Below are 230,686 nucleotides of genomic sequence, written 5' to 3' on the forward strand. Positions count from 1 at the left end.
GGAAACTTTGCCTAATTTTGTCGCTGATTTTTATCGCAGCAGAAATTTTGCTCATCCGATTTTTTAACAACACAAAAAAAACAATATGAATCTCCTGGTTAAAAATGTAACCATTACCGATCCGCAAAGTAAATTTAACAATCAACAATGTGATATCAGGGTAGAAAATGGTAAAATTAAAAACATAGGTAAATTAACTGCCGATAAAAGCGAAACCATTTTTGATGCTCAGGGTGCTTTTTTAACGCCGGGCTTTTTCGATTTAAACTGCGCTGCCGGCGACCCCGGTTTCGAAACTAAGGAAGATATTCAAACATTAACCGCAACCGCAAAAGCTGGTGGTTTTACCGGATTAGCTTTATTGCCGCAAACCAATCCGGTTGTACAGTCAAAATCGCAAGTAGAATACATTATCAATAAGGCCAAAAACAATTTGGTTGATGTTTTGCCAGTTGGTGCTATTAGCCAGAATCGCGAAGCAAAAGAACTTGCCGAACTGTTCGATATGCAACAGGCCGGGGCAATAGCTTTTTCTGATGGAGATAGGGCCTTGCAGGATGATGGTTTTATGAGCCGTGCGTTACAATATGCAAAAGGCTTCGATGCACTATTAATGGTTTATCCCGAAAATAAATCTATCGCAGGTAAATCTCAGATCAACGAGAGCAAAAACTCTGTGCTTTTGGGTATGAAAGGCTTACCTGCATTGGCTGAAGAAATGCACATTGCCCGCGATATCTTTCTGGCTTCTTACAATGAAACCAAAATCCACATCAGCAATATTTCAACTGCAGGGGCTGTCGCTTTAATCCGTAAGGCAAAGAAAGATGGTGTTCAGGTTTCATGTGATGTAACGGCACATCACCTGGTGTTTACAGAAGAACTTTTAAGCGATTTTGATAGTAATTATAAGGTTAAACCACCATTGCGCGCAAAAGCTGATGTAAAAGCGCTAATTGCTGGTTTAAAAGATGGAACCATCGATGCCATTACTTCTCAGCATCGCCCAGAGGAAATCGAATTTAAAAATGTAGAGTTCGAGATTGCCCACTACGGCATTATTGCTTTGCAAACTGTATTGCCATTGTTACTAAAAGCCGGGCTGGATATTGCTTTAATTGCAGAGAAGTTGGCTATTAATCCACGTAAATTGTTAAATTTAACTGTTCCGGTAATGGAAGAAGGCGCCGAAGCCAACTTTACGGTATTAAATACAACAGAAAAATGGATGTATAATGCAGCTAGTAACCATTCAAGATCGGCAAACAGTCCGTTATTGGGTACTGAACTTACCGGCAAAGTAAAACTGGTTTATAATAATAATCAGTACTGGGAGAGTTAGTTAAAAATAACTTATGACATATAGATGCTGAAATAAATTCAGCATGACGGATCGATGTAATGATCTTAAAATCCTATAATCTTAAAAATCTTAATCCTATGGATAATAGAGTAAAAAAAGCGCTAAATGCCACCATCAATAAATATGCAGAGGTTTCGGCTATTAATGTCGAAGGTTTCGAAACAGAATTACTGGCTGCTTTTGAGCTTGATGTTAACTTTTTAGATAAAGCTGAGGCTTTTGATGCCGTTTTCGATAGTTATCCGAAATTTGAAGAACTGCGTGAAATATTTTTCGATTTATTAATGGTGAATTTCTTTAGCAGTGATGTGCAGAAATTGGAAGACGATTATTTGGAAAGTGAAGAATGGGCAAATATTGAAGAAGAAACTATTGATAGGGGAACCGAACTCTTAAATCTTTTGCTTTACATTAAAGAGTGTAAGGATGAAGATTTAGATCCGGAATTGGGTGATTTCCTGAAAGAATTCTTACTGGTAGAAGACGATGAGTTCCAGGATGAGTTTGAAATTTATGAAGAACTGATCAGCAATCAGCAGCTGGCTGAAAGCAGCGTAGAGGATATCTGCAAAGCAGCAGGTAAGTTAAACATCAGCGAAGAGATGCAGGAACTGTTTGTACCGTTTATGGTTTTCTTCCTGGATGTAGAAGGAAGTAAAGAAACTGAAAAAGAATTAATTCAGTTTAGCAGTAACAAAGCTTTCGATGCGGCATCTTATACATTGATCACAACAATCAATAACTAACTAAAATTTAAAAAAAATGGACAAGAGTGCTCTTATTTCCAAACTGGCTTTAAAAAATGGATTAATGCTGGCTGCAGTTTCAATCATTTTATCATTAACGCTACATTTTATTGATCCTGTATTAATTTACACCAGCTTTGTGGCGCAGATAGCGATATTTGTTTTGTTTATTGCTTTATTGGTAGTGGTAGGGATTAACATTCGTAAAGAAATTGGTGGTTTTTGGACATTTGGAGAAGCTTTTAAAGCTTTTTTAATTGTTTCATTAATCCTGGCACTAACTGCGACACTTTACAATGTTGTACTGATGAAAATTATCGATCCTGATCTTCCGGCCAAAGCTGCAGCTGCCATCGAAACAGCACAAAGGGCGATGATGGAGAAATTCGGAATGGCTAGCGAACAAATTGATGAAGCTATGGCAAAAGCAGGTAATATGCGGGAAAAACTTGAGCCAACTTTTAAAAATATATTTACCAGTTTTGGTGTTTCACTTGCATTGTATGGAGTGCTTTCGCTAATATTGGCTGCCATTTTAAAAAGAAAAGAACCAGTTACATTTAACTCTTTTCCGAAAGAAGACTAATTTCCTTTATAAAATTTTGAACGTGCAGGTTTTATCATTTAATTTGATGAAATTTGCACGTTTTTAATAATGCGTCATTGCGAACGAAGCATAGGAAATGCGTAGGGGTGTGGCAATCTTATAATAGATTGTTCCGTCGTTCCTTCACGCAATGACGATAATACTCAAAAATGGATATATCAGTTGTAGTACCCTTATTTAATGAAGATGAATCTTTGCCAGAATTAACGGCATGGATTGATAAAGTGATGATTGCCAATGATTTCAGCTATGAAATTATTTTGGTTGATGATGGTAGTACCGATAGATCCTGGGAGGTGATTGAAGAATTAAGATCTCAAAACCCTGCCATAAAAGGGATCAAATTCAGAAGGAACTATGGTAAATCTGCAGCCTTGAACGTTGGTTTCGAAGCCACGCAAGGCCACGTAGTGATTACGATGGATGCCGATTTACAGGATAGTCCGGATGAAATCCCTGAATTGTACCGACGCATTCAGGAAGAAAAGCTTGATATTATTTCGGGCTGGAAAAAGAAGCGTTACGATCCTATTACAAAAACGATACCTACTAAACTTTTTAATGCCGCCACCCGCAAAATGAGCGGTATAGAACTGAACGATTTTAACTGTGGCTTAAAAGCTTACCGTAGCGATGTGATTAAAACCATAGAGGTTTACGGCGAGATGCACCGTTACATCCCCGTAATTGCCAAATGGGCCGGATTTAGTAAAATAGCTGAGCAAGTGGTAGAACACCGTGCGCGCAAATATGGCACCACAAAATTTGGTTTCAGCAGGTTTATAAATGGTTTTTTAGATTTACTCTCCATTTTCTTTGTTGGAAAATTTGGAAAACGCCCGATGCACTTTTTTGGTTCGTTAGGGGTTTTAAGTTTCTTTTTAGGAATTGTAATGTCGCTTTATGTACTCATAGAAAAACAAATCCTAATCTGGAAAGGTTTGGCTTACCGAGATGTAACCGATCAACCATTGTTTTATTTATCACTGGTTGCTATTATAGTGGGGTCGCAAATGTTTTTAGCAGGCTTTATTGCCGAACTTTTATCGCGTAATGCACCTGAAAGAAATCAATATTTAATCGAAAAAGAACTTAAATAAGCCGAAAGACTAAAGCTTGAAGCAAAAAGAGCTTTGGTCTTTAGTCTTTCCGCTTTCAGCTTCAAGACATGTTTTTCTCCATCATCATTCCACTTTATAATCGTCCTCAAGAAATTGACGAACTTTTAAATACCTTGACCAAGCAGACTTATTTACAGTTTGAGGTTTTGGTTATTGAAGATGGTTCGAAAAACGATGCAAATGCAATTGTTGCCTCTTATGCAGATAAACTGGATATCAAATATTACTTCAAGGAAAATGCGGGACAAGGTTTTGCCCGTAATTTTGGTTTTGAAAGGGCTAAGGGAGATTATTTTATCATTTTTGATTCAGATATTCTCGTTCCGGCCGATTATCTTGAAATTGTTAAAAACTATCTATATGAACATCATTTAGATGCTTATGGAGGTCCGGATGCGGCACACGATAGTTTTACACCGGTACAAAAAGCAATCAGCTATGCCATGACTTCGCCTTTTACTACCGGTGGGATCCGCGGGAACAAACAACATGTTGGGCAATTTCACCCACGCAGTTTTAATATGGGCGTTTCACGTCAGGCCTGGGAGAAGGTAGGCGGCTTTATCTTAACCCGGTTGGGAGAGGATATAGAATACAGTATCCGTATTCATGAAAACGGTTTTAAGATCGGCTTAATTCCAGAGGCTAAGGTTTACCATAAACGCCGTACAAGCTTCAGCCAGTTTTACAAACAGTTGCACTTTTTTGGAAGGGCCAGGATCAATATTTACAAACATTTCCCAAAAGAATTAAAACCTGTGCACTTTTTTCCTGCCTTGTTCACATTGGGGGTTGGCTTTACTATTTTATGTAACTTTATATATCCTCCATTGGCATATGTTTGTAACTTCTTCTTATTGATTTACTTTATGTTGATATTTTTTCATTCATGGTCTGTAAATAAATCGTTAAAAGTTGCATTTTTGAGCATTATATCTTCATTTATCCAATTAACCGCCTACGGTTTAGGATTTATGCAGGATTTATTTAAACGTGTGGTATTCAAACAACAATGATAAATTATCTAAAAGAAAGTACGTTCGCCGTTAACGATGTAATGCAAAAAGCATGGGGCATTACCAAAAAGCACTATTTCTCGATTGCTACATTATGTTTTTTAATGTTTATCACCGCTAGTGCATCAAGCTTAATGGCCTTTTTTATTAAAGATGTGAGCAAAGCTCTAAGCGTTATCATGGTGATTATTTTTGTTTTGCTTTATTTTACCATTAATCTTTCGCTGTTTAAATATATTTTCCATTTAATGGACGATGAAGAAAGTGATGTAAAAATTGTTGATACGCTTCCAACCAGGCAACAGATTATTAGGTTCCTGATAGCTACTCTTTATTTTGTAGGTTGCATCCTTGGTGTTTATTTAGTTGTAATCTTGGTTGCTTTTCCTTTTATCTATACCGGAATTAATGTCAAAATTGTAAAAAACGTAGCCATCTCTGTGGGCATTATTGCCATTTTTATCACCTGGTTAAGGATCTCATTTTTTCCATTCTTTATTATTGATAAAGGTGCAACGCCATTCGATTCGATCAAATTGAGTTTGGCCACTACTAAAGGAAATTTTACTAAGATTTTGTTGTTATTGGTTGTTTTAGGAGGTGGATATCTAATTTATCTGCTTTTAAACTACCTACAATGGCCGTTAATTGCTTTTATTGTAAACATTTTAAGCTCATTTATCATTGTTCCGCTTTCCAGCGTAGCTTTAACCGTTGCATACCGCAAAATTTCGAGCGAATATAAAGGAGACGAGCATCCGGATATTTTACATAATATCGTTTAAGCCTCGATATTTGCCATTAAGTTATTCCAAATTCAATCATTAAACATGGGATTAAAAGCAGCATTAAGTAAACCCTTTGCAGCATTTGCAGTTTGGCAGATTAACAAATGGAAAAATAATGCTGTAAATGCTCAGCATAATATCTTGAAAAAGCTGATTGACGAGGCTAAAAATACTGCTTTTGGGAAAGACCATCATTTTGCCGACATTAAAACTTATGCTGATTTTAAAAAGCATGTTCCAGTTCAGGATTACGAAGGCTTAAAGCCCTATGTAGATCGTGTTGTAGCAGGCGAAGCCAACGTACTTTGGAAGGGTAAGCCTCTTTATTTTGCCAAGACATCAGGCACCACTTCGGGCGTAAAATATATTCCACTTTCTAAAGAATCGATGCCCGAGCACATAAAAGCTGCACGAAACGCCATTTTAACATATATTAATGAGACAGGTAAGGCCGGTTTTGTAAATGGAAAGATGATCTTTCTGCAAGGGAGTCCGGTTTTGAGTGTAAAACATGGGATCAATGTGGGGCGTTTATCGGGTATTGTGGCTCACCACGTTCCAGCTTATCTGCAAAAGAACCGATTGCCTTCTTACGAAACCAATATCATCGAAGATTGGGAACAAAAAGTTGATGCCATTGTTAAGGAGACCATCAATGAAAACATGACCTTGATTTCAGGTATTCCACCTTGGGTACAAATGTATTTCGATAAACTTTCAGAGCAATCAGGTGGGAAGAAAATCGCTGAAATATTCAAGAATTTTAGCCTGTTTATTTATGGTGGTGTAAATTTCGAGCCTTATAGAGCAAAAATTGAGCAAAGCATCGGGAAAAAAATTGACGCCATTGAAACTTATCCAGCTTCAGAAGGATTTATTGCTTATCAGGATTCGCAAAAAGATAAAGGTTTATTGTTATTGGCTGATGCTGGTATTTTCTACGAATTTGTTCCGGCCGATGAATATTATAATGATAATCCAACGAGATTATCACTTGGCGAGGTTGAACTAGATACCAACTATGCATTGATTTTGAATACCAATGCCGGTTTATGGGGATACAGTATTGGCGATACCGTTAAGTTTGTTTCGAAAAACCCTTACAAAATCGTGGTAACGGGACGAATAAAACATTTCATTTCTGCCTTCGGCGAACACGTAATAGGAGAAGAGGTAGAACAGGCAATTTTGAGTGTGGCCAATGAAGAACAAGTAGAAATTACAGAATTTACAGTAGCACCTCAGGTTAATCCGGAGGCTGGCCAATTGCCTTACCACGAATGGTTTGTAGAATTTTCGTCTGCTCCGAAAGATATGGCTGCGTTTAGTAAAAAGGTTGATAAGGCTTTGCAAAAGAAAAATATTTATTACTTTGACCTGATTGAAGGAAATATCCTTCAGCCATTGATTATACGTACTTTGCAAAAAGATGCTTTTGTAAATTATATGAAAAGTGAAGGGAAACTGGGCGGGCAGAACAAAGTGCCACGTTTAAGCAATGATAGGAAACTGGCTGATGGATTGGAGAGGTATATTGTTTAATAAGATTGCTTCAGCTCGCTCAGGCCCAGCTTCGCAATGACGGAGCTATAATTAGGAGTGAACAAAAAATGCTTAATTAAATTTTAAGCATCACGATATTAAAAACGATTTGAAAAGAATAACCATATTAGGTTCTACAGGAAGTATAGGTACACAAGCGCTAGAGGTTGTCAGGGATCATCCTGAAATATTCAAAGTGGCTGTATTATCTGCATTAAAGAACTCAGAGTTGCTTATCCAGCAGGCGAGAGAGTTTAAACCTGATGCAGTAGTAATCTGTGATGAAAGCAAGTACAACGAAGTTAAGGATGCTTTGTTTGGACTTGATATTAGCGTTTTAGCCGGAGAGGCTGCTTTATCAGAAGTTGCTGCTTATAACGATAGCGATGTGGTATTAACGGCATTAATGGGCTCCGTAGGATTAAGACCTACCATTGCTGCCATAAAAGCAGGGAAAAATATTGCTTTAGCCAACAAAGAAACTTTGGTGGTTGCAGGCGAATTGATTACACAATTGGCAACTGAACACCAGGTTAAAATTTTACCGGTTGATTCGGAGCATTCGGCCATATTTCAATGTTTGGTTGGTGAGGAGCAAAATGAGATTGAGAAAATTTATTTAACGGCATCCGGCGGACCATTCTTAGGCAAAACAAAAGATTTCTTATCAACAGTAAAAAAAGAGCAGGCTTTAAAACACCCCAATTGGGTAATGGGCGCAAAAATCACCATCGATTCTGCATCTCTGATGAATAAAGGTTTAGAGGTAATTGAAGCGAAGTGGTTGTTTAACCTCAATGTAGATCAGATTGATGTCATCGTGCATCCACAATCTATTATTCACTCCATCGTTCAGTTTACCGATGGATCTATGAAAGCACAGATGGGTGTTCCGGATATGAAACTGCCTATTCAGTATGCCTTAAATTATCCCGATAGGCTAAAAAACAATTTTAAGCGTTTTAACTTCTTGGAATATCCAAACTTTAACTTCTTGAAAGCAGATATGGAAACCTTCAGGAATTTGGATCTGGCATTTACTTCATTGCGAAAAGGAGGCAATATGCCCTGTATTTTAAATGCGGCGAATGAAATTGTTGTAGCGGCATTTTTGAAAGATAAAATTGGTTTCCTGCAAATGAGCGAAGTAATTGAGCAATGTATGGAGGAGGTTCGCTTTGTTGAAAAGCCACAATTGAGTGATTATTTAGAAACTGACAAACATAGCCGTATCTTAGCCGGCGAATTAGTAACAAAAAGTATAGTTTAACATCTAATATAAAAATTTTATAAGCGAATATGAATGGATTGATTATGGCGGGGCAGCTGCTGCTCGGATTGTCTTTATTGGTAATATTACACGAATTAGGGCATTTCTTGGCAGCCAGAGCATTTGGTATTAAAGTAGAAAAGTTTTATTTATTTTTTGATGCATGGGGGTTCAAACTTTTTAGCTTCAAAAAAGGCGATGTTGAATATGGAGTGGGCTGGTTGCCACTTGGCGGTTATGTAAAAATTGCCGGAATGATTGATGAGAGTATGGATACTGAGCAAATGGCTCAGCCTGCACAACCTTGGGAATTCCGTTCTAAACCGGCCTGGCAGCGTTTAATCGTAATGCTAGGCGGCATTATCGTAAATGTAATTGTAGGTATTATCATTTTTTGGATGCTTACATTCACATACGGACAAAATTACACCGTTAACGACAAATTAACCGATGGTATTGCTGTGGGAAATATCGGTAAAGAAATCGGGCTGAAGAACGGTGATCGGATTTTAGCAGTGAATGGTAGTAAGCTGATCAAATTCGAAGATGTTATCTCTAGCAAGGTATTATTTGATGGCGCTCAATTAACCATTTTAAGGAATAATAAAACCTTATATATTTCGGTTCCAGATACCATTTTGAATAAAATATCGAAAAACGATAAAGAGAATTTTATTGCGCCCCGTGTTAAGATGGCCAGCATTAAAATGGTAATTGCTCCGGATAAAAACGGGGATAAGCCATCATTTTTTGATCGTATTGCAGGTTTATTTGGGAAAAAATGGGAAAAGCCTGTTTATCCTGCTTATGTGGCTGGAATTAAGCCTGGCGACAGTGTTTTAACCGTAAATAATAAAGCAATTACTTTTTACGACGAATTTGTTAGTGAGGTTTCAGGTAATAAAAATAAAACAATTACTATTTCTGCACTTAGGAATGGTAAGCCGATCACTTTTACGCCAAAAGTTGCAGATAATGGCACAATCGGTGTAGCTGCTAATTCTAAAGAACTTCCAAGCGCGCACGTAGATTTTGGCTTTATACAATCACTTCCAGTTGGAGCAACCATGGCGTGGAGCACTTTTGTAGATAATGCAAAAGGTATTGGGAAGATGATAACCGGGAAGTTAAGTGCGCGTAATATCAGCAGTCCGATTGGAATTGCCAAGGTATATGGAAGCACTTTCGATTGGGTTAAATTCTGGACTTTAACGGGGTTAATTTCGATGGCATTGGCATTTATGAATTTATTGCCTATTCCAGGCTTAGATGGAGGCCATGTGGTGTTTCTTTTAATTGAGATGGTACAACGTAAGCCTGTAAGTGAAAAAGTGCTTGAGAAGGCACAAATTGTTGGCTTTGTAATCTTGATCTGTTTAATGGTGTTTGCTTTTGGTAATGATATTCTAAAATCTTTCGGTAAGTAAAACCAAATTTATATAATTGCCGCAGATGCGCAGATTTGACGAGTCAATCTGAACATCCGCGGCTTTTTAATTTTTATACATCATGAGCGAAGCGAAACCAGCGACCAATTATTTCGATTTTTACGGGTTACCGATCCAGTTTAATCCAGATCAAAATGTGGTTAAAACAAAATTTTATGCATTTAGTAAGCAGTTTCATCCCGATTTTTATGCCAATGAAAGCGAAGAGAAGCAACAAGAAGTGCTCGATCTGTCGACATTGAACAACAAGGCCTATCAAACATTAAGCAATGCTAAAAAACGCTTAAAATACGTGCTCGAATTAAAAGGGATTGTAGAAACTGATGAAGCCTACCAACTGCCACAATCTTTTTTGATGGAAATGATGGATGTAAATGAGGCCTTAATGGATTTGGAATTTGAGCCAGATATTGAAAAATTACTTCAAGTAAATAGTGATGTAGATTCGATTGAAAAACAATTGAATGATGAGTTAAGCGAACTGGTTAAAAAATTTGATGAAAATCCATCAGAATCTGATCAAACATTACCTTTGATTAAAGATATTTTTTATAGGCAAAAATACATTAGCAGAATAAGAGAGCGTTTACCCAAGCAATAAGAAATAGGAAATGAAAAATGAATGGTGAAATAAGTTCTTTGCACTAACGTATAACATTCCATTCCGATCATCATCCTGAATTTATTTCAGATCTTGCATTGCATTTTTCTGTGACAAAAAATATGAACACCCAATTGTAAAATCATTTTTTAGTTTTTGATAGGCAGAAGCTTTATTCTACTTTCGGAAAAAACAATCGCATCAATGAATAGTTCTCTTTCAATTTTTCGCAAAGTGGCTGTGGCAGAAGGTATATCCTATCTGCTTTTATTATTTGTAGCTATGCCGTTAAAATATTTTGCCAACATGCCGCTATATGTAAAGTATACCGGCTGGGCACATGGTTTGTTATTTGTACTCTATGCCGCTACTTTAGTGCTGGCCTGGCAGGAACAAAAATGGAAATTTGGCAAAACAGTCCTTATTTTTGTGGCTTCTCTACTACCTTTTGCCCCTTTTATTGTAGATAGGAAGCTGAAAGATGAACGGCCTGAAAATGCAAGCAACAAACTATAAGCCAGTTGCAGGTTATTTTAAAATATTTTTTGCATTTCAAGTTTCATTATCTACATTTGCAACCCCGTCCAACAAGAATGCCCGGATGGCGGAATTGGTAGACGCGCTGGTCTCAAACACCTGTGGGAAACCGTGCCGGTTCGACTCCGGCTCCGGGTACTTAAGGAAACAACTCTAATCGGTTGTTTCCTTTTTTTTTTATGTTCTAAATCGCTGTTTATCAGATAAAAAAATCGGTGTTTTAAGGGGATTTTGATTGAAGATGAGCCGGAGATGGCTTTAGGTGCAAATTTCAGTGGTTCGATTTTTCCTTAGGGATATGTTGTTTTTGATTTGCTCTGATATGCCTAATCACAAAAAAACTGAAAAAACTATCTTAATATCTTTATATAAAAATAACGATTTTTCTTTGTATGATCTTGTATTGCGATCCGCGAAAAAGACTTATCCCTTTTGCATATTGAACAGTTTTATGAACAATGGGATAAGACCTAGCGAGACCATCATAAATATTGCTACCCTAAGGTAGTTGAGGGTTTGCCATAGCGAAACCCTTTTAGTTAGGTCTTTTGCTAAGCCAGGCGCATTCGCTATTTTTTGAAAGTCGATGATATTAGGAGCGAAGTATGAAAGTGTCCAAACGCGGACCATAAAATGGATGGCGAACAAAACAAGGAGCCAATTTCTTACCGGATCAATTTTCCAGCAAAAGATAATCGCAAGAATAAATGTAAGCTCATGCAATGAATGAAAAACTATCCAGAACACTTTTAGACTTGTTCCTTGGCCATCAGACAGCAACTTAAAATTATCTGGAGGGGAGGAAACCCATTTGGGAACAAAAACCAATGTTTCAAAAATCTGTGCCCCATTCATTAAAAAGTAGATCAATGTAGTAACACAAACCCATATCTCAGCACGATGCAGGTAACCTGTTGTTATATTTTCCATTTTAGTCATTTTTTTCATTATTTAATTTATCAGCCGTTTCCTTCATTATAGACGAAGCCTCCGTAAAGTAGCGCTGGATAGTTTGTATTTCTTCACTGGTGAAAGTAGAGATCAGCTTTTCTGTCTTCTGTTGTAGTTCTGTGAAAAAAGGCTGTAACAATTTCAGACTATTTTCTACATGAGGAATGATCAGGACCTTTCGCCTGTCCAGCTTGGTAGACTGTCTTTTTAACAATTTCTTTTTTTCCAATCGGTCTATCAGGCCTGTAACTGCCCCTGTGGTTAACCCCGTTAGTTTTGAAAGTTCCCCAGCTGTAAGCTCCTTATACTGAAGGATAATACCTAAGTATTTATGGTCTGCACCTGAGAGCCCTGCTTTTCTGGCAATAGCTTCATGCATAAATATAGATCTATCTGAGTATTCCCTGCTTGCCCTTCTGAAGAGCTGCAACGTATCGTTATCAATTTTTAATCTCATTATCTAAATATCTTAGTTACAAAGATAAATTAATAAACAGAAAAAGCAATAGCGTACTTTGGGAAAAAACTTCAGATCAAGTGTATGGCTTGAAGACAGTAAGCGTTGGACAATCATCTAGTAGCTGTTTTTTGGATGTGTGCAGGGGCTGGAGCGGAAATATAATGATATGGAGTACCGAGACATGGAAAAAACATTTAGGATGGATGGTTGTTTAAATTAAAAAAGTAAATTGGATGGGTCTTTTCTATGGATATAATTCTCAACAATTATGATAAAATCAACTCATCTTCCTGACTTCTTCACCCTGCAATCCATTTTCGAAGGCATTCAAGATGCGATATATTGTCATGACCTTGAATTCAGAATAACCAATTGGAGTCCTGCCGCAGAACGCATGTTCGGCTATACTGTACCAGAGGTATTGGGCCAATCTGTTTTTCTACTGATTCCAGAAGACAAGTATTCGGAGAAGGAAAAGATCATGAAGGAGGTTTTAAACAATAAGCGTATCAGCCAGTACAAAACCATTCGTCTCACCCGCTCAGGCAAGCAGATCCCTGTTGCCTTATCCATTTCGCCAATCAAAAACGAAGACGGACAAATTATTGGCACGTCGCAAATTGTCCATGATGTTTCCTTTGAGCAATTGGCCGAGGAAAAACAATCTAGGCTTGCTGCTATTATAGAAAGTTCTGAAGACGCCATTATCAGTAAGACTCTTGATGGAATTATTACGACATGGAATAAAGGAGCAGAGCATATTTTTGGCTATACGGAAGAAGAGGCTGTCGGCCGCCCGATTACCATATTGCTCCCTGCTGATCGTTTGGGTGAAGAAGAAACCATAATTGCAAGCTTGCGGCGAGGAGAAAAGGTAGACCACATACAGACCATTAGAAAAACAAAAGATGGACGCCTGGTAAATATTTCACTAACCGTATCGCCTATTAAAAACCGTGATGGAGTTGTTATTGGGGCATCCAAGGTTGCCCGTAATATTACCGCTCAAAAGGAGTCCGAAATGTTAATCGCCAAGCACATGGAACGCCTGGAACTGTTGAATGCTGTGGGCAGGAGCATTAACGAATCTTTGGACCTTCAGCAGATATTACAGCAGGTAACTGATGCGACTACAAAGCTTACCGATGCAGAATTTGGGGCGTTCTTTTATAATCAAGTCAACCAGGAAGGGGAGTCTTATTGGTTGTATACCATATCAGGCGCTCCAAGGGAGGCTTTTGCCAACTTCCCAATGCCACGTAATACCGATGTATTTCACCCAACTTTCAGCGGAGAAGGGGTGGTACGCTCGGATGATATCACCCAGGATTCTCGCTATGGTAAAAATGCGCCATATTATGGAAAACCTTCGGGACATTTACCTGTGATCAGCTATCTGGCAGTTCCAGTTAAAACTAAATCAGGTGAGGTGATAGGCGGGCTGTTTTTCGGCCATCAGGATAAGGCAATTTTTAAAGAAGAGCATGAGGAACTTGTCCTTACAGTAGCCTCCCAAGCCGCTATTGCTATAGAAAATTCCAGGCTTTTTAAAGAGGTGCAGGAACTAAGTGCTAAAAAAGACGAATTCATTGCAATGGCTTCTCATGAACTAAAAACACCGATGACTTCTCTTTTCGGTTTTTTGCAATTGGCCCATCGTAGCGCAGGTGAAAGTGCTGCAAAAAACCTCCTCGAAAAGGCGATCAGACAATTAGAGAAAATGACCGTTCTGGTTAGTGATCTTTTTGATATCTCAAAAATCCAGTCGGGGAAACTACAACTCAATATAGAATACCTTAACCTGGCCATACTGATCAGGGAAATGAAAGAATCTTTTTTGCAAGCTCATCCAGACCATATTTTAACTATTGAAATGCCGGAACAAAGTTTCGTTAACGCTGATCGGATGCGCCTTGAACAGGTAATGACGAATTTACTGAACAATGCTGTTAAATACGCACCTGCTGCAAAGACAATCGAATTAAAGGTTCAACATCAGGATAAAGAGATACTTACTTCAATTAAGGATTTTGGCCCCGGTATTAGCGAAGAAAACCAGCGCCATATATTCAGCCAGTTTTACCAGGCGAAGGAAAGTAAGGATGGTTCGGCAGGATTAGGCTTGGGTCTTTTTATATCGAAAGATATCATTGAGCGCCATGGTGGCCGGATTTGGGTTGAAAGTGAGCCCGGTAACGGTGCTACCTTTAAATTTTCTTTACCATTGGCACAAAAACATTAGCGCTTAAAATAAATAGGGTGTCCTTTTGCGACACCCTATTTAGAAATTAAACCGGAATAACAGAAGCAAGTGTTATTTTACAATGTTAGTTATGCAAATCAATATGTACTGTCTAATTCCAATCATTATTGATATCCTTGCCAACATTTGGATTTGCGTTCTTTTCAGATAAGGGAATAGGCAATAACACATTTTTTTCTAAAAAAGGTTGCGTGCCATCTTCAACCTGTCTTTGCGAATTAATCGTCTGCCTTGCGATGCCCCAGCGGATCAGATCAAAATAACGGGATTGTTCTCCGGTTAGTTCTAATTGTCTTTCGCGCATAAGTATGGCCATTGCCTGAGACTGGCTTCCCAAACTGATATATAGCGGCGCATTAACACTTGGCCTGCTACGCACTTGGTTAATCAGTGCCAATGGCTGCGAGCCGGTATTACCCTGTTGTATATAAGCCTCGGCAAGCATAAGTAACACATCAGCATAACGGATTACCTGCCCGTTAATGCCACTTTGTGGACCACCATAACTTGCTACCTTATTATAGTACTCATACTTTAAGTATTTGTAACCTGCTGTTGCATAAGGAAATGCTACTGGCCCAGTTGAGCATTGCTGGCAATATTGAGTTTGTCCCCCGCTTGCTGCGTCTCCATAAAAAGTATAAGCCGCGCGTGGATCAACATAAACACCATTAGTTTGTGGGTTAGTGTAGGTAAAAGCTTTAACAGCCGTAGTGGTAATAAACACATTATTCCAATCGTTAAAACCATATTCCTGAGCACGGGCAGAGTGGCTTGCTTTCCCACCCCATGTTTCTTGACCGCCAAATGGGGCATACTGGTTACCGATACCCCAATCGGTCCAGGCCTGGTTCATTACCTGGAAAATGGTCTCCGGATTGCTGGCGGAATTATTCTGATTGGGATCATCAAACAGGTTATTGTATACAGGAGCCAGTGCATAGTTATACGGAGCCTGGGTCAGTTTGCTCAATTCAGTAACAGCATCTCCCCATTTTTTTTCGTAAAGGTATGATTTACCAAGCAATGCAACCGCAGCACCCCGGGTAGTACGCCCAAAATTGGCTGCCGCATATGAAATAGGAAGGTCAGTCTGTGCGTCTTTTAAATCCTGTTCAATAAAAGCCCATACATCTGCTACAGCGGCACGGGGCAGGTTAATTTCTTCTGGTGTTGGCAGCGGGATATATGCTTTGCGTAAAGGTACACGTCCGTACAGATTAACCAGATTGAAGTAGGCATAAGCTCTCAAAAATTTAGCCTCGGCAATATATTGCTTTTGATTAGCCTGTTCGGTTGCATTGGCGGGCGCCCATGCCTGGGCGCGGTTAATTACAACGTTCGACCGCATAATTAACCGGTACAGCGAAGACCACATAGACTCTAGCTGTGGTTGGTTCGGAGCAAAATTATACTGTGCCAGGGCCAATAGGTCACCCTGGAGTGGTTGGGCATTTTTTGCATCATAACCCAGCAAGTCAAAAATATAATACCATTCGCGGGCCCACAAGCCTGAATGCAATAAAGTAGCGTAGCTGGCTATCACAGCCTGATTTATAGCTGCATCACTTGTAAAATAGGTATCGTAAGTGTATGCGCTTTTATTTTGTAAGTCCAAACTTTTCTTACATCCTCCGGTTGCAATTATTAAAACTACAACAATCAGATATTTTATATATTTTTTCATAACGATCTCTTTAATATTATTTATCCTTAAAATCCAACTTGTACACCTGCCAAAAATGTACGTGGCTGTGGTATCTGCCCATCATCAATTCCGCGATTAAATATATAATCGGCAGCTCCTCCATTTGCTCCACCATTGGTTTGTGTACTAATTTCTGGATCGTACCCCTTGTAACCAGTAATGGTGAATAAATTTTGTGCAGCTACATACACCCGAAGATTGCTTAATACATTACCTGAGAAGGCTTTCAAAGCCTTTTTGGTGAAGGTGTAACCTAAGGTCACGTTACGTGCACGTAAATAGGCTCCATTCTCAACAAAAAAGTCTGACGGCCTCAAATTGCCTGTTGCCGTTACATTCTGCCCAGCTCTTGGCAAAGCAGCAATATCTCCAGGATTTCTCCACCTGTTTAAGATTGCTGTAGATGCATTATGCCCGGTTGAAGCATTTTCGGTACTGAATTTAAGCGAGTTAACCAGTTGAACACCCTGAACACCAGAGATAACGATATTAAGATCAAAGTTTTTGTAAGAGGCCCCAGCGTTAAAACCATATATAAACTTAGGAATGGCGCTGCCAAGCATCTTTTGATCTTTATCATCAACAATACCATCGTTGTTCAAATCCTTGAATATAAAGTCGCCCGGTAACAATCCAGCCTGATAAACTGCGTTAGGATTGCCTGTTTTTTGACGTGCAGCCGCATTTAACGCGTCTATCTGTGCCTGGGTAGAAGCTACATGATCTACATTATAACCGTAAAATGCACCAATGGGCATTCCTGGCTGTGTTAAAGTGATTCCATTTAAACTGTTAAAATATCCTCCTATTATCGGCGTTTGCGATTGGGCACCCAGTGATAATGTTTTATTTTGGTTATAAGCACCATTAACACTTATATTATAGCTAAAGTCAGTACCTTTACGTTGATAGCCAACCTGAAATTCGAAACCTTTATTTTGAGCATCTGCAGCATTAGTAATTAAGGTACTGTTATATCCGCTCAAACCGCCAACGCCTACGCTGGTTGGTATTGGAATAGCCACCAGCAAGCCACTGCTTTTTCGGTTATAATAATCGAGGGCTACAGTAAGCTGATTGTTCAAGAAACCAAGGTCAAGCCCAATATCAGTTTGATCTGTTTGTTCCCACCTCAACTGTGGGTTTGCAATAGAAATTACCGTTGTTCCGTTTACAAATCCTTTATTCTCACCAAGCGAATAAATCAGATTACCAGTTGGTGAACCTCCAAAAGTAAATACTTGTGTTGTGGTTAAACCAAACTTGTTATTGCCTGTACGACCCCAGCCTATGCGAAATTTTGCGTCGCTGATAAACGGAAGCGCTGATTTTACAAAACTTTCTTCACTGATCCGCCATGCAAAACCAACTCCTGGAAAATTACCATAACGGCTTTGAGGACCAAAGTTTGAGGAACCATCTCGACGGATACTTCCTGATAAAGTATAACGGTCATTAAACGTATATACCAAGCGGCCATAATAAGAAATTGCCCGGCCAAACTGGGTATAGTAACCAGATGTGTTCGCCTGACTGGTTATTGTTGGCGCTACACCAATATCTTTCACATTATCGTTTAACATTCCTGTACCCAGTACACTCAGGTATTTGCTCGATCCGGCATCAATGTAACTGGTACCGGCAGTTGCCGATATATTATGTTTACCAAACGCACGGTTAAAAGAAAGGTAGTTTTCGAAAGTATAATTAGAATAACTGTTAAATGCGCGGCCTGCCTGACGGGTAAAAGCCAAGTTATTTGAGGTAACATAGGGTATCTGATACGAATCATCCGTAGAATTACCATATACACCAGCAAGTTGCGATCTTAATGTAAGGCCCTTAATAATGTTTACTTCGCCAAAAATTTGCGGATATAACACTAAATCTTTACTTGAAAGAGTTTTAACACCCAATGCCTGTAGTGGATTTATGGCATTACTGTTATCATCAACATTGGTTAGAATGGAGTAGCCGCCCAAAATAGCTGGATCATATACTGGCTGGTATGGTGCATAAGTAATCGCGTTGCCTATACTTGCCGTTTGCCCTGTTGTATTGGTATAACGGATATTAAGGCTTTGGCCGAAATGAAAACGCCCTAGCTTTTCATCAAGTGAAAAACGGCTGTTTAATCTTTTTAGGTTATAATCTTTAACAATTGCTTGCTGGGTTAAATAACCTAAAGACAGGTTATAGGTTACCTTTTCACTGCCACCGCTTACAGTTGCATTATTTTGGGTAGATAGGGCTGTTCTAAATATCTCTTTTTGCCAATCGGTACGATCAACAGATACATAAGGGGTATTGAGTTTAGCAGGAACTGCGATATTAGTGCTGGCCGCAATGTCTTTCAGCAGATTAACATAATCGCTTGCATTGAGCAGATCAAGTTGTTTCCGCACCGTAGAGACACCAACCTGCGAGTCAAACAATACCTGTGGCGAACCGCTTTTACCTTTTTTAGTGGTGACGATAACCACACCATTGGCAGCAGCAACACCATAAATGGCTGTAGAGGCTGCATCCTTTAAAATAGTAATGTTATCAATATCCTGCGGATTGATGGTATTAAAAAGATTAGCATCGCTCTGTATGCCATCAACTACATACAATGGCTCCACATTGGTAAATGAGCCTGTACCGCGCACAATAATCTGGGCATTTGAACCAGGAGTTCCGTTTGAATTTGTTACCTGTACGCCAGGCGCCTTACCAATAAGGAGCTGCGCTGCACTGGTATTGGTGTTAGCACCTGCATCCTTGGCTGCTATAACGTTTACCGAGCCTATCAGATCCTTTTTTCGGGCCGTTCCATAACCTATAACCACAACCTCGTTGAGGGCGCTAATGTCACTCTGGAGTTTTACATTCAAAACCGTTTTGCCGTTTACTTGTATCTCCGTCTTTGCAAATCCTATAGAAGAAAATATTAGCGTGGCATTTGTAGCAGCATTAAGGCTATAAGAACCATCGGCGCCAGTAACTACACCGTTTTGCTTTCCTTTCTCCATTACTGTTACTCCAGGGAGTGGATAGTTGCCATCTGCAGCTGTTACAGTTCCTTTGATGTTAACCGTTTGCGCCATCACTGGGAAGACACCGGAAGAAACAAACAAGAATAGTAGGAGCCTTATTTTGGCTGCTATTGAAAGCCGCGTTAAATTGGTAATTTTCGTGCTCATAATTGTGATTTATTAATGGTTAGTTTAATTTTTATTATAAAATTGGGGTATTAGCAACTTTTTGGAATAACCAATCGGTTGCAGCGAGGCTGCTCATAAGGGGATGACTTTGGTTATAGGTGTAAGAATGATTATGGATTTGTATGATTAGTGTTTCTCATAGTCAAAAATATCCATTAGTGATCTCCTAGGGGGGGACATATGTTAACAGATAGCGGTACAAATGTTAACAGTTGCAAAGAAAGTTTTAAGTAGATTCCACTGATCGGCCCGAAAACCTCTCGCTATTGTTTAATTAAGCAGGTAGATTTGGGAGGATAAGCCTTACGTTACTCGGGATGATGTGTTTATAATGTGAAACCTACCATGTAAACCTGTTTTTTATAGGCACTGGGAGACATGCCTGTAAGTTTTTTAAAGGATTTTGAAAAGTAGGAGAGATTATCGAATCCGGTTTGTGTTGCAATATCTGAATAGGCAAGCCGACTGGTGGCCAATAAATACTGTGCCCGCTCAATCCGTTTTTCAAGAATGTAGGTAACCGGGCGTTGGCCGGTAAAAGTTTTAAATAAACGAGAGAAATAATCGGGGTGCTGATTAACACGGGAGGCAAGACTGCTTACAGATAATTCCTGCTGCAAATTTACAAGGATATAACCAACCGTTTCAATTATTTTGGCTGGGGCATGCCGATCCTCATGTTTACGGTGTAACTGGGGTTGGAGCAAACGTCCCATCAACTGGAGCAGTATGCCCTGGGTTTCAAGGTAACTGGATAAACCCTGCATATTGTTCAACTCCTGATATTCTTTGTAGAAAATATTTTTCTCATAAATTTTTGGGTCATCAGACCGATTAATGCCACGGCCGGGGTTTATCTCAAGCAGTCGCTTAAAAAGGTCAATGTCCATCTGTGTAGCCTTAATTTTTGAAACATTGCGGTTTCTCGCAAATAGAGAAGTCCCGTCTACAGATTCTTCAAAAAACTGCACAAAATACTGGCTTAAATATCCATTACAATGTAGATTACAAAGCGTAAAGCTGGGAATAATATATAAATATCCAGGCTCAAGCTTTAAAGACCCCGATTGATCTGATACCTCACCACTTCCATCGTCTATATAGTAAATCCGGAAATAAGGACTGATCACATTTAGGTAATTCCATTTTGCCGTTAATTTCACATAATCTACATTGAGTAGTGAAAAGGTATTTTGCAGTACTCTTTTAATCATTTTCTAAATGTCGGATTTTTACAATAAAAAGTCTAATTTATTCAAAATTAGATCGGATAACATGTTTAATTTTGATCATAACCAATTATAAAACCGTATGGGAAGGCAGGTTCTTGCAACTGACTACACTTTTGGTCGTTGCTACTGAATATTCCGCCCCGGTTCTTAACTCATTACATATAGAAACTGGAATAGTAGCGTTTAAATTATCACACAAATGAAAAAAAGAATATTCGTAAGCATTATTGCAATTTCCACGTTGTTAAATGCACAAGCGCAGCAAAACACAGCTAATCATGAGCAGGGTAAATTCAGCCCCACCGATGAATCCTTAAAACAGTATAAATATCCCGATTGGTTCCGTGATGCCAAATTTGGTATCTGGTCGCATTGGGGCCACAGGCGGTTCCAAGACAAGGCGATTGGTACGCCCGGAATATGTATATCCAGGGCAGTGACCAAAACAAATATCATGTAGCACATTACGGAACGCCTTCTAAGTTTGGTTATAAAGATATCATCCCGTTATGGAAGGCAGAAAAATGGAACCCTGAGCAATTGATGGCCCTTTATAAAAAAGCTGGTGCAAAGTATTTTGTGAGTATGGGTTCACATCACGATATGTTCTTTTTGTGGAATTCTAAAATCCACAGGTGGAATTCAGTAAACATGGGCCCCCATAAAGATGTGGTAGGATTGTGGCAAAAGGCAGCTAAAAAAGAAGGCCTTCGTTTTGGCGTTTCGGAACACCTTGCAGCCAGTTTCAACTGGTTTCAACCCAGCCATGGGGCAGATAAAACCGGCGAATTTGCAGGTATCCCTTACGATGGGCATGATCCTCAATATTCAGACCTATATCATTTGCCTGCTGATTCGAGCAACATTAAAGAATGGATTACCAACAATCCGGGCTGGCAAAAAAAATGGCTGGAAAATGTAACGGAACTCATTGATAATTATCATCCTGATTTACTTTATTCTGATAGTAAACTTCCTTTTGAAGAAATTGGCCGCACTATGGTCGCACATTACTATAATCAGGATATGGCTAAAAATAAAGGTAAGCTCGAAGCCGTTTATACCCCTAAAGAGCCATCAGAAGGTAAATGGGCACAGGATGTTGAGCGAGGGGTGCTTGATTCGATCAGCCCTTTCCCGTGGCAAACCGATACCTCAATAGGCGATTGGTATTACAGAACCGGACAGAGATACAAAAGTGCAAATGAAATTGCACAGCTTTTAGTAGATATTGTGAGCAAAAACGGCAATTTATTAATTAATGTTGTACAAGCTCCTGAAGGTGATCTGGAGCCTGATGTGGTTAAAATTGTAACAGAAATAGGCGAATGGACCAAGATTTATGGAGAAGGAATTTATGCAACCAGGCCTTGGAAAGTATATGGAGAAGGTCCTTCTACCATTAAGTCGAACCAGACGAAAGGCCATTTTGGTGGCTTAACCGATACACGGGAATACCAATCTTCAGATATCCGATACACCACCAAAGGGAAAGACCTGTTTGCATTTTGTTTAAATGTTCCACAAGCGGATATAAAAATGGAATTATTGGGAAAAAATTCTAAATATCTCGATAAACCGATTAGCTCCGTTACCCTCTTGGGCACTAAAGAAAAGCTAAACTGGACGCAAACTGATGGTTCACTGGTGATCAAAAAGCCAAAAAATTACCCTACCTGGTTGGTAACAGGATTTAAAATAGAATTTAAAAAATAATAGCATAATATTTAATCCTCTTTGATGGAAACTAAGCGCTCCACACTGGCGGTAATATTGATTACCTCACTGTTCTTTTTATGGGGATTTGCCCATAACCTTGATCCAATATTGATTCCGCATTTAAAACGGTCATTTACCCTTACTACTGTGCAGGCAACACTTGTAGATTCGGCTGTTTTTATTGCTTATTTCATTATGGCCCTGCCTGCAGGTATCATCATGAAAAAATATGGCTATAAAAGCGGAATCATTATCGGCCTTTTGATATTTTCGGTCGGGTGTTATCTATTTTTACCTGCCGCTCAGGTACAGTCTTACAATTTTTTTCTGGCTGCACTTTTTATTATTGCATGTGGACTAACCATTCTGGAAACGGCGGCGAACCCCTATATTACACTAGTTGGAAAACCAGAAACCTCTACTTTCAGATTAAACCTTGCTCAGTCTTTTAATGGTCTTGCAGCTTCACTGGCACCCATCATTGGAGGTAAATTGATATTGGTAGAGGGCGTGTCTGATGGTGCACTTGCAAAGATGGATCTGGCCGCAAGAAAATCGGTACTGGCATCAGAAGCAGCTTCCGTACAGGGACCCTATTTTGTACTCGGAAGCATATTAGTCATACTGGCTGTTATATTCTATTTTATCAAATTGCCAGATATCCGAACAAATAATGAAGGGCGCACTAAACGAAGTTTTTGGGGTGTTTTCAAGCATAAACAATTGTCGTGGGCAATAGCCGCACAGTTTTTTTACGTCGGGGCGCAAGTATCTGTATTTAGTCTGTTTATTCTTTATGCAACCAAATCGGCAGGTATTACCGAAAAAGAGGCAACATATTATTTAGGTGTATGCGGTTTTGCGTTTCTGATAGGGCGTTTTTTTACCACTTTTCTAATGCGCTTTTTTAAGGCCCACCATTTACTGGTTACCTATGCTTTTATCAGCATACTACTCTGCTTTGTTGCCATAATGGCTTCTGGCATCACAACGGTGTATGCTGTTATTGGCATCTGCTTTTTTATGTCAGTTATGTTTCCCACTATCTTCTCTTTGGGTATAAAAGATCTTAAAGAGGATACGGAACTGGGCAGTAGTTTAATTATCATGTCAATTGTGGGCGGTGCAATACTCCCGCGCTTTTTTGGATATTTAAGCGATGGAACAGGCAATATCCAAAATGGATATTATATACCGCTTGCTTGTTTTGCTGTGATTATGCTATTTGGTTTAAAAGGGCAAAAAATTACAAGAAACGATATAATTAATCAACCTAACGAAATTTTATAATTACAAATGAAAAGATACTGTTTGGCCCTTGATCTAGTTGATGATGAGAAACTTATCGCAGAATATGAAGCTTACCATGTTAATGGATGGCCTGAAATTAAGCGTAGCATAACCGATTCGGGCATACTAGACATGGAAATCTACCGCATTTCCAACCGCTTGTTTATGGTGATGGAAACATGCGACGATTTCAGTTTCGAAAAAAAGGCGCTTATGGATGCTTCCAATCCGCGGGTAGAGGAGTGGGAAACGCTGATGTGGAAATACCAGCAGGCACTGCCCTTTGCAAAACCAGGAGAAAAGTGGGTGTTAATGAAAAATATATTCCAGTTAAATGGTTAACGATAATAAAAACCAACAGCCAACCCAAAGCCTGCCTCCGGTTATCTTCGGAACCAGTAGTTTGGGGAATCTTTATCAGGCGGTAGACTATAGTGTTAAACTAGAGGTTGTAAAGGCATGTGTGGCCTCATCAAAACCCGTTGTATTTTTTGATTCTGCCGGAAAATACGGGGCAGGCCTCGCGCTAGAGTCGCTGGCGAAATGTTTAGCAGATTTAAAGGTAGATCCTCAGCAAGTCGTGATCAGTAATAAACTGGGCTGGTACAGAACACCGCTTTTAACCCCCGAACCTACATTTGAAGCAGGTATTTGGAAGGATATTGAACATGATGCTGTGCAGATGATTAGCTACGATGGGATATTAAAGTGTTTTGAACAAGGTAACAAACTGCTGGGCAATTATCAGGCGCAAATGGTTTCGGTGCATGATCCAGACGAATACCTTTCTGCAAGCGATAGCCAGGAAGATTATAAAGAACGTTATCAGCAAATTCTTGATGCCTACATGGCATTGAACGAATTAAAATCTGCTGGTTTAGTCTCATCCATTGGGGTAGGCGCAAAAGATTGGAAAATTATCCAGGCAATAACGGAAGATGTTGAGCTTGATTGGGTGATGATTGCGAATAGTTTGACTATCAAATCGCATCCTGCAGAACTGATTGCATTTATAAAGAAACTTAACCAAAAAAATATTAAAGTAATTAACTCGGCCATATTTAACGGCGGGTTTTTAACAGGCGGAGATTTTTACAATTACCAGCCGGTTGAAGCAGGCAGTTTAACCGGGAAAGCGCTTTTGGATTGGAGGGATAAATTTTTCCAGATCTGTGATCAGTTTAATGTACTCCCGGCAGAGGCCTGTTTCAGTTTTTCTGCAAATTTTTCCGGTGTAAAAAGTATCGCATTAAATACTACACGGCCAGAGAAAGTGGCTATTAATGCTGCACTGGCCCAAAAAGAAATTCCTGCTGGGTTTTGGCAGGAAATGCAAGCGCAAGGATTGATTGAATTATTAAAATAACTATGAAAGCATTAGTATGTAATACGCCAGGAGAATTTGGCTATATCAATAAGGAAATACCTTTTGTTGAAGAAGGCATGGTGTTACTCAGGATGAAAAGACTGGGGATTTGTGGTACCGATTATCATGCATTTGAAGGAACACAGCCATTTTTTGAATACCCAAGAATCCTTGGTCACGAAATTGCGGCTGAAGTAGTAAATGCCGGTACAAGCTCAGACTTTAAACCTGGAGATCTGGTTACTGTTAGTCCATATTTTTCTTGCGGAACCTGCATTGCATGCCGCAGTGGCAGAACCAATTGTTGCGTAAACATAAAGGTTTTCGGTGTTCATATTGATGGGGCCATGCAGGAGTACATCACTGTTCCGGCATCAGCAATTGTTAGTGGGGAAGGATTAACTGTAGATGAACTGGCATTGGTAGAACCATTGGCCATTGGCGCGCATGGCGTTAGCCTGGCACAGCTGAATAAAGGAGATACCGTGGTTATACTTGGAGCGGGGCCAATTGGCCTTGGCACTATCGCTTTTGCTAAAATAAGCGGTGCTAAGGTTATTGTTATAGATGTTAATGATAACAGATTGTCTTTTTGCCGTGAACGTTTTGGTATTGCACATACCATAAACCCATTAAAAGAAGACCCATTGGAGCAACTATCGCTTATTACCAATGGTGAGTTTGCAAAAGTGGTGATTGATTGCACAGGAAACTTAACAGCCATTAACAACGCCTTTAGGTTTTTGGCACATACAGGTAAATTTATCATGATAGGTCTTCAGAAAGGGACTATTGAGGTGGTACATCCGGAGTTTCACAAGCGTGAAGCGGTACTGATGAGCAGTAGAAATGCCCTGCCGCATGATTTTGCTTATGTGATTGATTGCATCAGAAAGGGGCTGATTAAACCTTTGGATTTTGTTACCCATACTGTCTCATTTATGCAGGTAAAAGAACAGTTTAATCAGTTGCTCACTGCAAATGAGTCCCTGATAAAAGCATTAATCCTTTTCGACGAATAAAACACAAATAAATCTAGTCCTGAACGTGGGCTTTAAGCATCTCATAAAAATGAATAAAATGAAAGGCATTGTAATTACAATTGTCACACTGATTTTGGTTAGTAATTTTCTGTATGCTCAGGAATATAAAATACAATCGCCAAACAAAAAGATCGAATTGTCTTTGGCTTCAAAAACTGATGATGCTTCAAAGAAGTGGTATCTTAAGGTAGACTACCTCCAGGGAGATGCTTATCAGAATGTGATTCCATCTATTGAATTAGGGCTTAAGGCCGGGGCGGTTGATTTTGCTTCCAGCATTAAATTCGACCGGGCAGATAAAGCGAAATTAATTAAAGAAACATATACTGCGGTACACGGTAAACGTAAATATTGTGCTAACGACGCAACAGAACGCAGTTTCTATTTTAAAGGCAAACAGGGAAAAGGACTCAGTATTACCTTGAGGGCATATAATGATGGGATAGCTTTCCGTTATGGCCTGACCGGAAAAAATGGTGAAATTATAGAATTGACCGATGAGCTAACCAGCTATAAAATGCCGGTAAGTGCTGAAAGATGGTTGCAGCCTTTTAAAACGAGTTACGAGAGCTATTATCCGGTTCAAAGCGGTTCTGTAGCAAAAGGAGAGTGGGGGTATCCTGCATTATTTAAAAAATCACTTGGAAAGGCTGATTGCTGGATGCTAATAACCGAAGCCGATGTGAATGGTTCATATTGCGCTACCAAACTTGGTAATAAGAACGATCAGGACAATTATAAATTGTTATTTCCTGCAGCTTCTGATGGAAATAAGGTGGGTAAGGTAAATCCAACAGTAAGTCTTCCATTCACATCCCCATGGAGAACGGTTATAATCGGAGAACTGGGGCAGCTGGTCGAATCTACGCTGGTTGACGATGTTAGTACTCCTACTAAGATAAAGGATGTATCATGGGTACAACCAGGGGCAAGTTCGTGGATTTACTGGGCATATAACCATGGTACGAAAGATTTTAAAAAGGTGTGCGATTATATCGATCTGGCCGCCCGGATGAACTGGCCTTACACGCTCTTCGACTGGGAATGGGATGCTATGGGCAATGGTGGAAAATTGGAGGATGCCGTGCGTTACGCCAACAGCAAAGGCATAAAACCCATGATGTGGTATAACTCTGGTGGTCCGCATAACGGAATATCAGCTACGCCACGTGATAGAATGTTGACCCATGAGAACAGGATGAAGGAGTTTCGCTGGTTAAATGAACTTGGCGTATATGGGATTAAAGTAGATTTTTTTGAGAGTGACAAACAAGATATGATGAAATATTATATCGATATCCTGGAAGATGCAGCAAAATTTAAATTGATGGTAAACTTTCATGGCGCAACTATTCCCAGAGGCTGGAGCAGAACCTACCCGAATTTAATGAGTATGGAGGCCGTACTCGGTGCAGAGTGGTATAATAACGGGGCCGAGCTAACAGGAAAAGCCGCTGAGCACAATGCAACCCTGCCTTTTACGCGTAACATCATTGGCCCGATGGATTATACCCCGGTAACCTTTACCAATTCGCAACATCCTCATATCACAACTTTTGCACATGAGCTCGCCCTGTCTGTGATATTTGAATCTGGTATCCAGCACATGGCCGACAGGCCAGAGGGATTTGATAACCTTCCTGATGCGCCTAAGGCATTTTTACGAGAAGTACCGGTGGCCTGGGATGATAGCCGGTTTATATCAGGATATCCCGGGAAAAACATGATTATGGCCAGGCGTAAGGGAAATGACTGGTATCTGGCTGGCATAAATGGCCTGAATAAACAAGAAGAATTTCAGATTCCGCTCGAATTTTTGAAGACGGGAAAGCGATACAAAGCAGTGCTGATTGCAGATGGCGACTACGATTCGGCATTTAACACCACTTACCTTAGCCTAGCTAAAGAAGACCATATTAAGCTGAAGTGGCTTCCGAGAGGCGGCTTTACCTGTGTGCTTAAGGAAATACAATAAATTTAAAGAGCAGGGCTAAATTTCATCTATCTATTTAGTAGCCTGCTCTTACCTTTTGATTTTGCTCACATTTGAGTGGCGGATTAATCCAGATGATTTAACCTAAATACATGAGGCATTGATCCTGGTAGCATTCAATTGATCACATGATAGTACTTGTGCCACTAATTTTTTGAGGAAACTGTTGTTGCTGCCTTGCTGTCAATTTTCAATCATTTCCTTGCTTTATCCAGGTATTTGTAAACCGTATTTTCAATTGGGTAGCTGTTCCTCCTTTATCTTTAGATGGAAATTCAGTTTCCGAAATATGCTGCTTTCTTTGAGTATACCCCAAAACAAGCCTTTGGGTAACCATTTTTCCATTTGCATTGTTTACCACATATGTTGGCATCTAATATCTTTTTTAAGCGCTATTGTCTCTTTTTCTCCAGCAGTAAAGTCTAGTGTTTTTCCAGTCTCTTATTTTTTATCCGCCTCACTTACGGCGTTGTGTTTAACCGTAAATGCGGTTATCGCAACAAGAACAATCGGCAATAGGTATATGTTTTTTCCATAAGTTTAAAGATGATGCCGCTTCACAAGCAATTTTATGATTCAGATCATCAATAATTTTTTAAAACAAAGATTTTATCTTATTATTTCTAAATATCAACCAATATTTATGTGTTTGTCTATACCCCACAAAGTGATTTTTTTTTGTTTTGTAATGTTTTGGTTATTAGAGTCTTGTGTATTTTTTTTCGTGATTTTAAGTTTAATAATTTGCCGTCTGAAGCAATATAGTTAACAAAATTTCTCTTCTCTTTATCATTTGAAGCATCCCCAGGTTTCATCTGAAACTATATTTGATATTCATAAAGCCAGTAATTAATGGTATACCACGGACTTATTAATGTAATAAAATAAGTGTATGGTAGCTAATAAGTAAATATCATTTTACCGGTCAAACAAACCAAAATAAACCAAATATGAACCAAACAATTTTTATCAGAAAATTGCCAGCTTTTATGCTCTTGGTAATTTTCTTAATGCTCCTGCATTTAAAAGGTTATGCCCAGGATCGATTAATTACCGGAAAGGTAGTGGCTAACGAAGATTCCTCTCCTTTATCGGGAGCAACTGTACTACTAAAAGGAAAGAATAAATCAACAGTTACAAATGAGCAAGGACTATTTTCCATACTTGCAAAAAAAGGAGATGTTCTCATTTTTAGAGTAGTCGGCTTTAAACAGCAGGAGCTAACGGTAGGTGATGTCAATATCATGAATGTGACCCTAAAGGGTGAACGTACCAATTTGGATGACGTTGTTGTTATCGGTTATGCTAAGATAGCAAGAAAAGATGCGACGGGTTCAATAGGTTCAATATCTGGAGATGAGTTACGTCAAACACAGCCAACTACTTTTGATCAGGCCCTGCAAGGTAAAGTTGCCGGGGTTGTGGTTCAACAGGTATCGGGTCAGCCTGGTGGTGGTGTATCTATCCAGATCAGGGGCGTGTCGTCAATAAGCGGTTCTAATTCACCATTGTTCGTTATAGACGGTGTTATTATCCCGCCCGTAAACGATCCTGGTAATGGGTCGAATCCTTTAAATGCCATCAACCCTGCCGAAATAGAATCAATAGATGTATTAAAAGATGCTTCGGCTACTGCTATTTACGGTTCGCAGGCAACCAATGGCGTGGTGGTAATTACCACGAAAAGAGGTAAGGTAGGGGCACCAAGCATAAGTTATGATGTTTATGGAGGTTACCAGGAAATACCTGGGCGATTACCTACAATAGACTTGCAACAGCTTGCAACATTTATTAACGCCAGGGCTGCAGTTTGGGGTTTCGACGCAAGACCAGAATTTGCCAATCCACAATATTTAGGTAAAGGTACCGACTGGCAAAAGGAATTGTTCCGTAGAGCACCGATGCAGAATCATACTATTACTCTAAAAGGAGGTGATACAAGAACGCAATATTTACTGTCAACCTCTTATTTCGACCAGGAAGGTATAGCCCTTGGATCTGATTTTAAAAGGTATTCGGTAAGGTTGAATTTGGATAATAAAACTACAAACTGGCTAAAAATAGGAACCAGTCTTCAATTGGCCCACGTAGATGAAAACGTAGCGGCAACGGGTAGCAGTGTAATTCTTACCGCGCTAAACAATACACCTGATATACCGGTAACCAACTCTGATGGTACCTGGGGTGCGGTTACAAACAACAGTGGCTGGGTACAGCCTTCAGCGAATCCGGTTGCACTGGCTACCATTATTAAAAACCTGAGAAAGCGAAATCAGATTTTTGGAAATGTGTATGCCGAAATACAAATAGCTAAAGGATTATCATTGAGAAATGAGCTATCGGGTAATTTTGATTTTACCACCGAAGATTATTTCTCTCCGAGTTATACTTTTGGTAAAGGTACGCCAAGTCAGAATAGTGGTTCTACATCAGCCGGCCAAAATTTCTATACCGTAATACGTAATTTTCTGAATTACAACCATACTTTCGGAAAAATCAGATTGGATGCCTTGGCTGGGCATGAGTCGCAGGAAAGCACATTTCATAATGTTAGTGCCGGCCGTATCAATTTCCCTTCAAACAATGTACAGGCCATTAATGCCGGCGATCCAACCACAGCTACTAACGGAGGCGATAATTCATTATCAAACCCGAAAGGTGGTAGTGCGCAGGAATCATACTTCGGCCGTATCAATCTTTCATGGGATGATAAATACCTGTTAACCGGTAATATACGGAGAGATGGTTCTTCTAATTTCCCTGCTTACAACCGTTGGGTAACTACCTATTCGGGTGGATTTGCCTGGAAAATTAAAAATGAGAAATTTTTGAAAGATGTTGAAAGTATTAACGACCTGAAACTGAGGTTAGGATATGGACTGACCAACAACCAGGGTATACAGGGAAATACTTTTATCACTCAGCTTACCTCAGTGCCCAATGGCCTGTCGGGTACGGCACAATTCCAGAGCAATTTGGCCAACCCGAATGTAACCTGGGAAAAAACAGATTATTACAGTGCAGGAATCGACGCTTCATTTTTTAATGGCAGGTTAAGTTTTGTACTGGATGTTTATAACCGCCAAACTGACGGACTTTTATTAAAGGTGCCACTTCCTTTATATAGTGGAACTTCGGCAGGTTATTCGCCTGGAAGTATGGCGGCTCCTTATGTGAATGTTGGTAAGGTGAGCAATAAAGGAGTCGATTTCCAGATCAGTTCTACCAACATCAGTACTGAAAAATTCAATTGGAAAACTAATTTTACCATCTCCAGAAATGTCAATAAAATAATCTACTTAGGCTCTGGTGGTGATCAGGCCAACTTAAGTACATCATTTAATAACGATATCATTCAAACAACAGTGGTAGGTCAGCCTATAGGCCAGTTTTATGGTTATCTGTTTGATGGGGTTTTTGCAACGCCACACGATCTTCAAACTCATGCCAGGCCAGTTAACTCAACCGGTAATCCTTATCCGGTATCTGCAGCGGGCGGAGGAATCTGGTATGGCGACCGTATGTTTAAAGATTTGAACGGCGACGGTATTATAGACGCTAAAGACAAAACTTTTCTGGGCTCTCCATTGCCAAAATTCCAGTTTGGTTTCAATAATACATTTACCTACAAAAATTTTGATCTGAATGTTTTCTTCAGCGGAAGCTATGGCAACAAAATATTCAATCAGTTAAAGGTATCTCAAACCGATCCGCAAAACAATTCAAGCTATTTTTCGGCAATATTAGATTATTCGAGACTGGCTTTAGTAGATCCAAACGGCTCTGCAACAGATGTTAATAACGTGTATGTTACCAACCCGAACACCACTATTGTAAGTTTGAGAAACGATAACACCAATGGTAATAACCGTCCAAACAGTTTGTTCATTGAGGATGGTTCATTCATAAAATGTAAAAACATTACATTGGGTTACCGCTTGTCTGAAAAACTCTTGTCAAAAATACACATCCGTTCGGTGCGGGTATACGGTACAGTGACCAATGCATTTATCATTACGAAATATTCGGGTATGGATCCTGAAATAGGTTCGTGGAATCCCCTTGCGGCAGGATGGGATAATGGTTATTATGCTCAGCCAAGAGTGTTCACTCTGGGAGCTAATATAACCTTAAATTAATAAAACGATTACCGATTTAAAAATAGGTTCATGAAATCAATTAACAAAACGATTATAACCATCCTGTTATTTGCAGTAGCAATTGCAGGGTGTAAAAAGAGTTTCTTAGACCGTCCGTCTAACTCGCAGATCAGTTCTAATAACTTTTATAAATCAACTTCCGACTTACGGCTTGCCACTGCGAGCTTATATGCTGGTGCGCAATGGTCGAGATGGAACAGAAGTGGGATGTTGCCGTTTGGCGATGTGCTGGCAGGTACCGGTAGTTTTGCATATAGCCAGGATTTGGTTCAGCTTTTTACGCGTACCATTACTGCTCAGAACAGTTACGTTTCAGAAGCCTGGATTAGTTTATACAATGTTATAGGACAATCCAATACGGTTATTAATGCCATAAAGGAGCAGGCTGATGCGTCAATCCCACAAGCGGATAAAAATGCGGCTATAGCCGAGGCAAAATTTATCCGTGCCATGGCTTATTATTATTTGGCTATTTATTACGGTGCTGTGCCTATTATTGAAGATAATAGGAAATTGATCGACAACCCACTGCTTAACCGCAATATTATGTCGGATGTTTACAAATTTGCAACTAACGACCTGACTTATGCGGCACAATACCTGCCTAAAACAGATCAAAAAGGCAGGCTAACAACCTGGTCGGCACAGGGTATGCTGGGTAAAGTATATCTGACGATGGCAGGTGTAGGCAAAAGTGGTGGTGTACGCAACCAATCTTTGTTAGACAGTGCTAAAAAATATGCAGGCAATGTATGTAAAAACAGTGGATTGACATTATTTCCAAGCTACTATGATCTGTTTAAGGCGCAAAATAACGATAGTCCGGAATCACTGTTTGCGCTTCAATGGACTGCAGGGGTTGGCTATGCTACGGGTAACGATTTGCAAACATGGTATGCACCAACCGGCGAAGTACTTCCTCAAAAAACAGGTGGATGGCAATCTTTAGCGCCAACTTACGATTTATACCGGATGTATTCGCCTAAAGATACGGTGAGACGAAAAGCGACCATTATGCTTAACGGAGATTTTTATCCTGAATTGAATCAAGCCGCTGGTGGCTATAAGGCCACTGGTACAGGCATGAAAAAACATATTATTGGTAACGAAAAAGACAACAACGCACCAACTATGGGATCATGGTCTTCTATAGAGCACAACTCGCTACTGAGGTTGGCCGATGTGTACCTGGTTTATGCCGAAGCTATTTTGGGTAATAATACCAGCACAAGTGATGCAGATGCGTTATTGTATTTTAATAAAGTGCGTACAAGGGCCGGTGTAGATCCGGTAACTTCGATAACCCCAAATATGCTGCGGATTGAACGGAGAGTTGAGCTGGCTTACGAGGGCCAATATTGGATAGACCTTGTGAGGTTTTCTTATTATGATCCAACCAATGCGGTGAAATGGCTTAATGATCAGGATGCTACTCACGGACGGATTGGGTTTACGTATGATCCTGTAACGAAAATAGCGACAAGGGATACTACTGCACTACCGTCTACACTTCCGGCCACTATAAGTTCATTTACGTTGCCAATCCCGGCATCAGAGATGACCAGTTCGCCGAAACTTGCAGAGCCACCCGTACCATATTATTAATTAGAACATTAAAAATAAATATTATGAAAAAGATAATATACCAAATCTTTTCTTTGTTGGCGCTTTGTCTTATAGTTACGGCTTTACTGCCGGCCTGTAAAAAAGATGCAAAAGACAAAGGAGCTCCTGTTATTACGAATATCAGGAGCTACGTAGCCTCACCTAATGATACGGTTTTGAAGAGCGCAGTGGCAAATGGCCAATACGTGGTTATAACCGGCGAAAATCTCAGGTACGCTACCCGGATAAGCTTTAACGGGGTTGATGCCACCTTTAATACTGCGCTATTTGCATCTAACAGTGCAGTGGTGCAGATACCTGCCATGGAATATTCAAAACTTGATACGACTAAACTCTATACGGTAGATTATGTAACAACAAGTGGTTCTACCACATTTTCGTTTAAACTGGGGCCTGCAGCACCTAAAGTTACAGGCGTATCTAACTTGTATGCTAATCCGGGCGATTCAGTATATGTTTTTGGTACAGACTTCTTTTTTGTGAAGCGCTTTTCGTATAGGGGCACAACTATTCAATCGTTTAAATTGAATCCTCTCGGAACTTCCATTGGTTTTATTATGCCGGCTACAACAAGCAATGATATCATATCTGTAAGCACTAAAAGTGGCGACGTAAATTTCAAAATAGTGGCAACACCAATTATCGCCAGTGTTTCGAATGAAAATGCCAACCCGGGCGATTCGGTATATGTTTATGGTACTTATCTAAAAAATATCCAAACGCTAAACTATGCCGGTACTGCAATTACTTCTTTTAAATCAGCTGCTAACGGAAGTTCGGTAGGATTTATTTTACCTACGCTTACGCATAGTGGACCGGTATCCATTACCACCTCGTTTGGTTCAACCAGTACCATATACAATGTAAACGATACAGAAACCGGCTCTATTTCAAATTGGGACAGTAATTTCAACTGGCAATATTGGGGAGCCGGAAAACAGACTCAGGGAGACTCACATTTCGCTGGAAATTCAAGTACCTATATGGCTATGGATATTAGCGGGCTATCTCAGGGTGATGGCATGCCATGGACAACCAATATACCAATGAACGGCGCACAATGGGTGCCGGCAGCGAATATTGCCGATTCGGTTAGTCACTGGGCATTTAAGTTTGAAACCAATATCCCACGAGCATGGAATGGCACTACAGTGAATATTGTAACCGGAGTGGGTGGCTTTATAGCCCGGTGGGAGCCATGGCAAAAAACGGCTACTACCACCGCGCCTTATACCACTAAGGGTTGGGTAACGGTAACTATTCCGTTAACATCATTCCGTAAATCAGATCCAACGCTTGGTGAGGGTAAAGGCGATTCCATCGCTAAAATCGCCGATTTAACAGGACCATCAGGAAATACCTCATGCATCTTGTATGTACATAACTATGGAACTGCTGCAGGGAGTTTTTACGGGGCCTTCGATAATTTGAGGGTGGTAAGGATTAAGTAAATTAATGAAGCTGTATCATAAGTATGAATTGTCATCCTTGAACTTCCCGAAGTTTCGGGACAAGTAATCGAAGGGCCTCTTTTAAATATCTTAAGGCATTTCGACAGGCTCAATGTGACAGATATGGTGGGAAACTACAACTTATGATACAGCCTCTTGTAAGCAATAATGGTGTACTTGTTTAAACATAACATATGACAATAATAAAGACGCAGAATATATATAAGGTTTTGGGAATATTTCTCGGGATTTTACTGGCAACATCCTGTAAGAAATCGCAAACAGAATCTGCACAATTAACACTTTCTAATATAACACAGGCGATCTCAGAAGAAGGCGGTACGGTGGGGTTGAGCTTTACAAGTGACGCCGATTGGAGTGCTACAAAAGAAGGTGCTGAATGGTTAAGCTTAAGTCAAACTTCGGGCGGTAGCGGAGCAGGTACCATTAATTTAACCGCTTCATCAAACTCAACAGGGGCTAGCCGTTCAGTAGTGCTAATCATAAATTCAACCAATGGACAAAGAAGACGGATTACAGTAACACAAAATGCCAAAATTTATCCATCATATAATATATCCCCTAAAGCGGCAGATGCAGCTGGTATGAATAGTACAGCGATGGAATTGTGTAATAAAATGACTATGGGATGGAATATTTATAACACTTTGGATGCGCCAGGATGGGAAACCGGGTGGGGACAGCCGCCGGTTACCCAGCAACTGATTGATTTGGTAAAATCAACCGGCATGAATGCAATAAGGATTCCTGTTACTTGGAGTAATCACATCATAAATAAACAGACTCAGGAAATAGACCCGCTTTGGCTCGCCCGGGTAAAAGAAGTAGTTCAATATTGTTTTAATGCTAAGATGTATGTGATACTTAATACCCATCACGATGGTTATATAGATTGCAAAGTTACAGGTGCTAAACAGGATACTGTTAATGCCAAGCATAAGGCGATCTGGCAGCAAATAGCCACAACTATGCGCGATTTTGACGAGCATTTGATATTTGCCAGCGCAAATGAGCCTGAAGCAACAACTGACCAGGAAACCGCTACTTTAATGCGTTATCATCAGTCATTTATTAATGCAGTACGTTCTACCGGTGGTAAAAATGCCTATCGTGCATTAGTGCTTCAGGCGCCTAATACATCACTTACGTTGATGAACGAACAACTTAACCCGGCTAATGTATATAAAAGAGCAACATTGCCTAGCGATGCTGTTCCTCAAAAAATGATATTGGAATTCCACTATTACAGTCCGCCAAATTTTTGCATTATATCTGAGGATGCAAGTTGGGGAAAAGCATGGTATTTCTGGGGATCCGGTTTTCATACTAAAAATCCGCTCTTCCTGGATCGTAACTCTTCGCCTGCATCAGAAGAAGCTTCTGTTGACGCTGCAATGCGCTCTGTGAAAACAAATTTTACGGATAGGGGTATCCCAGTTATTATGGGCGAATATGATGTATCGTACCACGCTGATAAATTAAAAGGATACCCGGCTGATTCATTATTGGCATTAAAATCGGGTTGGCATTTTTATGCTTATGTTACAAAACAAGCCAAAGTGAATGGTATAGTGCCATTTTTATGGGCCAGCGGTATCTTCCAACGTCCATTTAAAAATGGTGTAGCCGCACCAGCTTATATAGGAGATCAGGTAGCATTAGATTCGCTGAAAAAGGGCGCAGGATTTTAGTAGAAACGTGATAAATTACCTCTCAACTACCCAGGTTCGGTTTTATCGTGCAAAGAAGCGAAAGCTTAAGTGCGATAAAAACTGCACTTGGTTTATATCTCGAACCTATTGACACGATCCTATCGTGCCACCGCAATTTTTTGTTGATGTGCCGATCCTATAATTTAAAAACAATAAAAGACAGACCTATGAATCATTTAAAAAAAATAAATATTAAAGGACCTCAGCCCATTTTAGTATTTATGATTTTATTTAACTTTTTTACTGCATCCTGCAAAAAGAAGGAAAACGTTGAACCACAGCTCAGCATTTCTTCATCCGAAATTGCTTTTCAGCCAGAAGGCAGTGTCTCAAACGTAACAGTTGCCAGCAATGGTAAATGGAGCACTAAAAATCCTGCCGACTCCTGGTTACAGTTAAACCAGGTGGCTGGAAATGAAGGAAATACAGAACTGAAATTAACTGCGGTACCTAATACCACTGGTTCTTCCCGTTCCGTTATACTGACGGTTACTTCAGACAATGGCCAGGCCAGAAGGCTTACACTCTCGCAGGCCAGCGTTTTGTATCCTTCGTACAACACATCGCCTAAAGCGCCAGACCAAACAGGCATGAGCAGTAATGCTGTGCAATTGGCAGCTAAAATGAAATTGGGATGGAATATCGGCAATACAATGGAATCACCCGGAGGTGAAAGCGGTTGGGGTAACCCACAGATTACTGAATCGTATGTTAAATTTTTAAAGCAGACTGGTTTTAATGCGGTAAGGCTTCCATGTTCGTGGGATTGGTATCACTTAAGCGATCGGTCAAAGGCTACAATAGATCCTGCCTGGCTTAACCGCGTTAAGGAAGTGGTTAAATACTGTGTTGATAATGATATGTATGTATTGCTTAACATCCACTGGGATGGTGGCTGGTTGGATCATAACATCAATGCGGCTAAAAAAGACTCGGTTAATGCCAAACAGAAAGCATATTGGGAGCAGATTGCCACCACGATGAGAGATTTTGATGAGCATTTAATGTTTGCAAGCGCAAACGAGCCGCCTGCTGAGAATGCTGAACAGATGGCGATACTCAACAGTTATCACCAAACCTTTATCAATGCAGTTCGTTCTACCGGTGGCAGAAACAGTTATCGTGTGCTGGTTGTTCAGGGGCCTGGTACCGACATAGATAAAACCAACAATTTAATGAATAGTCTGCCTACCGATCAGGTTCCTAATCGCTTAATGGTAGAAGTGCATAATTATACGCCTTCACAATTCACAATTCTGGATAGTGACGCAAGCTGGGGTAAAATGTTTTATTACTGGGGAACAGGTCATCATTCTACTATTCAGCCCGACCGTAACGCCACCTGGGGCGAAGAGAGCGAACATATCCGGATATTCGGTCTGATGAAATCTAAATTCATTGATAAAGGAATTCCGGTAATATTGGGCGAGTACGGTGCTTATAAAAGGGGAGGCAGCAGAAACGTTCCTTTAGACCTGGCTGCACATAATGCTTCGGTAGATTATTGGAATAACTATGTAACCAAACAAGCTATTCAGTTTGGCCTTAAGCCTTTCTTTTGGGATACCGGTGGTGCATTAGACCGCAGAAACAATACAGTGCTCGATCAAGGTACCATAAATGCCCTTGTAACAGCAGGTAAATAGTAATGTTATACTGTAAATGTAAGGCCCAAATAAAAGATCCAGTGCCTGATCAATCGCAGTTTAATAAAGAAAATAAATTTTCTGAAGATACGGAAGCTCAACTACTGATGAAAATCAGGACGTAGAGCTTCCGCCTTTACGCAAATAACAATACACACAAACACACAAATGCAAAAAAATCTTTGGTTATTAGTCTTATTACTTTTTTCATTTTCGGGTAGATTAATCGCCCAGAATTCTAAAAAAAACAAGCCAATTATTCAGGAACGGATAATAAATGCCGATTTCAGCCAGGCTGCCGGCAAATTGAACACCATGTTTAATGAGTGCGTGGGAGCAGGGCGCGCAAATGAAGGCCTTCGGGCCGATTGGCAGCAACAGCTTGCCTATGTAAAAAAAGAGTGCGGTTTTAGATACATCCGCATGCACGGGCTGTTAACAGACGATATGGCGGTATACACCGAAGATAATAAGGGTAATCCACAATACAATTATATGTATGTAGATGCTTTATTCGATTTTCTACATAGTATAGGCATCAAACCTTTTGTTGAACTTGGCTTTATGCCCGGAAGGCTTGCCAGTGGAAATGCAACCATTTTCTGGTGGAGAGGAAATGTAACCCCGCCAAAAGATTATGATAAATGGGCTGCTTTGGTAAAAAATCTTACAGAACATTTTACAGAACGTTATGGTGCAGATGAAGTGAAAACCTGGTATTTTGAGGTGTGGAATGAACCCAACCTTTCTCCCGGATTCTGGACAGGAACACAGGAAGATTATTTTAAATTATACAAATATTCTGCACAGGCAGTTAAAAGTGTAAACAAAGCATATCGCGTTGGCGGCCCGGGAACTGCGGGAGCAGCCTGGGAACCTGAAATGATCGAATATTGCCACAAAAATAATGTGCCTATAGATTTCATAAGCACCCATGCGTATGGCGTGGGACAAGGCTTTCTGGATGAATACGGACAGGGGGGCACTGTACTTGATAAAAATCCGATGAGCGTGAGCAAAGAGGTACTCCAATCCAGAAAGGAGATAAAAGAATCGGTAATGCCAAATTTGGAGTTGCATTATACAGAATGGAGTTCATCATACACACCAGCCGATGCCATTCATGATAGCTACCACAGCGCGGCATATGTACTGCAAAAACTGAAGCAGGTGGGAAATGCTGCCAATTCCATGTCTTATTGGGTTTTTACTGATATTTTTGAAGAGCCGGGTCCGCGTTACACCCCATTTCATGGTGGTTTCGGAATGTTGAATACCCAGGGAATTAACAAACCGGTATTTTATTCCTACCAGTTTTTAAACCGTTTGCGGAATATCGAACTGGTAAATAAAGATCTGGCTTCATGGATCTGCAAAGATTCGTCAGGAAACATACAGGGGCTTGTATGGGACTATACCTATACGCTTCCCGATTCAACCAATAATCAACAATATTATAACCGCGATCTCCCATCAAAACCGAAAGGGAAACTGAAGATCAATATTGCGAATGTGCCTGATGGTAATTATGCGCTGGAAGTTTATAAGGTAGGTTACCGTGATAACGATGCTTATTCAACCTATCTTTCCATTGGAAAACCATCGCAACTTTCAAAACAGCAGGTAGAACAAATAAAGAGACAGAATGATGGTTCACCATTTTCTAAAGAAATCATCACCATAAAAAATGGGAATGCTTTTTCGAAAGCCTTGGATCTTCGTGAAAATGATGTTTTCTTCCTCAACATGATCAAGCTTTAAACCGGATATTTTTTTGACAGAATTATCTTACTAATCAATACATGAAAAAAATAATGAGAACAGGGATGCTAAGATTTTTTACATTTTTTGTACTACTCTTCTCCGTTCAGGTTCAAGGTTATGCTCACATTACATTGCCAAAAATGTTTGGCAATAACATGGTATTACAAAGAGGGATTAAAATTCCCATCTGGGGAAAATCGGTACCGGGAGCAAATATAAACGCAATACTTGGAGAAATCATGGTGAAGGCCACTGCAAACGGACAAGGAGAATGGAAAGTATTTTTTCCAGCCTTTAAAGCTGGCGGGCCATATAAACTCAGTATTTCTGAATCGGGAAGGCCAGGATCAGGAGTCGAATTACAGGGAATCCTTATTGGCGATGTATGGCTGGCTTCCGGGCAATCTAATATGGAGTGGTCTGTACAGCAGGCACAAAATGCAGTTAATGAAATTGCCAAAGCAGATTTTCCAAAAATACGGTTATTTCAAGTCGAACATGTTAAGAAATTAAACCCTCAACAGGATGTAGCAGGAGGAAAATGGAAAATTTGTAATCCAGAAAATGTGGCTCAGTTCTCGGCTGTTGCCTATTATTTTGCGAAAAAAATACACCTAGATCAGGGCGTTCCGATTGGTATTATACAAAGCACCTGGGGTGGGACTCCGGTTGAATCGTGGACGAGCCGTGAAAAACTGCTTTCCTCTCCAATTACCAAAGCAAAAACATTGGCAAATGATACTCTGGCTGAGCGGCATTTTGTAAAGGATAGCCTCGATCAGGTGCGTTCATGGGATATTCTTTATCACCCATATCAAAATGCTGATAAAATAATTCCGCAACCAGATTACAATGATTCTGGATGGGCGGTAATCGAAATGCCTAAGCTGTTAAAAGATTTTGGGATCGGGCATTATGAAGGAATGATTTGGATGCGCAAAAAGATCATTTTGCCAGAAACTTTTTTAAAATCCGACGTAACCCTTTACATCGGACGGCCAGATGTGAATTATTCGCTTTACGTAAATGGTACCGAAATTTGTAAGACGGTATGGAACACTAATCCCGGGCAACACTATACTATTCCTGCCAGAATCTTGAAAAAAGGTGAGAATACGGTTACGCTAAGGTTGGCCATGTTATGGGGAATTGGTGGATTAAACCCACCAGCAGATGAAATGTATATCACAAATGGCAAGGCAAGAATATCATTGGCCGGTAGCTGGAAATATCAAAAAGATTTAGAGCCGGCTATGGCCAAAAACCGTAATTACCAATATTATCCTTCCTTACTTTTCAATTCAATGATCAACCCGCTTGTCCCATACGGAATTAAAGGATTTCTATGGTACCAGGGTGAAGCGAATGATACCGCGGCCTACAATTACCGTAAGTTATTTCCAATGCTGATCAAAGATTGGCGCGAACGTTGGAAACAGGGGAACTTACCATTCCTGTATGTCCAGCTGCCAAATTTTAAACAAATACAACCTCTTCCTTCTGAAAGTGAATGGGCTGAGCTTAGAGAAGCCCAGGCGCTAACTTTATCGCTACCCAATACCGCTATGGCCTGTACCATCGATATCGGGGAGGCTGACAATATTCACCCGGGCAATAAACAGGAAGTTGCACGCAGGCTTGCCCTTGCTGCCAATAAACTCGTGTATAAACAGGATAATATAGCTTCAGGACCATTATTAAAAAGTTTTTCGAAAGAAGGTAGTCGTATGCGTATCCGTTTTACAAATGCCGGTAATGGACTCATATCAAAAGATGCCAAAGCATTAACCGGTTTTGCCGTTGCAGGAGAAGACAGGCGCTTTCACTGGGCCGAGGCCAAAATAGAAGGGAATGAAGTGGTGGTTTATAGTGAGAAAGTGCCCCATCCTGTAGCTGTACGCTACGCCTGGGCAGACTATCCATCATGTAACCTGGTGAATTCAGATGGGCTACCCGCTAATCCATTTAGAACAGACAACTGGAAAGGAATTACCCAGAAGTAGATGCCTGGATTTTAAATGAAATTAGCTAACGATTTTAAGACTGGAAACTACTTTGGTAAAATAGAAGTAAAGGATTTAAATGATTAATAAACAAATACTTATTGAAATAATGATCACCGTTGGAAAGAAAATATTGATATCCTTTGTGCTTTTAACGTACTGTACGTTTACACATGCGCAAAATATACCTGGTACTGAACGTAAACAATTGTTTGATTATAACTGGAAATTTAACCAAGCGGATAATACCACAGCCCAATTGCGCGATTTTGACGACAAGGCCTGGCGTAGTTTAGATTTGCCGCATGATTGGAGCATTGAAGGGAAAATAAACCCTAAAAACCCAACCGGAGGTGGCGGTGGATATTTTCCTGCCGGAATTGGCTGGTATCGGAAAACTTTTAAAGCCCCTGCAGATTGGAAAGGCAAAAAGATTTCCATCTATTTTGAAGGCGTTTATATGAATACCGAGGTTTTTATTAATGGAAAATCACTTGGAACATATCCTTATGGCTATTCTTCATTTAGCTATGATCTTTCGCCTTATTTAGACCTTAATCACGAAAATGTGATCGCAGTGCGCGTAGATAATTCGCAGCAAATGAACAGTAGGTGGTACAGCGGTTCTGGTATTTATCGCCATGTTTGGATGACGGTTACTGATGCAGTGCACATCGCCAACTGGGGAGTCGCCATTACAAGCCCTGAGGTATCTTCAAAAAAGGCAACCGTTCTGGTGAAAACGTTGGTGAAAAACGAAACGGGCCAGGCGCAAAGCATTGTTGTTAATACAAGGTTACTGGGTGCAAACCCTAAAAGTATAGGAAATGGTCAAATCAAGATTAATCTGGCGGCCAATACTGAGAAAGAAATTGCACAAACGATAACTGTTGCTAATCCTTTGTTATGGACACCCGAAACACCTCATTTATACAAGGCCGAAATAGAGATTATTCGGAATAAGAATGTTGTGGATAAAACGGTAACAGGTTTTGGTATCCGTTCTATAAAATTTACCCCCGAAAATGGGTTTCAGCTTAATGGGAAAACAGTAAAATTAAATGGCGGATGTGTGCACCACGATAACGGTTGCCTGGGCGCTGCCGCTTTTGATAGGGCCGAGGAGCGTAAGGTTGAGCTGCTCAAAAAAGCCGGATTTAATGCAGTAAGAACTTCTCATAATCCACCTTCCGAAGCTTTTTTAGCCGCATGCGACAGGTTAGGCCTCTTGGTGGTTGATGAATCATTTGATTGTTGGAAAGTTGGAAAAAACAAACAGGATTATGCAAAATATTTTAACGAATGGTGGCAACGCGATTTAGACGCAATGGTTTTGCGCGATCGCAATCACCCTTCAATTATCATGTGGAGTATTGGTAATGAAATAGTAGAAAGAGGTACCCCTGGGGCAGTACAAACAGCAAAAATGCTTTCTGATGCCATCAAAAAAATAGATACTACCCGTCCGGTTACATCAGCCATTGTAGATAATGGAAAAGATTGGACAGTGATGGATTCATTGATGGCCGCACATGATGTGACCGGTTATAATTATCATTTATCGAGTGCACCGGCTGATCAGAAACGGGTGCCGTCACGGATAATCTTCCAATCAGAGTCGTATCCCAAAGATGCTTTCGCAAATTGGCAGCTGGTTAAAAACAATCCGTTTGTGATTGGTGATTTTGTTTGGACCGCCATAGATTATCTGGGAGAATCGGGGATAGGCCGTTGGTATTATTCGGGTGATGTACCAGGCGAACACTGGGAACATGATTTTTTTCCATGGCATGGTGCCTATTGTGGTGATATTGATCTTTTGGGGTGGAGGAAGCCGATTTCGCACTACCGAAACCTGTTATATAACAACACCGAAAAACTTTATATGGCTGTTCGCGAACCTAATCCCGAACCACTTGAAATCAAAACAACATGGTGGGCTGTATGGCCAACCTGGGAAAGCTGGAACTGGTCCGGCTATGAAGGCAGGAATATCGACGTGGAAGTATATTCAAAATACAAAAAGGTAAGGCTCTACCTAGAGAATAAACTGCTTGGAGAAAAACCTACCGGACTTGAACAAGAGTTTAAGGCTACCTTTTCGGTTCCATATGCACCGGGAACACTTAAAGCAGTTGGTGTAGAAAATGATAAGGAAGTAGAATCGTCCGTTTTGCAAACTTCCGGAAATGCTGAACAGCTTAAATTAACGGCCGATCGTAAAGAAATATTATCAAACGGACAGGATTTAGCCTACATAACCATCGAAGTAACAGATAGAAATGGGATAATTCAACCAAATGCTGCAAATCGTTTGAATTTCAAAATTGAAGGTCAGGGTGTTATGGCCGGAATAGATAACGGTGATATTAAGGATGTTGATCAATATACCGGTAACTCACGTAAGGCATGGCATGGGCGGGCATTGGTAGTGATCAAAAGTACACATAACGCAGGCGAAATTAAGCTTACGGTTACATCAAATAACCTGGAACAGAAAAGCATAATCATTAAATCAATACAAAGTAATTTATAACTGTTTAATTGCTCATTTCTGAAAAACTGAAATAGCTGTCAAAACACTCAGATAATAATTTTAACAACCAATATCACTAATGAATAAATTCTTTTTTCGTGTAATCATTTTTACAGTTTTATTGCCAGCTCTTGGAAATGCCCAAACATTGCACCTTAAATCTCCTAACGGAAAAATTGAAATGGCTTTGGAAAACGGAGCGAAAATATTATGGTCTGTAAAACATGAAAATACAGAAGTTATTGCCCCTTCAGTTATTTCACTAATACTGGGTAACGGGCTGGTTTTAGGAAATCATGCAAAAGTTATAGGTACTAAAAAATCAAGCGTTAATACCGTTTTTGATACACCTGTTTATAAAAAGAAAAGGGTGACTGATGAGTACAACCAGCTAACAATAAACTTTAAGGGCGATTTTGGTTTGATTTTAAGGGCCTATAACGATGGTGTGGCTTATCGTTTTTTTATCAGGAAAAAAGGAGAGATTATTGTTGAGGGCGAAGAAGCCAATTTTAACTTCAGCAAGGATCATAAAGCTTTTATTCCCTACGTACGCGATTTAAGGGAGAATAATCAATACATATCTGCTTTTGAATCTACATACGATGAAATCCCACTTTCGAAAGTTGTGAAAGATTCGCTGGTCATTTCTCCGCTTCTTGTCGATTTGGAAAATGGAAAAAAAGCAGCTATAGTAGAAGCCGAACTGGTTGATTATCCTGGTATGTTCCTGACCAGGAACAACCAGGGAGAGCACAGTTTACACGGAACTTTTGCCCATTACCCTAAAACAGAACGTTTAGGCGGATTTAATAAAATGAATTACATGGTGACAGAAAGGGAAGCTTACCTTGCCAAAACCATTGGTAACCGCAATTTTCCCTGGAGGGCCGTTATCATAAGTGAGAATGACAGAGACCTTTTAAACAATGATATGATGCAAAAGCTCTCTAAACCCTCGCAAATCGCCGATATAAGCTGGATAAAGCCTGGCAAGGTAGCCTGGGACTGGTGGAATGACTGGAATATATCAGGAGTTGATTTTAAGGCCGGAATTAATACAGAAACCTATAAATATTATATAGATTTTGCCGCTAAAAACCACATTGAGTATGTGGTGTTGGATGAAGGATGGAGTGAAGAAACCGATCTCCTAAAAATTTCTCCCCATATAAACGTCAAAGAACTGATCAGTTACGGAAAGCAGAAAAATGTGGGCATTATACTTTGGGCATCGTGGTATGCCATAAATAAGGTTTTAGATGATGCTTTTACCCAATATTCGAAGATGGGAATTAAAGGTTTCAAAATAGATTTTATGGATCGCGACGATCAGAAAATGGTAAATTCTATTTATAACATCGCCAAAAAAGCCGCAGATTATAAACTGCTCATTGACTATCATGGTATGTATAAACCCACAGGGATACAGCGTACCTATCCTAATGTTATCAATTTTGAAGGGGTAAAAGGATTGGAAAATGCCAAATGGACACCAAATGATGATATGCCCCATTATGAAACCACAATCCCTTTCATCAGGATGCTGGCCGGCCCCATGGATTATACTCCGGGAGCAATGCGTAACGCCACAAAAGCAGATTTTCGTCCAAGTAATTCCATGCCGATGAGCCAGGGTACAAGATCACACCAGTTAGCCATGTATGTGGTGTATGAAGCACCATTACAAATGATGGCTGATAGCCCAACAGCATATATGAAAGAGCAGGAGAGTACCAGTTTTATTTCAAAAATACCGACCACCTTTGATGAAACAATTGCTTTGGATGGAAAAGTGGGCCAATATGTCACTATAGCCAGGAAAAAGGAAAATAACTGGTATATAGGTGGATTGACAAACTGGTCTGCGAGAGTAACAACCATCGATTTATCATTTTTGGGCAAGGGTAAATTTTCAGCAGAAATTTTTAAGGATGGAATGAATGCAGATAAGGATGCTGCTGACTATAAACGCGAAATAGTTAAAGTTACCAGTGCTGATAAGCTTACCATTAATATGGCAAATGGAGGGGGCTTTGCAATCATCATTAATCCAGAAAAATAGTTAGTACCGAACTCAATTAATAAAATGCCTTTAAAGATCTTCAGATAATATTTTCAACTCCTTGTCGTCAGCCTGAACCGAGCATTAGCGAGCTCACCGAAGGTAATTTATTTCAGGGGCTATCTGGCAAGAAGGATGCTGACCAAGATTAGCCATTAGGCCTTTAAAAAAATAGAAAAATATGAAAAGAATAATTACCCTTTTAATCATTGTTTTGGGTTGCTATCACAGCGCAGACGCCCAGGGATATAAAAACCCGGTGATTTCCGGTTTTCATCCCGACCCGAGTGTATGCAGGGTTGGCGACGATTATTATTTAGTTACCAGCAGTTTTGAATACTTTCCTGGGGTTCCGGTTTTTCACAGTAAAGACTTAATTAACTGGACAAAAATCGGCCATTGCCTTACCCGTCCTTCGCAGCTTAAATTAGCCAAATGCGCTCCTTCGGCAGGTATTTATGCCCCTACAATCCGTTATCACGAAGGGCGCTTTTATATGGTCACCACGAATGTATCCGGCGGCGGAAATTTTTATGTACATACAGATAATCCAGCGGGCGAGTGGTCTGAACCTGTTTTTGTAGAACAGGGTGGTATTGACCCTACTTTGTATTTTGAAGAGGGCAAAAGCTACTTTATATCAAACGGTAAAGGCATTACAATCAGTGAAATAGATATTAAAACGGGAAAAAAACTTACCGAAGGCAAAATTGTATGGAATGGTACAGGTGGGCGGTATCCGGAATCACCGCATCTTTATAAGAAAGATGGTTGGTACTATCTGCTTATTTCAGAAGGAGGTACCGAATATGGACATAAAATGACCATCGCCCGTAGCAGATCTATCTATGGACCTTATGATCCAAACCCTTCTAACCCTATTTTAACTCACATTAATGAAAATGCACAAAGTAATCCCATCCAGGGCACAGGACATGGCGATTTTGTTCAGGCACACGATGGTTCATGGTGGGTAGTATTTCTGGGCTTTCGCCCTCAAAGTTTACTGCATCATGTATTAGGGCGTGAAACTTTTTTAGCTCCTTTAAGATGGGATGTAAATGCCTGGCCAGTAATAAATGGTAATGGCACGGTAGATATCGATATGAATGTACCTACCTTGCCTTTAAAACCCGTTAGGCCACCGGATTATTCGACCAATTTTGATGAAAACAAATTAGGTGTTAATTGGAACTACCTGCGAAACCCATTTATGGAGAATTATTCTCTTACCGAGAAAAAAGGTTCATTGAGGTTAAAAGCAAGCCAGGTTTCTTTAGATGAGCATGATTCGCCCACTTTTGTTGGACGCCGGCAGGAGCATATTAATTTTTCGGCTACTACTTTACTTTCGTTAAATGAGGCAAAAGAAGATGACCGGGCCGGAATGACGGCTTACTATTCACCTCAGGCACATTATGATATTTTTTTAGAAAAATCGAAAAATGGCAAATATAAGGTGTCTTTAAATTATAAAATGGGCGTACTGAACCATGTTGCACAAGAAGTCGAAATCCCTGGCGATCGTGTTTATTTACAAGTAAAAGGAGATAGAGACTTTTACTCATTTTACTATTCTGTAGATGGTAAAGAATTTAAATTTTTAGATAAGATAAACGTATGGTACCTGAGTTCTGAAACGAATGGAGGTTTCACTGGCGTTTTAATTGGGTTATATGCCCAATCTAAAAATAAAAATACCAAAGCCTATGGCGATTTTGATGAATTTATATACAAACCAGCGCTTTAAACCAATGCAGGGTATGCTATTTTACCTGTGCAATATAACAGAAAAGGCTTATTATCTGAAAAGGCGAAAGAAAAAAGCTTGGTTTATTATGGAACAATATTATAAAAGAAAATGAAAGCTATAAGTTTAAGACAAGTCGTACTGACTTTGGGCTGTTTGATGGCCACCCTTAATGTTTTTGGTCAAACTAAGTCAATCTACCTTTGGGATGGAGAAGCTCCCGGTGCAATTGTTGATGCCAACTACAAGCTGCAGGTAGATTCGGCCAACAGCTGGATGAGTTTTGTCTCAAAACCCTTGCTTGACGTTTATCCTGCTCCGCGCGAAACAGCTAACGGAACAGCAGTAATTATATGTCCGGGAGGCAGCTATGCAGGACTGGCCATTGCCCATGAGGGAAAGGAAGTGGCTAAATGGTTAAACAGCCTCGGAATAACGGCTTTCGTATTAAAATACCGGTTGCCGAACAATGCGATTATGACTGATAAAGCAATCGGCCCTTTAATGGATGGACAACAAGCTGTGCGCCTGGTGAGGCGTAACGCTAAAGAGTGGGGAATCAATCCCGCGAGAATCGGTATAATGGGATTTTCAGCAGGTGGGCATCTCGGCGCTTCGATATCTACTCATTTTAAGGACAAGGTATCATCTGCTAATGATACCACCAGCGTAAAGCCAAACTTCTCGATATTGATTTATCCGGTAATATCTATGCAGGAAAATATTACCCATAAAGGTTCAAAAGTAAATTTATTGGGCGAAAATCCAGCTGCAGAAAGGGTGACCTATTTTTCAAATGAACTGCAGGTAAATGGCGAAACACCACCTGCGTTTTTGGTTCACTCTATAGATGATAAGGCGGTTCCGGTACAGAACAGTGTGGCGTATGCACTCGCTATGGAGAAAAACAATGTTCCCTGCGAACTGCATATCTATCAGACAGGCGGGCATGGTTATGGACTTGCTCATTCTAAAAATACCGAATCATTATGGCTTGAAGCTTGCCGGAAATGGATGGAGGTGAGGGGATATATTAAGGGGCAGGAAGCAGAAAAAGCCGTTTTTGATAGGACTATAAAACTAGCTCCGGATGATAAACCTGCATTTAACGATCCACCAGTAGGTTTTAGAAATAAGCGCGACAACATACCACATGGCAACGTCAGTCCAGTTCAATACACTTCCAAAGCACTGGGGCAATTACGCGAAATGTTGGTTTATACTCCTCCCGGCTATTCGCGCGCTAAGCGTTACCCGGTAATTTACCTGTTGCACGGACTTAATTCAGGTAACGGCCAATGGCCATACTGGATTAATGCCAATACAATTATCGATAACCTGATAAGTGAGGGTAAAATTAAGCCCATGATAATTGTTTTTCCAAACTGCAATACCAACGTAACGGTAAATAACCCAAAACCAGATGAGCAAGAGGAACGAAAAGGTGGTTACAAAGGCTACGGGTTATCTTTCCAGAATGATTTGCTCCAAGAAATCATTCCTTTTATTGAATCTCATTATTCGGTTTATACTGACCGCGGGCATCGTGCACTTGCAGGCCTGTCAATGGGCGGTGGTCAATCACTCAACATAGGGCTCTCACACATCAATACTTTTGCCTATGTGGGTGGTTTCTCTTCTGCACCCAATACCAATCAGTTCGGCGGTCTTTCTGATGCTAAACTCTTACCCGATCCATTGGCTGCAAAGCATAAGCTAAAAGTTTTATGGCTGGCCTGTGGTACCAAAGATGGCCTGTTTAATGTTAGCCAGCGTGTACACCAATACTTAAAACAACAAGGGGTACCGCATGTATGGCATGTAGATTCGAATGCACACGATGATATAGAGTGGGCCAACAACCTGTATCTTTTTGCCCAGCATCTCTTTAAATAAGGGTACTGAAGAATGTAGAGAGAACAAACACATTAACAATTAAGTAGATATTGGAATAAATTATGAAAAAGTATTTAATAGCGCTCTTGTTATCAACGCTCTGTGGAATCACAGTAAAATCGCAAACTACAGGGGCCTATTTTCCTGAAAAAGATTTAATTACCACAGGAATATATTATTACCCAGAACATTGGAAAGAAAATCAGTGGGAACGCGATATTAAAAAGATTGCAGATATGGGGTATGAGTTTGTCCACCTTGCCGAGTTTGCCTGGTTTAAAATGGAGCCAGAAGAAGGGCATTTTGATTTTGCCTGGTTAGATAAGGTGGTTGATCTCTGCACAAAATACAAGCTTAAAGTGATCATGTGCACCCCATCAGCAACTACACCGGCCTGGATGCGCGTAAATTACCCCGAAACTTTTATCATGGATGGGCATTATATCCGCGCAGAACATGGTACGCGGGGCCTGGCATCAATTGTTAGCCAGAAATACCGCCTGTTTGTTGAAAAAATAGTGCGTGAAATGGGAAAACGTTACGGGAAAAATAGTCAGATAACCGGATGGCAGCTTGATAATGAGCCTGATGCCAAACCCGATTATAGTCCGTCTTCTCAGGAAGCTTTCAGGCAATGGCTAAAAACCAGGTACAAAACCATTGATGCCTTAAATAATGCCTGGGGTACAGCTTTCTGGAGCCAGTGGTATAACAGTTTTGATCAGATTATGATCCACAATACCAACCTGGTGGGATGGTGGGGAAATAACCCACATGCATTGCTCGATTTTAAGCGCTACTGTGCTGATGCACAGGCCGAGTTTCTTGATTTTCAGGCAGGCCTGCTAAGAGATCATATTTCGAAAGCACAATATATTACTACGAATTACACAGCTGTTTCTACCGGAGCTGATCCTGGCAGAACAAAGAAAGTCGATTTTGCAGCCTACACGGCCTATCCTAATGGCGGCAGCGATAATATCGGTGAACTTGGCTTCAGGCTGGGCGATAGCAGGACATTATTATTTGCATCTTCATATTATCAGCAACTCGGAGGATTATCTGGTGTGATGGAGATTCAACCCGGTCCGGTAAATTGGGGGAGTTATAATCCGCTGCTTTTACCCGGAACGGTACGCATGTGGTTATACCATTCATTTGCAGCAGGTGGAAAACTGGCTTGTTCTTACCGTTTCAGGCAGATATTGTATGGTGCCGAACAATATCATTCCGGGGTGATAAAAACCGATGGTACAACACCTTCGCCAGGAGGAGAGGAGTATATTCAGTTTAATAAAGAAATAAAACAATTGCGAAAATTGTACAAACCAGGCAAAGCAATGCCCGAAAAACTGGCTGCACGATCTACAGCTATTCTCTGGAACCTGGAAAATTACTGGACAATAGACAGGCAAAGGCAGACCAACCAATGGGATACCTGGGGATATCCTGTTAAATTTATGGAGATTGCAAAATCGCTTGGCGCACCTGTAGATATCATTAATGAAACAACAGATTTTTCGAAATATAGCGTTGTCATCGTACCTGCTTACGAAATGGCTGATGCTGCACTGATTAAAAAATGGGAGAAATATGTTGCTGACGGGGGCCATTTAATAATCACCTGCCGCACTGCAACCAAGAATAGGATGGGGCATTTCTGGAAGGCAAAACTGCTGCGCCGATATCAGGCCTGTTAGGAGCTGAAATCCTGGCTACAGACATGCTTTCAGGGCGTACCAGGGGCGATGTTCAGATTGGTTCAAAGCATTATGGCTGGAATAGTTGGGCAGATTTGCTTGAGGCCGGACAAAATTCGGAGGTTACCGGCGTTTATCAGGATCAGTTTTACAAAGGCAAGTCGGCTGTAGTGAAACATAAAATTGGTAAAGGAGAGGTAACTTATATTGGCGTAGCCACAGCTGACTTTGAATTGGAAAAGGATATTTTAGCCAATACCTATACCAGTGCAGGTGCTACAACCGAAAACTACCCTAAAGGAATTTACGTATATTGGAGAGATGGCTTTTACATGGTTGTAAACTATTCTTCAACCGATTATACATTTAATCTTCCTAAAACTGCGCAGCTTGTTATCGGAACGAAAACCCTGAGCCCTGCTGGTGTACTGGTTTGGACCGAATAAACATGCCACAGAGCTGAGTATATCCCGGATTTTATTGTAAATTAGCAATATTAACGTTAACTAAACGATTATAAATTTGTGCTTTAGTAGAAAGGTATTTCGTCTAAACAGACATGCCTGGTTTTAATAAAAAAATATGTTTCGGTTTTTAGCCCTGATCTGTGCGCTGGTCTGGTGTAATTTGCTTTATGCCCAGGATGATCGCTATCGGTTTTCCCGTATTGATATCACCAATGGTTTATCGGATAACCAAACAAATGCAATATATAAAGACCATAAGGGATTTATGTGGTTTGGAACCATGTCTGGACTGAGTAGGTTTGACGGGCATGATTTTAAGATTTTCAGGCACAATTCAAAAGACAGTTCTAGTCTGCCAAATGGTTATGTGATTGGCATTTTTGAAGGGCCAGAGCAGGAGTTGTGGGTTAAATCAAACGAAGGTTTCAGTATTTATGATCATACCACAGAAAAGTTTGAACGCTTTCAGCAGAAACATGCTAAAAAATATAAAATTCCCAACGGATACCTCAAAGATGTAAAAACAGATGGCCGGGGAAAGTTATATTTTAACATTCAAAACCAGGGTATTTATTGTTACGATTTGAAAACTCGCTCAACTAAAGCTTTTATCCTAAAGGGGAGCTGATAGGCGAACTTAAGAATGCTCCGATAAGCGATTTTATTGACGACTTAAAGGGTAATTTATGGGTTATTTATGCTAATGGTGTACTTGATAAATTTAACTTAAAACAATATCGGGTAACTCATCGGTTTAATGCCGTAAATGAGCATTTTTCTGGTCAAACAAATGCTTACAACCTCAGCTGCGATTCAGCAGGCGATATCTATATTTTTAGTGGACCCAATCCTTTTGGTCTGGTTTATCTTAATACAGCAAGCGGGGAGCTTCATTATTTTGGGAAAAAGCAAGACCATACAGGTTTAAGCTCGAAAAATGTAAGCCGTGTAATTGAAGGAGACGATGGAAATATCTGGATTGGTACCGATCATGGTGGAATTAATATCCTGGATAAAAAGACCAACCGGTTAACCTATATTTTAAATAAAGAGAACGATCTACGGAGCTTAAGCGATAACAGTATTTCTGCATTGTACAAGGATAACAATAATATTATATGGATTGGCACCTTTAAAAAAGGAATCTGTTTTTACCATAACAGCGTTTATAAGTTTCCCGCCAATCGTTATCTGGCCGGGAAAAGTACAATAAAGAAAGATATTAATTGTTTTGCAGAAGATAACAATGGCAATTTATGGATTGGTACCAATGGGGAGGGCTTATTGCGTTTAAACAAAACAACTGGCGAAATTACAACATACCGCAATAACCCTGAAAATAACAACTCTTTAAGTAGTGATATTGTAGTGAATCTTGAAATAGACTATGAAGGTGTATTATGGATTGGTACTTATTTGGGGGGGCTTGATGCTTTTGATGGGAAATCTTTCAGGCATTTTAAGCCTGGCCACGACCCTGCAAGTTTGTCTGATAATCGCATTTATGCCTTGTTGGAAGATTCATACAATAGGCTTTGGGTAGGTACTTTAAATGGCGGACTCGATTTGTTGGATCGCAAGACCGGAACATTTAAACATTTTAATCCGAATATTAAAAATACACTGAATTCTTTTGTTGTTTCTTGTTTATACGAAGACAGGAATAAAAATATCTGGATTGGCACCACAGGGGGTGTTAATATTTTTGATCACAAAAGCGCTACCTTCAAATACCTGAAAAACAATCCTGCAGATAGCAACAGTTTGATTCAGAATGATGTAAACTCCATTTTGCAGGATGCACGTGGATGGATGTGGATCGGTACAAAAGAAGGAATCAGTATATACGATCCGGTTAAGGGTACATTTAAAAACCTGAATGAAGCTGTAGGGCTGCCTGAAGATATGGTATTCGAACTCTTGGAGGATGAGCATCACCACATCTGGTATAGCTCACGAAAAGGTCTTTTCAAGATTTCGGTAAGCCATAACGGAAAAAATTACCATTTCAGATATAGTAAATACAACCAGTTAGATGGGCTTGAAAGTACCCAGTTTAACATCAATGCTGCGGGTAAAACCAAAGCGGGTGAACTGATTTTTGGAGGACCAAGCGGATTTAATATATTCAGGGCCAGCGAAATCAAAAACAGCAGTGTCTCTGCTGCCTTGGTGATGACCGACCTCGAAGTGTTTTATCATAAAGTTCGTGTAGGTGAGCGGATAAACGGACATGTTGTTTTACCCGAAACGATAACCTCGCTCAGCAATTTAAATCTCACCTACAAGGAAAATATCTTTTCAATCCAATTCGCGTTGCTCAATTATTTAAATCCGGATAAGATCACCTATAAATATAATCTCGAAGGTTTTGATAAACGCTGGCTTACCGTTTCATCCGAACTGCGTAAGGCTACCTTTACCAACCTCGACCCGGGAAATTATACCCTTCATGTGAGGGCTTTTAACGAAAACGATGCTGTTCCCATAGCAGAGTCGCACCTAAATATTACTGTTTCACCTCCTTTTTGGAGAACTACCTGGGCATATGTCCTGTACCTTGCAGTGATAGGATTTGCGCTACTGTATATACGCAGGAGGGGCATTAATAAACTTAGGCGGGAATTTGCTTTGGCACAGGAAAGGGCAGAAGCACGGCAGTTGCGGGAGCAAGACCGTAAAGAAGCAGAAAGATTGCGGGAACTTGATTTATTAAAGATCAAATTTTTAACCAATCTAAGTCATGAATTCAGGACACCAATTTCCTTAATTCTTGCCCCGGTTGATAAACTATTAATTGCCGCGAAAGAAAACGAGCGTTACGGGCAATTGGCGATGATTAAAAGAAACGCAAGGCGTTTATTAAACCTGGTAAATCAGTTGCTCGATTTCCGTAAAATGGAGGAACAAGAACTGCGCCTAAACAATACCGAGGGCGAAGTGGTGTCTTTTATTAAGGATGCCACAGATTCTTTTTATGATCTGGCAGAACGTAAGCAGATAAAACTGACTTTTGCCAGTCCAATCGAAAGCCTATATGCTTATTTCGATCAGGATAAAGTAGAACGTATAGTATTTAATTTGCTTTCCAATGCATTTAAGTTTACTCCGGCCGGCGGAAAAGTAGAGGTTATGCTGCATAAGCGGTTAAATAAAACGGAAGATGGTAAAATTCTACTGGAATTAAAGATACAGGATTCTGGAATAGGTATTCCGGCAGAAAAACAAGCACAAATTTTTGATCGCTTTTTTCAACATGAAACCTCTGCATCCATTCTTAACCAGGGGTCTGGAATTGGCCTTTCCATTACCAAAGAATTTGTGAAAATGCAGGGCGGTGAAATAACTGTAGAAAGTGAACCTGGTCAGGGTACCTGTTTTACGTTACAGCTCCTGTTATCGCCTGTCGTAGAAGAACAGTCGGTTCACAGCAATGCTGAAGATTTATCCCTTCAATATGATACGGATGAAAAGGAAAAAACGGAGAAAGAGCCTGCAGATAAACGTGTGCTAACAAAAAATACCCCGGTGATTTTGTTGGTAGAAGATAATGAAGATTTTAGATTCTACCTTAAAGATAATCTGAGTACCTATTACAAAATAGTAGAGGCCTCAAATGGAAGGGAAGGCTGGCAAAAAGCATTGGCATTGCATCCGCATTTGATTGTTTCGGATATCAGTATGCCAGAAATGAGCGGTACAGAACTTTGTGCGAAATTAAAATCAGACGAGCGGACAAAACACATCCCGATTATCCTGTTAACGGCTTTAACAGCTGAAGAAGAACAATTGAAAGGATTGGAAACTGGGGCAAACGATTATATGACCAAGCCCTTCAATTTCGAAATTCTGCACTCAAAGATCAAGAATCTCCTTACGCTGCATCAAACCTTTAAAAAAACCTATTCCAGACAGGTTAGCATGTCGTCGCCAGAAATGGAAATCGAATCAGAGGATGTAAAATTCCTAAATACTGCATTGTTATACATTGAAGAGAACCTCCATAATTCCCAGTTATCTGTTGAAGATCTGAGTAGCCATATGGCGATGAGCAGGGTTTCGCTCTACAAAAAATGCCTGAGGGTTACCGGTAAAACCCCTGTTGACTATATCAGATCCGTTAAACTCGAAAAGGCGGCAATTCTACTGGAAAAAAGTACTAAAACCATATCCGAAATATGTTACATGGTTGGTTTTAGTACGCCAAATTATTTTGCAAAAGCATTTAAGGCAAAATACAATGTACTCCCTTCAGAATATATAGCAGAAAAAAGGAATTTGAGCTAAAAACAAATTCCTTTTTTAAATATATTCTTTTATCACAAAACAATAAATAAAGTGAATTACGCTTCCAACACGATTTAAAGGGCTAAAATGGCTTAAGGTTGCATGGTGTTAACATTTCTACTTACATATTTAACATTACTGCTCTGTGTCCAAAATGTGGTATTGTAGTTTTGAAACATAAAAATCAAACAACATTATTCTAACCATTTAACACACTATCCCTTTTATGAGACGATTCTCTTTTTTTATACTATTGTTGCTTGTTACAACAAAGCTACTTGCAGTAGATACTGTTGAAACACTACAGGATGGTATAAAGGTTCATCCAAAGACAGGAGCAGCTAAGACAATTGAAATAAATGTTGTGAACAGCCAGATTATACGGGTGCAGGCTTCACCCGAAAATACTATTCCCCAGGTTACCAGCCTGTGCGTGGTGCCAGGGCTTAAACCAACAGTTCCCTTCAAGGTAACAAAAACTACATCATTTGCACAACTGTCCACTAAAGATATTACTGTAAAAATTTCTCTGATTTCGGGTAAGATCTCTTTTACTGATAAGTCTGGAAAAGTATTGCTTCAAGAGGCTAAAAGAACCTTCAGCCCTTTAACCGTAGAAAACGATAAAGGCTATACTTTTCAGCAAGTTTTTTCGGGTACATCTGGCGAGGCAATTTATGGTCTTGGACAGCATCAGTCTGATGATTTTAATTATAAACATAAAAGCGAAGATCTTTTTCAGTACAATACCAAAGTTTCGGTGCCTTTCATAATATCGACAAAAAATTACGGCATCCTATGGGACAATTATTCGCAGAGTAAATACGGTGATCCCAGAGATTACAAAGACCTAAATCAGTTTAGCCTTTTCGATAAAGACGGCAAAGAAGGTGCACTGACGGCAACCTATACCAACAAAGGGAGCGCAACTATTGTTCGTCAGGAGTCAGCTATTGATTATGAAAATCTGACAACAGTAAAGAAATTTCCAGTAGATTTTAATTTTAATAACGGGTCTGTGGTTTGGGAAGGATCGATCCTTTCCAATAATACAGATATTTATAAATTCAGCCTTTATTATGCTGGCTATACCAAAGTATGGCTTGATGGAAAATTGGTGGTACCAGAGCGTTGGAGAACTTCCTGGAACCCGAACACTTTCAGGTTTTCTTTTCCGCTAACAAAGGGAAAACGCACCAAAATAAGATTGGAGTGGAAACCCGATGGAGGTGTTTCTTATGTTGGCCTTAAAGCACTTTCTTCCTCTCCGATAGAGAAAAATGGTAATATATCTTTTTGGTCAGAAATGGGCGATAAGATGGACTATTATTTCGTATCTGGTAAAAACATGGATGAGGTAATAAGTGGTTATCGAACGCTGACAGGCAAGGCGAGCATTATGCCAAAATGGGCCATGGGCTTTTGGCAAAGCCGTGAGCGTTATAAAACTCAGGATGAGCTATTAAATGTGGTAAGTGAATACCGGAAGCGTAGGATTCCGCTTGATAATATTGTACTGGATTGGAGTTATTGGCCCGAAAACGCTTGGGGAAGCCATCAATTTGACCTGAAAAGGTTTCCAGATGCCAAAGGAATGGTAGATTCGGTACATAAAGAAAATACGAATATCATGATATCGGTATGGCCTAAATTCTATACCACAACAGCACATTTTAAACAGTTTAATGATAAAGGATGGATGTACATGCAGGCCGTGAAAGATAGCATACGTGATTGGATTGGCTCTGGATATGTAGGATCTTTTTATGATGCCTATAACCCCGATGCACAAAAACTCTTTTGGAAACAGATGAAAGACAACCTATACGTAAAGGGTTTCGATGCCTGGTGGATGGATGCTTCTGAACCCAACATTCGCGATTGTACCGATATGGAATACCGCAAAAAACTGTGTGGCCCTACTGCACTGGGCTCTTCCACAAAATACTTTAACGCCTATGCCCTGATGAATGCCAATGCTATTTATAACGGGCAGCGTGAAGCAGATAATAACAAGCGGGTATTTCTGTTAACTCGATCTGGTTTTGCCGGTTTACAAAGGTATTCTACCGCTACGTGGAGTGGCGATATTGCATCAAGGTGGGAAGACCTTAAAGCACAGATCCCTGCAGGATTAAATTTTGCTATGTCTGGTATTCCCTTCTGGACGATGGACATTGGTGGCTTTTGCGTAGAAAAAAGGTATGGTGATAGCCAGCTTCTTTTTGATAAAACAGGAGAAGAGAACGAAGACCTTAAAGAATGGCGCGAACTGAACCTGCGTTGGTTTCAGTTTGGAGCATTCTGCCCGCTATTCCGCAGTCATGGCCAGTTCCCTTACCGCGAAATTTACAACCTGGCCCCAGAAGGTCATCCGGTTTACAAAAGTTTGGTTTATTACGATGAACTACGCTACCGCCTGATGCCTTACATTTATTCGCTGGCAGGAATGGCCTACCATAAAGATTATACTTTAATGCGATCGCTTGCAATGGATTATACTGCTGATCAGCAGACCTATGGCATAAGTGACCAATTTCTTTTTGGTTCCGGGCTAATGGTTTGTCCCGTTTATAGCTACAAAGCGCGTAGCCGCGAAGTTTATTTCCCTGCAGGAAACCGTTGGTATGATTTCTACAGCGAAAAACAGATTGAAGGTGGGCAGAAGCTGAATATTGAAGCCCCACTTGAACGCATCCCGTTATTTGTTCCTGCTGGTACTATTTTGCCTGTTGGAGAGGTAATGCAGTATAGCTCGGAAAAGAAACCTGATAACATTGAGATTCGCGTTTATAAAGGCAAGGATGGAAAGTTTAGTTTATACGAAGATGAAGGCAATAACTATAATTACGAAAAAGGTGCTTTTTCTACCATCGATTTCGAATATTCAAACAATAAAGACATCCTTGTAATCAATAAACGCAAAGGTAATTTCCAAGGCATGTTAAGCAACAGGACTTTCCGAGTAGTTGTTATTGGCAAAACAAATGCAGCGCCTAAGATCGTTCGCTATGATGGTACCAAAACAATAGTAAGGCTTTAATAGATTTTGTCGCAAACACACACACACATATATACACACACAATTAATGAAATCAATATTATTAACGATAACAGTAATATGCACTTCTTTGTTGGCGCGCGCACAGCAAAAACAGCCAGTTTATCTTGACTTGAGCCAGCCGATTGAGAGGCGCGTTGAAAATGCACTTTCGCTAATGACTACCGAAGAGAAAGTGTCTCTCTGTTATGCGCAATCAAAATTCAGCTCGAAAGGTGTACCCCGCTTGGGTATACCTGAAGTATGGACCGACGATGGACCTCATGGAATCCGTGAGGAAGTTTTATGGGATGAATGGGGAGGAGCAGGCTGGACGAATGATTCTTGTACCGCATTTCCGGCACTTACCTGTCTGGCGGCTTCCTTTAACCCTAAATTATCTTTGCTTTATGGCCAATCAATCGGAGCGGAAGCCCGTTATCGGAATAAAACGGTACTGTTAGGGCCTGGTGTAAATATTTACCGTACCCCGTTAAACGGACGTAATTTTGAGTATATGGGAGAAGATCCCTATCTCAGTTCCAGAATGGTGGTTCCTTACATTCAGGGCGTACAGTCTAACGGAGTGGCTGCCTGTGTAAAACATTTTGCACTAAACAATCAAGAAGAGTGGCGTGGCCATATCAATGTTGATTTAAGCGACCGTGCACTAAATGAAATTTATCTGCCAGCTTTCAAGGCCGCTGTACAGGAAGCCAAGGCATGGTCTATAATGGGTTCGTATAACCAGTTTAGAGGTCAGCACTGCTGCCATAACGATTTACTTTTAAACAAGATTTTAAAGAAAGATTGGGCATTTGATGGGGTTGTAATTAGCGATTGGGGTGGCGTTCATAGCACGTACGAGGCTGTTAACAATGGGCTCGACCTTGAAATGGGTACCTATACCGATGGTTTAACTACCAAGGGGAAATTTCCTTACTCATCATATTATTTGGCTAACCCCTTCCTTAAAGGGATTAAAGAAGGGAAATATGATATCGCTTTGCTCGACGATAAAGCACGCCGTATACTTAGATTGATTTTTCGTACCACAATGAGCCAAAATAGGCCTTTTGGTCGTTTCGTTTCTCCAGAACATAGTGAGGCAGCCCGCAAAATCGCTCAGGAAGGAATTGTACTTTTAAAGAATGAAAATAAGTTTTTCCCTGTTCCAAACGGAAAATTCAAAAAAATTGCAGTCATTGGAGAAAATGCTGACCGGAGCCTGGTAATCGGTGGAGGGTCATCGTCACTCAAGGTGGCTTATGAAAAATCACCTTTGGCAGGATTGATCGATAAATATGGCAAAGATCATATTGTTTACAGCCTTGGTTATGCTTCCGGGCCATCACTTTATGGGCGCGAGGAACCATCCAAGCTAAATGCCGATTCTTTAGCGTCTGCTGCAATTGAGGTGGCGAAACAAGCAGATATAGTATTTTTTATCGGTGGACTTAATAAAAATCATTTTCAGGATTGTGAAGGTGGCGACCGTCGTTCGTTAAGCCTCCCTTTTGGACAGGATAAACTAATTGATGCTTTGCTGAAAGTTAATAAAAATACGGCTGTAGTGCTGCTCAGCGGTAATGCAGTTTCAATGCCATGGATAAACAATGTACCCGCTATTATTCAAGGATGGTATCTTGGCTCTGAAGCTGGAAATGCATTGGCAGATGTGATTTCGGGCGAGGTAAATCCTTCTGGCAAACTGCCGTTCTCTTTTCCTAAAAAATTAGAAGATAATGCAGCACATTTTTATGGTAAACTTTCCTATCCTGGTGATAGTATCAACCAGTTCTATAAAGAGGATATTCTGGTAGGATACCGCTGGTTTGATACCAAAAAAATATCACCTCAATTTTCATTCGGTTATGGTCTTTCCTATACCAGTTTCGATTTAGGGCCGTTATCATCAGATAAAAAAAAATACAGCAAAAGTGATACTGTACGGATTTCATTTACCGTAAAAAATACCGGTGCAAAATATGGTGCCGAGGTTGCTCAATTGTATGTACATGATCCTGTATGTACCGTAACGCGGCCTGTAAAGGAACTTAAAGCCTTTGAAAAAGTTTTCTTGAAGCCTGGAGAGACTAAAACAGTTGAACTTCGGTTAAAAGTAGCAGATTTGGCCTTCTACGATGAAACTAAAAAGAACTGGAACGTGGAAGCTGGTGATTTTATACTGCAGCTAGGCAACTCATCAAATCATATTTCTCAAAAATTGAAAATTACGGTTAAGTAGTGTTTATAAGGTGATTGAAAATTGATGATGTTAAAGGTTCTCCTTTAAATCAAAAGAGACTGTACCATAAATATATAATTGTCAACCTGAGAGGTTAGCTTTTAACTGAAGAACATTGAAGTGATAAATTAAGATAAATCGTCATTTCCTTTGCTTAACCAAAGGAAATGATGCCCGATTTTTGGCATCTTTTCCGTGGTCGGTGTCCTCACAGACCATCATTGTCATCATCAAATTTCTGCCTGTTGTAGATATGGACCTATATTGAGATTTCTTAAAAATGCCAAATCGAATCCAATAAGCTTAATTCAGAGAGAGAAGATTTTTCTTAAGTGTTAATTTCGAGTCTATATCCTTTAGCCCGTATAACAACAATGTTGATGTTGGGATCGAGCTCCAGTTTTTTTCTAAGTTTTGAGATGAACATATCCAGACTACGCCCTACAATAACACCTTCGTCTTCCCATATCTCTTTTTGCAGTCGGCTTCTCTCTATCGTTTCATTGGGAGAAAGTGCGAAGATGAGCAATAAACGTGTTTCAGTACCGGTTAGGTCTATCACCGTTTCATTTTTGGTGAGCTTACGATTTTTTGCATCAAACAGAACTGAACCCAAAGCAATTATGTCTGCATGCTGATCATCACGAGGTAAAACGCTTCGCGGCTTAATAGATCTAAAAAAAATAAAACCAACTAAGGCTAAAAAAGGTAGGCTGCCCAAAAGATATCCGTTCTTTGCTGTATTTATGCCGGTCTCTTTCAATTTAATGTTGATCATGTAACGTGCCCTCGGTTGTTTTCTTCCTATGCATGTTATAATCTCATCTTTTTTATTTTTGGATATAGCATATCCATAGACTACACTGGAGTTGTCAGAGTTCAGAACTTTAACAACGTAATCACCTGCCATCGGGTCTTTGGCCAACAAATGCCTCGTTGTATTCACCAGTAAGTTGGATTGAAAAGTAAACTCATTCTCAAATTCGATCTGGTACTCATTTTCAGCAATCTTTTTTATCGGGAGTACCCTCGATGTACTGTCGCCCGACTGTAGGAGTAGTTCATGTCCGATCCGACGGAGCAAAACTTCTCTTCGGTCGAAATCAAAATCCTCACTGCCGGTCATGCCGAATGTCACGCAAATTACAGAGATAAACAAAACTAGCATGAATCCAAAAAGGTATTTACCTTTTCCAGAGAAATGATTTCGACTATTAAGCATAGTGTCAAGTTTTTATTTACAAAGTTTACATTTTTATTTACAATTCTGGTTCTTCATACGGAAAGATATCAAAGTATTTTTGTTGCACCAACTTTAAAAAGATATGAAAAATAAAAAAAACGTCTTAAATGTATCTGATTTATCAGTAGATAGATCAACGTTAATTAAACCTGCAGAAATATGAAAAAAGTTATTTATGTGCTGATCTTACCGCTGGTTGTGGTAAGCGGACTAGTATTTGCCAATCATGAAATTAAAAATGAAACATCTAAAAGAGCAAGCCCAAAAAACCGCTCTGCTGCCGAAAGGGAAGCCGAACTGAAAAAATGGGAGGCCAGCCCTGATGGTGTAAGGTTCAAAAAATGGGAAGCGTCTCCCTCGGGTAAAAAAGTGCATGTCGGTGCTGCTAAAATAAGGGAGCATATAAGTGCTTTTACCGATATGGAAGCCGTTATAACCTCTCTTTCTCTTCCGCCAGGATCAAGGCTAGGTTTTGGCGTAATGGCTAGGATTAATGGTGCCGATTACATTGTAAAATTTGAGCCGGAAAAGTCTCAGCTCGAGCAATTGCATAGCCTGAAAGTTAACGACAAAATAATTATAAGAAGCCATGTCGTATCATCTGCGCCAAAGTATTCATACCCAATAGTATCTGCCGAGTATGTAGAACGAGATGGTAAAGTGATTTTTAAACGTATTCCTCGCAAAGGCGGTTGCTAAACAAATAAATTATAAAATACGTTGTATGCTTTTGCCTTGTGCCTATATCTTATCGTTTTTGTAGAAGGTAAAACAAGACACGTTTACTAAAAGAAAATACCAGGCACGTATTGTATATCGGGAAGAAAGTTTTTAGTAACATTCTTCCCGGTTTTCTTACTCATAAGTCTTATCAATCAGAAAACTCAGCGCATCTTCAATTTCCGATCTTCCTGCTGTGGTTGTTAGGTCTAGTCCGCAGAAAGTGCAGTCGTTTGTTGTGGCGTATATGTCCAAATAATAAATTCCCGATATCAGCAATGCGATAATGGCCCTATATCTTTTGGCGTTTTCTTTGAAATGAGGGTCGGTAATACTTTCAAATAAGCGTGCACCATTTTCTTCACGATCGTTTGCGAGTTTTTTTAGCGATTTACGGTTTTCTATTAAGCCCCAGAGCAAAATTTTCTGTAAATCCTTATTTTTGAAAACATAATCAAATTGGGAGAGGAGCATTTTTTTACAGAATGTTTTCCCTCCATCATTAATTACAGGGCCTCCCGACTCATCTTTTACATTGCTCCAAAAATCCTGGGAGCGGATATATTCGTCAATGAGTTCGTCCTTTCCACCGAAATAGTTATAGATCAATTTTTTGTCCAGGCCTGCAGTACGTGCGATATCGTTAATCTTAAGGCCTGAGAAACCTTTAGTATGGAGTATTTTCTCTACTGCATTTAAAAATTTCTGTTTGCTTTTTTCTTTGTTTCTTAACGATTTAACCCCTGTTTTCTGCTCCATGTGATGAAAAATAATCGTGTGGGAAAAATACACAATCAATTTTAATTATTTTTATCACCAATTGGTGATATATTGTATATTTGTTCTGTGGAAGAAATATATAAATCGATTGTATACATCTTCACTATAATCAAACTGTATTAACTTATTTTAGTTTTGTGACGCTCATCCTGCTCATTCTGAGGGTATCAGGTCTCATTGCGCCGTATATACACGGCAACATGTCTGGTCTGATACTTCAGGGAAGCAGAATAATGATGAATTCCTTTCATTCGCTTTCCATCTTCTTTTTTCGTAACTTCTATACAAAAATGGTATTTTTCATCGATGGATGTGATTGCAAATTTTCCTACGCTTGATATTAGTGAGTTTTGGCCTGATCAAGATTCGGGAAATAATTTGCTTTATCATGAAATAATTGGGAAAAGATCCATTGAAAAACCACACAAACACGATTTTTTTCTTTTTATGCTTTTTGAGCAAGGTAGTGGTATACACACCATCGATTTTATAGATCATCAGGTTACTGGAGGTCAGTTGCATTTATTGTTTCCTGAACAGATCCATAAATGGGAGCTAGGCGAAGAAACCCATGCCCATCAACTTATGATTAGCAGGAGCATATTCGAAACCCTGGCTAACTCTTTGCGCTTTTCATTAATCTTATATCAAAACTATCCCGTTATTAATCTGAGTGCCGACGCTTACGAGAAAATTTTGTACGAATTTCGGAGTATCAGATCTGAACTCGCAAAACCTGCCATACTTTGGGAAATTATCAATGCCAGGATCAGGCTTATTGCGCTAATGGTTAGTGAAGAGGCACAAACATTGTTCAATAACCAAACGGTTTACCAAACCAAACCGGTGTTGTTTAAATACCGTTCGCTTATCGATATGCATTATAAGAAGGAAAAACTTGTTGCATTTTATGCCGATCAGTTAAATATTTCAGCAAATTACCTGAATATGCTATGCAAAAGGCATTTTCATGTGTCAGCCACAGCACTGATCCACGAACGTTTAATTCTCGAAGCAAAGCGGGTTTTACTGACAACCGAAAGGCCTATTAAAGCAATTGCTTTCGACCTCGGTTTTTATGATGTGGCTTATTTTTCTAAATTCTTTAAAAATCAAACCCGGATTACCCCACGTGCATTTCGAGGTTAGTAGTGAATTGCACAAAATTTAGTGCTTAAATTCGATAAATAATTACGGGTAGTTATAAATGATACAATTTTTAATATAAATCCTACTATTCATAAACATAACAGAATATTATTTTTGTGATAAAGAATCCTGTTATGATAAACCCAAATTCGATTTCGAGAAAAGATTTTATTAAAAGCTCATCCATTTTGCTTGCGAGTACCTGTTTACTATCAGCAGAACAGGCCATTGCAGATGGAAATGTAGACCGTTTCTCAGGAAAAACTTTAACATTAAAAAATGTTAAGCTCGAAACGGGATTCGAATATGATCAGGATGAGGTAATTAAAACAAAAACCGAACTTTTCATTATTGAGATTGAAGATGGTAAGTTGAAGCAGGTGCTACCTAATAACCCAAATGCAAAAGCTATCGACGCAAAGGGACTGTTGATGCTTCCAGCTTTCAGGGATATGCACATCCACTTGGATAAAACCTATTATGGATTACCATGGCAGGCACATTTGAAAAAGAACAGATCTGTAAAAGATATGATCGCTTTTGAGCAACAGGTAATCCCAGAGCTTTTAAAAACTTCTATACCACGTTCAGAAAAATTGATTGAATTGCTTCAGTCATACGGAACCAGTTACGCAAGGTCGCATGTGAATATCGATCCTACTTCTGGATTAGATTCATTGAAGCATTTAGAAACCGCATTGTTGCATAAAAAGAAATCTTTTCAGGCAGAGTTAGTAGCTTTCCCTCAGCACGGCATATTTTATACCAAATCTGCAGAACTGTTAAAAGAAGCAGCCAAAATGGATATAGACTTTATTGGTGGCCTTGATCCAACTTCTATTGATGGCGGTATTGAGAAACACATGGATTTTGTAGTACAGTTAGCTTTAGATAATGGAAAAGGGATTGACATTCATCTTCATGAGTCTGGTGAATCTGGCCTAAAAACAATCGAATACCTGATCGATAAAGTAATGGAAAATCCAGTATTAAAAGGAAAAACCTATGTGAGTCATGCTTTTGCACTAAGGTATCTCGATAAAACTAAAACGGAAGAAATAGCTGAAAAACTTGGTGCGGCAAAAATGGGAATAGCTTCAACCATTCCACTTTCTGGTAATCCGATGCCTGTTCCTGTACTGTACAAACATGGTGTAGAAGTAGTAGCAGGTAATGATTGTATTGTTGACCATTGGAATACTTTTGGTACAGGAAGCATTTTGCAAAAGGCAAATATTGCCGCTCAAATTTACGGCTATCGTACAGAATTTGAACTTTCTAGAATATTGAAATTGGCAACGGGTAATATTCTTCCTTTAGATGACCAGGGAAAAAGGCAGTGGCCAAAAGCAGGAGATAAAGCTAATCTGGTACTGGTTGATGCCAGTTGTTCTGCAGAGGCTGTATCACGTGTATCTCCTGTTAAATCATTGATCCATGAAGGGAATCTGGTTTTCTGATTTATGTACACGTAATTGGTTCATATTTTGCTAGCTTAAAGTTATGATTAATGTTAGTCCCGAAGCAAAGCAAAAAGCATTGTTATTTCTCTCACGGAACCAGAAAGTAGCAGCTGTTAAGGTAGTTAAAGATCATAGTGGCTGCGGTTTAAAAGAAGCCAAAGATTATGTAGATGCCTTAGAAGAAGGAGTAAATCAGCCTGTAACCAATCTGGCAGATCTGGATGCAGAGCTATTGGTTATTTTAGATCAGGGCAATAAGTTAAATGCCATTAAACACTATAAGGATGTTAGGGGCCTAGGGCTGGCAGAAAGTAAAGATTATATTGAAAAACTGATACAGTTTAAGGTTAGCGGCAATATGATGCAACAAAGCAGGGATACCGATGTTAAAAATATCGTCTCTGCGAATGTTACAAATAGCCAAAATCCACCCAAAAATTTTTTGATTAAACTGTTGATCATTATTTTGATTGCAGCAGCTTTAGCCTATTTTATGTTTAAAATTTAGCGACAAACATATTGCAATATTTCTGATAGAATTAGAATGTAGGAAGTAGAATTCTTAACTTGATTTTACACACAAAAAATCTTAAGAATATGAAAATTACATTAGATGCAAAATCCCTTTTGTTGGGATTTTTAGGCGCTGGATTGATGTTCACCGCCATCAGTTTTAAAAACGGACAAGACCAAACCGGCAGAAGGTACCACACGGAAGTAAATGCCAACAACATGGTGGTAATCCTTGATAGCGAAACCGGAAATTACATTGTTGCACCATCTATACCTTTGAGCGGAAAAGTACAGTGGATAAAAGGTGAATTTAATAAGACTTTTAATACTGCAATTGATAATAAAAAAGAGCCGAAATAATCAATTGTGTCATAAACGAGGTGAATCAATGGTCTGTGTCTCACAGACCATCTTTGTTTTTACCATAAGAAAAGTCTCAAGAGGTTGTCATCCTGAGCAGGGTAGAAGGACCTTATTACAAGATAACTAAATATAATGAAGAATAGTTTACTTTACACTTATCCGCTCAACTATTGGTTTACCCGTTGCTTCATCAATACCTTCAACCTCTGCATACTTCACATTTGGGAGCCAGAAACTGCCACCCTGTATCCTGATAAATAATCGGGCAACCCTAATGGTTCGGTTGTTTATGGTCACCGAGACGTGATAGCTTTTATCGCTATACTTTTGCAGGTAAAATGGTAATTTTTTGTGTGATACAAACCTAAATTCATATTTATCGGCGCCAAGGGCCTTCGTGTCGATACCGTAGGCAAACTTGCGTTGGATATAACCGAGATCCTTTTTCTGTCCTTTTTCACCGTACCGGATCCAATAAACCTGAATAGGAGCATCGCTATTGATAGTCCCGTTTTCTTTGAGATTTAATGCATAAATTAAAGTGTTTGTATTCGGATCACGCTGGAGGTAAAACAGCATATGATCTATATTTTTAGGTGTTGGAAAACTGAGCGGGGATGGATCTTTCGACTGTGTCCATGCTAGAGGTGAAAACAAGAAGAAGGTTAAAACTATAATGAACGAGGTTTTAAGTAGAATGAGTAGTCTAGGTGGTGTTAAATACATTTTAGGCTTGTTTATTTAAGAGAGCTTTTAAAAGATTTGAGTACTTTTTAAGTGTCGGTTTTGGGTTGATCATGCAGAATTTCTTCATCGATCTCATTAAGCTGTTCATTATAAAGCCGGTCTGATTCTGCCTTACAATGTTCATAATCATCTAATTTTTCGCAGGAAGTGTTTCCGTGGATCTCGAAAAAATCCCTGATGGATGGATAATCAAAATAAACTGACATATTATTAAGTTTAGGTTACCAATTTGAAGGGGATGGCCATTGATTGTTCGCCGAAAACAGTTAAGAAATCTGCTTTCAAACTCATCTTTTCTGCCATTGCAGAAGGAATTAGCACCTTGTTACACAACAGGTTGCTAAGACATCAAAGGGCCATTCCCTACGTCTTTCTTGATAAGTATTAGACGTCATGGACGGAATCGAACCGCCGTACTAGGTTTTGCAGACCTTTACCTAACCACTCGGCCACATGACTATATGGTCTTTTCAAGTAGCTTTAGATTCACTTTTTGAAGAAGACTCAGCAAAAGTAAAAATTAATTACTATAATTTCTATAGAAATAGTAGTTTTTTTGTGAGATTTCTGATTGTTGAGCTTGTTTTATGGTGTAATTTATTGGTTTTTAGTTGTTTGTGTATTTAAAATAAATTGCAGGTAGATCCTGAAACAAGGTGAGGATGATGATTACTCGCATACAACTCGCCATCGTGATCCGATAGTTATCGGATGCAACTAGATTTACAAGATGACTTTAGTATTCAATAAATTAAGGTTAAAGATTCTTGACTGCGTTAACAAAGACTGATTTAGAAAATCGGTCGTCATTTCCTTTGCTTAGCGAAGGAAATGACGATTCGCCTATACCTATCATCACTACTCTTTTGCTTTCTTGTTAAGATACCTGCCTCTCCGAACGGCCTAATGCTACGCCCTTGCATAATTCCCTCAGTCCAATTTCTTCTTTAATTGTAAATTATATTTCTGTAAATCAATTGTTTACTGATAAAGTCTATAAAATCTATAGGAATACTTGTTTAAATTAAACGAAGTTTATACCTTTACAAAAAAAATAATAGTTCACTAGCAAATTTACGTTCAAGATGAAACTCCGCAGACAACCTCAGCCATATCCCCTGATCAATTATTCAGATCAGTATAACTGCTGTTGCCGCTAATATAAGCTAAGATACAGATCACCTGTTAAAGGTTTTCATTCAGATATTCTTATTTAAAAATCCTGGTACCCCGGGGCCTTTTGATAGAATATTATGGTGGTCATGTATTTAAGTCAATAAGTTGCCGGGGTATCAGGAACAGCCCAAACTAATCACCACCACTAGTTTAGGTTATTACTCTAATTAATTCACCACCATTAATTAGTTGATTTATACAGAAGAAGGGAGAGTCAGTACTCGTTGAACTTCTAGCAACTTTCCATAGGAAAAAGTGCTCAAACTGATCTAGCAATAGATTATAAATTAACCAATAACAAGTAAACTCACGTTTCCTGTTAGGGATTTCATTAAAAGCATAACAGTTGTTTAAACAGCCTGTATCTGTGCTATATGGTTTTCTGTGGGAGAAATCGTGCCTTGTTATTAAAAACTCTAAAACGATAGTGTTTAACTAATAATGATGATTATGAAAATGAAAATTTCCTCAAGAATTGCATGCCTAACCACCTCAGTCCTGTTACTGGGAGGCATTGCATCCGCCAAGGTGGCAAAACCATTCCCAAAAGAAGGGATTTGGAGGGGCGAGTTTAATGTAAGCGAATCAAAAGTGCCATTTAACTTCGAATTAAAAGGTAAAAATCCTCAAACGGCCATCTTAACTTTAATTAATGGCTCCAGACGTGATGATTTTCATGTAGAAAGACGTGGTGATGATTCCATCTATGTAAAAATGAATACCTACGATGCTGCTTTGGTGGCAAAAATAGAAACTGATGGCACTTTATCGGGCGAATACCGCAGTCTGGTACCTGGTTTCAGGGGCAATTCACTTCCCTTTGTAGCAGAGCATGGTAAAAATTACCGCTTTGTAGAACCTGGAAAAGATATCGCACCAAAACACAATATCTCTGGCAAGTGGGAAATAAAAACCTATACCAAAGAAGCTGTACCAGCATCTATTGCTTTATTAAAGCAGAATGGAAATAAACTTACCGGAGTAATCATGACTGTTGTGGGCGATACACGGGAGCTTGAAGGTACTGTACAGGGTGATGAATTTGAGTTGTCTGGCTTTACCGGACCAAGTCCTTTTATTGTAAAAGGAAAAATTAACGACGATAACAGCATTACTGGTGAACAGGGTTTCGGAATTTATAAAAACCTGAAATTTGATGGCCAGCGCAACGAAAATGCCGAGCTTCCTGATCCTTACAAGCTTACTTTTCTTAAAGAAGGTTATAAAAAACTTGATTTTACCTTTCCAGATCTAACAGGAAAAAATGTTTCCTTAAGTGATGATAAATACAAAGGTAAGGTCGTAATTATTGAAACGATTGGTACCTGGTGCCCAAATTGTACCGATCAAACGGTTTTTCTTTCGCCATGGTTTAAAAAGAACCAAAAACGAGGCGTGGAAGCCATTGCGATTGGTTTCGAACAAAAAGATGATCTCGAATATGCCAAATACACGTTGGGTAAATTGAAAGAGAAATATGGTATCACTTACGATATCCTGTTTGGTGGCATTGCCGATAAAAAAGTAGTGGCTGAAAAACTGCCTGCGCTAAATAAATTCATTGCTTTTCCAACAACCATCATTATCGATAGAAAAGGAAATGTAAGAGAAATTTATACCGGCTATACAGGCACCGTAACCGGAAAATACTTTAACGATTACGAAACCAAATTTAACAAAGTGCTCGACGAGCTGATTGCTGAACCAGTACCCGAAAAACTGGCTTCAGCAGAAACACTAAAAAGTAAATAACCTAAACTAAGTATAAACAAAATATTAGGCTGTATTTCATTGCAGCCTATATTTTAACCTACACTTAAAACTATACAAGATGAAAACTTACTTTGCTAAAATGCAGGTGCTGGCACTGGCATCGCTCATTTCTACAACAGCCTTTGCTGTAAATAAGGTGCATGAAGAACCGAAAACAGCCAAAAAATTTATAAAAGAAGGAATTTGGCGTGGTGTTTTTAAGGTAGCTGAAACAGAAGTGCCTTTTAATTTCGAACTGAAAGGAAAAGATGCAGCGCATGCCACGTTTACACTGTTAAACGGTACGCGGAGAGACGATTTCCACATCAAATACCTGGGACAGGATTCACTATTTATCAAAATGAATACTTACGATGCAGCTTTGGTGGCCAAAATTGAAAGTGATGGCCGGATCTCTGGCGAATATAGAAGCCTGGTGCCAGGTTTGCAGGGCAATGCTTTGCCTTTTACTGCAGAGCAAGGTAAATCTTACCGTTTTGTTGAGCCGGGAAAAGACGTTGCACCTGTTGCCAATTTAACTGGTAAATGGGAGTTTAAAGGTTTTTCTAAAGAAGCTGTTCCAAACAAAGTTGCCATATTAAAACAAGAAGGAAATAAACTTACTGGTGTAATTATGCAGGTAACCGGCGATAGCCGTGAGCTTGAAGGTACCGTTCAGGGAAATCAATTTGTACTTTCTGGTTTTAGTGGACCAAGCCCTAAAATTTATAAGGGTACCATTAACGAAGACGGTACACTTTCGGGTGAAATTAGCCAGGGCATTTACGATAACTTAAAGTTTACCGGCGTAAAAGACAGTAAGGCAGAATTGCCAGATCCTTATAAACTAACACATTTAAAGGAAGGTGTTAAAAAACTTGCTTTTACTTTTCCCGATCTGAATGGCAAACCTGTTTCGTTAACTGATGATAAATATAAAGGTAAGGTTGTGATTGTAGAACTGGTGGGTACCTGGTGCCCCAACTGTACCGACCAAACCGTATTCCTTTCTCCTTGGTTCAATAAAAATTCGAAAAGAGGGGTAGAAGCCATCGCCATTGGTTTCGAGCAGAAAGATGATCTTGAGTATGGAAAATATACACTTGGAAAGCTTCGCGATAAATACAACATTAAATACGATATCCTATTTGGCGGATTGGCCGATAAAAGATTGGTTGCCGATAAACTTCCGGCATTAAACAAATTCATTGCTTATCCAACCACCATTATTATCGATAGAAAAGGAGAAGTACGCGAAATATACACGGGTTACACTGGTACCGTTACAGGTAAATATTACGATGATTACGAGAAAAAATTCAATAAAGTTCTGGATGAATTAATCGCAGAACCAGTACCATCAGCAGCCTATTTTGAGGCACAAGCAAATGGAAAATAACTAAACCACCAAAACTAAATACCATATATAACATGTTACAGTATAAAACGATTGCACTTATTGCTACCACAGTTGTAGCTTCATCTTTCATCGCTTTAAACGGGCCTAAACCTAAACTAAAGGTAGCTACCGAAGCCACATCAAGGAAATTGGTAAACTATAAAGTAAGCCCTGAACAAAGTAAATTAACATGGTTAGCTAAAAAGGTAACTGGAGAACATTCAGGCACCATCAATGTAACTTCTGGATCGCTGACTTTAGATAATAAAGTGCTAAAAGGCGGTAGTTTCGAACTCGATACAAAAACCATTGCGGTTACCGATTTAACGGATAAAGAAACCAATGCAAAACTATTGGGGCACTTAAAAAGTGCTGATTTTTTTGCTGTTGATAAGTTTGATAAAGCTACATTCAATATCACTTCTGCCAAAAGTACAGGTGCAGGAACTTATGATGTTAAAGGAAAACTGACCATTAAAGGCATTACGAATGAAATCAGTTTTCCAGCAACAGTTAAACAAGAAGGTAATAAAGTTACAGCCAATGCAAAAATTACGGTCGATAGAACCAAGTATGATATCAAATTCAGGTCGAAAAGCTTTTTCGAAAACCTGGGCGATAAAGCCATTTATGATGATTTTGAGCTGAATGTACAGCTTGTTGCTAATAATTAAAGAATCTCTTGTTAAGGTTAGTGGTGATGGGAGGATGTGTGGTTCTCCCTGCCGCTAGCTATATCTGGTTGTCATTCTAAACGCCAGTGAAGAATCCTTAAAGTCGTCATCCTGAATTCATTTCAGGGTCTATCATGCGGAAAATATGCTGAACTAAATTCAGCATTGACGACAAATTGATCCGAACCGAATAAAACAATGAAAAGAAGCAAACTCATAATTCCCCTAAGCCTTATCGTGTTAGTGATCCTAATGGCGGGCTTCGGTGCAGACGATCCAGCTGTAATTAACAGCAAAGAACGTTTGGGCGAAAAACTGTTTTTTGATCCGATCCTTTCTAAAGATAAAAGCATTAGTTGCGCCTCTTGCCATAAACCAGAGTTTGCTTTTGCAGACACCAGCGCCGTGAGTTTAGGCGTAGGGGGAACCAAAGGAACGCGTAATTCGCCGTCGGTAACTAATCTTTCAGGCAGGCCAAACTTATTTTGGGATGGCAGAGCTGCTTCTTTGGAAGATCAGGCTTTGCAGCCCATCATCAATCCGGTAGAAATGAACCTGCCCATTGCCGATGCCATTGATCGCTTGCAAAAAGATAAGGATTATACAGTGTTATTCCAGAAGATTTTCAATTCTCCGCCTACACAAAAGAATTTGCTACTGGCCATTGCCTCTTTCGAAAGAACGTTAGAAACCGCAAACAGCCCTTACGATCGGTATATTAATGGTGATGACAAAGCCATATCTGAAAATGCAAAGCGAGGCAGAATGTTGTTCATCGGAAAAGCCAATTGTAACAATTGCCATTCGGGCGAAGATTTTACCGCCGACCGTTTTAAAGGAATTGGGTTATTTAATGAATTAGAGCTAAAAGACCAAGGCAGATTTGAGGTAACACACAACCCTGAGCATAAAGGGCATTTTAAAATACCTGGTTTAAGGAACGTTGGCATTACGGCACCATACATGCACAATGGAATGTTTAAAACACTAAAAGAAGTAATCCAATATTACAATAACCCAGATGCGGTAATCAAAAATGGGAAAAACAGGGATCTTTCTTTAAATAAACCGTTAGGCTTGAGCGAAACTGAAATAAACGATATAGAGGCTTTTTTGCTTTCGCTGACCGATGATAGATTCAAAAACAAAAATGATTAAATAGGCATAGCCAGATCAAAAACCTTTAAAACTTAATTTTTAACACATTTTTTCCACTCAAAATAAGGTGGATGGCCATTGGTATGTCTATTCCAAAATAAATAAAATGAAGATAAAACTACTTTTAATATTGCTGTTAACTACAGTCGCTTACTCCAAATTAGCCGCTCAGCAAAAAATCATCACGGGGGTGGTTGTTTCTGCAGAAAATAAAACGCCATTACCAGGAGTATCTGTAAAGATCAAAGGGCTCGATGGTTCTACCGTTACCGATAAGGATGGAGTATTTAAAATTTCTACCAAAAACGGGCGATTTATCGAGGTTTCTTATATCGGTTATAAAACCGCTACCATCGAAATTGGATCCTCTACGAAATTGAACGTTTCGCTCGAACAGGCCGATAACACTTTAACCGAATTGCAGATTGTAGGTTCAAGGAATGCCAATCGTACCAAACTCAATTCGCCTGTTCCAGTTGATGTGATCGATTTAAAAACATTACAACAGACCTCCCCACAGGCCAGCGTAACGCAATTACTCCAGTATGTTTCGCCATCTTTTCACTCTTCGGTTTCGGGTGGTGGTGATGCCGCATCGGCAACTTCTACCGTGCAGTTAAAAGGACTGGGGGTAGACCAGGTGTTGGTTTTGGTAAATGGTAAAAGAAGACATAAAAGCTCCAACATCAGTTGGGGTGGTTTGGGCAATGGCGCTACAGGATATGACCTGAATGCCATCCCGGTGGGATCGATAGATCGTATCGAAATTTTACGCGATGGTGCTGCGGCCCAATACGGATCGGATGCCATTGCTGGGGTAATCAACGTGGTATTGAAAAATACTGCCGATGAAATTACCGCAAGTACCATTGAAAGTATCCGGCGTAGAGGTGATGGATTAACCACCAGGACCAATGCCAATATCGGACTTAAATTAGGTGCAAAAGGTTTTCTAAACATCACCGGCGAATATGCTACACAGGCAGTATCGCTTCCTTCTGGCAATTACTCAGATGGAATATACATTGGTCCGGCTTATGGCGGAGGAGCAAACACGCGGGGTTTCGATCAGATTTACACCAAAGAAATTGATGATGCTATTATTGCCAGTCGAGGCATTGATCGCCACTATTTTGATCAGCGTGGCTCGACGAATAAATCAAAAGATGGTTTGTTATCGTTCAATGCCGGAATTCCCTTGAAAGATGGTTTTGAAGTGTACTCATTTGGTGGAATCAGCCACCGAAATTCGCAGTTTACAGCTGTTTACCGTTTGCCAGGATGGACAGAAAGGAACAATACTTTTGTTTATCCAGATGGATTTTTGCCGGCTATGGATAACATCATTACTGATCAATCTTTGGCAATAGGTGTAAAAGGCAAGATAAGTGGATGGAATTTTGATGTCTCGAATGTGTACGGTAGAAATGCTTTTGATAATATTATCAGCAATACGCTGAATGCCAGTTTAGGTCAAAAAACACCGCGTACTTTTAATGCAGGTAGCTATAACGCTTCACAGAATAGCGGAAGTTTAGATTTTTCGAGGAAATTTGATAAAGTGCTTAACGGATTAAACGTTGCCTTTGGTGGTCAGTACCGTGTAGAAACCTATCAGATTATTGCAGGTGAAGAAGGTTCTTATTCGAAAGCAGATTTAAGCCCCATTTATTCTATTGGTTATACTACAGGCGGAATACCATATTTTGTAGCTGCCGGAAGTACTCCATTAAATGGGCTTTCACCAGGTTCGCAGATCCATGCTGGTTTCAGACCTTCCAATGAAGTAAATGTAAAACGTTCTATTTCTGCGGCTTATGCGGATCTCGAACTGAATGTAACCGATAAATGGCTTTTATCAGGCGCAGTAAGGGTAGAAAATTATTCTGATTTTGGTAGTGTAACTACCTATAAAGCAGCAAGCCGATATGGTTTTGCAAAATGGTTAGCCGTTCGAGGTGGTTTTAATACCGGTTTCAGGGCTCCCGATCTGGCACAGTTTTATTATACCGAAACTTCTACTACCTTTCAGAATGGTGTAGCAATTGATCAGGTTACGGCAAACAATGTTAATCCTGCAACAAAGGCTTTGGGCATTCCGTCGCTTCAACCCGAAAAATCGAAAGGTTATTCTGCTGGATTAACTTCACAGCCAATCCAAAATGTTGAATTGACAGTTGATGCTTATCAGATTGATATTAAAGACCGTGTAGGGAATACCGGACGTTTTTCTGCAACGGACGTTAACTTACCTGCCGATGTAAGGGCATTGTTTGTACAGACGGGTACTGTACAGGCCAAGTTCTTTTATAATTCTTTTAGCACCAGAACGAGGGGAATTGAATTTACAGGAAGTTACCGCTTTTTGCTCCCTAATGGAGGTAATGTAGCTTTTTTAGCTGGGGCAAACCTGCAGAAAACTACTTTAACAAAAGTAAACACACCGAAGGGGCTTGAAGCTTATCGCTATATCATTTTTGACGAAAGTGAAGAGGTTCGGGTAACGCGCAGTATTCCAAAAACCAAGATCACCCTTCAGGGAACATATAATATTAATAAGTTTAACTTTTTATTACGCAGCGTATATTTTGGTTCTGTATCGGCAGTGAGCCAATTGAATGCCAGTTTTCCTAAACCTGATTATTATTATCAAACCTATAGCCCGATCTGGATTACCGATATTTCTGCAGGTTACAGGATTACCCCGGTATTGCAGGCTACTGTTGGTGTAAATAATCTGTTCAATGTGCTTGGCGATTATTCTATTCCTGCTCCTGGAAGCAATATTACCAGAACAAATTCACCGAGTGCTGCACAATCGGGTACCAGCACAGGTTTACAACCATTTATCAGGCTTTCGGCCACTTTTAAATAAAATGAAGCATATGAGAATTTATAAATTTCCAATATTATTTTTTGCACTAGCCACTACTTTGTTTGCTTCCTGCAAAAAAACAGATTATCTCGATATAAATGCTGGCGACAGACCCGCTTTAAGTGCTAAGGTGAAGTTTATCAATGCCAGACAATCAACCGTAGCTGTTAATTTTTGGGATTTTACCCGAAAAGTTACCGCAACCGCACTTCAACGGAATACGGCTACTGGTTATCTCGATACCCAGTTCGGAAAAGTACAGTTCAACCTCACCGAAGGAACCGAAGCTTCGTACAAGGCCTCATACATTTTCGGAGGCAGTGCAAATTTTGTACAGGAAACAAATTCAGCATCCTTTGCTGGTCCAAATGGACCTATTGCCAATTTTGCGCACAGTTTGTTCACGGTTAAAAAAAGATTAACCAGTACCTTAAATCCAGGTAATATTGATAGTTTGATCCTCGTTTATGATGATCTTACGCTTCCTGCATCGGGAAAAGCCAAAATTAGGTTTGCCAATTTTTCGCCAGATGCACCAAAAGTTGACCTTACTTATGCCGCAGGTACAGAAATATTTGCAGGTGTAGCTTATGGCAATTTTGGTAACCAAGCCGTCATTCCTTACATCTCTGGAAAAGCGCCTGCTACTATTGAAGGTTTAACGTGGAAAACACTAGGGCCTTTTAAAGAAATCGATGCGGGTACAAACCTAAGTCTAGTTGTTAAAGATAATACGACTAAGGCAGCTATTCCTTTAACAAACAGTGCTTTAAACGCCATTACTTTCGAGGCCGGGAAAATTTATACGGTTTATATTAACGGTACAGTAGGGGGAGCACCTGGTATTACTGCTACCATAATTACGCACAATTAATACCATATGAAAATTTAGGTCGGTGAGAAACCGACCGATAGAAAAAACTCCTGGCTCTTAACAGGTTTATATTTGGTTAGAAAAAGGGGCATGTCTGGATAGAATGCCCCTTTGTTTTTTAATAGTGGTCGTTATTTCGAGCGTAGTCAAGAAATCTATGAATTGAATATGGCTTATAGATCTTTCCATTCCGTTGCACTTCAGCTGAGATGACGTTTCTTTAGAAGTTACCCCAATTTCCTTCCGGTATTAATCACATTAACCCCATTAAAACGGGTAGTGGCACTTCCGTGTGAAACGGCACTTGCTTGTCCTGGCTGACCTTTTCCATCTGAAAATGTTCCGCCCAACCTGTAATCGCTTTTATCGCAGCGTTGTACACAGGAGTTCCAGAATTCTTGTGTATTGGCTTGGTAAGCAGCATCTTTAAACATACCTACAATTTTACCTTCCTTAATTTCGTAGGCCAGCTGTGCGCTGAACTGGAAATTATAACGTTGTTGATCGATAGAATAAGAATTTCGGCCGAACATGTAAATCCCTTTCTCTACATTTTTAACCATGTCGGCAGCACTTAGGGCTACATTTCCAGGGGCTAATGAAACATTTGGCATCCTTTGGAACTGAATACTGTCCCAGCTATCTGCATAGCAACAACCCTGTGATGCTTTTAAACCTAAAATATGTGCCTGATCGCGGATGGTCTGGTAATTTACCAAAATCCCATCTTTAATAATATCCCATTGGCCACATTTTACGCCTTCATCATCATAACCCACAGCGCCCAATGAACCTACTTCTAGTTTATCGCCAATGATGTTTACCTCTTTACTTCCGAAGTTGAATTTTTTGCTTTCCCATTTGTCCAGCGTTAAGAAACTGGTTCCTGCATAATTCGCCTCATAACCTAAAACGCGGTCTAACTCTGTCGGGTGACCAACAGATTCGTGGATGGTTAAAAATAGGTGAGAAGGATCTAAAACCAGGTCGTATTTGCCGGGGGCAACAGGTTTGGCTTTTAGTTTTTCATCAACATGTACAGCTGCTTCGCGTACATCCTCCAAAATATCGTAACGCTTTTTGTACATTGTAACCGGGCCACCTTTAATTTTTTCTTCTTCTTTTGGTTTCAGGTATTCAAAACCCATGCCCATTGGTGCACTTAAGGCATTTCTGGTTTCGAACTTACCGCTGGCCGCATCCGTTTTGGTTAGGGTAAAGGTTGGCCATATTCTGTGGATATCCTGATCGATATAAGAACCATCCGTAGAAGCAAAATATTTTTGCTCATTGATCATAAAGAGATTGGAGCTGATGTACTTTGCACCACCTTTCATGGCTTCACTGTTTACTTTTAAGAGGAGATCAACTTTATCGGCAATGGGTACTTCAAAGGCATTAATTTCAACTGGTGTTTTCCAGCTAGCTTCGCCATACCCTTTTTGTGCTGCCAATTGCACAGGCTCTTCCATCAGTTTTGAGTTTCCTTTGGCAATGGCTACGGCAGTCTCGGCAGCTTTTGCAATACTGGCATTATCCAGGTTGTTGGTTGCTGCGAACCCCCAGCTTCCATTGGCGATAACGCGCACGCCTAAACCATACGATTCGGAATTAGAGATGTTTTCGACCCTGGTTTCTCTTGTGGCCACAACCTGGTTTAAATATCGTCCTATACGCACATCGGCATATGTTGCACCCTTGCTTTTTGCAGCGTTTAGTGCAACATCGGCCATTTTCTTCTTTAAGGCAACATCAACTGGCGTTAAAGCTTCTTCAACAGAAATAATTTTGCCAAAGGCAGGGATGTTGGGCATCATGCTGGCACCAATACCAACGCCTGTCATGTATAGAAAATCTCTTCTTCTCAATTTTTAGTAGTTTTAAATTCTTAAGTTGGTCGTCATTCCCAACCTGATTGGGAATCGTAATGCAATAGCTTTAGGATTCCCGCCTGCGCGGGAATGACGAATCGCCTATGTCTGTACTTCGGTTGAGATGACGATTCAATTAAATCGCATCCGATAGTGAAGTAAACGTAAAATCGCGGATTTTCATCGGCGGAATTAATCCACTTCCTGTTCTCACCGGTTTACCTAAAGCTTCCACATTGTTCAGCATAATCACCGGACTCTCATTAAACCTGAAATTCTTGATCGGGAATTTAATTTCGCCGTTTTCGATGTAAAAAGTACCATCACGTGTTAAACCAGTCAGTAGTAACGTTTGAGGATCTACAGAACGGATGTACCAGAAACGGGTAACCAATATGCCTTTTTCAGTGCTTTTGATCAAATCTTCCAAAGATTGTGTTCCACCTTCAATGATCATGCTGCGGCTAAAAGGAAGCGGTTGAACATTTTTCTGTGCAGCCCAATATCTTGAATAAGACAGGTTTTTAACTACCCCTTTTTCAACCCATTGTGTTCTTTTTACTGGTAAACCTTCGCCTGTAAATGTCGAAGATGGGATTTCAGTATTCATTGGATCAGAGTAGATATTTACATTTTCTGAGAACAATTGCTCTCCTAAACGTGTGCCACCACCTTTTTTGCTCATAAAGCTCCGTCCTTCGTCAGCACTTCTGGCATCAAAACCCCTAAACATGTTGCCGATAATATCGCTGGCTGCAAGTGGTTCTAAAATAACAGTATATTTCCCTGGTTCGATGGCTTTTGCACCTGCAGAACCATTTGCTTTGCTTGCTGCAATTTTACTAAGCGCCAGCGTATCCATTTTATCGAGGTCATTAAAACCTTGCTCAACATAGCCTGATCCTGTTCCTTGCTTGTTTCTAACGGTTACCGAAAAAGAAACATCGGTACCTTTATTATAGGCGAACAAACCTTTAGAATTCATGATCGCGTTAAAACGGGTTGAGTTTTCCAAGAAACCAGCTGCATCTAAACCCGCTGCTTTGGATACACTTAAACTTTTTCCTACCATTTCTGCCCTGGTATCAGGTGTCATAGCGGCAGTTTTAGCATTGTACGTATTCGATTCTGCAAAAGTCTGCGGGCCTAATGGAGGCATAAACTCAGGATTTTCTGGTGCCAGCATAGCCAGTTCTTCTGCTCTTTTTACTACTTTTTGCAAAGAGGCATCATCAAATTCGTTAATGGTAGCTGTACCTGTTTTTTTACCAAAAGTGGAGCTTACCCCTAAACTCATGGTGCTGATCTGACCTGCGGTGGAAACAGCGTTACGGGCATAACGGATATTTCCGCCATCAGAACCGTTTAAACCTACTTCGCAGAAATCGGCTTTAGAAAAACCGATTACCTTTTTTAATATCGCTTGGGCTTCTTCTTTACTTAATATGGCCATAATTATATTTTTCTTGCTGTATTGATAACATTAACTCCATTAAACCGGGTAGTGGCACTGCCATGCGAAACGGCACTGCTTTGAGAAGGCTGACCTTTTCCATCATTAAAAGAGCCACCTAAACGGTAATCGCTTTCATCGCAAATGGCGTTACAGGAGTTCCAGAACTCTTGTGTGTTAGCCTGATAAGCCACATCGTTAAGCATGCCTACAATTTTACCTTCTTTAATTTCGTAGAAAATCTGTCCACCGAACTGGAAATTGTAACGTTGTTGATCGATAGAAAAACTTCCATCACCGATGATGTAAATGCCTTTTTCTACATTTTTGATCATATCATCAACACTTAGTTTTTCTTTACCTGGTTGTAACGAAACATTTGGCATGCGCTGGAACTGAACATCATCCCAGCCCTGCGAATAACAGCAGCCATTAGATTCCGTTAAACCGATAATGTGTGCCTGATCACGGATGGCCTGATAACTTACCAAAACACCGTCTTTGATCAGATCCCATTTCTTGCATTTTACACCTTCATCATCATAACCCACAGCACCTAAAGAACCGACCTGGGTTTTATCGGCTACAATATTTACTTTATCGCTGCCAAACTTGAATTTTTTCGATTCCCATTTATCTAAAGTAAGGAAACTGGTACCTGCGTAATTAGCTTCGTAGCCTAAAACACGGTCTAATTCTGTCGGGTGACCAACAGATTCGTGGATGGTTAACCAAAGGTGAGAAGGATCTAAAACCAGATCGTATTTACCTGGCTCAACCGATTTTGCCTTTACTTTTTCTGTTGCTACACGGGCTGCTTCTTTTACATCTTCCAGCATATCATAACGGCCTTTATAACGGGTTACAATACCGGTAACCTTATCTTCAGGACGGGCATGCATATATTCGTAGCCTTTGCCAGAGGGAGCGCTTAATGCATTACGTGTTTTAAATTTACCCGATTCGCGGTCAACTTTGGTTACGTTAAAGGTTGGGTAAATGCGGTGAACGTCCTGATCAATGTAAGAACCATCGGTAGAAGCGAAGTATTTCTGCTCGTTAACGGCAAAAATAACGGAGTTTATAAAGTTGGCCCCATTCTGCATAGCTACATCGTTCACGTTTAAAAGCAGGTCTACTTTTTCTTTTACCGGAACTTCGAAGGCGTTAATTTCGATAGGTGTTTTCCAGCTTACTTCGCCATAACCTTTTTGAGGAGCCAGTTGAATTGGTTCGCCCTGTATTTTCGCATTTGCTTTTGCAACGGCAACCGCTTGTTCTGCTGCTTTGGCAATAGCATCTTTAGTTACATGGTTTGTAGCTGCAAAGCCCCAACAGCCGTTGGCTAAAACACGGATGCCTACGCCATACGATTCGGTATTGGCAACACCTTGAACACGTTTTTCGCGGGTGGCAACAAATTGGTTTAAATAACGCCCGATGCGGATGTCGGCATAAGTTGCACCTTTCGATTTTGCTGCATTTAAAGCAACATCAGCCAGTTCCTTTTTAATTTTTACATCTACTCCATCTAAGGCCTGTAAAGGATCTATGGGAGTTCCGAATGCTGAAAGGTCGGGCAGGAGTAGGGCACCCATACCCATTCCGGATAAGTAGAGGAAATCTTTTCTTTTCAATTGGTTGAATTTAGTTAGTTTACGATTTCAATATAGCCAAATTATGTGGCGAAAAGTGAAAATCGATTATAACATTTTAGTTTCAAAGCTGAAAAAGGAGATGTTTTTTCTGTTGAGGCGTTTTTAACCACGAATGAGCACAGATTTTAGTTGTTTTTTAGATGTTTACTGTCATTTTGAACGCAGTGAAGAATCTTTTAGTCGTACTAGCTTATTCAAAGGCTTTATCTGAGTTCTGTATTTCATTGGAGATAGATCCTTCACTACGCTTAGAACAGCAACTTGTCTCCTTTAAACTGCCAAAACCCTCGCTTCGTACCATAAAAAGGCAGCGGCAATTAAAAATGCGGTGAAAAACCACCAGATCGAAACCTCTTCTTCTATAACGGTGTCTGTTAATTTGTTTTTGGCTTCAGTAGTATTCAAGTTTTTAATAAACTGATGTGTTTCATCCAGTTTTTGTTGATTTTTGAGTGCTTCCCAGTTTGTTTTTTTATAGATGTATACTGGCGCGATGGTTTGATTCAACGCTAAATTATCCCAGCCTGATTTTTGCGGCCAATAGAAAGCATCCCACTGAAAGGGAAGCTCCATGTTTTGCCTTGGACTTAGTGAAATACTGTCTATTTTTAATATTGATATCCGGTTTGATTCAGCCAAATCGGCAATAATCCTCATTTTTTGGCCAATAGCAGGGAATTGAGGAATGATGTTTACAGCCTGAATGTCGTTTCTTTTTCTTGCAGCATTGGCCAAAAGTTTAGACCAATAAGTTGCATAATCTATTTTTTGCCCTGAAAGTAACCAATTGAATGTAGAGGAAAGCGTAGAAACCAATACTTTGCCATATCCGTTAATGCTGCTGTTTACTACTGTTTTTCCATAGGCATCTACAATAAGGGGTTGATCACTTTGGTTGGACTTTAAAAATAACGTCTGTTCAATCGGCAAGGGACTAAATTTGAAATAATCTTCCTTTAGGCTCAACGGTTTGCCTTTTAAAACTGGAGATTCAAAACGGCTAAATTTACCACTGAGTGTGGTTGAGGCTTTTACATTCGAAACCCTGATCAACAATCCCATTCCATTATTAACTGCAAAATCTATTGATGACCTTTCGCTGGGGCTAATAGCTGCAAATTCTTCTTCATCAATAATCAGGATATCGAATTTTTTTAAAGATAATGTATTAATCTGGTTAAGGTTTGTACTATCTGTGTTGAGGAAATCGAAAGCATATTTATTTTTGCTAATCTGACTTCTGAAAGCCAATGGATATTGATTTTCGTACAGCCAGTTTTTTAAAAATTTATATTCGAAATCTGGAAAAGAAGCCAGAATTAAAACTTTCATCGGCGCTTGGTCGTCAACTTGCACAGGAACTGGTTCTTTTGCCAGCGTATCTTTTTTTTGTAAAGTAATTAATTCATAAACAGCTTTCCCTGTTTGTTTTGGCGTAGTTTTAAAAGAGAAAGCTTTACTCGATTTTGCTTCAATAACAATAGAATCTACCGTTTTACCTAAACCTTTAAGCAAAAGTTTTACCGATTCATTGCCCGAATTTTGATAAGTCCCCTGAACTTGTAATAATTCGGTAGTTTTTGATTTGGCTGGCCAATTGGCAGCGATTATACCTGTGGGACGTGCAGAAGGGCGGAAAGTGATCTGGTACCCTTTTAGCTGTTCCAATTCAGCTGTGTTTAATCCGTATCCGTAAACATTCAGCTTCCGGATGTTGGGATTCGATTTTAAGAAATAAGAAAGATCAGGAATATGTATGGTCTTCGTATTTTTTAAATCTAGAGATGAAAGTGCATATTTCTTTCCTTTTAAGTTGGCAATTGAATCAAGGTTGGTGCCTTCGGTGAGTAAAATAATCTCATCTGTGTTTTGTGGTGCATGTGTTTCAAACTTAATCGGTACAATTAAAAGCACAAAGCAGCTCACTGTGATAATGTTGGCAAAAATACGCCAGATTAACCTTGCTTTATTTGCCCTGCGGATTTCTTTATAGAGTAAAAAGGTCAATAAAATTAACCCAACCAGAATAACGATGTATTTAAACTCCATATCTATTTACCAGCTTTGTTGAGGTTATTAAAATAGTTCTGGTACAATGCCGCGGCTGGGTTAGTACTTTGTATTTGTGGTTTAGCCTGTTCGGTACTGATCATTTTTTGTATGGCTCGTTGAACCAGATCGATATCGTTAATCATCAGTTTATTGGTTGTACTTAACTTTCTTAAACTACTTAGGGCACTTAAATAAGTGGAAGGATGATCTGCTGCTGAACCAATCATATATTTCTCTGTTTCGCTGAGTAAGGATTGATCTTGCTCGCTGAACTTTTTGCCTGTTTTTCTGCTTTCTAACAAGGCGATTGCTGCTTTTAAAGAAGCTGTCCTTTTTTCTTTTTGCTCAAACGACATTTTCTGTACTGGTTGTGTAATCTTGTCCAGTTCTCCGCTTAAGCGTTTTTCAGGTTTTAGTGCAGCCGTTTTTACGGTAGTTTTAGCCACATAAGCCCGCGACTTTTGCTGCAGGTCTTTGAGCAGCCTCAGCGCTTTATATTCGTAAGGTAGTGCTTCCTGGGGTTTATAGGTTCTTAAGCGAAGCTCGGCATTCCACATTTCAGTTAAAACCGCCTTTAACTGTGCCTTCATTTCTGGTTCGAAGAAGGTAGCGTCTTCTGCGATATCATGTTTATGGGCGTATTTGCCCATAATGGTGCTCACATCACCAAACTTCTCATCTCCACCCTTATGTTCTGCATGCTCATCGTGGTCATCATGATCGCCACCAATTTCAGTTTCGTTTTCTTCACCTAAAAACTGTCCGTAACGTAACCTTAATAACTTTTGGTCAATACCTAAGTCATTACTTCTGTTTTTAAATGTCTGAGCAGGTAATGATGATTGTTCTTTCAATAACTTCTCGGTATCAATAATAATCTGCCTTTCGCTTCTAAAATACTCCGGAACCAGGTTAACGCCATTGGTCATTCCGGCTAAACTCATTAATTCGGCAGTATCTACAATGGAAACAAAATAAACATCAGAGCGGCTAGATTGTCCATGGTTATCCATTGCTTTGATGAAAAAATAAAGCTCATCGCCCGGCTTCATGCCGAGGCTTTTTAAATCGATCAATTTGGCAAGTGCAATGCTTTTTTTGTTGTCGAAATTGGTGTTGAAAGAAAGCTTTTTCTCGGTAAAACTCACACCTTCACCTTTGCCGCTGGCCATTGTTGCCGATATAAAAGCATCATTAATGCCGTAATCATCAGTAAGTGATACATTCAGGTTAATTTTTTGCGGCTGACCAATATCAATAGTGGTGTGCTGTTTAGGCTGCGTAATTTTAATCGTAACGGGTAAATCAGGAATGATCTCGATCTGGTAGAGATCTGATTTTTTACCATCCAGATCTAATTGGTAAAAACCAGATTTGTTGACGGTTTTACTGTAGCTCCATTGCGTATGTGATGCGTTTAAGGCTTTTAGCGAAACAATTTCGTTATCGTTAAAGATGATTTTCAGTTTTTTAATGCCAATGTTCGTTTCTATTTTCCAATTTATTTTAGCACCTGTTTCTGCAGTAATAGTAAATTGCTTTTGTTTACGCTCGGTTTTTTGAGTATAGGCAGGCGGAATGATGGTTGCGCTGAAATCGGAAATTTCTGCTGGAATATTTTCTTTAATTGCCGGAATTTGGCTTGCCTTTTCATGAAAATTTAAAGGTTCACTTTTATGCAAAGAGATTTGGCTAATACCAATGCTGATGAGCAATCCTACAAGAAGGATAATCAAGCCGAAATATAATTTTTTTGCTGGTTCTTTTGGCTGTGGGAGGTTAGGGATTATATTTTCGATTTTGCTACGCTGTAATTGTTGTAACATCGATAGTTCAATCTCATTCTTAAGTAGCAGATCAGCACTTTCTTCAAATTCAGGGTACTGGTTGTTTACAAATCTCGAAACATCATGGTCGGTGGTTTTCCAAATGGGTTTACTGAATAAAAGAATAATCAGAACAACAGGAAAAACCAGTGCAAAAAGCCATGGCGAAAAATGAAATAAATATACTGCAATGGCCGATAAAACCAAGGCTATGGCTAAAGCAATTGCTACGGTGCCAATCAGGTAAAAGCTAATCCACTTTTTCCTGAGGTTACTGATCCAATTTTGTCCTTCAGCTTTTAACATAATTCGGTTTTTTTCTGAATGATAAAATACGTTCGGTAACGAAAATCAATAAGGCTGCTATCCAAAATAAAGTTCCAAGCGCTTTATTTTGAGTGGTTCTTACAGTCGATTCGGCGTTGTTGGACTGAAAGGCATTTTTTTGCCTGGCCGATAAATGTCGTTGATCGGCAGAGTTGTCTTCGAAACCAAAGTCTGTCGAATTTTCAACTCTGATTACAATGGGCATCATTGCTTTCACAAATACACCATCCCAAACCAATTCGTTCCACTGCGGGTTAAATCGGCTATAAAAGTGAAAGATATGTAAGGCGTCAGCCTTTTCATTTGTCAATACTGCATTTCCAAAACCATCAGTCCATATTTTTTCGGCCTGACTGGTCGATGTAATTCTTTTACTCAATTTAATATGATGGCCATCTAAGTTCATAAATGAGGGTTCGACAATTACTTTCCCGTTTTCATATTGAAATAGGGCTCCACGCGGTGCAATTGAAGATTTGAAGTTTGTAGCTACTGCATCACCTGATAACCAAAAACCAATATCTACTTTCCCCGAAGCAGGGTTAATGACGATTTTTCGCTTCGTAAAGTCGCCAATGGCTTTTAAAGCAGCGATGAGGTATTTCCCATCTGCAGTTCCGGAAGTTTGATGTATGGCGATGTTTATCGGTGCTTCATCTCCCAAATTTAAAGCTTGGTATGTGGTATTGGATGGGCTTGATTTTGCTTCATATTTCTTTCCCGCATATTCGGCGATCCAGCTGCTTAAAGTATCAGTTTGGTTTAATGGTATCCAATTCAACTTGTAGTTAAGGGTTGGCAATTCATTACCAAAACGGCTTAAGCGGTGATCTGCAAAAAGATAAACGGTAGCACCTGCCGGAACAAAATGATTAGCAGCACTTAGTAAAGCTGTATAACTTAGGCTATTGGTCTGTTTTGCGTGATTATCGGCAGTATCTTTTAGGGTTAATGGTGCAAAACCAAGATTAAAATCATGGATTTCGTAACCTTTTTTTAGTAATGAATCGATCGTTTTTTTATTCGAATTAAAAACCTGTTGAAAAGTGGCTTTATCAGCTAAAATCCATCCATTTTTACTATTAGCCGGAATAATTTTTTTTAGGTAAGGTTGCGCCAGAAGAAATGCCAATAATGCCAAAAGCAAACAGCGTAGTAACAATAATAGCCAATCGTTAATTTTAAAGCTTTTTGAGCTTGCCCTCGAGCTTTCGCCAAGTAGTGCAATGCTGCCAACCTTAATTGTTTTGCCCAGTTTAACATTCCACAAGTGGATAATGAGCGGAACAATTAATCCTGCAAGCGCCAATAAACCTATGGGGTATAAAAAATGCACCGTTTAAATTCTAAGTTTGCTTCTTTGTTTTAAAAAATCTCTTAAAGCCTGGTCTAAAGGTTCGTCAGTACAAATGGTTCGGTAGAAAATTCTTCTGTCGAGCATTTTAACTCTTGTTTCCTCTAAATAAGTAGCGAGTTTACTTTTATAATTCTGTCTGGCTTTTTCCTGGTCAATCTGAATGGTTTCGCCTGTTTCTAAGTCCTCAAAGGTGCTATAACCTTTAAAATCAAGATCGAGTTCATTTCTTGATACCACATGAAAAACAACAATTTCGTGTCGAAGTGTATTTAAAGTATCCAGCAACTTAATAATCTCTTCATCGCTCTGATAAAGGTCGGTCACAAAAATGAGCAGTTCACGTTTTTGAGTGCCAGCAAATAATTCTTTATAATGGATGGGTTTGGTAAAATTTCCTTCAGGATTAATTTGCTCCAACTGATAAAATAACCTGGCCAAGTGCTGGTAGTCCTGTTTGGCCGCCATAGAAAATATGCCAGAATTTTTCAGCACATATAAACCAATGGCATCGCCCTGTAAATTTGCGAGATAGGCCAGTGAGGCACCGAGATAGCGTGCATAATCTATTTTGGTAAAATCGCCATCGTTATGGTTCATTGAGGCACTGGCATCTATTAATATTCGAATGGCAATATTGGTTTCCACTTCCGATTCACGGATATAGTAGCGGTCGGAGCGGGCAAACATTTTCCAATCGAGCGCACGTAGATCATCACCAGGCTGGTAACTTCTGTATTGGCTAAACTCCAACCCTGGGCCTTTTACCGTACTTTTATTAATGCCGTTCATAAACCCGTCAACCGTCATTTTAGCTGATAAGGAGAGGTCTTTAATGGCCATCAATATTTTCGGATCCAGCAGTTTTTGCATTAAATATTCGCTTTTGGTTTCGAAATGGCTTTAATCAGTTCATCAGTTACTTTATCTGACGAAACATTTTCTGCTTCGGCTTTAAAATTCATTAATACCCGGTGGCGCAATACCGGGTAAGCCATGGCCTGTAAATCTTCCATGATCACCGCATATCTGCCTTTAAATAATGCTCTCGCTTTTGCCGTCAAAATCAGAGCTTGCCCGGCCCGCGGACCAGCGCCCCAACGGACCCATTCTTTTACGAAACTTACAGCCGTGGTATCTGGGCGGGTAGCGCGGATGATTTCGCTTACATAAGTAATCAAATCATCGCTGATGCTTACTTCGCGGGTAATGGCCTGTAATTCTTTAATTTCTTCGGCACCAATAATGGGATTGATAACTGCTTTTTTACTGCCCGTTGTACTGCTTAAAATCTGTGTTTCTTCAGCTGCGGTAGGGTAACCAATTTTGATATATAACAAGAAACGGTCTAACTGTGCTTCGGGTAGCGGGTAGGTTCCGGCCTGTTCAATAGGGTTTTGGGTAGCCAGGATAAAAAATGGCCGATCTAAAGGATAAGTTTGCCCGCCATAAGTTACTTCAAATTCCTGCATGGCCTCTAACAAAGCCGATTGGGTTTTTGGAGGTGTTCTGTTCACCTCGTCGGCCAGAATAATATTGGCAAATAATGGCCCTTTGTTAAATTTAAAGAAACGTTTTCCGGTTACATGGTCTTCCTCCAGTATTTCAGTACCAACAATATCAGTAGGCATTAAATCGGGCGTAAACTGGATTCTTCTGAAAGAAAGATCCAAAGCCTGCGACATGGTTCTCACCATTAAAGTTTTCGCTAAACCTGGTACACCTTCCAGTAAACAATGTCCGCCGGCCATTAATGCAATCAGCATTTCTTCGATGATCACATCTTGACCCACAATTACTTTCTGTATTTCGCTTTTTAACAGGGAGATCTTATCGATCAATATTTTTAGGTTGCTTTCTGAACGCTCCAAAACGGTTGATTTTTTAGTATAACGATATTGTGCTTCAATATAGCGCATATTGGCAGATAGTTTTTAGCCCAATGGAAAGAATATCAAAAAATTTACAAGATTTTTTGGATAAAAAACCTAAATAATAAAAAATGAAGGTAATTTTAGGCTGTGCGAAGAGCTAAATTTACATTTGCGAGGTTAAAGTATAATTCGGGCGACTGGGATACCGATCAGCGTATGCCTTCTAATCTGTTAAATTCTTTGTTGGAGTATACCACTATTCCGTTAGATGAAGAAGAGAAAATTGTAGAATTGAGCAGTCGAGATTTATTTAAATATCCTTTTTGTTATTTAAGTGGACACAAACTGGTTCAATTTACGCAACAAGAAGCCATAAATTTTAAAACCTACGTGCACAACGGGGGCTTTGTTTTTGTAGATGATTGCAACCACGATATTGATGGTTTATTTGCCCGCTCGTTCGAAACTCAGATGAGCAATTTATTTGGTCCACAGGCTTTGAAAAAAATACCTAATAACCATGGTATTTATAGTTCTTTCTTTAAGTTTGAGAAGGGACCGCCAACTACTTCTTTCGAGTTAAACGGTTGGGGTGATGATCTGGTTCACGATTACCTGAAAGCAATTACCGTTAACAATAGAATAGGGGTGTTGTATAGCAATAAAGATTACGGTTGCGAGTGGGATTACGATTTCAGAAACAAGCGTTTCTTAGCAGAAGACAATACCAAATTCGGGGTAAATATTATCCTTTACGCCATGGGGATAAATAGTTAGCCAATGGCTAATGAATCTATAATGCATATGCGGTTTGGGCCTTTGATTGATTAAGGACTAAAAAACTCTGTATATTTCCAACATAAGCGAGGGCACCTATATTGTCTCTCAGGAAATTATTATAAGAAACCATATCGGGCATGGCAACCTTAAGCATAAAATCGAAATGACCAGTAAGGTGATAACACTCCATTACCTCGGGGTATTTCTCCATTTCTGCCTTGAATGCGCTTACAATATCTTCTGAATGCATGGTAAGCTGAATATGAGGAAAGGTTATAAAATGCGACCTCAATTTATCAATGTCTACAATGGCAACTGTTGATTTGATATAGCCGTTTGCCCGCAGTTTTTTAATACGTTCTACAATATGGGTCATGCTTTTCCTAAGCTTTCCCGAAACTTCTTTATAGGTTAATAATCCGTCATGTTGTAAAAGATTAAGGATTTCGATATCTGTCTGATCAACTTTTTGAGGTTGCATGTAAATACTTAGTGTATAATTGTTTCTATTTTGTTCACTTTTGTAAAGCCTAAAAATAATTAAAATAAGGTATATTTATCTAATTTATTCTTGTTAATTAAAAAAGTACTTAGTGTATATATTACAATAATGGTTAGAATTATGAAGTGCAAATAAAAATTATATTCTGTCAGCTTATTTTCTTGATATACCAAACCAAATTTTTAGGATGTTTAGGGTTTGCTAAAAAATAATTTTTACCAAAAAAACAGGTTGTTGCGGTATAATTTGCTTAACTACTGATCTTTACACTGTAATTTATTTAACCAAATATTATTTTTCTCATGCATAAAAAACACAATTTTGGTGCCGGCCCATGCATATTGCCGTCATCTGTAATGGAACAAGCTGCGCAGGCTGTAATCAATTGGGGCGGGATGGGTTTATCTATTTTAGAAGTTTCACACCGATCGCCAGAGTTTGAAGATGTAGTACTTAAAACCCAGCTTTTGGTTCGCGAGTTATTGTCTGTTCCTGATCACTATTCTGTGCTTTTTTTACAGGGCGGGGCCAGTACACAATTTGCTATGGTTCCAATGAATTTTTTAAATGCAGGGAAAAAAGCGGCTTATCTTGATACCGGGTACTTTGCACAGAAAGCCATTAAAGAAGCCAGGTTATTTGGTGAAGTAGAAATTGTAGCTTCATCGAAAGATAAAGATTATGCTTATATCCCGGTTGAGTTTAATAACGATAAGAAAGCTGTATACCTGCATTGTACTTCAAATAATACGATTGAGGGGACAGAAATATTCGATTTTTCTACTGCGGATGCCCCATTGATATGCGATATGTCGTCAGATATTTTTTCCAGAAAGATTGATGTTAACGATTTTGATCTTATTTACGCGGGTGCACAAAAGAATATGGGGCCGGCTGGGATGACGCTTGTTATTGCTAAAAATGAATTTCTAAACCAGGCAAAAAAAGAAATTCCATCAATGATGGACTACCGGGTATTCCGCGACAATATGAGCATGTACAATACACCACCGGTTTTTTCTATTTATGTAGCCATGCTTAATTTATTGTGGCTTAAAGATCAAGGTGGGGTAAGCGGGATAGAGGAAAGAAATATAGAGAAAGCAAGATTATTATATGCTGAGATAGACCGGAATTCTCTTTTTTACGGTACTGCCGACGTTGCACACCGCTCTCGGATGAATGTTACTTTTTTAGCTGTTAATAAAGATGTAGAGGCCGAATTCTTAAAATTTGCAGCAGATCAGGGAATTGTAGGCATAAAAGGCTACAGAACAGTCGGCGGATTTAGGGCTTCACTTTACAATGCGCTCCCATTATCGAGTGTTGAAGTATTGGTTAATGCCATGGCCAGTTTTGAAAAAGCATACAGTGATAAAGTTGTTCTTGAACTCGAATAATCCGTTAAACAATGATAAAGATCTCACCATTAAAGGCATTACAGCCAGGCAAAGACATATTTGATCTGATGATTTCTGATCAGGCAAACGGTAAAGTGCATAAAAATGAGCAGCTTTCTTTTGAAGACCTGCTCCATTTATTTGGATGTCCTATAGATGATCGGCCTGCTATTTATGTTTATGAGTTCCGTGGCGAGTTTGGTAAAATGAGAGGAATCTGGGCGGCTATTGATCTTTCTCAAACACCTGTAAATGCAATTAAAAGGCACGAAGAAACCGTATTGTCGAAAGTAGAATCGCTTAAAATAGATCGAAAAAGTAAGGCAATGCAAAAATCTCCAATCTTATTGGTACATAAAAAAGATAAAGCTTTAGATGCCCTTATTGATTTTGTAGTGCGTACACGAAAACCTTTGGCAAGCGAATGGTCGCAGATGGAACATTTTCTTTACCAGGTAGTGGAAGAAGATGTGATTGAAAAATTTGTTGAAGAATTTATAAAGCTCCAGGCGGTTTACCTTGCCGATGGTCATCATCGTTTGGAAGCAGCCTGTTCGCTACAGAAAAGTATTCCCCAGCAGATCAGTTCGCTATTTGTTTCTGCCGATGTAATTTCTATAGGTGCCTTTCATAGGGTGGTTTTGGGTGTAGATATTTCCTACTCTTTGTTGATGGAAAAACTGAAACAGTATTATTATATCTCAAAAATTCCCAATAACAAGGCTTATAAACCAGATCGGAAGAATAGGTTAGGCCTTTGTTTTAAAGGCGAATGGTACCAACTGGATTTAAATGAAGCTTCTAGTGCATTGTCTGATGTACCAGACACGGTGATTTTACAAGATAAAATCCTTTCAGCCGTGCTAGGCATCAATAAACCGAAGGAAGACGACAGGCTTATCTGCTATCCGGATTGCAAATGGTCTGAATTTCTTGCTGAGCTGGATCACGATGAAACTTCGATTGGCTTTTCTCTTTTTCCAATGACAGCTGAGGCTTTTATTAAAGCTGCGGAAAAGGCTGAGTTTTTGCCGCCCAAATCTACATGGATAGCGCCAAAGGTTCCTCAGGGGTTTATGGCGAGTAGTCCGGTGGCTATTATGGCAAAGGGTGAAAGGGTACAGGTAAATTAATGGTTAAACCTATAAAACAAACGATATGTTTGATTTCGATTTAGAAAGTATAGCACAGATTGGGGCTACTTTTCTGATAATTGCTTTCTTTTTAGTGGCCTTATACAAAAAGCGACTTAAGGTAAGCAAGAAAAAAAATGATGAGGAACAGGATGATTTACATTGGCTCTAAAACTGTTAAATTGGATTTGGATTGTAGGCTTTTTGTTAAAGTAAACGAATTTAATTTAATAGGTAGGTTGATTATAGCAATTTGAATATAGTTAAATTTTATACTTTTGGGTTATTGATATTTACAATTTAACCCGATGTGTTTTATGAGAATGCTTTTTAGAGCCTGTATACTTTCTGTTTTAATCTGTTCATCTGTACTGGCGAGTGCCCAAACCGTTACCTTAGATTATTTTTTTAATCGCGAAACCCGAAAAGATAAACAGGGTAAGGAAGTCCGGTTTCATTATCTGTGGAGTGAACAGGCAATGAGTGGTTTTTCTATTTTTGGCAATGTATTTAAAAAAGAAGGATTTAAATTAGATTCGCTTGAAATAGCACCAACATTGGCCAATTTAAAAGGAAGCGATGTTTACTTAATTGTAGATCCTGATCGTCCGAAAGAAAACCCTAAACCGAATTACATAGAGGCTAACCACATTGCTGCAATTTCTGCATGGGTAAAGCAAGGTGGCGTATTGGTAATGTTTGCCAATGATAGTGCGAATGTAGAATTACCACATTTTAATAAACTTGCCAATGTATTCGGTATGCATTTTACCAACGAAATGCAGAACCATGTAATTGACGATGCACATTTTGAAGATGGCGGCATTTCGATCAAAAACAATCCGGTGTTTAAAACGGCCAAAAAAATATTCATGAAAGATATATGCTCAATCGATACCAAAAACGGTGCAAAACCGGTATTGAAAAACGCAGCCGGTGCAACGGTTATTGCCACTACCAAATTTGGCAAAGGAAATGTAATTGCCATTGCCGACCCATGGTTGTACAATGAATATGTAAACGGCCGTTTGCCAAAAGAAATGGGCTTTGAAAACGATAAAGCTGCTGTAGATCTCGTAAAGTGGTTAAAAAGCCTTATCCGGAAATAGTTAAAGATTATCCAGCTTAAAATAGCCTAAATGAATTTCATCTTCAGGTAAATCGCCTGAAGATGTTTTTATTTCGATATGGTATTTTCGTTTTGATTCTTCGCTTAAAATATCTTCAATCTTATATATATCGTCTACATCAATACCGTACTTTTCATCGATGTGGGCATTGGCGCCTTTTATCGAATTGGTTTTAAAGAATACCGTTTTCTTTGCTTCTTGTATAGCCTTTGCCCTTTCATCATGTACAGATAAAATAATATAATGTTGTTCGTATAGCCGGTTCGATTGATAGCCCCCAAGATTAATAAAAAATAGCTTCTTGGTAGAAGGAGTAGTATTGCCATCTCTTAATTTAATATTGATTTCATAATTATCAACCTTATTCACTTCCCGCCAGCCATCTATGTGGATACTGGCTCCTGCCTCTGGCCAAAATGCTTTAATTTCGGGCACGAGATCTTTTAGCGAATGGCCAATGCCGAAGAAATAATCGTGCTGCTCTACGTTTCGTTTTGGGGCTTTTGAGCCCAGTAAAAGCATATATAGGTTTAAATCGCTCATTATTAAGGTTATCGGTTAATTGCCTCGAACCGATTAATGCCAGCCATTAAACTGGTCCATAGTCATGGTTTATTGGTCATTGGTTGGCTCTATTATTCAAAAGGCAGTCACTAATCTTTTAACAACAGTAATTGCAATTGGTTCTCAGGATTTGTGATTTAACTACATTTTCAATCAATTTAAAACAATTTCGACTTTTTAAGATTATATGACCTAACGGATTATAACATGCTAAATAAAACGCATCAAGAATAGATGAATTTAACTCCTGCAAAAAAAAGAATTGCCATTATCGGTGGAGGACCAAGCGGTCTTTTCATGTATAAAAGATTAATTGAATCTAAAGCCACCAACTTCGAAATAGAGATATTCGAACGTAAAGATTATTTAGGAGCGGGTATGCCTTATAGTAGTGAAGGTGCAAATGTAGAACATATCACTAATGTATCGGATAATGAAATTCCGATCATATTCAACTCTATTGAAGATTGGGTGAAAATTGCACCAAAAGAAATTTTAAAAAGATTTGATATCAACGAAGAAAAATTTAATGAATATAAGGTATTACCGCGATTGTTTTTTGGTGAATATCTTTCCGCACAATTTAAGTTATTAAAAGAAGCTGCAGAAAATAAAGAGATTAAGACCAATGTGCATTTAAATTGCGTAGTAGAAGATATCATCGATTTTCCTGATGATAATCAGGTAGCGGTATGTGTAAAGGGGCTACCTAAAGCCTATTTCGACCAAGTTGTTATTTGTATCGGCCACAATTGGCCAAAGAAGTACGAAGGTCGCATTCCCAACTATTTCGATTCGCCTTACCCACCAAAAAAGCTTTTACTGAAACTTCATCATCCGGTAGGGGTTATGGGCTCATCGTTAACAGCTATTGATGCATTAAGAACGTTGGCCCGGCAAAACGGAAAGTTTGAGGAAAAAGAGGATGGAACTTATCGTTATCATTTAGCGTGCGAGGGATTTAAAGTTGTAATGCATTCGCGTAATGGCTTGTTGCCTGCTATCCGCTTTCATCTGGAAGATTCGCATTTAGGAAAGGAAGAAACGCTGAGTAAAGCCGAAATTAAAGAGAGTATGGCCAAGAACGGAGGTTTTTTATCATTAGACTTTGTGTTTGAAAAGAATTTTAAGGAAATATTTATTAAAAAGGATCCAGCTTTTTACGAGCAGATCAAAAATATGAACCTGGAAGAATTTGTTCTGGCTATGATGACTTTCAGGGGAAAATTAGAACCTTTCGATCTTTTTAAAAAGGAATATGAAGAGGCCGAAAAATCTATAGAAAAGCGGAAATCTATTTATTGGAAAGAGGCCTTGGCTGTTTTAAGTTTTGCGATGAATTATCCTGCCAAATACCTTTCTGCCGAAGACATGGAACGGCTACAAAAGATATTAATGCCCCTAATTTCTATCGTCATTGCATTTGTACCCCAAAGCTCGTGCAGAGAATTACTGGCACTACACGATGCGGGTGTGTTAAGTATTGTGGCCGTTGGGGATGAGGCAGAGGTTAAGCCATTAGAAACCGGCGGCGCAGATTATCATTACAGGGTAGGTGATAAGAAGGTAGTTATTCACTTCGATACCTTTATCGATTGCACTGGCCAGCCACATCTTTCTTTCGACGATTTTCCTTTCAAAAGCTTAATTAACAATGGAACGCTTAGTCCGGCCAGATTAAAATTCCAGTCGCCTGAGCGTGGAAAGGAAGAAATGAAACAGAATGATTTAGTGACAAAGAAAGAGAATAATTACTTTTTAACTGTGCCAGGCATTACCATCAACGATCATTTTCAGGTGGTTAATGAAGCGGGCCAGGCAAACAAAAGAATCTATATCATGGCGGTTCCGTACATTGGGGGGTATAATCCCGATTACTCTGGTATCGACTTCTGCGAAGCCGCATCAGAAGCAGTGTTGAGTAGTATTTTGAGTTAAAGAGGTATTACGAAGTGATGTTCTAAAACTAGTTATTGCTATAATCGCTTAAGAACTTAAACCAGATTGTTGAACCTACAAAAAACTGATACTTACTTGTTTTAAATGGGCAGTTTTGAATTTAGTGAACAATTGGTTCCTGTCAATTTTAATTTTCTACAAGAAATGAAGCATAGTAAAACGGTTTATGAGCTATTGAATTTCGAGACGATAAGCAGCCGTTTTTTTGAGAAATAATTTATGCGGTCTGGGTTGATTTTTTTTGTTGATTTATGCTGAAATTACTCAAAAATAGTATAATAGAATAAAATCTTTCTAATAAAAAAGTGCCTTCTGACAGATTAAATGCGGTTTTTAGAAAAAAAACAAACGTTTGCGCTTAATTTCTGTTATGTCTTTTTTTGATTACAAATTTGCTAAGAATGGTAAAGCATTTCACAAGCGTAAGTGAGGATAAATATAACGCTAGCGCATTAATTTTTTTGATGAATTAAACCATCATATACACTATTCTACTTAATCCTTATTCGTTATTAGAATATCGTTGATAAAAATTATAAAAATTAGCTGATTAATGCCGCCGTTCAGGCATTATAGCCTTTTCTGGCTTAGTACATTACGCTGTTTTTAAGCAAACGTTTGCGTTAAGAAAAATAAAAATCCAGTATTCTTAATATATAACTTGCATTACCAAGTATTAACGAGCCGATATTTTATTTTAGTATTACGAGCAAAAAAACTGTTATAAACTAACAGCAAAATAATTAATAATAAAATAATAAGCCCCTAACCAGGGTATAACTAACAAACAAACAAAAACTAATCATTCTGGGCAATATATTTTGCTTTAAGAATTAATATTAATCAACTCTAAACCATATTCCATGATCAAAAAATTTACTTTTTGTCTAGTGGCATTGCTATGCCCAAAATCTCAAATAGAGACATTTTCTTAATTACATTTTAACAATCGAGTTTCTTCTTTAAACACTTAAACTTTTAATTAAACTAATAAAATGGTTAAAATTTATACAAGCGTTTGTATTGCCTTGTTTTTATCTGTTTTTGGATCACAATCTTTGTATGCCCACCGGGTATGGCTTAAAACGGCTAATGGTAGCTATTTTGTTTTTCAGCATGATACTACTAAAGCTACTAAAGCTAAAAAAGATTCGTCCGCTTATTCCATTAAAACCGATACAATTGGCCAAATGGTTAGAGCGCTACAGAAATTTAAAACGGTACGCGATACAATTAACATCCGTTCTTCAACACCTGTTCCCAATTTATCATTACAGCAAATCATTAAAGGTAATTTGGCTGGCGTTTACGTACAGGAACCAAATGGCGAACCTGGAACTGAGCAAAGCATGATTATACAAGGTACGTCTGGTTTACTATTTAATAAGAAAGACATTTATGCTTTACAGCCTGCTGTTTATTTAAATGGTGTGCCCCTGGTAGCGGATAATCCTTTTGCATTTGACGTACAGAAATATGATTATAACAGGATTGGACCTGCAACCAATTTACTTTCACAAATAGATATTAATAATATACTGTCCATTTCGGTAATTAAAGATCCTTTTGAACTGGCCAAACTTGGTCCAAATGCAGCAAACGGAGCTATATATATTACCACTAAAAATGCTAAGGCCGGACTTAGGGATATTAGTTTAAACTCTTACTTTGGTTATGTAACGGCCCCTCAGGTAAATACAGTTAATGGTGTTTACGAAAACAATTTCAGAAATCAGTTCTATAAAAAATACAATCCGACTGGTAGCCCTGCTTCTTATTTGCGCGATTCTACCAACGTAGCTTATTTTGGCCCTTCAAACTGGACTGACTTATACTATCAAAATACGCCAACTTTTTCTGCCGATCTAGGTATAACCGGGGGTACAGAAAGAGCAAACTTCAGGTTTTTTGGTTCGGGCACCAAAAATGCAGGAAATGCAGATAATACTGGTATTAACCGCTATAATTTGTTTTTTGGTATCAATATGGCACCATTTAAATGGCTTACTGTATCGAGTACAGTTAATACTGCCCGTTTAGATCGTACCAGAAACAAAAGTTTACGCGATCGTTTTGCAGAAACACGCTATATACCCGATTTAAGTAGCCCACTTTCTCCAAATGCCGATTCTTATGCCAACTATTTAACTGAAAATGGCAGAAATGTAGATAACAATCGTTCCACAGTATTAAACGGAAACCTGACCTTAAGTGCAAAGGTGAATAAATTTGTAATCTCTACTACTGGTTTGTTCAATTACAACGAAGGGATCAGGGATTACTTTATCCCATCAACCTTGCTGGCAGGTATCAGTTATATTTCTAATTATTTTGGTTACAGCCAAAGGGTATCACTCAATAACAGCATTAGCTACAAATATGATATCAATAAAAACCATGTTATTGATTTTGAACTTGGACAGAGCTTACAGGGCGATACCTACAAGTATAATTATGCAAGAGCCTACAATGGTCCGAATGATTATGTAAAACTGACTTTTGTTGATGGTAACCCAACCAGAGATGGAGCTGATAACCCGGATTACCTTAACGTGCTATCCGAGGGTAATTTTTATGTATTCAGGTATATAGATAAGGAGCGTAATAATTTAATGTCTTTTTATGGATCGGCAAAATACGCTTATAAAAGCCTGTTTACCTTTAATGCCTTATTGAGAAGAGATGGTACATCTAATGGACAGCCAGATAGCCGTTGGGTTACTACTCCGGCATTTAATGCCAACTGGAATTTAAAAGAACAGTTTTTAAAAGGCAATAGCGTAATTGATGCATTACATCTAAGCGCAGGCTGGGGCAGAACTTTAAGGGTTTTCCAGGATGACCGTTTTGCTGCAGGACCACAGTACCGTTCGGAAAACGGATGGGAAGAAGAACCAACTATTCCAGGTTATGGTGGTTTGCTAGGCATTAACCGTCCATATAATAGTGGATTTATTGGTTACAACATTAGCCTTCCTTTTGCCGATCGTACGAGTGTAACTTTAGACGCATCGTTTTTAAACAGTCGCATCAATACTGCAGTTACGGTATATAACCGTGAAGATAAAAACAGTGTGATAGGATTGCCCGTAGCCGTCGAAACAGGTTATTCTACCCAATATAAATCGGGGATGGATATCAATAATAAAGGGGTAGAATTTTTGGTTAATGGTGCAGTGTTACAACAACGCAATGGCTTAACCTGGAATACTGGACTAAACTTAAGCTATAACAAAAATAAACTTTCGGCATTGCCAGAGGGCTTAAACGAATTAATTTATCAGAACGACAATAAATTGCAGGTAGGTAAATCGGTAGGCAGTTATTGGTTATACACCAACCAAGGTATTTACAATAGCGATGCTGAAGTACCTGCTGGCAGAACTTTTAACGGGATTCCACTAAAAGCCGGCGATCCGAAATGGGTTGATTACAATAACGATAACCGTATCGACAGTAAAGACAAGGTATTAACAGGAGATAGATTACCAAAATTTGTGGGTGGCTGGAACAATACCATTGCCTACAAAAACTTCGATTTAAACTTCAATTTCATTTTTGCTGCCGGCCAAAAAGCTATAAACCAATACGAGGCAACCCGTTACGGTTTTGTAAACCGCGAAGCAGGAAATGATATCAACTCAGTTAAAGAAGTTTCTTCATGGCAATCATTCGATAACGAGAAAAACTATCCAATATACAATCCGTGGAGCCCTGTAGATGCTTACCGTACCGATCAGGATCTGTTTTTAGAAAGTGCCTCTTATGTGAAGTTAAGATCGGTTACCTTGGGTTACGATTTTAGTAAAACAGGTTTATTCAAAAAAGCCGGTGGAAAAATCAGAAGAGCCTATTTATATGCTACAGCCTTAAACGTATTTACCCTAACCGATTTTTCAGGTGTTGATCCAGAACTGATCAATTACAATGGGGTATACGACGGTGCAAATATCACCATCCCACGAACATTTGTTTTAGGCTTCAAACTCGATTTATAAAATATACCATTATTGATATGAAATATTCTAATTATAAAATTAGTATCTACAGGTCGGTTACCCTAGTGCTAGCACTAACCATTGTTGGTATGGGCAATTTCTCCTGTAAGAAAATTGATGATGTACAATCAACAAGATTAGCTACAGAAGAAAGTAATTGGAAAACGTTGGAAGACGCCCGTGCAAACTTACTTTCGGTATATGGACTGATGCGTTCGGCTACCGTTTCCGATAACACCCATTGGTTAATGGGCGATTTACGCCAGGGCGATTTTCAGATCACCAACAGGGCAGATCTTAAATCTATTGTTGCGGGGCAGTTAAATGCACAGAACCCTGTAATTAACAGGATTACCAACTGGCGTAGGTTTTATGCCGTAGTTAATGCTGCGAGTTTATTTATCGAGCGCTCTAAGCAGATAATACCATTAGATTCGCGTTATACTCAGATAAACAATAATGTAGATGTTGCACAGGCCAGAATATTAAGGGCATTTGCTTATTTCTATATGGTAAGAATCTGGGGGGATGTGCCTTTGTTAACCTCATCGCACGACGGCGATTTCGTACAATTGCCAAGAACCGCAAAAGAAAAAGTTTTACAGTTTGCTACAACCGAGCTATTGGCTGCAGCACAGGTAGTACCTTTTAAATACGGTGGCGATGATCCAATTCTACCAGGGCTTTATTATGGCGCAGGCTGGGCAAGCTGGAACGGAAATATTTTTACCCGCTTATCGGCCTATATTATCTTAGCCCACATTGCGGCTTGGCAAGGCAATTACCTGGATGCAGCCACTTACTCAAAATTTGTGTTGGATAATTATACCAAATCTAACGGAAGTGGTTCGAATGGGATTGTTTATTTGGATATGGACGCCCTTACTGAGAATGTAAATTACTATAGTCCATTTGCGTTTAAACGCGCAACTGTACTGGTTGGTTTTCCATTTGAGGCAGGTAATGGTTTATCAACTGCTAACGGCCATATTGAGCAGTTAACTTTGGCATCGCCATTTATTCCTAAAACGCAACCTGAAATGTTTGTGCCAAAGGATAGTATCCTTAAAATATTTACCGATCCTAGAGATTTAAGGTTTAGCATTAACCCTGTTACAGGCTTATACCGAACAAATTATTTTTACAACTTCACTTCAGAACAACCCATTTTTAACAAGATCAAAGTAATTTATACGGCTCAAACCTCTGGTAACTTAACCCTGTTCAGTTCTACCATGCTGTTTAGCCGTATTGAAGAAATCACCTTGCTTAGAGCCGAGGCCTGTGCTGTATTGGGACAGCGTGATGAAGCCATTTCTGCACTGAACAAAGCAGCAAACTTGAGAGGAACAGCTACTTATAATGCTGCATCGGGCAAAGATTTGGTTGATGCCATTTTTGAAGAACGCAGAAGGGAGTTAATGGGAGAAGGTTGGAGATGGTACGACATTGTACGTTACAACAGGCTTAAAAATGCTACCGGTACCTTCATCAAGAAAAATGGTGTGTCACTTACATTCACGCAGTTTGAGCGTGCAGGAGGTATTTACTGGCCGGTATCTCAAGATGTAATCAATGCAAATCCATCGGTTACCCAAAACCCATACTGGCAATAATCAATCAGAAGATCATGAAAAAGAAATTATATAAACATAGCCTATTGTTGCTAATAGCTGTAATGGGTATTTATTTAAGTGCCTGCAAAAAAAACGATTCTCCTTATTACGACTATACCAATACGGTGCAAACCTATAAAGGAACTGCAGTGGATTATTTAAAATCGAAACCGAACACTTTTGATTCGCTGCTTTTGGTGTTGGACCGTTTTCCTTTTTTGAAGGATTCTTTAACCAATCAGAAAGTAACCTTGTTTGCACCTGTAAATGAAAATTTCGCGGCATCGGTTAAATATTTAAACCAAACCAGAAAAGCAGAAGGGAAAGGGCCTATTTATTTAAGCACCGCAGATCCGTTGGAACTGGCATTTATGCTTTCAAAATATATTATAAGGGGAAACTTAACATCTGCTACTTATGCCAGTACGATTGATGGTATTTCGGTAACAACAGTAGCTTCTAACTACCCCATGCATGTTAAAGCACTACAGGCTAATGCATCAGGCTTTATAGGTGGGGGAGCCACTACACTCGAATATAGCGATATGTACGGCTCAACCATTAGGCTCAACTGGGTAACCACCAATACCAACGCCATTAACATCAAAACCAATAATGCTACCATAAACATTTTAACCCCGTTGCACAATTTTGGGTTTGATGAATTTACATACAGATTAGACCAATAGCCTTATGAAGATGAAAACTAAAAAATACTTTCTTAGTGTAGCGATAATGCTAACAGGCATGATGCTCGTATTGGTATCGTGTAAGAAAAATTTACCAGATAATAGGTTGTCTATAGCCAATGATAGCCAGTACACACAGTTTCTATATCAGCCTACTTTAGGTAGAAACACCTTATTTACCAATAATTTTACATACGGCAATTCGAGCAGGCCTCTGGATTTTAAAATTGTAAACATGCGTACTTTTGGTGGCGAGCCTGCTCCTGAACTAACCAAACTTTATCCGGTTAAAGTATGGAAAACAGCCTATGATGGTACCGAAAAATCGCTGGCCGAAATTGAAGCAAAACGCGTAATAGAAAACCATCCACTTTTCGAAGTACGCCCACATTCAGGCGAATTTTTAATGTGGGCCGAAGCCAACTCTAATATGATTAAGGCACAACCAGATTCGGGTTATGTTTTTGACGTAGAAATGTCGAATACCGGTGGAAGGAAATATTTTCAGAATTTCCGTCTTAGTCCATTGCGCGAACGCCCTTATGAGCCATCGCCATTAGATCCGATAACAGGACAGGGAACATCAACCTCTGTGAGTCCTGCAGGTTTATTTATTACTGGAACAAGAACCAATCAGTTCTTATCATCGAGTGATGTAGCCGTGGTGTTTAATAAATTGCCAAAAGGGCTGCCAGGCTATTCCGGACATAGCATCAGTTTTAAATTTATAGATACGCTGGCTCAGGTTATCGATCCAAATAAGTTTGCTTTAACCGATTGGGGCAATTTGGTACATGGTTTTAATATGATAAAAGATGCCACCAAAGTAAAATTTGATGTGGCTTATCCGATTCCTTTAACCGCATATCCTACAAAATATACCACAACAGATGGTGGTGCGGCAAGGGTGGTTTTCAGGTTCGACAGGCAGGCATTTGGTGCAGTTTTGCTCCACTGTTATCTCGCCTTAAATTTCAAGATCTACGAAGAGGGGGATTGGGAAATTATCTTTCAGTTTAAGAACGACAAACCAAAATTTGATAACGACTGATGAAACAAACTAAATCCAAACAAAACATATTTCCGATGAAGTATTTTTACAGCATAGTAATTTTATTGATTTTTGGTTTGCACGATCTCGCCCTGGCACAGCAACAAATTGCGGTTACAGGTACGGTTTATGATGGCGAATCAAAAAAGAAAGAAACCATGCCCGGCGTAAGTATTTTAAGCGCTGGCAGGGTTTTGGGTCAAACCGATGGTGATGGCCATTACAGGGTTACCGTAGCATCAAATGCAGAAATTACCTTTAAATATTTAAGTTATATAACCCAAACCATAAAGGTAAATGGAAGAACCACCATTAACCTCACTTTACAGGGCGATAACGCTACCCTTAAAGAGGTTACCGTAACTGCAGGTTATCAAACCAAAACCAGAACTTTGTCTACTGGTTCTACCGTAAGCATTTCGGGTAAGGATATCCAAGGACAGCCTGCGAGTGATATCATGTCGCTTTTACAAGGTAAAGTTGCCGGACTTAACATTCAGAATAACACTGGCGCACCGGGTTTCAGGGGCTCCATTACTTTAAGGGGTATTTCAAATATCAACGTATCAGGTTCTGGAAGCTCAAGTTTCTTAACTCCAACTTCGCCATTGTTTGTAATTGATGGCGTACCTGTTGACGACAATACCAATTATTCTTATGGTTTTCAACAAGCAGGTCCAGGTGTATCACCTATTTCTCAGATCCCACCAGAAGATATTGAAGACATTACTACTTTAAAAGATGCTGCTGCCACATCGTTATACGGATCGAGAGGAGCTTATGGGGTTATTTTAGTAACCACCAAACGTGGTAATTCTAAAATACCGGTAGTACGTTATTCAGGGGCATCTTTCTTTTCAATGGTTCCTCAGTTACGCAGCGTTATTGGAGGTAAAGGTGAAAGGCTGTTGCGGATCAATCAGATTTTACAAAATGACACCAGTTATACTCATGCAATAGATCTGATCAATTATAATCCCATTTTAGCAGATAGCTTAAATGCTTACTTTAATAACTCAACCGATTGGCAATCCTATTTTTACAGAAATACTTTCAATCAAACTCATAATGTAAGCATTTCGGGTGGCGATGTAGCATTTAACTATAAAGTGGGCTTGGGTGCTTATGATGAAACTGGAATCCAAGAGAACACGGGTTATTCGAGGTATAACCTGAACATGAATATGCAATACAATCCTACGCCTAAATTTAAGTTATATGGTCAGTTGCAGAATTCAATCCAAAAACAACAGGTCGGCAGCGGCAATGGTTTCTTAAATAGTGGTTTAGCCACCACAGGCCAGGCCTCAAGCTTATTGCCTTCACCGTCGCTATTTTCATCGCAAAGTGGGGTATTGGCGCAGCTGCAAACCGATAACGACAATAAATCATTACAAACTTTTGCAACCATTAATGCAGAATATGAACTTTTTAAGAATTTTAGGATAGCTACTTTCTTAAATTATACCAATAGCACCGGTACCAAAGATAATTTTTCACCGGCGGCGTTAAACGGAAATCAATCTAAATATTATACGTATAACGATCGTGCCACCAAGTTGTACAACCGTAACCAGTTCTCTTATGTGTATGGTTTAAAAGATGCAGCCGGAGAAGATTCACATACCTTCAATTTATTTGCTTTTACTGAGATCAACTCGAGCTTTTTTAAAGCCGATGCCATTTTGAACGAAAAAGGAGTTAACGATCAATTAAGGGGGCCTTTAACCAATATGACCGATTACCTGACCTCACTGGGAGGAACTATTGATTATAACGATGCCAGAAGCGTTGCTTTTGCTGGTGCATTTTCTTATAACTACAAACAAAAATATGTATTGGATTTTAACTATCGTTTAGATGCCAATTCGGCCAATGGCGAAAATGCCCGCTATGTTGCCAATCCATCCATTGCATTAAAGTGGAACTTTAACAAAGAAAAGTTTATGCAGAATGTAAAATGGGTTGATTATGCTGATATCCGTTTAAGTTATGGTTCTAACATACAACCGGTAGGTGGAGTTTTTGATGCTTATGGTAAATATGTGGGAGGAAACCGTTATAATAATGCCAATTCTATCATATTGGATTTAAAAAGGTTGCCAAATTTAGATTTACAACCTACAAGAGCAACTACTTATAATGCTGGAGTTGATTTTAGCTTATTAAATAACCGTTTTTCATTCGTTTTTGATACTTATTATAAACAGAATGATAATATTTTCAGATACAAGGATATTTCAAGTGCCAATTCATTCGAAACAGTTGCTTCTAACGAAATCAGTAACGTAAATTACGGATGGGAGTTTCAAACAACCGCGCGCCCATTAAACCCTACAAGCCCATTTAAGTGGACAATATCAGGAAACTTAGCGATCAACAGAGAAATTTTAGCACAATTACCTGATAATTTGAGAGATTTTATTTATTATGATAAAGCCTTACAACAAGACACTTATTATCGCTTAGGTACCAATTCACTATCTAACTACCTATACAACACAAAGGGTGTTTACTCTACTAATGCCCAAGTGCCGGTTGATCCGAATACAGGTTTGCCTTACCGCGTAGGAGGTACTGGTCGTTTGAATTATTTTAGGGCAGGTGATCCTATTTTTACCGATCTGGATGGAAATTATGTACTTGATGGTAATGATCGGGTAATTGCTGGTAATTCTCAGCCGCAGATAACAGGAGGCTTTTATTCCTACCTGCAATGGAAAAACTGGAGTATAGAAGTGAACACTTCTTTTACCCTGGTTCGCGATATTATTAATAACCCATTAGGTAAGCAATTACAGAACTATAGTAATTTTCAGTTCGCGAGTTTGGTGCCACTGGATCAGCTGAATTACTGGAGTGCGCCTGGCCAGAATGCCACTTATGCCAATCCTTTAGATTTTGTGCGTGCACGTATTATCGATCCTTTTAGGTTAAACCAAACGGCATTTCAGGAAGATGGATCTTACTTCAAGTTAAACTCGATTAAAGTGTATTACATCTTTGATAAGAAATTTACCAGCAGGTTCGGAATGAACAGGGTAAGTATCAATGCTACTGCGGCAAACCTTGGCTTTATCACACGTTACTCTGGGCCAAATCCTGAAAATGTGACCAGTTTGGGTAGAGATGACTCAGGAGGTTATCCTTCACCAAAGCAGTTTACATTAGGTTTAAACATTGAGTTTTAAAAATTAGACAGATGAAAAATACAAAATACATAATTCTGATTGCTGCACTGGTTTTTAGTGCTTTTGGCTGTAAGAAATTTCTAAATGTAACACCAATTGAAGCGCAGAGTGGGAACAACTTTTGGAAAACCCGTGAAGATGTAGAAGGATTTACAAACGGCATTTACTCACGATTAAAATCGAAAGTGGCAGGTACACCAACTTTCTTTAACAATGATGACCGCGCATTTTTTCCTGCATTAGAAATGAGGGGCAATAAAGTTGCCATAGGAAGCTTAAGTAACGATGGTGCTAATACTTTTATTGCACTTACTAATAACAATATGAAATTTCTTGTTGCCAGTTCCGGAAGATTCAATGGTATGATGAAAAACATCATGAGTTGGAAAGAATGGTACGATGTAGTTGCTGCGGCCAACATCTTATACTTCGAAGTTGATAAAGTACCATCATCAAGTTTGCCCGATGCCGATAAAAAACGCTATAAAGCAGAGGCTGTATTTTTGCGCAACCTCAGCTACATGTTTATCTGTAAATTATTCGGTGATGCCATTTATTATACAGATGCTTATCACAGTACTGCACAGGGCAGAACACCACAAGTAACCGTATTGAACAAGTGCATCGAAGATATGGCTGCAGCAAAAAATGATCTGCCTACTTTCTACAACGATGCCACATCAAACGGTTTCAGACCTACAAGAGCATCAGCAGTAGCACTGTTAATGCATTTAAACATGTGGGCTGCAGCATGGGATACCGGAGTTAAAACCAAATATTACGATGCGGTAAAAACATTGGCTACCGAACTGGATACTTATAGTAATTATAAGATACTGCCGATTACCCCAGCCAATACCCTTAAAATTTTTAAAGGAAGAAGTTCTGAAAACCTGTTCGGTATTTTGCAGGATTTTAACTATGGAGAAGGATTTTCTTTGCCTGCAAGTTTGTCGTATTACTTGTCGCATTATCCATATCAGGGCAATGTAACTAAAACGCAAAGTTCTATAGCTTATTCAACCGATTATATCCGTAAACTTTATCCTCCGGGATCTCCAGATGCAAGGATAACCACCTGGTTTGAAAACTATGATGCTCAAGGCGGAGCGTTCCAGTTTAAAAAATTTGCAAATATTTATTCAACCGGCTCAGGCAGTGCAATATCCATTACCAGCGATGATAGTGCCATCATTTTCAGGTTGCCTGATTGCTATTTATTAACTGCCGAAGCGCTTGCAGAACTTGGCGACGAAGGTGGAGCAAGAGATTTTGCAAATAGGGTAACTGTAGCTGCCAATGCACCAATGATAACGCAAAGCGGACAGGATCTAAAAGACGAAATATATAAAGAAAGATGTAGGGAGCTAATTGGCGAAGGACAGTTCTTTTTCGATCTGGTAAGAACAAAGAGGGTATTGAATTCTGATTTCACCAATGCACCTATATCGGTAGCTAACCTAAATGCAGGTGCCTGGACATGGCCGCTTACCATTACTACTGCCGAGCGTAGTGCAAACCCGGGTTTAATTGGCAATAATTTTTGGAACTAATAGATATGATGATGAAAAAGAATTATAAAACACTGCTGTTTTTAATAATTTGCGTATTATCAGTTTTAACCAGCTGTAAAAAATACTATATAGAAACGGGTGTACATGAAGCAAAATATAACGGCAATATTATGCAGTACATGGAAGAGAAGAAGCCGTTTTTCGATTCAACCCTAACGGTGATTAAACTGGCTGGTTTGGCAGATGTGATCAGCAAAGAGAATATCACATTTTTTGCACCGCCAAGCGGTTCGATCTTTAAATCCGTTAAGGGCTTAAATGTAAGGTTGAGATCAACTGGTAAAGATACCGTTTCTCAATTATCGCAAATAAAACCTGAAGTATGGAAGAATATATTATCACAATATATATTTAAGGGTAGCAACCGTTTAAAAGATTATCCTCAGCGTGATACTTTATCTTACCTTGCTTTTCCTGGTCAGGGCTATACGTCTTATAGCGGCAGGATTATGAATATTGGGGTAATTTTTAATGATGCGGTGGTGTATAGCGATAAAGGCGAAGAACTTTCAAGAGTGGCTTATGCCGGTTACCGCCAATTGTATCTTGCCTATATTCCCGATCTGTCTAATCCTCAGGTAGCATTAGTCAATATTCCAATTGCTACATCAGATATTCAGCCTACCAATGGCGTTTTGCATGTGCTAACAAAGATCAGGCATAATTTCGGCTTTAATACCAATGTTTTTATCGAGCAGGCCATATCAGCGGGTATTAATCCACCAACAAAATAGCTCCATTATCTCATCCATAAATTGAATAAAATGTTAACTAACATAAAATATAAATTTAAGCTGTTTTTGTTCGGGACAATATGCTTAACAACAGCGTTTGTTTCTTGCAAGAAGGAAAAGGGCATTGGCGAAGATCCTTACGCTGGAGGTAAGAAACCATTGGATCTTACTTTCGTTTCCAAAACAATCGAACCAGATGTTGTAAATGCAGGAGATGTTTTAACGGTAAGGGTAAAAGGCCTGAGTAAATACATCAACGATTTTAAAGTATATGTAAATGAAATAGAAGCTGAGGTGGTTACTGCATCTACCAACGATAGTACCTTAACTTTCAAAGTTCCACTAACGGCCAGTACTGGTAGTATGTGGATTACCTCACAGGGGCAAAGCTTTTTCGGACCGATTGTTAAAGTTGGTGGTAAAGTGAGTGTTGACGCCAGCTGGAAAGTAATTAACGGCGCAACAAATAACAGCAACAATGGCTTTAGCCTTAGTACCATATACGATATTGAGGCTTTACCTGGTGGCAACTATTTTCTGGGGGGTGCTTTTAACGACTTTGAGTTAAATGGAACAGAAAAATTACCCATTGGTGGCATTGCACAGATTTTAGGCAATGGAGCTTACTCCACCAGTGGTGTTAATTTTGGAAAAGGAGCTGGCGGTGCAGATAAATCAATCTATTCTATTACCCGCATCCCAACCGGATCACAAGCGGGTAAATACATCATTGGTGGTAGTTTTACCAGCTTTAACTCTACACGCATCAACCGCCAGACTTTAAATAATGTGGCCCGCTTAAATAGCAATGGAACATTAGATAGTCTGATCCTCAGGAATGTAATTAATCCTAAACCTCAGGAAACCTATAAAAATGGCGATACCATTTCAGCCTTTAATGCAGGTGTTGATGGCTTTATTAGAAAAACCTTTGTATTTAATGAGCAGGTTTACCTTGTGGGTAACTTCAATAATTATAAGCGTATGTATTTGCCAAACTCCAGTTATGATGAAAAAGTGTACGATTATACACGTATGCGCCAGGTAGTAAGGGTAAATATGGATGGTTCGATGGATTCTACTTTCCATTATAACAAATCGACCCGTCAAAGTGCGATAGGTGCTAATGGCGTAATTTTAGATGCCATGATGCAGAATGATGGAAAGCTGATCCTGGTGGGTACATTTAGTACTTTTAATGGTGTACAGGCCAATAGAATTGTAAGATTAAACCTTGATGGCAGCGTAGATAACAGTTTTAATGTAGGTTCTGGTGCCAATAGCGATATTATTTCAATTAGGTATAATGCTAACACGAATAAAATTGTGGTAGGAGGTACTTTCACCAGTTTTAACGGTAAAGCTGCATCTGGTATTAATCTGTTAAATGCTGATGGCTCTAATGTAACAACCTTTACCGGTCAGCCCATTACAGGGGGTATTACCAATTTTGTGGGGCAGCTTAACAATGGGAAAATTATTGTAAGTGGTTCCTTTAATAAATATGGCGACTACCTGCGCCAGGGCTTTATGGTTTTAGAAGCCAACGGGCAGCTAGCAGTAGGGTACAACAATACCGGTGGTTTTCAGGGAGCAATTTACGATATGATAGAAACTTCAGTTGCTACAGGTTCACAGGTTATTTTAGTAGGCGATATCCTTCGTTTTAATGGCGTCTTACCACACAATATCATACGCCTAAATTTTGCTAATTGATCAATATAGTTTCAAATATAAAAGAGATGAAAAAAGGATTTACATTAACAGCAACCTTTAAATACTTTGGCCTTTGCCTGGTATTTGGAATATTCCTTATGGCCACTGGGTGTAATAAGGATTTTGAAAATACATTACCACAAAATTTCAGAAACGATACGCTAGGTTTGGGGGCTGGTAAAAAGGTACTTTATATCGTTTTGGATGGTGTAACCGGTGCAGCAATAAAAGCGCTAGCACCCACTAACCTGGCTCAGATTAATGCCAAAGCCACTTACACTTACGAAGGTTTGGCTGATAATAAATATAACGTAATTACCAATGCATCAGCCTGGACAACCATGTTAACCGGTTACGATTATACAAAGCACAATGTAACCAGTGAAGATTTTTCTGGTTTAAACCTGCAAACTACTCCTACAGTTTTCACGAGGATTAAAAGTTCGCTCAATAATGCAAGAACGGTTTCAATTGCCTCAACAACGATTTTTAACGATAAACTGGCGGGTGATGCAACAATCAAACAAAATGTAGCAGATGATGCTGCAGTAAAAACCGGCGTGGTTACCGAGTTAACCAGTAACAATCCATCAATGGTAGTGGCACAGTTTCATAGTGCTGAAACTGCGGGATTGGCTAATGGTTATACCGCTGCTACACCTGCTTATGCAGCCGCTATAAAAAGTATAGATGGTTACATTGGCGAAATATTAACAGCGCTAAAAGCCAGAAAGGGATATGCTGGAGAAAACTGGTTGGTGGTAATTGCTTCAAATAAAGGTGGCGGTCCATCTGGCGGTACGCCGGGATCAAATATTTTTAATGATGTCTCACGAAATGCTTATATCGCTTTTTATAATCCCCGCTTTTCGTCGGTATTGATTTCACAGCCAGATCCCAATAGCTATCCATTTGTTGGTACGGGTCCGCGTTTTATCGCAACAACCAATTCTAATGTTACCGCTATTCAAAATAATACCGCGATTGGTAATTTTGGTACCACAGGCGATTTTACCTTTATGTTCAAATTTAGGGACGATTACGGACAGGCAAATTATTACCCAATGTTTTTGGCAAAAAGAAATGCTTTTAACTCCGTTTCATCTACCGGATGGGGCTTTCTGTTCGGTGCTAACTCTGCACAGTTAGATTGGGGAGGTTCTCCACGTCCGGGTTTTGGTATCGATATCCGTGATGGACGCTGGCACACTGTAGCCTTTACCATTGGCCTGTTAAACGGTGTAAGAACGCTTACGCTATATGTTGATGGACTAACCAGGTATTCAGGATCTATAAATGGAAGAAATATTGATAACAACATTCCCCTTAGGTTGGGTGGTGACGTAGGGACCAATGGCGATACGCAAACCAATCTTTTAATTAGGGATGTAGCCTTGTTTAACGTAGCCATGTCTGCAACTGATGTAGCGGCAATTATGAGAACACAGATTAAACCGAGTACGCCGTTTTACAACAATTTGTTAGGTTTCTGGCCAGGAAATGAAACAAGCGGTACCGCAATGTTAGATCAATCGGGCAAAGGGAACAATTTTACTTACAGCAGTAACGTAACATTTGCAGGTTTTGAAGAAATTTCGCCAAACATCTCGCCCGATATTTCTCCTGCAGCATACCTTTCGGTGCCTAATGGTGTCGATATTCCACTACTTATTTACAATTGGTTAAATATTGCTGTTTCACCTCAATGGGGTTTAACAGGCAGGTTATATATCCCAACTGTATCATTACCGACTAATTAACTTTAAATATTGATAAAATGAAATTTAATCAATTAACTAAAATATTTGGCCTATCTCTTTTAGTAGTATTTACTGCTTGTAAAAAGTATGGCTATGAAGTTCCGGATGGATATCCTGATGATTCGCAGAACGTAGCTGAAGGAACCATTGATACCAACATGAAACTGATCGATAAATCGATGTACGCCAAGGCAAGGGTATTTCCCGGTTTGGTAGATCAATCAGAGCCAAGGGTAAAAGATGCTCAGTTTACATTGGATTTGAATTTTACCGATCAAACTGCACAAAATTTAAGAATTTCTGTTGCTCCATCACCACAATACAGCACAGGCTATTATGCTGCTCCAGGTGAGTTGATCAAACTTGTGGTCCCGGCAGGGGTTGATGGTTTAACCGTACAGATTGGTGCACATACCGATAACCTGGCTGGTAAATCTCCATTGCTACGCGATCCGGTGATATATAACAGAAAAAAACTGGTTGCCGGGGTAAATTATATCCGTAACCTTTACGGTGGTCATATTTACATTTTGGCTACTTTCGCTTATGCTAACCCAGTTACTTTTACCATTACGGGTGCTGTGGTATCGCCCGATTTTATTTTGGGCCAAACCAGCGATGCCGATTGGGTGGCTAAAGTAAAAGCTTCGCAAGTACCCTGGTTAGAGCTAAGAGCTAAAAGTGTTATTTTTACCATTCCTAGAGACAAGGTATTGGCGACTTTTAATTCTAACGAGCCTTTTACCAATCCAACTGCTGTTTTTACTAAATGGAACGATGTTTTCGCTTTAGATTACAATGCCTGGATGGGTTTATCAGATAATGCCCCTGATATTAGAGACCGTAGCCCTCAAAGTCAGTGGCGTGGGGTACTCGATATTCAGCTTAGTTTGGGTTATGGCCACAATGGTTTCCCTTTTGTGGGTTTAAATGACTCTTACTGGTTTGCCAGCTTTACCAGTTTAAATTCAATTACAACCAGTTCTGGCCAATGGGGTACTTACCATGAATTTGGACATAACTGTCAACAACCAAACGTATGGAGCTGGAGCACTTTGGGCGAAACCACCAACAACCTGTTCAGCTTTAAAGTGGCCAATAGGATTGGGGCCAACTACAATATTCTACATCCTGCAGTATCCAGTGGTTTTCCTAAAGCGATTGCTTATGCAAGTGGTACAGGAACCAAAAACTTCGATACAGATGCAGCTATGAATACAGTAGATGAAGCGCCATTTATGAAAATGACCCCTTTTGTACAAATTTTCGAAAAATATGGCTACGGTGCCATGACTTATTTATATACAGAGGCACGTCACGCAGACCGCTTAAATACTAACGACATTACCAAACATAACTTTGTATACGAAAAACTATCTGATTATGCTAAAATAGATTTTGCGCCATTTTTTGATGCTTGGGGAATTTCTATTAGTGATGCTGTTGTGGCTAAAGTTTCTGCTAAATATCCAATTTTAGCGAGTCAGGTTTGGACATATAATCCTTTAAATAAAACTGGTGGTACTTCAGTAATTTCATTCGCGCCAAGTGTAACAGTAAGTTCCAATCAGTCTAATGAAGGTAGTCCGGCAGCCATGCTCGATAACAATACAGCAACATACTGGCATTCACAGTATAGCCCTGCACCAACCGCGGCACAAGGTTACCCATATACAATAGTATATAGCGAAAACAAAAGAATGTCTGTTAAAGGAATGTATTTCGTTCCGCGAAATTCTACAGCTCAACGGGTAAAAAATATAGAAATATTAGTGAGCAGTGATAATGTTAATTTTACAAGTGTAGGCACAACACAAATCCCAAATGCATTTGCACGTTATGAGTTCACATTCCCAAATGGACCAGTATTTAATAAGTTTTTTAAAGTTATACTGAAAGATGGTTGGAATTCACCTGTGGCCTCATTCCCTTATGCTGCTATGGCTGAGTTGGGCGTAATTAAATAACCTCTAATTTAACGAAAATGAAGATTTTAAATAAATATAAATATTATACTGCTTTTGCATTGTTTATTCCACTTTGTTTCTCCGCATGCAAAAAATATGCTAATCCACCAGCAATTTACGAAGACCTAAAGCCACTCTCTGCAGGGCAACGTAAAATTTTGGTCATCAGCATTGATGGACTAACAGGTTCCGAATTGCAGACTGTTGCGCCAGCCAACATTACAAGCCTGCAAAAGAATGCCAAATATTCTTATAATACTTTGAAAACAGCTTCAGATGCAGCAGGATGGGTATCGATGTTAACTGGTACCAGTTTTGTAAAACACCAGATCAGCACTGATAATTTCGAGCGTGCAGCGGGTTCAGGTGTTGATGAACATGCCCCTATTGTATCTTACCGTAATGTATTTGATTATATTACGCAATATAAATCGGTAAAAACGGCTTTAGTTACCCCATGGGCTAATTTGCGGAATTACATGAAAAATGCAGATTTTGCCCCAGTTGTAGCCACTGATATAGCCGTTAAAGACAGTACAGTGAGCATTCTAAATAATCAAACCGGTTTGGGTACCATATTTGTGAACTTTAGAGAAGTTGAAGCCGCTGGCGCTAATGGAGGTTATGTAGCTACAAATGATAACTATAAAAATGCCATAGTAAAAGCCGATGAATATGTGGGTAATATCATAACCGCTTTAAAAGCTAGGAAAAATTATGCGAACGAAGATTGGCTGGTAATATTAACCAGTAATCATGGTGGTAGCAGTGCAAACCCAACTAATGGTTTTACCTTGGTGTACAACCCAGCATTTAAACCATTTGAATTAAAAAAATCTGGTTTCAATCCTGTGCTTTTTAGCACCAATACCTCAAGGGCGGTTACGCCAAATGATAACGGCCTTTATGATGTAGGTGATACCAAAAGCATTACTGTTCAAATGGAAACCAAGTTCAATTCGACTAATGTAAATTATCCTACATTTTTTGGAAAAAGTACCAATTTGAGTGGTTCAAGTATTACGGGATGGCAATGGGGTCATTATGGCGATCAATGGTCGGTTACCGTTGGGGGAACAACGAATGGCGGTTCGGGAAAATTACAGGTAAATTCTACCACTCCACCGGGAACCGGCTGGCACACTTTAACCATGAGTATTAATACTACCGTTAATACACAAGGAGTCGCGACAGCCAGAACGCTTAAGTTGTATGTTGATGGGAATTTGGAAGCTACAAGCGATATATTAGCCAGAAAAAGTTTAACTACAAGTGAGTTGCTCCGGATAGGACATAGAACAGGAGACACTGATACACCAACTCCATTTTACGGAGCCAACTTAGCATTTTTTAATGTAGCGCTAAGCGATGCCGTGATAAAGGCAAATATTGGTCTCAAAGATATCACGCAACATCCAAACTATGCTAATTTAATTGGCTTTTGGCCTATGGATGAAGGTACTGAAGGTACGTTTTTCAATAAAGCACCTGTTGGTTATAATATGTCGCTTTCTGGTGTATACAGTTGGGCTAATTTGGGCAGTGCCTATCCTCCGGGAACAACCCCAGAGCCGATAACATCATCATTGTCTATCCCATCAACAGTGAGTGATGTATCTGCTTTAGCATTATATTGGATGAAGATTAATATCCTTCCTGATTTTGGTTTTGACGGTAAACCTTACCTTAAAAACTTCGAATTGGAATTTTTAAAATAGTAGTTAGTTTTAGTTAATGAAAGCCTTGCCGCCAATTGGTGGCAATGGCTTTTTCTATTTATTGATGGTAATATATGCCTTGCAATAATGTCTATTTTAATGCCTTGTCAAAAACTTAGCGTTCTTAATTCCTTAATGGTTAAACGTTAAAACCACTATCCAACCAATCGTAACATCTTTAAAACTCAAACGTTTGCGCTAAAACATTTTCATCATTATCAGCCAATCATCAGTAATTTGGATCAACAAACCAAAAATTATACACACACACAATGAATAGAAAATTAACCATTTTATTTACACTATTATTTATTGCCGGGCAAATCAGTGCGCAAGATCTGCCTTCCGAACTACAAACCCCCGAAGTGGTTTCGGTAAACCGTTTGCCTATGCGGGCATCAGCCTTTGCTTTCGAAAACCAGGAGCTTGCTGCCAAAAGGGCCAAAGAAAAATCGGCATATTTTTTATCGTTGAATGGTACCTGGAAGTTTAACTGGGTAAAAGATCCACGTAAAAGACCTACAGATTTTTATAAAATAGATTTTGACGATAAAGGCTGGGATAATTTTAAGGTGCCCGCCAACTGGGAAGTGAATGGTTACGGGCTTCCAATTTATGTAAACCAACCATACGAATTTGCTGGCCGACAATTAACCGGAGCCAGAATGAACCCGCCATTCGATATTCCTGCTGATAACAATCCGGTAGGTTCTTACCGAAAAAAAATCAATATTCCGGCCAATTGGGGCGATAAACAAGTGTTTATCAGTTTGGGCGCGGTTAAATCGGCATTTTACATTTGGGTAAACGGCAAAAAAGTAGGTTATAGTGAAGATAGTAAACTGGCTGCGGAGTTTGATATTACCAAATATGTTAAACCAGGCGAAAATACCATTGCACTTCAGGTATACCGTTGGAGTGATGGCAGTTATTTAGAATGCCAGGACATGTGGCGCATTTCTGGTATTGAACGCGAGGTGTATTTGTATGCCACTCCAAAACTCGATATCCACGATTTTAAAGTGACAGGAACGCTTGATGCAACTTACACCAATGGACTTTTAAACGTGGATTTAGCCGTTCAGAATTATAAAATAGACCAACGCACCAACCATAGCCGCCCAGATAGTTTTTATGTAGCGCTTGATCTGGTTGATGCCAAGGGCAACAATGTCTGGAAAGAGGCTACCAAACTGCAAAAAGTATTGGGTAATTATAAAACCAATCTTGCTTTCAAAACGCAGGTTAATAATGTTAAAAACTGGTCGGCAGAAGTACCTTACCTTTATACCCTGTACATCACTTTAAAAGATAAAAATGATAAAATAATTGAAGTGATTCCACAACGCGTGGGTTTCCGATCGGTAGAAATTAAGGGCAGCGATTTACTGGTTAACGGTAAACGTGTATTTTTAAAAGGTGTAAACAGGCACGAGCACAATGCCACGCAGGGCCATACCTTAACACATGCCGATATGGAAAAAGATATGGAAATGATGAAAAAGCTGAATGTAAATGCAGTGCGCCATTCTCATTATCCGCCAGATCCTTATTGGATGGAACTTTGTGATGAATATGGTTTGTACGTAATAGACGAAGCCAATATCGAATCACATGGTCGTTATTATAGTTTGGAAACTACTTTTGCCAACGATAAACAATGGCGTATTCCTCATCTTGAGCGCATTACACGTATGTATGAACGTGATAAAAACCATGCTTCGGTAATCACCTGGTCGTTAGGTAACGAAGCCGGTAACGGGGTTAACTTTTATGAAGCTTACGAGTGGTTAAAAGGGAAAGATTTCCGCCCGGTACAGTATGAAAGGGCTGAGAGCGACTTCAACACTGATATGATTGTGCCGCAATACCCTTCACCAAATTATCTGCCACGTTATTCGAAACAGGAAAAAGAAACCCGTCCGTTTATCATGAGCGAGTACGCACACATTATGGGCAACAGTTTGGGTAATTTTAAAGAGTATTGGGATGCCATCGAAAACAACCCTAAACTACAGGGTGGTTTTGTGTGGGAATGGATTGATCAGGCGATTGATACTGTTAAAAACGGTAAGCGCATTATGGCTTATGGTGGCGATTTCCCGTTAAGCGGCCCTGTTGATGAAAATTTTAGCGACAATGACTTTTGTGTTAAAGGTGTAGTAACGGCATATCGTGGAATGACACCTATGGCCGTTGAGCTTAAAAAAGTGCATCAGTATATTAAAACCACCTTTAATGGTACCAACCAGATTAATGTAAACAATAGTTATTTCTTTAAAGATATAAGTAATGTACAGTTAAACTGGGAGCTGATTGAGGATGGAAAAGTGGTACAAACCGGGGTGGTAAATAATCTAAATGTTGGACCACGTCAAACCGAAACCCTAACCATTCCTTTTAACACTAAATTTGCTGCTGGTAAAGAGTATTTCTTAAATGTTCGGTACCGCTTAAAAAATGCTGAGCCATTTTTAGAGAAAGGTTATGAAATTGCTTATGAGCAGATTGCTTTAGCTGGTGCGCCTAAGGCCAACACTTACGCTGCTGGTAAAAAAGCTTTAAAGGTTGAGCAAACTGCCGATCGTGCAATAGTTAAAGGCAGCGATTTTACCATTACTTTCGATCTGAAAAAAGGTACTTTAATCAGTTATCTGTCTAAAGGTCGCGAATTATTGGTAGCTGGGCCACAACTAGGCTTTTACAGAGCACCAACCGATAATGACATTGGTGCAGGTTTGAATACCAGATTAAGGATGTGGCGTAATGTGTATCAGAATAATGATGCAGCCAATATCAAATCGACTGTAAATTCGACTGCTGAAGGCTTTACCTTAACCGTTAAATCATCGCTTTTAAAAGGCGATGCCGAAACCACTCAACAATTTACGGTTTTGGCCGATGGTACTGTTAAAGTTGACAATCAATTTAAAGCAGTTACCGGCAACTACAAAAGTTTAATGCGTATCGGTAACGATTTGCAGTTGAAAAACGAATACAGCAATATCCAGTGGTATGGCCGTGGTCCGGGCGAAAACTATGTAGACAGAAAAACAGCATCATTAATTGGTACCTATAAATCAACCGTTGCCGATCAGTATTTCTCTTATGCCCGTCCGCAGGAAAGTGGCAATAAAACCGAAGTGCGCTGGGTAAATTTTACCGATAAAGCAGGCAAAGGTTTACGTTTCGAATTTGCAGATCAACTATTGAGTTTTAATGCTTTGCCTTACGCAGTGGAGGATTTAGATCCGGAGGCAGAGAAAAAACAATATCACTCTGGCGAACTGGTAAAACGCAACCAGATTTATGTACACATGGATTTGCAGCAACTAGGTGTTCAGGGGATCGATAGTTGGGGCTCTATGCCATTAATCCAATACCAGATCCCATTTAAAGATTACCAGTACAGCTATTATATCAAACCGATTAAATAACATAGATAGTTCGTCATCCCCAACTTGATTGGGGATCTTAATGCTTTAGCTAGGTTTATATATTGCATTAAGATTCCTGCCTTCGCGGGGAATGACGAGCGCTATTTTTTTTATCAAACGAATATTACCTAACCAAAAGTAAAATGAAATTTATCAAAATCTGCTTTAGCGTGTTGCTGTTTTCACAGATTGGCTTTGCTCAGGAAACTAAACTAGCCGCCACGCCGCCAATGGGCTGGATGAGCTGGAACATCATGTCAGAAAATCCGAACGAAAAGGATATCAAAGAAATGGCCGACGCCATGATTAGCAGTGGCATGGTAAAAGCAGGTTATCAATATATTTTTTTAGATGATTGCTGGCAGGGCGGTCGCGATAATAAAAACAACATCATTGCCGATCCTAAGAAATTCCCATCAGGTATTAAAGCACTGGCGGATTATCTGCACAGCAAGGGCATGAAATTGGGTATTTATTCAGATGCTGCTCCTTTAACCTGTGGCGGTTATACCGCAAGTTTAAACTTTGAAGATCAGGATGCCAAAACCTTTGCAACCTGGGGAATAGATTACCTTAAATACGATTATTGCAATGCACCGGAGGACGTAGAAACGGCGAAAAAAAGATATGGAAAAATAGCACAGGCCTTACGCAAATCGGGTAGGGATATAGTATTGGGTATTTGCGAATGGGGACCACGTGAGCCCTGGAACTGGGGTGCACAGGTTGGTGGACAAAGCTGGCGTACCACTTACGATATCAGGGATAAGTGGCTGGATGTAGAAGGCAAAGGAGGTGTTGGCATTTATAACGTGGTTGATAAAATGGCCGGATTGGCCAGCTTTTCAGGCCCAGGTAAATGGAACGATGGCGATATGTTGGTGGCTGGTTTACACGGTACAAAGGGCCCTTCATCAGCATTTAAAGGAGTAGGTTGTACAAAAGCCGAATACCAGAGCCAGGTGAGTTTGTACAGCATGCTCAACTCTCCACTATATGCCAGTTGCGATATCCGTAAAATGGACGATGAAACAAAGACCATTTTTACAAACAAAGAAGTAATCGCATTAAACCAAGATGCTTTGGGGAAACAGGCCGAAAGAAAAATCAAAACTGATACCTGGGATGTTTTTGTTCGTCCTTTAGCCAATGGAGATTTCGCAATAGCGATTTTAAATAAATCGGCGTCTGCCCAAAATGCAAAAATAAACTTTGCCAACTTAGGCCTGACTGGTAAATATGAGATCAGGGATTTATGGCAACATAAAGTAACCGGCAAAAATAATAAGTGGAACGGTGAGGTAACTGCTCACGAAACTAAGGTTTTCCGCCTAAAAAAAGTATAACACCTAATTAAATAACAACAAACCAAACACAAATGAAATCACTATTATCTTTTGCATTAGTAGCAACTGGCTTAACCACCTTTGCTCAAGATGCAGTAAAAAATCCGGCAACAATTGTCATTACACCACAACATACTCTTTCAAAAAACGATACGGCATTTAGGAAAGCCATTGCCAAATGGAGTGACGAAATTTTAAAAAGCACCGATTATAAGAATATTAAAGCACAACCATCAGCTGATGTTTTTCCTGGTACAGTAAAAGCGGGTTTTCAGTTTATAAATAAAACAGTAAGTATAGAACATAAAAAAATGGCCGATAGTTTAGTGTCTATTGTGTCAACTCTAGGTTATTCTGGTTATGATAATGCCACCATGTACAGCACGGGTTTATATGCAAAAGCGGGTGAGTATATAGAAATTGATGTGCCCAAAAACGCCAATGTAAACGAACTTGAAGTTCAGATTGGTGCGCATAGCGATCGCCTGAATTATTGGGTAGCAGGCAAGGAAGATTGGCGCAGGATGCCAATTATAACCAAAAAACAGCAATTGGTAATTGGAAAAAATAGATTGACCTCACCTTTCGGTGGCCTGATTTATATCGATATTAAGCCTAAGGCCGAAAGTAGAAAAATTGATTTCAAAATCAGCCATGCGGTAGCAGCCCCTCTCTTTGTATTGGGCAAGAGCACACAAAGCGACTGGGAGAACCAATTAAAAAGCAATAAAGCACCTTGGGGTGAAATGGCCACCGAAAATGTGATTTTAACCTTGCCCGATAGTGTTTTGCAAACTATCAAAAATCCTGAAGAGGTATTAAAACTATGGGATTTAGTTGTGCTTGGAGAACTGGATCTGGCCAATATGCCTGCACCATTTTACAGGGCGCAACGGATGGTACCCGATGAACACATTGGAGGAGGGTATATGCATAGTGGTTATCCAATCATGATTCATCATTCGCCATCCAGAAAAATGCTCTCGAACGAAATTATGGCCAACCCTGAATTATTGATGAAACCAAGTAAAGGTGGCGCAAACTGGGGCTTTTTCCACGAGATAGGGCATAACATGCAAAACCTGAATTGGGTTTTTGGCGGTACTACCGAGGTGAGCAATAACTTCTTTTCGTTATACATGTTCGATAGGCTGATGGGCGGAAGAGACGATTCGCACACAGGCGTATCAAGTGCCAACACGCAAAAAATGATGAAAAAATATTTTGCAGAAGGCCCCAGCTACGAAAAATGGAAAAACGATCCTTTCTTGGGCTTGATCATGTTCCGCCAAATGCAGGAAGGTTTTGGATGGGAAAGTTTTAAGGCATTTTTTAAAGAATACCAAAAAATAGGACCAAGTATTGGCAGGTTAAACGACCAGCAAAAGCGCGATTTATGGGTGAAAACATACTCTAATGTGGTAAAAAGAAACTTAGCGCCATTTTTTAATACCTGGGGTGTAGACATAAGTGAAGAAACACAAAAAGAATTAAGCAGCCTTCGTGCCTGGAAACCTTATAATTTTCCACCGATAAACTAGCCGCAAAACATCTAAATCTATGAGGTTTTTAATGAGCACATTGCTCAAAAACCTCATAGGGCTTTTTTTGTAGCGTTTTTATTTTAATTCCCGTTTTAGGATAAAAGTAAACAAACAATGAAACGGACGCTATTTATTTTAACTTCAATTGTACTGATTATGAGTTTGATGTTGTTGGCGTGTAAAGACCGCAATGAGCCCATACTCAATGCTGATCAGTCAGAGCTGGATAGACTTTATAAGGATATTGAAAAATCAGCTCAGCAGTTTACCTGTGAAAATGCCGGCGAGTGGAAATTTACCGCCATTGGATCTAAAGCTTGTGGAGGCGCCTCGAGTTATATTGCTTATTCCGTAAAAATAGATGAAAGTACCTTTCTGAAAAAGGTTGAACAATTTACGAAACTACAAGCCGATTATAATCAAAAATGGGGTGTGTATTCAGATTGTGCATTGGTCATACAGCCAAAGGGGGTAACCTGCGATAACGGCAAACCTAAATTTACCTATTAAGATTTAAATGCTGTGTCAGATATTTCTGTTCTCATTAACAATATTTATAACCACTTATTTTAATTGTCTCGTAGCGCATTTTCGAAGTACTCGGAAATGCGCGTTTTTTATTTTACAACTATTTGATATGTTCTTTTATAAATACCTGAGGGTTATAAAACCGTTCGTTCAGTTGTTTATTATTAAAAGTTAGCCAGCTTGCACAGCCATAATCATCAAATTTTTTTCTGATTTCTAAATGGAGATGATGATAATCGCCACCATATTTTTTACTTTCCTGCGGCGTAAATAACCTGGCCAGTTTAGTATTTTGATCAACATTCTGGCCGTTGTTTACATAAACCTCTTTAAGGTGTTTATAAGTGGTGAACATGGTTAATCCGCTTGGTAACTTATGTTTTACCACAACTGTGCGCTGATTTTCACCCAAATGAACAGAGCAGACTATTCCATTGGCCATGGCATAAACATTAACCAATTTTGTTTTAGGTTGTGCAGGGTTAATATCTATGGCAGTATGGATATGCCCTTTAACATAACTATCTCTATGATCGCCAAAAATACTGATGATTTTGATAGTGCTTATTTTTTTACGGTTGGCCACATCAAAAGGAAGGAACCATTGATCGGCTGTTTTAGCAGGAGCAGTATCAGTATAATAAGGTTTCCAGCGCTCGCGATCTTTTTCAATCGTAGGTGTTTCGAATAAAAGTGTAGATAAAAAGATAAATACTAATGTTTTCATGCTAAAGATTTATAAAGCAAGATAATGATTTTATCGATATAAACTATTTTTATAGTTTTTTGTAAGTAGATCGTCATTGCGAGGAGGAACGACGAAGCAATCTTACAATTATCGTTGTTAGCGAGCGAATTATTCGTAGTGGCAGATGGTAACATCTGCCACTGAATCGACTAGCAAGGTGGGAACACCCGACTGCACATTACGCCAAAACATCTTCCTTCAGTGCTTCTGCTGCTGGATTAACCAGCGTTCCGATCAACTCAGGAACCGGAACATCGGTACTTTCGCTATAACCATGGGTTAACAACCTTACCCGATTAATGCAAACCCTAATAAATTCAGGCACAAAAAGATCGAATTTTTCGAATTTGGATGATAATTCAGGGTTTTCCTGCTGAAATTCCAAAATTACATCAGCAACCTGACGCCAGAATTGTTTTTCATCCAATCCAACATAACTGTGGAAAATATTGCTCAGGTACCTGAAAACCGCATCGAATATGCCCGAGAGGATAAATAATGGTGCCAGTTCGTCATTAATTTCCCTTAAAACATCAACCAGGTCAGTTGGTAATTTAGCTTTCGATTCTTCCGTTAATACAATTTCTTCAACAAAATCTTTAATGATAATGCGTTCGGGCACACCGTTTTTCATTACCAAAATGGTGTTTTCGCCATGCGGACTAAAGAAAAAGGCATGTTTATAGAAAATCCTCAATATCGGTTTCAGGTAAGCAGCTAAATAAGCATTAAGCCACTTTGAAGCATCTAATCCCGATTTTTCAATCAGCGCCTGTACCATACTCTTGCCGTTGTCATCTACATAAAGTAAACTGGCCATGGTCATGATGTTTTCACCTTCTAACAAGTAGTTCTCTGCACTTTCGCGCCAAATGGCACCCAAAAACTCTTGGTATTGATACGGTGAGCCTGGAATTTCACTGTATTGTGGGTGGGTATAGGCCACTGTAGCTACTTCGCCCAAAAGCACCACACGAGTCTGTTTTAAATACTCATCGCCCTCAAGCATGTCTTTTGCCCATTGGGTTACCTTTGGTGCAATAGCGAGTTTTTTGGGCGAAAGCCCCCTGAAAATGGAGGTGTTTAATATAGAAATGGCCGTTTTTACGTAATGCTTTTTAGGCTCGCTCACATTAAAGAAGGTACGGATGCTGTTTTGACACATATATTCATCATTCCCAACACCAACGGGAACAATCAATCGGTGGGCAATATCATGAGCCAGTTGTAATACGATTTTATTGTTCCATTGCCATTCGTGAACAGGGATAAAGAAATAATCTTCAGGATTTAATTCCTGTTGAATCAATACCTGGTTAAAATCGTGAACCTGCTTTAAACTAAGTTCTTCATTATAAAAAGAAAACGGCGAAATACTTTCGATACTTTTAAATTCTGCTCTTGATTGATGTACAGCTAGCCATGCCAATTGTGTTTTTTGCGCTGCTTCCGGAGCATATTTGCCTTGATCGCTATGGTTAAAACCTATACGTCCTTTGTTAATAGTGGCCCAGGGATGCCCGTCCATCTGGTGTTCGATGGTTTGGTAATCTGCGTTGGCTAACTCATCAGCTGTTAACCGGCCCTTTTCGTAGATATAAGCGTCAGCGTATAGGGTATTTAATGTTTCTTCTACAAAATGGGCAAGGGTAAATGGTTTAATACCAAAAGTTTGTTGCAGTTCGGTATAAAATGCAGGGGCATTGTTTACCGCTACACTTTTGCCATTTACAAACTTTTTGATACTCTGCTTATCGATATGAAGATAATCTAAAGCACGTTGCTGACCTGAAAAGGTATAATAAATGTCTTCAGCATCTGTAGCGAGGAGGAAACTCGTATTTCCTTGATCATCAGTATTGGTTGGTGTTGGCTCCACTAATTTTTCGTGCATCAATTCTACTATTGATTTTGCGATATAGTTGAGGTTTACCTTATCCCAAATTTCTTTTTTTAAAGGTTTTATGTGCTTGAAGTTGTTGTAATTCATGGTGTTTAATTTTTTACTTGTGTTAGTTCAGAGTTGATTGTGTTCTCTGTGAGATGCAGTCATGTTGTCCATAGGACTCCTACGGACAACATGACAAATCTTTGGTTAGTCTGGATTACAAATCCCGACCAGCAATATTGGTTTAACCTTCAGATAATTGCAGCACTGCGGTAGATAATTCATTTTCCTGTATTTCATCTGTTATGCTAAACTGCTGGAAGGCAATCCGTTTTTCTACCTTGTAGATTTCGAAACCTAAAATGGCATTGATAATGGATGCATTGCGATAGGCGCCCATTCCCAGATCAGGTGTCACAAATCCGTGCGTATGCAGTTCTGCATTCTGAACAAAGATTTCGTTTCCGTTTATATCAATAGCATAGTTTCGGTGTACCTGAAAAAGTCCATCGGCATTGCGGGCAATACGTTCTTTAATGGAGGTTAAAAACATGGGTTCGTTGTATTTGTAACCGGTAGCCAATACCACAAAATCAGTATCTACACTAAAATCTTTTTCGCTCTCCGTATGGTAAAAATCAAGCTGATAGGAACCCTTATTTTCGGTTAAATTGTTCAGTTGGCAGTTTGGCATCAGCTCGGCATTTACCTTTTCGCCATCAACACTCAATTCGTACAGTTTATCAAAAATCTGGTTAATCAGTTCGAAGTTTATGCCTTTAAACAGCGAATTTTGTTTTCCTAAAAGCTGTTTGCGTTTCGCATCACTCAAATTGTAAAAGTGGTCTACATATTCTGGAGAAGTTAGTTCCAGTGTTAATTTCGAATATTCCATGGGGAAAAAGCGATCAGGTCGGGTGAACCATTTCAATTTTAACCCGTTTTCGGTTTCAGGCAATAAATCGTAAAAAATCTCGGCAGCACTTTGACCTGAACCTACTATGCTAACCGTTTTTTGCTTTAAAATGCTTTCCTTGAATCTCAGATATTCCGAAGAGTGTATTGCATTTTTATGTAGGGCTGGTTTAACAAAATCGGGCACTTTCGGTCCAGTGCCTGTTCCGAGTACGATTTTTTTAGTCAAAATGATTGCTGTGGCTCCAGTTACCTGATCAACTTTTTCTACCTGGTAAATTCCATCAATGTAATTTACACTGATTACTTTCTGTCCGAAATGGCAGTTTTGCAGATGATTAATCGCCCATTTACAATAAGCATTATATTCCTTTCGTAATACAAAAAAATCTTCTCTGATATAGAATTTATACAGGCGATCTGTTTGTTTAAGGTAGTTTAAAAAGCTGTAAGCGCTGGTTGGATCGGCCATGGTAACCAGATCGGCCATAAAGGGAACCTGTAAGGTGGCATCGCTTAACATCATGCCGGGGTGCCAGTTAAATTCGTTCGCCTGATCTAAAAATAAGGTTGATAAGCTATTTATTGGCGCACATAGGGCCGCCAAACCCAGATTAAACGGGCCAATACCGATCCCTACAATGTCGTATATTTTTTGGTTCTGCATCTAAATTTCCTCCGTTTCAAACTGTGCTAACTTAATCATGGCATGTGCTTTGGCCTCAGGAAACTTTTCCCAGTACCAATCGCGATAACAAAAGGTAAGGTTGGCCATTTTATAAGGCATCTGGATCACTTTTTCCAATTTGAAACCTAGTCGGGTTACAAAAATGTGCATCGCACGGCTTTCAACAGCTGCTTCACCAATACATTTGCCTACTTCAGGTTGTTCGAAGATGAAATCCATTAAAGCCTGACCCGTTTCGAAACTAAATTTCTTGTCTTTATCCGTAGGTGCAATTAGCAGGTGCGCACCATAATCGGTCGTTAAAGCTTCGTAACAGGCACCCACACCATCGCGCATAGGCCAGTAGGGTTCTATGGTAAAGGTGGGTTCGCCATTTATCTCACCAATAAAACTGTGCGATGAATCGTTTGGTAATAAAGTTCTATAGAATAGCTCTAAACCCCTAATCGGTCCATCCATCTTCCATATGGGTTTGGCATGTTCCTGGTTAAACCAATCGTGAACCATTTCCAGATCGCGGTCGATATCAAATGGACGGATATTGATCGTTACATTTTCTTTAGGGAAAAACCGGCTGTACAGCACCTCTTTGGTTTGCGGCTTGATCAGGTTTTCGGAGAAGAAATATTTAGATAAAGGATTCGGAAACTCACGGTAAATAGCCGGATTATCGATGGGGGCGCTGGCTTCATCAATATTGCAGAGGTTGGTAAGCAGGTTGCCTTTTACTTCCCAGCTGCGGCGGTTGATGATATAATCTACTAATCCCGTGGTATCGCTTTTTTCGAATTGCTTAAACTCCAGATAAACGAGATCAAGTAAGACTTTCTCATCGGCGAGATTGTTGCTTGCAATGGTATTTACTACACCTAAGATATTGTTAATGAGTAGATAATAGGTGAGCTTAGGGATAATGTATTCGTTTGGTACTATCGAACCACTTTCTTCAGCAATGCCAGGATAAACCACTTTTAATGCCTCTACCTTGCTATCGCTAAAGAAATAACCCTGATTATCCCTAAAATAAAATTTGGCAGGATAATAATCTTTATCCAGTTCTACCATCACATTTTGCTGATGGAATTCAAAAGCCATCCCAAAATTGTTATACAGGCCAATAATTGGCGCTACACAAAGGTGTAGATACTGTTTAAACCAGTTTACAGCAGTATGAGCAATTGTTTTGTTTTTGCTGATTGCAGCTTCTTCAATGATGTTTACAATTCTTGGTTTTTGGCCTAACAAAGCATCCTGGCAAAGTGCGGCTAACAAGCTCACGTTTTTTTCGGTTCCTTCTCCTTTAAACGGATTATGTCTGATGCTGATGTTAAAGCCATCAATGGTTTCGCCTTTATAATTTACGGTAATAAAAGCCGGATCGGTAATAAATTCAATTTCTGGGAATTCGGTTTTGGCCGCTTTGCCGTATTCGGTTTTTAAAAGTTTACTTACATCGTAGCCACGATGAAGCTCTCTAACGAGGTTAACCCTTTGCGAGTTGGTTATTTTAACATGTAATGAAAATTTAAGCATCCAATCGCTAGATGCATTGTAAATCGTTCTTACCGAAGATGTTGGTGTGAAAAAATCTCCAAAATGCCCCAAAAAGAAAAGCAGGTTTTCTTCCTGCATCGCTTTTACAGTAGGCAGGGTAAGCAGGTATTCGGCCTCCCACGGGTGCATGGGCACCACTTTATAATCTTGATGTTGATCGAGCAAATGAATGATTTCAGTATTATTGTTATCTAACAATTCAATTCTGAAAAGATCGGTTATGTCGAAACCTTCTGCATTTTTCTCCACAATATTTTCAGCTGAGATCAGGAAATAGGCCAATTGGAATTGTCCCTGAGTTTCGGGTGAGAATTTGAAAAGTTCTTCTTTATTATTAAAACCAGATCTGCCTTTTGGTAGGGGATGGGCATTGTGGCCTAAAAATAAAGATTGCTCGGCCTCAATGAAGCTCATTTTTGCAAAATTTGCAGGTTTACCATTTTGTTTAAAGAAGGATAAAAATGCTTCGAGGTTTTCTACGCTGTTGACCAAACGTTGTCTTACCAGATCGGCATCAACATCTGTGAATTCTTCGGAACTGAATTGGATAGCCAATTCCATAAATCTGTAAATCGTGATATTACTGATGGCATCTGTATCAATGTTCCTTTCAATTATAGGGAAATTAAACACATGCCTGCCACTATCGGCATAAAATTTTAAAGGTGCATATACTTCGAAACCAATGGCTGTAAAGTCGAACCTGATATGCAAACGATTACTTGTTGTAACCAGGTAATTGGCTAAAGATTCATCATATTTAGGGATGCCTATGTAACGGCTCCAGTTGGTAAATTCTCTGCAATAACTGTTTAGGAGCGCATTAAAATTAGTTTCTTCTGAAATCTGCTGAAGCTTGATTGAGTCTAACATATTCGTTGCCATGTTTTTTAATGATTTTAATAATGTTTTCAATATCGCTAATGGTAGTTAACGGATTAAGTAGGGTAAATTTGAGGTAGAAATGATGGTTAATTTTGGTGCCTGCCACTAGGGCTTTTCCTTCGTTGAACATAGATTTTTTAATGTACTGGTTCATGGCACAAATATCCAAATGCACATTTTTTGGCCGGTAACGGAAAACCAGGGCACTGATGTCTGATTCGTTCATCAGTTCAAAATCGCAGTCGAAATTTAAGCGATCAGCAATTTGTGCAGCAGTTTCTATAATCGTATCAAAATAACCACCCAATTTATTCCTGCCCATCATCCTAAGGGTAAACCAAAGTTTTAAAGCATCAAAGCGTCGGGTAGTCTGTATCGATTTGTTTACCTGATTGGGTAAACCATCTTCATCATGGTCTTTCGGATTTAAATAATCGGCATGATGGGTAATCAGGTTAAGATATTTTTTATCATTAACTAAAAAACCACTACTGCTTACCGGTTGGAAGAAAGATTTATGGTAATCGACAGTAACCGAATGGGCCAGCTCAATACCGTTCAACAAACTGCGGTACTTATCGGTTAGCAGTAAGCCACAACCATAAGCCGCATCAATGTGGAACCAGGCGTTATATTTTTTGCTGATAGCGGCAAGTTCTTTCAGCGGATCAACATTTCCGAAATCGGTAGTGCCTGCTGTGCCCACCACGGCAATAGGAATATTTCCTTGGGCAATTTCGCGCTTAATCGCGTCTTCCAGTAAAATGGTATTCATCCTAAAGCTGCGGTCAGTTTTAATCTTGATTACCGATTTTTCACCTAAACCTAAAAGGGATGCATTTTTCTGAATACTAAAGTGTGCTTTTTCGGAAACAAATATTCTGAACCTCGAAGCTTCCTGGGGCAATCCCTCTACTTTAATGTTGTGATTTAGTGCCGTAATTGAATAATGATCGCGGGCCAGTAAAAGCCCCATTAAATTGCTCTGGGTACCCCCACTGGTAAAAATGCCGTCTGCTTTTTTGCTATAACCGATCTGATCGCAGGTCCATTCGATCAGCTTTTGCTCAATTAATGTGCCTCCAGCACTTTGGTCCCAGGTATCGATTGAAGAATTGATGGCCGAAATCATCACCTCGGCAGCTACAGCCGGAATTACAATAGGGCAGTTTAAATGAGCAATATAAGCAGGGTGATGGAAGGCAACCGCATGGCTGGTGTAAAGCTGTTCCACTTCTTTAAGTAAAGCGTCATAGTTATCATGTGTTTTTTCAAATTCGATCGAATCAAACAATGGTTTTAACTTCGACGGCGATATACCACTGAAGGGTTGTTGATTGTTGTTAAGGAATTTTTTTACTGCCTGGGTAACTTTTCCTACCGCATGCAGGTATTCTGCTTCATTTTCTGGGTGAAAGATTTCCTTGGTCGGACTTTCCGTAAGGAAATTGATTAATTCATGTTTTTCGAGGTCTGATGTAAACATTAGTTTTTCAATTTTCAAAAGGTTAAGGTTTATAGGCAATAAAATGTCATGTCTTTTAAGCCAATATTTTCATTAATAAATCTGGCTAGGTGAGCGGTTAAGCGCGGGCTTTTTTATTCATAATCCCGGCTACTAAGGTATATTTTTATTTAGATTGATTAAAAATAATATTTTAAATATTTTTAACATATTGTTGGTAAGTCGTTTATGTACTTGTTTTTGAGTGATTTATCATTAGTGAGAATAAAAATCAAGATATTTTATTTGTATTTAATCTAAATAAATGATTGTTTTGTGCAAAAAAATAATTCGAATGAAGAATCTATACTTAATGGCAATCCTTGTCTGTGGATTTATTTTAACAGGCAAAGCTCAAACCGTTATCGGAAAGGTAATTGGAGAAACCGCACCGCTTGCGGGGGCAAATATTAAAGTTGAAGGCAAAAATACTTCAGCTACAACAGCTGCCGATGGTAGCTTTGAATTAAAGTTAACTGAAGGTTCTTACAAATTACAGGTGAGTTATGTAGGGTATACTACCATACTGCAAAAAGTGAGCCTGGCTAAAGATCAGAACGTTAATTTAACCATTAGCCTGAGTCCAACTTCCAACATGCAGGAAGTTGTGGTGGTTTCATCACGTAAACCAACTAAAATCAGTGAAATACCAGGTACAGTTTGGGTAGTAGATGGCGCAAAAATACAGGAGCAGGCCAGGGCAGGAATCCCACTTAAACAAACCTTAGCACAATTAATTCCGAGTTTAGATGCCGGGCCGGAAGGACGTACCAACTACGGACAGAACCAGCGTGGCCGAGATGCATTGGTAATGATTGATGGTGTATCGTTAAACAGTACCCGTGGTGTGAGCCGTCAGTTCGAATCGATAGATCCTTTCAACATCGAACGTATCGAGGTTTTATCTGGTGCAAGTGCGGTTTATGGCGGTGGCGCAACAGGTGGTATCATCAATATCATTACTAAAAAAGGACAGGATAGTCAACCAAGTTTCACTACACAAGTTGGTGTGCGTAGCGGTTTAAAAGAAAAAAGTGACCATGATGTACGCGTGGCACAGGCTATTTCTGGTGGGAGCAAAGATTGGAACGGACGCATCGGCATGGCTTTTCAAAAAAACAATGCAGCTTATGGCGCAGATGGAAAACAGATCTTTACCGATATTACACAAACCGATTTACAGTATAACCAATCATTCGATTTTTTCGGAAGTACCGAATTTAAATTGACTGATTATCAAAAGCTATCGGTGAATGCCCAATATTATAACTCAGGTTACCGTGGCGACAAAGATCTTTTCTTGGGCGCAAATTATGGTGGATTATTATCAAATCCAGCGCTTTTAGAAATGAGAAATGGCTACTCATCAGATGTTGATCCCAAAACAAGCAGGGCCAATATCAATGCCAACTATCAGGCAAGTGAGATTTTAGGCGGACAAACACTTTATGTACAGGCTGCAGCAAGGAGCGAACAATTTAGCTTTCACCCCTTTCCTGGGACAGCGGCAATACCTGGTGTACTTTACAGTGGATCGTCAATCCAAAATACAAATTACAGTGCTTTAAAACTGGTTTTGAATAAAGATTGGAACAGATTAAATCTTACCTATGGTATTGATGCCGATAACGAAAATTTTAATGCACAACAAGCCTTGTTTGATAGGACAAAAGCTGCAACATCTGGCGGTTTAAACAATACTACAGTAGCCACTATTACCCGTTATCCCAACTTTAGGGTAAATGGTCTATCAGGCTTTTTACAGGCTCAGGTTAAAATAGCCAATTTTCTAACTTTATCAGGAGGTGTACGTCAACAGCGTATGTTTGTTAAAGTTGGCGATTTTGTAGGCACTACCGCTGCCGTGCCTTTGGCTTATGGCGTGGGTAAAACCGCTACTGCTATTGCAGGTGGAGAAAACCATTACGATGTAAATTTATTAAATGGTGGTTTAGTAATTAAAATCAACACAGCTCAACAAGCTTGGGTTAATTTTTCGCAAGGATTTAACTTGGCAGATCCGGCAAAATATTACGGACAAGGTGCTTATACATTGGCGGGCACCAACTGGAATTTGGGTAACTCTATCAATGTTGCAAGTTCTCCTTTAACAGGTATCAAAACAGAACAGTACGAAGCTGGTTACCGTTACCGCACCGGTGTATTTAACGCACAGGTAGCTGGCTTCTATGCCCTATCAGATAAAAATGTAAAAACCAATAGCACATTTAATATTGAAGTTTTTGATGAAAAAGTTAGAAATATTGGTGTTGAAGGTTCATTATCGTTGAACCTGAAAAATGGCTTCGAAGCTGGAGCGAACGGTTTATACATTAAAACACAGAAACAAAATGCGGATGGCACATGGTCATTACAGGATGTAACTGTTGCAAGTCCATCAAAAATTGCGGGTTATTTAGGGTATAACGGAAAAGTTTTTGGAATAAAAGCACAGGCTTTCCACTCATTTGATTCGAAAGGTTATGCTACAATCGGAAATGCGGTTGTACAAAACGAGTTAAAGGGTTTCACTACCGTTGATTTATTAGGTTCAGTGAAATTATTTACCGGAAGTTTATCATTTGGTGTACAAAATCTGTTGAACAAAAACTACCAGACGATCTGGAGTCAACGTTCGCAGTTTTTATACCAATCGTTAGCTAAAAAAGAGACCTTTTATTATGCAGGCCGCGGCCGTACGTATAATTTAACGTATACGCTTAATTACTAGCGGTTCGTCATTCCCAACTTGATTGGGAATCGTAATGCCATAGCTGGACTTGTTGCTTGCATTAAGATTCCCGCCTGCGCGGGAATGACGATCGCGTAAACAACAAATGCCTCAATTCGGGGCATTTGTTGTTTACTTCCGCTTCAACTCAATCACCGTAATTTCCGGCCAGATACCAATCCGGCCCGAAAAGCCAAGGAAACCGAAGCCTCTGTTTACATTCAGATATCTTCCATTTTCGGTTTTAATACCCGCCCAATGTTTGTAACGGTATTTTACCGGGCTCCATTTAATTCCAAAAGCTTCGATGCCAAACTGCATACCGTGTGTATGTCCAGCCAATGAAAGTTGAATTTTTGAAGGATAATTTTTTACCTGTGCATCCCAATGCGAAGGATCGTGCGATAACAGGATTTTAAAATCATCAACATTAGTGTTTTGCAAGGCTTTGTTTAAGTCTCCACGTTCTCCAAAACCAATTCCCCAGTTTTCTATTCCGGCCAGTATGATTTTCTCGCCATTTTTATGCAATTCAACATGTTCATCCAATAAAAGCTTAAAACCAAGTTCTTTATGGTAAGCTTTTAACTGATTTAAATTCTGGATTTTATCTGCTTCTGTAGGCCATTTGATGTAATCGCCATAATCGTGGTTGCCCAAAACTGAAAATTGTCCAAACGGTGCTTTAATCTGTGAAAAATGACCAATGTAAGGCACAATTTCTGAGGAAACATTATTTACCAGGTCTCCTGTAAAAACAAACAGATCGCTTTTTTGCGCGTTAATCAGGTCAATTCCTTTTTGTACTTCTTTAGGGTTGGTAAAACTTCCAGCGTGTACATCAGATATCTGTGTCAAGGTAAAACCATCAAAACTGGCAGGCAGATCATCAAAATATAAAGTGTGTTTAATTACACGGTAAGCATATTTCCCTTGCGTAATGCCATAAGCAAATAAAGCGATGGTTAAACAGAACATTACAAATGCAAAATCAACCCAGTAATTGCTACGACCTAAAATGTGAAAACCTTCCGGCTGAAAATTAGTAGACAAACCTATTAATAAGCGGTAAATATCGCCGAGAAAGAGGAAAAAAGCGAATACGAGCTCTGCGCTAAAAACAATTAAAAAAGCATGACTGATGATCTGGAAAAACCTGTTCATTCCCTGGATTCGCATTTGCTGTACGGCGTAGAGTAAAGCAAAAGTTAGCCCTACAATAAAAACCCAGAAAATAGGACTGAGCCAGGTAGATTGATTGATGGTGCCCAGTCCAGACAAAACGTAAGCGTTAAGGGCAAAAAATATAATTGCAACTATGATGAGCGGCAATAGATTGAGTTTTCTTTTCATATTGAAATCTGTAATTCAGATTATGGGTAAAAATAGATTTTAAACGCTGATAAATGTTCTTCTGTTTTGCGTTGCGGTTATTTTTACGCTGCTTTGATTAAAGCATTATCGTTATTATGCATTATATTTATAAATATCATACTGTGTTGAATTAAAATCAACTTCCTGTTGCGTATTTTATAATTTACTTTCTTTTATTAGCTTTGTGAGAATATGCTGTCCAAAAAAACAAAGTATGCCATAAAAGCGCTTGTTGCGCTTGGTAAAAATTTAGATAAACCACCAATGCAAATTTCTAAAATTGCAGAGGAGGAGCATATCCCTAAAAAATTCTTGGAGCAAATTCTGCTAGATCTGCGTAACGCTGGCTTTTTATACAGTAAAAAAGGTGCAGGGGGTGGCTACAGCCTAAACAAGAAGCCTGAAGAGATTTTATTGGTACACGTAATGCGTGTAACGGATGGGCCTATTGCCATGGTTCCCTGTGCAAGTTTAAATTTCTATCACAAATGTGATGAGTGTGTAGATGAGAAAACCTGCGGAATTAGAAGTGCCTTTATCGATGTTCGAGATGCTACGCTTAAGGTTTTAACCGAAACCAGCATTGCTGATGTAATTGGTAGAGAGGATAATCTGAAAATCGGTATCGTTAATTTATAATATTCATTTTCACGTGGCCCAATCCGTCATCCTGAACTTGTTATTAGATATGTTCTGATGACTTAGCTTGTCAATTTTATTTGAAAAGCAGGGGTCTGTACGTTTCGGCTACGATAGTCCTGCTACCGCTGCAAGTCCTCGCTCGTGCCTCGCTGTGGGCTTTCCGCTATATCAGGTTTATTTAACAATCAGGCTGTGGTTCTTGGGCTTGCTAACTATACGGATGAAAAAAGCGATAATTTTGCGTTAAGGATTGTAAGGGTTTAGTACCGATCCTTCATCGGTACCGGAGCGAAGCGCAGCCCTGTAAAGCCTGACCCTTGCGCAGCTTGGGGAACGCCCAAATCAGTTTTCTGTTAGCAGTTTTCGGTCTTCAGCTGCCAGTTATCAATTGGCGGTTTTTAGTCCCGTTGATTAAGTGATTTAACTTTGTAGATTTAGCTTCGCTGAGCACTTCGTGGTTCTCGACTGCGTTACACTCTACTCGAAATGACGATCTTGAGTTGTTTTAACAGGATATGGTAAATTTTTTCATAATAAATTACGACTATTCCTATATACTTTATATATTTGGCGTATGAATTTCAATTTTATACCTAACAAGTTAATCGCTATGCAAATAATGTGTTGTTGTAAAACGCAGTAATAGGAGCCTACAGATAATTTTAAGTATAAAATATGGAATGCTTCTCGGTAATAGGGAAGCATTTTTTGAATAAAGCTAACAACACATATGCAAAGTTTCAGAACAGAACTCGAAAATCCGATTGTCGAGCAGGACATTATCGATTTGGAGAATAAGATTAAAGCTTTTAGAGATGGAACCATCCACGACGAAAAGTTTAGAAGCCTCCGTTTAGCACGGGGTGTTTACGGTCAAAGACAGCCTGGAGTACAAATGGTGCGTATTAAACTGCCATTTGGTAAGGTAACTTTTAAACAGTTATTGCGTATTGCCGATATTGCTGATGAGTATGGAAGTGGGAATTTACACTTAACTACCCGTCAGGATATTCAGATTCACTATGTGAGTTTAGACCGCACGCCTGAACTTTGGGCTAAATTGGAGCAGGATGATATTACGCTTCGCGAGGCTTGCGGAAATACGGTACGTAACGTAACAGCTTCTCCAAATTCTGGAATCGACGCAGAAGAACCTTTTGATGTTTCGCCTTATGCACAAGCGGTATTTGCTTACTTTTTGCGTAACCCAATCTGTCAGGAAATGGGAAGAAAGATTAAAATCTCCTTTTCTTCGAGTGATAGAGATACTGCGTTTAGCTACATTCACGATTTAGGTTTTATTCCTAAAATTAATGAAAATGGTGAGCGCGGATTTAAAGTTTTGTTTGCAGGTGGTTTAGGCGCACAGCCTTTCCTTGCAAATGCCGTTCACGAATTTTTGCCTGAAGATCAGTTAATTCCTTTTACCGAATCTGTTCTTCGTGTGTTCGACCGTTATGGCGAACGTACTAATCGTAACAAAGCACGTTTAAAATATCTGGTTCAAAAATTAGGTTTAGAAGAAGTTTTACGTTTGGTTGCCGAAGAGCGTATTGCCAACAAAGTAAAAACCTTTAAAATAGATCTCAATACTGTACCTCAGCCACTCTTGCCGCTAGAACAAGAATATCCTGCAGTAGAAATATTAAACGAAGCCCATTACAAACATTGGTTGGCCACTAACGTAATTGAGCAAAAACAGGCCGGATTTTACGGCGTTTATGTAAAAGTTCAGGTAGGTGATATCAAAACAGATAAAGCAAGAGCTTTTGTTGATGCCATCAGGTTATATGTGGCTGATGAAATCAGAATTACGCAAAACCAAGGCTTGCTGCTAAAGTTTGTGCGTAAGGAAGCATTACCTTCATTATATGCAGCCCTAAATAAAATCGGTTTTACTACGGCAGGTTTTGATAGTTTGGCCGATATTACCACTTGTCCTGGTACCGATACCTGTAATTTGGGTATTTCCAATTCCATGACTTTAGCTGAGGTTTTAGAAGAGGTAATTTATACCGATTTCCCTGAGTTTATCTATGAGAAAAACATCAAAATCAAAATCAGTGGATGTATGAACTCTTGCGGTCAGCATGGCTTAGCCGAAATTGGTTTCCACGGAAGTTCTGTAAAGGCTGAAGGAAAAGTTGTTCCGGCAGTTCAGGTAATGTTGGGCGGCGGAACCGTAGGTAATGGTGTGGGTAGAGTTGCAGAACGTGTAATTAAAGTGCCTTCTAAAAGAGCAACGAGTGTTTTACATTTTATTTTAAATGATTTTAAAGCCAATAACCTGGAGGGTGAGAACTTTCACCAGTATTATGATAGAAAAGGTAAAGATCATTTTTATCAGTTGTTAAAACCATTGGCCGATTTAACCAATCTTAAAACAGAAGAATTTGTTGATTGGGGGCACGTAGAAGAGTTTGTTACCGCAATTGGCGTTGGCGAGTGTGCCGGTGTAGTAATTGATCTGGTAGCCACCTTGTTGCTAGAGGCTGATGAAAAATTCGATTGGGCAAAGCAAAATTTAGATAAAGGTGCTTATGCAGATGCCATTTATCATACTTACAGCACTTTTGTAAGCGCTGCAAAATCATTATTGTTAGATAAAGGCGTAAATAGTAGCACACAGATTGGTGTGATCCGCGAATTTGATAACCATTACGTAGAAACTGGAGAATTTAATTTATCGACCAATTTCTCCGACCTGGTTTTACAGATTAACCAAAACGAACCAACAGCCGAATTCGCACAGAAGTATTTTGAAGAAGCAAATCAATTTTTAAATCAGATTAAGGAAAAAAGAGGCGTATTAGCGAAATAAGATTTGAGACAATAGATTGAAGAAAGCAGACGCTAAACACCATGCGCCAAATAATCTTCATCCAGACTTCAAAATTCAATAATTTTAAAAAACATGGTTAATCAACATAAAGAATCAAAAATTACCCTATTAGGCGCTGGTCCTGGAGATCCTGATTTATTAACGCTAAAGGGGGTAAAAGCGTTGCAAACTGCTGATGTGGTTTTGTACGATGCTTTAACCAACGAAGCTTTATTGGAGCATGCTCCGGCAGAAGCCATTAAGGTTTATGTAGGAAAACGTTCGGGCGAGCATTCTTACCCTCAGGATACCATCAATAAATTAATGATCGATTATGCCTTAAACTATGGTCACGTAGTGCGTTTAAAAGGTGGAGATCCATTTGTTTTTGGCAGGGGTTACGAAGAACTGGATTATGCCGCATCATATAGCATTCCGGTAAGCGTAATTCCGGGTATTTCGAGTTCTATTGGTGTGCCGGGCTTGCAACAGATTCCTGTAACGCACCGTGGCATGAGCGAAAGTTTTTGGGTAATTACAGGTACTACAACTTCTGGAGAAGTATCTGCTGATATTTACCAGGCTGCACAATCCAATGCAACAGTGGTTGTGCTTATGGGCCTAAAAAAACTACCAAAAATTGTGGAGATTTTTAAAGCAGCAGGAAAACACAATTTACCAACTGCAGTGGTGCAGAACGGATCGGCAGAGGATGAAAGATTGGTAGTAGGTGTGGTCGAAACCATAGAAGGTTTAGTGCAACAAGAAAATATTAAAGCACCTGCTTTATTAATTTTTGGAGAAGTTGTATCATTACATCCATCATTTAAGAAATTAATTAAACAATATGCAAGTATTGCCTAACCAACCTAATAATGAAGCGTCTTTTTCTGAAGAAGAAAAAGGTAACCAGCTCTTTCCGGTTTTTGTAAAGCTGAACAAGCTGCGTACATTATTAATTGGGGCAGGAAATATTGGACTCGAAAAATTAACTGCGATTGTAAATAACAGCCAGCAGGCTACTATCACAATAGTTGCAGAGCTAATATCGCCTGAAGTTTATACACTTATTGCAAATTATCCGCAGATAAAAATTAAGCAGAAAAGTTTCGATGTTGATGATCTGAACGATATTGATATCGTTTTTGCCGCTACCAATAACAATATTTTAAATGAAGAGATCAGAAAGGTTACACACGAGCGTGGCCTGTTGATTAATGTGGCAGATAAACCAGAACTGTGTGATTTCTATTTGGGGTCAATCGTTCAAAAAGGAGATTTAAAGATTGCCATTTCTACGAATGGAAAATCGCCCACTATAGCCAAACGTTTAAAACAGATTTTAAATGAAGGCCTGCCCGCTGAGCTTGATGAAACGTTACAGAATATGAGCGCTTTACGTCAAACTTTAAATGGTGATTTTTCGGCAAAGGTTAAAAAACTGAATAAGGTTACGCAAAGTTTAATTAATCCTAAAAAAAGCTTCGCCGAGAGGAATATTAAGTGGTTGATCTGGATGGCATCGGTTTTATTGATCGGAGCAATCGGACTTTCGCTTTGGAATACCGAACCTGAATTTCAGACGTTTTTGATTAACATCGATCCATTGTTCTATTGGTTTTTGGGTGCTGGGTTTTTATTCGCATTAATAGATGGCGCAATTGGAATGTCGTACGGCGTTACAACAGCTTCTTTTTCACTTGCGATGGGTTTACCACCCGCATCGGCAAGTATGGCCATCCATATTTCGGAGGTAATGAGCAATGGTATTGCCGGCTGGATGCATTACCGCATGGGCAATGTAAACTGGAAACTTTTTAAAATATTGATCCTCCCTGCAATTGTTGGTGCGGTATTGGGTGCCTATATTTTATCATCATTAGAGCATTATAGTAGTTATGTTAAACCGGTTGTTGCCGTTTATACACTGTTTTTAGGTGCCGTTATTTTAATGAAAGCCTTTAATATTAAAAGGAAAAAAGCCGATCATAAAATCAAAAAAATAGGTTTGTTAGGCTTTTTGGGTGGTTTTATCGATGCCGCTTTTGGTGGTGGATGGGGATCGATCGTTTTATCGAGTTTAATTGCGGGCGGCCGTCATCCGTTATTTTCGCTGGGTACAGTAAAAATCAGCCGTTTTTTTATTGCAACCCTAAGTTCGCTTACCTTTTTTACCATGCTAGGCGGCAAACACTGGGAAGCCGTTGTGGGTTTAATTATTGGTAGTGCAATCGCATCGCCAATCGCTGCAAAGGTATCGAACAAAATTTCAGCAAAAACCATTATGGTTGCCGTGGGCATTATTGTGATGATTGTAAGCTTACGCAGTGTAATTATGTTTATTTTAAAATTAATTTAGTGATGGAGAACCTAGAGGAGATAAAAGCAGAATTGGCAGGTTTAAATACAATTGATAAACTGAAGTTTTTGGCAGATAAATATGTCGGCCGTATTGTATTTTCAACCAGTTTTGGTTGGGAAGACCAGGCAATTACCCATTTAATTTTTTCCAATAATATTCCGATCAAGGTTTTTACTTTAGAAACCGGGCGTTTGTTCCCAGAAACCTATTATGTTTGGAACCGTACACTGGAAATCTATAACAAACCCATTCATGCCTATTATCCGCAGAACGAACTGCTGCAGGATATGGTAAATACAAAAGGCCCGAGCAGCTTTTACGAATCGGTAGAAAATAGAAAAGAATGCTGTTACATCCGTAAAATTGAACCTTTAAAAAGAGCATTAAAAGGAAACGAAATCTGGGTGACAGGAATTAGGGCCGATCAAAGTGCAAACCGTGAAGATATGCACGATTTAGAATGGGACGAAGGAAACCAATTGATTAAATTTCATCCTATTTTTGATTGGACTTTAGATGATGTGAAAGCATACATTAAAGAAAACAATATTGTTTACAATACCCTGCACGATAAAGGTTTCCCGAGTATTGGTTGTGCCCCATGTACAAGAGCAGTACAGCCCGGCGAAGATTTTAGAGCAGGAAGATGGTGGTGGGAAGACCAGAGCAAAAAAGAATGCGGTTTGCATGCAGCTTCTTAATAGATGGATAATGGGAGATTGTAATATCGGCATGTGAATGACAACATTCAACCTTCAAACCTTCCAATATTTTTAACAACAACAACAACAACAACAAAGACAACACTTTATAATGAGTACATATAATTTTGATTATTTAGATGAACTAGAGGCTGAGGCCATTCACATTTTACGTGAAGTAGCAGGTCAGTTTGAAAAGCCAGCCCTATTATTTTCGGGTGGAAAGGATTCAATTACTTTAGTTCGTTTGGCAGAAAAAGCTTTTCGTCCGGGAAAATTTCCATTTCCTTTAGTACATATTGATACAGGTCATAATTTTGAAGAAACCATTACTTATCGCGATCAGATGATAGAGCGGATTGGCGAAAGATTAATCGTCGGTTCTGTGCAAGAGTCAATAGATCAGGGTAAAGTTGTAGAGCAAACAGGTAAAAATGCAAGTAGAAATGCTTTGCAAACGGTAACCTTGCTTGATACCATTGCAAAATACCAGTTTGATGCCTGCATTGGCGGTGCGCGTAGAGATGAAGAAAAAGCAAGAGCAAAAGAACGTATTTTCTCCGTTCGTGATGAATTTGGCCAATGGGATCCAAAACGTCAACGTCCCGAACTTTGGAATATTTACAATGGTAAAATCCATAAAGGAGAAAATATCCGTGTATTCCCGATTAGTAACTGGACAGAATTAGATGTTTGGAATTATATCCGTAGAGAGAAAATCGAATTACCAAGTATTTATTTCTCACACGAACGTGATGTAATTACCAGAAACGGACAACTAATGGCTGCTTCGCCGTTTTTAAATATGGATGATGAAGATATTGTATTCCGCAAACAAGTACGTTTCCGCACAGTAGGCGATATGTCTTGTACTGCTGCGGTAGAATCGGATGCAACTTTGATCGATGATATTATTTCTGAAATCAGCGCTTCTAAAATTTCAGAGCGTGGTGCCCGTATGGATGATAAAGTTTCTGAAGCCGCAATGGAAGACAGAAAAAAGGGGGATATTTTTAAAGGAGTATCAAGTCTTTAGTATCAAGCATCAAGACTGATTTGCGAACTAAAATTAAATCTCCTAATTAAACTAAGTATGAGTATGAAAGTGATAGACCGAAATTTGTCTTGATACTTGATACTTTTATCTTAATACTTTAAAACATGAACATATTAAAATTTTTCACAGCAGGCAGTGTAGATGATGGTAAAAGTACCCTAATTGGCCGTTTGTTATATGATACAGATTCTATTTTGGCCGATCAATTAGAAGCTTTACAGAGTTCTAACCGCAAAAATGATGACGGAACAATAGATTTAGCCATTTTAACCGATGGTTTAAGGGCAGAGCGCGAGCAAGGTATTACTATTGATGTAGCTTATAAGTACTTTCAGACCGAAAAGCGGAAATTTATTATTGCCGATACACCGGGGCACATTCAATATACAAGAAACATGGTTACAGGCGCTTCTACAGCTAACCTCGCCATTATCTTAATCGACGCGCGTAACGGTGTGGTAGAACAGACCATCCGTCACTCGTATATTGTTTCCTTACTGGGCATTAAACACGTGGTTGTTTGTATTAACAAAATGGATATGGTTGACTATAGCGAAACCGTTTATAGCGCAATTATAGAAAAATACAAAGTTCTGGCCCAGCAATTAAAGCTTGCCGATGTAACCTATATTCCGGTTAGTGCCTTAAAAGGCGATAACATTGTACAAAACTCGGGCAATATGGATTGGTACGAAGGAGAGAGCTTATTACATTTCTTAGAGCAGGTTGATACCGACAACCTGGACAAATCGCAATTGGCGCGTATGCCTGTACAGTGGGTTGTACGCCCGCAAACAGAAGAATTGCATGATTACCGCGGTTATGCCGGTAGGGTATTGAGTGGAACCTTTAACTTAAATGATAAAGTTACGGTTTTGCCTAGTGGTGCGAGTTCTACTGTTGAGAAGATCGAATTTTTTGACCAGACGCCTGATGCAGCGCATGCTGGTCAGTCAGTTATTATTCACTTAAAAGACGACGTAGATATCAGCAGGGGCGATACTATTGTAAATGCATCGGCTTTGCCACAGGAAACAAAATTGATTGAGGCTGATCTTTGCTGGATGGATACCCGTGCGTTAGATACCTCGATCATGTACAATATTCAGCACAATAGCAAAATTACGAAATGTAAAATCAGCGAAATTCTTCACAAAGTGGATATCAATACACTAGAGAAACATGCCGCAGAAGAATTTAAATTGAATGATATTGGCCGCGTGATTGTGAAAACGGCTGATACCTTAGCCTTTGATTTATATGATGATAACCGTGCAAATGGTTCAGCCATTTTAGTTGATACCCGTACCAATTTAACCGTGGGTGCTTTAATGTTCAGGGCAGCAGTGGAATAGAATAAGTTGGATGATGGAAATAGATCATTAATTAATGACCAATTTTCAATGATCAACGGCATAGTCAGCGAGAACCACAACCAAATATAATAATGAGAACTTTAGGTTTTTTTAATCTAAAGTGAAAGCAATTTCAGCGGGGCGCCAGATAAGGCAGCCCCGTTTTTCGTTGACGATTTTTTAAACATTTTAAGTGTCGGCACTTTAAATTTTTTATATCTTAGTTTAAATCCCCAGATAATTTTCCGAATAAACCATAAACTATGCACGCTGGAAAGAAATATACCTTTTTCGAATTTATTGTATGGACCCGACGAGATATTTACCGTTTAACTATTCTCGCCATTATTCCTACTGTACTTTATCATTTTTGCAAGTTCACGTTTCTCTCCATTTCCTGGGTTCCGGTAGCACTTTTAGGTACGCCGTTTCTTTTATCATTAGTTTTAAAAACAATGCCAGCTATTCGCGCCTTTGGGAAGCAAGGCAGATTTACGGCGGGATTATAAATGTGAGCCGCGCTTTTGGAGTAATGGTGCGCGACTATCTTGCATCACAAGATAAAAGGACAGAGGTCCAGATTATTTTTTACCGTCATTTCGCCTGGTTAACTGCACTTCGGTTTCAGTTAAGAGAGCCAAGGGCTTGGGAAAATTCGAACGATCCCCGTAATATCGAATATGCCAGGCTGTACCATGTTTCCGAAAAAACAGATAAGTTAGAAGATATCTTGTCAAAATATCTTTCGGTAGATGAACTGAAATACGTGCTAACCAAAAAAAACAAGGCTACTCAGTTAATGGCTTTACAATCAAGTCATATCAATAAACTGTTTGCTGAGGGGTATTTATCCGACTTGCAATTACAATCGTTGCAAAGCTCGATTACCAGTTTTTACGATAACCAGGGTAAAGCCGAAAGAATTAAAAACTTTCCTTACCCACGCCATTTTTCGTCAATAGCTACCATTATGTTAAATTTATTTGTGTTTTTAGTACCATATGGTTTATTAAACGAATTTAACAAATTGGGCAATGGTACTTTGATTGAGGGTTATTCTATTTGGTTAAACGTTCCATTTGCCATTTTACTTACCTGGGTTTTTAACTCTTTGGATATTGTTGGCGAAAGTTCTACAAATCCTTTTGAAGGAAGTGCCAATGATGTACCAATTACCAATATCTCGCGGACAATAGAAATCGACATGAGGGATATGCTTGATGAATCTGATCTGCCTCCTGTACTAACACCCGAAAATAGTATATTGATGTAAATTTTCATTATGGAAATGATAGAAAATAATCATCGTATTTGTATATTGAATTAGAAAACAATAAATCAACATACCATGAAAAGAAATATCCTTTACCTCGCTTTGGCTATAATCCCTTTTGCCTATTCCTGTACCCAAAATAATAAAACAGGTACCAGCGCTAAAACTAAAACCGATTCTCTGGTTAATCAAAGCTGTTATGCCGCGGTCTTTGAAAAAGACAGTGCTGCGATGATTGTTAAAACTTTGGCTTCTGGTAAGGTAACTGGTTCATTATTGGTTAAATACGCTAATAAGCCCGAAAATAATGGCAAAATAAGTGGCAAGTTCAATGGCGATACTTTACTGGTTGATTATCGGTTTAACACTGGTAAAGATACCACAAAAGTATTTACCAATCCATTGGCCTTTTTAAAGAAAGATGGCAAACTCATTATGGGTGTTGGGCAGATTGAAACCACCTTGGGCAGATCGTATTTTGTTAAAGGAAAGCCCATTAATTACGAAGCTGGTAAATTTACTTTTGCAGAAGTGGGCTGTAAATAAAAACTAATTTGTGAGCAAAATGAAATCCTTAAGCGTAAAAATTTTTATAAGTATCATAATTGTTTTAATCTTTATTAAAGTTATCTATTCCTTTAATATTGAATATAAACGAGGATTAAATTTTGACCATACCATAGGGAATATCGTAATAACGGTTTTGGCCATATTTGTTTTTTTAGGACTATATAAATGGTTTAAAAAGTAAACTTCATAACTCAATTCCTGGTTTGGTAGTACTACAAACTAGGAATTGAACATGTAAATAATTTCTGCTGTCTAAGTATAGAAAGTACAAATGCACCAATCAGTTGGTCATCCTGTCCAAAGGTCTCCTGTGGAGAGCGGAGACGAAGAATTTTAATATAGACATTATGTTTCTTATAAAAATTTCTTCATAGCGTTCGGAATGACAATCAACGCGCACATTATCAATAAGATAGATCTTATATTAATGCCCCCAAATCCCTAAATCAATATCTACTGAAAAGCTAAGGAAAAATTATTTTAAAATAAATTACTACAATTCCCATAGACTTTATATATTTGTATTATTAACAAACGTATAACGAGCTTAAATTATCTGTTATGATTTTGAATAAAGTAGAAAAAGCGAACATTGAACCAAGAATTACTTTAATAGGTGCAGGTCCTGGCGATCCGGATTTATTTAGTTTAAAAGGTGTTAAAGCATTAAAAACAGCTGATGTTGTTTTATATGATGCAAATGTGAACGAAGCTTTATTATGTCATGCGCCAGATGGTATTCCAAAAGTTTATGTAGGTAAGCGTAGCGATAATGAGTCATTTTCTCAGGATTCAGTAAACAAACTGATTGTTGATTATGCATTAAACTACGGGCACGTGGTACGTTTAAAAAGTGGCGATCCGTTTTTCTTTGCTAAAGGATACGAAGAAATAGATGCTGCAGAATCATATAGTATTCCTACTGAAATTATTCCGGGTATTTCGAGTGCAACTGGTGCACCAAGTTTACAGAAGATCCCGATGATTTATAAAGATTTGAGCGAAAGTTTTTGGGCAGTAACCGGAACAAACTCAAAAGGCGAAATTTCAGAAGATTTATACATTGCCGCAAAAACTAAAGCAACTATTGTTGTTTTAAACGGAATTGAAAAAGTAAAAGAAATTGCTGCCATATTTCAGGCAGAAAATAAAAACCTTTTACCGGTAGCTGTAATTCAAAATGGTTCTACACCAGAGGAAAAAATTGCGGTGGGCGTTGTTGATACCATTGCTGAGATTGTTGAAGATAAAAGAATAACTGCTCCGGCTTTGTTGGTTTTTGGAGATGTAGTATCGTTACACCCGCAATTTCAGCCGATTCGCGATTTCTACGAGATTATCGCCGAAGAATATTAAGATATTTTTAAACCAAAAATATATTTGTTTTGTTGTTAAAAACCGCTTATGGATTTAGGCGGTTTTTTGTGTTTGATAGGAGTCAACTTTGTTTCTAAGCCTGATTGCAGCGGTAAGCCCGGAACGTAGTGAGGACTTATAGCGTAAAGCAGGACTGCAGATTGCCACAGAAAACTGAACATTCACTTTCTAATAAAAAACCAATTAAATTAAGAATTAAATCTCTCTATTCCGCGTTGCTCCAGTCAAGAAAACGGTTTTTCCATTAAAAAAATCAACTAAAAATATAATTTTCATTATTTGCAAAACTCAAAACAATTAGTAACTTACTTAGGTTATCTACACCAAATATTTGATGGAAATTATACATATAAGTGCCGAGTGTTACCCTGTTGCAAAAGTTGGTGGTTTAGCCGATGTAGTAGGGGCTTTACCAAAGTATCAAAATAAATTAGGCCACATTGCCAAAGTGGTTGTTCCTGCGTACGATACAAAATTTATCCGCGAAAGTGAATTTGAAGTTACTTACGATGCCTGGGCAAACTATGGTAATCACCACTTTCAGTACCGCATTTTAAAAGAAAGAACCAATAAATTGGGCTTTGATTTATACGTAATCCATATTCAGGGCTTAACCGACCGCCCGAATGTATATGGTTATAATGACGATACGGAAAGATTTGTGGCTTTCCAGATTGCTACACTTGATTGGATTGTACAATGGGAGCATCGCCCGGATGTACTTCATTGCCACGATCACCATACCGGTTTAATTCCTTTTATGGTTTCAAATTGCGTAAAATATAAAGCAATTAGTAGTGTCCCGACGGTTTTAACTGTTCATAATGCGCAATATCAAGGTCAGTTTGGATGGGATAAATTATACTATATACCAGCATTCGATTTATGGAAAGGTGGTTTGTTGGGCTGGGATGATGCCATTAACCCTTAGCATCGGCCATTAAATGTGCATGGAAAGTAACCACGGTATCGCCAAGTTACCTGGATGAGATGATGAACAATGCCCGTGGATTAGAAAGTTTATTGAGGCAGGAACGTTGGAAATCGGTTGGGATATTAAATGGAATTGATAGCGAGGTTTGGAATCCAGAAACAGATCCGATGCTGAGCAAAGGTTATAATTTAAAAACGGTTGAAGCTGGCAAACTGGCAAACAAAACAGCGCTCTGTGATGTTTTTCAATTAGATCCGTCTAAACCACTGTTTACTTTTATCGGTAGATTGGTTGATGAAAAAGGAGCCGATTTATTGCCCGATATTTTTTATACCGCTTTACAACAACATGGCGATAACATCAATATCCTGGTTTTAGGATCAGGCGATAACTGGGTGGAAGGTCGGTTAAATCAGCTGAAAGACATTTTTGCGGGTAGATATAATGCCTATATTGGTTACAATGAACAGGTTTCGCACGAGATGTATGCTGGTGCAGACTTCCTGATCATGCCATCGAGAGTGGAACCTTGTGGCTTAAATCAGCTTTATGCGTTAAGGTATGGAACTGTACCGATTGTGCGCCGAATTGGTGGATTGAAGGATACTGTAATAGATATAGGCGACGGTGGTTTTGGGATTTGCCATGATCAAACAAGTATTTGGGATGTTACCCATGCTATTAACCGTGCTGTTGAATTATATAATGACAAAAAAGCTTTTAAAGCAGTTAGAAAAACAATGATGAAGATAGACCATTCGTGGGATAAGGCAGCATTAAATTATATAGAATTATACCAAATATTAAAATAAGCTTAAACATGACTGACAAAGTTTTAGGCGTTATCCTTGGCGGTGGCCAGGGCTCTAGATTATCGCCACTAACACAAACACGTTCTAAACCGGCAGTTCCGATTGCTGGTAAATACCGATTGGTAGATATCCCGATTTCAAATTGCCTAAATTCTGGTATTCATCGAATGTTTGTGCTAACCCAGTTTAATTCAGCATCGCTAAACAAACACATTAAAAATACTTATCACTTTAGTCATTTTAGTACGGCCTTTGTTGATATTTTGGCGGCTGAACAAACTGTACAAAACTCAGGTTGGTTTCAGGGTACGGCAGATGCCGTGCGTCAGTGTATGCATCATATTGTTTCGCACGAATTCGATTACATCTTAATCTTGTCTGGAGATCAATTGTACCAGATGGACTTTAAAAATATGATCGAAAAACATATCGAAGCTAATGCTGAAATTACCATTGCCACTATCCCGGTAACCGCAAAAGATGCAACAGATTTTGGTATTTTAAAAGCCGACGATGAAAATATGATTACCTCTTTTATCGAAAAACCTAAAACGGGTTTAGAGGATTGGGTATCGGATACCGGTGAAGAAATGCAAGCCGAAGGGCGTAACTTTCTGGCATCGATGGGGATCTATGTTTTTAACCGCGAGTACCTGATCAATATCTTAAATGAGAATGAGGAGGAAAAGGATTTCGGTAAAGAGATTTTACCAAGGGCTATTACGCAGAGCAGGGTTTTAAGCTATCAATATGAAGGTTATTGGACTGATATTGGTAATATTTCATCTTTCTTTGAAGCCAATTTAGGACTAACAGATGAAATACCTAAATTTAATATGTTCGATAGTAACCATGCTATTTTCACAAGAGCAAGGATGTTACCGCCATCGAAAATTTCGGGTACTACTTTAGATAAAACCATTATTGCTGAAGGCTGCATTATTCAGGCCAGCAGGGTAGAACATGCTGTTTTGGGGATTAGGTCGAGGATTGGAAAAGATACCGTAATTACCAATGCCTATATTATGGGCAGCGACAGGTACCAAACGCTTGAAGAGATACAGGATGAAACTGGTAAAGGAAATTCATTGATCGGAATTGGAGACCGTTGTTTTATCAATAATGCCATCATCGATAAAAATTGTCGTATTGGTAATGATGTTAAAATTAATGGTGGCGACCATTTAGAAGATGGAGACTTTGAACTTTACGCTGTTAAAGATGGTATAGTCGTAATTAAAAAGGGAGCAGTAGTACCAAGCGGTACAGTGATTTAAAATAATCATTATTCATTAACTAGAAGCCAGTCGCGATTTTCGTGACTGGCTTTTTATTTGGGGACGAACCCTTGCTTCTAAACCTGATAAAGCGGAAAGCCCGGAGCGAGGAACGAGTGAGGACTTGAAGCGATAGCAGGGCTACGGGCAGCCATTAACTAGGATCTTTCATTTTCAGAAAAACAAATTCATAATTGCTTAAATGGGTTTTTAAAATTTTCTCCCTAACATTTTTCCGATCGGCTTGTTACTAAAATAAACAAAATTATAGTCTATGGCCGAAAAGCATCTTTATCAAACCGGAATTATAGGAAATTGCGCTTTCATTGCACACGTAAATAAAAACACCGATATATCCTGGCTTTGCTGGCCCCGCTTCGATAGCCCTTTTGTATTTGGCAGTTTATTGGATGAGAAAAAAGGGGGCGAATTTTCAATCTTGCCACAAGGTAAATTCACTTCTCATCAATATTATATCGAGAACACCAATGTGTTAAGAACAGAGATTACTGCCGAAGATGGAAAATACCGGATTACAGATTTTGCACCACGTTTTCATCTATACGATCGCTATTTTAAACCGCTAATGTTTATTAGAAAGATCGAACCTTTAGCTGGTAATCCACGCATTACCATTAAATGTGAGCCAGTTTGCGATTACGGAAAAGGTAAAATGAAATCGAGCAGGGGGAGTAATCATATCGATTATCAGGGCTGCGATGAAAATATCCGCTTAAGCACCAATGTGTCGCTTACCTATATTTTTGACGAAAAGGCGTTTGTACTGAATGAGGCCAAATACCTCATTATGACCTATGGACAGAATCTGGAGGCACCTGTAGTAAGTACAGCTGAAAATTTTTTACGGGAAACGATTGCATACTGGCGATTATGGATTAAACATTCATCTATTGCCGGTTTTTACCAACCTTTTGTAATTCGCTCGGCCTTGGTGCTTAAAATCCATCAATATGAAGATACAGGTGCAATTATAGCGGCCAGTACCACTAGTTTACCAGAATCGCCCGGCAGTACCCGAAACTGGGATTATAGATATTGCTGGTTAAGAGATTCGCACTATGTATTAACCTCACTTAACCATATCGGCCATTTTGAAGAAATGGAGAAGTATTTTAATTACCTCTCTGATATTTCGCATGCCGAAGATACACGCTATCAACCCCTGTATGGTATTGCAGGTGAAAGGGAAATTACCGAACATACGCTAAGTCATCTGGAAGGTTATAAAGGCGAGCAACCCATTAGAATAGGGAACCAGGCTTACGAACATATTCAAAATGATATTTACGGTCAGGTTTTAATTTCTATGTTACCACTTTATACCGACCACCGATTTGTTTTTTCTGAACGCAGCGATTCGGTAAGATGGATTGAAAGTGTACTATCTAAAATTGAACGTACCATTGACGAAAAGGATGCCGGCATTTGGGAATTCAGGAATATTGCCAATGTACATTGTTATAGTAACCTATTTCAATGGGCAGGAGCACAGGCTGCTTTAAAAATGGCCAAAACCATTGGAAACCAGGATTTCGAAAGGCGCGCGGAGATTTTAATCGATAAGGCTGCTGCACATATAGAAGCCTGCTACGATCCGGAAAGAAAAGTGTATACCAACGCCGTAGGAAGCCCGCATTTAGATGCCAGCACGCTACAATTGATCATGATGAATTATCTCGATCCAGCTTCAGATCGTGCGAAAGATCATTTAATAGCTTTAGAAAAAGAATTGAAAACGGAAGACGGGCTATTTTACCGTTACTTACATGCTGATGATTTCGGCAAGCCAAAAACAACATTTTTAATCTGTGCCTTTTGGTATGTGGAAGCTTTGGCCTGTGTTGGCCGAACAGATGAGGCAATAAAAGAATTCGAAAACATTATTAAATATTGTAACCACCTTTTGTTATTCAGTGAGGATGTTGATGCTAAAACAGGTAGCCAATGGGGTAATTTCCCTCAAGCTTATAGTCATGTGGGCCTAATGAATGCAGCTTATCGCATCGCAATTAAACTGGATAGACCGATATTTTTGTAAGGAAAGTGGATTGCAAATCCCGACCAACAAAAAAGCTTTGACAACTTTTATGTGAACACTGTATGTTAAAGTTGTCAAAGCTAAAGGTGATCTATTCCAATAGATTTAGCTTGGCTGAGCACTACGTGGTTCTCGACTATGTTGCACTTCACTCGAAATGACGATTTATTTAGCAAAATGTTGGTTAATATTAACTGCGCCCTACAAATTCTTCTTTTACTAGGCTCCAAAGTAGTTTTCGAACTTCACTAAAATCATTTAGGTAATATTTTGCTTCCGAAATGTTGTTGCCAACTTTAATGGTAAAAGCGTCATCTGGTAATGCCCTGAAAATATCTTCATCGGTATGATCATCGCCAAGGGCCAAAATAAAATCAGGTTTTTTATCGTACAACCAGTTTAGGGCAGCCTTGCCTTTGTTAACCTCCATATTTTTAAACTCAATTACCTTATTGCCAGGCATGAGTTGCAGGCCTTTATCTGCTGCTAAAATTTTCATATGACTGATAATTTCATTGGCTCTTAAATCGCCTAGCCCTTCTTCTGCTTTACGGTAATGCCAAACCAATGAGTAGCTTTTTTCTTCAATAAACGATCCCGGAGTACGGTCTGTATAAGTTTCTAATAGTGTTTTTATTTCTTGTTTCCACTGGTCGGTTAAAAGTGGCAGGCTATTCCATTTATCTCCGTACGATTTTTGCCATGCGCCATGCTCTGCAATCAAATCTACCTTTAGGTGTCCAAACCACTTTTCAAGGGTTTCATTTCGTCTGCCACTAATAATTACAACCTTATTTGCTTTATCAAGTGTTAGGTTCTCAATTAAGTCGTACAGTTCTGCATCCGGCGAAGCGTCGTCAATGTTCCCGGTAAAATCTACCAGTGTGCCATCATAATCTAAAAATAGCACCCGATCTTGTGTTTGCGTATATTTAGTTACTATCACTTCATTAATAGCATTTACTGCATGTTTTGTTAATAAGGATTTTTGAGAATCTTTCACTTCGTTTAATCTTAAAATAAAATTATTAACCCAATGTTTAACATTGAATTTTTCTACAATTGCACGCATGGCTTTCATGCGCAGTTTTTGTTCTGCCAATGGCATTTTAAGCGCAGTTACAATAGCCTCCATAATGTCGCCCAGATTATTTGGATTAACAATAATTGCATCAGTTAATTCCTTGGAAGCTCCGGCCATTTCACTTAAAATCAATACACCATCGTTATTGTTCCGGCTAGCCACATATTCTTTACTTACCAAATTCATTCCATCGCGCATAGGTGTTACCAGGCAAATATCAGCTGTAGCATAAAGCGCTGACAAAACTTCAATAGGGAAAGAACGATAAAAATAATTTACAGGAATCCAGTTCATTGAACGGTATCTCGCATTTAGATTTCCAACAAACTGATCAATCTGATCTCTTAACTCACTATATTTTGGTACGGTATCCCTTGAAGGAACAACAATCATGAAAAGTTCGATTTTGCCGATATATTCGGGATAGTGCTGGAGTAGTAATTCTAAGGCTTTTAACCTCTCCAGTATGCCTTTGCTGTAGTCGAGCCGATCGATAGATAAAATTACTTTCATATCTTCTTTACCTGCTCTGAAATAGTTAATTTCTTTTTGAACCTCTTCAGTTGCGGTTAAACCTGAAAATTTATCATAATCGATTCCCATCGGAAAAGCTTCCACAACAATTTGCCTTTCGTTGCTGTTAAGTACATTTGATGATGAATTTACCGGAAGCAAACGTGTTGCTGTACTAATAAAGTGGCGAACATCGTCAAAAGTATGGAATCCGATTAAATCAGCACCTATAAGTCCATTTAATAGCTCTTCACGCCATGGAATCAATCTGAATATTTCGTATGATGGAAAGGGGATATGCTGGAAAAAACCGATGGTGGCATTTGGGAGTTTTTCTCTTAAAATGCCTGGTAAAAGGAGTAATTGATAGTCTTGAATCCAGATTTTATCCTTTCTGTCTAATACCTGCATGGCACTTTTTGCAAATTTATCGTTAACAGATTGGTAACAGTCCCAATAACTTTGTTCGTAATGTGCGTATGTAACCAGATAATGAAATACTGGCCATAATACTTCATTTGAAAAGCCTTCGTAATATAAATTGATTTCGTTTTGAGTGAGGTAAACCGGGTAAAGGTTTAATGCAGCAAGTTTTTGGGTAACTTCTTCCTGACGTTCATCCGGTACTTCTATGCCGGGCCAGCCGATCCAGATAGAATTGCCTGATTTATAAACGTCTCCTAATCCTGTGGCAAGGCCACCCTCACTCGGAATAAGGGTGTATTCATTGTTTTCTTCGATGATTTTAACGGGTAGTCTGTTCGATATTATAACTGTCTTCATGCTTGTATTTGATGTATCCACATCATTAAAAGCATATCAAATGGGTTTTGTTTGATTTTTTAGGTCAAAAAAACATTCAAATGATTAAATGTAATTAAATACCAAAGAAAAAGTAGTGCCATTATCAGGCATTGAAACAACTTCTATGCTGCCCCTGTGCATTTTCATAATGTTGCGGCTAATGGTTAATCCTATTCCTGACCCATTTTTCCTGGTGGTGTAAAATGGAACGAATATTTTTTCAAGATCATTGGCATCTATGCCTTTTCCGTTATCGGTAACATCAATATATAGTTTGGTGTTTTCTAACCGGTAATTTACGTTGATGTGTGGGTGTTCTCTGTTCTCTACAGCGTAAATACTATTGGTAATGAGGTTGATCAGCACTTGTTCAACTAATTTTAGGTCGAGCTGAATGGTGATTTTTGAGGAAGTTTGTTCTACATCCAATACCACATTTTTAACTTTGGCAAATGGCTGCATCAATACCTTAATGTGTTTCAGTATTTCACCAATGGTATGCGATTCGAGGTTTGGTGTAGGCAGCTCGGCAATTAAGCGATAGTCTTTCACGAAATCCAATAAACCCGATGATCGTCTTTGTATGGTTTGCAAAGCTGTTTTTAAATCGTCCATTTCATCCTCAGTGAGCATTTTTTTGTTAGTTACCATTTTGTTTATGGTATCTGATAATGAACTGATTGGCGTGATCGAATTTAAGATCTCATGAGAAATTACACCAATTAATCTATTCCATGCTTCCGTCTCTTTTTGCTCAATCTCATCTTTAATGTTTTGGAAACTGATAATAGTATAATTGTTTCCGTAAAGATTTAATGGAATAACTTCTGTTGATAATTGAATCAGTTTATCCTGGATCTTCAATTCCAGAAATCTTTTTCCCCCGGCTAAAATCTGCTCTATTTCTGTTGCAAAGGCAGGGAGATGCTGCTTTAACCTGTGCCAATACTTATACGCCGGAACACCTAGCAGATTTGAAGCGGCCTGATTAAAAAAAGCAACTTCTTCATTCTCTTTCTGATTGGTATTGTTTACCACGATTACACCAACGGGAACCTGCTCCAAAATAGTTTTAATCAACTGAAACATGGCTTCTTGTTCCAATCTGATCTGTTTATGAACCTGTAAAATATCGCTAAAGGATTCGTATAACTCAGGGAAACTGCCTTTAGTTACTTTATTTTTAAAGTTTAGGGTATGATCTCTCGTTTTAACGGCTAAAATGAAACGGTTGATATCTGATCGGATCTGATTGATATAGTAATAAAGGGAAATAATTGTACCCAATAAAACTAAAGCTACGCCAATGATGGTAAACCAGAGCTGGGTATTTTTAATCAGGTAAAATAGGAGATAGCCCAGCAGATTAATAATCAGCAGGCGAAATATTAAACGGAAAGTAAAACGTTGGTAAAACATGTTTTTAAAGCTGAAAGCTTAAAGGCGAAAGACTAAAGCTTTAAGCTCTGGTCTTTCAGCTTCCAGCTTAGATTCCAAATTTCTCGATTCTTCTATATAGTGCAGCCCGTGTTAAACCAAGTTCTGCTGCAGCTTTTGATATATTTCCTTTGTGCTTATCAATTGCTTTCTGCACCATCATTTTTTCCATATCCTCCAGCGCCATTTCATCCGGTATGGCGTTGTTCTGTGCGTAGCGCTGTGGACTTAACTGCAAATCTTCTTCTGCAATATCAGCACCATCACTCATAATAACAGCTCTTTCTAAAACGTGCTGTAACTCGCGCACATTTCCAGGCCATTTATACTGTAAAAGTGCTTCTTGGGCCTTATTACTCAGTTTTCGTATGTCTTTATGGTATTTTGAGCTAAAAACCTGCATAAAATGATTGGCCAAAAGTAAAATATCTGTTCCGCGTTTGCGTAAAGCGGGTAATAAAAGCTCAACGGTGTTAATGCGGAACAGTAAATCCTGCCTAAATGTATTTTTTGCTACCATTTCATTTAAAGGCATATTGGTGGCTGTTATTAAGCGAACATTCACCTTGCGTTCTTTACTTTCTCCTAAACGGGTAACCGTACGGTTTTGCAAAACGCTTAAGAGTTTAGCTTGAAGCGGTAAAGTTAGATTTCCTATCTCGTCTAAAAATATTGTTCCGCCATCAGCCAGTTCAAAGCGGCCGGGTTTATCTTCTTTGGCATCGGTAAAAGCACCTTTAGCATAACCAAATAATTCGCTTTCGAATAAATTTTCATTTAATGAGCCTAAATCAACATGCATAAACACCTGGTTTTTCCTTTGCGAATTACCATGGATTTCATAAGCGAAAACTTGTTTCCCGGTCCCGTTTTCGCCCAGAATAAGCACATTGGCATCAGTAGGGGCTACTTTTAAGAGTGTATTCTGTAATTGCTTTATTTCATCTGCCTGCCCAACAATATTCTCGAAACCACGGGTAAGGTCTTTTTGGAGCGATGAATGTATTTTTTCTAATTTCTTTACCTTTTTGGTCGATTCGCGGAGTTTAGATGCCGAAGAAATAGTGGCAAACAGCTTTTCATTTTCCCAGGGTTTAAGAATAAAATCCGTAGCTCCTTTTTTAATCGCCTTTACTGCCAGTTCAACATTGCCAAAAGCAGTCATTAATATTACTACATAATCTTTATCAATCGATAAAATATGTTCTAGCCAATAAAGGCCTTCGCGGCCATCACTGGCCCCTTTTTGGTAGTTCATATCCAGCAAGATGATATCGATTTCATTTTTGCTCAATAAAACATTGATCTCTTTAGGCGATTTACAGGTAATTACCTGTTTTACCTGCTGCTTTAAAAACAAACGGGCACTAAGCAGGATATCGTCGTCATCATCGATAATTAAAACTGTAGCGTCAAGCATAACTTTGAAATTTTGATGTGCTAAAGTAATAAAACTGTCCGCTCTCGCACATCAACTGTCCGATAATGAACATGTAAAAAATAAGATAGCTATTAACTTATTGATTATTAGTTATTTAAATATGTTTTGTGCTTTTGGCACAAGCTTGGCTATTAGTGAAACCAAACAGTACAACCGAACACATGGATAAGAAAATCGAGAAAAAAAGATTTAGCACTAAAACCCTGTTAATTATAGGTGGAGCAATTGCCTTTGTGGTAGTTGTAATTTATGGCTATACTTTATCCCTCAAAAAAGTTTATAGCGCAGATGCCGATAAATTAACCATCAGTAAAGTAGAATATGGCGATTTTGAAGATGTAGTGTTATTAAATGCCAGTGTAGTCCCCTTAACTTCAGTAATTGTAAGTTCGTCGGAAGGTGGAACGGTTGCCGAAATTTTTACTGAAAATGGTGCTTCTGTTGTAAAAGGAACCCCACTATTAAGAATCTCTAACTCAAATGCCATGTTGAGTTATACCTCAAGCCAAACAGCAGCAACGGAGCAGATTAACCAGTTGCGGAAATCGCGGTTGGATCTAGAGCAAAATCAAAGGGTTTTAAATCAGGATTTATTAGATGTTGAAAATAATTTGCGAACAGCCGCCAGGCAATATCGTTTGGATAGCGCATTGTTTAACAAAAAGGTAATTACCTTACAGGAATTTAATAAATCAAGTCAGGATTACGAATATTATCAAGGTAAACGCAAAATCGTAAGGCAGGCTATTGCCCAGGAAAACCAAAGTAGAAAGATGCAGTTGGCTCAGATCGATCAATCGATGGGGCAAATGAACGAAAGTTTGGAAATGATCCGTAAGAACATCGAAAATATGACGATCAAAGCTCCGGTATCCGGTAAACTATCCTCTTACGATCCGGTTATCGGTAAATCGTATAACTCTAATGAAATGATCGGAAAAATTGATGTGCTGCAAGGTTATAAACTTCAGGCAGGCGTTGATGAATATTATATCAACCGGGTAAAAGAAGGGCAAACCGCTAACTGTGAGTTTAATGGCAAAACTTATAACTTAACAGTGAGTAAAGTGATACCTGAGGTTACAGCAGGTCAGTTTCAGGTAGAAATGGTTTTTAAGGGAGCAGCACCTGAAGGTTTACGCCGTGGATTATCGTTGCAGACCAAACTAACCTTATCTGATAACAGCAAATCGCTGCTTCTTGCGCAAGGACAGTTTTTCCAGAGCACAGGAGGCTCTTGGGTATTTGTGGTAAACAATGGTAAAGCCACCAAGAAAAATGTTAAAATCGGACGAAAAAATTATCTGTACTACGAAATACTGGATGGTTTGCAGAAAGGTGATGAAGTAATTACCTCGTCTTACGATCAGTTTAACCAGTACGACCAGGTAGAGATTAATAAATAGGTTAGCGTTTAGAGGTAGGTGTTTAGCGCCAATTTAACTGATGATAGATAATTAATATAACCAAGTCTTTATACTTGATACTAAATACTTGATACTAGAATAACACTTGATACTATGATTAAAATAGAAAATCTGGAAAAAGTTTACAAGACCGAAGAAGTAGAAACTACGGCACTTAACGGCATTAATCTCCATGTTGAAGCAGGAGAATTTGTTTCTATCATGGGACCTTCGGGCTGCGGGAAATCTACTTTGTTAAATGTAATGGGTTTGTTGGATAAGCCTGAAAGCGGAAGTTACAAATTTATAGATACGGAGCTTTTAACGCTTAACGATAGAGAACGTTCAAATTTCCGTAAAAGAAATATGGGATTCGTTTTTCAGAATTTTAACCTGATCGACGAATTAACCGTTTTCGAAAACATTGAACTGCCCTTGATTTATAATAAGATTCCTGCCGGAGAACGTAAGAAATTGGTAAATGAAATTATCGAAAGAATGAATATCGTAAACCGTAGCGGGCATTTCCCTCAACAATTATCGGGTGGACAGCAGCAACGGGTAGCAGTAGCCAGGGCTTTGGTAACGAAACCTAAACTGGTTCTGGCTGATGAGCCTACGGGAAACCTTGATAGCTCGCATGGTAATGAAGTAATGGAACTACTTTGCGAACTGAATGAAACCGGAACGACCATTGTAATGGTTACACACTCTAGTCATGATGCTAGTTTCTCTAACCGGATCATCAACCTAAAAGATGGACATGTGATATCTGAGAAGATCAATAAAAGCAGAAATGAAGAGTTGATATAAAGGCCTAAGGTTAATCTACCTAATGCTTGGTCCTAAACCTTAAACTCGTATAAAAAAGATTTTAGTTTAGTTAATGATAGGCCTGCACCCAATCTTCCTGGATAGGAAGATTGGGTGCAGGCATAAGAAAGATAAAGGCCAAACCTACACCCTCAACCTCAAAAAATATGTTTAAGTTAAATTTAAAAATCGCTTTGCGAAACCTTTGGAAAAACAAGGGTTTCTCCTTAATTAACATTGGAGGATTAGCCATAGGCTTAGCCAGTTGCATGGTTTTGCTACTGTATGTTGCTTACGAGTGGAGCTACGATAAACAGTTCTCCAATCATGATAAAACTTATGTCGTTTATCAAAACATGGAGGCAAGTGGTAAAACTTTTAGCTGGGCGTGGACACCAAATGTTATGGCTAAAGAAGTGCAAGAAAAAATCCCTGGCGTTAAATATGCCGCTCACACTACTTATCCGAGAAAACAACTCATTACCGTTGGCGATAATAAGATAAATAGCAATGCCGTATTTGCCGATCAGAATTTTATTAAAATATTGGATTATAAATTTCTTGAAGGTAATTCGGCCACAGTTTTAAAAGATGTAAATACCATCATCCTCACCAAATCTTTTGCAACAAAGTTATTTGGAAATGAAGATCCTATTAATAAAACAGTAAAGCTCGAAAACGAGGAAGTATTAAAAGTAGAAGCTGTAATAGAAGATGCTCCCGCAAATAGCAGCTTAACTTTTGAATGCATTATGCCTTGGGCATTGTTCGAAAAGCGTCAACCTTGGGTAAAGGAAGGCAATTGGGGGAATAACATGTGTTTAACACTTGTTCAGTTAAAGGATAATAACTTTTTCACTAATGCAAATGATCTGATGTATGGTATTTACAAACGCAATCAAAAAGATAATACAGCGGTAGCTTTATTGCATCCATTAACCAAATGGCATTTATATGATGATTTTCAAAACGGTAAATCAGTAGGTGGTAAAATAGATCAACTTAAAATATTTTTATTGCTGGCCTTTTGCATTTTGCTAATTGCCTGTGTAAATTTTATGAATTTATCTACAGCACGATCAGAGCGTAGGGCAAAAGAAGTTGGCGTTCGTAAAGCAATTGGATCAACACGTAAATCGTTAATTAACCAGTTTTTTTTAGAATCGCTGCTCATCACATTTATCGCCACAGTTTTAGCTTTTATCTTAATTGAGGTGAGTTTGCCATATTTTAATAGTTTGTTAGATATTAAATTAACAATAGATTATCATAACGGCCTATTTTGGTTAACACTTGTGGGGCTAATGGTTTTAACCGGATTTATTGCTGGTAGTTATCCAGCGCTTTATCTATCTTCTTTTGAGCCTATCAAAGTTTTAAAAGGTTTCACGCTTAAAGCAGATTCATCCGCTTCCGTGAGGAAAGTATTAGTGGTTGGCCAATTCGTTTTTGCTGCAAGTTTAATTATTTGTACGGCTGTAATTTATCAGCAACTTAATTATGTCAAAAATAAACCTATTGGTTACGATCAATCCAATTTAATTCAAATAGCAGTAGTTGGCAGAATGAACGATGCTGCTAAGCTAGAATTGCTAAAAACGCAACTAATAGCAGCTGGTGCAACAACGAGTATTACTTTTTTTAGTACTGATTTTACTGAAGGAGGTGATAATACAACTGGTGTACAATGGGAAGGTAAAAATCCGAATGAGAAAATTTCTTTTAACCATAGAACAATAGGATATGATTTTGTTGAAACTATTGGCACTAAAATGATTAATGGTAGGGAGTTTTCTGCGAAATTTCCTAATGATACAGCTAGCGTATTGTTAAATGAGGCGGCTGTGAGAATGATGCAATTAAAAAATCCGATTGGCAAAGTAATTACTTTCTGGGATAAAAAGTTAACTATAGTTGGTATTGTAAAAGATTTTGTGGTAGAAAGTGCTTATCAAAGAGTGGCCCCAATGATTTTTAGGACAAGTGGAAAGTACGATGCGAGGGTTATCATTGCACGTTTAAATCCAAATCAAAACATCAGTTCATCACTGGCTAAAATTGATGATATAGTAAAGCAAATGGAACCCAATTATCCTGTTAACCGCAAATTTGTGAACGAATCTTTTGAAGTGAAATTTAAAAATGAAAAACTTTTAGGTTCACTTTCAAACTGGTTTGGCGGTTTTGCAATCTTCATTTCCTGTTTAGGATTATTAGGCCTGGCGCTTTTTATGGCAGAGCAACGCAAAAAGGAAATCAGTATCCGTAAAGTTTTAGGTGCAAGTACTAGCAATATCCTCGTGTTGTTAAATAAAGATTTTATAAAATTGGTGGCCATTGCCAATCTTATAGCGTTCCCATTAGCATATATTATTGTAAATAAATGGCTTTCAGCTTTCGAGTATCGCGTCTCTATATCTGCATTGCCGTTTATAGCCGCAATTAGTCTTTCCGTAATCATTGCCATACTCACTGTAAGTATTCAATCGGTTAAAGTAGCGAAGGCAAACCCGGTGGATGCATTAAAATATGAATAATACCAGTGTAAAGCGGATGGCGATAAGCGTATAAACGCCCGTCGAAACCCGCTCAACGCCAAACGATAAAACTATGTTTAGACTTAACTTAAAAATTGCACTGCGTAACCTTTGGCGAAACAAGGTGAGCTCGTTTATTAACGTAATTGGGATGGCCATTGGTTTGGCTGCCTGTTTAATGTTGCTCTTATATGTTACCTACGAATGGAACTTTGATAAGCAGGCTAAAGAATCGGCTAACGTTTTTACCACGATGACCAATATTCCGGGTGATAACGGTAAGATTTCTGGGACATTTGAAGGCTCTACCACTGCTTTTGGCCCGGTAATTAAACAAAGCTTGCCCGAACTGAGGTACATGGCTAGGATGGACTATGGGGGCAAGAATTTAATTGCTAACGGTCAAAATGCATTCAAGCGTCAATCTAAATTCGCAGAGCCGGATATCTTAAAAATGTACGATTATGAATTTATTTATGGCAATGCCAGTACCGCTTTAAGTAATCCAAATTCTGTTATTTTAACGGAATCTACCGCTAAAGTATTGTTCGGCACAGCTGATGTATTGAATAAAAGTGTACGTTTTAAAGATCGTTTAGATTTGAATATAACTGGCGTAATTAAAGATCAACCTGATAATAGCTCCAATAAATTTGATTATTTAATGCCTTGGTCCTTATACGAAACGATTGATCGGAGCGCCAAAGATTTAAACTGGAGCAATTATAGTTTTGTAACGCTGGTGATGTTAAAAAATGGCGCAAATTTAGATTTGGTTAATCAAAAAATCAATCAGATAGAGAAAAAGAATAATACAAATAATCAGCAATCGCAGGTATTGTTCCCATTGGCTAAGCTACATTTATATGGCAAGTTCGAAGATGGCAAAAGTATCGGTGGCGCAATAGAACAGATTTATTTGTTCGTTGGCTTAGCTTTTGGAATTCTCTTAATTGCCTGTATTAATTTTATGAACATGGCTACAGCCAAATCAGAAAAACGTGCAAAAGAAGTAGGCATAAAAAAAACCATTGGTGCCAATCGTAGTTCGCTGATTATACAGTTCTTAACAGAATCGATGATGCTAACTTTTATTGCGGTGATCTTTTCGATTGCCATCCTCGAGATCTTTTTGCCCACCTTTAACAACCTGTTGAATATAAAATTGAATATCTCTTATTTCAACAACATCAGTTGGATGGGTATTCTGGGGATTGTTTTAGCTACAGGCTTAATCGCAGGCAGCTATCCTGCATTTTACCTCTCGTCTTTTAACCCGATACAAACCTTAAAGCGAAAAATTAAATCTGGTGGTTTCTTTTCGGTTAGTTTAAGGCAAGTATTAGTTGTTGGACAATTCTGTTTTGCCATTATCCTCATCATTTCCACTTTGGTTATCTATAAGCAAATCCAGTACATTAAAAACAGGCCAGTAGGTTTTGATGTGAACGCTTTAGTAGAAATGCCACAGGATGGCGAACTGAAAACAAAATATGAACTGCTCCGCAGTGAACTGCTAAAATCTGGAGCGGTTACCTCAATGTTCCAATCGTCGGTGAGTTTATCACATCATGGTCGAAATTTTGCAGGTATCGAATGGGAAGGGATGCTGAAAGCTACAAACAACCAATTGTTTAACCAGGTAATTACGACCTACGATTTTATTAAAACCAATGGCATTAAATTGACCAGTGGAAGAGATTTTTCAGAAAATTTCGCATCAGATACCAGCGCTGTGATGGTGAGCACATCGGCTGTTAAGGTTTTTGGCTATAAAAATCCGGTAGGCAAAACAATTACCATTTTTGGGGATAAATTTAATATCATAGGCGTTTTCGATGACTATGTTTGGGATTCTCCTTACAAATCGAACAATCCAATGGTGGTATTCTTCGATAAGAACCAAACGGGAAATATCACCATGCGTTTGAATGAAAATAACAGCCTTCAAAGTAATATCGAAAATATCGGCAGGATCACAAAGGCTTTAAATCCAGCTTATCCATTGGAGATTAACTTTCTAAATAATGTTTACGCTGAAAAATATAATTCCGAAAAAACTTTAGGTATCCTTTCAAATCTTTTTGGCGGACTTGCCATATTCGTTTCCTGTTTGGGGCTCTTTGGTCTGGTAGCTTATAGCGCCGAGCAGCGGACAAAAGAATTTGGTGTACGCAAGGTACTGGGCGCCTCTTTATTTAATTTAATGCAATTGCTGTCGTTCTCTTTTGTGAAAATGATTGTGGTTGCTATCGTAATCGCTATTCCTTTCAGTTATTATTTAATGAATAAATGGCTGATGAAGTTCGAATTCCATACCGAAATTTCATGGTGGATTATGCCGATAGCTGGATTAGGGACTTTGTTAATGGCGTTGATTACCGTGAGTTTTCAGGCCTATAAAACAGCCAATGCTAACCCTGTTGATGCACTAAAATATGAGTAAGACCTGCGTTGGGCATTTGGCGATCAGCGTTTATTGTTCGTCAATCGCTAACCGCTTTACGCTAACCCTTAAACCTACACCCTATGTTCAGATTAAACTTTAAAATAGCACTACGTAACCTTTGGAAAAATAAAGGCTTTACATTGATCAATGTAGGTGGCCTAGCTATCGGAATGGCCTGTTGTTTAATGTTACTTTTGTATGTTAACTACGAATGGAGTTTCGATAAGCAATATAAAAATGCCGATAAAGTATATTTAGCGGCTTTAAATTTAAAGTTCAACGGTAAACTGGCTACTACAATGGCCGTTCCGAATAAACTGGCTAAAGCTGGGGTTTCAGAATTGCCAGGCATTAAAAGTGCAGCCCGTATTTCGATGAACAATGGCCAGAAATTATATAGCCATAATCAGCATAATTTTAAGTTGGCTGGCATGAATGTAGATCCAGATTTTTTAAAGATTCTCGATCATAAATTCATCTACGGAGATCCAAATACAGCGCTAAATGAGCCAGATAATGTGCTCATTAGCCAATCTACATCAAAAAAGTTATTTGGTGATGAGAATCCTGTCGGGCAGCTCATTAAGTACGATAACCGGGTTAATTTAAAAGTAAGTGCGGTAATAGAAGATCTTCCTAAAAATCAGAGCATGCAGTATGATCTGTTACAGCCATGGGCTTTTTTAGAACAGGAAAATCCTTCGGAAAAAGAAAATGGATGGGGAGCAATTACTTGTTTAACCTTATTTCAACTTAAAGATAATGCTTCTCTAGATGCCACAAATTCGGCTTTAAAACACTTTATAGTGAATAAAGAACCTGATTTAAAAGAAATGACCTACGAACCTTTTCTTTTCCCTTTAAGTAAACTTCATTTATATGACGATTTTGAAGGCGGAAAAGCGGTTGGAGGTAAAATTGATCAGTTGAGGCTGTTTGTTTTTCTGGCCATTTGCGTGCTGTTTATTGCCTGTATCAATTACATGAATCTTTCAACGGCTAAATCAGAGAAACGTGCCCGCGAGGTAGGGGTTAGAAAGGCTTTGGGTTCTACCAGAAATACAATAATGGGACAATTTATGATAGAATCGCTGCTGTTGTCGTTTTTAGCAATGTTAATTGCCTTTACACTGCTCGAGGTCTCGTTACCTTATTTTAACAATCTGCTCAATATCTCGATCAAAATTGATTATAATGCTTATCAATTTTGGAGTGTATTACTGGCTATGGTGCTGGTAACTGGTTTGCTTGCTGGCAGTTATCCTGCATTTTATCTTTCATCTTTTATTCCTGTAAAGGTATTAAAAGGGTTTAAGGGTTCAACTGGCTCCTTATCTATTCGCAAAACACTTGTAGTGGTGCAGTTTAGCCTTTCTATCTGCATGATTATTTCGGCAATTGTAATTTACAGTCAAATTCAACACCTTAAAAATAAACCCTTAGGTTTTGATGAGACGGCATTGGCACAGATCGACCTGGAAGGGGAATGGACAAAACCCGAAAAACTCAAAACCTTTAAAAACGAAATGGAAAGGGAAGGAGCCATTGTTGCTGCAACGGAATATGCCAACTCTTTTACCAGTAGCGGTTCAATTACCAGTGACATTCAATGGCCAGACAAGCCTAAAAATGATGTCTCGATTATTAATTATAGAAGTACAGGTTTCGATTTTGCCAAAACAACTGGTGTAAAGATTCTTGCAGGGAGGGATTTTGATCCTAAATTTCCAGCTGATACCGCTACATCTCTGCTCCTCAATCAAAGTGCTGTTAAAATAATGGGCTTAAAAAATCCTGTGGGTACCGTTATCCATTGGGGCGATAACCCGCCGCTTAAAGTGGTAGGCGTTGTGCAAGATTATTCTAATGAATCACTTGCTTCTAAAATACAGCCTACAGTTTATTATTACAATGTTAAAACGAGTCGGGTTTTGCTGCTTAAACTCAATCCTAAACAATCGCTTTCTAATTCAATCGAAGCGATAAAATCGGTAAGTCAACGTTTAAACCCTGCTTATCCAATTGAAGTGAAACTGGTTAGTCAGGGCATGGCCGAAAAACTCCGGAGCGAAAGGTTGCTTAGCGTACTTTCCAATATTTTTGGAGGATTTGCCATTTTTATTTCCTGCTTAGGTTTATTGGGTTTAGCGCTATATACCGCTGAACAGCGCAGTAAAGAAATCAGTATCCGTAAAGTATTGGGTGCTAACCTTTCTGATATCTTGGTCCTTTTGAACAAAGATTTTATGAAACTGGTAATCATATCCAATGTAATCGCTATTCCGGTAGCCTATATTCTTGTTGCCAAATGGCTGGAAAAATATGATTATAAGATTACGATTAATCCGTGGCCTTTTTTGCTTGCCCTTTTAACCTCGGTAATTATTGCCATTTTAACGGTAAGCCTGCAAACCTTTAAAGTGGCCAAAGCAAACGCAGTTGATGCACTTAAATATGAATAAGACCTGCATGAGGTGTTTGGTGCTAAGCATTTAAACGCTACACGCCAAACACTTTACGCCAAACCATACGCCTTATGTTCAGATTAAACTTAAAAATTGCACTACGCAACCTTTGGAGAAACAAGGTAATTACATCCATAAATATTGGTGGCTTAGCTATTGCTTTAGCTGCATTTATTTTGGTTACGATGTATTTTACCTACGAAATAGGTTTTGATAAGGAAAATCCTAACTACAATGAAATTTACGTAATAGGAAGACAGTTGCCTGATTTTAAGACCAATAATACTCCGCCACCATTGGGTAAAGCTATCAAGGCAGAAATACCAGAAGTAGTAGCAGTGGGTATCATGAAAATGAGCTACTTTGAGTTTCCTGTTACCAGTAATAACGGCGTTGTTTTTTTAAGTAAATGCCTCTATCTTGATTATGCTGCGGCAAAAATGTTCAATATTAAGCCCACTAGCGGTTTAACTAAGCCAGAAAGTACAACCGAAAATCTGTTTTACCTCAGTAACGAAAATTATAAAACGCTTTTTCCTCACAATAAAAACGGCCAGCCTGAAATGATTTGGCTCGGGAGTAAATCTGCTAATATGACAGGTAAGTTGAGCGGAAGTATTTTTGCCGATCCCCACTCTAATATTACTTTCGATGCCATTTCATTGATGAAAGAAGTTGGGATAGGCGAAAACTATGGATACAACAACTACAGCACCTATATCCAGGTAAAACCAGGAACAGATATTAAGATACTTGAAGCTAAAATTAATACCCTTTATAAAAAGGAAATGCTTAAAGCCGGAGAAGACCCCAATAATGAGACTTTTAAAGCAACAAAAGCATTTCTTGATCCTTTAAAAAACCAACATCTTAAACCAAAGGCTGGTACCGATGCCAATTATAAAGTACTCATAGCTTTGTCTGTTTTGGGGATTTTGATCTTGGTAATCGCTTGTATCAACTTTACCAATCTAAGTATAGCACAGGCTACCAAACGGGCAAAAGAAGTAGGCGTTAAAAAAGTAATGGGTGCTTACCGCTTTCAGCTTGCCTTTCAATTTTTAACCGAAATTTTAATCCAGTGTTTAGCAGCGACGATATTAGGACTGATTATGGCCGAAATCATCTTGCCAAAATTTAATAACCTGTTCGTGGTCAATTTATCCATTTGGGTAGCCAATAGTGCCTTATTCTGGCAGTTGCCACTTATATTAATTTTTATTACCCTAATTGCCGGCATTTATCCCGCCATGGTATTATCTGGATTTAAGCCTGCCCTTGTTTTAAAAGGTAATTTTCAAACCAGCAAACAGAGCTATTGGTTGCGCAATAGCTTATTAGTGGTTCAGTTTAGCGTAGCGGTAGTTTTTATTATAGGTCTGCTCATCATCAATTCTCAACTAAAATACATGCGTACCCAGGATATTGGTTTCAAACCTGAGCAGGTGGTATACATTAAAAATCTGGCCTATTTTGTTGCGCCAAGTAAATTTGACCCGATACGGAATAGAATTTCTAAAATCCCAGGTGTAAAGTCGGTTACAGTAGCCAATGCCTTGCCAGATGGTTCTGACAGTGGAAAAAATAAATATACTGTTGATGGAAAAGAACAAAGTTTAAGTTTTACAGATGTAGATTTTGATTATTTCGAAACGTTAGATATTAAAATTAAAGAAGGCAGAACATTTTCCAGAGAATTTAAAACCGATACGGCAAATTCTGCTATACTTAATGAAGCTGCAGTAGCAAAGTATGGATTAACCAGCCCTATAGGCAAAACAATAAAAGGCTGCCAGAATAAAGAATATAAGATTGTAGGCGTGATAAAAGATTTTAAAGCGCTTGGATTTGAGAAAGCAGTAGAGCCTGCCATTTACACGATAAATGATCCCTGCGGAAATCCTAAAACAGAAATTATGCTAAAAATAGAAGAAAGCAAGATGTCTGAAGTGCTGAGTACCTTAAAATCGCAGTGGCCAGAAATTAACAAGTTGGATGGAGATAATTTCCGTTACCAATTTCTGGATGAAATGTATGGTAAACTCTTTAAAAAACAAGAGCAACTGCAATCTGTATTTTTTGCGGCGGCTATACTCACCATTTTTATTGCCATACTAGGCCTGTTTGCCTTTGCAAAATACATTACTACCGGCAGGATTAAAGAAATTGCAGTAAGGAAAATTCTTGGTGCAAGTCATTTACAGATTTTCAAACTCATTAATAGTTCATTTTTTGTTATGGTGCTTATTGCCAATATTATTTCCTGGCCATTGGCTTACATTTTAACCAAAAAATGGCTCGAAACCTTTGCATACCGGATTGATCTGCCACTTTTTCCCTTTTTAATCAGTGCCGGCTTAACCATTTTGTTAACCATTATAACCGTAAGTATCCAGGCAAACAGTGCCGTAAAGGCAAACCCTGTTGATGCACTTAAATATGAATAATGGTGTAAGCTTTAAGGTAAAAGGCGTAAGGTAAAAGCGCCCAGACCTTAATCCCTACACTATAACCACTATACTGTATGTTTAAACTGAACTTAAAATCGCACTACGAAGCCTATTTAAAAACAAGGTTTATGCAGCCATTAATATTGGCGGTTTGGCCATTGGCTTAACAGCTTTTGTACTGATGCTCTTATACATTAACCACGAAGAAAGCTACGATACCTGGTCGTCTGAGCTCAAATCTGTTTATCAAATTAGAGAACGTCATAGTTTTTTTACCCCTGATAATAAAGAACATCTACAGGAATCTAATGATAGCAGGGTAGCCAATTTGATCCGTGAAAAAGTTCCACAGGCGATTGCAGTTACAAAAGTAGATCCTGATTGGGATTTCAGAACCGGAAATTCTGTTAAAGTCGGCAATGCCGATCCTATTATAGTTAACAGGATGAAAGATTCCGATAGCAGTTTCTTCCATGTTTTTAAGTATAAGTTTTTACAGGGCAGCGAAAATAATGCGTTAAAGGCACCAAAATCGGTTGTGCTGAAGCAGAGCCTGGCCAAAAAAATATTTGGCGAAGGGAATGTTCTGGGTAAAGTTATCAAGGTAGTTGCCTGGCAAGGAGATGAAGGTACAGATTTAACCGTAACCGGAGTGGTAGAAGACCCTCAAACGCCCGAAACAGCAGGCTTTACCGCTATTATGCGCACAGGGAACAAGGATAAAGACCCCGTTAATCCAACAAATAGCAATTATTGCCAGGTTTATGCGAGGGTAAATGAAGGAGTCAATCCTGAACTTTTAAACCAGACCCTTAAAAAGGTTTATGTTGATTATAAAAAGTCAACAGCGCCACTTAAAAAAATTGAATACAAAAGTTATTTCGCCGATGGTAAATACCTTCAGTTAAAAGCAATTCCATTAACTGAAGTTCATGGTAACCGCCCGTTTGAGATAAGCTGGCTTGAAAAATTAAAGCCTGTAATCGCTATCTGTGTATTTCTCCTGTTGGTGTCGATTATAAACTTTGTTAATCTGGCAACCGCCCAGTCTGTGCAACGTGCTAAAGAGGTTGGGGTTAAAAAAGTAATGGGTGCTTATAAACAGCAACTGATCGGTCAGTTTTTACTGGAGTGCGCATTACAGAGTATAGTTGCCCTGTTCCTGTCGGTGATATTGATTGAGGTATTATTGCCCTCGTTCAACACTCAGTTTCATGTTGAGCTTAGTTTTTGGCATAACCCAAATCTTTTCAATATGCTTTTACAGCTATTCGGTCTTTTTACGCTGGTCACTTTATTGGCCGGTTTTTATCCTGCCTGGATCTTATCCAATTACAATCCTGCAGCAGTATTAAAAGGCAATTACAGCGGCAGTTTAAAGGGCATAATTTTACGAAATTTGCTCGTGGTTTTTCAGTTTATCATTTCGGTAACCTTTATTATTGCCATAATTGTGATGCAGCTACAGACAAATTATCTCAATAATAAGGATTTAGGATTCGAACGGAGCAACCTCATCAACATCAGAGCAGGTTATGATCAAAATCTTGTCGATAAGATAAAACGTATTCCCGGGGTGCAGTATGTGGCTACCACAACCCAGATAATGGGAAATGCCTTTAATGTTCCGGAGCAAATAGAATATAATGGCAATAAAATTTCATTCAATACGGTAACAATAAGCATGGATGCACTTTCCGCACTGGGCGTAAAGCTTTTAAAAGGACGTATTTTTTCAAAAGAATATAAGCAGGATACCATTAATACCGTTGTCCTTAACGAAGCTGCGGCAAAGCTGATCGATAAAAATCCGATTGGTAAAAGTTATAAAATCGCTGACGAGGATAAAATGCTTAATTTTCAGATTATTGGAGTAATTAAAGACTATCATAACGAAGGTTTTGATAAGGAGGTCCTGCCAACACTTTATAAAGTAACCACTTTAGGTGGCACATCCTCTACCAATAACCTGATTGTAAGGTTGAACAGCGATAAGAATGCTGCCATTATCGAAAAAATAAAGGCCGAATGGAAACATATCTATCCCGATTTCCTGATGGAGTACACCACTTTGGATAGTGCTTTTGATAAAGTGCTCGAAAATAATAAACGTTTTATGAGTATGATAGTGCTGTTCAGTATTGTTTCTGTTTCACTTTCACTGCTCGGTCTGTTTGCCCTATCTACTTTTGTAGCAAAACGCCGTACAAAAGAAATTGCCACTAGAAAAATTTTGGGAGCATCCAACATACAGATTGTTGGTCTTTTAAATAAAACGTTCCTGGTTCTGGTAATCATTGCCAATCTCATCAGTTGGCCAGTCGCTTATATTGTGGTGAAAAAATGGCTCAATGGTTTTGCATACCGTATAGATTTGCCATTATACCCATTCTTTCTGGCTACTGTGGTTTCAATCATCATTGCTGTTTTAACGGTAAGTATCCAGGCCAGAAGGGCCGCTTTAGCAAACCCGGTAAAAGCACTTAAATACGAATAACGACCTGCGGATAGCATTTGGTATTCAGCGTAGATTTTTTTGCTGACTGCCAACCGCTTTCCGCTAAACTTTAAAAAATATGATACAACTTACCAATATCGAAAAGTATTACGCCAGTAAAGGTGTTAAAAATTATGTGTTACGTTTGGTAACCACTACGATTAATCAGGGCGAGTTCGTTTCCATTATGGGCCCATCGGGCGCCGGGAAATCGACCTTGCTAAACATTATAGGCATGTTAGAAGAACCCACTTACGGTACTTATAACTTCCTGGGCGAAGATGTAACCAGTTTAAACGAACGCAAACGCATTGAGCTTTACCGCAACCATATCGGTTTTGTTTTTCAGGCTTACCACTTAATTGATGAAATGACCGTTTATGAAAATATTGAAGCCCCATTGCTGTACAAAAAAGTGGGTAGCGCCGAGCGGGCAAGTAGAATTGCCGATCTATTAGACCGCTTTAATATTGTGGCTAAAAAAGATTTATTCCCTAACCAACTTTCAGGCGGGCAGCAGCAACTGGTTGGTATAGCAAGGGCATTGGCTGCACAACCATCTATAATTCTGGCCGATGAGCCAACGGGTAATCTGCAATCGGCACAGGCAGAAGAAATTATGGCGCTGTTTAAAAAGCTAAATCAGGAAGATGGTATTACCATTATACAGGTTACGCACTCCGAAAAAAATGCGCAATACGGAAATAGGATTTTGCACATTGCCGATGGTGTAGTAAAGGAGGATGTGATGGTAGGTTAAACCGAATTTTATTAAGTTGAGCTTTTGCTTGGAGAGATAAACACAGCCTTTAATATTTCAGCTGTGTTTATCTAAATAACTCATTATTTTAGTTGATGAAATGCTCACTGTTCGTATGTCGTATTACTAATCTTCGTGAAAAACTTCTTCCATATTGCTCCAGGTTTCGCCTTTAGCAGCGGCATCGGGCAGTGGGATCTGAGTCGGTGCGGTTTCTTTCCACCAATGTTGCGTAGTGGCATCAGCAGCCATCTTTTTCATATCAGCAGCAAAATCGTTTCCGGTATACTCGAAATAGCTAAAAAGATACTGTTTGCCCTCAATTTCTTTTAAATAAATGGAATAATTATGGATGTTGCATTCTGTTATTTTTTTTAATACCCCTGGCCACACTGCAGCATGTAACTTTTTGTAATAAGCCATCTTTTCGGGCCTCAAACCTGTAATACTGCCATAACGTAACACTTTGTTTACTGCATTTGATGATTTGGCTTCTGTTTTTGCAGGTGGGTTGCAGGCGGAGACCATTAGCACGAAAGCTAAGGCCAAAAAATACATTGTTTTTAAATTTTTCATAAATACCTTTTTTAGGGATCTGTTTATTTAATAACTGGAATGTTTTCAGCGTTTCCGTTTAACTCTAGCACAACAATATAATCAGGCTGGTTGGCCTGGTTGTTAGGAAGTTGCAGAGAAATATCATCCTTTTGCGTTATATTAATGGTTTGGTTATTTAGCAGGTATGCTTTTTTAACTTTTAGACCTGGGATAGCCTTTAAACTCAGTTTGGCCAGGCTGGTGTTTAATACATGAACATACAGTTTATTCCCTTTTCTGGTAGTGGCATAATCACTATTGGGCTGATAAGGGCCACCTAATGTGCCATAAATGGCCTCACCATTGGTTTTTAGCCAATCGCCAATTTCTTTTAAACGTTCTATTTGGCGGGCTTCAATTCTACCATCTGGCATAGGGCCTACATTTAATAAAAGATTGCCATTACCACCTGCAGTTTTCGAAATAATTTCGAGGCACTGTTTTAGCGGTTTCATTTTATCGTTTGGTTTCCAGGCCCATTGGTTACAAATAGTAAAACAGCTTTCCCAGGGCGTAAACATATTTAATTTGCCTACTACTTGTTCGGGTGTGTCGTAATCGCCTATCATTTTAGAAGCATCAATGTTTTTATTTTCCATTGCCGCAAATTCTTTTCCCAAGCGGTTATTGGTAATGATATCGGGTTTTAGGTGTTTTAGATATGCATATAAATCTTTACCCATCTCGTCTGTCCAGGGTTTTTCCCATTGTCCATCAAACCAGAGCATATAAGGATCATATTTGGTAATGAGTTCTTTTAACTGATTTTTCATATAAAGTATATATCGGCTCATGTCTGATTTTGGATCAATCGTTTGGTTTTTTGGAGAGTGGATCGGGTAATCTGGATGATGCCAGTCTAATACCGAGTAATAAATACAGAATTTAATTCCCTGTTTTTTACAGGCTTCGTTTAATGCACCAACAATATCTTTTTTATAAAGTGTATTGGTAATATTGAAATCAGTAAATGCAGTTGGCCATAAGCAGAACCCATCATGATGACGTGCCGTAATGGTCAGATATCTCATTCCGGCATCTTTTGCTGTTTTTACAATGGCGGCGGCATCAAATAGAACTGGGTTGAATTCTTTATAGAGATTGTCATAATCTTCCGTTGGAACCTGATCGCCACGGCTCCAGCCAATCTCGGTACCGCGTAAACTCACTGGCCCCCAATGAATAAACATACCAAATCGTTTATCCATAAAATCGTTCATTACGGAAGCATTTGTTTTAGTTTGCGCGTTAACACTGAAAAAAGTAATTAGTGCAACGAAGAACAAGAGAAATCTTTTCATATTCATTTTATTTAAAGTAGATATATAAAACACCCATTATCACCAATAAAAGCACCGATAGAAATTTGTAGTTGCCTATCCCGCTCCAACCTTTACTTTTAAGGGGTTCCCAAATAGAACTCCAGTACAAAACTTCGCTTTGGGTGGTGTGTTTTACTGGATAGATGTAAGAAAATATAACCTGTATAAATACACAGATACAGAACAGGTAAAAGGCCATCATCATGAAGGGGATTTTACCAATTATAGTTTCTGCACCATATAATTTGTTTACCACAAAAACACTCGCCCCAATAATAGAGCCGAGCAGCAAAGTATATTGCGCCCCTTTTGCCGATGCTTTTTTCCAAAATACCCCCAATAAGAACACACAGGTAATAGGAGGAGCAATATGCGCTATTACATCATTTATGCCTTCGAAAAGGCTTTGATAGCTATTTAATAATGGCAAGAGGGCTATTGAAACGGCTAATGCAATGCCTGCCGACCAGCGACCTACACTAACCAATTTTTTATCGCTGGTTTCGGGTTTAAATCTTTTGTATAAATCATAACTGCTTAATGTAGCGATAGAATTTAATGCACCCGCAATTTGACTCATTAATCCTGATAATAATGCGGCTACCAAAATACCCACCAGTCCTTTGGGCAAAAGCTGGGTAATCATTAATGTATAAATGCCCTTGGTGTTTAACACCGTTTTGCCATTGGCGCCAACAGTTTGCAAACTGGATAAATCCATAGTCCCCGATTTATACAAGATATATGCAAACAAACCCGGTAATACGAAAATAAACACAGGCAAAATTTTGATAAAACCGCAAAATAACGAGCCTACCCGGGCATGGTTTTCATCTTTTGCGCCTAAAACACGTTGTACTATGGTTTGGTCGGCACACCAGTACCAAATACCCAAAACCGGATATCCTAAAAATACGGCTATCCAGCTCATTCCACTCTTATCGCCAATCGGGCGTATCATACTGAGTTTATCCATGGCGTTTTCTTTTTGCAGTATAGCCGTCATATGATCCCAGCCACCAACTTTATTCCACGCAAAAACTGTAATGATAATGGCGCCGGTAATCAACACTAAACTCTGTATGATTTCGGTAACTACAACTGCCCTTAAACCGCCAATAATGGTGTATAATCCGGTTAGCGAGGCAATTACCACTATACTTACATACATATCTATACCGAAAAGGGTTTCGAGTACAATACCACCCGCTAAAAAAGAAAAAGCAATGTGGATAATGATGGCCGATAGAATAGAGATGAATGCCAACCAGTCTCTACAGGCGCGGTTATACCTTCGCTCTAAAAAATCGGGTAAAGTAGAAATACCCGAACGGATATAAAAAGGAATAAATAATAAGGCCAAAAGAATAAGGGTAAATGCCGCCATCCATTCAAAATTGCCATTTAAAAGCCCGCTGTCAAATCCGCTCTGTGCCAAACTTACCAAATGGAGACACGAAATGTTTGTTGCAAACAGCGCCAGGCCAATCATTGGCCATTTAAGCGATTTGCCCGCCAAAAAGTATTCTCCACTGGTGATTTCTTCGTTTTTCTTTTTTCTCGTTCCGGTCCATAAACCTATGGTTACAATAAAAAGTATATAAGCAATGGTAATTACGATATCGGTTGTACTAATCATATTTGGTTAGATTTTGGGTTATTTTAAATCACAGCTGCTTCCCGCTTCTTGTGGAGTGATGTAAACTCCGTTTTCAATTTTAATCGGATTTTTAAAGTGTTGTTTTAAATGGGGGATATGTTCCAGAAATAAAGCTTCATGGCCCATAGCAATATGATTAAACAGTACCAGATGCTGATGTAACTGCCCCATGTCGCCTACGTGTGGCACAACGGGCACACCAAATTTTTTGCACAATAAACTAATCGTGATGAATTCGCTAACGCCGCCAACGCGTACTGCATCCACCTGCGCAAAACCCGTACAGCCAGTTTGTAGGTAATTCTTAAAAATAATACGGTTGGGTACATGTTCTCCCAAAGCCAATTTAATAGGTGCAATTTCTTTGGCTAAAGTCTGGTGTGCCAATACATCATCCGGGTGGGTAGGTTCTTCCACCCAGAAAGGATTCATATTTTTAAGCTCATTACATATTGAAACGGCTTGTGGTAGCGTCCATTGCTGATTGGCATCTAGCATTACTTTTGAGGTTTCTCCGGCAACTTCACGTACAATGTTTGCCCTTCTGATATCACGCTTAGGATCGGCAGATCCTACTTTAAGTTTCATTGCGGTAAAACCATTGGCAATAGCCTTTTTACAGTTTTCGCGTACCTTTTCATCGTCGTAATTAAACCAGCCTACAGAAGTATCGTATCCTGGATAACCGATATCAAGAATAGCTTCTCTCGATTTTTTGAAATCGGTTTGGCTTTGCAGCATGGCAATTGCCTCTTCTTTGGTGAGTACATCTTCCAGGTAGGAGAGATCGAGTGTATTCACAATTTCTTCGGGACTTAAATCGATCAATAGTTTCCAAAGTGGTACGCCGCGTTTTTTTGCCCATAAATCGTAACAGGCATTGGTTACAGAAGCTAATCCTAAATGTACAACACCTTTATGTGGCCCTAACCACCTAAATTGCTGTTCGTTTGATAACGTGCGAAAAGTCTGTCCAAAATCGCTCATCAGCTCTTCAATATCTTTTCCTTTTAAGGTATTGGCGTAAAATTGAGCGGCATTGCAGACCAAATCGTTACCAGCGCCAAGTGTAAAGGCTAGCCCTGCTCCTGTTATGCCGTTTTCGTTGGTTAAATTGGTAACCGCATAAGAGTATTGAGGATCTTTATGTATAGCATCGCTGCCTGCACCGGTTGATAGTTCAAATCGTTTGTCGCTAATTTCTATTTTGTTTATCATGTTAACAATCTGGATTATATGATGGTTCTGTATCCTAGTTCGGCTCCACCGCTTACCGGTAAAATAGTTCCAGTTATAAATCTTGCAGCATCGCTGAGTAAGAATAAGCAAGCATCTGCAATTACATCGCCAGCTGGCATGCTTCCCAAAGGTTGGAGTTTATCCAAGTAATGTTGTATTTCTTCTTTATTGGGTTGTTCTTTGCTCCATGATTGCAGGGTTGGGGTATTAATCGCTGCGGGCGAAACCGCATTAACGCGTATTCTGTATGGTGCATAATCTAAAGCCATGGCTTTCGTTAATGCATTAATTGCACCCTTTGTAGCTACATAAACGGCATGATTGTTTTGCCCAATGGTGCCTACCATTGAGCTGGTATTTAAAATACAGCCCTTTGTTTTTTTAAGATGCCCGATGCCATGTCGGGTGGTATATAAAATGCTTTTTAAGTTAACATTCATCAATAAATCCCACTCAGCATCTGTCGTTTGATCGAGCGTTTTTGAAGGATGTGCAATCCCCGCATTGTTATGTATGGCATCTATAGCACCAAATTTTTCGATGATGGTTTTAAAAGCATCTGCTACTTCATTTTCATTAACTAGATTGCAGACTATGGCTGTTTTTTGCGCTGTTTCGAGTTCATTGAGTTTGTTTTCGGCTATTGGGTTTTTATCAAGGATACAAACAGTAGCACCAGCTTTTGAATAGGCCTTTGCACATTCCCAGCCAATGCCATCGGCACCTCCTGTTAGTACAATAATTTTATGATGAAGCATGTTGTTTAATTTGGTTAGTATTTGTAATAGCTAATTTATTAAGGAAAAAAGAGATTAACCGAGGCATAATTCGCTAATAATGATGTTATATTAGCCGTTTTATTGAAGTTATTTGTATTAATTGGTAATTTATGATGTAAATGGTAAATTACTTTTCCATAACCAAATAGCCATCATAAGTAATAAAACTGACGGTAAAGAAAATAGTCTGTATCAAATGAAACCGATTTTTGCCAAAATACTCGATGGAAAAGTAAATGATGTTTACGGCACAAAGATTGTAAATGCGCCTTACTTTTCTACCGAATTCCATTTTCACGAAGAATGCCAGCTTACCTATAACGTTGAGAGTGAAGGGCGGCGCATGATCGGTGATAGTATTGAAGATTTTAATAACGAAGACATGATTTTTGTAGGCGCTAATTTGCCTCATGTATGGCACAATAGTCAGCAGTATTTTAGCGATTCGACACCAAATATCCATGCACATTCGATTTCGCTTTTTCTCCATCCCGAAAAAATACTGGATATTTTTCATGAGCCAGAGAATATACAGAAGCTTAAAAATTTTTTTCAACTGGCTAAACGCGGAATGAAATTTAACTTTTCGGCCAGAAAGGAAATAAAACCTTTGTTGTTAAAAATTGCTCAGGCAACAGAAGAAATAACGCGTTTAATAGGGGTGCTGGAAATTTTAAACCTGCTTTGTCAAAATAAAGATTATGTGTTACTGGCGAGCCCGGGCTATACTAATAACTATCAGTTAAAAGATAATGATAGAATGGATAAAATTTTGAAATATGTTTTCGATAATTTTAATAAAGAGATATTGTTGAGAGATGCTGCCGAGATGACCAATATGAATAAACAGGCTTTTTGCAGATACTTTAAAAACCGCACACAGAAAACTTTTGTAACTTTTGTTAATGAAGTAAGAATTGGGCATGCCTGCAAATTAATTGCCGAAAGTGATCACCAGATTAGTGAAATGGCTTATATATGTGGTTTTAATAGTCTTTCCAATTTTAACAAATTTTTCAAGCTGGCCAAAGGGGTTACCCCAAAAGAATATAAAAAAATGTTAATTGCAGATTGATCCGGTTAAAACTTGCTGAATGAAGATTAGCCTTTGAAAAGACCTCTTTTAAACATACTAATCTTTACTAAATCCTATATTTGCTTCATGCAAAAAACGTTTACCGATCAGATGGGGCGGGAGGTTACTATCAATTTCCCACCCAAACGGATTATTTCTATAGTACCCTCCCAAACAGAATTGTTATTTGATTTAGGATTGGATCAGGAAATTATCGGATTGACCAAATTTTGCATCCATCCGATAGAAAAATTTGCAGAAAGAACCAAGGTTGGTGGAACAAAAAAACTCAACATCGATTTAATCAAAGATTTAAAACCCGACTTGATTATTGGGAATAAAGAAGAAAATACGCAAAGCGACATAGAAGAACTTGCAGCAGACTTTCCGGTTTGGATGAGCGACATTTTCACTTTAGATGATGCCATGAAGACGATTGGCCAGATAGGAGAGCTTGTAGATCGCGAACCAGAAGCCAGTTACCTTAATCATCTTATTTCGACAGGATTTAACGATCTGAAGACACTTGCACTTCAACATCACATAGATAAAAAGGTAGCGTACCTCATCTGGCGCAAGCCCTATATGGTTGCTGGAAAAAATACCTTTATAAATGATATTCTATTAATCAATGGTATGACAAATGTGGTTACGCAAGAACGTTATCCATCGATTACACTCGCAGAACTGAAAGCTTTAAATTGCGAACTGATCCTGCTTTCGTCAGAACCCTATCCTTTTGGCGAAAAACATATTGAAGAAATACAAGCGGCTATTCCCGAGGTAAAAATTATACTGGTAGATGGAGAAATGTTCAGCTGGTATGGAAGTAGATTGGTTAAAGCCGTTCAATACTTTTTTGAGTTTCAGAAGCAAATTATTAGCTTTTAAAGGCAAATTTTTATAATTTGTAGCATATGGTTAAATTATCCCGTTATCATAGCATCACCGATAAAAAACAAATCATAATCAGATGAGAAAAATATTAATACTATCCTTGTTCGTAGCCGTAATTTCCAGTTGCCGTTCAATGAAAAACGGAGGAAACTCCAGTACGGTTACCGCAAGTGGAACAATTGAAAAATTAGGCATGACTACCTTTCAATACGGCACACATTTATTAAAAGCAGAAAATAAAACTTATGCCTTAAAAAGTGCAAGCATCAATCTTGATACCTATTTAGATAAGAAGGTTACCATAAAAGGGAAAAAGGTTTCTGGCTATCCATTAGAAGGCGGACCTGAATTTATCGATGTAACGCTAGTGAAATTTTGATATCTACCTGGTTAAGACAATGGCGTCTCTCCCGTGAAAACGGGAATCCTAAAGCTTCACCCATGGTTCATTAACTTTCTAATGCATTAAGATTGCCAGTCACAACCTTTGAGATTAAATTTTGTTTCTTCACAAAGCATTCCAAAGATTTGATTATTCAATTTAGTTTCTATCTTTGCAATCCTTAAAACATCCTATCTGCGGAAGTGGCGTAATTGGTAGCCGCACCAGACTTAGGATCTGGCGCTTCACGGCGTGGGGGTTCGAGTCCCTTCTTCCGCACAACAAGATCAACCGTTCCGATTTAAACATCAGAACGGTTTTTTTATGGCACATATCTCCACAAACCATCACGAAATTCTCCATTGTTAAAATTTTTCTCCTTAAAAATTAAAGAGTTAACAGTTTTTGGTCGAAATAATCAATAAAATATTGCCCATGCCTTTTGATTATTCAATCTTGTTTCTATCTTTGCAGTCCTTACAACATCCTAACTGCGGAAGTGGCGTAATTGGTAGCCGCACCAGACTTAGGATCTGGCGCTTCACGGCGTGGGGGTTCGAGTCCCTTCTTCCGCACAACAAGATAAAGGCCGTTCCGATTTAAAAATCGGAACGGTTTTGTTTTTAAAAACATTGATTAATAAAAATTGATGTGCTGTTTTAATTGAAGCGATATGTGCTGTTTGTCTCAAATCTCATATCTCGATCTCAAGTCTAATTGTACATCTCAATACTCATATCTCAGAAAAAATGAATATTACACAGGAAAAAACCGGCAACTTAAATGCTGTTGTAAAAATCAAAATCGCACCTGCTGATTACACTGGAAAAGTAGAGAAAGCCATTAAAGATCAAGCTAAAAAAGCACAATTACCTGGTTTCCGTAAAGGAATGGTTCCTGCTGCCCACATTAAAAAAATGTATGGCAAAAGTATCTTGGTAGAAGAGGTTAACAACTTATTGAACGATACCTTATCTAACTATATCGCTGAACAAAAATTAGAAATTTTAGGTCAACCACTTCCTAAAATGGACGATGAACGCGAATTTAAATGGGACAATACAGATGATTTCGAATTTGATTATGAGTTAGGTTTAGCGCCAGCTTTTGATGTAAATCTTTCATCTAAAGATAAATTTACAGAATATGTAATTAAAGCTGATAAAGAAACTTTAGAAAGCCGTATCAAAAATATCCGTCGTAGCTATGGTAAAATGACTAATCCTGAAGTTTCGGCTGATGATGATGTGCTTTATGCCGAATTAACCCAGGTGGCTGCAGATGGCACAGCTGTTGAAGGTGGTATTACCAGTACAGCAAGTGTTCGTTTAGATCAGATTAAAGATAAAAAGATCCTTAAATCGTTAATTGGTTTAAAGAAAGACGATGAAGTAACCATCGACATTCAAAAAGCATTTGAAGATGCTGCTGTAATTGCAAAAGCTTTAAATATTTCAGAAGAAGAGGCTGCTGCGTTAAAAGCAAACTTTAAGCTTCACGTTAAAAACGTTAACCGTTTAGAAGAGTCTGACTTAAACCAAGAGTTTTTTGATAAATTATTTGGTGAAGGTACAGTAACCGACGAAGCTGGTTTCAGAGCGAAAATTACTGAAGAAGTAGAAAGTATGTTTAAGCAAGATGCTGAACGTAAATTATCGAACGATATTTATGAAGCACTTTTAACTAAGCACAATTTCGAATTGCCAGATGAGTTTTTACGTCGTTGGTTAAAAGCCACAAATGAGAAACTAACTGACGAGGAATTGGCAGAAGGTTATGATGATTTCGCTAAAAACCTTAAATGGACTTTAATCGAAAACAAAATCATTAAAGATAACAGCATCGAAATTAAATATGAGGATGTAGTTCAGGCGGCTAAAGCTAAATTAGATGCACAGTTCAGAATGTATAGCCCAAGTCCACTTCCAGAAGATCAATTGGCTCAATATGCTGTTCAGTTTTTGCAGGAAAAAGAAAATGCAAACCGCGTTTTTGAAGAAGTAAAAGCATTAAAAACTTTCGAGCAAATCAAATCTGTTGTTACTTTAGAGCAAAAAGATATTGATTATGATAAGTTTGTAGCGCTAGTGGAGAAAAAAGCATAGAGCTAAGAGCTTTTAAAATCACAATATAAAATCCTATTTTGCTGAGTGGCAAAATTTAGATTTCAAGACTTGCTAATTTGGCAGAGCGCTATAATTGTAGGTGATAAATTGATCGATATTTCTGAGAAATCAGAAGAAATAAAAAAGTTTAGATTCGCAGAGCAGCTTCGAGGAGCTGCTCTTAGCGTATCCAATAATATCGCAGAAGAGTCTGGTTCTAATTCTGCTGCCGATTTCAAACGTTTTTTTAACTATGCACATCGGTCCATCTTCGAAAATGCCAATATTCTTTTGGTGTTAAATTTAAGATTACTAGTTTCTGACAAGGATTTGGCAGATTTATTGGAAGATTTAGATATTTTAGCAAGGATGATTTCCAGCTTTTCTAAAAGTTTGAAGAAGCGGAGTGCTATATTGTCATAGATTTCGATGTGGTATACTCTTTGTCTAAACCAACATAATTAAAATATTATTTATATTTTGGTTTTTTATTATTCACGAAACGATGGGGAACAGGAACTCGAAACTCTATGCCCTCTGCTAAAAAAAACTCATACTATGAACATAGATTCACAAGAATTCAGAAAATTTGCCGTTAAACATCAGGGAATTGGCGGTTTACATGTAGATAAATTTATTGCTCAGGCTAATCTGAACCCTAAGAGCATGACACCATATATCATTGAAGAACGCCAGTTGAATGTAGCGCAAATGGACGTTTTTTCAAGATTAATGATGGATCGTATTATCTTTTTAGGTGATGCGATTTACGATCAGAATGCGAATATCATTCAGGCACAGTTGTTGTTTTTGCAATCAACAGATGCTGATAGGGATATTCAGATCTACATTAACTCACCAGGTGGCTCGGTTTATGCTGGTTTAGGTATTTACGATACCATGCAATATATACAGCCAGATGTAGCTACAATCTGTACTGGTATGGCCGCATCAATGGGTGCAGTTTTATTGGTAGCAGGTGCAAAAGGAAAACGTGCTGCATTGCCTCACTCAAGGGTAATGATCCACCAACCATCTGGCGGTGCACAAGGTGTGGCATCCGATATGGAGATCAACTTGAGAGAGATGTTGAAATTGAAAAAAGAATTATACGATATTATTTCAGAGCACTCTGGCCAAACATACGATTGGGTAGAGAAAGCTTCAGATCGCGATTACTGGATGACAGCTGACGAGGCAAAAGGATTTGGTATGGTTGATGAGGTGTTATCGAGAAACGCAAAAAAAGATGGCGAAACAAAATAAAGAATCCCGTTGTTCATTCTGCCATTCTGGCAAGCATGAAACGTTAATGTTGATTGAAGGTATGGATGCATTTATCTGCGATAAATGTGTAACCCAGGCCAATCAATTGCTTGCGCAAGAATTAGGGACCAAAGGGACGAAAAATATTCAAGAGGCGATAAACTTATTAAAACCTCTTGAAATTAAACAACATCTTGATCAGTATGTTATTGGTCAGGATGATGCAAAAAAGGTATTATCTGTTGCCGTTTACAATCACTACAAACGTTTAAATCAAAAAGTTGATAAAGACGAGATTGAGATTGAAAAATCAAATATCATGTTGGTGGGCGAAACGGGTACCGGTAAAACACTTTTGGCTAAAACCATTGCGAAAATTTTGCATGTACCATTCTGTATTTGCGATGCTACGGTTTTAACAGAAGCAGGTTATGTAGGTGAAGATGTTGAAAGCATTTTAACACGATTGCTTCAGGCTGCAGATTATGATGTAACAGCTGCCGAACGTGGTATTGTATATATTGATGAGGTAGATAAGGTAGCACGTAAAAGCGATAACCCATCTATTACACGTGATGTATCAGGAGAAGGTGTTCAGCAGGCTTTATTGAAAATTTTAGAAGGTACGGTTGTAAACGTTCCACCTCAGGGCGGGCGTAAACATCCAGATCAGAAAATGATCCCGGTAAACACTAATAACATTCTGTTTATCTGTGGTGGAGCATTTGATGGTATAGAACGTAAAATTGCCAATCGTTTACGCACACAGGCTGTTGGTTATAAAGTAAAGAAAGATGAAACAGTTTTAGATCTTAAAAATCTTTATAAGTATATTACACCTCAGGATTTGAAATCTTTTGGATTGATTCCAGAATTAATTGGTCGTATACCGGTTCTTTCTCACTTAAATCCATTGGATAAAGAATCGTTAAGAAATATTTTAACCGCGCCCAAAAATTCATTAATCAAGCAATATGTGAAGCTTTTTGCTTACGAAGACGTAAAGCTTGTTTTTGATGAAGATGTTTTAGACTTTATTGTAGATAAAGCAATGGAGTATAAACTAGGTGCCCGTGGTTTAAGATCAATCTGCGAAGCGATTATGTTGGATGCGATGTTTGATACGCCAACGCAAACGGACGTCAAGGAACTGCACATCAATCTCGATTACGCGATAGAGAAATTTGAAAAGGCCGACTTTAAAAAGTTGCAGGCCGCTTAAAAACCAAATCCTTCCCGTAATTCGGGAGGGATTTTTTTTAATACAATATTTGTTAACGCTAGGCGCCAAACGCTATGCTCAAAACGAAAAGAATATGAACGAAGAAAAAGACGTAAAAAAAGACGAGGAAATTGTAGAGAAATCGAAAAAAGTAAGAGAAGTAGAAAGTCCTGTTAAATCGGGATTAAAATCGAAAGACGAAATTGTTAAAAACTGGTTGCCACGCTATACTGGCCGTCCATTGGATCAATTTGGCGATTATATCCTGTTAACCAATTTTAGTAAGTATGTAAGCATGTTTTCGGAATGGAACGATAATGCACCGATTATGGGTTTAGATAAGCCTATGCAAAGTGTTACAGCCAACGGAATTACAATTATCAATTTTGGTATGGGAAGCCCTTTGGCTGCAACCATGATGGATTTATTAACAGCCATTAAACCTAAAGCAGTTTTGTTTTTAGGTAAATGCGGTGGTTTAAAAAAGAAAAACCAATTAGGCGATTTAATTTTGCCTATTGCTGCAATTAGGGGAGAAGGAACCTCAAATGATTACCTGCCGGCAGAAGTACCCGCATTGCCAGCATTCGCCTTGCAGAAAGCGATTTCTACAACCATACGCGATCATGGTAGGGATTATTGGACCGGGACCTGTTATACCACCAACCGCAGGGTTTGGGAGCATGATAAAGAATTTAAAAAATATTTGAAAACATTACGTGCAATGGCGGTAGATATGGAAACGGCAACCATTTTTACCACGGCTTTTGCAAACAAAATTCCAGCTGGCGCATTACTTTTGGTGTCCGATCAGCCGATGATACCTGAAGGTGTTAAAACTGCCGAAAGCGATAGCAGCGTAACGGAAAAGTATGTAGAAACACATTTAAGAATTGGTATTGATTCGTTGAAACAGTTAATCAATAACGGATTAACCGTGAAACATTTGTTGTTTTAATCTGCGATAACGTCATCCTGAACTTGTTTCAGGATCTTTTCGGCTTGAATTATTAGCAAGTTAGGTGCTGAAATAAATTCAGCATGACCTATCAAGTATAATCATCATCCTATCACGATTTTACTTCAGCTTCGGGCTCTTTTGCCTGCGAAAAGGAAAACTATTTAAACAAAAAAAGATCGGCATCTGCCGATCTTTTAATATCTGTTAGAATTAAAAATCCTATCCTAAATAAGATTTTAAGATTTTACTTCTTGAAGTATGACGTAAGCGTTGTAACGCTTTATCTTTAATCTGACGAACACGCTCGCGTGTTAAGTTAAATTTCTCACCAATTTCCTCTAGAGAAAGTGGATGGTTAGAACCTAAGCCGAAGAATAAAACGATAATTTCTCTTTCTCTTTCCGTTAAGGTAGATAAAGAACGTTTAATTTCTTCCGATAGAGATTCGTTGATCAATGAGCTATCGGTATTTGGTTCGTGGTTTTCCAATACATCTAACAATGTATTTTCTTCACCTTGAACAAACGGTGCATCCATTGATACATGGCGGCCAGAGTTACTTAAAGTGTCTGAAATTTTATCCACCGTAGTTTCCAAAATATCAGCAAGTTCTTCCGGAGACGGCTCACGTTCGTATTCTTGCTCTAATTTAGAGAAAGCTTTACTGATTTTGCTTAATGAACCTACCTGGTTTAAAGGTAAACGTACAATACGGCTTTGCTCGGCAATTGCCTGCAAAATAGATTGACGAATCCACCAAACGGCATAAGAGATGAATTTGAAACCTTTGGTCTCATCAAAACGTTTTGCCGCTTTAATTAAACCCAGGTTACCTTCGTTAATTAAGTCTCCTAAAGTTAAACCCTGATTTTGATATTGTTTTGCAACAGATACAACGAAACGCAAGTTCGTTTTAGTTAACCGCTCTAATGCAGCCTGATCGCCCTCACGAATCTTCCTTGCTAAAATTACTTCCTCTTCTGCTGTTATTAAATCTACTTTGCCAATTTCGTGTAGGTATTTATCTAATGACTGACTTTCACGGTTGGTAATGGATTGCGTTATCTTGAGTTGTCTCATTTATACGAATTGTGTGCTCTTTAATTATTGAGTGTGCAAAGTTACGAAATTGTATAGCAATCCGAAAGGATAAAATACTGAAAATGTTGCTGTTTGCACAAGTTTTTTACAGTTTTACTTGTAGCAAAAATCATTCCAAATAAAATTATGGCAGTGAATGTGTTATTGTTGGCGTTATAATTGATTTTCGGATATTATTTATTGTAAATCGATAAATATATTTTGAATTATAATAATTTATTATTTATGTTTGTATCGTAAATAATTAAATAAACATGACGTTTCTTAAATTTTCAATAATTTAAAGCAAATATCAAAAGCCATTATTGTGGGGCGGTTTTGTGTATATAATTTTTGTCAGATTATAGGTGCAAAAAATAAATCAAGAAACCGGCTTCATTATTAAGTAGTAAATTAAATCGAAGACGTTACATTTTAAACTGGCATGTAATTATGGAAATTAAAATAACAACCAATCAGATTTTGAAAGTATTACAGATACTTTCGTGGATAATTTTTATCGGCCTATGTGTAGAAGCAGGTGGGGTACTTGTTAATACAATTATTACATCATTTATAAATCCGCAGGGCGTGAAGAACTTTTGGGATGGAGCAGATTACTTGTCAAGTGTTTACAAATTTGATCAGGGTTATTTCCTGGTTATTACACTCGTTATGATTATTGTTGCTGTGCTAAAAGCAATCATGTTCTATCTAATTGTGAAATTGTTTATCGATAAAAGACTCCGTATTTCTCAGCCTTTCAGTATAGAATTGAAGCATTTTATTCTGATACAGGTCTTTTTAGCCCTTGGTATAGGTTTTTTTGCCCATTTAGGTTATAAATATACGGTTTGGCTCGCACACCAAGGGGTTATGGTTGCTGATCTTAAAACGTTAAATATGGATGGGGCTGATGTTTGGTTCTTTATGGCTGTTGTGCTTTTTATAATTGTACAGGTTGTGAACAGAGGAATAGAAATTCAACAAGAAAACGATTTAACGATATAATTATGAAAACGCAGAATCAAATTAGGTTAATTAAAATGGGTTATGTGGTAACACTTTCAGTCGTAATACTATTTTCGCTTAAAGATGCATCAAAGGGTTTTGAAGAAGGGTATACAGATACTGGAAAAGGCGGGCTATTAGATTTGGTACAGGGTTTATTTATATTGATAATTGTGTTCTTTAGCTCAAGGGTATTGGTTTATCTCTATCGTTTTATTAATTCGATAGAAATAGGCAATGTTTTTAGTATTGAAAATACAGGAAGGCTTACACGTATGGGGTGGTATTGTACTATGATTCCATTTCTGTTGTTCACTTATAACGCTATGGTTTATGCAAATCAATCAAATAATCGACAGGATATAGTATTTAAGATAATTGAAAATGTTGATTTCCAGATCTGGCTGTTAATTTTTGGCTTAACACTTTTAACAATAGCATTTGTGTTTAGAAAAGGGATTGAACTGCAACAAGAAAATGATTTAACGATATAAGCTCATGCCGATAATTGTAAACTTAGATGTAATGTTGGCCAGGCGTAAAATGTCGTTAACCGAATTAAGCGAGCGGGTAGGGATAACCATGTCTAATTTATCTATCCTTAAAACAGGTAAGGCGAAGGCGGTTCGTTTGGAAACTTTAGAGGCAATTTGTAAGGCTTTAGATTGCCAGCCGGGTGATATCCTGGAATTCCGAACAGAGTAAACCCCGCATGTTTTTAAAGCCTGCCAGGTTTGATAGCGCCCAAGAACCACCTACGTTGTTAAATAAACCTGATAGAACGGAAAGCCCGGAGCGAAGTATGAGTGAGGACTTGGAGGGATAGCAGGAGAGGAGGCTGCCATACTAACAGAACCACTCATTTTCAAAAAAAATAGTAAGCGAACCTATTCAGTATATAAATCTGAGTTTTATAATTAACATGCTTTTAAGGAGTCTCCTGAAATTGTTTTTAGTCATGTCTTCACCCAGAATTTAACCCCTAGCAGGAAAGATTTAGATTGCCAGCCGGGTGATATCCTGGAATTCCGAACAGAGTAAACCTCGCATGTTTTTAAAACCTGCCAGGTTTGATAGCGCCCAAGAACCACCTACGTTGTTAAATAAACCTGATAGAACGGAAAGCCCGGAGCGAAGTATGAGTGAGGACTTGGAGGGATAGCAGGAGAGGAGGCCGCCATACTAACAGAACCACCCATTTTCAAAAAAAATAGTAAGCGAACCTATTCAGTATATAAATCTGAGTTTTATAATTAACATGCTTCTAAGGAGTCTCCTGAAATTGTTTTTAGTCATGTCTTCACCCAGAATTTAACCCCTAGCAGGAAAGATTTAGATTGCCAGCCGGGTGATATCCTGGAATTCCGAACAGAGTAAACCCCGCATGTTTTAAAAACTGCCAGGTTTGATAGCGCCCAAGAACCACCTACGTTGTTAAATAAACCTGATAGAACGGAAAGCCCGGAGCGAAGTATGAGTGAGGACTTGGAGGGATAGCAGGAGAGGAGGCTGCCATACTAACAGAACCACTCATTTTCAAAAAAAAATAGTAAGCGAACCTATTCAGTATATAAATCTGAGTTTTATAATTAACATGCTTCTAAGGAGTCTCCTGAAATGGTTTTTAGTCATGTCTTCACCCAGAATTTAACCCCTAGCGGGAAAGATGCTGAAACAAGTTCAGCATGACGATCGCGTTAGTTAAATATGCTAAAAATTAATTAGTAAGAATAAACATTTGTAGAACTTAGGTTTTTTTGGGAAAAGAGGGGGAATAAAAAAACCTTCCAGTTTGCACTGAAAGGTTTTCAATATGATATACGCTTTTTGCTTTGGTCTTTCGACTTTTAGCTTAAGCCTATGCTTGTTCAGCCAATACTTTGGTTACTAAATCAGCTGCTTCTTTTAAAGCAATTGCTGAGTAAACTTTAAGTCCAGACTCATCGATTAATTTTTTAGCTTCTTCAGCATTTGTGCCTTGCAAACGGCAGATAATTGGCACCGGAATGTTACCGATTTCTTTATAAGCATCGATTACACCCTGAGCAACACGGTCGCAACGAACAATACCGCCGAAAATGTTGATCAAAATTGCTTTAACGTTAGGGTCTTTCAAAATGATATTGAAAGCCGCTTTAACCGTTTGTGCATTAGCAGTTCCACCAACATCTAAGAAGTTAGCAGGCTCACCACCAGCCAGTTTAATGATATCCATGGTTGCCATAGCTAAACCAGCACCGTTAACCATACAACCTACGTTACCATCAAGGTTAACGAAGTTTAGGTTAGAGGCACTTGCTTCAACTTCCATTGGATCTTCTTCCGTAACATCGCGCATGGCTGCATAATCAGGGTGACGGAATAAACCGTTTTCATCCAGGTTAACTTTGGCATCTACCGCAATTACTTTATCATCAGAAGTTTTTAATACCGGGTTAATTTCGAACATCGAAGAATCGGTTGCTTCGTAAGCTTTGTATAAAGCAGTAACGAATTTTACCATTTCTTTGAAAGCGTTACCGCTCACACCTAAGTTGAACGCAATTTTACGTGCTTGGAAGCCTTGTAAGCCAACTTTAGGATCAATCTCTTCTTTAAAAATTAAGTGCGGCGTATGTTCTGCAACTTCTTCGATATCCATACCGCCTTCGGTACTGTACATGATGATATTGCGACCTTTCGCACGGTCTAACAGTACCGAGATGTAGAATTCTTTAGTTTCAGAAGCGCCTGGATAATAAACATCCTGAGCTACTAAAATCTTGTTCACTTTTTTACCTTCTGGTCCGGTTTGAGGAGTTACCAGTTGCATGCCGATAATATCGGTAGCACGTTGTTTAACTTCTTCCAGGTTTTTGGCTAATTTAACACCACCACCTTTACCGCGACCACCAGCGTGGATTTGCGCTTTAATTACAACCCAGTCAGAATTATAATCAGTTTTCAGTTGCTTAGCAGCCTCAACAGCTTGCTCAGGAGTATCGGCAACTATTCCTTCTTGAACGTTAACACCGAAACTTTTTAATATTTGTTTACCCTGGTATTCGTGAATATTCATCTGTTTATATTTTTGTCTTTATCTGTCAGATGGAGCCTTTTACCATTAAAATAATTATTTTAACAGTATCGGGTTCATTTGCTACAAAATTTGCCCAAAGCTACAATTTCAAACCCTTTAAACAAATAGCAATCGCCGATTTTTTCAGAAAATGAACGTTTTATGTTAATCGGGAAATTAGTGCCTGTAATGTGCGCTAGTTTATAGTGTTCCGCTGATTTCGCTAATATGCACAGAGATTTTTTATTTGAAAGTGAGAGGGTGGTTCTTCGTGGCGGCTGGTGGCCCTGCTTTCCGCTATAAGTCCTCACTACGCTCCGGGCTTATCGCTGTAATCGGGCTTAAAAACAATTTGGTTCCTAACAAATGCAAAAAAAATATATTTCCTCTGCACTAATTATCTTAAATCTGCGGGAACAAAAGGGTTAATAGTGTTCTTTAACTTCCAGCAAAAGGTGTCCCGAATATACCAACAGCCAGTTCTGCCCAGATCAGGAATAAGGCTAGTAAAATAACAACGAGTATTAATGTTCTTAAAGTGCCTGTTTTTAAGTTTCTAATTACAAGTTCTATAGCTAAACCCGTGCTGAGTAGTAATGTTCCCGCGATTATAAAATCGGATAGTGTCCAGTCCACCTCATTAGTAAATTGCATGGCTATTAAAGGAATAGCCAATATTGACGCGATTACGCTTAAAATAATGATGATTCTTAGTTTGCCTGAGCCAATTATTTCTTGAGTTTTCATGATTTTAATGTTTTAATTTACGTTTTTAATGGATAATTAAATAATTTTTAGTTTCCCCGGTGCGATTTACACCAGGGAGCTAAGAGTTGAGCGGTTAATTATAAAATGATTTGCCAAACAGCTTTAACTTTCTTTAATTTTGCTTGAGCGGTTGGAATAATGATTTGTGTCTCCTTAAAATCGCCGTATTTTCTGCTTAATTCTGCTATCGAAACAGATTTACCATTTTTTATAAAAACGACTAAGTTGAAATGATCAAGATGTCTTATCCCGTTGTTCCGAATGTTTCTTAAATCCATTTTTAACTTAGATTGAAGTATATTTATTTGAGCATAGGGAGCAATAATCAGTATATGATCTGCATCTAAATTTTCAATCTTAGCGAAATCAATACTTTGTTGTGAAATAATTTGATCTATTATACAATGGGTTAATGTTTGGTCAGCGCTCAATTGATAAAAATAATTCCAAGAGAACAGTCCAATGATCAAAATGATTAGAAATGCTTTTGCTTTCATGATTCTTGACACTATTATTTTTTACTTACACCAAAGTATTCCGCCGTATTCCAATCCTGTAAATTCCATGATAACCAGCTTACCTTTTTGAAATTTTCCTTAAAATAACCGATACGTTTATCAAGCTTTTTGGTATAAAAATCGGCTGTTTCTGGTGTAACAATTTCTCTTCCATGCAGATCTTTAGATGCGGTATAGTGTAGTTTTGATCTGTTTTTATCTAAAGTAGGCAATGTTTTATCGGATAATGAAAGCAGATAATCCACATCAATGCCAACCTGATCACTTTGCGCTAAATTATATTTGGCAATAAAAACATCCCAGTTAACGAGGCTGAAAGCCAGTAACAGTACAAACCAGATATTTCCATTCACTTTAAATAAATAGAAAAGTGTTTTCTGTTTGGCAACTTTTATATATACCGTTGCTAAGCCAATAATGCAGAGTAAGGCAAAAACCACAACGCCAATTCTTTTATGTGTTAAGCCGTAAAATTCGATGTAATAGCCATCGCGTATAAAAACAGAAATAATGAGGATGAAATTCTGTATCATCCAGGTAAAGGCCAGTGTTTTTAGTATTTTACTTTTGTTGTAAAAATTTAGATTTCCGCGGAAGAAATACAAAATTACAGCCATGGCAAGTACAATGCTAAATATTAATGCATTGGTGCCGTCGTGAAGATCGGAAGAAAAATTTCCTGCCGGTTTGTAACCAAACCAGAGTGTGGAAATATCAATCAGATTTATGCATAACAGTAAAAGATTTAATGAAACAAAAGAAATGATCCCGATAATATATTCAGTTTTTAAGGCCATTTTTTTTGTAATTATCTGTGAAGTAAAGGTATTCACAACTTCATACCAAATGCTTTTGGGTTTTTGACTGCGTCTGATCCGTAACAGCTTTTCACTGCAGCCTGCTTCTAATCTTTCGATACTTTTATTATAAAAAGTGATGATGAGCCCCCTGTTACCATAGTACCCAGACAAAAATGAAAGAAACGAGGCAAACTTAAATCCTGTAGTATAAATCCGAATACATTATTGAAAAAGTCGGAAATGCAAGTTAGTGTTAACCCAAGGTAATGTGCAAAAACCTGATTAGCGCCGCTGTAAATACCTGTAAAAACCAACAGAATAATCAGCGGGAGTATGATGTATTTAATCGGTCTGAAAATAGGTTTTAAATTGAAGTTTCCAATTTTAACATCAGATAATCTTTTGATTAAGCTAACGGGAATCGTAATCATTTGGATAGCGGTGGCCAAAGCAGCTACATAAATGGTACGTACAGCTTGATAATGGGCAAAACCTACAAACAGCACCAAACTAATGAAATAAGTTACGGTAGTAAGTGTTGAATTATTGATCACAACCAGTATAGCAGCCAGCAAGTGTGCTAGCATATAAAATTTAAATTTGGTGCTTTTTATTACCTCAGGGTTAAAAATGGTAACCGCTATAATAAAAATGCTGTAAATCAGTTGGTTTAAGGCCAGCCACTCTTCCCAGAAGATGTAGCTAAAAAGTAATCCGCCCAACAGGGTAGAGAAGAATAAAAAGTTGGATTTCATTTTGTTTAGGATTAAAAAATAGGATGTAATACAAGAAAGAGATAGAAAAAGCTTAGGGGAATATTTAGCAGCATACTGATAATGGCCACGATGTATGCTCTCCTGTAGTCGGTGTTGTAGATTAGTTCTAATAAAAGTATCAATAAAAAGATGCCGTTAATTACAAATGCCGATAGTACATAAACCAATCCCAAGCCTATCAAAAAACCTGCATGGGATATCATATAGGCTATTAAAATCATGGTTCCGAAAAATGCAGAATAGTAGGCAAGTTTCTTTCCAACGTAAATCATTTGGGGTTCTTTAATTTCTTCTTTCATCTTTAAAAGTGCTTTGAATTTCAAAGTAAATAGTTAAAAAAAAATAGCTTATAGTTTTTTGATCATTTTTTCAAGTGCATCTAAATGTGCTTTAAAAGCCTGTTTGCCTAAAGCCGTGATAGAGTAGGTGGTGCTGGTTTTTCTGCCGATAAAACCTTTGTACACCTTAATAAATTCGGCCTGTTCTAACGTATTTAAATGTGAAGCCAAATTGCCATCGGTTAATTCGAGCATCTGTTTCAGGTCGTTAAAGCCAATTTCATCGTTTACCACCAGGATAGACATAACGCCCAACCTGATCCGGCTATCGAATATTTTATTTAAATCTGCTATCGGGTTTTTCATCCTTACTGACCTCTCTCATATTTAAAATACATTAAAAGACCATAAACAATGTGCAGTATACCAAAGCCGAAAGCCCAAAAAATTAACCCGTAACCAACGTAAAACATGCAGATCAACCCAAGTATTACTTCGCAAAGCCCCAGGTAGCGAATATCACTGTAAGTATATTTACTGGCATTAATAAGTGCTAAGCCATAAAAAATTAAGCAGCTCGGGGCAATAATGCTATAAGTATTTGGATGGTTAATTAATAAAGCAATAATAAATAATCCACCAGCAAACAAAGGAACAAATAAATTGATTAAGAGTGATTTAGAGGTTTTATCCCAGATAGGAAGATTGTTTTTTTGACTCTTTCTATAGGTAAATAAAACGCCACCAGCTAAAGCAATCACTAGAACAAAAACACCAAGTTTTATCAAGTTAAACTCCAAGTCCATTTCTCCATCTACACCATAACCGTAACCTCGTTTATTGATGAATTTGTTAATTTCATCATTAGCAAAGTAAGCGCCAATTAAAGCAATAACGCCAGCAAAAACACCAGATAAACCACTCAAAGAAATAAATCTCGAAGACCTGTCCATCATATGTCTGATATCTTTTAAGGCATTTAATTGTTCTTCTTGAGTGTTCATTTTAAAAGTGCTTTGTTTTTCAAAGTTAAATAGAAAATTGATATCTGCAAATCTTTTTTTGTTTTTTTCTTTTGGCATGATTACACGGATGAATAGATTACACAGATTTTAAAGATCTAATTTTTTCGAATTTGTTTTCTAATTTTTGCTAAGCCTTCAGTCTTTGGTCTTTAGTCTTTCCGCTTTTTTACTAAATTTGAACCATGCTAAAAGCCACTGGAATAAGAAAATCGTACGGAAATCTGCAAATTTTAAAAGGCGTAAATTTTGAAGTGCAAAAAGGAGAGATTGTAAGCATTATTGGCCCATCTGGTGCAGGTAAAAGTACTTTGTTGCATATTTTAGGGACATTGGATAAACCTGATGAGGGATCTGTTGAGTTAAAAGGTACGACCATAAATAAATTGAATGGCGATTTATTGAGTACTTTCCGAAACCAGAATATAGGTTTTGTATTTCAGTTTCATCATTTGTTGCCGGAATTTAGTGCAATTGAAAATATTTGTATCCCGGCATTTATAGCCAAAACCAATAAAAAACAGGCTGAAAACAGGGCGTTTGAACTTTTAGATCTGTTCGGACTTAAAGATAGAGCCCAGCATAAGCCCAATCAGCTGTCTGGCGGTGAGCAGCAACGTGTAGCCATTGCAAGAGCGCTGATCAATAATCCTTCAATCATATTGGCCGATGAGCCTTCAGGGAATTTGGATTCTGAAAATGCGGCAGGATTACATCAGTTATTTGTTAGTTTGCGCGATAATTTCCATCAAACGTTTGTAATTGTTACGCACAATGAACACCTTGCAAAAACCAGCGATCGCGTGGTGAGCATGAAAGATGGTTTAATTGTATAAAAGCGAGGATTTAAGGATTATATGATTTTAGGAAGAATACGGACATCCAATCATGCTCTCATTCAAAACCCTCTCATTCACTAATTTTATTCATTCAATAATTAAATTTTGAAAATACTCATTACCAGCGGAAATAATGCGAAAGCTTTAAAGCTGATGAAAGCATTCCCAAGTCATTTTGTACTACTGGCCGATTATGGCGATGTACCCGGCATCATTACAGAAAAATATGCTTTTTCTTCCTTAGGCTTGTTAAATAAAGATAGCATAGCTCACATTTTGCTTAACTTTTGCATTACTGAAGGGATAGATTGCATCATCCCTTTACACGATTATGAAGTTGAGCCATTGGCTAAGTCTGCAGTGCTTTTTGGGGAGTATGGAATTCAGGTGCTTTTGCCTAATGCTGATGTAATTGCAGATTATTTACCCCAGGAAAAGCAATCTTTTCAAAATTTTGCAGTATATATCCATGGCGATTGTATTTATTCGAGCGGGGAAAATACTGTATCCCAGAAACTGTCATCATCATTTAATGGGGTATTCGGCTTTAACAATGTTAATGACTTAAAACTTTTTACAATTTAATATGGATGCCTATCAATACGTTCAGGATAAACAACTTGTTATTTTTGAGTTAGACAATGTGCTTTTTCCTGAAAAGGACTATCTGTTGCAGGTGTATTACCTGTTTGCACAGTTTATAGAATATACCGAGCAAAAAAATGCGCAGCCCATCATCAGCTTTATGCAGACTGAATATGAAAATAACGGAACAGATGGGCTTTTCGAAAAAACGGCTGAACAATTTGGGATTGATGAAAAATATAAATACAATTTCGATCTCCTGCATTTAAATGCCCGTTTGCCGCTTAAGCTCTTGCTTTTTAAAAATATGCTCGAGTTTATGCAGGAGCTTGTTGTAAACCGGAAGCAGATTTTTATTGTAACAGCCGGCAACCCGGAACAACAACTCAATAAAATTAAGCAAACGGAGTGGAACGGACTAGAGCAATACCTTACGGTATATTTTGTTGAGGAATTGGGCCAATCTAAAGCAGAAATTTTTCAGAACATACTAAACAGCAACAATTTATTGCCTAACCAAGCGTTAGTTGTTGGTGCAAATAAATTTGATGAGCAACAATCTAAATTAATTAATTTGCAGTATATTGTATCACTAGAAATTTACAAATAAATATGCTTAGAAAATTTATTTCACAAAACACATTTTGGTGTGCTTTGATCATTGTGGCTGGGCTTACAGCATCGTGTAAAAAGTCAAATAATAATAACCCTGATGCAAATATTGGTGGTGAGTCAAACCTGTTGCAAACTCCAACCAATGACCGGGCATTGCTGACTAAAGATTCGATTTTTTTATATGCCAAACAAACCTATTTCTGGAATGCAGGTATGCCTAATTACGATACGTTTAACCGAGACAATACAACTCTAACAATGCCATCATTGCAGCACTTAAGGCTTTACCCAGCACCGGAGGGAAAGATAAATATTCTTTTATTGATGATGGGACTGTAGCTGGCGAATTAGGTGGCGTAGCTGGAGATTTTGGCTTTTCGGTATTCTTTGCCAGTACGAATGATTTAAGGATCAAATATGTATATGCTGGATCTCCTGCCGGTGTTCAAGGCTTAAAGAGAGGTTATCAGATTACAAAATTAATGGTAGTACAGATATCAATACTACTGATGCAAGGATAGATTATATCGTGAATGCTATTTTTGGCACAAACCCAACGGTTACCATGACAGTTTTAAAACCAGATGGGACTAGTCAGGATGTAACGATAACCAAGGCGAGTTATAATATCAACCCGATACTTTTTACCAAAACATATACTATTGGTGTAAAAAAGGTGGGTTATATTGTATTCAATAGCTTTACCACTAATTCTGTTGCGCTATTGGATGCTGCATTTGCTCAGTTTGCAACGGATGGCGTTAACGAGTTGGTTGTTGATTTAAGGTACAACGGTGGTGGTTCGGTAGCCACATCAGAAGCCTTTACAAATTTAATTGCCCCTGCTTCTCAAAACGGAAAAGTAATGAATACCACATACTGGACTAAAACCATGCAGGATGGAGCCGCAACTATTTTACAAAATCAGAAATTTTATCAAACTGGTTCCGATGGCGTTAAACGAATGTTTTCAATGTTTGATTTAGATTATAAACCAACCCGGGCTGCATTTAATCAAGAAGTCTTTGCAAAACGTGGCTCATTAAATGGCTTAACCAGGGTTTATTTTATTGTAACCAGCGGCACCGCATCAGCAAGTGAGCTATTAATTAATAATTTAAAGCCTGTAATAGATGTTAAACTGATCGGCAAGAAAACTTATGGTAAACCTGTAGGCTTTTTCTCTATCCGTATTGATAAAAATGATTTATACATTCCACAGTTTGAAACCAAAAATCAATTAGATCAAGGGGGCTACTTTGATGGAATGGCAGTTGATAAAGATATTTTTGATGATGTAACCAAAGATTTTGGAGATCCAACAGAAAAATTATTGGCACAGGCCTTATACTATTCGGCGAATGGAAGTTTCTCTTCTTTGATTAAGGATAATACCATTAGCAGTACTTCACCACTATCTAAAACCCAGGTTGGAGATCTTTCTGATAAGTTGGACCACGAATTTAAAGGAATGGTTGAGACCAGAAAGCTGAATTTTAAATAATTAGCTATAAACTTTATCGAAATGGCCAGATTTGAACTACAAATCTGGCCATTTTTTTATAATTATTACACAAATCGAATAAATAAGAGTTGCATTTTTTCTAAAAAATTGATAAGCTTGTTTAACATTAATCGTTAAAGAGACACCATGCCAATAGAAATTGTAGAAAAGGAACATATCAGTTATTTAAATATCATCAATGCAAAGGAAGATCATTCCAATGAACTACAAACCAAACTTGAAGAAGCGCAAAGGCTAGGTAATGAATTTAAATCAAAAGCCGTCATTACTTTTAATACTACCATTGGTCCTAAACGTGTTGATACTACAGTTTGGGCAGTAACAGAGAAATATATACAGCTAAAAAACAATATTCATATTCCGTTAAAAAGTTTAATCGACATTGATTTTTAAGCTTGCTTTAAGGAAATAAATCATCCCGCATTTATTTAACCTTATCAGATCATGAGCATGCTCCATAAAATTGCCTTAACTTTTATTAAATCTATTGGTCCGGTAACGGCCAAAAACCTTCTTGCCTATTGCGGAAGTGCCGAAAATGTATTTTCTGCAAGCAAAAAACAACTTTTAAAAATCCCAGGTGTCGGAGAGAAAACAATTGAAGCCATTCGCAGTACTGATGCTTTGGTTAGGGCCAGACAAGAATTAGATTTTATCGAAAAACATGGGATAGAGGTATTGTTTTTTTCAGACGAGAAATATCCTAAAAGATTAAAGAACTGCATCGATTCGCCTATACTGCTTTATGCCAAAGGGACTGTTGATTTTAACCAGCAGCGCATCATCAGTATTGTTGGTACCCGTAATGCAACAAGCTATGGAAAAAATCTCTGTAAGGAATTATGTGAGGTTTTAGCGCCTTATAACGTTTTGATCGTTAGTGGCTTGGCTTATGGCATTGATGTAACCACCCATAAAGAATGTCTGGCAAATCATATTCCCACAGTTGGGGTACTTGGTCATGGCTTAGACCGGATGTATCCAAAAATTCATAAAGCGGTTGCTCAGAAAATGGTTTTGAATGGAGGCCTGCTTACCGAGTTTCCAATTATGACCAATCCCGATCGGCCTAATTTTCCGCAAAGAAACCGGATTATTGCAGGTATTGCAGATGCCACTGTTGTAGTTGAAGCATCAATAAAAGGTGGCGCCTTAATTACTGCAGAAATTGCTAATTCTTACAATAAAGATGTATATGCCTTTCCGGGTAGAACAAATGATGTTTTTTCAGAAGGATGTAATTTCCTGATCAAGACCAACAGAGCTGGATTAATCACTAATGCTAACGACTTGATTTATTATTTGGGCTGGGATGATGAAATAAAGGTTAAACATAATACTAAACAAACTACGCTGCAGTTAACGCTTACTCCTAACGAGCAGCGGGTTGTTGATGCCTTACAAAATGGTCAACTTTCCATTGATGAGCTTTGCGCTCAATTGAATATTCAGCAAAGTAAGCTGGCAATTATAATCCTTACATTAGAGATGCAGGGCGTTATTGTTTCTTTGCCGGGGAAAATATATAAACTCCTCTAAGGAAATTGAAATTGCATTTTACCCAATAATCAATCTATAATGCCTATCATAATTATAGATTATGTAATTAAATTCTTTTAAATTTTAATTTTCGAAATTATGTTTCAAATAAAATATAGTTTATAAAATAGTTAATGCCATTGCTTAATTTTGCGATATGTGGTACAATAATATTTTAGAAACTATTGGCAATACGCCATTGGTTAAATTAAATACAATAACAAAAGGAGTTCCGGGAACAATTCTGGCGAAAATAGAGACTACGAATCCGGGTAATTCAATTAAAGACCGTATGGCGGTTAAAATGATTGAAGATGCCGAGAAAAGCGGTAAGCTAAAACCAGGCGGAACAATTATAGAAGGAACATCTGGAAACACAGGTATGGGCCTGGCTATGGCCGCCATTATTAAAGGTTACAAATGTATTTTTACCACAACTGATAAACAATCGAAAGAAAAGGTAGATGCTTTACGTGCCTTTGGTGCCGAGGTAATCGTTTGTCCTACAAACGTTGAGCCAGAAGATCCCCGATCTTATTATTCTGTTTCTTCGCGTTTAGAACGCGAGGTTCCCAATTCATGGAAACCGAACCAGTATGATAATTTAGCCAACTCACAAGCGCATTATGAGCAAACTGGCCCTGAGATATGGGCGCAAACTGAAGGTAAAATTACACACTTGGTAGTTGGCGTAGGTACTGGTGGAACCATTTCTGGAACCGGTAAATATTTAAAAGAGAAGAATCCAAATATTAAAGTCTGGGGAATCGATACCTATGGTTCGGTTTTCAAGAAATATAAAGAAACAGGCATATTTGATAAGGATGAGATTTATCCATACATCACAGAAGGTATTGGCGAAGATTTCCTTCCGGCAAACGTAAATTTCGATGTGATCGATCTGTTCGAAAAAGTGACGGATAAAGACGCCGCTTTAATGACACGCGATATTGCACGTAAAGAGGGTATTTTTGTAGGTAACTCTGCCGGTGCAGCCATTGGCGGATTAATTCAGCTAAAAGATAAATTAAAGCCAGAAGATGTTGTTGTTGTTATTTTTCACGATCACGGCAGCCGATACATGGGTAAAATGTATAATGAAGATTGGTTGCGTGAACGCGGATTTTTACAGGACGAAAAATTAACCGCTAAATCTATCCTGGCTAAAAAAGAAAGCACGGAGATTGTAACACTTGATGCACAAAAATCGGTGCTCGAGGCCATCAATACCATTAAATCGATGAATATTTCTCAAATTCCGGTAACACAGCAGGGAATGATTGTGGGCAAAATTGCCGAAAGCGATATTTTATCAGCATTGCTTGAAAATCCAGGCTTAAAATCGGCGCCGATTTCAGAAATTATGACGGCTACTTTCCCGTTTGTTGATTTGAATACTTCTATTGATAAAATTTCTTCATTGATTAATAAAGAAAACTCAGCAGTGTTAGTAGAAGATGAAACCGGTAAGATCGAGATCATTACCCAGTATGATATTATTAATGCGATATCGGGGTAGGGGTGTTTAATTCCTGCGATTGTCCTCCTGAACTTGTTTCAGGATCTTTATCGCACGGAAGATGCTGATCCAGAAGACAACCTCCTGGTCGTCACCCTAATTTATTCAGGATCTTAATGTTAAGACTAATAGATGAAATAAATTTAGCATGATGATTCCCCTTAAAAGTGATCAAATAAAAAACGCCCGAGTAAAATTTTACTCGGGCGTTTTGGTGTTATGTTATTTTCACTTTAAGCTTTAGTCTTTCAACTTCTAGCTTAGTGGCTCGGTGCATCAGCGTTTACACGCTTAATCTGCGCGCCTAAGGCACGTAAACGGGTGTCGATATCCTGATAGCCACGTTCAATCTGTTCGATATTGTAAATGGTCGATTTGCCTTCAGCAGATAAAGCCGCAATTAATAATGAAACTCCAGCTCTAATGTCAGGAGAAGTCATACTGATTCCACGAAGTTTGTATTTTTTATCGATACCGTTAACCGTTGCGCGGTGCGGGTCGCATAGGATAATCTGAGCGCCCATATCGATCAATTTATCCACGAAGAATAAACGGCTTTCGAACATTTTTTGGTGGATTAAAACGTTTCCTTTTGCCTGTGTGGCCACAACCAGAACAATACTCAATAAATCAGGCGTAAAACCTGGCCAGGGAGCATCAGCAATGGTCAAAATCGAACCATCAATAAAAGTATCGATTTCGTAATGTTTTTGAGCAGGAACATAAATATCATCGCCTCGACGCTCTAATTTAATGCCCAGTTTTCTGAAAACCTCTGGTATTACACCCAGTTCATCATAACAAACATCTTTAATGGTAATTTCTGACTCTGTCATGGCAGCCATACCAATAAAAGAGCCAATTTCGATCATATCCGGCAACATTCTGTGCTCGGTTCCACCTAATACTTTAACGCCTTCAATGGTAAGCAGGTTAGAGCCAATGCCCGATATTTTTGCACCCATGCGGTTAAGCATTTTGCAAAGCTGTTGCAAATACGGCTCGCAGGCAGCGTTGTAAATGGTGGTAGTACCTTTGGCTAAAACAGCAGCCATTACAATGTTTGCCGTTCCGGTTACCGATGCTTCATCTAACAAAATGTAAGCACCCTGTAAATTGGTGGCATCTACATTAAAGAAAGCTTTTTTACTGTCGTAAACGAATTTTGCACCTAATTTTTCGAAACCGATAAAGTGTGTATCCAATCTTCTACGGCCGATTTTATCACCGCCCGGTTTCGGGATAGCTGCTTTACCAAAACGTGCCAACAATGGCCCAACAATCATAATCGAACCACGTAAACCACCACCTTTCGATTTAAAAGTATCAGATTCAAAGAAATTCAAATCAATATTTTTAGCTTCAAAGGTATAGGTATCTTTATTGATACGCTCAACGGTAACACCTAAATCGCCAAGTAATTCAATCAGTTTGTTAACATCCTTAATGTCGGGGATATTACTGATCGTTACTTTCTTTTCGGTAAGCAATACAGCTGATAAAATCTGTAAAGCCTCATTTTTGGCTCCCTGAGGGGTAATTTCGCCTTTTAATTTAATTCCGCCTGTTATTTCAAATGCGTTCATATTTTTTTCTTTTGCTAACCCGTTCGTCATGCCGAATTTATTTCAGCATCTATTTTAGTGATTCTGAATCAAGTTCAGAATGACACATGGTTATTAATATTTAGATTTATTGTTGTTGCGTTGACGGTTATTATTGTTGTTGTTGTTATTCTGACGGTTTTTTCCGTTGTTGTTATTATTGCTTCTGCCCCGGTTATTGTTATTATTATTGTTTTGACGAGGATTTTGCGCCCTAAATTCTACTTTGGCCAGGTTAACACCTTCATCAAGTGATAACAATCCACCAGAAAGGTACTTTAAGTCTTTAATAATCGTATCGTCGCTTACATTATCCTTATTCCAGGTAACATAAGCCATTTTCATAAAATTTGCGATGCTCTGAACCATTGCCTTCTTAATTTCGGCATTTTCTTCGCGCATGGCTTTTTCGATCAGGTTTTCAACTGTTTTACCATAATGTTTGTAGGTAATACGTTGTTGCGGATAGGCCAGAGGCTCTGGTTTAATGTAAGCATTTTCGATTAATGGCTTTGGGTACGGACTATCAACATCAATCTGGTAGCCAGAAATAATGTGCAGGTGATCCCAAAGTTTATGCTTAAAATCGGCAACATCACGTAAATGTGGTTGCAAAAAACCCATCAGGTCGATAACCGCCTGGGCATATTTATTACGTTCTTCAATGGTGGGCAATTCGCAGATATACTTCACCATGTTTTGTACGTTGCGGCCATATTCAGATAAAATTAAATGGCTACGCGTAGTATTATAGTCAAAACTCATGTTCAGATAAATTAATGGATAAATTTTCTGGCGATACGAATTATGAAATAACCAGAAGAGTATAGGTTATGAATTCACCGAAATGTCTATTGCCAGATTTTCGTTTTATATACTCAAAGGTAGTAAAAATATTTTATTTCAGGTATCCATACTTGATTTGAGATATTTTAAATTGATGCGATATTTTTTTGAAAATGTTCGTCAGTAGTTCTTGGGCCATTCAGTCCCGCTGTCCCTACTGCCGAAGAAAATCGGCATTCGTTCCCATCGGGTTTATTTAACTGTGGATTAGTGCTTGTCGGGAAAAACCTTTCCAGCGCCAAATAATATAACTAAGCCGTTTTAAGTATTTATGCAGTTGGCTGAAGCCAATCTGTAATGAATTTAGGTCTTAATGTTCTTAACGCCTTAATGATAAAATAAATCTAAACTTCATCACTATTTTTCGGGTAATCAAAAAACACCAGTTCTCCTGTTCCTTTACTTACCATTTGCCACGAATCAAAAGGAAAAGAAATTAACACCATGCCTGCAGTCGGAATGTTGTAAATATCGGCATCGCATAACTCGTTCGCGAAATCTGTAAAACCAGGATTATGACCAAATAGCACAACTTTATCTGCATCATCATTAAGACTATTAACCACTTTAAGCAGGGCTGTGGTATTGGCCTCGTAAATAGATTCTTCAAATTGAATGTGGTCTATATTATAGGCTTCTGCAAAATATTTGGCCGTAGATTTGGCTCTTTTCGCAGGGCTACTTACGATCCGATCTATTTTAAAACCTTTGTTGACTAGTCTTTCGGCCATTTCTGGTGCATTTTCTTTGCCACGTTTATTTAACGGACGGTCGAAATCTTTTAAATCTATATTTCCCCAATCCGATTTGCCATGGCGGACCAGAAGTAGTTGCTTAGCCATTTAGTTTCTCTTTAATTTTGTTTACAATTGTTTCAGGCTTAATTAAATCTATACAGTTTTCAACACCGCAGAGGCACGGTTTGTTTCCATAAATTGAATTTGGCCTTGAAGGGTGCTCAACCTGAATGCAGTCGTTTTCCAATTGTCCGTAACCCAAAAAGCCAGCGTAAGGATGTGTTGGCCCCCAAACAGATACTACAGGTACACCAGCCAGCGATGCCATATGCATGCCAGATGAGTCCATGCTTAACATTAGATCTAAGTTCGATATGATGGCAAGCTCTTCCGTTAAGTTAAAACTGCCGATTACATTATGAGCATTTTTGTACGTTTTTGTCCAGTTTTCGGCAACTGCTTGTTCTGTTTTACCACCACCAAATATGAAAAGTTCGTAACCCAGTTCGTTTAATAAGGCAATTACCTCTTCCATTTTTTCTAAAGCATATACTTTATAAACATGCTGTGCGAAAGGAGATATGCCTACTTTTTTAGTGGCTTTGTTAGCAAACAAATTTTGAGCATTTGCTGGAATTTCCTGTGGAGATTTTTCTATTTTATGGCTTAACTCAACGCTAAATCCCAATTCGCGGAAAACATCGGCATAACGCTCGACGGTTTTTCTCAGTGGTTTAAAAATCTTGTTATTGGTACGTGTTAATGCTTTTTTTTCCGCCCTTCCTTTATCTATCCGTCTAATTTTTGTTCCGGTTAAACGGAAGAAAGTAGAAATTGCCCTGCTTCTCAAATTATCGTGCAGGTCGGCTATTGCGTTTGGTTTATAACTGCGGAGTTCCTGATAGAGTTTGTATAATCCATCAATTCCTTTGTGAGCGGCTTTAGGCTGGATAGGGTGGAAGATGAGGCTGGGGATATGATCGAAAAAGGGTTTAAAAGCAGGCCGACTTACCATGATCAGCTCAACTGTTGGATTTTGCTCAGAAAATTCTTGTAAAATGGAAGCTACCATGGCCACATCGCCCATTGCTGAAAAGCGTAAAACAATAATTTTTTGGGTTGATGACATGACTTTTCGCTTTCAGCTTTGGCCTTTCTGCTTTCTATGCTTTATTATACAATACCGGATTTAAACTCGGATCATTGTACATTTTCATTTGTTTGTACACTCTCATGTATTTTTTGCCTGCTTCAATATCAGCCAATAACTCGTCGATACTGGTTGATAAATCTTCGCGCTGCGATAACAATACATTAAGCTTGGTTTGGCATTGTGCACGATGCTCGGCTGATGCACTTTCGCGTTCGGCCTCTTCCTGCATATGGTAAATTTTTAATGCCAGGATAGAAAGCCTGTCTATTGCCCATGCAGGACTTTCTGTATTGATTTTTGCATCTGGCAAAGCCGAAATTCCCTGATAAAGATTTAAGAAATAACCATCAATAAACTCAACCATATCGGTACGCACCTGGTTTTGTGCATCAATACGTCTTTTCCAGCTCAAACCTTCAACAGGATCAATCTGTGGGTTACGCACTACATCTTCCATATGCCATTGAGCGGTATCGATCCAGTTTTTAATATAAAAAAGATGCTCTAAACTTTCGGCATCATATGGGTTTTCAACCGGATGGTCAATATCATCAAACTTGTGGTAGTCTGTAATTACCTGATTAAATATGCGGTTGGCAATTTCACTTATCATGGGGCAAAGATATTAAATAGATTGATTTTTTCCTGCCGGGTTGATTACACAGATTTTAAGATTACACCGATTTATTTGTGAGATTTAAAACAAGACAGCTTAGGGCCTGTTTCCCTAAACCCTAAACCTTTCTACTATTAAAATACGCTGTTATTTCCTCCAAAGAAAAAGCATTTAAACATTTATCAGCACTTAAACCTCCTTTACGTGCTACCAGAATACCGTAATGCATGTCGTGGAAACCTTCGGTACGGTGTGCATCAGGGTTTACCGACAATAAAACGCCTTTTTCGAGTGCGTAACGGTGCCAGCGCCAGTCTAAATCTAAACGAAGCGGGTTGGCATTGATTTCGATCACGACTTTATTTGCTGCGCATGCATCAATAATTTTTTTATAATCTATCGGGTATCCGGCCCTGCTTAATAATAAACGACCCGTTGGGTGCCCTAAAATGGTGGTATATGGGTTTTCAATAGCTTTTAACAAACGTGCAGTTGCTTTTGCTTCGTCCATGCGTAAATTGCTGTGCACAGAAGCCACTACAAAATCGAATGTTTTTAAAATATCATCCGAATAATCCAATGAGCCATCACTTAAAATATCGCTCTCAATACCTTTGAAGATTTTAAAGGGAGCGAGTTTTTTATTTAACTCATCAATTTCCTGGTGCTGTGCAAAAACACGCTGTTCGTTTAAACCTTTTGCATAAACAGCGGTTTTGGAGTGATCGCAGATCCCTAAATACTGAAGATTTAAGTTTTCTTTACAATATACAGCCATTTGCTCCAGGGTATGTACACCATCACTCCAGGTAGAGTGGTTGTGCAAACTGCCCTTTAAATCTTCGTATTTAATTAAGGTAGGGAGTTTATTTACTTTCGCCAATTCAATTTCATCAAAATCTTCACGAAGCTCCGGTTCGATAAAAGATAAACCTGCTTTGCTGTAAATTTCTTCTTCGTTTGCGAAAGGTCCAGCGCCAGCTAAAGCCAATACTTTTTCAACATGTTCTGTATTTCCGGTTAATGTAAACCATTGTAAATAAAAATCAGCTTTTTCTACCACATCGATTTTTATTCTAAAACCTGCTTCGGTAGTACAGATAAAAGCATTTTCGGCTTCAATAAGCGAAAGTGGCTCGAAAGCAGGTAAGTTTTGTTTAAGGGCATCGATTTGTGCTGTACCAATTACGATTTCCAGCTCATCAATAATCTCACAGGCGCGGCGATACTGACCAGCGAAACCTAAAAGTGCATTGCCGTCAATTTTTGCAGTCCAATCAGAAAGTTGGGTAAATAATGTTTTAGCAAAACCTTCAACCTGAGCATATAAAAACCGCCCGTTGGCTGCGAGTTTAAATTCGATGGCATTTTTGATTTCTTCCTGGGTTTTTAACCCGAAACCCTTGGCTTCAATCAGGCGGTTTTCATTACAGGCATAATACAATTCACCTATACTTTCAATTCCTAAGGTACGCCAGATAATGAATATTTTTTTTGGTCCAATGCCCTTTATAGCCAGCATTTCTACTACACCTTCTGGTGTTTTTTCGAGAATTTCGTTAAGTTCTTTTAATTCTCCTGTTTGGAGAAGTTCTATGATTTTGGATGCCAGTCCTTTACCAATACCCTCAATTTTATCCAGCTCATCCAGAGGTTTGTCTTTTAAGGCAAAAGGCAGTTTATCTACTTTAAAATAGGCATTTGCAACTGATTTAATCTTGAAGGGATTTTCCTCATGCAGTTCCATAAGCTGCGATAACAGGCGTAAGGTGCGGGCGATGGTCTTGTTTTCCATAAGGGGTAAAATTAGGAAATAATGCCTCAAATTTTGACCAAGCTTATTAATTTCTAAACACAATTTTATTAAAGTGTTGTTTTACACTGATGAAATCTATAAAATTTGCCCTCCTGGGATTAAGTATGAGTGTGGCCGCATGTCAATCTGCCCACAAAACAGATCAGCACAAAAAAGATTCAATAAGTAATTTAGCATCTGCTACAGTGCAACCTGTTGATGAAAGGTTTTTGATTGTGGCTGGTCGTTCAGTAGGCGAAATCACACTCGGTGAAGACATGGAGCAGGTTGGGATAAAACTAGGGAGGCCAAATGCAGGTGATGCTGCAATGGGGAAAGCCTGGGGGATTTGGTATAGCGATGATTCGACAGGGAAACACCCAAACGAAATTGCCATTTATTCTTCTTATCGTGATACCAGTATGCTTGTAAAAGATGTAAAACAGATCCGGATTACCTCTAATAAATTTAAAACGCAAGATGGTTTGTCAACAGGTTGCACTTTGGAAGATACGAAATTGAAATTTTCAACTATCGAAAAACTCTCTGCTTACTTAAACGAAGAGAAAGATACCGTACTGGTTTATGACGATAAAAAAGATGGAATTGGTTTTGAATTTTTAAAGGGGAAAAGCATTTCTTTAACCGTTCATCCGGCAAATACTCCGGTTAATACAACTTATTTAACGCTGCACCCTGAGTGGAAACTAATCAAGTAGGGAAGGTGTAAGATAGGAAATGGATGATGTAGTGCGAGGATACCCCCGTTTTCCATCATCCATTGTATATCTTATATCATTATTTTATTACTGCTTCAAATGGCATTCTGGCCTGAATGCCCGAACTTGAAATTACTTTTTTCATCTGTTGGTAAAGCATGTAGTTCTCCCCAAGTTCTTGTTTGGTGTAATAGGTTTTAATCCTGTCGGTACCTTCATCCATTAACGATTTCCATGGGTCTATTACATCCGGATATTCTACCACCTTATAATTTTTTAATTTAGCTTTTTTAGCAGCCGCTTTAATCGCATCGTTAAAACTTCCGATTCTATCGGCCAGGCCGATTTGAACAGCATCTGTTCCAATCCAAACGTGACCGCCGCCAATACTATCGATATAAGCTTTGCTTTTCTTTCTGCCATCGGCCACACGGCTTACAAAGCCGCTGTAAATTCTGTTTAATTCATTCTGGATGATGAATTTTTCTCCTGCAGTCATAGGACGGTTAGTAGCCATTATATCAGCATATTTACCGGTTTTAATACCATCAAACGTAATACCCAGTTTATTGGTCATTAAATTTTGGAAATTCGGGATAATACCAAATACACCGATAGAACCGGTAATGGTATTCGGCTGCACAAAAATACTATCGGCAGCACAACCAATATAATAACCGCCTGATGCAGCCACATCGCCAAAGGATGCAATAACGGGTTTCTCTTTTTTGGTCAATACTATTTCTCTCCAGATTACGTCTGAAGCAAGTGCACTACCTCCAGGAGAGTTTACACGGAGTACAACCGCTTTAATATCGTCATCTAAGCGGGCCTTTCTGATCGCTCTGGAAATCCGTTCCGATCCAATCTGCTTATCAGAACCTTCGCCTCCGCTAATTTCTCCGTTGGCATAAATTATAGCAACTTTATCTTTTCCTTCGCCTGTATCGCTATTGTTTTTGGCATAGTCGTTAATGGAAACAGAACGGACATTCTCTCCTCTGGTTCTACCAGATAATCCTTTTAATTCCTCTAAAATCTGATCTTTGTACTTTAAAGCATCGATCATTTTAAAGTTTACGGCATCTTGCGGCTGCTGCACTTTGTAATTATCAGCAATATTATAGAGACTATCTTTTTGGATATTCCTGCTCTGCGCAATATCACTTAAGAAAGTATTGTACAAACCGCCAACATAAGCTGTAACCTGTTTGCGATTGTAATCACTCATTTTATCTAAAATAAATGGCTCAACGGCACTTTTGTAGTTTCCTACCCTGATGACCTGCATTTCTACACCAACTTTTTCTAATGTTCCTTTAAAGAAAGTTAATTCAGAGCTAAATCCTTTAAATTCTAATGCCCCTTCCGGATTTAAATATACTTTATCGGCTACAGAAGCTAAATAGTAAGCCCCTTGTGTATATACTTCGCTGTATGCAATAATTTTTTTATGAGATTTTTTAAAATCGATCAACGCATTCCTAACCTCGCGTAAGGTTGCAAAACCGGCATTCGGACTGCTCACACTCAGGTAAATACATTTAATATTATCATCTGTTTTGGCTTTTTGAACTGCTTTTAAGAAGTCGTTTAAGCCAATGCCATCTTTTTCTTCGCCCCCAACAATTGGCAGGTTTCCGAATGGATTTTTTGGTGTACGTTCTGTAATGGCCTGGTCTAAATTTAGAAATAATACCGAATTATTAGACACAACAACCGTTTTGTCGCTATCAACAGAAGATATTAAACCCACCACAATTACGAAGCAGATCACAAATACAATGACTATTGATAAGAAAAAGCCCAGCATAGAGGCAAATAAATACTTAAAGAATTCTCTCATTTAAATGTTTTAATTTTGTGTTGTAAAGATATAAAAATACATGATGCTTAATCAAGCTTTAGAGTACTGCACGGCTTATTTGTTACTGGGCGGAAATTTAGGTAATAGGGAGGCGAATTTGAAAAAAGCCATCGAGCTACTGAACAATAAAATTGGTAAGGTGATAGCCATCTCATCTCTTTACGAAACCGCTGCCTGGGGTAAAACCGATCAACCTGCATTTTTAAACCAGGCTGTGGCCCTGCAAACTAATTTAAGCGCTTTGGAAGTTTTAAATCTGGCATTAAGTATTGAGCAGGAACTGGGTAGGGTGAGGAAAGATAAATGGGGAGAACGCTTAATTGATATCGATCTTATCCTTTTTGGAGATCAAATCATCAATATTCCAGATAAGCTTCAGGTGCCTCACCCGTATATGCAGAAAAGAAAATTTGTGATGGAACCCCTGGCCGAGATTGCCCCCGAAGTGATACATCCACTATTGGGAGAAACGATGCTTGATATTTGCAGAAATATTACAGATCCGCTTGAGGTTAAAAAGCTGTAATGTATCAAGTTTCTAATGTATGCGGAGGCGACCAAGGTCATGTGAACTTTTCTTACTTATCAATGCAATGCTATTAAAGTTAAGTAATTATCATTGATTCAAATATAAGGTCGTCATTCCCGCGCAGGCGGGGATCTTAAAGCCTATTGCATTACGATTCCCAATCAAGTTGTTCCAAAGGAACTCCTTTGGAGGGAATGACGATTCCACGCAATATATTAATTCATTAAAATTCCTTGTCATTCATATTGATTTATTTGGGGTTGCTCCCTTAAAATGCAGAAAAGACAAAGCAATATACAGCACCAAAACAAAAGGGATTGCCGCAAATTTTAGAAAAGCAATTAGTATTGCCGATAGGATAAGGAAAATAAATTTGATTTTATTTTTCGCCCAGCTTAAATCGCTGAATTTTAAAGAGAATATTTTGATTTCGCTCACCAGTAAGAAGCTTGTAACTGCTGTAATGGCAATCAGCAAAATGCTGGAAGCAATAACCTGCGGATAATCGTTGGCAATAAACGGCAACGAACAGATAAACAAGGTATTCATTGGTGTATTTAAGCCAATAAAATCTTCTGTTTGCCTTTCGTCATTGTTAAATTTGGCCAAGCGCAAGGCGGAAAAAATAGTGATTAAAAAACCAAAATATGGAAGGTAATCTGATGAATAATCACTTCCTTTTAAAAGATGGAACATCATTACACCTGGCAAGAACCCAAAACTTACCATATCAGCCAAAGAATCCAGGTCTTTTCCTATTGCAGATTTAACATTTAATAAGCGGGCAACCATGCCATCAAAAAAATCGAAAATTCCGGAGAAAATAACGAAATAAGCTGCGGTTTCTAAATTGCCTTTAAATGCAAAAACGATTCCGATACAACCAGATAAAAGGTTTGCACAGGTAATCGCATTAGGGATATTTTTTTTAAGCATGGGGTTAGGCGCTAAACGCATGGGGTTTGAAACGCATTACTCCAAACCCCAAACGCTAAACTTATTTAGCTGTTCATCGAAATTAAGAACTCTTCGTTACTTTTTGTCCCTTTTATTTGAGATTGAACAAATTCCATCGCTTCCTGGCTATTCATATCAGCAAGGTGGTTACGTAATATCCATACGCGCTGTAATGTATCCCTGTCGTGCAATAAATCATCGCGACGGGTGCTTGATGCCGTAATATCGATAGCTGGGAAGATACGTTTGTTCGATAATTTACGATCCAACTGAAGCTCCATGTTACCGGTTCCTTTAAATTCTTCAAAGATCACCTCATCCATTTTAGAACCTGTATCGGTTAATGCAGTAGCCAAAATGGTTAATGAACCACCGTTTTCGATGTTGCGGGCCGCACCGAAGAAACGTTTTGGTTTGTGTAAAGCGTTGGCATCAACACCACCTGATAATATTTTACCTGATGCAGGCGCTGTAGTGTTATACGCTCTCGCCAAGCGTGTAATCGAATCTAAAAGGATTACTACATCATGTCCGCTTTCTACCAGGCGTTTCGATTTTTCTAAAACAATGTTGGCAATTTTAACATGACGTTCAGCTGGCTCATCGAAAGTTGAGGCAATTACCTCAGCTCTTACACTTCGGGCCATATCGGTAACCTCTTCAGGGCGCTCATCAATTAATAAGATAATTAAATAAACTTCAGGGTGGTTTTTAGCAATTGCATTAGCCACTTCTTTCAATAAATTGGTTTTACCAGTTTTAGGCTGTGCAACAATTAAACCACGCTGTCCTTTACCAATCGGTGTAAATAAATCCATAATACGGGTAGAATAATTGTTTGTATCCGTAAATAGGTTTAATCTTTCGGTTGGGAAAAGTGGCGTTAAATAATCAAAAGGAACACGGTCGCGAACCTCAGCAGGGATTCTGCCGTTAATGGTTTCTACCCGAACCAAAGGGAAATATTTTTCACCCTCTTTTGGCGGACGGATGCTCCCTTTTACCGTATCACCGGTTTTTAATCCAAAAAGTTTTATTTGAGACTGAGATACATAAATATCATCAGGAGAAGTTAAGTAGTTGTAATCTGCCGAACGCAAGAAACCATAACCATCAGGCATAATTTCTAAAACACCCTCATTTGTAATTACGTTATCGAAATCCAGGTTGGAGTAACTGTTTTCGTTTTTGTGGTGATTGCCTCCGCCTGGTTGTTTTTGCTGGCGATTTTCATCGCGCTGCGGTTTTTCCTGCTTTTCTTTAGGCTCTTGTTTTTGTTTTGGCGCTACCGGAAGTACTTCTGCACTTTCTTCTATTAAAGCTGAGATTGGTTTTACACTTTCTTCAGCTTCAACAATTCTGTCGGGTTGTCTTTCTGGCTGTTGTTGGTGCTGAGGTTCGTCAAATAATGTTACAGCATCTCTTCTCTTTTCAATTGCTGTTACAGGTTCCGCTTTTGTTAACCTCGCTCTTTTTTTAACAGGCTTATCAGCTGTAGTTGCATCGGGCTTATCGGCTACTACTGTAGATGCTGCTGCCGTAACTTTTGGGGCTTTTGCAGCTTTAGTTTTAGGCGCAGGAGTAGCTGCTATAGGTTCAATTTCGCTATAAGGATCTGCACCAGCTTTAGCGGCATTTATAATTTCTTGTTGGTGTAAAAGGACTTCAACAAGGTCGATTTTTCTTAGGGAGTCGGCACCTTCAATGCCATAGCTTTTTGCTAGCTCACGTAATTCTGTTGTGAGCTTATCATTTAATTCTGTTTTACTAAACATTCTAAATATATATGTTTCAAGAAATTTTTCATTTGTTTATAACGGATGTTTTCTGTTATAAATCTTGCACAGGCTTAAAAAATATTTGTGTTAGTGTAAGCCCGGCTTTTCATTACGTATAAATTCTTAAGGCTATAAAACATTAAATGAGTTCATTAGGGATAATGCTCAAATTGTTTCATAATTGTTTACAAGCTGAATAAAAAGCAATATTTGCTTTTAAAAAATGGTAACAAAAAACAAGTCTTGATAAATTTTTCTGGGATATTCAGATAAACGGTTGAGAAATTATGGTGCAATTGTATGTATTTGAAACGTAATCTGCAAGCAAAAGTTTAAAATGTTTATAAAAATAATTAATGTGCACATTATTTTATCGCTCAGAAAACTTAAAAATCTTCATATTTGCAGCAAATAAGCCCATATATGACCAAGCAGCAACTTTTCGAGCAGATACAAAAAAAACGTTCATTTTTATGTGTCGGATTAGATTCTTCGTTAGATAAGATACCAAAACATTTGTTAAAGTATGAAAATCCAATTCTGGAATTCAATAAACAGATTATCGATGCCACGAAAGATTTGTGTGTAGCTTATAAACCCAATACTGCTTTTTATGAGTGTTACGGCAAAAAAGGTTGGGAAACCTTAACCGAAACCTGGAAATATATTCCAGAAGATATTTTTTCTATTGCGGATGCTAAACGTGGCGACATTGGAAATACCTCTGCCATGTATGCCGAAACATTTTTTAATGCAGCATCGTCTGAGATGAGTTTCGATTCGGTTACCGTTGCACCTTATATGGGTAGCGATTCGGTAACACCATTTTTAACTTTTAAAGATAAATGGGTAATTCTATTGGCTTTAACCTCAAATATGGGGCATGCCGATTTTCAATTGCAGGAAGTTGGGGAAGACAGACTCTTCGAAAAAGTGATTAAAACCTCGCAAGCCTGGGCAACTGATGAGCAGATGATGTATGTGGTAGGTGCAACACGTGGCGCGGCGTTTGGCGATGTACGTAAACTGGCACCAGATCACTTTCTTTTGGTACCAGGAGTTGGTGCACAAGGTGGAGATTTAGGTGAAGTGTGTAAATATGGATTAAATTCGCAATGTGGATTATTGATCAACTCTTCAAGAGGAATTATTTACGCTGGCCAGGGCGAAGACTTTGCTGAAAGAGCCAGGGAAGAGGCCTTAAAACTACAACAGGAAATGGAGCAGATTTTGGTTAAGGCAGAACTTGTGTAATTAATTTTATATTTTATTAGGCTAGCGAGCTCACCAGGGGTAATTTATTTCAGGGTGTTGTTAGCGATAGGATGCTGAGCCCGAAGATTCGGGACAGCATGATCATCGCCTTGGGAATATGTGTCCACACAGTAGGATAACTATCGGATGTTAGCCCTGATTTTAGTTGAGACAGAGATACAATGCTTTGGCCTTACTAAATGGCAATGCAAATGGCCTAAGTTGCATAATGAATAGGTTAATTGTAATTATCGAAATGCATGATGTACTAATATTTGATTAGGTTAATTGCTTTTTTTGCGTAAAAATCCTTATATTTAATTGTTTAGACCTGGCCTATGACGAACCCTTTTGATAATATGGACTTTAAGTCATTACTTGAGCATGTAAAAAAACTTTCAGCTGCCGAAAAAAAAGAACTGATGCAAGTATTAAATCAGGGCCAGCTTCCAGTGGTTAATGAAGAGCAGGTAGCTTATATAAAGACACCCGCAACGTATACATCTTTTGATGCGAAGTGGAAGGAAAGTTTATCGACTTCTGAATTTAAAGCAGCAGCCATTCAGCATATTAATACCTTGCCTTGGAAATAGTACGCTTCAGTCCCCCGGTTCTGATTTAACTTAACGAACTGGTTGATGTGCTTTTTTACGAAAACTATTTCAGTATCCGCGAAAGTGCTATAGATTACGTTATCAGATTGATTGATATTGCTGAAAGCAAAATCGTGAAGAAGCAATATTACATTGCTCCGAAAGCTATTTCTCATCATGGCAGATGGCTAATTCATTTTAATATTAGTCAAAAAACAACCTGGTACTTTGTATTCGAAAAAAGTGAAGATCGTAATTTGGTTACCTATGTTTTTAACAACTACTCCAAAGAAGCTCAAAATTTAAACTTATAAATTAGTTATAGCCAAATAAAATTCATTATCTTCAAGAATGAATTTTCCGGAAGATTTTCTTCATTATGTATGGCAGTTCAGATCGTTTGATTTTAACGATCTGCAAACCACGTGTGGCGAAAATCTGAAAATCATAAACCCAGGCCTGCTCAACAAAAATGCTGGTCCCGATTTTTTTCATGCAAAAATCGAAATTGGAAATACCACCTGGGCGGGAAATGTAGAAATTCACTTAAAATCGTCTGATTGGTTAAAACACAACCACCAGGTTAACCCAGGATATGAAAATGTAATCTTGCATGTAGTTTATGAGCATGATGCTGAAATAACCAGGATGGATGGATCGGTTTTACCAGTTCTGGAATTGAAGAGCCGCATTTCTAATGATCTGATCAGAAAGTACGAAAATCTCTTTCTCACCTTAACCGATTTTCCTTGCATCGCTCAAATAGGAAGGGTAGATGGGTTAATTGTTGATTCTTTTTTATCAAGAACCTTGCTTGAACGTTTTGAGCAGAAAACAAATGCGGTTACAGAAACTTTAAACGAATTAAAGGGGAATTGGGATGAGACTTTCTACCGTTTTATAGCACGTAATTTCGGATTCAAAATAAATGCTCTGCCTTTTGAGCTGTTTGCCAAAGCAGTTCCGCAGCATATTTATGCCAGGCATAAAAACAATCCATATCAGATAGAAGCATTGGTTTTTGGTGCTGCAGGATTTTTAAATGATTATTTTGAAGAAGAATATCCCCAAAAGTTAAAAGCCGAATTTCAGTTTCTCCAAAAGAAATACAATACTACGCCCGTTGACGTTTCATTGTGGAAATTTATGCGCATGCGTCCTCAAAACTTTCCAACCATCCGTTTGGCACAATTTGCAGCATTAATTATAAAAGCCAATCATCTTTTTTCTAAAATTATGGAAATAAAGAATGTGGCTGAGCTGCGTGCGTTATTTGAAAATCTGCCAGTAAATGATTATTGGAGAACACATTATCATTTTAAAAAAGTAACCTCCTCGGTAAATATCCAGATCGGGAAAACATCTGTAGATAATGTGTTGTTAAATACCGTAGCCTTGTTTTTATTCGCTTATGGGAAACATACAGCAACACAATATTTTATCAGTAGGGCAATAAAACTGTTAGAAAGTTTGCCTCCTGAACAAAATGCAATTACTGATAAATTTACAGAAGCTGGGGTGAGGGTAGCGAACGCATTTGCCTCTCAGGGAATTTTACAGCTAAAAAAGCAATATTGCGATGAAAAAAAATGCCTATCTTGCGGTATTGGAATTAAAATTTTAAAACAGAACTAACCAGATACTGATTTCCAGTAAAACTTTCTACCCTATAATTCGTTTTTATATTATGGAATTTCCACACGAGCTAAAAGAACTATATCCTAATCAGATTATTGAGGTTAGGGGGAATGCCGATGCCTTAACTGTTATTTTAAATAAAGATGTAGATATCCATAAATTTAAGGTAGAACTGATCAAAAAGTTTTCGGGACTGGAAGAGCAACAAACACTTTTTATTAAACACGAAGATAAACAGGATTTCGAAAAATTGGTTTTAGAATAAATGAGTATGATTTGCGATTAAAATTTAACCAATTAAATTTGCTAAATTAGATGCTGAAATCAAATGACGGTTTTGGGTTTGGATAATTTTGTTTCGTGCTTGCGATTAAGATTTTTAAAATAAGCTTAAAATGTTACAGAAGATTATAACTTATTTTGAACAGCAGAGTTTTGGAGTTTCTACCTATTTGGCCAATAAGCTGAATATGAGTATCGCTAAAGTGCGCCTGTTTTTTATTTATTCGTCGTTTTTGGCGGTAGGTTTTCCAATATTATTTTATTTTTTGGCAGCTGTTGTGCTAGATATCAGGACGTATATGAAAAGAATGCGGTTGCGGATATGGGAATAGTTCAGTTGGCAGTTAACAGTATTCAGTAGGCAGTTAACAGTATCCGGTTTGTCGTTGATTAAACTGTGAACTACGAACTGATAACTGAATTAATCATCATCTCTTAAAATTTCTGCAATTTCGTTAAAGCCTTTTTCTGCGGCTAAATCTGCTGGCAGTTTTCCGCCTTCCATGCGTAAAGAAACCTCTGCGCCGTGTTCTAACAGTAAAATAATCAATTCGATATTTCCCAATTGTGCAGCAGTATGTAATGGGGCTAAACCTGCTTTCTGACAAACATTCGGGTATGCGCCTGCATCTAACAGCATTTTAGTGATATTGAAATTATTAGCTGCCACTGCTGAGTGGATTGGAAATACATTAAAGCCATTTTTTGATGCCAGGTTAACATCGGCACCTTTTAAAACCAGAAAACGGGCTAATTCTTCATGTCCGAAATAGCAGGCTAAACCAAGTGGTGTAAAGCCATCTTCAGAAAAATCGTTTATACTTTCGGGGTTTTGAAAAATCAATAAGGTAGCCGCATCGAATTTACCAACTGCACAGGCTTCAAATAAGGTTAAATTATCTACAAACTCAGCTATTAAGTCGGCTATTTCTTGCTTTTTGTAGTAACAAGCCAATAATAACGGCGAAATGTGATGAGAAGTATCCAGATTTGCCAATTTTGGATTTTCTACCAAAATTTCTTTTACTGCTTGTAAATTTCCAGCCTCAATTTGCTCTTCGAGTTGCGCTATGCCCATAGTATTGTTTCAAAAATCGCTTTAAATTAACAAAAATTAAGAAATTGTAAACTTTAATGCCTAAATATATTTAGTGTAAGGCAATCTACCAAGACCTCAGAGGTCAAAAAACATGATGTCTAAAAAAATGAGCAACCGGCCGAAAATTGCCAACTGAAAGCTGTTAACCCATTTGGGCGTTACCCAATCCCGTGAAAAACGGGAAAGGGGCGGGCTTTGCAGGGCTGCGCTTCGCTCCGGTACCGATGAAAGATCGGTACTGAACCCTTACAATCCCTAACGCAAACCCACTGTCTTAGCAACCATTAGATTTAAGCCCTAAGAACTACAGATTCAGGTTAAATAAACCTGACAGAACGAAAAGCCCGGAACGAACCGCTCTGTCCGTAGAGTTAAGCATAGCGCCTCTATGGATATAAGAATAAAATTGAGTTTATAACTCGATTAAAACGAGTCACAGACTCTTTCTATTATTAATCCGTAGAGCCCTTCGGAACTCTACGGACAGATATAGATTTAAGCCCTAAGAACTACAGACTCAGGTTAAATAAACCTGATAGAACGAAAAGCCCGGAACGAAGAATGAGTGAGGACTTGAAGTGATAGCAGGACGGTCGCAACCGAAGTGCACAGAACCCTGCTTTTCAAAATAATAGGAGCTGAATCACCTAGTATTTCCCCGCTCTGTCCGTAGAGTTAAGCATAGCGTCTCTATGGATATAAGAATAAAATTGAGTTTATAAACTCGATTAAAACGAGTCAGAGACTCTTTTCTATTATTAATCCGTAGAGCCCTTCGGAACTCTACGGACAGACACGTTAAGCCCTAAGAACTACAGCCTCAGGTTAAATAAACCTGATAGAACGAAAAGCCCGGAACGAAGAATGAGTGAGGACTTGAAGTGATAGCGGGACGGTTATAACCGAAGTGCACAGAACCCTGCTTTTCAAAATAATATGAACTGAATCACCTAGTATTTTCCCGCTCTGTCCGTAGAGTTAAGCATAGCATCTCTATGGATATAAGAATAAAATTGAGTTTATAAACTCGATTAAAACGAGTCACAGACTCTTTTCTATTATTAATCCGTAGAGCCCTTCGGAACTCTACGGACAGACACGTTAAGCCTTAAGAACTACAGACTCAGGTTAAATAAACCTGATAGAACGAAAAGCCCGGAACGAAGAATGAGTGAGGACTTGAAGTGATAGCGGGACGGTCGCAACCGAAGTGCACAGAACCCTGCTTTTCAAAATAATAGGAGCTGAATCACCTAGTATTTCCCCGCTCTGTCCGTAGCGTTAAGCATAGCGTCTCTATGGATATAAGAATAAAATTGAGTTTATAACTCGATTAAAACGAGTACAGACTCTTTTCTATTATTAATCCGTAGAGCCCTTCGGAACTCTACGGACAGATATGGCTAAAAATGGTCGCTATGAATAGAAATTAATCAGGCTGAGGTTATGAGGTCTATAAACAAAAAAATCCCGTTTAACCTCTCCAGGCAAAACGGGATAAAACCTAAAACAAAATCCGTTTCATTTGACAAAACGTAACAACTTGTGTGTTGTTAAAATAATAGACAATAATTTCTGTTTAAGGTTTAATGCCTGATGAATATTTTTATTTAATTTAAGGCACATTAAAAAAATAAGATATAACGATATATTTCCTCGGGTTTAATGCATTGTTTTGAAAAGAGGAGGCATAGTAGAAAGTATATAACAGCTGTGGTTACAATTTGTGATTATTTTTTTTGTAAGGCTTTCGTTAATGCTGCGCAGTTTTATCTAAGTTTGTTCAATATTAAATTATTATAGGATAGAAAATGTCGGTAAGGGGTAACCAGTTTAAAACCAATACATTCAGAGATAAAGGTGCAGAAAGTGCGCCCGGCAGGTCATCATCAGGCAGGCAGCCGAAAGAAAAAAGAGATTTTTTGCCAAGTTTCGACTTGGCAGATGGGCGTGCAGTTAAAATTGTAGGCCTGTTTTTTGTGATATTGTCATTATATTTTTTAATTGCTTTTACCTCGTATTTATTTACCTGGCAAGATGATCAGAGTTATGTAATCGATGCGAACGGCGGTTGGGGCAATCTTTTTAAAACAGCAGAAGAACTAAAGGAAGCAGGTGTTTCTATACCTGTGGTTCAAAACTGGTTAGGTAAGTTTGGTGCTTTGTTATCGCACCAGTTTATTTACGAATGGTTTGGTATTGCATCTTTTTTGTTCGTTTTGGCCTTTTTTATTATCGGCTACCGTTTATTGTTTAAAGTTAAAATCCTTTCTATCTCTAAAACATTAGGTTATAGCTTTTTCTTTTTACTGTTTATTTCGTTAACCTTAGGTTTTGCACATAGCTTTTGGTCAGAATCGCCACATTATTTAGAAGGTGAGTTTGGTTATTGGAGCAATAAATTATTAAGTGCCCAAATTGGCGCAGCTGGTGTTGCAGGATTAATTGCTTTTGCCGGATTAACCATTCTAATCATTGCCTATAATATCGATTTTAAATTTCCGGAACGTAAAGCGAAAGAAGTTTATCTCGATAACGAAACGCCAGATTACGTAAACGATATTAGAGCACAGGCAGTAAAAAACAAAACTTTCGAAGAAGAACCATCAGCACCTATTGAATTTCCGGTGCACGATAAGCCTGTAGGTAACGAACGTAAACAACAAAACGTCGTATTGCAGCCAAGTCGTTATGAAGAAAAAGAAGAGGAAGAAACTGTAGCACCTGTGGTATTATCCCCGTTGGCTGCTAATTTGCCACTGGCTACTGCTGCAGCTTCATCACTGCCTTTAGTAGTAGAACCGCCAATTGAAACCGAAAAGGAACCCGCTTTTACAATAGAAAAAACTGAAGAAGATAAAAAATCGGATGATCTGGTTGAACAGTTTGGTAATTATGATGAAAAACTAGATTTATCTGGTTATAAATACCCAACAATAGATTTGCTCGAGAATTATGGCACCAATAAAATTTCGGTAAATGCCGAAGAATTGGAAGCCAATAAAAATAAAATTGTAGAAACGCTTAATCATTACAATATTGAAATTGATAAGATTAAGGCAACCATTGGCCCAACGGTTACCCTTTACGAAATTATTCCGGCCCCTGGGGTAAGGATTTCGAAAATTAAAAACCTGGAGGATGATATTGCACTTTCGTTAGCGGCCTTAGGTATCCGTATTATTGCACCAATGCCTGGTAAAGGTACCATTGGTATCGAGGTGCCGAACCAACACCCTGAAATGGTGCCCATGCGGAGCATTCTAAATACCGAAAAATGGAGCCAAACCACTATGGATTTGCCTATTGCGTTAGGTAAAACCATTAGTAACGAGGTGTTTATTGCCGATTTGGCTAAAATGCCTCACTTACTGGTGGCAGGGGCAACCGGTCAGGGTAAATCGGTGGGTATTAATGCCATTCTGGTTTCGCTATTGTTTAAAAAACACCCCGCGCAGTTAAAATTCGTGCTTGTTGATCCAAAGAAAGTAGAGTTAACGCTGTTTAACCGTATTGAAAGGCACTTTTTAGCTAAACTTCCGGGCGAGGCCGATGCCATTATTACAGATACCAAAAAAGTTGTAAATACGCTAAACTCACTTTGTATCGAAATGGATCAGCGTTACGATTTGTTGAAAGATGCGCAGGTTAGGAATTTAAAAGAATACAACGATAAATTTGTTAAACGCAAGCTTAATCCAAATAACGGGCACCGCTTTTTACCTTTCATTGTTTTAGTGGTTGATGAGTTTGCCGATTTAATGATGACAGCAGGTAAAGAGGTGGAGGCACCAATTGCACGTTTGGCACAATTAGCCCGGGCTATTGGTATTCACTTGGTTCTGGCCACACAGCGTCCATCTGTAAATATTATTACAGGTACCATTAAAGCCAACTTCCCGGCCAGGTTAGCCTTTAGGGTATTGTCGAAAATCGACTCAAGAACCATTTTGGATAGTGGTGGCGCCGATCAGTTAATTGGCCGTGGTGATATGCTTTTATCTACAGGTAGCGACTTAATCAGGCTACAGTGTGCTTTCGTTGATACACCTGAGGTAGACCGCATTTCTGAATACATTGGTAACCAACGCGGTTATGCTGATGCTTACCAACTGCCTGAATATATAGATGAAGCAGGAGAGGGCAGTAAAGCCGATTTTGACCCTAATGAACGCGATAAGTTCTTTGAAGATGCAGCCAGACTGATTGTGATGCATCAGCAGGGCTCTACATCCTTAATACAACGCAAACTAAAATTAGGCTACAACAGGGCTGGCCGCATTATCGATCAACTAGAGGCTGCGGGTATTGTTGGTCCGTTTGAAGGAAGTAAGGCGCGCGAAGTTTTGTACCCGGATGAATATTCTTTGGAACAGTTCTTGAATAGTATGGATGACAAGGACTAGATTAAACCATTTAACAATAATCTACTCTAACGTTTCAAAGGAAAAATTTAAAAAAGAAAAGATGAAGAAATTAATTTCGGCATTAATGGTTGTAGTTGCTTTTACAACTTCAACTTATGCTCAAACTGATGCGAAAGCTAAAGCCATTTTAGCGGAGGTGAGTAAAAAATACAAATCGTATAATGTAGTTAAAACAGATTTTACCTTCACTTTGGATAACCCAAAGGCAAAAGTAAAAGAAACCCAGCAAGGTACTTTGTATGTTAAAGCGAACTCTAATAAGTATAAAGTAGCCATGACTAACCAGGAATTGTTTAGTGATGGTAAAAGCCAATGGACTTATTTGAAAAAAGACAAAGAAGTGCAGGTAAGTAATGTAGATAACAGTGGCGATGCCATTAACCCTGCTAAAATTTTCACTGTTTATGAGAAAGGATTTAAATACGTTTATACCGGCGATGAAAAAGTAGGGGTAAAACTTATCAAATGATCGATTTAACTCCTGTAGATGCTAAAAAATCGATTTTTAAAGTACGTTTAAGTATCGATAAAACAGCTAAACAAATTGCAAACGTGGTGTTGTTCGATAAAAATGGAAACAAATACACTTACAATGTGAAAACTTTTTCGCCAAATGTAAATGTACCGGAAACTACCTTTGCTTTCGATGCCAAAAAATATCCTGGTGTAGAAGTGGTAGATTTAAGATAATTGTTATTACCGCCAAGGCGGGATGAAACCTGAAAGGTTCAGTTGGAAACAGCTGAACCTTTTTTTGTGTGCAAAAAAAAAATCAGCGGATCATTATATGAGTAATATTTGTGTTTTGACTGTTTATGTTTACAAATGTTTTCCGGGAACGTTTGCACACAAAAACATGGTTTTAATGGCTATTGTGTCTTTTTGTGATTAATTTCATGTCAATATCATAACCAAATATAAAATCTAAAACATGAAAAAGAACTCAAGTATCCTTGTGCTAGGGATGGCCATTGCGCTTCTAAATAGCAAAAATGAAATCGAATTCAGTTCAGAAAGCAGTAACGGTCTATCAACGGTTTCTGCAAACACATCAGCAACCTCTGTAACAAGGGTTAGTACTACGGTAAGTACCGAGGCTGCACTAAAAGCAGCCATAGCCAATGCACAGGCTGGAGACATTATCACGATTAGTGGAACAATTAATCTAACCAGTACACTTCAACTGTTAAAAAGTGGGACAGCCAGCTCAAAAATTAACTTTACAGGTGGTGTTTTAAACTGCTCGGGCATTCCGGCCGGAAACTGGGGTGTAAAAGTGAATGGCAGTTATTGGAACATTACCAATATGACCATTAAAAATGCACCCGATTGTGGTATTGTGTTCCAAACTGGAGGTTATAATTATGTTTATAATGTAACTACCTCTGGTAATCAAGATTCAGGTTTGCAGATTTATAACGGATCGCACCACAACAACATCAGTTATTGTACCTCATTTGATAATTATGATGTAGCCAATGGGGGCGAAAATGCAGATGGTTTTGCCTGTAAACTTTCGGCAGGGGTAAGCAATCAGTTTGACCATTGCAACGCATATCATAACTCAGATGACGGATGGGATCTTTATGGGCAACCCTATACTGTTACGATTACCAATTGCACTGCCACCAATAACGGGTATGGGGCCAATGGCGATGGTAATGGATTTAAGTTGGGTAGTGCAGGGCAAAATGTACCGCATACAGTTACTAATTGTACTTCAAGTAATAATAAAGGGAGCGGTTATGATGGTAACGGAAATACCGGTCACATTACCACTACAGGCAGTGGCGGAACAGGTAATGTTAATGCTCTTTTTTACAGGATTTACTAGTACAGGATTTTTAATTTAAACCAGGTAATAGAGGTACTAATACAAAAGGTTCAATTGATAACAACTGAGCCTTTTGTGTTTTGAAGAAAGTTTTTTACCTATATCGTTATGCTGATCCGATAGCTATATTTTATTAGCGTGTTCCTATCTGATTTAAAGAGCCAATAGTTACTTCGCGGTCAGCATCTATTTAGTGTTGTAGACTTTTAATTAAATTCATGGAAGACATATTGCTTTTTTTGAAAAGCAGTTGCAGTAATCTTTAGGTTACACCAGTCCAGCCATTCGCTATGGCACCGATTTAAATTCTGCTATGTGGAGTACTTCTTTTTTGAGAATAGTTTAAGCGTCACACTAGCTTGCTTTAATAACACACAGGTTTTAGCGAAGAACGCCGTCAATCCCAAGAGCCAGAGAAATCAAAAAAAACAGGTGCAGTTCAGGTAAATTGGCACTAACAAACCTGAAACGCAGTGGTTTTGTGTTCATAAACAATGATTCAAAGCTTTCAAAAGAATTGAACACGATCGCCTTAAGAATATATGCTAAAAACAAATACAGGTAATGTAGATGTGTCCACACGATAGGCCTGCGCGGGAGAGACGACCCCTCTATTGGAGTCTGTCATTGATAGGGATTAGTAAATCGGATTATAGGAATTCGTAACCGATTGATCCAGAGCCCTGATTTTCTACATGTTTTAGAAATGAACATAGTGGTTGATAAATTTTTCATCATGTGTTTATGAATGCTGCGCAGATTTATCTAAGTTTGTTTCCAATGTCATTGCCACTAACAAACCATACTTTAGAGAAATTAGAAGCCCTGCTTTTTGCTATGGGTTATAAGGTTCGTTACGAGAAAGGGAACTTTAAAACAGGTTCTTGCCTGCTCGAGCACAATAAAGTTGTTGTAGTCAATAAATTTTCAAATCTGGAAGGAAAAATTGCTGCATTGGTAACTTTGGTTAAGCAAACCAATACAGATGAAAACCTGTTAGAAGAAAAACAGCGCCAATTCTACCTATCCTTACAGCAAACCGAATTATTTTAATGAA

Annotated in this window: 175 protein-coding genes, 4 tRNA genes, 2 pseudogenes and 2 riboswitches (1 of these 183 running past the window's edge); of the genes and pseudogenes, 127 read left to right on the forward strand and 54 right to left on the reverse strand. The window is 38.7% G+C overall.

Features of this window, described 5'->3' with window-relative positions; genetic code table 11:
- From H9N25_RS03895 to H9N25_RS03955, 13 genes are all read left to right on the forward strand, one after another.
- On the forward strand, window positions 1-89 hold the end of the coding sequence (locus H9N25_RS03895; protein ID WP_190328012.1) for a BatA domain-containing protein. It extends 1,954 nt beyond the left edge of the window; only the last 89 of its 2,043 coding nucleotides appear in the window; the start codon falls outside the window, past its left edge; its stop codon occupies window positions 87-89.
- Window positions 86-1,342, forward strand: coding sequence for a dihydroorotase (locus H9N25_RS03900; RefSeq protein WP_190328013.1), 1,257 nt, complete (start codon window positions 86-88; stop codon window positions 1,340-1,342). Before H9N25_RS03895 ends, H9N25_RS03900 begins: the two co-directional genes overlap by 4 nt.
- Window positions 1,343-1,440: 98 nt before the next feature.
- Window positions 1,441-2,109 carry a hypothetical protein gene (locus H9N25_RS03905; RefSeq protein ID WP_190328014.1) on the forward strand — a complete coding sequence of 223 codons (669 nt, stop codon included), beginning with the start codon at window positions 1,441-1,443 and terminating at the stop codon, window positions 2,107-2,109.
- Between the two features lie 16 nt (window positions 2,110-2,125).
- Window positions 2,126-2,695, forward strand: a complete 570-nt coding sequence (locus H9N25_RS03910) for a DUF4199 domain-containing protein (protein ID WP_167293491.1) — start codon at window positions 2,126-2,128, stop codon at window positions 2,693-2,695.
- Between the two features lie 170 nt (window positions 2,696-2,865).
- Window positions 2,866-3,816, forward strand: coding sequence for a glycosyltransferase family 2 protein (locus tag H9N25_RS03915; RefSeq protein ID WP_190328015.1), 951 nt, complete (start codon window positions 2,866-2,868; stop codon window positions 3,814-3,816).
- Between the two features lie 68 nt (window positions 3,817-3,884).
- A complete protein-coding gene (locus H9N25_RS03920; protein WP_190328016.1) occupies window positions 3,885-4,853 on the forward strand; it encodes a glycosyltransferase in 969 nt (322 codons plus the stop codon).
- Window positions 4,850-5,638 (forward strand): hypothetical protein, encoded by a 789-nt coding sequence (locus H9N25_RS03925; protein WP_167293494.1) that lies wholly within the window; start codon window positions 4,850-4,852, stop codon window positions 5,636-5,638. The genes H9N25_RS03920 and H9N25_RS03925 overlap by 4 nt, the downstream gene beginning before the upstream one ends.
- 45 nt (window positions 5,639-5,683) lie before the next feature.
- On the forward strand, window positions 5,684-7,183 hold the full coding sequence (locus H9N25_RS03930; protein ID WP_190328017.1) for a GH3 auxin-responsive promoter family protein: 1,500 nt from the start codon (window positions 5,684-5,686) through the stop codon (window positions 7,181-7,183).
- Between the two features lie 109 nt (window positions 7,184-7,292).
- Window positions 7,293-8,453: a 1-deoxy-D-xylulose-5-phosphate reductoisomerase gene (locus H9N25_RS03935; RefSeq protein WP_190328018.1), complete on the forward strand. Its 1,161-nt coding sequence runs from the start codon at window positions 7,293-7,295 to the stop codon at window positions 8,451-8,453.
- A gap of 29 nt (window positions 8,454-8,482) precedes the next feature.
- Window positions 8,483-9,880, forward strand: coding sequence for an RIP metalloprotease RseP (rseP, locus tag H9N25_RS03940; RefSeq protein WP_167293496.1), 1,398 nt, complete (start codon window positions 8,483-8,485; stop codon window positions 9,878-9,880).
- An 82-nt stretch (window positions 9,881-9,962) separates the two neighbouring features.
- A complete protein-coding gene (gene hscB / locus H9N25_RS03945; protein ID WP_167293497.1) occupies window positions 9,963-10,502 on the forward strand; it encodes a Fe-S protein assembly co-chaperone HscB in 540 nt (179 codons plus the stop codon).
- Window positions 10,503-10,706: 204 nt separating this feature from the next.
- Window positions 10,707-11,018 (forward strand): DUF3817 domain-containing protein, encoded by a 312-nt coding sequence (locus H9N25_RS03950; protein WP_167293498.1) that lies wholly within the window; start codon window positions 10,707-10,709, stop codon window positions 11,016-11,018.
- Between the two features lie 79 nt (window positions 11,019-11,097).
- Window positions 11,098-11,177 (forward strand) — tRNA-Leu (locus H9N25_RS03955).
- A 285-nt stretch (window positions 11,178-11,462) separates the two neighbouring features.
- Here the strand turns inward: H9N25_RS03955 and H9N25_RS03960 are convergent.
- Both H9N25_RS03960 and H9N25_RS03965 read right to left on the reverse strand, forming a co-directional pair.
- On the reverse strand, window positions 11,463-11,969 hold the full coding sequence (locus H9N25_RS03960) for a transposase (protein ID WP_167293499.1): 507 nt from the start codon (window positions 11,967-11,969) through the stop codon (window positions 11,463-11,465).
- Window position 11,970: 1 nt separating this feature from the next.
- Complete coding sequence (locus tag H9N25_RS03965) at window positions 11,971-12,447, reverse strand: MarR family winged helix-turn-helix transcriptional regulator (protein ID WP_167293500.1); 477 nt, start codon at window positions 12,445-12,447, stop codon at window positions 11,971-11,973.
- 271 nt (window positions 12,448-12,718) lie between these two features.
- Between H9N25_RS03965 and H9N25_RS03970 the strand changes: the two genes are divergently transcribed.
- Complete coding sequence (locus H9N25_RS03970) at window positions 12,719-14,692, forward strand: sensor histidine kinase (RefSeq protein WP_167293501.1); 1,974 nt, start codon at window positions 12,719-12,721, stop codon at window positions 14,690-14,692.
- Between the two features lie 112 nt (window positions 14,693-14,804).
- Here H9N25_RS03970 and H9N25_RS03975 read toward each other — a convergent pair whose 3' ends face one another.
- The 3 genes from H9N25_RS03975 to H9N25_RS03985 all read right to left on the reverse strand — a co-directional run bounded on the left by H9N25_RS03975 (window position 14,805) and on the right by H9N25_RS03985 (window position 20,841).
- Window positions 14,805-16,400: a RagB/SusD family nutrient uptake outer membrane protein gene (locus H9N25_RS03975; protein ID WP_190328019.1), complete on the reverse strand. Its 1,596-nt coding sequence runs from the start codon at window positions 16,398-16,400 to the stop codon at window positions 14,805-14,807.
- Window positions 16,401-16,426: 26 nt separating this feature from the next.
- The gene (locus H9N25_RS03980) at window positions 16,427-19,606 is read right to left on the reverse strand and encodes a SusC/RagA family TonB-linked outer membrane protein (protein ID WP_190328020.1); all 3,180 of its coding nucleotides are present in this window, start codon (window positions 19,604-19,606) and stop codon (window positions 16,427-16,429) included.
- A gap of 347 nt (window positions 19,607-19,953) precedes the next feature.
- Window positions 19,954-20,841 carry a helix-turn-helix domain-containing protein gene (locus H9N25_RS03985; protein ID WP_190328021.1) on the reverse strand — a complete coding sequence of 296 codons (888 nt, stop codon included), beginning with the start codon at window positions 20,839-20,841 and terminating at the stop codon, window positions 19,954-19,956.
- Between the two features lie 217 nt (window positions 20,842-21,058).
- Here H9N25_RS03985 and H9N25_RS03990 point away from each other — a divergent pair.
- The 7 genes and pseudogenes from H9N25_RS03990 to H9N25_RS04015 form a co-directional block, all read left to right on the forward strand.
- Window positions 21,059-22,149 (forward strand): annotated as a pseudogene (locus tag H9N25_RS03990) (alpha-L-fucosidase); the annotation flags it as partial.
- A gap of 9 nt (window positions 22,150-22,158) precedes the next feature.
- Window positions 22,159-22,575 (forward strand): alpha-L-fucosidase C-terminal domain-containing protein, encoded by a 417-nt coding sequence (locus H9N25_RS24900; protein ID WP_255524644.1) that lies wholly within the window; start codon window positions 22,159-22,161, stop codon window positions 22,573-22,575.
- Window positions 22,576-22,599: 24 nt separating this feature from the next.
- The gene (fucP, locus tag H9N25_RS03995; protein WP_317169939.1) at window positions 22,600-23,868 is read left to right on the forward strand and encodes an L-fucose:H+ symporter permease; all 1,269 of its coding nucleotides are present in this window, start codon (window positions 22,600-22,602) and stop codon (window positions 23,866-23,868) included.
- A 6-nt stretch (window positions 23,869-23,874) separates the two neighbouring features.
- Window positions 23,875-24,210: an L-rhamnose mutarotase gene (locus H9N25_RS04000; protein WP_167293507.1), complete on the forward strand. Its 336-nt coding sequence runs from the start codon at window positions 23,875-23,877 to the stop codon at window positions 24,208-24,210.
- Entirely contained in the window at window positions 24,203-25,234 is a 1,032-nt protein-coding gene (locus tag H9N25_RS04005) for an aldo/keto reductase (RefSeq protein ID WP_167293508.1), read from the forward strand. The genes H9N25_RS04000 and H9N25_RS04005 overlap by 8 nt, the downstream gene beginning before the upstream one ends.
- 2 nt (window positions 25,235-25,236) lie before the next feature.
- Entirely contained in the window at window positions 25,237-26,256 is a 1,020-nt protein-coding gene (locus tag H9N25_RS04010) for a zinc-binding alcohol dehydrogenase family protein (RefSeq protein ID WP_167293509.1), read from the forward strand.
- Between the two features lie 58 nt (window positions 26,257-26,314).
- A complete protein-coding gene (locus H9N25_RS04015) occupies window positions 26,315-28,252 on the forward strand; it encodes a glycoside hydrolase family 97 protein (RefSeq protein WP_190328022.1) in 1,938 nt (645 codons plus the stop codon).
- Window positions 28,253-28,460: 208 nt separating this feature from the next.
- On the opposite strand, the gene H9N25_RS04020 is transcribed toward H9N25_RS04015, so the two are convergent.
- Window positions 28,461-28,643, reverse strand: a complete 183-nt coding sequence (locus H9N25_RS04020; RefSeq protein WP_190328023.1) for a hypothetical protein — start codon at window positions 28,641-28,643, stop codon at window positions 28,461-28,463.
- 577 nt (window positions 28,644-29,220) lie between these two features.
- Between H9N25_RS04020 and H9N25_RS04025 the strand changes: the two genes are divergently transcribed.
- The 17 genes and pseudogenes from H9N25_RS04025 to H9N25_RS04110 all read left to right on the forward strand — a co-directional run bounded on the left by H9N25_RS04025 (window position 29,221) and on the right by H9N25_RS04110 (window position 62,642).
- Window positions 29,221-32,409: a SusC/RagA family TonB-linked outer membrane protein gene (locus tag H9N25_RS04025; protein ID WP_190328024.1), complete on the forward strand. Its 3,189-nt coding sequence runs from the start codon at window positions 29,221-29,223 to the stop codon at window positions 32,407-32,409.
- Window positions 32,410-32,439: 30 nt separating this feature from the next.
- Complete coding sequence (locus tag H9N25_RS04030; RefSeq protein ID WP_167293512.1) at window positions 32,440-34,035, forward strand: RagB/SusD family nutrient uptake outer membrane protein; 1,596 nt, start codon at window positions 32,440-32,442, stop codon at window positions 34,033-34,035.
- Window positions 34,036-34,058: 23 nt separating this feature from the next.
- Window positions 34,059-35,507 carry a glycan-binding surface protein gene (locus H9N25_RS04035; RefSeq protein ID WP_190328025.1) on the forward strand — a complete coding sequence of 483 codons (1,449 nt, stop codon included), beginning with the start codon at window positions 34,059-34,061 and terminating at the stop codon, window positions 35,505-35,507.
- 194 nt (window positions 35,508-35,701) lie between these two features.
- Window positions 35,702-37,219, forward strand: coding sequence for a cellulase family glycosylhydrolase (locus H9N25_RS04040; RefSeq protein WP_190328026.1), 1,518 nt, complete (start codon window positions 35,702-35,704; stop codon window positions 37,217-37,219).
- Window positions 37,220-37,407: 188 nt separating this feature from the next.
- Complete coding sequence (locus H9N25_RS04045; protein WP_223833570.1) at window positions 37,408-38,886, forward strand: cellulase family glycosylhydrolase; 1,479 nt, start codon at window positions 37,408-37,410, stop codon at window positions 38,884-38,886.
- 168 nt (window positions 38,887-39,054) lie between these two features.
- The gene (locus H9N25_RS04050; protein ID WP_190328027.1) at window positions 39,055-40,647 is read left to right on the forward strand and encodes a GH39 family glycosyl hydrolase; all 1,593 of its coding nucleotides are present in this window, start codon (window positions 39,055-39,057) and stop codon (window positions 40,645-40,647) included.
- Between the two features lie 41 nt (window positions 40,648-40,688).
- Entirely contained in the window at window positions 40,689-42,653 is a 1,965-nt protein-coding gene (locus H9N25_RS04055) for a sialate O-acetylesterase (protein ID WP_223833571.1), read from the forward strand.
- A gap of 79 nt (window positions 42,654-42,732) precedes the next feature.
- On the forward strand, window positions 42,733-45,189 hold the full coding sequence (locus H9N25_RS04060) for a glycoside hydrolase family 2 TIM barrel-domain containing protein (RefSeq protein WP_223833572.1): 2,457 nt from the start codon (window positions 42,733-42,735) through the stop codon (window positions 45,187-45,189).
- Between the two features lie 79 nt (window positions 45,190-45,268).
- Entirely contained in the window at window positions 45,269-47,254 is a 1,986-nt protein-coding gene (locus tag H9N25_RS04065) for a glycoside hydrolase family 97 protein (RefSeq protein WP_190328028.1), read from the forward strand.
- 181 nt (window positions 47,255-47,435) lie between these two features.
- On the forward strand, window positions 47,436-49,004 hold the full coding sequence (locus H9N25_RS04070) for a glycoside hydrolase family 43 protein (RefSeq protein WP_190328029.1): 1,569 nt from the start codon (window positions 47,436-47,438) through the stop codon (window positions 49,002-49,004).
- 111 nt (window positions 49,005-49,115) lie between these two features.
- Complete coding sequence (locus H9N25_RS24330) at window positions 49,116-50,900, forward strand: alpha/beta hydrolase-fold protein (protein ID WP_223833573.1); 1,785 nt, start codon at window positions 49,116-49,118, stop codon at window positions 50,898-50,900.
- A 236-nt stretch (window positions 50,901-51,136) separates the two neighbouring features.
- Window positions 51,137-52,800 (forward strand): annotated as a pseudogene (locus tag H9N25_RS04085) (beta-galactosidase); the annotation flags it as partial.
- 132 nt (window positions 52,801-52,932) lie between these two features.
- Window positions 52,933-53,046, forward strand: coding sequence for a Beta-galactosidase C-terminal domain (locus H9N25_RS24335; RefSeq protein WP_223833735.1), 114 nt, complete (start codon window positions 52,933-52,935; stop codon window positions 53,044-53,046).
- A gap of 136 nt (window positions 53,047-53,182) precedes the next feature.
- The gene (locus H9N25_RS04090; RefSeq protein WP_190328030.1) at window positions 53,183-53,695 is read left to right on the forward strand and encodes a ligand-binding sensor domain-containing protein; all 513 of its coding nucleotides are present in this window, start codon (window positions 53,183-53,185) and stop codon (window positions 53,693-53,695) included.
- Between the two features lie 230 nt (window positions 53,696-53,925).
- Window positions 53,926-57,354, forward strand: a complete 3,429-nt coding sequence (locus H9N25_RS04100) for a hybrid sensor histidine kinase/response regulator transcription factor (protein ID WP_223833736.1) — start codon at window positions 53,926-53,928, stop codon at window positions 57,352-57,354.
- A gap of 226 nt (window positions 57,355-57,580) precedes the next feature.
- The gene (locus H9N25_RS04105; RefSeq protein ID WP_190328032.1) at window positions 57,581-60,397 is read left to right on the forward strand and encodes a TIM-barrel domain-containing protein; all 2,817 of its coding nucleotides are present in this window, start codon (window positions 57,581-57,583) and stop codon (window positions 60,395-60,397) included.
- A 46-nt stretch (window positions 60,398-60,443) separates the two neighbouring features.
- Window positions 60,444-62,642: a beta-glucosidase family protein gene (locus H9N25_RS04110; RefSeq protein ID WP_190328033.1), complete on the forward strand. Its 2,199-nt coding sequence runs from the start codon at window positions 60,444-60,446 to the stop codon at window positions 62,640-62,642.
- 328 nt (window positions 62,643-62,970) lie between these two features.
- On the opposite strand, the gene H9N25_RS04115 is transcribed toward H9N25_RS04110, so the two are convergent.
- Window positions 62,971-63,768, reverse strand: a complete 798-nt coding sequence (locus H9N25_RS04115; protein WP_223833574.1) for a winged helix-turn-helix domain-containing protein — start codon at window positions 63,766-63,768, stop codon at window positions 62,971-62,973.
- Between the two features lie 276 nt (window positions 63,769-64,044).
- Between H9N25_RS04115 and H9N25_RS04120 the strand changes: the two genes are divergently transcribed.
- Window positions 64,045-64,584, forward strand: a complete 540-nt coding sequence (locus H9N25_RS04120) for a hypothetical protein (RefSeq protein ID WP_190328035.1) — start codon at window positions 64,045-64,047, stop codon at window positions 64,582-64,584.
- Between the two features lie 156 nt (window positions 64,585-64,740).
- Here H9N25_RS04120 and H9N25_RS04125 read toward each other — a convergent pair whose 3' ends face one another.
- Complete coding sequence (locus tag H9N25_RS04125) at window positions 64,741-65,364, reverse strand: TetR/AcrR family transcriptional regulator (RefSeq protein WP_190328036.1); 624 nt, start codon at window positions 65,362-65,364, stop codon at window positions 64,741-64,743.
- A gap of 327 nt (window positions 65,365-65,691) precedes the next feature.
- Between H9N25_RS04125 and H9N25_RS04130 the strand changes: the two genes are divergently transcribed.
- The 4 genes from H9N25_RS04130 to H9N25_RS04145 all read left to right on the forward strand — a co-directional run bounded on the left by H9N25_RS04130 (window position 65,692) and on the right by H9N25_RS04145 (window position 68,870).
- The gene (locus H9N25_RS04130; protein WP_190328037.1) at window positions 65,692-66,534 is read left to right on the forward strand and encodes an AraC family transcriptional regulator; all 843 of its coding nucleotides are present in this window, start codon (window positions 65,692-65,694) and stop codon (window positions 66,532-66,534) included.
- A 134-nt stretch (window positions 66,535-66,668) separates the two neighbouring features.
- The gene (locus H9N25_RS04135; RefSeq protein ID WP_223833575.1) at window positions 66,669-67,994 is read left to right on the forward strand and encodes an amidohydrolase; all 1,326 of its coding nucleotides are present in this window, start codon (window positions 66,669-66,671) and stop codon (window positions 67,992-67,994) included.
- Window positions 67,995-68,037: 43 nt separating this feature from the next.
- Entirely contained in the window at window positions 68,038-68,505 is a 468-nt protein-coding gene (locus H9N25_RS04140; RefSeq protein ID WP_190328038.1) for a ribosomal protein L7/L12, read from the forward strand.
- Between the two features lie 89 nt (window positions 68,506-68,594).
- Complete coding sequence (locus H9N25_RS04145) at window positions 68,595-68,870, forward strand: hypothetical protein (protein WP_190328039.1); 276 nt, start codon at window positions 68,595-68,597, stop codon at window positions 68,868-68,870.
- Between the two features lie 147 nt (window positions 68,871-69,017).
- Here the strand turns inward: H9N25_RS04145 and H9N25_RS04150 are convergent, their stop codons facing one another.
- The 3 genes from H9N25_RS04150 to H9N25_RS04160 all read right to left on the reverse strand — a co-directional run bounded on the left by H9N25_RS04150 (window position 69,018) and on the right by H9N25_RS04160 (window position 70,079).
- The gene (locus tag H9N25_RS04150) at window positions 69,018-69,452 is read right to left on the reverse strand and encodes a DUF4833 domain-containing protein (protein WP_223833576.1); all 435 of its coding nucleotides are present in this window, start codon (window positions 69,450-69,452) and stop codon (window positions 69,018-69,020) included.
- 194 nt (window positions 69,453-69,646) lie between these two features.
- The gene (locus H9N25_RS04155; RefSeq protein ID WP_167293529.1) at window positions 69,647-69,826 is read right to left on the reverse strand and encodes a hypothetical protein; all 180 of its coding nucleotides are present in this window, start codon (window positions 69,824-69,826) and stop codon (window positions 69,647-69,649) included.
- Between the two features lie 78 nt (window positions 69,827-69,904).
- Window positions 69,905-70,004, reverse strand: a riboswitch (SAM riboswitch).
- 4 nt (window positions 70,005-70,008) lie between these two features.
- Window positions 70,009-70,079, reverse strand: a tRNA-Cys gene (locus tag H9N25_RS04160).
- A gap of 908 nt (window positions 70,080-70,987) precedes the next feature.
- Window positions 70,988-71,085: riboswitch (SAM riboswitch) on the forward strand.
- Window positions 71,086-71,246: 161 nt separating this feature from the next.
- Here H9N25_RS04160 and H9N25_RS04165 point away from each other — a divergent pair.
- From H9N25_RS04165 to H9N25_RS04190, 6 genes are all read left to right on the forward strand, one after another.
- Window positions 71,247-72,548, forward strand: coding sequence for a peroxiredoxin family protein (locus tag H9N25_RS04165; protein WP_223833577.1), 1,302 nt, complete (start codon window positions 71,247-71,249; stop codon window positions 72,546-72,548).
- Window positions 72,549-72,627: 79 nt separating this feature from the next.
- The gene (locus H9N25_RS04170; RefSeq protein ID WP_208398863.1) at window positions 72,628-73,947 is read left to right on the forward strand and encodes a peroxiredoxin family protein; all 1,320 of its coding nucleotides are present in this window, start codon (window positions 72,628-72,630) and stop codon (window positions 73,945-73,947) included.
- Between the two features lie 32 nt (window positions 73,948-73,979).
- Entirely contained in the window at window positions 73,980-74,621 is a 642-nt protein-coding gene (locus H9N25_RS04175; protein WP_190328041.1) for a YceI family protein, read from the forward strand.
- A gap of 198 nt (window positions 74,622-74,819) precedes the next feature.
- Window positions 74,820-75,779 carry a cytochrome-c peroxidase gene (locus H9N25_RS04180; RefSeq protein ID WP_190328042.1) on the forward strand — a complete coding sequence of 320 codons (960 nt, stop codon included), beginning with the start codon at window positions 74,820-74,822 and terminating at the stop codon, window positions 75,777-75,779.
- A 106-nt stretch (window positions 75,780-75,885) separates the two neighbouring features.
- The gene (locus H9N25_RS04185) at window positions 75,886-78,654 is read left to right on the forward strand and encodes a TonB-dependent receptor (RefSeq protein ID WP_223833578.1); all 2,769 of its coding nucleotides are present in this window, start codon (window positions 75,886-75,888) and stop codon (window positions 78,652-78,654) included.
- 10 nt (window positions 78,655-78,664) lie between these two features.
- Window positions 78,665-79,528, forward strand: a complete 864-nt coding sequence (locus tag H9N25_RS04190) for a DUF4397 domain-containing protein (RefSeq protein WP_190328043.1) — start codon at window positions 78,665-78,667, stop codon at window positions 79,526-79,528.
- Window positions 79,529-79,755: 227 nt separating this feature from the next.
- Here the strand turns inward: H9N25_RS04190 and H9N25_RS04195 are convergent, their stop codons facing one another.
- The 8 genes from H9N25_RS04195 to H9N25_RS04230 form a co-directional block, all read right to left on the reverse strand.
- Complete coding sequence (locus H9N25_RS04195) at window positions 79,756-81,396, reverse strand: TldD/PmbA family protein (protein WP_190328044.1); 1,641 nt, start codon at window positions 81,394-81,396, stop codon at window positions 79,756-79,758.
- Window positions 81,397-81,535: 139 nt separating this feature from the next.
- On the reverse strand, window positions 81,536-82,852 hold the full coding sequence (locus H9N25_RS04200; RefSeq protein ID WP_167293535.1) for a TldD/PmbA family protein: 1,317 nt from the start codon (window positions 82,850-82,852) through the stop codon (window positions 81,536-81,538).
- A gap of 2 nt (window positions 82,853-82,854) precedes the next feature.
- Window positions 82,855-84,489 (reverse strand): TldD/PmbA family protein, encoded by a 1,635-nt coding sequence (locus H9N25_RS04205; RefSeq protein ID WP_167293536.1) that lies wholly within the window; start codon window positions 84,487-84,489, stop codon window positions 82,855-82,857.
- Window positions 84,490-84,780: 291 nt separating this feature from the next.
- Complete coding sequence (locus tag H9N25_RS04210; protein ID WP_190328045.1) at window positions 84,781-86,559, reverse strand: hypothetical protein; 1,779 nt, start codon at window positions 86,557-86,559, stop codon at window positions 84,781-84,783.
- Window positions 86,560-86,561: 2 nt separating this feature from the next.
- Window positions 86,562-88,694: a DUF4175 family protein gene (locus H9N25_RS04215; protein WP_190328046.1), complete on the reverse strand. Its 2,133-nt coding sequence runs from the start codon at window positions 88,692-88,694 to the stop codon at window positions 86,562-86,564.
- A complete protein-coding gene (locus H9N25_RS04220; RefSeq protein ID WP_190328047.1) occupies window positions 88,681-90,051 on the reverse strand; it encodes a BatA domain-containing protein in 1,371 nt (456 codons plus the stop codon). Before H9N25_RS04220 ends, H9N25_RS04215 begins: the two co-directional genes overlap by 14 nt.
- A gap of 3 nt (window positions 90,052-90,054) precedes the next feature.
- Window positions 90,055-90,942: a DUF58 domain-containing protein gene (locus tag H9N25_RS04225; RefSeq protein ID WP_223833579.1), complete on the reverse strand. Its 888-nt coding sequence runs from the start codon at window positions 90,940-90,942 to the stop codon at window positions 90,055-90,057.
- Complete coding sequence (locus tag H9N25_RS04230) at window positions 90,942-91,988, reverse strand: AAA family ATPase (RefSeq protein WP_167293540.1); 1,047 nt, start codon at window positions 91,986-91,988, stop codon at window positions 90,942-90,944. Before H9N25_RS04230 ends, H9N25_RS04225 begins: the two co-directional genes overlap by 1 nt.
- A gap of 102 nt (window positions 91,989-92,090) precedes the next feature.
- On the opposite strand from H9N25_RS04230, the gene H9N25_RS04235 reads away from it, so the two are divergent.
- Complete coding sequence (locus H9N25_RS04235) at window positions 92,091-92,720, forward strand: DUF4159 domain-containing protein (protein ID WP_167293541.1); 630 nt, start codon at window positions 92,091-92,093, stop codon at window positions 92,718-92,720.
- Between the two features lie 16 nt (window positions 92,721-92,736).
- Here the strand turns inward: H9N25_RS04235 and H9N25_RS04240 are convergent, their stop codons facing one another.
- On the reverse strand, window positions 92,737-93,204 hold the full coding sequence (locus H9N25_RS04240; RefSeq protein WP_190328048.1) for an Lrp/AsnC family transcriptional regulator: 468 nt from the start codon (window positions 93,202-93,204) through the stop codon (window positions 92,737-92,739).
- A 323-nt stretch (window positions 93,205-93,527) separates the two neighbouring features.
- On the opposite strand from H9N25_RS04240, the gene serC reads away from it, so the two are divergent.
- The 4 genes from serC to H9N25_RS04260 all read left to right on the forward strand — a co-directional run bounded on the left by serC (window position 93,528) and on the right by H9N25_RS04260 (window position 96,867).
- The gene (gene serC, locus H9N25_RS04245; protein WP_190328049.1) at window positions 93,528-94,625 is read left to right on the forward strand and encodes a 3-phosphoserine/phosphohydroxythreonine transaminase; all 1,098 of its coding nucleotides are present in this window, start codon (window positions 93,528-93,530) and stop codon (window positions 94,623-94,625) included.
- Window positions 94,626-94,636: 11 nt separating this feature from the next.
- Window positions 94,637-95,758: a DUF1015 family protein gene (locus H9N25_RS04250; protein WP_190328050.1), complete on the forward strand. Its 1,122-nt coding sequence runs from the start codon at window positions 94,637-94,639 to the stop codon at window positions 95,756-95,758.
- A 25-nt stretch (window positions 95,759-95,783) separates the two neighbouring features.
- Window positions 95,784-95,930 (forward strand): hypothetical protein, encoded by a 147-nt coding sequence (locus tag H9N25_RS04255; protein ID WP_167293548.1) that lies wholly within the window; start codon window positions 95,784-95,786, stop codon window positions 95,928-95,930.
- A 145-nt stretch (window positions 95,931-96,075) separates the two neighbouring features.
- Window positions 96,076-96,867: a lacto-N-biose phosphorylase central domain-containing protein gene (locus tag H9N25_RS04260; RefSeq protein ID WP_223833580.1), complete on the forward strand. Its 792-nt coding sequence runs from the start codon at window positions 96,076-96,078 to the stop codon at window positions 96,865-96,867.
- Here the strand turns inward: H9N25_RS04260 and H9N25_RS04265 are convergent, their stop codons facing one another.
- Entirely contained in the window at window positions 96,868-97,431 is a 564-nt protein-coding gene (locus H9N25_RS04265) for a DUF1543 domain-containing protein (RefSeq protein ID WP_190328051.1), read from the reverse strand.
- A 255-nt stretch (window positions 97,432-97,686) separates the two neighbouring features.
- On the opposite strand from H9N25_RS04265, the gene H9N25_RS04270 reads away from it, so the two are divergent.
- The 16 genes from H9N25_RS04270 (at window position 97,687) to H9N25_RS04345 (ending at window position 126,262) form a co-directional block, all read left to right on the forward strand.
- Window positions 97,687-99,390, forward strand: coding sequence for an FAD/NAD(P)-binding protein (locus tag H9N25_RS04270; protein ID WP_190328052.1), 1,704 nt, complete (start codon window positions 97,687-97,689; stop codon window positions 99,388-99,390).
- 1,016 nt (window positions 99,391-100,406) lie between these two features.
- Window positions 100,407-103,409 carry a SusC/RagA family TonB-linked outer membrane protein gene (locus H9N25_RS04275; protein WP_190328053.1) on the forward strand — a complete coding sequence of 1,001 codons (3,003 nt, stop codon included), beginning with the start codon at window positions 100,407-100,409 and terminating at the stop codon, window positions 103,407-103,409.
- Window positions 103,410-103,426: 17 nt separating this feature from the next.
- Complete coding sequence (locus H9N25_RS04280; protein WP_190328054.1) at window positions 103,427-105,025, forward strand: RagB/SusD family nutrient uptake outer membrane protein; 1,599 nt, start codon at window positions 103,427-103,429, stop codon at window positions 105,023-105,025.
- 14 nt (window positions 105,026-105,039) lie between these two features.
- A complete protein-coding gene (locus H9N25_RS04285) occupies window positions 105,040-105,714 on the forward strand; it encodes a hypothetical protein (protein ID WP_167293553.1) in 675 nt (224 codons plus the stop codon).
- Between the two features lie 10 nt (window positions 105,715-105,724).
- Window positions 105,725-106,765, forward strand: a complete 1,041-nt coding sequence (locus H9N25_RS04290) for a DUF5007 domain-containing protein (RefSeq protein ID WP_190328055.1) — start codon at window positions 105,725-105,727, stop codon at window positions 106,763-106,765.
- Between the two features lie 35 nt (window positions 106,766-106,800).
- On the forward strand, window positions 106,801-109,956 hold the full coding sequence (locus H9N25_RS04295; RefSeq protein ID WP_190328056.1) for a SusC/RagA family TonB-linked outer membrane protein: 3,156 nt from the start codon (window positions 106,801-106,803) through the stop codon (window positions 109,954-109,956).
- Window positions 109,957-109,967: 11 nt separating this feature from the next.
- Entirely contained in the window at window positions 109,968-111,509 is a 1,542-nt protein-coding gene (locus tag H9N25_RS04300; RefSeq protein WP_190328057.1) for a RagB/SusD family nutrient uptake outer membrane protein, read from the forward strand.
- Entirely contained in the window at window positions 111,500-112,264 is a 765-nt protein-coding gene (locus H9N25_RS04305; protein ID WP_223833581.1) for a fasciclin domain-containing protein, read from the forward strand. Before H9N25_RS04300 ends, H9N25_RS04305 begins: the two co-directional genes overlap by 10 nt.
- Before the next feature lie 30 nt (window positions 112,265-112,294).
- A complete protein-coding gene (locus tag H9N25_RS04310; protein WP_190328058.1) occupies window positions 112,295-113,980 on the forward strand; it encodes a DUF5008 domain-containing protein in 1,686 nt (561 codons plus the stop codon).
- A 26-nt stretch (window positions 113,981-114,006) separates the two neighbouring features.
- Complete coding sequence (locus H9N25_RS04315) at window positions 114,007-115,740, forward strand: LamG-like jellyroll fold domain-containing protein (RefSeq protein ID WP_167293558.1); 1,734 nt, start codon at window positions 114,007-114,009, stop codon at window positions 115,738-115,740.
- Window positions 115,741-115,757: 17 nt separating this feature from the next.
- Window positions 115,758-117,707 (forward strand): M60 family metallopeptidase, encoded by a 1,950-nt coding sequence (locus H9N25_RS04320; RefSeq protein WP_190328059.1) that lies wholly within the window; start codon window positions 115,758-115,760, stop codon window positions 117,705-117,707.
- A 17-nt stretch (window positions 117,708-117,724) separates the two neighbouring features.
- Window positions 117,725-119,425, forward strand: coding sequence for a LamG-like jellyroll fold domain-containing protein (locus H9N25_RS04325; protein WP_190328060.1), 1,701 nt, complete (start codon window positions 117,725-117,727; stop codon window positions 119,423-119,425).
- 272 nt (window positions 119,426-119,697) lie between these two features.
- On the forward strand, window positions 119,698-122,862 hold the full coding sequence (locus H9N25_RS04330; protein WP_190328061.1) for a glycoside hydrolase family 2 TIM barrel-domain containing protein: 3,165 nt from the start codon (window positions 119,698-119,700) through the stop codon (window positions 122,860-122,862).
- 143 nt (window positions 122,863-123,005) lie between these two features.
- Window positions 123,006-124,208 carry a glycoside hydrolase family 27 protein gene (locus H9N25_RS04335; protein ID WP_169502034.1) on the forward strand — a complete coding sequence of 401 codons (1,203 nt, stop codon included), beginning with the start codon at window positions 123,006-123,008 and terminating at the stop codon, window positions 124,206-124,208.
- Between the two features lie 32 nt (window positions 124,209-124,240).
- Window positions 124,241-125,749: a M60 family metallopeptidase gene (locus H9N25_RS04340; protein ID WP_190328062.1), complete on the forward strand. Its 1,509-nt coding sequence runs from the start codon at window positions 124,241-124,243 to the stop codon at window positions 125,747-125,749.
- A 117-nt stretch (window positions 125,750-125,866) separates the two neighbouring features.
- Window positions 125,867-126,262, forward strand: coding sequence for a hypothetical protein (locus H9N25_RS04345; protein ID WP_190328063.1), 396 nt, complete (start codon window positions 125,867-125,869; stop codon window positions 126,260-126,262).
- Window positions 126,263-126,380: 118 nt separating this feature from the next.
- On the opposite strand, the gene H9N25_RS04350 is transcribed toward H9N25_RS04345, so the two are convergent.
- The 5 genes from H9N25_RS04350 to H9N25_RS04370 form a co-directional block, all read right to left on the reverse strand.
- Complete coding sequence (locus tag H9N25_RS04350; protein ID WP_190328064.1) at window positions 126,381-127,007, reverse strand: M23 family metallopeptidase; 627 nt, start codon at window positions 127,005-127,007, stop codon at window positions 126,381-126,383.
- Between the two features lie 199 nt (window positions 127,008-127,206).
- Window positions 127,207-129,018: an IucA/IucC family protein gene (locus tag H9N25_RS04355; RefSeq protein ID WP_190328065.1), complete on the reverse strand. Its 1,812-nt coding sequence runs from the start codon at window positions 129,016-129,018 to the stop codon at window positions 127,207-127,209.
- A 142-nt stretch (window positions 129,019-129,160) separates the two neighbouring features.
- Window positions 129,161-130,498 (reverse strand): lysine N(6)-hydroxylase/L-ornithine N(5)-oxygenase family protein, encoded by a 1,338-nt coding sequence (locus H9N25_RS04360; RefSeq protein ID WP_190328066.1) that lies wholly within the window; start codon window positions 130,496-130,498, stop codon window positions 129,161-129,163.
- Window positions 130,499-132,946, reverse strand: a complete 2,448-nt coding sequence (locus H9N25_RS04365) for a GNAT family N-acetyltransferase (protein WP_223833582.1) — start codon at window positions 132,944-132,946, stop codon at window positions 130,499-130,501.
- Complete coding sequence (locus H9N25_RS04370) at window positions 132,903-134,444, reverse strand: pyridoxal phosphate-dependent decarboxylase family protein (RefSeq protein ID WP_190328068.1); 1,542 nt, start codon at window positions 134,442-134,444, stop codon at window positions 132,903-132,905. Before H9N25_RS04370 ends, H9N25_RS04365 begins: the two co-directional genes overlap by 44 nt.
- 313 nt (window positions 134,445-134,757) lie before the next feature.
- On the opposite strand from H9N25_RS04370, the gene H9N25_RS04375 reads away from it, so the two are divergent.
- Window positions 134,758-137,193 carry a TonB-dependent receptor gene (locus H9N25_RS04375; RefSeq protein WP_190328069.1) on the forward strand — a complete coding sequence of 812 codons (2,436 nt, stop codon included), beginning with the start codon at window positions 134,758-134,760 and terminating at the stop codon, window positions 137,191-137,193.
- Between the two features lie 132 nt (window positions 137,194-137,325).
- Here the strand turns inward: H9N25_RS04375 and H9N25_RS04380 are convergent, their stop codons facing one another.
- Window positions 137,326-138,546, reverse strand: a complete 1,221-nt coding sequence (locus H9N25_RS04380) for a metallophosphoesterase (protein ID WP_190328070.1) — start codon at window positions 138,544-138,546, stop codon at window positions 137,326-137,328.
- Between the two features lie 213 nt (window positions 138,547-138,759).
- Here H9N25_RS04380 and H9N25_RS04385 point away from each other — a divergent pair, with 213 nt between their 5' ends.
- From H9N25_RS04385 to H9N25_RS04445, 14 genes are all read left to right on the forward strand, one after another.
- The gene (locus H9N25_RS04385; protein ID WP_029275042.1) at window positions 138,760-139,206 is read left to right on the forward strand and encodes an RrF2 family transcriptional regulator; all 447 of its coding nucleotides are present in this window, start codon (window positions 138,760-138,762) and stop codon (window positions 139,204-139,206) included.
- A gap of 733 nt (window positions 139,207-139,939) precedes the next feature.
- On the forward strand, window positions 139,940-142,030 hold the full coding sequence (locus tag H9N25_RS04390; RefSeq protein ID WP_190328071.1) for a HEPN domain-containing protein: 2,091 nt from the start codon (window positions 139,940-139,942) through the stop codon (window positions 142,028-142,030).
- A gap of 93 nt (window positions 142,031-142,123) precedes the next feature.
- The gene (cobA, locus tag H9N25_RS04395; protein WP_167293573.1) at window positions 142,124-142,894 is read left to right on the forward strand and encodes a uroporphyrinogen-III C-methyltransferase; all 771 of its coding nucleotides are present in this window, start codon (window positions 142,124-142,126) and stop codon (window positions 142,892-142,894) included.
- Window positions 142,878-144,389 carry a TSUP family transporter gene (locus tag H9N25_RS04400; RefSeq protein ID WP_190328072.1) on the forward strand — a complete coding sequence of 504 codons (1,512 nt, stop codon included), beginning with the start codon at window positions 142,878-142,880 and terminating at the stop codon, window positions 144,387-144,389. The genes cobA (H9N25_RS04395) and H9N25_RS04400 overlap by 17 nt, the downstream gene beginning before the upstream one ends.
- 2 nt (window positions 144,390-144,391) lie before the next feature.
- On the forward strand, window positions 144,392-145,093 hold the full coding sequence (locus H9N25_RS04405; protein ID WP_190328073.1) for a phosphoadenylyl-sulfate reductase: 702 nt from the start codon (window positions 144,392-144,394) through the stop codon (window positions 145,091-145,093).
- A gap of 112 nt (window positions 145,094-145,205) precedes the next feature.
- On the forward strand, window positions 145,206-146,129 hold the full coding sequence (cysD, locus tag H9N25_RS04410) for a sulfate adenylyltransferase subunit CysD (protein ID WP_190328074.1): 924 nt from the start codon (window positions 145,206-145,208) through the stop codon (window positions 146,127-146,129).
- A gap of 125 nt (window positions 146,130-146,254) precedes the next feature.
- A complete protein-coding gene (locus H9N25_RS04415; protein ID WP_190328075.1) occupies window positions 146,255-147,505 on the forward strand; it encodes a sulfate adenylyltransferase subunit 1 in 1,251 nt (416 codons plus the stop codon).
- A gap of 370 nt (window positions 147,506-147,875) precedes the next feature.
- Entirely contained in the window at window positions 147,876-148,778 is a 903-nt protein-coding gene (locus H9N25_RS04420) for a bestrophin family protein (RefSeq protein ID WP_223833583.1), read from the forward strand.
- A gap of 75 nt (window positions 148,779-148,853) precedes the next feature.
- Window positions 148,854-149,324: a hypothetical protein gene (locus tag H9N25_RS04425; RefSeq protein WP_190328076.1), complete on the forward strand. Its 471-nt coding sequence runs from the start codon at window positions 148,854-148,856 to the stop codon at window positions 149,322-149,324.
- Window positions 149,325-149,909: 585 nt separating this feature from the next.
- A complete protein-coding gene (gene cobA, locus H9N25_RS04430) occupies window positions 149,910-150,704 on the forward strand; it encodes a uroporphyrinogen-III C-methyltransferase (protein ID WP_167293580.1) in 795 nt (264 codons plus the stop codon).
- A 355-nt stretch (window positions 150,705-151,059) separates the two neighbouring features.
- Window positions 151,060-151,656: a glycogen/starch synthase gene (locus H9N25_RS25235; RefSeq protein WP_330221088.1), complete on the forward strand. Its 597-nt coding sequence runs from the start codon at window positions 151,060-151,062 to the stop codon at window positions 151,654-151,656.
- Between the two features lie 59 nt (window positions 151,657-151,715).
- The gene (locus tag H9N25_RS25240; protein ID WP_330221089.1) at window positions 151,716-152,471 is read left to right on the forward strand and encodes a glycogen synthase; all 756 of its coding nucleotides are present in this window, start codon (window positions 151,716-151,718) and stop codon (window positions 152,469-152,471) included.
- A gap of 8 nt (window positions 152,472-152,479) precedes the next feature.
- Window positions 152,480-153,748 (forward strand): glucose-1-phosphate adenylyltransferase, encoded by a 1,269-nt coding sequence (locus H9N25_RS04440; protein ID WP_167293582.1) that lies wholly within the window; start codon window positions 152,480-152,482, stop codon window positions 153,746-153,748.
- A gap of 274 nt (window positions 153,749-154,022) precedes the next feature.
- Entirely contained in the window at window positions 154,023-155,807 is a 1,785-nt protein-coding gene (locus tag H9N25_RS04445) for a glycoside hydrolase family 15 protein (RefSeq protein ID WP_190328077.1), read from the forward strand.
- A gap of 190 nt (window positions 155,808-155,997) precedes the next feature.
- Here the strand turns inward: H9N25_RS04445 and H9N25_RS04450 are convergent, their stop codons facing one another.
- From H9N25_RS04450 to H9N25_RS04460, 3 genes are all read right to left on the reverse strand, one after another.
- Window positions 155,998-158,187 carry a bifunctional alpha,alpha-trehalose-phosphate synthase (UDP-forming)/trehalose-phosphatase gene (locus H9N25_RS04450; RefSeq protein WP_190328078.1) on the reverse strand — a complete coding sequence of 730 codons (2,190 nt, stop codon included), beginning with the start codon at window positions 158,185-158,187 and terminating at the stop codon, window positions 155,998-156,000.
- An 84-nt stretch (window positions 158,188-158,271) separates the two neighbouring features.
- On the reverse strand, window positions 158,272-159,627 hold the full coding sequence (locus tag H9N25_RS04455) for a sensor histidine kinase (RefSeq protein WP_167293585.1): 1,356 nt from the start codon (window positions 159,625-159,627) through the stop codon (window positions 158,272-158,274).
- A gap of 67 nt (window positions 159,628-159,694) precedes the next feature.
- Window positions 159,695-161,065 (reverse strand): sigma-54-dependent transcriptional regulator, encoded by a 1,371-nt coding sequence (locus H9N25_RS04460; protein WP_167293586.1) that lies wholly within the window; start codon window positions 161,063-161,065, stop codon window positions 159,695-159,697.
- Between the two features lie 182 nt (window positions 161,066-161,247).
- Between H9N25_RS04460 and H9N25_RS04465 the strand changes: the two genes are divergently transcribed.
- From H9N25_RS04465 to H9N25_RS04500, 8 genes are all read left to right on the forward strand, one after another.
- The gene (locus tag H9N25_RS04465) at window positions 161,248-162,492 is read left to right on the forward strand and encodes an efflux RND transporter periplasmic adaptor subunit (protein ID WP_167293587.1); all 1,245 of its coding nucleotides are present in this window, start codon (window positions 161,248-161,250) and stop codon (window positions 162,490-162,492) included.
- A 114-nt stretch (window positions 162,493-162,606) separates the two neighbouring features.
- Window positions 162,607-163,305: an ABC transporter ATP-binding protein gene (locus H9N25_RS04470; RefSeq protein WP_167293588.1), complete on the forward strand. Its 699-nt coding sequence runs from the start codon at window positions 162,607-162,609 to the stop codon at window positions 163,303-163,305.
- 167 nt (window positions 163,306-163,472) lie between these two features.
- Window positions 163,473-165,842: an ABC transporter permease gene (locus tag H9N25_RS04475; protein ID WP_190328079.1), complete on the forward strand. Its 2,370-nt coding sequence runs from the start codon at window positions 163,473-163,475 to the stop codon at window positions 165,840-165,842.
- Between the two features lie 73 nt (window positions 165,843-165,915).
- Window positions 165,916-168,288, forward strand: coding sequence for an ABC transporter permease (locus H9N25_RS04480; protein WP_190328080.1), 2,373 nt, complete (start codon window positions 165,916-165,918; stop codon window positions 168,286-168,288).
- A gap of 83 nt (window positions 168,289-168,371) precedes the next feature.
- Window positions 168,372-170,753, forward strand: coding sequence for an ABC transporter permease (locus tag H9N25_RS04485; RefSeq protein ID WP_190328081.1), 2,382 nt, complete (start codon window positions 168,372-168,374; stop codon window positions 170,751-170,753).
- A gap of 74 nt (window positions 170,754-170,827) precedes the next feature.
- Window positions 170,828-173,203 (forward strand): ABC transporter permease, encoded by a 2,376-nt coding sequence (locus H9N25_RS04490; RefSeq protein WP_190328082.1) that lies wholly within the window; start codon window positions 170,828-170,830, stop codon window positions 173,201-173,203.
- A gap of 145 nt (window positions 173,204-173,348) precedes the next feature.
- Window positions 173,349-175,703, forward strand: coding sequence for an ABC transporter permease (locus H9N25_RS04495; RefSeq protein ID WP_223833738.1), 2,355 nt, complete (start codon window positions 173,349-173,351; stop codon window positions 175,701-175,703).
- A gap of 79 nt (window positions 175,704-175,782) precedes the next feature.
- A complete protein-coding gene (locus H9N25_RS04500; RefSeq protein ID WP_190328084.1) occupies window positions 175,783-176,463 on the forward strand; it encodes an ABC transporter ATP-binding protein in 681 nt (226 codons plus the stop codon).
- 126 nt (window positions 176,464-176,589) lie between these two features.
- Here H9N25_RS04500 and H9N25_RS04505 read toward each other — a convergent pair whose 3' ends face one another.
- Genes H9N25_RS04505 through H9N25_RS04525 form a run of 5 tightly spaced genes read right to left on the reverse strand, consistent with a single transcriptional unit; the run spans window position 176,590 to window position 182,039 of the window.
- On the reverse strand, window positions 176,590-177,039 hold the full coding sequence (locus H9N25_RS04505; RefSeq protein ID WP_190328085.1) for an L-rhamnose mutarotase: 450 nt from the start codon (window positions 177,037-177,039) through the stop codon (window positions 176,590-176,592).
- Between the two features lie 23 nt (window positions 177,040-177,062).
- Complete coding sequence (locus H9N25_RS04510; protein WP_190328086.1) at window positions 177,063-178,361, reverse strand: alpha-L-fucosidase; 1,299 nt, start codon at window positions 178,359-178,361, stop codon at window positions 177,063-177,065.
- A gap of 7 nt (window positions 178,362-178,368) precedes the next feature.
- Window positions 178,369-180,021: a sodium:solute symporter gene (locus tag H9N25_RS04515; RefSeq protein WP_190328087.1), complete on the reverse strand. Its 1,653-nt coding sequence runs from the start codon at window positions 180,019-180,021 to the stop codon at window positions 178,369-178,371.
- Window positions 180,022-180,039: 18 nt separating this feature from the next.
- Window positions 180,040-181,260, reverse strand: coding sequence for an enolase C-terminal domain-like protein (locus tag H9N25_RS04520; protein ID WP_190328088.1), 1,221 nt, complete (start codon window positions 181,258-181,260; stop codon window positions 180,040-180,042).
- Between the two features lie 14 nt (window positions 181,261-181,274).
- Window positions 181,275-182,039, reverse strand: coding sequence for an SDR family NAD(P)-dependent oxidoreductase (locus tag H9N25_RS04525; RefSeq protein ID WP_190328089.1), 765 nt, complete (start codon window positions 182,037-182,039; stop codon window positions 181,275-181,277).
- Window positions 182,040-182,256: 217 nt separating this feature from the next.
- Between H9N25_RS04525 and H9N25_RS04530 the strand changes: the two genes are divergently transcribed.
- From H9N25_RS04530 to H9N25_RS04575, 10 genes are all read left to right on the forward strand, one after another.
- A complete protein-coding gene (locus tag H9N25_RS04530) occupies window positions 182,257-183,135 on the forward strand; it encodes an AraC family transcriptional regulator (RefSeq protein WP_190328090.1) in 879 nt (292 codons plus the stop codon).
- An 87-nt stretch (window positions 183,136-183,222) separates the two neighbouring features.
- Entirely contained in the window at window positions 183,223-184,026 is an 804-nt protein-coding gene (locus tag H9N25_RS04535) for a helical backbone metal receptor (RefSeq protein WP_190328091.1), read from the forward strand.
- Window positions 184,027-184,108: 82 nt separating this feature from the next.
- Window positions 184,109-184,411 carry a hypothetical protein gene (locus H9N25_RS04540; protein WP_190328092.1) on the forward strand — a complete coding sequence of 101 codons (303 nt, stop codon included), beginning with the start codon at window positions 184,109-184,111 and terminating at the stop codon, window positions 184,409-184,411.
- Between the two features lie 200 nt (window positions 184,412-184,611).
- Window positions 184,612-184,693 (forward strand) — tRNA-Leu (locus H9N25_RS04545).
- A gap of 214 nt (window positions 184,694-184,907) precedes the next feature.
- A tRNA-Leu gene (locus H9N25_RS04550) sits at window positions 184,908-184,989 on the forward strand.
- A gap of 174 nt (window positions 184,990-185,163) precedes the next feature.
- Entirely contained in the window at window positions 185,164-186,519 is a 1,356-nt protein-coding gene (gene tig, locus H9N25_RS04555; RefSeq protein ID WP_167293603.1) for a trigger factor, read from the forward strand.
- A 45-nt stretch (window positions 186,520-186,564) separates the two neighbouring features.
- A complete protein-coding gene (locus tag H9N25_RS04560; RefSeq protein ID WP_190328093.1) occupies window positions 186,565-186,942 on the forward strand; it encodes a four helix bundle protein in 378 nt (125 codons plus the stop codon).
- A gap of 135 nt (window positions 186,943-187,077) precedes the next feature.
- Window positions 187,078-187,785, forward strand: a complete 708-nt coding sequence (clpP, locus tag H9N25_RS04565; RefSeq protein ID WP_057932889.1) for an ATP-dependent Clp endopeptidase proteolytic subunit ClpP — start codon at window positions 187,078-187,080, stop codon at window positions 187,783-187,785.
- Entirely contained in the window at window positions 187,769-189,007 is a 1,239-nt protein-coding gene (gene clpX / locus H9N25_RS04570) for an ATP-dependent Clp protease ATP-binding subunit ClpX (RefSeq protein ID WP_167293605.1), read from the forward strand. Before clpP ends, clpX begins: the two co-directional genes overlap by 17 nt.
- Window positions 189,008-189,101: 94 nt before the next feature.
- The gene (locus tag H9N25_RS04575) at window positions 189,102-189,965 is read left to right on the forward strand and encodes an AMP nucleosidase (RefSeq protein WP_190328094.1); all 864 of its coding nucleotides are present in this window, start codon (window positions 189,102-189,104) and stop codon (window positions 189,963-189,965) included.
- Window positions 189,966-190,187: 222 nt separating this feature from the next.
- Here the strand turns inward: H9N25_RS04575 and H9N25_RS04580 are convergent, their stop codons facing one another.
- Window positions 190,188-191,048, reverse strand: a complete 861-nt coding sequence (locus H9N25_RS04580; RefSeq protein ID WP_010601359.1) for a sigma-70 family RNA polymerase sigma factor — start codon at window positions 191,046-191,048, stop codon at window positions 190,188-190,190.
- 453 nt (window positions 191,049-191,501) lie between these two features.
- On the opposite strand from H9N25_RS04580, the gene H9N25_RS04585 reads away from it, so the two are divergent.
- The 3 genes from H9N25_RS04585 to H9N25_RS04595 are packed head-to-tail and all read left to right on the forward strand — an operon-like array spanning window position 191,502 to window position 192,764.
- Entirely contained in the window at window positions 191,502-192,059 is a 558-nt protein-coding gene (locus tag H9N25_RS04585; RefSeq protein ID WP_190328095.1) for a DUF2975 domain-containing protein, read from the forward strand.
- Window positions 192,060-192,061: 2 nt separating this feature from the next.
- The gene (locus H9N25_RS04590) at window positions 192,062-192,553 is read left to right on the forward strand and encodes a DUF2975 domain-containing protein (protein ID WP_167293607.1); all 492 of its coding nucleotides are present in this window, start codon (window positions 192,062-192,064) and stop codon (window positions 192,551-192,553) included.
- Between the two features lie 4 nt (window positions 192,554-192,557).
- Entirely contained in the window at window positions 192,558-192,764 is a 207-nt protein-coding gene (locus H9N25_RS04595; protein ID WP_167293608.1) for a helix-turn-helix domain-containing protein, read from the forward strand.
- 1,153 nt (window positions 192,765-193,917) lie between these two features.
- Here the strand turns inward: H9N25_RS04595 and sucC are convergent.
- The 8 genes from sucC to H9N25_RS04635 form a co-directional block, all read right to left on the reverse strand.
- Window positions 193,918-195,117, reverse strand: a complete 1,200-nt coding sequence (sucC, locus tag H9N25_RS04600; protein WP_167293609.1) for an ADP-forming succinate--CoA ligase subunit beta — start codon at window positions 195,115-195,117, stop codon at window positions 193,918-193,920.
- A 438-nt stretch (window positions 195,118-195,555) separates the two neighbouring features.
- On the reverse strand, window positions 195,556-195,864 hold the full coding sequence (locus H9N25_RS04605; protein ID WP_190328096.1) for a hypothetical protein: 309 nt from the start codon (window positions 195,862-195,864) through the stop codon (window positions 195,556-195,558).
- A 98-nt stretch (window positions 195,865-195,962) separates the two neighbouring features.
- Window positions 195,963-196,382: a hypothetical protein gene (locus H9N25_RS04610; RefSeq protein ID WP_190328097.1), complete on the reverse strand. Its 420-nt coding sequence runs from the start codon at window positions 196,380-196,382 to the stop codon at window positions 195,963-195,965.
- Between the two features lie 14 nt (window positions 196,383-196,396).
- Window positions 196,397-197,200 (reverse strand): DUF4153 domain-containing protein, encoded by an 804-nt coding sequence (locus H9N25_RS04615; RefSeq protein WP_190328098.1) that lies wholly within the window; start codon window positions 197,198-197,200, stop codon window positions 196,397-196,399.
- Window positions 197,201-197,307: 107 nt separating this feature from the next.
- Window positions 197,308-197,958, reverse strand: coding sequence for a hypothetical protein (locus tag H9N25_RS04620; RefSeq protein ID WP_190328099.1), 651 nt, complete (start codon window positions 197,956-197,958; stop codon window positions 197,308-197,310).
- 11 nt (window positions 197,959-197,969) lie between these two features.
- Window positions 197,970-198,278 (reverse strand): hypothetical protein, encoded by a 309-nt coding sequence (locus H9N25_RS04625; RefSeq protein WP_190328100.1) that lies wholly within the window; start codon window positions 198,276-198,278, stop codon window positions 197,970-197,972.
- Between the two features lie 48 nt (window positions 198,279-198,326).
- Entirely contained in the window at window positions 198,327-198,623 is a 297-nt protein-coding gene (locus H9N25_RS04630; protein ID WP_167293614.1) for a winged helix-turn-helix domain-containing protein, read from the reverse strand.
- A gap of 2 nt (window positions 198,624-198,625) precedes the next feature.
- Window positions 198,626-199,261: a hypothetical protein gene (locus H9N25_RS04635; protein WP_167295470.1), complete on the reverse strand. Its 636-nt coding sequence runs from the start codon at window positions 199,259-199,261 to the stop codon at window positions 198,626-198,628.
- Between the two features lie 203 nt (window positions 199,262-199,464).
- On the opposite strand from H9N25_RS04635, the gene H9N25_RS04640 reads away from it, so the two are divergent.
- The 8 genes from H9N25_RS04640 to H9N25_RS04675 all read left to right on the forward strand — a co-directional run bounded on the left by H9N25_RS04640 (window position 199,465) and on the right by H9N25_RS04675 (window position 205,901).
- Window positions 199,465-200,115: an ABC transporter ATP-binding protein gene (locus H9N25_RS04640; RefSeq protein ID WP_190328101.1), complete on the forward strand. Its 651-nt coding sequence runs from the start codon at window positions 199,465-199,467 to the stop codon at window positions 200,113-200,115.
- A gap of 108 nt (window positions 200,116-200,223) precedes the next feature.
- Window positions 200,224-200,703: an ATP-grasp domain-containing protein gene (locus H9N25_RS04645; protein WP_190328102.1), complete on the forward strand. Its 480-nt coding sequence runs from the start codon at window positions 200,224-200,226 to the stop codon at window positions 200,701-200,703.
- 1 nt (window position 200,704) lies between these two features.
- Window positions 200,705-201,313 carry an HAD family hydrolase gene (locus H9N25_RS04650; RefSeq protein ID WP_169502039.1) on the forward strand — a complete coding sequence of 203 codons (609 nt, stop codon included), beginning with the start codon at window positions 200,705-200,707 and terminating at the stop codon, window positions 201,311-201,313.
- A 2-nt stretch (window positions 201,314-201,315) separates the two neighbouring features.
- Window positions 201,316-201,657 (forward strand): hypothetical protein, encoded by a 342-nt coding sequence (locus tag H9N25_RS04655; RefSeq protein WP_190328103.1) that lies wholly within the window; start codon window positions 201,316-201,318, stop codon window positions 201,655-201,657.
- A gap of 226 nt (window positions 201,658-201,883) precedes the next feature.
- Window positions 201,884-202,822 carry a S41 family peptidase gene (locus tag H9N25_RS04660; RefSeq protein WP_190328104.1) on the forward strand — a complete coding sequence of 313 codons (939 nt, stop codon included), beginning with the start codon at window positions 201,884-201,886 and terminating at the stop codon, window positions 202,820-202,822.
- A 147-nt stretch (window positions 202,823-202,969) separates the two neighbouring features.
- Entirely contained in the window at window positions 202,970-203,236 is a 267-nt protein-coding gene (locus tag H9N25_RS04665) for a hypothetical protein (RefSeq protein WP_167293619.1), read from the forward strand.
- 51 nt (window positions 203,237-203,287) lie between these two features.
- Window positions 203,288-204,382 (forward strand): DNA-processing protein DprA, encoded by a 1,095-nt coding sequence (gene dprA / locus H9N25_RS04670; protein ID WP_190328105.1) that lies wholly within the window; start codon window positions 203,288-203,290, stop codon window positions 204,380-204,382.
- 157 nt (window positions 204,383-204,539) lie between these two features.
- Window positions 204,540-205,901 (forward strand): pyridoxal-phosphate dependent enzyme, encoded by a 1,362-nt coding sequence (locus tag H9N25_RS04675; protein ID WP_167293620.1) that lies wholly within the window; start codon window positions 204,540-204,542, stop codon window positions 205,899-205,901.
- A gap of 260 nt (window positions 205,902-206,161) precedes the next feature.
- On the opposite strand, the gene murA is transcribed toward H9N25_RS04675, so the two are convergent.
- From murA to H9N25_RS04705, 6 genes are all read right to left on the reverse strand, one after another.
- Window positions 206,162-207,487: a UDP-N-acetylglucosamine 1-carboxyvinyltransferase gene (gene murA, locus H9N25_RS04680; protein ID WP_167295472.1), complete on the reverse strand. Its 1,326-nt coding sequence runs from the start codon at window positions 207,485-207,487 to the stop codon at window positions 206,162-206,164.
- A 93-nt stretch (window positions 207,488-207,580) separates the two neighbouring features.
- Complete coding sequence (locus tag H9N25_RS04685) at window positions 207,581-208,270, reverse strand: DUF4290 domain-containing protein (RefSeq protein WP_190328106.1); 690 nt, start codon at window positions 208,268-208,270, stop codon at window positions 207,581-207,583.
- A 425-nt stretch (window positions 208,271-208,695) separates the two neighbouring features.
- The gene (locus H9N25_RS04690; RefSeq protein WP_190328107.1) at window positions 208,696-209,193 is read right to left on the reverse strand and encodes a SixA phosphatase family protein; all 498 of its coding nucleotides are present in this window, start codon (window positions 209,191-209,193) and stop codon (window positions 208,696-208,698) included.
- Window positions 209,186-210,217 (reverse strand): glycosyltransferase family 9 protein, encoded by a 1,032-nt coding sequence (locus H9N25_RS04695; RefSeq protein ID WP_190328108.1) that lies wholly within the window; start codon window positions 210,215-210,217, stop codon window positions 209,186-209,188. Before H9N25_RS04695 ends, H9N25_RS04690 begins: the two co-directional genes overlap by 8 nt.
- A 34-nt stretch (window positions 210,218-210,251) precedes the next feature.
- Window positions 210,252-210,854, reverse strand: a complete 603-nt coding sequence (locus tag H9N25_RS04700) for a DUF4254 domain-containing protein (RefSeq protein ID WP_190328109.1) — start codon at window positions 210,852-210,854, stop codon at window positions 210,252-210,254.
- Window positions 210,855-210,975: 121 nt separating this feature from the next.
- Window positions 210,976-212,652, reverse strand: a complete 1,677-nt coding sequence (locus H9N25_RS04705; RefSeq protein WP_190328110.1) for a DNA polymerase/3'-5' exonuclease PolX — start codon at window positions 212,650-212,652, stop codon at window positions 210,976-210,978.
- Window positions 212,653-212,741: 89 nt separating this feature from the next.
- On the opposite strand from H9N25_RS04705, the gene H9N25_RS04710 reads away from it, so the two are divergent.
- The gene (locus H9N25_RS04710; RefSeq protein WP_190328111.1) at window positions 212,742-213,371 is read left to right on the forward strand and encodes a hypothetical protein; all 630 of its coding nucleotides are present in this window, start codon (window positions 212,742-212,744) and stop codon (window positions 213,369-213,371) included.
- Between the two features lie 79 nt (window positions 213,372-213,450).
- Here the strand turns inward: H9N25_RS04710 and sppA are convergent, their stop codons facing one another.
- A complete protein-coding gene (gene sppA, locus H9N25_RS04715; RefSeq protein WP_190328112.1) occupies window positions 213,451-215,217 on the reverse strand; it encodes a signal peptide peptidase SppA in 1,767 nt (588 codons plus the stop codon).
- Window positions 215,218-215,257: 40 nt separating this feature from the next.
- Between sppA and folK the strand changes: the two genes are divergently transcribed.
- Window positions 215,258-215,764 carry a 2-amino-4-hydroxy-6-hydroxymethyldihydropteridine diphosphokinase gene (folK, locus tag H9N25_RS04720; protein ID WP_190328113.1) on the forward strand — a complete coding sequence of 169 codons (507 nt, stop codon included), beginning with the start codon at window positions 215,258-215,260 and terminating at the stop codon, window positions 215,762-215,764.
- A gap of 243 nt (window positions 215,765-216,007) precedes the next feature.
- On the opposite strand, the gene pssA is transcribed toward folK, so the two are convergent.
- Entirely contained in the window at window positions 216,008-216,703 is a 696-nt protein-coding gene (gene pssA, locus H9N25_RS04725) for a CDP-diacylglycerol--serine O-phosphatidyltransferase (protein ID WP_190328114.1), read from the reverse strand.
- A 65-nt stretch (window positions 216,704-216,768) separates the two neighbouring features.
- A complete protein-coding gene (rho, locus tag H9N25_RS04730) occupies window positions 216,769-218,499 on the reverse strand; it encodes a transcription termination factor Rho (protein WP_169502042.1) in 1,731 nt (576 codons plus the stop codon).
- Between the two features lie 426 nt (window positions 218,500-218,925).
- Here rho and pyrF point away from each other — a divergent pair, with 426 nt between their 5' ends.
- From pyrF to H9N25_RS04760, 6 genes are all read left to right on the forward strand, one after another.
- Entirely contained in the window at window positions 218,926-219,756 is an 831-nt protein-coding gene (gene pyrF, locus H9N25_RS04735) for an orotidine-5'-phosphate decarboxylase (protein ID WP_167293631.1), read from the forward strand.
- Between the two features lie 338 nt (window positions 219,757-220,094).
- Window positions 220,095-220,349 carry a hypothetical protein gene (locus tag H9N25_RS04740; RefSeq protein ID WP_190328115.1) on the forward strand — a complete coding sequence of 85 codons (255 nt, stop codon included), beginning with the start codon at window positions 220,095-220,097 and terminating at the stop codon, window positions 220,347-220,349.
- Window positions 220,350-220,396: 47 nt separating this feature from the next.
- Window positions 220,397-220,663, forward strand: a complete 267-nt coding sequence (locus tag H9N25_RS04745; RefSeq protein WP_190328116.1) for a hypothetical protein — start codon at window positions 220,397-220,399, stop codon at window positions 220,661-220,663.
- Window positions 220,664-220,700: 37 nt separating this feature from the next.
- Complete coding sequence (locus H9N25_RS04750; protein WP_190328117.1) at window positions 220,701-221,984, forward strand: DUF2851 family protein; 1,284 nt, start codon at window positions 220,701-220,703, stop codon at window positions 221,982-221,984.
- 52 nt (window positions 221,985-222,036) lie between these two features.
- Window positions 222,037-222,252 carry a hypothetical protein gene (locus tag H9N25_RS04755; protein ID WP_167293635.1) on the forward strand — a complete coding sequence of 72 codons (216 nt, stop codon included), beginning with the start codon at window positions 222,037-222,039 and terminating at the stop codon, window positions 222,250-222,252.
- A 130-nt stretch (window positions 222,253-222,382) separates the two neighbouring features.
- Complete coding sequence (locus tag H9N25_RS04760; protein WP_190328118.1) at window positions 222,383-222,601, forward strand: PspC family transcriptional regulator; 219 nt, start codon at window positions 222,383-222,385, stop codon at window positions 222,599-222,601.
- A gap of 89 nt (window positions 222,602-222,690) precedes the next feature.
- Here the strand turns inward: H9N25_RS04760 and H9N25_RS04765 are convergent, their stop codons facing one another.
- Window positions 222,691-223,347 carry an ankyrin repeat domain-containing protein gene (locus tag H9N25_RS04765; protein ID WP_167293637.1) on the reverse strand — a complete coding sequence of 219 codons (657 nt, stop codon included), beginning with the start codon at window positions 223,345-223,347 and terminating at the stop codon, window positions 222,691-222,693.
- 1,832 nt (window positions 223,348-225,179) lie between these two features.
- Between H9N25_RS04765 and H9N25_RS04770 the strand changes: the two genes are divergently transcribed.
- The 5 genes from H9N25_RS04770 to H9N25_RS04785 all read left to right on the forward strand — a co-directional run bounded on the left by H9N25_RS04770 (window position 225,180) and on the right by H9N25_RS04785 (window position 230,682).
- Complete coding sequence (locus H9N25_RS04770; protein ID WP_167293638.1) at window positions 225,180-227,774, forward strand: FtsK/SpoIIIE family DNA translocase; 2,595 nt, start codon at window positions 225,180-225,182, stop codon at window positions 227,772-227,774.
- Between the two features lie 61 nt (window positions 227,775-227,835).
- On the forward strand, window positions 227,836-228,264 hold the full coding sequence (locus H9N25_RS04775; protein WP_269076712.1) for a LolA family protein: 429 nt from the start codon (window positions 227,836-227,838) through the stop codon (window positions 228,262-228,264).
- Complete coding sequence (locus H9N25_RS25195; protein WP_269076713.1) at window positions 228,261-228,485, forward strand: LolA family protein; 225 nt, start codon at window positions 228,261-228,263, stop codon at window positions 228,483-228,485. The genes H9N25_RS04775 and H9N25_RS25195 overlap by 4 nt, the downstream gene beginning before the upstream one ends.
- A gap of 241 nt (window positions 228,486-228,726) precedes the next feature.
- Window positions 228,727-229,629: a right-handed parallel beta-helix repeat-containing protein gene (locus tag H9N25_RS04780; RefSeq protein ID WP_223833584.1), complete on the forward strand. Its 903-nt coding sequence runs from the start codon at window positions 228,727-228,729 to the stop codon at window positions 229,627-229,629.
- A 780-nt stretch (window positions 229,630-230,409) separates the two neighbouring features.
- Window positions 230,410-230,682, forward strand: coding sequence for a hypothetical protein (locus tag H9N25_RS04785; protein WP_167293640.1), 273 nt, complete (start codon window positions 230,410-230,412; stop codon window positions 230,680-230,682).
- Window positions 230,683-230,686 lie beyond the last annotated feature (4 nt).

Origin of the sequence: Pedobacter riviphilus (assembly GCF_014692875.1) — a bacterium.
GTDB lineage: Bacteria > Bacteroidota > Bacteroidia > Sphingobacteriales > Sphingobacteriaceae > Pedobacter > Pedobacter riviphilus.

Excerpts from the sequence above, each read along its gene's own strand:
- H9N25_RS03900 (WP_190328013.1), top strand. The coding sequence starts at position 86 with ATGAATCTCCTGGTTAAAAATGTAACCATTACCGATCCGCAAAGTAAA.
- H9N25_RS03905 (WP_190328014.1), top strand. The coding sequence starts at position 1,441 with ATGGATAATAGAGTAAAAAAAGCGCTAAATGCCACCATCAATAAATAT.
- H9N25_RS03910 (WP_167293491.1), top strand. The coding sequence starts at position 2,126 with ATGGACAAGAGTGCTCTTATTTCCAAACTGGCTTTAAAAAATGGATTA.
- H9N25_RS03915 (WP_190328015.1), top strand. The coding sequence starts at position 2,866 with ATGGATATATCAGTTGTAGTACCCTTATTTAATGAAGATGAATCTTTG.
- H9N25_RS03920 (WP_190328016.1), top strand. The coding sequence starts at position 3,885 with ATGTTTTTCTCCATCATCATTCCACTTTATAATCGTCCTCAAGAAATT.
- H9N25_RS03925 (WP_167293494.1), top strand. The coding sequence starts at position 4,850 with ATGATAAATTATCTAAAAGAAAGTACGTTCGCCGTTAACGATGTAATG.
- H9N25_RS03930 (WP_190328017.1), top strand. The coding sequence starts at position 5,684 with ATGGGATTAAAAGCAGCATTAAGTAAACCCTTTGCAGCATTTGCAGTT.
- rseP (WP_167293496.1), top strand. The coding sequence starts at position 8,483 with ATGAATGGATTGATTATGGCGGGGCAGCTGCTGCTCGGATTGTCTTTA.
- hscB (WP_167293497.1), top strand. The coding sequence starts at position 9,963 with ATGAGCGAAGCGAAACCAGCGACCAATTATTTCGATTTTTACGGGTTA.
- H9N25_RS03950 (WP_167293498.1), top strand. The coding sequence starts at position 10,707 with ATGAATAGTTCTCTTTCAATTTTTCGCAAAGTGGCTGTGGCAGAAGGT.
- H9N25_RS03960 (WP_167293499.1), bottom strand. The coding sequence starts at position 11,969 with ATGGAAAATATAACAACAGGTTACCTGCATCGTGCTGAGATATGGGTT.
- H9N25_RS03965 (WP_167293500.1), bottom strand. The coding sequence starts at position 12,447 with ATGAGATTAAAAATTGATAACGATACGTTGCAGCTCTTCAGAAGGGCA.
- H9N25_RS03970 (WP_167293501.1), top strand. The coding sequence starts at position 12,719 with ATGATAAAATCAACTCATCTTCCTGACTTCTTCACCCTGCAATCCATT.
- H9N25_RS03975 (WP_190328019.1), bottom strand. The coding sequence starts at position 16,400 with ATGAAAAAATATATAAAATATCTGATTGTTGTAGTTTTAATAATTGCA.
- H9N25_RS03980 (WP_190328020.1), bottom strand. The coding sequence starts at position 19,606 with ATGAGCACGAAAATTACCAATTTAACGCGGCTTTCAATAGCAGCCAAA.
- H9N25_RS03985 (WP_190328021.1), bottom strand. The coding sequence starts at position 20,841 with ATGATTAAAAGAGTACTGCAAAATACCTTTTCACTACTCAATGTAGAT.
- fucP (WP_317169939.1), top strand. The coding sequence starts at position 22,600 with ATGGAAACTAAGCGCTCCACACTGGCGGTAATATTGATTACCTCACTG.
- H9N25_RS04000 (WP_167293507.1), top strand. The coding sequence starts at position 23,875 with ATGAAAAGATACTGTTTGGCCCTTGATCTAGTTGATGATGAGAAACTT.
- H9N25_RS04005 (WP_167293508.1), top strand. The coding sequence starts at position 24,203 with ATGGTTAACGATAATAAAAACCAACAGCCAACCCAAAGCCTGCCTCCG.
- H9N25_RS04010 (WP_167293509.1), top strand. The coding sequence starts at position 25,237 with ATGAAAGCATTAGTATGTAATACGCCAGGAGAATTTGGCTATATCAAT.
- H9N25_RS04015 (WP_190328022.1), top strand. The coding sequence starts at position 26,315 with ATGAAAGGCATTGTAATTACAATTGTCACACTGATTTTGGTTAGTAAT.
- H9N25_RS04020 (WP_190328023.1), bottom strand. The coding sequence starts at position 28,643 with ATGCCAACATATGTGGTAAACAATGCAAATGGAAAAATGGTTACCCAA.
- H9N25_RS04025 (WP_190328024.1), top strand. The coding sequence starts at position 29,221 with ATGAACCAAACAATTTTTATCAGAAAATTGCCAGCTTTTATGCTCTTG.
- H9N25_RS04030 (WP_167293512.1), top strand. The coding sequence starts at position 32,440 with ATGAAATCAATTAACAAAACGATTATAACCATCCTGTTATTTGCAGTA.
- H9N25_RS04035 (WP_190328025.1), top strand. The coding sequence starts at position 34,059 with ATGAAAAAGATAATATACCAAATCTTTTCTTTGTTGGCGCTTTGTCTT.
- H9N25_RS04040 (WP_190328026.1), top strand. The coding sequence starts at position 35,702 with ATGACAATAATAAAGACGCAGAATATATATAAGGTTTTGGGAATATTT.
- H9N25_RS04045 (WP_223833570.1), top strand. The coding sequence starts at position 37,408 with ATGAATCATTTAAAAAAAATAAATATTAAAGGACCTCAGCCCATTTTA.
- H9N25_RS04050 (WP_190328027.1), top strand. The coding sequence starts at position 39,055 with ATGCAAAAAAATCTTTGGTTATTAGTCTTATTACTTTTTTCATTTTCG.
- H9N25_RS04055 (WP_223833571.1), top strand. The coding sequence starts at position 40,689 with ATGAAAAAAATAATGAGAACAGGGATGCTAAGATTTTTTACATTTTTT.
- H9N25_RS04060 (WP_223833572.1), top strand. The coding sequence starts at position 42,733 with ATGATTAATAAACAAATACTTATTGAAATAATGATCACCGTTGGAAAG.
- H9N25_RS04065 (WP_190328028.1), top strand. The coding sequence starts at position 45,269 with ATGAATAAATTCTTTTTTCGTGTAATCATTTTTACAGTTTTATTGCCA.
- H9N25_RS04070 (WP_190328029.1), top strand. The coding sequence starts at position 47,436 with ATGAAAAGAATAATTACCCTTTTAATCATTGTTTTGGGTTGCTATCAC.
- H9N25_RS24330 (WP_223833573.1), top strand. The coding sequence starts at position 49,116 with ATGAAAGCTATAAGTTTAAGACAAGTCGTACTGACTTTGGGCTGTTTG.
- H9N25_RS24335 (WP_223833735.1), top strand. The coding sequence starts at position 52,933 with ATGGTTGTAAACTATTCTTCAACCGATTATACATTTAATCTTCCTAAA.
- H9N25_RS04090 (WP_190328030.1), top strand. The coding sequence starts at position 53,183 with ATGTTTCGGTTTTTAGCCCTGATCTGTGCGCTGGTCTGGTGTAATTTG.
- H9N25_RS04105 (WP_190328032.1), top strand. The coding sequence starts at position 57,581 with ATGAGACGATTCTCTTTTTTTATACTATTGTTGCTTGTTACAACAAAG.
- H9N25_RS04110 (WP_190328033.1), top strand. The coding sequence starts at position 60,444 with ATGAAATCAATATTATTAACGATAACAGTAATATGCACTTCTTTGTTG.
- H9N25_RS04115 (WP_223833574.1), bottom strand. The coding sequence starts at position 63,768 with ATGACCGGCAGTGAGGATTTTGATTTCGACCGAAGAGAAGTTTTGCTC.
- H9N25_RS04120 (WP_190328035.1), top strand. The coding sequence starts at position 64,045 with ATGAAAAAAGTTATTTATGTGCTGATCTTACCGCTGGTTGTGGTAAGC.
- H9N25_RS04125 (WP_190328036.1), bottom strand. The coding sequence starts at position 65,364 with ATGGAGCAGAAAACAGGGGTTAAATCGTTAAGAAACAAAGAAAAAAGC.
- H9N25_RS04130 (WP_190328037.1), top strand. The coding sequence starts at position 65,692 with ATGGATGTGATTGCAAATTTTCCTACGCTTGATATTAGTGAGTTTTGG.
- H9N25_RS04135 (WP_223833575.1), top strand. The coding sequence starts at position 66,669 with ATGATAAACCCAAATTCGATTTCGAGAAAAGATTTTATTAAAAGCTCA.
- H9N25_RS04140 (WP_190328038.1), top strand. The coding sequence starts at position 68,038 with ATGATTAATGTTAGTCCCGAAGCAAAGCAAAAAGCATTGTTATTTCTC.
- H9N25_RS04145 (WP_190328039.1), top strand. The coding sequence starts at position 68,595 with ATGAAAATTACATTAGATGCAAAATCCCTTTTGTTGGGATTTTTAGGC.
- H9N25_RS04150 (WP_223833576.1), bottom strand. The coding sequence starts at position 69,452 with ATGCTGTTTTACCTCCAGCGTGATCCGAATACAAACACTTTAATTTAT.
- H9N25_RS04155 (WP_167293529.1), bottom strand. The coding sequence starts at position 69,826 with ATGTCAGTTTATTTTGATTATCCATCCATCAGGGATTTTTTCGAGATC.
- H9N25_RS04165 (WP_223833577.1), top strand. The coding sequence starts at position 71,247 with ATGAAAATGAAAATTTCCTCAAGAATTGCATGCCTAACCACCTCAGTC.
- H9N25_RS04170 (WP_208398863.1), top strand. The coding sequence starts at position 72,628 with ATGAAAACTTACTTTGCTAAAATGCAGGTGCTGGCACTGGCATCGCTC.
- H9N25_RS04175 (WP_190328041.1), top strand. The coding sequence starts at position 73,980 with ATGTTACAGTATAAAACGATTGCACTTATTGCTACCACAGTTGTAGCT.
- H9N25_RS04180 (WP_190328042.1), top strand. The coding sequence starts at position 74,820 with ATGAAAAGAAGCAAACTCATAATTCCCCTAAGCCTTATCGTGTTAGTG.
- H9N25_RS04185 (WP_223833578.1), top strand. The coding sequence starts at position 75,886 with ATGAAGATAAAACTACTTTTAATATTGCTGTTAACTACAGTCGCTTAC.
- H9N25_RS04190 (WP_190328043.1), top strand. The coding sequence starts at position 78,665 with ATGAGAATTTATAAATTTCCAATATTATTTTTTGCACTAGCCACTACT.
- H9N25_RS04200 (WP_167293535.1), bottom strand. The coding sequence starts at position 82,852 with ATGGCCATATTAAGTAAAGAAGAAGCCCAAGCGATATTAAAAAAGGTA.
- H9N25_RS04210 (WP_190328045.1), bottom strand. The coding sequence starts at position 86,559 with ATGGAGTTTAAATACATCGTTATTCTGGTTGGGTTAATTTTATTGACC.
- H9N25_RS04215 (WP_190328046.1), bottom strand. The coding sequence starts at position 88,694 with ATGTTAAAAGCTGAAGGACAAAATTGGATCAGTAACCTCAGGAAAAAG.
- H9N25_RS04225 (WP_223833579.1), bottom strand. The coding sequence starts at position 90,942 with ATGCAAAAACTGCTGGATCCGAAAATATTGATGGCCATTAAAGACCTC.
- H9N25_RS04230 (WP_167293540.1), bottom strand. The coding sequence starts at position 91,988 with ATGCGCTATATTGAAGCACAATATCGTTATACTAAAAAATCAACCGTT.
- H9N25_RS04240 (WP_190328048.1), bottom strand. The coding sequence starts at position 93,204 with ATGCAACCTCAAAAAGTTGATCAGACAGATATCGAAATCCTTAATCTT.
- serC (WP_190328049.1), top strand. The coding sequence starts at position 93,528 with ATGCATAAAAAACACAATTTTGGTGCCGGCCCATGCATATTGCCGTCA.
- H9N25_RS04250 (WP_190328050.1), top strand. The coding sequence starts at position 94,637 with ATGATAAAGATCTCACCATTAAAGGCATTACAGCCAGGCAAAGACATA.
- H9N25_RS04255 (WP_167293548.1), top strand. The coding sequence starts at position 95,784 with ATGTTTGATTTCGATTTAGAAAGTATAGCACAGATTGGGGCTACTTTT.
- H9N25_RS04260 (WP_223833580.1), top strand. The coding sequence starts at position 96,076 with ATGAGAATGCTTTTTAGAGCCTGTATACTTTCTGTTTTAATCTGTTCA.
- H9N25_RS04265 (WP_190328051.1), bottom strand. The coding sequence starts at position 97,431 with ATGAGCGATTTAAACCTATATATGCTTTTACTGGGCTCAAAAGCCCCA.
- H9N25_RS04270 (WP_190328052.1), top strand. The coding sequence starts at position 97,687 with ATGAATTTAACTCCTGCAAAAAAAAGAATTGCCATTATCGGTGGAGGA.
- H9N25_RS04275 (WP_190328053.1), top strand. The coding sequence starts at position 100,407 with ATGGTTAAAATTTATACAAGCGTTTGTATTGCCTTGTTTTTATCTGTT.
- H9N25_RS04280 (WP_190328054.1), top strand. The coding sequence starts at position 103,427 with ATGAAATATTCTAATTATAAAATTAGTATCTACAGGTCGGTTACCCTA.
- H9N25_RS04285 (WP_167293553.1), top strand. The coding sequence starts at position 105,040 with ATGAAAAAGAAATTATATAAACATAGCCTATTGTTGCTAATAGCTGTA.
- H9N25_RS04290 (WP_190328055.1), top strand. The coding sequence starts at position 105,725 with ATGAAAACTAAAAAATACTTTCTTAGTGTAGCGATAATGCTAACAGGC.
- H9N25_RS04295 (WP_190328056.1), top strand. The coding sequence starts at position 106,801 with ATGAAGTATTTTTACAGCATAGTAATTTTATTGATTTTTGGTTTGCAC.
- H9N25_RS04300 (WP_190328057.1), top strand. The coding sequence starts at position 109,968 with ATGAAAAATACAAAATACATAATTCTGATTGCTGCACTGGTTTTTAGT.
- H9N25_RS04310 (WP_190328058.1), top strand. The coding sequence starts at position 112,295 with ATGTTAACTAACATAAAATATAAATTTAAGCTGTTTTTGTTCGGGACA.
- H9N25_RS04315 (WP_167293558.1), top strand. The coding sequence starts at position 114,007 with ATGAAAAAAGGATTTACATTAACAGCAACCTTTAAATACTTTGGCCTT.
- H9N25_RS04320 (WP_190328059.1), top strand. The coding sequence starts at position 115,758 with ATGAAATTTAATCAATTAACTAAAATATTTGGCCTATCTCTTTTAGTA.
- H9N25_RS04325 (WP_190328060.1), top strand. The coding sequence starts at position 117,725 with ATGAAGATTTTAAATAAATATAAATATTATACTGCTTTTGCATTGTTT.
- H9N25_RS04330 (WP_190328061.1), top strand. The coding sequence starts at position 119,698 with ATGAATAGAAAATTAACCATTTTATTTACACTATTATTTATTGCCGGG.
- H9N25_RS04335 (WP_169502034.1), top strand. The coding sequence starts at position 123,006 with ATGAAATTTATCAAAATCTGCTTTAGCGTGTTGCTGTTTTCACAGATT.
- H9N25_RS04340 (WP_190328062.1), top strand. The coding sequence starts at position 124,241 with ATGAAATCACTATTATCTTTTGCATTAGTAGCAACTGGCTTAACCACC.
- H9N25_RS04345 (WP_190328063.1), top strand. The coding sequence starts at position 125,867 with ATGAAACGGACGCTATTTATTTTAACTTCAATTGTACTGATTATGAGT.
- H9N25_RS04350 (WP_190328064.1), bottom strand. The coding sequence starts at position 127,007 with ATGAAAACATTAGTATTTATCTTTTTATCTACACTTTTATTCGAAACA.
- H9N25_RS04355 (WP_190328065.1), bottom strand. The coding sequence starts at position 129,018 with ATGAATTACAACAACTTCAAGCACATAAAACCTTTAAAAAAAGAAATT.
- H9N25_RS04360 (WP_190328066.1), bottom strand. The coding sequence starts at position 130,498 with ATGCAGAACCAAAAAATATACGACATTGTAGGGATCGGTATTGGCCCG.
- H9N25_RS04365 (WP_223833582.1), bottom strand. The coding sequence starts at position 132,946 with ATGTTAGACTCAATCAAGCTTCAGCAGATTTCAGAAGAAACTAATTTT.
- H9N25_RS04370 (WP_190328068.1), bottom strand. The coding sequence starts at position 134,444 with ATGTTTACATCAGACCTCGAAAAACATGAATTAATCAATTTCCTTACG.
- H9N25_RS04375 (WP_190328069.1), top strand. The coding sequence starts at position 134,758 with ATGAAGAATCTATACTTAATGGCAATCCTTGTCTGTGGATTTATTTTA.
- H9N25_RS04380 (WP_190328070.1), bottom strand. The coding sequence starts at position 138,546 with ATGAAAAGAAAACTCAATCTATTGCCGCTCATCATAGTTGCAATTATA.
- H9N25_RS04385 (WP_029275042.1), top strand. The coding sequence starts at position 138,760 with ATGCTGTCCAAAAAAACAAAGTATGCCATAAAAGCGCTTGTTGCGCTT.
- H9N25_RS04390 (WP_190328071.1), top strand. The coding sequence starts at position 139,940 with ATGCAAAGTTTCAGAACAGAACTCGAAAATCCGATTGTCGAGCAGGAC.
- cobA (WP_167293573.1), top strand. The coding sequence starts at position 142,124 with ATGGTTAATCAACATAAAGAATCAAAAATTACCCTATTAGGCGCTGGT.
- H9N25_RS04400 (WP_190328072.1), top strand. The coding sequence starts at position 142,878 with ATGCAAGTATTGCCTAACCAACCTAATAATGAAGCGTCTTTTTCTGAA.
- H9N25_RS04405 (WP_190328073.1), top strand. The coding sequence starts at position 144,392 with ATGGAGAACCTAGAGGAGATAAAAGCAGAATTGGCAGGTTTAAATACA.
- cysD (WP_190328074.1), top strand. The coding sequence starts at position 145,206 with ATGAGTACATATAATTTTGATTATTTAGATGAACTAGAGGCTGAGGCC.
- H9N25_RS04415 (WP_190328075.1), top strand. The coding sequence starts at position 146,255 with ATGAACATATTAAAATTTTTCACAGCAGGCAGTGTAGATGATGGTAAA.
- H9N25_RS04425 (WP_190328076.1), top strand. The coding sequence starts at position 148,854 with ATGAAAAGAAATATCCTTTACCTCGCTTTGGCTATAATCCCTTTTGCC.
- cobA (WP_167293580.1), top strand. The coding sequence starts at position 149,910 with ATGATTTTGAATAAAGTAGAAAAAGCGAACATTGAACCAAGAATTACT.
- H9N25_RS25235 (WP_330221088.1), top strand. The coding sequence starts at position 151,060 with ATGGAAATTATACATATAAGTGCCGAGTGTTACCCTGTTGCAAAAGTT.
- H9N25_RS25240 (WP_330221089.1), top strand. The coding sequence starts at position 151,716 with ATGATGAACAATGCCCGTGGATTAGAAAGTTTATTGAGGCAGGAACGT.
- H9N25_RS04440 (WP_167293582.1), top strand. The coding sequence starts at position 152,480 with ATGACTGACAAAGTTTTAGGCGTTATCCTTGGCGGTGGCCAGGGCTCT.
- H9N25_RS04445 (WP_190328077.1), top strand. The coding sequence starts at position 154,023 with ATGGCCGAAAAGCATCTTTATCAAACCGGAATTATAGGAAATTGCGCT.
- H9N25_RS04450 (WP_190328078.1), bottom strand. The coding sequence starts at position 158,187 with ATGAAGACAGTTATAATATCGAACAGACTACCCGTTAAAATCATCGAA.
- H9N25_RS04455 (WP_167293585.1), bottom strand. The coding sequence starts at position 159,627 with ATGTTTTACCAACGTTTTACTTTCCGTTTAATATTTCGCCTGCTGATT.
- H9N25_RS04460 (WP_167293586.1), bottom strand. The coding sequence starts at position 161,065 with ATGCTTGACGCTACAGTTTTAATTATCGATGATGACGACGATATCCTG.
- H9N25_RS04465 (WP_167293587.1), top strand. The coding sequence starts at position 161,248 with ATGGATAAGAAAATCGAGAAAAAAAGATTTAGCACTAAAACCCTGTTA.
- H9N25_RS04470 (WP_167293588.1), top strand. The coding sequence starts at position 162,607 with ATGATTAAAATAGAAAATCTGGAAAAAGTTTACAAGACCGAAGAAGTA.
- H9N25_RS04475 (WP_190328079.1), top strand. The coding sequence starts at position 163,473 with ATGTTTAAGTTAAATTTAAAAATCGCTTTGCGAAACCTTTGGAAAAAC.
- H9N25_RS04480 (WP_190328080.1), top strand. The coding sequence starts at position 165,916 with ATGTTTAGACTTAACTTAAAAATTGCACTGCGTAACCTTTGGCGAAAC.
- H9N25_RS04485 (WP_190328081.1), top strand. The coding sequence starts at position 168,372 with ATGTTCAGATTAAACTTTAAAATAGCACTACGTAACCTTTGGAAAAAT.
- H9N25_RS04490 (WP_190328082.1), top strand. The coding sequence starts at position 170,828 with ATGTTCAGATTAAACTTAAAAATTGCACTACGCAACCTTTGGAGAAAC.
- H9N25_RS04500 (WP_190328084.1), top strand. The coding sequence starts at position 175,783 with ATGATACAACTTACCAATATCGAAAAGTATTACGCCAGTAAAGGTGTT.
- H9N25_RS04505 (WP_190328085.1), bottom strand. The coding sequence starts at position 177,039 with ATGAAAAATTTAAAAACAATGTATTTTTTGGCCTTAGCTTTCGTGCTA.
- H9N25_RS04510 (WP_190328086.1), bottom strand. The coding sequence starts at position 178,361 with ATGAAAAGATTTCTCTTGTTCTTCGTTGCACTAATTACTTTTTTCAGT.
- H9N25_RS04515 (WP_190328087.1), bottom strand. The coding sequence starts at position 180,021 with ATGATTAGTACAACCGATATCGTAATTACCATTGCTTATATACTTTTT.
- H9N25_RS04520 (WP_190328088.1), bottom strand. The coding sequence starts at position 181,260 with ATGATAAACAAAATAGAAATTAGCGACAAACGATTTGAACTATCAACC.
- H9N25_RS04525 (WP_190328089.1), bottom strand. The coding sequence starts at position 182,039 with ATGCTTCATCATAAAATTATTGTACTAACAGGAGGTGCCGATGGCATT.
- H9N25_RS04530 (WP_190328090.1), top strand. The coding sequence starts at position 182,257 with ATGAAACCGATTTTTGCCAAAATACTCGATGGAAAAGTAAATGATGTT.
- H9N25_RS04535 (WP_190328091.1), top strand. The coding sequence starts at position 183,223 with ATGCAAAAAACGTTTACCGATCAGATGGGGCGGGAGGTTACTATCAAT.
- H9N25_RS04540 (WP_190328092.1), top strand. The coding sequence starts at position 184,109 with ATGAGAAAAATATTAATACTATCCTTGTTCGTAGCCGTAATTTCCAGT.
- tig (WP_167293603.1), top strand. The coding sequence starts at position 185,164 with ATGAATATTACACAGGAAAAAACCGGCAACTTAAATGCTGTTGTAAAA.
- clpP (WP_057932889.1), top strand. The coding sequence starts at position 187,078 with ATGAACATAGATTCACAAGAATTCAGAAAATTTGCCGTTAAACATCAG.
- clpX (WP_167293605.1), top strand. The coding sequence starts at position 187,769 with ATGGCGAAACAAAATAAAGAATCCCGTTGTTCATTCTGCCATTCTGGC.
- H9N25_RS04575 (WP_190328094.1), top strand. The coding sequence starts at position 189,102 with ATGAACGAAGAAAAAGACGTAAAAAAAGACGAGGAAATTGTAGAGAAA.
- H9N25_RS04580 (WP_010601359.1), bottom strand. The coding sequence starts at position 191,048 with ATGAGACAACTCAAGATAACGCAATCCATTACCAACCGTGAAAGTCAG.
- H9N25_RS04585 (WP_190328095.1), top strand. The coding sequence starts at position 191,502 with ATGGAAATTAAAATAACAACCAATCAGATTTTGAAAGTATTACAGATA.
- H9N25_RS04590 (WP_167293607.1), top strand. The coding sequence starts at position 192,062 with ATGAAAACGCAGAATCAAATTAGGTTAATTAAAATGGGTTATGTGGTA.
- H9N25_RS04595 (WP_167293608.1), top strand. The coding sequence starts at position 192,558 with ATGCCGATAATTGTAAACTTAGATGTAATGTTGGCCAGGCGTAAAATG.
- sucC (WP_167293609.1), bottom strand. The coding sequence starts at position 195,117 with ATGAATATTCACGAATACCAGGGTAAACAAATATTAAAAAGTTTCGGT.
- H9N25_RS04605 (WP_190328096.1), bottom strand. The coding sequence starts at position 195,864 with ATGAAAACTCAAGAAATAATTGGCTCAGGCAAACTAAGAATCATCATT.
- H9N25_RS04610 (WP_190328097.1), bottom strand. The coding sequence starts at position 196,382 with ATGAAAGCAAAAGCATTTCTAATCATTTTGATCATTGGACTGTTCTCT.
- H9N25_RS04615 (WP_190328098.1), bottom strand. The coding sequence starts at position 197,200 with ATGGCCTTAAAAACTGAATATATTATCGGGATCATTTCTTTTGTTTCA.
- H9N25_RS04620 (WP_190328099.1), bottom strand. The coding sequence starts at position 197,958 with ATGAAATCCAACTTTTTATTCTTCTCTACCCTGTTGGGCGGATTACTT.
- H9N25_RS04625 (WP_190328100.1), bottom strand. The coding sequence starts at position 198,278 with ATGAAAGAAGAAATTAAAGAACCCCAAATGATTTACGTTGGAAAGAAA.
- H9N25_RS04630 (WP_167293614.1), bottom strand. The coding sequence starts at position 198,623 with ATGAAAAACCCGATAGCAGATTTAAATAAAATATTCGATAGCCGGATC.
- H9N25_RS04635 (WP_167295470.1), bottom strand. The coding sequence starts at position 199,261 with ATGAACACTCAAGAAGAACAATTAAATGCCTTAAAAGATATCAGACAT.
- H9N25_RS04640 (WP_190328101.1), top strand. The coding sequence starts at position 199,465 with ATGCTAAAAGCCACTGGAATAAGAAAATCGTACGGAAATCTGCAAATT.
- H9N25_RS04650 (WP_169502039.1), top strand. The coding sequence starts at position 200,705 with ATGGATGCCTATCAATACGTTCAGGATAAACAACTTGTTATTTTTGAG.
- H9N25_RS04655 (WP_190328103.1), top strand. The coding sequence starts at position 201,316 with ATGCTTAGAAAATTTATTTCACAAAACACATTTTGGTGTGCTTTGATC.
- H9N25_RS04660 (WP_190328104.1), top strand. The coding sequence starts at position 201,884 with ATGACAGTTTTAAAACCAGATGGGACTAGTCAGGATGTAACGATAACC.
- H9N25_RS04665 (WP_167293619.1), top strand. The coding sequence starts at position 202,970 with ATGCCAATAGAAATTGTAGAAAAGGAACATATCAGTTATTTAAATATC.
- dprA (WP_190328105.1), top strand. The coding sequence starts at position 203,288 with ATGAGCATGCTCCATAAAATTGCCTTAACTTTTATTAAATCTATTGGT.
- H9N25_RS04675 (WP_167293620.1), top strand. The coding sequence starts at position 204,540 with ATGTGGTACAATAATATTTTAGAAACTATTGGCAATACGCCATTGGTT.
- murA (WP_167295472.1), bottom strand. The coding sequence starts at position 207,487 with ATGAACGCATTTGAAATAACAGGCGGAATTAAATTAAAAGGCGAAATT.
- H9N25_RS04685 (WP_190328106.1), bottom strand. The coding sequence starts at position 208,270 with ATGAGTTTTGACTATAATACTACGCGTAGCCATTTAATTTTATCTGAA.
- H9N25_RS04690 (WP_190328107.1), bottom strand. The coding sequence starts at position 209,193 with ATGGCTAAGCAACTACTTCTGGTCCGCCATGGCAAATCGGATTGGGGA.
- H9N25_RS04695 (WP_190328108.1), bottom strand. The coding sequence starts at position 210,217 with ATGTCATCAACCCAAAAAATTATTGTTTTACGCTTTTCAGCAATGGGC.
- H9N25_RS04700 (WP_190328109.1), bottom strand. The coding sequence starts at position 210,854 with ATGATAAGTGAAATTGCCAACCGCATATTTAATCAGGTAATTACAGAC.
- H9N25_RS04705 (WP_190328110.1), bottom strand. The coding sequence starts at position 212,652 with ATGGAAAACAAGACCATCGCCCGCACCTTACGCCTGTTATCGCAGCTT.
- H9N25_RS04710 (WP_190328111.1), top strand. The coding sequence starts at position 212,742 with ATGAAATCTATAAAATTTGCCCTCCTGGGATTAAGTATGAGTGTGGCC.
- sppA (WP_190328112.1), bottom strand. The coding sequence starts at position 215,217 with ATGAGAGAATTCTTTAAGTATTTATTTGCCTCTATGCTGGGCTTTTTC.
- folK (WP_190328113.1), top strand. The coding sequence starts at position 215,258 with ATGATGCTTAATCAAGCTTTAGAGTACTGCACGGCTTATTTGTTACTG.
- pssA (WP_190328114.1), bottom strand. The coding sequence starts at position 216,703 with ATGCTTAAAAAAAATATCCCTAATGCGATTACCTGTGCAAACCTTTTA.
- rho (WP_169502042.1), bottom strand. The coding sequence starts at position 218,499 with ATGTTTAGTAAAACAGAATTAAATGATAAGCTCACAACAGAATTACGT.
- pyrF (WP_167293631.1), top strand. The coding sequence starts at position 218,926 with ATGACCAAGCAGCAACTTTTCGAGCAGATACAAAAAAAACGTTCATTT.
- H9N25_RS04740 (WP_190328115.1), top strand. The coding sequence starts at position 220,095 with ATGACGAACCCTTTTGATAATATGGACTTTAAGTCATTACTTGAGCAT.
- H9N25_RS04750 (WP_190328117.1), top strand. The coding sequence starts at position 220,701 with ATGAATTTTCCGGAAGATTTTCTTCATTATGTATGGCAGTTCAGATCG.
- H9N25_RS04755 (WP_167293635.1), top strand. The coding sequence starts at position 222,037 with ATGGAATTTCCACACGAGCTAAAAGAACTATATCCTAATCAGATTATT.
- H9N25_RS04760 (WP_190328118.1), top strand. The coding sequence starts at position 222,383 with ATGTTACAGAAGATTATAACTTATTTTGAACAGCAGAGTTTTGGAGTT.
- H9N25_RS04765 (WP_167293637.1), bottom strand. The coding sequence starts at position 223,347 with ATGGGCATAGCGCAACTCGAAGAGCAAATTGAGGCTGGAAATTTACAA.
- H9N25_RS04770 (WP_167293638.1), top strand. The coding sequence starts at position 225,180 with ATGTCGGTAAGGGGTAACCAGTTTAAAACCAATACATTCAGAGATAAA.
- H9N25_RS04775 (WP_269076712.1), top strand. The coding sequence starts at position 227,836 with ATGAAGAAATTAATTTCGGCATTAATGGTTGTAGTTGCTTTTACAACT.
- H9N25_RS25195 (WP_269076713.1), top strand. The coding sequence starts at position 228,261 with ATGATCGATTTAACTCCTGTAGATGCTAAAAAATCGATTTTTAAAGTA.
- H9N25_RS04780 (WP_223833584.1), top strand. The coding sequence starts at position 228,727 with ATGAAAAAGAACTCAAGTATCCTTGTGCTAGGGATGGCCATTGCGCTT.
- H9N25_RS04785 (WP_167293640.1), top strand. The coding sequence starts at position 230,410 with ATGTCATTGCCACTAACAAACCATACTTTAGAGAAATTAGAAGCCCTG.